Genomic DNA, 230686 nt, shown 5'->3' on the forward strand with positions numbered 1-230686 from the left:
ACAGAATCGTAGCTTGCTTGTATGCGCCATCCAGCGCAATAACAGCGAGGATGAAGCCGAGGAAGGTTGCTCCTGCATCCCCCATGAATATTTTGGCTGGCGGTTTGTTATATCTTAGATAGGCGACCGTGACCCCGATGAGGATAATCGCCATCATCGCGGAGTTATCCTGCCCTTTCGTTAAAGCAACAATGAATAGGGTCACCGCAGAAATAGCGGAAAGTCCACCTGCAAGCCCGTCCATTCCATCCGAGAAGTTAATGACGGTGGTTACACCGAAAATCCACAGGATGGTGAGAATGAATTGAAGCCAAATCGGTAACAACACATAGGCTCCGCTGAACGGATTGTAGAATCCGGTAAAAGCGATCCCTGAGAAGAACACAGGTATGGCAGCAGAGACTTGGACAATCATTTTCGGAAGGGCAGGAAATTCTTTTCCTTTTGTTTTGTACCAATCATCGATAGTCCCGATGGTTAGCAATAGAACACCGCCGATGAAAATCGCTAGAGTCTCCAAAGTGAACTCACGTGCTACGAGTAAGTAAGTCGCGAAGAATCCAATGAAAATCGCATAACTTGCCGTCAATGGAATCGGTTCACGGTGAATTTTACGTTCTGAGTCATGCCGAGGCTTGTCCACGAAATCAAGCCGGAACGCCCATTTGGCGAGCGGTGGAATCAGGAAATACACAATCAGAAATGATAAGAAGAATGAGAGCACATAAAGCAAGACCATCACCGTCCACTTTTTAATAATACATATTCATGTATTTAGACATCTTCATTATTATACGCAAAATTTGGTGACGCTGTCGAATGCATTTCATCACATCGTGTCGAGTCTTTGGATATTTCGGTGGTAGAGTTCACCATAGACAGACTTTGTTTCTCTTTTATGATAGAATAGGTGGAAGGTGCAAGAACGGTTTTTTTTGATTTTTTGGGGAAAAATGAGGTGTGTTCAAGCGTGAAAATTTCGAACCTATTGCAATTCACAGAGCATCATCGGTACTGTACTTTCCGGGAATTTTCGCTGTCTGGATTGGATATGAAAATGCTGTCTTATATTTATCAACCGATGGTGGGCGGTCTTGCGATTAGCTTCTATCATTTACTCTACCAACACATTTCGAGCGATCGTGTCGGTTATTCTCGAATTGAGCAACAGCGTCGCCTATTCTTAACGCTTGGCGTGGATCCGAGCGAGAAGGGGCGGAAGCAGCTGGTAGAGCTTTCATCAAAGCTCGAAGCGGTTGGCCTGCTGCAGGTATCGCGAATTTATGTGCCTGAACTTGACGACAGTATGTATGAATACGAATTGCATGCGCCATTAACGCCAAATGAGTTTTTCAAGACGCAGCATCTAACGCTGTTGCTTCGCGATAAAGTAGGGAAGTTTACCGTCTTGTCGCTGCGCGAGGAATTCTGTACGGAAGAGCCGCCAGAACTCGCACAGCGTACTTTTCATAAAGAAGATTTATCGATTCCTTTCTATGAATTATTCCAATTAAACACCCATGTGATTGATTATGAGTTGGAGCAAGCCTTATCTGAGGTAGCGCCCTCTCGCCAGCCTGGCTATAAAGCTCCGTCCGAAGAAGAGTCTTTGAATTATGCAGACATTATTTCGCGTTTTCCAAGGATTTCGAAGAATCGGGTGTTCGTGGAGCGGCTACGGTATGAACATGAACAAATGGGGATGATTAATTATATCGTTCGCAAATATCAATTAAGCTTGCAAGATATATGCAGCTTGCTAGATGAAGACGGTATGTTCTCCGATGAGGGAGATGTACAACTGGATGAGCTGCAGCACCGAGCGAACTTGCACTTCCGTCAAGGGAAGAAGCGCAGTGAAGATAGTGATCGTTATGCCAAGAAAGTGATTGCTATGCGAAAAAGCGTGCAGGTATCCGAGGAAGAGGAACAAGCAAAGGAAGAGCATGCCGTTGAGATGGAATTCTATCTGGAGGTTCCCCAGCAATTTCAGGGCAAATGCGATATTCATCAATATAATATGATGCTTCGTAACGAACCTTATACCATGATGTTGAAGAAGTTCTTCCCAGGCACGGTGCCGGATAACATGATGGATATGTTCGAGAAGATCGATTTGAATTATAAATTGCCGGAAGAAGTCATTAATGTGCTGATCCATTATCTGATGTCATTGCTCGTCGCTGGCACGGATCAGCGATTGAACCGTAACTTCGTCGATTCGATCGCATCGACGATGCTGATGAAACAGATTGATTCGTACGAAAAAGCCGTTCAGCATATTCGGGATCAAAGCCAGTTCAAAGAAAAATTAGAACAGAATCGTGCTAGCAAAGGAACTGCCGGAGGTCGTCCGCGTGCAGGCGGCGGATATGCCAAAGCAGGCAAACAGAAGCCGAGTATTCCGATTATTCAAGATGTGCCGCAAGGTTCCCGTGTCACGTTAGAAGAATTGGAAGAGATGCGGAAGACGGCAAGAAAGCTCGATGGCAAAGAAGAAACATCGTAATAGATCGAACGCAAGAAAGGAGTGTGAAGTGTCATGGATTCATTGGGTGATATGCTAAAACGCATTCCGAGTCCAGATTTGATTCGTAAGGTTGAAGAGAAGAAAGCAGCGCTCATCGCAAATCCGATTATCGTGAAGCTGCGAGCCAAGTATCCAGAGCTGACCGAACCGGTGATGCAGCAGAATATGAATCGACTGTATCAATATGTCACGGAGTATACGAATTGCAGTCAATGCCCCGGATTGGAACGATGCCCGAATGATATGCAGGGGCACTACACCAAGATCTCCTGCTCCACCCTGAATGGCTTAACGCAAGTGACGGATAGCAAGGTGTCGTGCAAGAAATATCAGGCACAGCAGCGTCAAGATCAAATTCGTAATCGGGTTCGCAGCTTCTACATGGATGAGCGGGCCCTGAATGAGGGATATTCAGCAGATGAAATTCTTGTGCGTGATTTGGAGCGGGCCCCTGCTGCGAATCAAGTATTGACATATATAGCGAAGACGAAGGAAGAGGGACTTCCTACAAATGGTCTTTATTTGGTAGGGAAATTCGGTACTGGAAAGACCTTTCTCATGTGCTATCTCCTTCACAAGCTTGCCGAAGAGGGATTTTCAGGGGTTATCGTGTATATGCCTGAATTCGTCGAGGATCTGAAATCGATGATGCAGGACAGTCAGAAGTTGAAAGAAACGATTGAAGTGATGAAGGAGACGGATATTCTCATTTTCGATGATGTCGGTGCAGAGAATATGAATCCTTGGGCTCGGGATCATGTGTTAGGCTCAATCTTGAATTATCGCATGAACCGCAAACCGACCTTCTACACGTCGAACTATGAATTAGATGCGTTAGAGAAGCATTTCAGCTTTACCAGCAAAGATGGCGAGGAAGCGTACAAAGGGCAACGGTTAATGGATCGCATTCGGCCGTTTGTCGATGTCATCGTCGTGAATGGCGAGAATAAACGCGGGCAGCGCAATAAATAAACAAGTATCAGCCAGCTTCGTTCCGATGGGAATGGAGGCTGGCTTTTTTTTACATCGAAAGGATAACTTTTCGGCATACGAAATGGCTTTCGAATGACACAAGAAAAATGGTTATTTTTTGAAAAAAATGTATTGACTTTGATGTGGGCAGTTGGTATATTACCATTAAACCAAGTGAATTAATTGGAATTATAGTTAGTTTTCGACCGGACAGCCGGAGGGAACGAATTTCGAGCAAAAAGGGATTGTGGCCTAATGACAACCTTTATTTGTCGATCGAATTCGTTTCTTCCTGCTGTCTTTTTTCATTTCTTGAGATGTGGAGAGGGGATTTGAAAGATGAAAAAGAAATCGCTCGTACTGGTGTGGCTCTTATTGTTAACGATGGTATTTGCAGCATGCGGAACCAAGACGGCAGGAGAGCCGAAGACGGAAGAAAAGAAAGACACGGCTTCGACAACAACGAAGACAGAGGAAGCGAAGACACCAAGCAAGGATCCTGTGGAACTTCTGAACGTATCATACGATCCGACACGGGAGCTTTACGCGGCGTACAACAAGTTATTTAGTGACTATTGGCAGCAAAAAACGGGCCAGACCGTGACGATTAAGCAATCCCACGGCGGTTCTGGGAAGCAAAGTTTATCCGTCGTCAATGGCCTGAAAGCCGATGTTGTGACGTTGGCGCTTGGGTATGATATCGACGCGATACAACAAGCGGGCCTGATTAATGAAGGCTGGCAGAAGAAATTCGAAGATAACAGTGCCCCGTATACCTCGACCATTGTGTTTTTGGTTCGCAAAGGCAACCCGAAAGGTATTCATGACTGGTCGGATCTCGTAAAAGAAGGGATTCAAGTCATCACGCCAAACCCGAAGACGTCGGGCGGTGCGCGCTGGAACTATCTCGCGGCTTGGGGTTATGCGCTGCAGCAGAACGGGAACGACGAGAATAAAGCCAAAGAGTTTGTCAGTAAATTGTTCAAAAATGTCCCTGTTCTCGATTCTGGCGCACGTGGATCAACGACGACATTCGTCGAGCGCGGTATCGGTGATGTGCTGTTAGCTTGGGAGAATGAAGCGTTGTTATCTGTGAAAGAGCTCGGTAAAGACAAATTCGAAATCGTATATCCTTCCTTAAGCATTCTTGCTGAACCACCAGTGGCTGTCGTCGATAAAGTGGTTGATGCTCACGGGACTCGCGAAGTGTCTGAAGCCTATTTGAAATACCTGTACACACCGGAAGCGCAAGACCTTGTGGCTAAAAATTTCTACCGCCCGATCCTGAAGGGTGTAGCGGACAAATATAAAGCGCAATTCCCTGAATTGAAATTATTATCGATCGACAAAGACTTTGGCGGGTGGGGCACGGCACAAACGAAGCATTTTGCGGATGGCGGCACATTCGATCAAATTTACTCCGCGGGTAAATAAAGATGAGACACGAAAAAGCCAAACATATTAAAGTGCTACCCGGCTTCGGGATCACCCTTGGTTTTTCGATCTTCTACCTAAGTATTATCGTACTGATTCCACTCGCGAGCCTCTTCGTAGAAACCGCGAGTGCGAGTTGGGCGAAAATCTGGGCGACCATTGCAGATCCGCGTGTCGTCGCATCCTTGCGGGTGACGTTCTTGTCTTCCTTCTATGCCGCGGTGATCAACGTCATTTTTGGATTGCTGCTGGCATGGGTGCTGGTTCGCTATAAGTTCCCTGGGAAAAAGTTGATTGACGGCATTATCGATCTGCCGTTTGCTTTGCCGACAGCCGTTGCCGGGATTGCCTTAACAGCGATCTATTCGGAAAATGGCCTGATCGGTTCGTTATTCGCACCGTTTGGCATCAAGATGGCCTACTCCCAATTCGGCATTACGATCGCCTTAATTTTTATCGGATTACCCTTTGTAGTCCGTACCGTACAGCCTGTGCTGCAAGAGCTGGATCAGGAGATTGAGGAAGCAGCCGTTACGCTTGGTGCTTATCGGTGGCGAACGTTTCGCGCGGTTATTTTGCCCGAGTTAACGCCTGCGCTATGGACGGGGTTTGCCCTTGCTTTTGCCCGGGCCATTGGGGAATATGGTTCCGTGGTGTTCATTGCGGGGAATATGCCGTTCAAGACGGAGATTGCCCCGCTCTTAATTATGACGAAGCTGGAGCAATTCGATTATGCTGGGGCGACGACCATTGCGCTGCTCATGCTCTGCATCTCTTTTGTCATGTTATTAGTTATCAATTTCTTGCAGTGGCGCAGCCAGCGTCGTGTGATCGCGAGTTAGGAGGAGGGGGATTATGGCGGGTGCAACAACGATGGTAGGATCCAAAGAGGCAGCCTCCGCTAGACCAAGGCATGTAACGGAAACGGCGCCTTTTCGGTGGATATGGATTACATTGGCCTTGTTATTTGTAGGATTGATTCTGATCCTTCCTCTCCTAACGGTCATCATAGAGGGGCTTAAGAAAGGGCTTGAGGTATATTTCGCAGCGATTACGGAACCTGATGCGGTATCGGCCCTGAAGTTAACCTTGATCGTTGCCGTGATCGCCGTACCCTTGAACACGTTATTTGGCGTAGCGGCCGCGTGGGCGATTACGAAGTTTCAGTTTCGCGGTAAAAATGTCATGTTGACGTTGATCGATCTTCCTTTCGCGGTATCCCCGGTTATATCCGGATTAGTATTCGTCCTCATCTTTGGAACAAGGGGATGGTTCGGTCCGCTCTTAGAGGAATACCATTTGCAAGTTGTCTATGCGCTGCCGGGGATTATTTTGGCGACCACCTTTGTGACCTTTCCGTTCGTTGCCCGAGAATTGATTCCGCTGATGCAGGCCCAAGGGCCGCAAGAGGAAGAAGCGGCAGCGAGTCTAGGGGCGAAGGGTTGGCAAATCTTCTGGCATATTACGTTGCCGAACATCAAATGGGGGCTGCTATACGGCGTCATCTTATGTAATGCGCGTGCGATTGGCGAATTCGGTGCGGTATCGGTTGTCTCGGGTCATATTCGGGGCGAGACGAACACGCTGCCGCTGCATATCGAGATTCTATATAACGAGTATCAATTCTCGGCAGCCTTCGCCGTAGCGTCCTTGCTCGTCTTGCTTGCACTCATCACATTAATCGCCAAAAGTGCCGTTGAGAAACGTCAACAACGGCTTGCCGCAAGTCAAAAAAGTATAAATTGACGCCTTAAAATGTTGATGATATGATGGAATTGGTAAAACACAGTAAATATGTCGGAATATGAGTATATTTAATTTTGGAAAGGGAGGATTCGTATGGGGAGACCGTTGGAAATCGATGAGCGCTGGCGTGATCAAATTGCAGCATTGTTGAATGGCATGGAATACGGTTCCGTACAAATTACAGTTCATGACGGGAAGATCGTACAAATGGAGCGCACAGAACGCAAGCGTTTTGATGCGAATACTCCTTCCTCCAAAGCACAACCGGACAGACTGGCCGCGGAAAAATCATAGCGATGTATGTATAATAAAAAAGTCTGAACCCCATTCTATAGAATGGCGGGTTCAGACTTTGTTCATTCAGGCTGTTCCACGCATTAGCTGATCACAAATTTAATGATGACCATGACGAAGAACACAAGAAACATGAATCCGAACATCATGGTAAAGCCCATGAATACGTCGGAGAAATCGTTACGAATTTCCTCGTTCACATGTTCCCGTGGATCGATCGTGGACAATTTGATGTTTGCTTCCATAATGACCTGCCTCCTGACGACCGGATTATGACTTGCAATGATATGTATCACAAAAGTCAAATCCAAATATTACTATTAGTATAACGAAAATGCCGTTGTCTTGTAAAGTAACCGAAAGTGACAAACTTAAGTCATTTCACAAAAACAAATTTTAGTGGTATACTTTGGTTGATGAATATCTAAAATATTAGGGTTCTATATAAAGGGAGGACATTCTCATGGCAATCGTAAATGTTTCAGATCAATCTTTTAATACAGAAATCGAAGGTCAAGGCGTTGTTCTTGTTGATTTCTGGGCTCCATGGTGCGGACCTTGTAAACGTCTTGCTCCTGAGCTTGAAGCTTTAGATGCAGAAATCGGCGATTCCTTAAAAATCGCTAAAGTGAATGTGGATGAAAACCCAGAAACGGCTTCCCGTTTCGGCGTAATGAGCATCCCGACATTGATCGTATTCAAAGACGGTCAACCTGTTGATAAAGTCGTTGGTTTGAATTCCAAAGACGCTTTGAAAAGCATGATCGGCAAACACCAATAAGATCCTTGGATCTGCAAGAAGCCTTCTCGGGTTACTGAGAGGGCTTCTTTTTTTGGACCACAATAGAATTCATACACGTTTCGAGGTATTGAAACTAAAAAATTCTATAGGTTTGGTTTTCTCATATTTCGTGCAGAAACGCTTTTCGTCATTGAAAGGACACCGTATACGTTTCGTCTCGGCATGATAAATTTCGGGGAAGATCAAGATGATGATTGCTATGTTGGATAAATCCAATAACTTTAATTGATTTGCCTACATTTTAGACTCTATAGTGGATATTTCCAATATAAGAGGATGAAAAACGCCAGTAGTCCTTAATTCGCGCCTCCTATCTTGTATTCATCCAATATAGATGAGTAACATAGCTCATCTGGACATCCTATCCTGCATACATCCAACATAGCATCAAGCCCATCATTCATCTGAGATTGACAGCGAATATTGTCATGACACCTTGCATCTGCATGCCAATTAGATTTGAGGAAATTACAATCTATGTAAGGACGCCGTATACGTTTCTTATTGTGTCACCGTTAAAAAAATGATCTTCTCCTGCGTCTAAAGATTTATGCAATAATTTATATCGCGCGCAAACGGATGGGGTAATGTATGGCATTGATTTTAAGACGACGAAGCCGCTATTCAAAATCCGTACAGGCGCTCGTTTCTATGGCCCTACCCTGAAATCGGGCTCAATGATTATTATTCAAGCGGAAAATAAGCTGATTGGAATGCGCCTGCCTGCATCCGTTAATTGAAAAATTTCCTCGTAGGAATACGAACGTGGGTTTGATATAATTGAATCCTGATCGGTCTTTTAGGGGAGATGAAGAGGAAATGATGATCGAGCATCCAGAAGATTTCGAAAAAGCGAAAGAAAGCATTCGCAACAAGCTTGCGCTGCTTCCGGATCAGCCTGGCTGTTATTTGATGAAGAACAGCGAAGGTACAATCATCTATGTCGGTAAGGCGAAGGTGTTGAAGAATCGCGTCCGTTCGTATTTTACCGGCAGTCATGATGGGAAGACGCAGCGGTTGGTGTCCGACATTCGCGACTTTGAATATATCGTTACGGCAAGCAACATGGAGGCACTCATTCTGGAGTGTAATCTGATTAAAGAGCACTATCCGCGCTACAATGTCTTACTTAAGGATGATAAGACGTACCCGTATCTTAAAATTACAAATGACAAGCATCCACGGTTAGAGGTTACGCGCCGTGTGCTTAAAGATAAAGCAAAATATTTTGGTCCTTATCCGCATGCGTTTGCAGCACAGCAGACGAAGAAGTTGTTGGATCGACTCTATCCACTCCGTAAATGCGTGACCATCCCAAGTCAAGCTTGCCTATACTATCATATGGGACAATGCTTAGGTCCCTGCATTGAAGAAGTCACGGCGGAACAGAACGCCTCGATGATTGAGGAGATTACGCGGTTCCTAAATGGTGGACATGAGGAGATTAAGCAGGAGCTGCAGCAGAAGATGGGGGAAGCGGCCGAAGCCTTAGAATTCGAACGAGCGAAGGAATTACGCGATCAAATCATCAGTATCGACGCCTTGATGGAGAAGCAGAACATTACAACCGTCGATCAGATGAACCGTGATGTCTTCGGTTATGCCGTCGATAAAGGCTGGATGTCCGTTCAGATTCTATATATGCGCCAAGGTAAAATGATACAGCGTAACTCGTCCACATTTCCTTATTACGGGAACGCTTATGATGATTTCATGACCTTTGTCAGTCAGTATTATAGTGAAAATACTGCGCTGCCTAGAGAAATTTACTTGCCAGATGGGGAACTAGATCCAGCGCATGATGGTACGGAAGAGAGTGCGGCAGATGCATTAGAAGCATGGCTCAAAGTAAAGGTTCATGTGCCTAAGCGCGGCTCGAAGACGAAGATCGTGTCCATGGCGATGGAGAATGCGCGGATTGCTCTTGATGAGAAGTTCAAGCTGATTGAGCGGGATGAAGAACGCAGCATCAAGGCGGTTGAGAATCTGGGACAATGGATCGGCTTGGAGACCGTGCGTCGGATTGAAGCCTTTGATAACTCGAACATTCAAGGTACAGATCCAGTCTCGGCGATGGTGGTTTTCATTGACGGGAAGCCGGCAAGAAAAGAATATCGCAAATATAAAGTGAAGACGGTTGTCGGTCCCGATGATTACGGTACTATGCGCGAGGTCATTCGACGCCGTTATGAACGGGTGCTCAAAGAAAACCTGCCGATGCCTGATCTCGTTGTGGTCGACGGCGGTAAGGGACAAATTTCTGCGGCAGTCGATGTGTTGGAGAATGAACTGGGGCTCTATATTCCCGTCTGCGGGCTTGTGAAGGATGATAAGCATAGAACAGCCCAACTCATGGTTGGCGATCCGCCAGAGGTCATTCCGATGCGTCGAGACAGCCAGGAGTTTTATCTCTTGCAGCGGATTCAAGATGAGGTCCATCGCTTCGCGATTACGTTCCATCGTGAGACGCGTGCCAAATCGATGGTGACTTCCAAATTGGATTCCATCCCCGGGATTGGGGAGAAACGCCGGAAGGCGCTGCTTAAGCACTTTGGTTCATTGAAAAAAATAAAAGAGGCCTCCGTCGAAGACTTCCGGCCCCTTTCGATTGGCGAGAAGCTCGCCACACAAATTATACAAGCGCTTCAGGAGGAGTCGTAATATACGGCTCTTCTTTTTGTTGTTCTTTTTGTTGCTCCGGTTTGCCGTCGTGCGGATAACGAAAGCGGTAGAAGAAGCGAATGACCCATGCGACAATGGCAGGCAAGATCATATAACCGAGTCCAATCAACGTATAGGTCGGTCCGTTTTGCATGAATACAAGGCTCATTCCCATCCCAATGCTGTCAAAGATGACATGCGCGAATACAGCTGTGATGAATCCGTAGCGCAAGAAGATGAACGAAAATCCTAAGCCAAGGAAAATCAACTCAATCGGACGGGAATACGTCGGGTAGATCGGATACAGCGTATGACCGAACGCCCATATCAATGTCGGGATCAGGCAAGCTAAAAATGTATTGCGAACGATCTTCTTTAGCATAATAATCCCAAATAGCCGGTAGGTTGCTTCTTCACCGATCCCAGCGACCCAAGCCATCAGCGGGAACAGCAGCGGATACACCATGTTATAGGTGGACTGCGTTGCGTCGGTTGTTGACCACGTTCCAATGGTTAAGGATAACGTGATATAAATAACGACCTGGAGTCCGAGCAGAATAAAGGCAGTAATATAGCCAACGCCCATACTGCGGAAGATATAGTCGCCGTATCCCGGCTCACGGAAGCGAGGCCAAGGATTGAGACCGCGTTCACGCCATAGACCATCGCCTCCAACGAAGGAGAAATACGTGCCAATACCCATAATGACTGTTATGATGCATTGCAGAATGGTGGTTGCAATGAATAACGAATGGTTGAATGGCGCATCTCCGGTCATCGCTTTTAAGGCAGGCATCATGTTAAAGTACGAGAACAAGTTCAGTCCGGTATACAGCATGGCCAAGAAGATGCCGCGTTTGAATGAAGTATAGCGGCGTTTCAAGGCACTATACACAATGGCAAGGATCGATAATACCAGCGTTAGGAGGTAGAACCCAAGCCCTGTCATCCAATTGGCGTTCTTTTTCTGTTGATTCACATATTGAAGATGTGATTCAGGTACAGAGAATGAGGGGGTAAACGAACTAACAGTGTCTCCTGTGAAGCCTATGGTCAGGTTCAAGCGGGAATCGCCCACTTGTCGTGTGGTATCCTCGAGAAGAATCTCCACGCGATCGCTTAATTTGCGATCTTCCCGAGATCCTTTGAATGTCAACATATTTTTGTCATACCCTTGTTCTGCTGCAAATACCTTGGCTTTTTCTATTTTCTCATCGGTCGTGGTTTGCATAGGGACGGCTAGTGGGAAATATCCACTCCAGGAGATCACCTTACCTGTCTGCATATCAAGATAGACGTAATAAGACATCATTGTCTTATCAACATCCGGCAGTTCGACCCGATAATACTCGTAAGGGTATTTCTTCTTGAATGTATCATGATATTTCTCTAACAACTTATTAGCGACGAGATACCCGTATAATTCGGAATCCGTTGCGTAAGAGACGTTGCTATGTGCAGGGTCTACCTTGGCAAAGCTCCATTTCTGTTCGGTAAAATCAATCGCTTTCTGGACAGCCTCGTCCTTCGAAATCGCAGCATGCTGTTGAAAATCGAGCGCTTGAGGTGAAAAAGCAGGTACGACCTGCAGGAGCACAAAAATAAGAAATCCGATAAGACCGGTAATGAGTAAGGCTTTTCGATTCACGATTAACTGAAGTCGGTTGCCGAGATGATTCATTGCAATCCTCCTATGGGTACGTTTATTAGTAAAAATATCATAGTTCATAGGTCCAACACCAGCGTATGATGGAATCCATGTCCAAATTCATTGTATGACAAAAGGGTACGGATGCAGTATACTTGCTTTTGTATTTTTTATTGTGAAAGGATGCGTGAAGGTGACGAAGTTACACAAAAGGATTTTCGTGTTAAGTCCACCTAGGATATTAACCCTTGGATTTGCGTTTATTATTTTATTGGGTGCTTGCCTGCTAATGCTCCCTATCTCTAACACGAATGGTCAACCTTTAACGTTCATCGATGCCCTATTTACCTCAACTTCCGCAACGTGTGTAACGGGGCTGATCGTCGTAGATACGGGTACTCACTTTACCGTATTTGGGCAAGTGGTACTCATGTGTCTGATTCAAATCGGCGGACTTGGGTTCATGTCCATGGCAACGTTATTTGCACTTGCGTTCAAGAAGAAAATATCGTTATCCGAGCGGTTGATTCTTCAAGAAGCCATGAACCAATCCAGTATGGAAGGCATTGTGCGGTTAATTCGTCGCGTATTAATATACTCCATGACCATTGAGGCGGTGGCAGCTCTCTTGTTCACCATTCGATGGTCCTTTGACATGCCGCTCGGTCGAGCCGTTTATTTTGGTATCTTTCATGCGGTGTCATTTTTTAACAATGCCGGGTTTGATATCTTTGGCCATTATCAGAGCCTTGTCGCCTACGTGAACGATCCGCTTGTCAATATTGTCGCGATGCTACTTATTATCTTCGGCGGGATCGGATTTATTGTCATGGCGGATGTGGTGGATTATAGAAATAAGAAAAAGCTCTCTTTACATACAAAAGTGGTCTTATCCATGACCAGTTTTTTGATTGTGTTTGGTGCGATCGTTATTTTTATATTTGAATTCACCAATACGAAAACCTTGGGACCACTTCATATCGGAGGAAAGATCTTAGCCTCCTTTTTCCAATCGGTTTCTCCGCGTACGGCTGGGGCCAATACGGTGGATATCGGCAGTATGCGTCAGGCGTCGCAGTTCTTTATGATTATTTTGATGTTCATTGGGGCGTCTCCAGGCTCGACCGGCGGTGGAATCAAAACAACGACATTTGCGATCCTCATTGGTGCGATCATTGCGATGATACGGGGAAAAGAAGATGTGGTGATGTTCCGCTACCGGTTGGCTAAAGAACGTATCTTCAAGGCATTAACGATAACGTTCCTCTCGCTCATGCTGGTCGTGTTTGTTTCCATGCTTTTATCCACGACGGAGGATCATCAATTTCTGATGATTTTGTATGAGACAACGTCCGCGTTCGGCACGGTGGGGTTAACGATGGGCTTAACGGCCGATTTAACGGTATTTGGGAAGGTTATTATATGTTTAATGATGTTTATGGGAAGGCTAGGACCATTAACCCTTGCGTACGCGTTAGGTCCGAAGACAGAAAAAGAATTATATCGCCATCCCGAAGGTAAAATGATTATTGGATAGGAGCGCATACGAATCACATGAAAACAGATCAATTTGCAGTCATCGGACTTGGCCGTTTTGGCTCAAGCCTTGCGAAGGAATTAATGTCTTTAGGACATGAAGTGTTAGGTATAGATAAAGACGAGGAAGTTATCGATAATATGAATAGGAAGCTAACGCATGCCGTCGTAGCGGATGCTACGGATGTCGAGACGCTCCGTTCCCTCGGGATCCGTAATTTTGATTGCGGCGTCGTTGCGATCGGTGACGATATACAGACAAGCATTTTAACAACGATTCAATTGAAGGAGCTTGGGGTGAAAAAGGTGGTAGCCAAAGCGATCACGGAGCTTCACGGTCGCGTTCTGGAACGGATTGGCGTGGATCGCGTTATTTTTCCCGAACGAGATATGGGGATACGTGTGGCGCACCAATTGGTGTCCCCCAACTTACTGGATTATATCGAGTTGTCTAAAGACTATACGATCGTGGAATTATCCGTGCCTAGATGTCTGCATGGGATATCCCTCCAAGACTTAAGCCCGCGCTCGCGATTCGGATGCAGTATCGTGGCGATTCATAAGAAGACAGGTGTGGTCGTAGTACCCACAGCGGAGCAAGTCTTGGAAGAGAATGATATTATGGTGATCATCGGATCTAATGCGCAGATCGAATTATTCGAGGAAGAGCTGACAGAAGAACAAATTCAATTGACTTAGCTATATCAGACAGCATTTATGAGGAAGGGATAAGGATGGAATCAGCGACAACGATCATTATTCACCATATTCTTATCGTATTGGTTATGATCTTCTTAGCAGGGATGATAGCTGGAAAAATTGCCTCGTGGTTACGGCTGCCTGATGTGGTTGTGTTCATCGCGATGGGAATGCTGCTTGGTCAAGGCTTACATTGGATTCATGAGACGAGCAGCTCCTTATTCAATCAAGCGGTACTAACAGCAGGTTCGACCCTTATTTTGTTTGATGGTGGACGTAATATCGGATTGAAAGGACTTCGAAAGGTTTGGATTACCATTACGATGTTGGCCGTCCCGGGAGTCCTTGTAACGATCGGGGTTGTAGGTGTCGGCGTTCATCTGTTATTTGGATTGCATTGGATTCTTTCGTTCTTGGTTGGCGCGGTCATTGCTTCGACAGATCCAGCTTCGATTATTCCGGTATTTCGCCAAGTTAAGATTCAGGATAAGGTTCGTGAGACTGTGGAGAGCGAATCAGCCTTTAATGATGCGACAGGTTCGATCCTTACATTTACGTTATTAGCCGTTGTATTAGGGCAAAGCAGCTTAGAAGCAGGACCTATGATATATGATTTCCTAAAAACAGCGATCGGCGGTGTGCTCGTTGGGGCGATCGTGGCATTCCCTTTTACCTATCTGACCGGTCATGCTAAATATGCTCTACTGAAGGAATACACAACAATTGTGATGGTGGTTGTATCCTTGAGTGCTTATCTTGTTGGTGATTTACTGCATGTCAGCGGCTTTATGGCGACATTTGTTGCGGGGTTGATCTGGGGAAACGAGAAGACGTTCGGCTTATCGATGCATGAGAAGCGGCAAGAGATGGACCATTTTGCAGATAATGTGACCGTACTAATGCGCATGCTGATATTTATTCTCTTGGGCAGTCAGGTGAACTTTCAGGTATTGCTTACCTACTTCTGGCCAAGTCTTGCTGTGGTTTTAATTCTGATGTTCGTTGCTCGTCCTCTAACGATTATCTCCTGTGCATGGCCTGATCGTAAGGCGAAATGGACATGGAAGGAACTCGCTTTTATGGTATGGGTGCGGGAGACCGGCGTCATTCCTGCGGCATTGTCGGGGATGATTGTTGCTTCCGGGGTGAAGCATGCTGATATTATTGCTTCCGTTACATTTATGGCGATTATGCTGACGATTCTCGTCCAAGCTAGTTCGACCGCGTGGGTTGCCCGGAAATTAGGACTTGAAGTGAGGCATGACAATTAAGTATGGCAAATAGATGGAAGGCAAAACAGCTAGGACATAGGGTCCTGGCTGTTGTTGTATATTATGAATTTGTGTGGGCCATGGATCAATGACGATCCATGGCTTTTTGTTTAGCAGCAAAGGATTGGAGCTTCACATAATTGGAAGCTTCCTGGATGAGCAGCTGAGCTGATGTACTAAGTGAAGTCGGGTCCGCATAAATAAGAGAAGTTGTCCGTTTGGTCTGTTCAAGTTCTCGAAGATGAACAACGGTAAGTCCATTATCTTCGAGCATCTGGGTTCTTAAATAGGATTGAGGCAGCAAGGTAGCGGATTTTCCTGTGGCTAGCAATCGAATAATGGCCTCGAATGAGTCGATTTCCATCCGAACGTCAGGAATGACCCGGATGCGATGGAACAGGTCATCCGTTAAGATACGATACCATGTGCCTCTTGAGAATAGGATCATCGGTAATCCGTTGAGATGTTGAATGTCGATCGGTTTTTTATTATTCAGCGGATGCTGATTTGGAAGTACAAGGACGAGGTGATCCTCGAATAGAGGCAGACAATGCAAATTCGGCTCGTTAATTAACGAAGCGACAAGTCCGATATCGACTTTTTTTTCACGGACAAGGGTCACGATCTCATGAGTTTTCCCCGTAATGGCTTTCATTTCGGTATTCGGATATTTCGTCAGAAAGACATTGATCAGGTCGGGCAGGGTCGATTGGAGCGTCGTGAGACTAGCCCCAATGGTAATCGTGCTCTTGTCGGTAGCTTTATATTCCGCGATGGTCTGCAGCAAATCTCGTTCAATTTGGCGCAGCTCCAAGGCGAATTCATACGTCAACTGCCCTATTCTCGTGAGCTCTAGCCTTTTTCCATTTCGGGTAAATAGCTCAATGCCTAGTTGTTCTTCTAGTTTGGTGATTTTCCGAGAGAGGGCAGGCTGTGATAAGTTCAATAGCTGAGAAGCTTTATTTAAACTCGAATGTTCCACGACAGCCGCAAAATAATGCATCATTTCTAACATTTCGACACCTCTTATGCGAATAAGTTATAAAAACTAATAGAAAATACGCATTTCCATTATAAGCTAAAAAGGAGTAACATGATAGATGTCACAACACATTCACAATTCTATTCCAAGGGCTAAAGAACCAATTTAACGTATTGACTGAAAGGGGAAACGCTTACTTATGAAAGGGACTTCTTTTTATTCACGGAAGTTGCACTCTCTACTCGGGATTATTCCGCTAGGCTTCTTTATCGTGGAGCATATGTTGACGAACTACTCCGCATTTGAGGGAGGCAAAGAGAGCTTTGACAGCAGTGTTAAATTTTTGAATGATCTTCCTTTAGTAACCTTCTTAGAGATTTTCGGCATATTCTTACCATTACTTTACCACGGTGTTTATGGACTTTACATCGCTTATCAATCGAGAAATAATGTAAGCAATTACAGTTACGGCCGCAATATCATGTTCATGCTGCAGCGCGTCACGGGCGTGATTACGTTTATCTTCGTAGTATGGCATTTGTACACAACACGTTTCCAAGTTACGCTCGGAAATTTAACACATGAAGAGTTGGGCGGACATATGAATGAAATTCTATCCCAACCGATCTTTTTTATTCTCTACGTGATTGGGGTTGTCGCAGCCGTATTCCATTTCAGTAATGGTCTATGGTCGTTCCTGGTGAGCTGGGGGATTACGGTAGGACCTCGCGCACAACGCGTATCGTCGTATATTTGTATGTTTGTATTCGTTATCGTTTCCGTCTTGTTCATCTTATCGCTAGTTGCTTTCACTGGCAGCGAATTCGAAGCAGTATCGGATGTAGTAAACTCGGCAGCAGCCCTGATTAACGGTTAAGGAGTGAAATTGAATGTCCAAATCTAAAATTATTGTCGTAGGCGGCGGACTCGCTGGTCTCATGGCAACCATAAAAGCAGCAGAAGCAGATGTCCATGTTGAACTATTCTCCTTGGTACCGGTCAAACGTTCACACTCGGTGTGTGCACAGGGCGGCATCAATGGTGCCGTAAATACGAAGGGTGAAGGGGACTCCACGTGGGAGCACTTTGACGATACGGTTTACGGGGGAGACTTCCTTGCGAACCAACCGCCGATCAAAGCGATGTGTGATGCAGCGCCAGGCATTATTCACTTGATGGACCGGATGGGGGTTATGTTCAACAGAACACCGGAAGGCTTGTTGGATTTCCGCCGTTTCGGGGGGACGAAATACAGCCGTACAGCATTTGCGGGAGCTACGACGGGCCAGCAATTGCTATACGCACTTGACGAGCAAGTACGCCGTCATGAAGCTGCAGGACTCGTAACCAAACGTGAGCATTGGGAATTTCTCTCGGCTGTCATCGATGATGAAGGCGTATGCCGCGGGATTACTGCGCAAGATTTACGCACAATGGAAGTCGTGACATTCGCGGCAGATGCCGTGATTCTAGCGACTGGTGGTCCTGGTATTATCTTCGGCAAAACAACGAATTCGGTCATTAATACAGGTACGGCAGCGAGTGCTGTGTACCAACAAGGTGTACATTATGCGAACGGAGAATTCATTCAAATTCACCCGACGGCGATCCCGGGGGATGATAAGCTTCGTCTCATGTCCGAATCGGCACGCGGCGAGGGCGGACGGATCTGGACGTATAAAGACGGGAAGCCATGGTATTTCCTTGAAGAGAAATATCCGGCTTACGGGAACTTGGTGCCACGGGATATCGCAACGCGAGAAATCTTCCACGTCTGCGTAGACGAGAAGCTCGGGATTAATGGCGAGAACATGGTATACCTCGACTTGTCCCATAAAGATCCGAAGGTGTTGGATGTCAAACTCGGCGGAATCATTGAAATCTATGAGAAATTCATGGGCGATGACCCGCGTAAAATTCCAATGAAAATCTTCCCAGCAGTCCATTATTCGATGGGCGGCATGTGGGTCGACTATAATCAAATGACGAATATCCCTGGTTTGTTCGCAGCCGGAGAATGTGAGTATCAATACCACGGTGCGAACCGCTTGGGTGCGAACTCCCTGCTGTCCGCGATTTACGGCGGGATGGTATCCGGACCGAAAGCGGTTGAATACATTCGCGGCTTGAAAAAATCGGCGGAAGATATCGCGTCTAGCGTGTTTGATCGTGAGAGCAAGAAGCAAGCAGATAAATACGAAGGTTTGCTCAAAATGCAAGGTACGGAGAACGCCTACGTGCTGCATAAAGAATTGGGCGAATGGATGACGAATAACATGACCGTCGTTCGTTATAACAAGAAGCTTGAAGAAACGATTAACAAAATTAAAGAGTTGAAGCAGCGTTACCGCAATATCAACATGACGGATACGGCCCGGTGGAATAACCAAGGCGTAGCCTTTACTCGCCAACTATGGAACATGCTTGAACTATCCGAGGCGATGACAAAAGGCGCGTTATTGCGTAATGAAAGCCGCGGGGCCCATTATAAACCAGAATTCCCGGATCGTCATGATGAAGAGTTCTTGAAAACAACCAAAGCAGCTTGGACGCCGGACGGCCCAAGTATCTCCTATGAAGAAGTAGATGTATCGCTTATCAAACCGCGTAAGCGCGATTATTCGACAGATAAGAAGAAAGGAGAATAACGATGGCGGAGACACAAGTGAAATCCAAAATGGTTAAGTTCATAGTTACTCGTCAAGATCAACCTGACGCGAAATCGTATACCGAAGAGTTTGAAGTACCTTATCGCCCGGGGATGAACGTCATTAGCGCTCTAATGGAAATCCAACGGAATCCTAAGAATGCGAAGGGTGAGAACACTTCTCCTGTATGCTGGGAATCGAACTGTCTGGAAGAAGTATGCGGCGCTTGTTCCATGGTGATTAATGGGAAACCCCGTCAGGCATGTTCCGCGCTTGTTGATAAGCTAGAGCAACCTGTAAGAATCGCACCTATGAGCACGTTCCCCGTCGTACGTGACTTGGTCATTGATCGCAGTCGGATGTTCAATGCGCTGAAGAAAGTCAAAGCATGGATTCCGATTGATGGTACGTATGATTTAGGTCCTGGACCGCGTATGGCAGAATCCAAGCGTCAATGGGCGTATGAATTGTCCAAGTGTATGACTTGCGGCGTATGCCTTGAAGCTTGTCCGAATGTGAATGATAAGAACAGCTTTATCGGTCCGGCACCGATCTCGCAAGTACGCTTATTCAATGCGCACCCTACGGGTGAAATGAATAAGGAAGAACGTCTAGAGGCATTGATGGAAGAGGGCGGCATCGAGGGCTGCGGCAACTCGCAGAACTGTGTACGTTCTTGTCCGAAAGGCATTCCACTCACGACGTCGATCGCCGAAATGAACAAAGCAACAACAAAGCATATGTTCAAGAAGTGGTTAGGCGTATAAGCTAGGCAGATCATATGTAAGTATAAATCAAAAGGCATACGGTAGAGCACTTTCGATGGAAGGATAGATATCATTCCAGAAAGGTACTCGTACACGTATGCCTTTTTTACTCATTGTTCTTTGAATAGACCCGAGGATTTCACGCGATGCCAGAAATCATGGAACTGCTCAATGTTCAACTGCTGCTGTGCATCGGATAATGCAGTTGCAGGATCTGGGTGCACTTCAACCATGACACCGTCTGCTCCGGCAGCAAGCGCTGCTTTTGCACAGGGGACAAGAATATCTTTGCGGCCTGTGGAATGCGTAACATCCACCAAGACCGGTAAATGTGTCTCTTGCTTCAAGATAGGTACAGCTGAGATATCTAAGGTGTTCCGTGTCCATTTCTCATACGTACGTATGCCGCGCTCAATGAGGATGACGTTGGGGTTACCGCCTGCTACAATATATTCCGCTGCAAGAATTAACTCTTCGATCGTTGCAGAGAGCCCGCGTTTCAATACGATCGGTACACCGACCTGACCTGCTGCTTTGAGCAATTCAAAGTTCTGCATGTTCCGTGCACCAATCTGTATAATATCGATATAATTCGCTGCCAGCTCAATATGGCCTGGATGAACAATTTCGCTGACGGTGACCATATCAAGCTCATCGGCAACTTGCTTCAAGAGCTTCAATCCTTCGATGCCTAGACCTTGGAAATCATAAGGTGAGGTCCGAGGCTTGAACGCACCACCGCGCATCACACGGATCCCCGCATCCTTCAAAGCTGTTCCAACGGTCTTCAATTGATCATAGGATTCCACGGAACAAGGACCAGCAATCATCACTTGTGCACTTCCGCCAATCTCCACGCCTTTGACATGTACGATGGTGTTCTCTTGTTGTTTCTTGCGGCTAACAAGCAGAATTTTTTTGTGGTCTTCTTGCTGCAGGTCCAAGGAAGCTTTGAAAATCTGTTTGAATAGATGTTTTACTGTGGAATCTTCGAAAGGCCCCTCATTGTGTTGGACTAACTCTTCAAGCATCTCCCGTTCGCGGACAGGATCATATTTCGGAATCCCTTGCTTCTGTTTGACGATTCCGATTTCCTGGGCAATGACCGCACGCTCACTTAAAAGAGATAATAATTTCATGTTAATGTCGTCTAGCTGATCTCGTAACTGTTCTAAATCTTTACTGTTCTGGCTCATCTCATTCACTCCTTATATTTAACATGCATTTGTACTTTACGTTGTTATCCTTTTCAATCGGGGCCCCTGAACATACAAAAAGGCTGCCTAATCAAGGGACGGTGAAACTCCGTGGTACCACCCTTGTTAGACAGCCGTGTTGGCTTTCTCGCTCAATGCATGGTAACGTCATGCGGACGGATCACCCTAATGAAGGAGGTATTCCTTGTTCAGGGATCAACTCAGGAGCGAACTTCAACAAATCGTTTCCTTCCATGTGCTCTCAGTCGGTCGGCACACGGTCCCTGTAAGGCCGTTGTTCGTTTACTTTTCTCCGTCATCGTCTATGTTTTGTATCCAATTTCCAAATTCGTTTAACCGGTTAATAGAGATTGTAATCGGTGAATTCGAATAATGCAATAGTTTTGTGTAAAGCTTTAATGCTTTATTTGTCCAAAGAGACAGCAGAAGTATGTTGATGTATGACGTCCTTACAGTATATTCATCCTATTCTTGAAGGTTCAAGGTTTTTAAATTCTATTTGGCGATAAAAACGACCTCTACAACGCGGCTGCTCAACCTATTTAGATAGGAGATCATCATTTCATAAGATAGAGAACTAGAGGTAAATGACTTAGGGGCATCCGATGGTTTATAGGTTTTTAGTAAAAATATATGAACCTAGCAGGGCTAGTATCGTGGCAATTTTGCAGTTTTTTATTATATTATACTATCTCGATTGAAAGGGGTAAGGCATAAATGACAACAAAAGTTGAAATTGATTTCAGGCTGAATGCTGGGGAAGGTCAAGGTTTCTATGAAAATTTAAACTTTCCTGGATTAAACGCGTTGGTGCTCGTGAGAAACCAAGGCTGTAGCAATGTTCTGCTCGTCATTACCAGATACGATGCGCCTACAGTTAACTTTGAAGTTCTTGCAAATACAGAATTTGCCGTAGAATTAAGTAATATTCAGACCATTGGTATTCTGAACAATGGTGGTAAACCAGCCAAAGGTGACATTACACTTATTCCTAATTTCAGTCAAAGCAATTTATAAAGTTCAGCCTGAATAACGGCACAGGATCCGTATATCCTGGAAGAGAAAGCTATTCATTAAGGCATTCGACCTTAAGGATGGCTTTTTTCTTTTTGTGGTAAAAAAGGGTATAATGCCAGATAGAGAGGCTAGTGTTGTAACAGGAGGAAACATGGGGAAACATAAGATTTCGCGACGGACATTTCTGAAACGAACGGTTTTGTCGTTGTTTGGTTTGGCATTAACCGGTGGAGCTTATACACGTTTTGTAGAGCCGATCTGGTTTGAAGTTCAACGTCTGAATTTGCAAAGTAAAAGGTTGCCGGATGTGTTCCATAATCTGCGAATACTGCATATCAGCGACATTCATTTTGGGTTCCATATGAACGCTGAGCGGTTACAGAAGATCGTCCATACAATGAATCAGGAGCATGCGGATGTGATTTGTTTTACAGGGGATCTCATTGACGACGGGTTCGTGGATGTATCCTCGGCAATTCCCGTATTGAAGCAGCTGAACGCGCCATTCGGCAAATTTGCTGTCCTGGGTAATCACGATTATCGCCATACGACACCGGAAAAATCGATAGATGCCTTGAAGCAAGCAGGCTTTATCGTATTAAATAATGCACATGTAGAACTACAGCTCCAAGGACAGAAGCTTGCTATTGTTGGTCTGGAGGATTGGTTCGGAGGCAAACCAAACCTGGAAGTGGCGTTACGCGGGCTACGTGATGACCAATATAAAATCCTCATGGCCCATGAGCCGGATCTTGCCGATAAAGCATCCCATTATCCGGTTGACCTTCAATTGTCAGGGCATAGCCATGGCGGGCAAATCCGAATTCCTTGGATGCACTCTTCTCCATGGAATCCCATCATGGGGATCAAGTATCCAAGTGGTCTCTACACATTCCCACATAGCGATTTTAAGCTCTATACCAATCGAGGGTTGGGGATGACCTTCATGCCGATACGTTTTCTCTGCAGACCTGAAATTACGGTCATCACCCTTCAGAATAGCCATCATACGTAAATATTAGTTCGTAAATCATAGGGTATATACCAACAAGGAGGAATTATCGTGCAACAAATCGCAATCATATCAGACATTCACGGCAATCTTCCCGCCCTTGAAGCGGTGCTTCGCAACATTGATCGCAGAGGCATACAAGAGATCATATGCTTGGGAGATATAGCAGGAAAAGGGCCGAACCCTGTGGAGGCTGTCGATATTATACGCGAGCGCTGCAGCCAAGTTGTACGCGGCAATTGGGACGAATTGATTGGTCTGCAAAAGACGGATAAAGAATTGTTCACATGGCATGTAGATCGTCTGGGCGAGGAGCGATTGCGCTATTTGGCGGGGCTTCCGTTCTGCATCGACATGGTGATGAGCGGCAAACGTATTCGATTGCTTCACGCTTCACCGCAAAGCATATATCATCGTGTTCAGCCTTGGGATGATGAGCAGATGAGACTCGCCATGTTCGAGAATACGCCAGAGACCGGGAAGACGGAAGCGGATCTGAAGCCTGAGGTCGTAGGGTATGGAGATATCCATAATGTATTTGTCCAGCATTTGGAACAGCGGATGTTATTTAACGTGGGAAGCGTCGGGAATGCGTTAGATATGACACAGGCATCGTATGCAATTCTCGAAGGTGTCGTAGGAGGTCCCGTAACCGAACCATTTTCGGTGCAATTGGTCCGGGTGCCTTATGACATAGAACTTGCAGTTCAACATGCCCGCGACGCGGGAATACCTGAAGAAGAGATGTACATACGGGAGCTGCGCACGGGCGTATATCAAGGGCTGCAATGAGAAAACCTCGATCAAGGCCTTTCGAAGATGAGCGACCGCAGTAAAAAAAGCTTGATGAACCTGCCAGGTTGGAGCATAATGAAATGCGTGTCTGACGAGACAATGGCATGAAATTGTTCCAATATTGCCCCACTAAAGCTGCAACGTCGTATATTGGATAAATCCAGTATAGGTGCGTGAATTCGTGTCGATGGTGAGGAGTCATATTGCTATATTGCACAAAACCAACATGCCAGTCGGACCTCCCCCAAATCTAAAAAGGTGGCAATCATCCAGTGAAGGCAAAACGTTGGTTTACGCATCCCGCAGGGATTATGATTAGTTCTTTATTAGCGACCCTGTTATGGGGAAGCGCCGTTCCATTTGTTAAATTAAGTTATGTAAGACTTCAAATTACGAAAAGCGATGTGTTCGAACAACTGCTATTCGCAGGGTATCGATTCGCCTTAGCAGGTCTATTGCTGTATCTATTGCTTCAAGTTATTTCATGGAACCAAGCCCGGCAAGGCAAGGTTGATACTGTAAGTCATGAGAAGCTGGGCGTATGGCGACTATCTCGAATTGCGTTAGTTCAGACCTTCCTTCAATACGTATTTTTCTATATCGGTCTGATGCATAGTTCAGGAATCCAAGGAGCCATCATTTCTGGGTCTGCCTCGTTTTTCCAAATGTTATTTGCGCATGCGATATATCGGAATGAACCCTTTACGAGAGGTAAAATTGTAGGATTGTTGCTTGGTTTCGCTGGCGTATTCGCTGTGGGATTCGCACAAGGCGGGGGACTTCACTTCCAATTCGGATTTGGAGAGTTCTGTTTGTTGTTATCTGCGGCCTTTGGCGCGTTCGGCAACGTGCTGGCAAGGCATGAATCCGGGAAGGTATCCGTACTCGAATTAACCGCGAAGCAAATGATGCTCGGGGGAATTGGGCTCGCCGCCATTGGGGTTATTAACCGCGGCTGGATGCCATTTCATTTTGATATCGTAACAGGGGTCATATTCTTCTATCTTGCAATTGTATCCGCAGGGGCTTTCGGATTATGGAATATGGTTATGAAGTTTAATCAGGTCGGCAAAGTATCGATGTATTTATTCTTGATTCCGGTATTCGGTGTGATTCTCTCTTCCTTTATCTTGGGAGAAGCTATACATCTTGGGGTACTGTTTGCGTTAGCTAGCGTAGTATCCGGTATTATCATTGTGAATCGTACCGTTAGGGCAAAGAAAGTCGTACGAGAATTAGCCCAATAAATAGAGCGACCACGAGGGCTGTCTGCAGCTTCGTGAGTCGCTCTTTGTATATTTATACGTATTTAACTCTAATGCGTTAAGTGCGTGGAACTAGCCTTTTGCTTGATGAAGGCTTTACCGTATTCGCCATGCGGCAGGATGTTCGCATTTTCAATTTGAATGGTCGAGTGAGAGATATTGTATTTGGATTGTAATACTTCATTGATCCCCAGAATAATGCAGTACGGTTGAATATTATCGTCCGCGAATACATGGGCAGTTAACGAATAATGTTCCGTCGAAATCGCCCACAAATGCATTTCATGGACATCCTCAACACCTTCCACGTTACGGATGGCTTGACGAATTTCATCCAACTTGAAGTCTTCTGGGACCGATTCCATCAGTATAAGATAGGATTCGCGAATGATCTTGGCGCCGCCGATGAAGATAATGCCTCCGATGACCATACTGATCAAGGGATCGAAGAAGTAGAGTCCTGTGAAATAAATGATGATTGCGGAAATAATGACCCCTACGGAACTCAGCAAGTCCCCAATAAAATGCCATAATGCGCTTTGAACATTTAAATTTTTCTCTTCTTTCATACTGCGGCTGAGCACGATCGTTAATACAATGTTCACAATCAGACCAATGGTTGAAATGATCAGCATGAGCTTGAAATCAATGGCCTGCGGCTCAATAAACCGGCGTATACCTTCCACAAAAATACCGATGGCGATTATGGCTAGGGCTAGACCATTCAGGAACGAGGCAATAATTTCGAATCTCAGGTAACCAAAGGTAAATTTCGCGTTCGGCTGCCGGGTAGCTAAATAGATGGCCGTCATACTAAGCCCGAGGGCCAACACATCCGAAATCATATGGGCAGAGTCGGATAATAGGGCTAGCGAATGGGATAATATTCCGCCGATAACTTCAACAATCGTGAAGAATAACGTGAGCAGGAGTGTAATCCATAACGTTTTCTTTGATGCGCTTTGTTGTTTGACATGACCTAAATGGTGATAGTCGTACATGTCGTCACACTCCCTCTTGTACACATAAATAGGATAGAATTAACATCGTGATAACATTTTGTTACACAAATGAAATATTTCTGTTATCGCACCATAATGTTGGCAGGTTAATATAACTAACAAGACCCCCTTTTAATAAATATACATTTGGGACCTACCTCGGTAGGTCCTCTTTTTTTGTTCTTTTGTAAATATCGCTTAAAGGGTTACCCGCTGCTTCTGTTTCTGTTTAAAATATACCCATGACGTAAACCCGAGCTGCTTCAAGCGAGTTCGAACTTGTTCCCATTCATCGCCGACACGGCTTGGAATATGAGCATCCGATCCGAATGTTACATCCACGCCATAGAATAGGGCACGCTCTAGAATCTCATCGGACGGGTACCAACCGCCAACTAGTTTGGTCTTTCCTGAGGTATTGATCTCGATCGCCACGCCGCATTCACCGATCACTTGGAGTGCACCGTCAATGGATTCCGGCGCTTGAATGCTAGAAAAATCAGGATAATTGGCTTTCATGGCATCGATATGACCGAGAATTTGGAAGATCCCGCTTTTCGCAGAATCCCGTATGAGTTCGTAATAATGCGCTTTCTCCTTCTTATGTTCAGCGGCACTTAGATCTTTCCAACGGTTTTTATTGAATATACTGATCCCGCGCGTCAGATGTACGGAACCAATTACATAGTCAAAGGGGTACTCCGCATATATTTGTTGATAGATGGACGCATATTCTGGAAAAAAGTCTGATTCTACGCCTAGCAAGACGTCAATTTGACCTTCATACTTGTGCTTTAACTGCAGGACTTCATCCACATAATTCACAAATTCGCTTTTTGCCATTGCGATCCCGGGGTGCAGCTGCTCTTCATCAGCATAGAAGTAGGGGGAGTGGTCGGAAATGCCGATGACCTGAAGTCCTTCACGAATGCCGGCCTGAATGTAATCTTCGATGTTACCGTCTGCGTGACCGCAGCGGAAGTGGTGGGTGTGCAAATCAAATTTCGTTGTCATATGGATTTCGCTCCTTTACTCCGAACTGATAAATTGGGTTTCAGGCATCCCTTTCAGATCGCTTAAAAACTGCTGCATCGCAGAGTTGAGGTATTTGCCTGATTTGTAAATGACGCCCACAGGATGTGCGGTTTCAAATTCGCTTACTTTTATCATACGCAGGGTACCCCGACGCAGCTCACTACCGATCGATAATTTTGAAATAATGGCAGCGCCCAAGTTGAGCTCGACCATCCGTTTTATTTCTTCGCTGCTGGACAACTCCATCACGATATGGGGTTGAATATTGTAATTTTTAAAAACCTGATCAGCAAATTTACGTCCTAAGGTATCCGGTGACAGCACGATAAAAGGAGTTTCGCGTAAGGCTTCCACAGTTGTATGTTTTAGGTTGCCTAAAGGGTGATCCGGGGCGACCACAAGCTCGAATGTATCGTAGTACAACACCGAGGTTTCTAGATTTGGATTGGATTCCGAGAGATAGCCGATCCCGATATCGACCGTTCCACTTTCAACACTAGCCATGATTTGAATGGATGACATGGTAAGGATGGAGGTCTTAATCAGCGGATATTGATTCTGAAAATAGGACAGTACGCGCGGTAAAATTTGAATCGCGATCGAGGTGGTTGTTCCAATGGTAATGTGACCTTGCGGAATATGGCTTAAGTCATTCAAACGTTGTTTGAGTTCTCCGACGATCTTTAGTATTTTCTCCGCATGTTCGAGGAATACATGGCCTTGATCTGTCAGAGTGACAGGTTGGTTACGATCAATGAGGACAGTCTTGAATTCATCTTCCAAGCTTTTAATCTGAGCTGAAACGGCTGGCTGGGTTAAGTTCAACAACTCTCCAGCTTTCCGGAAGCTCGTTGTCTTGGAAATGGTGATCAGTGTTTCAAGTTGACTAATGTTCACAGAACCCCTCCTTGTATATATTTTATTTATCAATCTAGACCGTTCTAATAAAATAATTATATTTCCCATTCCAGATGTTTATCTCACATTATAGGTTAACTTTCTGCAATGATCAATATTTGCCGAGCAGGAAACGCACAGATGGCTGTCGAAAATTTCTAAGTTACTGTAAAGCGGCAGACAGGTATGAGGAGTTGCATCTTATAAAGGAGGGTTCACATTGAATCGGAAAATAATGCGCAGCTGGATGATGTATGATTGGGCCAATTCGGCCTTTGCTACGACGATGATCGCTGCTGTGCTGCCGATTTTTTACCTGTCGGTTGCGGCGAGTAATTTGCCAGAGCATCAAGCATCAAGTTATTGGGGATTTACACAGACGATCGCCATGATCATTGTAGCCGTGATTTCACCCATTTTGGGAGCGATTGCAGATTCATCCCGCAGCAAGGTACGGTTTTTGCGCGTATTTGCGTATACCGGCGTGCTAGCATGCCTGCTTATGGCGTTTACAGGTACAGGAGATTACATCCTTTTATCTTGCTGTTTTATCCTAGGGGTGGTCGGTTTCTCTGGAGGGAATACGTTCTATGACTCCATCTTAGCAGATGTTGCGCCGATTGAGATCCGGGATGAAGTATCCGCTAAAGGGTATATGTTCGGATATATCGGCGGAGGGGTTCTTCTAGCTATCAACATTGTCATGTTGGAAATGTGGGAGAGTCTCGGATTTCCTAGCAAAACCGTGGCAACGCAAGTGGTCTTCGTGACGGTTGCCGTATGGTGGTTCTTATTTTCGCTTCCGATCTTCCGCAATATTAAAGATTTGGGTGCGGTACAGAAGAAACCTGTGGGGTTCTACGCAAAGGATGGATTCCGCCGTGTATTTACAACATTCCGCCAGATTAAGCAATACCCCGAGCTGCTCAAATATTTATTTGCCTTCTGGTTCTTTAATGACGGGATATCCACCATTATCAGCATGGCGACAATCTATGGGAAGACGATCGGTATTGAGACGAGTCACTTGATCATTGCGCTTTTGATCACCCAATTCGTGGGGATTCCTTTTACGTATTTGTTCGGTAAAATTGCTTCGAAAATGGGTTCGAAGAAGTCCTTGTACATTTCGTTATGCGTCTATGTGTTAGTCGTGTTCTTAGGGTATTTTATGACGAGCGCCTTGCATTTTTATGCACTCGCATTTATAGTCGGCATGGTGCAAGGGGGAAGCCAATCGATTGCCAGATCGATCTATAGCCGATTAGTTCCAAAGGAGCGTACGTCGGAGTTTTTTGGTTTCTTAAGCCTATCTGACAAAGTATCGGCGTCCTTAGGTCCTGCGCTGTTCGGCATAGTCAGCTTGCTGACCGGTTCTACGAGACAGGCGATTCTCTCGCTGCTCGTGTTCTTCATCGTCGGCATCTTCCTGCTGACGCGGGTGAATATAGCGAAGGGGATGCGCGAAGCATCCCCTTCAGGAGAGGCGTAGCAGACCGATCAGATGATCGGGTCTGCTACGCAGATCTGCAAGCCGCTGTCACACGGCTTGCCATGTTCATAAGAGCGGTTGCCCACGGCGTGGGCCAACCGCTCTTTGGCTTGCGCCGCAGCTGGGCTGGCGGCGCCGCTCTGCCGCACAACCGCCCAATAGGCGGTTGTGGCGGCCACGACAGCCGCCGCGTCCACGCGCGCGGCGGCCCATTGGTCCCAGACGCTCGTCGTATACGACGCGTCTGTCCCGGTGGGGTCGCGCCAAGGCTTGCGCGACTCATTCAACACATCCAGCGGCTTGACTGGCCGCTTGTACACGAACGGCTCAATCTGCCCAAAGGTCAGAAGCCGTTTGATCCCTGTGGGATCATGGAAAAGTCGCTGTGCGGCGGTCATCTGCCGGTTGGCTTCATTCCATGCCTTCCGTCGTACACGCACCGCCAGCTCCGGATAATACTTCCTAGTTACTTGTTCGAATAGATCTACAATGGCATCCGGGAACCGTCCGCCAGTCTCGAATTCCTTCCATACGGGCGTTCGCCAGGTTTGCTGATTTCGTTTCTGATCTACGATGAGGGTATCCATCCATACTTCAAACCGTTGATGATCCCATTTCTTAAATCCCGATCGATAGAACACGTAAGGATGCACATTCCGATCGAGTACGTGATGGAGGACAAACCCAAGGGTGTAGATCAGTGCGGGATCATGCAGCTCCCGCTGCGCGACGCCTTCGATCATATCCAGGAGCAGCAGGCCGCAATGCTCGCTATGCATGGCCGAACCTACCTCATTCATCGTTTTATCTTTTTGCCAGGGGAGAAAGTGATGATAGAAGAGAAAGTCAGGTCCTTGGCAGCCCATACGGAACATCCGAAGGTTCTTCGGCTCCGCAAGCATCCTTGTCAGTTCCATTTCCTCGAGCACTTCTTCGCCAAAAACAAAATGTGCCCATATGTTCGGCATATTCTGCACGTCCTTTTCTGGAATCTAGTTCTTTCGATTCTAAAGATAAGTATAAAATTTCAAACGATAAAACCGATATAATCATATAGTACTAGTATTTTGGGATCGTTGTCAGTCCAAATTACTAATTATTTAAGGGGGTATCGTTCGGATATACCAAAAAAATCCTGCTTTTGAGGTGATTTTTTAACGAGTATCAAGTATAATTATTAACAATAGTCGAATCCATATTATTAATGTCGAATTATCGGATATAATGTCGAAGGACGGGGGAGAATCTTTTCATGAAAGCGGAATATATTAATCCATTTTTGGATGCAGCCATAAATGTGATTGAACAAGTGATTCAGATTCGTCCAACTACAGGACAGCTTCAAATTAAAGAAGTGCAGGTTTTCGATCAATATGTATGGATTGATATCGGTATGACTGGTCAAATGACAGGCAATATCGTGTTCGGTCTTCATGAATCTGTCGCTTTAAAGATGGTGTCTGCGATGATGGGTGGTTTTGTACTGACAGAGTTGGATGAAATCGGACACAGTGCGATCTCGGAGTTAGGCAATATGATAGGCGGAAATGCAAGTACCATTCTATATAACCAAGGGGTTAAGGTTGATATTACCCCGCCAAAAGTGTTACAATCAACAGCAGGGCACTTCAATGCCAAGCAAGCTCTTTCGGTTCCACTCATGATGGAGGGAATTGGCGACTTGGATATTCAGGTCCTCATCAGTTAGATGAATAGAAGATCCATATGGTTCATGTATACATACACGATAGACATAGCTCCTTAGTGGGGGCTATTCTTTTTTTTAAGGGGGTTTTTTCGTGTTCACTTTTCAGGATAAAATTATTCTTATCACAGGAGCTTCAAGTGGTATTGGCGCCCTGATGGCACAGAAGCTTGCGGATCGCGGCGCCATTCCGATTCTTACGGCACGTTCGGTTGATAAATTGCAGGAGCTGCAGTCAAGAATTCAGGGAACGAGTCGGATTATCCCAATGGATGTGACGAACGAGAATCAAGTGAATGCGGCTGTGTCTGCGGTGATTCAGGAGTATGGGCGCATCGATATTCTGATCAATAATGCAGGTTATGGGGTGTTCGAGACGTTCCTCGATACATCCATATCAGAGTTCGATACGATGATGGATGTCAATTACATGGGCATTGTGCGTTGTACGAAGGCGGTCCTTCCCCATATGGTAGCTGCGGGACAAGGGCATATTGTAAATATTGCATCATTAGCCGGCAAGATTGGTTCTGCCAAATCGAGCAGCTATAATGCAACGAAGCACGCGGTGCTGGGATTAACGAATGCGTTGCGTCAGGAAATGTACGGAACAGGCATCTATGTGACCGCGATTAATCCAGGCCCTATCGATACACCGTTCTTTGAGAAGGCGGACCCTAGCGGACAATATGTGCAGAATGTGAAAATGTTCCTTTTGACACCAGATCAGGTCGTCAATAGCATGATGAGGGCCATCGAGAAACGAAAAGCGGAAGTGAACTTGCCATTTGCCGCAGCGGCAGGCATTAAGCTATATCAAATATTCCCACGGCTGGCTGACAAGTTCGCTTATAAATTAATCAATAAAAAATAACCGTTAGCTTAAGACTCTTGCTTCGAACCTTTCGCGCGGTGAGCCTCATTTAGCTGCTTCACTTCCTCGAATAAAGCCCGCACAGCGGCTTTCGCCTCCGGATGCATTGCTGTCCAATGCTGCGTAAGATTCGGCATCGTTTTGTGCATTTGGTTGTATAAGGCCCATACTTTTATTTTTTCGACTTGCTCAGGGGTTGCTTCCCCAATCAGAAGTTCTGTATATTTTTCAAGGAGACCGTCAAACTGATCAATAAAGGAATTTTCCATGAATTCAACCGCCTTTTATTTTTTGTGGTATGTATACAACATTTTAACATAACAATGACCCAAGGGGATGAGAAAAACCTTTACCCTCGGTTCACTCGAAGATGAGCGACCGCGTTTAGAGGTGGTTTTTATCGCCAAATAGAATTTTTTAATTTCGATACATCGAAATATTTATAAATTCTATTGTGGTAAAGAAAGGAATTCACATGACAACATTTAAAGACTTACAGGTCGATTCACGCCTTGTAGCACAGCTCACGACCGAACGTATAGAAACCCCGTCCAAGATTCAGGAGGCGGCGATTCCCGTCGCTTTGGAAGGCAAAGACGTGATTGCACAATCACAGACCGGAACCGGGAAGACGTTAGCCTATTTGATTCCTATGCTGCAGCGGATTCAACCCGATTTGAAGCAATTGCAGGGCTTGATTCTAGCACCAACCCAAGAGCTTGCCATGCAAATTTTCCGGGAAGCAGATAACTATGGCCAGACCATGGGCATTACGGTTCAATCCTTAATTGGCGGCGCGGCAAGCAAACGTCAGCTCGAGAAGCTTAAGCTTCATCCGCAATTGATAGTAGGTACACCAGGGCGTGTCCTCGAAATGATTCGTAATCGTAAAGTGAAGATGCATGAAGTTCGTACGATCACCGTTGATGAAGTGGATCAAATGTTCAAATTGGGTGCTGCGGGCGATACCGAGGCCATTTTCAAGACGGCCTTACGGGACCGCCAATTATTATTCTTCTCCGCGACGATGCCTGCCGAAGTTCGTGATATTGCCGATGCGTGGATGCGTGAACCGGTTGAAATCGGTATTGAAACGGACCAGAAGACCTCTGCTACGATCGAGCATTATTATTTTGAAACGGAAGAACGGAATAAAATCGATACGCTGCGCAGAATTGTCCGTTTATATAAACCGAAATCAGCGATTGTTTTCGTGAATGACATTGCTTCCATCGCGGAATGGGTAGCGAAGCTTCAGTATTTGGGATTATCGGTAGAACCTTTATACGGTGAAGCTGATAAGCAGGAACGTGCGAATGTGCTGCGTCGCTTCCGCGAAGGTCAGGTTCAGCTTCTCTTAGCCACGGATGTTGCTGCGCGCGGGCTGGATATTAAAGAGCTTCCGATGGTGATTAACTTTGATCTGCCGATCAGCAGTGAGCATTACGTGCATCGTGTAGGTCGGACAGGGCGTATGGGACATCAAGGAATGGCGATATCAATCTCCACACCGAGGGAACAATTTATTATCGAGAAGTTTAATCGCCAATTGGGAATTCACATTACCCCGCAAGCGATGTACGACGGAAAAGTGTTATCGAGAGAATCCGAGGACAGACCAGTCCGTAAACCAGTCGCAAAACCAACCCATAAATCAACAACTGCCCGTGCAGCAAGCAAACCGACGGTACAGACAGCAGGGAACCAGAAGAACAGCAAGTCGAAATTGAGCCGCGATAAAGATCGTAAAAATGCAGGGGCACCGAAGTGGTTAAAAGCCAAAACCGATCCAAAGTGAAGTTTTTGATTGACGGGATGGGTGCCTACTCATACAATAGGACTCAAAAACTATTCAATCAAAGGGTGAAGGAACATGAGTGAATCAAACCCGTTCATGATTCAAAGGGTGATTAGTAACAATGCCGTACTAGTATCACTGGAGAACTCTAACAAGGAAATTGTTCTGATGGGCAAGGGCCTTGGATTTGGTGCGAAAACAGGCATGACTTTGCTTCCTTCAGACCCTCGTATCGAAAAGAAGTTCAGAATTGACGGTGAAGAATCGAGAAATCAGTTCAAAGCACTAGCTGAGCAAGTCGACCCGAAAGTGCTGGATGTGTCTCAAGAAATCATTTCGTTGATTACGACAGAATTTAACTCGGAATTGAATGAGCAGATTTTTATCGCATTGCCAAGTCATATTCAATTTGCATTATATCGACTAGAAAATCAGATCGATATCGCCAATCCATTTATCTATGAAATCCAAGCACTTCATTCCAAGGAATTTGCACTTGCTCAGAAGGCGGCTGACCTGATTGAGAAAAAGTTCAATATCGATATCCCGGAAACCGAGGTTGGGTTTCTAGCGATGCATATTCAATCGGCCGTGTGTCATATTTCCGTAGGGAATATCGTAAAATGGACACATGTGATTCAAGATGCGGTTGCCTTGATCGAAGAGGAGCGGGGGTTTAAAATACCGCGAAGCAGTCTGGATTATATCCGACTGATTACCCATTTGCGATTTGCAATCGAACGACTTACGGATGGCCAGAAGTCTCCAAATCCTTTCGTGTCACAGCTTCGTGATTTGAAGGAAGAATATGCGCTGGGCTTAAAAATCGGCAAACTGTTGGAGGAACGTCTTGGCGTCAGTGTTTCGGATGATGAAATTGGATATGTTGTGATGCATTTGTACCGGTTGTTTCAGCATTATGGGAAAAAAGGCTGAGGCACAGTAAGAAATTGGTCGGAAAATGTCGTTGACGAATCAGTTAACCTGTACTATACTACAGTTTGTAAACACGAAGTAAGCGATTTCCTAATCACAAGCTTTACTTTATCAAATAAGTCCATATCATTGTGTTATTTAGCGTGCGACTAGTAACTAGGCATGAGCTAAGTGAGACAGAAGAGTTTTGGTACCCTTCTTTCTCGCTTAACTCATGCTTTTTTTGTTTTATTTTAGGGCATGCTACACATGGACAAAAATTATCATAAGAGGTGGATTTTATGTTTTTCAAAAAGAAAAAAACAGTTGTATCGTTAGTATCTCCAATCACAGGAACATCGGTATCACTTGATCAAGTACCTGACCCAGCGTTCGCGCAAGGATTCATTGGTGACGGTGTTGCTATAAACCCAACACAAGGTGTTCTCGTATCCCCGTGTGACGGCATTGTCGCACACATGATTGATACGTATCACTCTTGTATCATCGGCCATGATTCGGGCGTTGAAGTGTTGATGCACATCGGTGTGAACACGGTGGAATTGAAGGGTGAGGGCTTCAAACCGTTAATCAAAACGGGAGATCAGGTTAAACAAGGACAGCCTTTAATTGAATTCGATATGGATTTCATTCAATCCAAAGGTTATCCGATCATTACACCAGTCATCATGGCGAACGCAGAAGTAGTTGAGAACTTAACGAAGTCGACTGGGGAAATGAAGGCTGGGGAAAGTAAGGTTTTAGAAGTGCAAGTGAAGTAATGCAGTGAAGTACTTAGAACTTTAAAAACGTAGGAGGGAACGTTTCATGCTTGCATTCTTGCAAAGAGTAGGTAAGTCCTTGATGCTTCCGGTGGCAACACTTCCGGCGGCAGCAATACTAAATCGTTTTGGTGCGATTGACTATATTAAAGACTTTCATCTAGGAGATTCCGTAGGGGGATTTTTAAATCAGTATGTTGCTCCGTTTCTTGCAGCCGGTGGGGGCGCGATCTTTGATAACCTGGCGCTGATCTTCGCTGTTGGGGTTGCAATCGGCTTTGCGGCAGATGCGGTAGCAGCATTGTCAGCCGTTATCTCGTACCTCGTGTTGACGAACGTGTTAGGAAAAATGCCTACCGCTTTCGAATTCATCGGTAAAGATACGAAATTGGATATGGGGGTTATCGGTGGTATTATCGCCGGGGGGATCGCCGCATTCTTCTACAACAGATACCATAATATTAAATTGCCGGATTGGCTCGGATTCTTCAGCGGAAAGCGGTTCGTTCCGATCATCACTTCCCTTGCTATGGTTCTTGTTGGTATTGTGTTTGGTCTCATTTGGGGGCCGGTTCAAGGCTGGTTGGATACGTTCGGTAACTGGGTTGTTGGATTAGGGGCTATCGGATCCGGCGTCTTCGGTACAGCAAACCGATTGTTAGTACCTTTCGGTCTACATCACGTAATCAATTCGATCGCTTGGTTCCAAATCGGATCCTTCACGGATGCAGCGGGTAATGTGGTACATGGCGATATTCACCGTTTCTTCGCTGGGGACCCGAATACAGGTCAGTTCATGACCGGATTCTTCCCAATCATGATGTTCGCATTGCCGGGTGCGGCGCTTGCCTTCATCCACACAGCGAAACCTGAGAAGAAGAAATTAGTGGCTTCAACATTCGTAGGTCTGGCATTTGCATCGTTCTTGACAGGGATTACAGAACCCATTGAGTTCGCGTTCATGTTCATCGCACCTGTACTATACGTAGTGCATGCAATCTTAACAGGGGTTGCCGGTGTTATCATGAACTTGCTGGATGTTCGACTAGGGTTTGGTTTCTCAGCAGGTTTGATCGATTATCTTGTGAATATCCAATTGTCTAAAAATGCCTGGATATTACTTCCGGTAGGCGCTGTGTTCTTCCTGGTCTACTACTTCTTGTTCCGTATCCTTATCGTGAAATTGAACTTGAAAACACCGGGACGTGAAGATGATGATGAGACCGCGGATAGCAACGTGCCTGCAGGTGCAGCGAATAGCCCATTATCTGAAAAAGCTGTTCATGTTCTTGGTAATTTGGGCGGTAAAGAAAATATCGTCAGCACCGATGCTTGTATTACGCGTCTACGTCTTGTCGTGAAAGACGATAAGCAGGTCAATGACGCTGAATTGAAGAAATTAGGTGCAGCAGGCGTTATGCGTCTAGGTGGCGGCGCCGTTCAGGTTGTATTCGGTACACAATCTGAAATGTTAAAAGACGAAATCAATAAAAAATTGTAAAATAGTAAGGTCACGTCTTTGAAACCATATACAACAACATAGTGCCACGGGCGATACATGAAGCAAGATTTTGCTCACGTGGTCGCCCTTAGCACGTTTTTTATCCTACAGATAGATACCAGAAAATGGACAAACACAAAAGGAGTGGAAGACATGCAACAAACATTCACAATCAAAAACCCAACAGGTGTACACGCAAGACCGGCAGGAGCTATTTTAAAGAAAGCAAGTACTTTTGCTTGTAAAGTGGAATTAGAAAAAGCAGACGGTACACGAGTGAGCGCCAAAGGAATGGTTGGCATTTTGAAATTAGGATTGAAACAAGGGGATCAAGTAACCGTGATTACAGAAGGTGACGGCGAGGCAGAAGCATTGCAAGCTGTTGGAGAAGTGATCGAATCCATTTTTGAATAAGCTGGAGGGGGATGAAAGCAATGATTCTAAAAGGTATTGCTGCAGCTCCTGGTTACGCGATTGGACCTGTGTTCGTTATGAAAGATAATCAGGTTAAGGTAGAGCGTAAGACATTGTCAGCACCAGAAGCAAAAGCAGAAGTCGTGCGTTTTTCGGAAATCGTCAATCAAGCGATTGAGCAAGTGAAGGAAATTCAAGAGCAAGCCCGTGAGAAGATGGGCGATGAGCAAGCTGAAATCTTTGAATCGCATATTCTGGTGCTTCATGACGATGAATTCGTAGGTCGTACCAAAGAAGTGATTCTGGAGAAGAACATCAACGCTGAGGCTGCTTTAGCTGAAGTAACGGAAGAGCTTGTTGCTTTCTTTGAAGGCATGGATAACGAGTATATGAATGAACGCGCAGCAGACTTCCGTGATTTGAACAAACGACTGCATGGACTATTAACTGGCGCGAAACAAGCGTCATTGTCTGACTTCGAAGAACCTGTCGTCCTCATTACGGATGACTTGACGCCATCCGACTCAGCCCAATTAGATCGCGATCGTGTTGCAGGGTTCGCTACGAATATCGGCGGTAGAACATCACATTCTGCCATTATGGCAAGATCGATGGAAATCCCTGCTGTTGTTGGTCTAAAGGATGTAACGGAACAACTACATGACGGAGACATCGTCATTTTGGATGGAACGACTGGAGATTTGATTGTGCACCCTTCAGACGAGCAGATTGCGGCTTATCGAGTGAAAAAAGAAAATTTCGCGAAGCGTAAAGCGGAATTCCACAAATATATGAATGCAGCTTCCACCACGGTTGACGGGCATACCGTTGAGCTCGTTGCCAATATTGGAAACCCAGGAGATGCGCATAACGCACATAAGAACGGAGCGGAAGGGATTGGATTGTTCCGTACCGAGTTTTTATACATGGGTCGTCCGAACTTCCCAACGGAGGAAGAGCAATTCGAAGCTTATAAAGAAGTGGCGGAGACCTTCGGGAAAGATCACCCGATCGTGATTCGTACGCTTGATATTGGCGGAGATAAAGAGTTAGATTATCTTGAACTTCCGAAGGAAATGAACCCATTCTTAGGATACCGTGCGATTCGTCTGTGCTTGGATGAGACGGATATGTTCAAGACGCAGCTTCGTGCCATTCTTCGAGCAAGTGCATTTGGTAATGTGAAAATCATGTATCCGATGATCGCAACGATTGTGGAACTTCGTGCAGCGAATGCCATTCTTGCGGAAGTAAAAGCAGAATTGGATACAGCGGGCATCGCATACAATAAGAATCTCGAAGTGGGTATTATGATCGAAATTCCAGCGGCAGTGCTGGTATCGGATCAATTAGCGAAGGAAGCCGATTTCTTCAGTATCGGTACCAATGACCTTGTTCAATATACGATGGCGGCTGACCGGATGAACGAGAAAGTATCCCACTTGACCCAACCGATGAACCCTTCCGTTCTTCGATTGATCCGTATGGTGATCGAGAATGCGCATCGTGAAGGCAAATGGGTTGGCATGTGCGGAGAAATGGCCGGCAACCTTGTTGCCATTCCACTCTTGTTGGGACTTGGTTTGGACGAGTTCTCGATGAGCGCAAGCTCCGTGCTTCCTGCGCGCGTATTGATGAGTAAGATTTCCTTGGCAGATGCGAAGGAAATCGCAGCGAAAGCTCTCGATATGCAGACTGCGGATGAAATTCAACAGTTCGTACAAGACTCTTTCCCAGTCATTGAAGAGTTACTATAGATCGAATAAGGCTTATAGCCAACAGTCTAGTCTTTAAAGAAAAAGCACTTCTTCGTAGTAAAAATGCGAAGAAGTGCTTTTTTTTTTACCACAATAGAATTTATTAAAGTTTCGACGTATCGAAACTTTAATAAATTCTATTTGGCGATAAAAACCACTCATGACGTCTCTCGGCCTCACCACCAAGAATGAAAATAAATGCGTTCTCACACACTTTGGACGCAATAGAAAGCATTTCGTCAATCACCACGGAGCGAGAAATGAACGGACACAGGAGACCTTAATGATGCCAAAAGTACTCAAAATGCAGGGTTAACGGACACAGCGGCTCTTATTATGCAAAACCTAAGCTATATACTCATGGTTCGAATGGAATAAGGTTATCTGTGTCCGAAGAACGGCTAATCTATGAGCATAGTAAACAATAAGGCCTCTCATGTCCGTTATACACAAAGAGCTTAAATTCTACAGAGCTAGAGTCTCTTTTATTGCAGTTGGATCATGTTCAGGTTGTTCATGGACAACAGATCCGTCCGCAAGGCGCAACCACGAGTCGAATTGCCGCTCGTCTTCTTGCAGTTGAATCATCCGAGCGCCTCGAGGGAAGTCATCCCGGTCGTACGTGTTATACCCGGTAGCTCGGACATAGCAGAGTCGCCGAGTAAGTTCCCCAGTAATAAAAAATAGACGTGCATGGCGGCGCGTCTCAAGAAAAAAAACTCAAGCATTACTTAAAGCAAATACAGGCAATGGGTTTTGAAATTCAGATTAGCAACCAAGAAGTCGGCTTTTTTAAAAAAAAGAATTAGCTGAATCAAGGAAGTCTGCCTTATTTAGGTTGAAGGTACTTTTACAGTGCCCTCGATTACTGTCCGGACGGTTACTCGATTTCATCAAGGGCAAACCAATATTTCGGAAACCTGTTATACTGTCATATATAGGAACTGCATGCGTAGAGAGGATAATGAACGATGAAGAACTCTGTTTTAATCATAGAAGATGACCATTCTATTATCGAAATGGTAGAGAGTTATTTAACCAAAGACGGTTATGATGTCACGATTGCCACGAATGGGGAAGAAGGGGTTATCCGATTTGGCGAAGCACAAGGACAATTTGATTTGGTTCTTGTTGATTTAATGATGCCGAAGCTGGATGGTATGGAAGTGATTAAGATGATTCGGGATCGAAGTCTTGTGCCTATTCTCATTATGTCGGCGAAGGATGGCGATGTGGACAAGGCGATAGGTCTAGGTTTTGGAGCCGACGATTATATCGCGAAGCCCTTCTCCATGATTGAATTATCTGCGAGAATCAAAGCGATAATACGACGCGCTACCCAATATTCGAACATCGAGATCAAAGCGGAGACAGAGCCGATGTTGATGATGGGCGATTTGCGGATCGATCTGAACAATTATACGGTATTCAAAAATGAGGAATCGCTAAAGCTTACTTCCAAAGAATTCGAACTTCTCAAATTGTTCGCAGCGCATCCGAATCGTGTCTACACGAAGGCGCAAATTTACAATCAGATTTGGAATGATGAATATTACGGGGATGAGAATGTTATTAATGTACATATGCGCCGATTGAGAGAGAAAATTGAAGATAACCCTTCCGAGCCACGGTATATTAAGACGCTGTGGGGTATTGGTTACAAGTGGGAAGGCGGTTAATATGATTCTAGTGCTTTCTGGCATCATCGTTATCTTGTTAGGGATTATTTATATTCAATATCAATCCAGAACGAATCGGAGTAAGCAATTGCATAGCTTGCGTTCGGAGATCGAGCGTATTTCATTACATGCCACGAATGAGAAGCTTTTGCTATTTACCGATGATCGTGAACTTCAAGCCCTTCTTATTGAAATTAATCGGCTGTTGGAGTCGCTTCATCAGACCTGCTCGAATTATGCCAAAATGGAAATGTCGATGAGAAAGATGGTATCGAATATATCGCATGATTTGAAGACACCATTAACGGTCGTACTTGGCTATATTGAAATTCTAGATCTCGATCCGAATATGCCAGCAGATGAACGTCAACGTATATTGGATAAAGTCCTTGCCAAAACAAAAGAGACGCTTGCGCTAATCCATGATTTTTTTGATCTGGCCAAGCTGGAATCCGGGGATAAAGATCTCCCCATGACAAGAATACAAATGAATGAACGATGCAGCACCACGATATTGGAATATTACGACTTACTTACGGAGCAAGGGTTTCATGTTCACATTGAAATTCCGGAGCATCCGATTTACGGATTCGGGAATGATGAAGCGCTGCATCGCGTGCTCAATAATCTAATCTCCAATGCGATTCAATATGGCGGCCATGGCAAAACACTCGGATTGACGCTTCGAGAAGATGAGTCATCCGTCTATGTCGACGTCTGGGATCGGGGAAAAGGTATTGACGCCTTGCACATTGACCATGTGTTCGAACGTATGTACACGCTTGAAGATTCACGGAATAAATCCTATCAAGGCAGCGGTCTGGGACTGACAATTACGAAGCGGCTGGTTGAGAGCATGGGCGGATCGATTCACCTGCGCAGCAAGCCTTACGAACTTACGGTATTCACCGTTCAATTGAAAAAAGTACAGTATTAGCTCATGGGAATGGAAATTCATTCATTTTCATGAGTTTTTCTATGTGATGCATCTTAAGAATTTTGTAAGAATGGAGTAAGAAAAAAGAAAATTACGTCTAGTAAGATGTAGTTATCAGAGAAAGCGAGAGGGGAACAGGACATGGAGCATATCGTACGAACCAATCGATTAACCAAAACCTATAAGGGGCAAGAAGTTGTCTCGAACGTAAGCATGAATATTAAAAAGGGCGAGATTTATGGTTTTCTTGGGCCGAATGGAGCAGGGAAAACGACGGTGATGAAGATGATGACCAATCTCGTCAAACCGACAAGCGGCGAGATTGAGATTTTTGGGGAGAAGTTAACACCCAATTCTTATCACATCTTGGGTCGGATGGGGACGATTATTGAATATCCGGTATTTTATGATAAGCTGACAGCTCGCGAGAACTTGGATCTGCATTGTGAATATATGGGCTTTTACAATAAGAAATCCATCGATGAAGCGCTAGAACTCGTGAATTTAATCGATACGGGGAAGAAGAAAGTGAAAAGCTTCTCCCTTGGGATGAAGCAGCGACTTGGCATTGCTCGTGCGATCACGACGAAGCCGGAACTCCTTATTTTTGACGAGCCGATCAACGGATTAGATCCCCTAGGGATTAAAGAATTAAGGGATTTGTTCCGCATGTTGTGCAAGGAATATGGAACCACGTTATTGATATCCAGTCATATTTTGGGTGAAATCGAACAAATTGCGGATACGATTGGCGTCATACAGGGCGGTCGATTGCTGCGGGAAATTACGATGGCGGAAATACATGAAGAGATGACGGATTATATCGAGATCATTACAACAGATTGCAGCAAGGCTGCTTATGTTTTGACCGACAAACTGCAATTGAACAATATCCGGGTGATTGATAACCAATTCGTACGGGTTTATGACCAGCATATACCGCAAAGCGAAATCACGAAGACATTGATCCTGAACGATATCGTGATTGACTCGATTCATAAGCGGAGCAGCTCGTTAGAGGATTACTTCTTGCAAGTACTGAACGGAGGCGGATTACGTGATTAAATTAATGAAGCTGGAATTACGAAAATTTAAAATTATGGGATATATTCGAGTGGCTGCCATCGCCAATGTAATCATTTTCGGATTCATGATGCTGATGAGTTATACGCCAGAGCTCGATGGGACGATTGTCTTTCGAGATTATAATGCCGTGTTTTCAATGATCGATGTATTTGTGAGAGGGACGTTTATTATTCTCGCCGCTGTCCTAGTGGGGCGATTCGTTATCGATGAATTCAATAGTAAGACCATTACCGTCTTGTTCATGTACCCGATCAAACGTCACAAAATCATTGCTGCCAAGTTATTGGTTGTTATCTTGTTTACGTTCGTATGCTGTGTGATTTCCATGGCATTCTTGAGTGCGTTGTATCTCATCTTCAACTCGTTTACGCACATTGTATCTGGGGAACTGACCATGACGCTGGTGATGCAGCAGGTCGTTAAATTAGGCTTCAATGCGATATCCTCAAGCTTTATGGCACTTATTCCGCTGTATTTTGGAATGCGTAAATATTCGCTCCCGACGACGATTGTATCTTCCGTGATCCTCGTGATGGTGACCTGCTCGAATAATGGTGGGTTTAACTTGAATGACATTATTATCATTCCGATTCTGCTAGCACTTCTGGGTGCCTTCATTGGATATATGTCGATACGGAAAATCGATCAGATCGATATCAATTAATTAGGCACGTTATTTTGAATGCGAGAGGAATGAGGATATGGAAACATCGTATACGAAAATCGTAGCTCAATCCATGTGGATGGTGTGGGAGAATACCTTTGATTTCTTCACAAGATTCCGTAGTGAGTCGATATGGAGATTTGGAATTTGTAAGCTAGTCATCCGAAGACATTACGGCAAACGTATTGAATGTCACGATGGCCATCAGATCGAGACTGGGGATTGGATCGGGGAGCTTCACTTGGATAATCAACAAGTCATCGAACTTTCGCGTGCCGTCGGAGCGGATCGAGCGGGGATTATGACAGCCCGTATGCTGCGCCGTGGGATGAAGCAGATTAGCCATGCCATGCAGACATCACCGGAGCTTGCGAAAGTTAAAGCGATCACGGGGATTACGCTGCTCCATCGCGGGATAATCCATGGATTAGGATTCGAGCAGCATCCGATAACATCAAAATGGGCAAAGGGGTTCACGAAGATCTATCTTCGGTACTTGCTGCGTATATTGCATCCTGAAGGAAAGCAACGCGTGAAGCAAGCGGGGGAGAAGCTGGAGCCCAGGATGCTCGTTATTTCGAAGCAAGCTCTATTCGACCGTTGGACAGAGAAGGATAAGGACAAGAATCTAAGAACGATTTATATTTAAGCGTCATTTGTGGCTGGAGAGGAGAGCATATTATGTTATTAACAGCCTTGCAACTCGTTGTATTATTTATTGTACTATATATGCTTGCACCGTTTATGATCACTAGAATATGTGGGCTAGTCGTTGTTCGCAGAGGAAAAGCAGCTAGGCAGGTGGCATTTACCTTCGATGACGGTCCTAATCCGACGTATACACCTAGACTGCTGGATTTGTTACAAGCGCATGACGTAAAGGCTACTTTCTTCGTACTCGGAAGCCAAGCGGAGAAATACCCCGAAATTATCAAGCGAATGCACCAGGAAGGACATCAAATCGGCATTCATAATTATTCGCATACCGCAAACTGGGTGATGACGCCGGGTGTAGTAAGGCAGGAGCAAGTCGAACGTACAGCAGACATTGTACAGCAGATTACAGGAGAACGCCCTACGTCTTATCGGCCGCCATGGGGGATTATGAATCTAGGAGATCTCTTCAACTTCGGATTCCGAAAGTCTTATCGCATCGTGCTGTGGTCGGTGATGGTAAGAGATTGGAAGCGATCTACCACCGCAGAACGGCTTAGACACAGGCTGTTGCGAAAAATAAAACCGGGCTCCATCGTCCTATTGCATGATTGTGGAGAAACGCTTGGAGCAGATGAAGATGCGCCGCAACAAATGTTAGAGGGATTGCAGGATGTGCTGGAAGAAGTCCGCCTGAAAGGATACAAATGTCTAAGGATCGATGAGATGACAGATAAAGAAAGGGAGAAGAACTATCAGATTGACACCGCAATAGTGAAGAAACAATATAAATCCACCATGCCGTAACAGGGACATCGAATCATGTTCCTGTTTTTTTGTGCTTTTTCGAAAATATTTGTAGAATGTGCAGGGGGAAACTATTGTATGTGCGTCTATATGATCAGGAAGGGGGGCGGAGAACATCGAAGACGAAGATATCGTACGACGAATACGGCTAGGTGATGCGGATGCATTTCGACAATTAATCGACCGTTATCGCCAGCATGTATTTCAAGTCGCGTATTCGGTCGTTCGTGATCGAGCAGATGCGGAAGATATAGCGCAGGAAGTATTCATCCAAATCCACCGTTCTCTCCCCCAATATGAGTCCAAAGGATTAAAGACATGGATATCGCGCATTGCGCTGCATAAGGCCATTGATTATAAACGAAAGTTAAATCGAAAGCAGGAAGATGCGGTTGAGAATTTAGAAGAAGCCGTCGGCAGCAGGATGTATGTGGCTAGCGGTGCCGCTGCGGATGTGTTATCCGAGGTGATCATTCGGGATCGTCAAGCCCGACTGCGTACCGAACTGGATCAAATCCCAGCTTTGCACCGCGAAATGATTGAATCGTATTACTTGGCAGAGAAAAGTTATGAACAGATCGCGATGGAGTGTGATATCTCGTTAAAAACAGTCGAATCCAGACTGTATCGAGCTAGGCAGTGGCTTAGAACCCATTGGAAGGAGGAGGATTGGCGATGACAGGCTATAATCTTGCTGATTGGTTAATGTATGTCCGAGATACCGTGAATGAGGGGCAGCGCCTGAAGATGGAGGAAGCATTGCTGAACTCGGAAGAAGCGATGGAGTTGTATCTGCTAGCCATGAATCAACTGGAGCAGGAGCTGCCGCATTTGGATGATGAGACGGCATTTACGGAACGGATCCTGCGGGAAGTATATGAGGATAGACCTGTACAGACGCCTCCGACACCTATCCGGGTGGTGCGACAACGCCGATGGTATGAACATCCCCTGTTTCATTACACGGTGGCGGCATCGATTACATGTATCTTACTCGTCAGTGGTGCATTCGATAGTTTATTGAATGAACCCAAGGCATTGTTGAATCAACCTAGCGGATCTATCACAAATTCCATTATTGAACATGCATTCTCTTGGTTGGATGCATTGAAGAAATAACAGACAGCAGACAAACGACACAAACAAAGGAGAGGATGACATTTGCAACCTTATCGCAGTAAAGGGTTAGCGTTTTTTCTGAATTTTATTCCAGGGATGGGGCATTATTATGTAGGCAAAAAGACGAAAGCGATTATCTATGCGCTGTTGTTTTTTGGAGCTCTGGGTCTAGGGTTCATGGCAGGAATCGTAACCAGAGATGACGCGCCATTTGTGTCTATGGTAATTTTCGCTTTCATCATTGGATGTATCAACATGCTGGATATGATTATTTATCTGATTCGTACGCCGTATATCCCGAATACGACAGGAACCTATGGCGAACAATTTTTGCATGCTGCCGGTCTTCAAGGACCGAATCCGATGCAGGCGAACATGCCCAAACAGGAGAACGAACGATTCTTCACCATTCTCCTGTCGTTCGTTCCTGGATTAGGGCACTTCTACTTAGGGTTAATGCAGCGGGGGTTATCCTTCTTAATCGCTTTCTTTGGATTATCAACGGTATTAATCTTCTTAACGGCCATTACGCATCAGAGCGGTTTTGCGGTATTCCTGGGATTATTGCCGATCATCTGGCTCTATTGCATGTTCGACGCGGTAAAATTCGCTCATCAGAAGCAGCGTGGAGAAATGTTGGTGGATCGGACACTATTCGATGATTTTGAGAACTATCGCGAGGAGGGCAAACGCAGCAAGATGCTCGCGATGATGTTATCTGTTCTTCCGGGTGCAGGACACATGTATCTCGGCTTGCAGAAGCGTGGTTTGCAGCTCATGGTTGCTTTTCTAGGATCGATCTATATTCTGGATTTCTTGCGATTATCTTTATTCTTGTTCCTTATTCCGCTCATTTGGTGCTTCAGTTTCTTCGATGCCTTACAGCAAATCAGCCGCTACGGACGTGAAGAATTACGAGATATTCCGATCGTGAAATGGATTGGGAATCATCAGCGGTGGTTAGGCGTGATTCTGGTTCTTCTCGGCAGCTACTACATCCTGATCCGACTTATCGTTCCTATTCTTGAAGTTCAGTTCCCAGATTGGCTTGGCCAGTATCGATACCGGATTGAGGATTATTTCCAGACCATCGTGATTGCTGTATTGTTCATTGGTGGAGGAATCAAGTTGCTAACAGGTTCGAAGCAGCGAAATCATAGGGAAGTAGGGGAGCCGTTCCATGGAAGTGAATATTCAACAACCGATAAACGCGATTGAGGAAGAGCGGTTGCAGCAGCGGCCGCGGCAAGAAGAGACGATGCCAATCCGTCGCTTCCGGGTAGGAAGTCTATCGATGGGAATCGCCCTGATCGGGGCTGGGCTCGGTGTGCTGCTGCAAACCTGGTTTGATGCCGAGACGGCAGATATATTATGGTTGTGGTGGCCTGTCATCTTTATTCTGCTGGGTTGCGAGATTCTCGCTTATGTATTATTTGCAAGAAATCGTCAGGTCCGACTTCAATATGATGTCTTAAGTATATTGATCGTTGGGGTATTAGGGATGATCTGTCTGGGAGCGACGGTACTCAGTACGACCGGATTATTGCAAGAAGTTCGACATGCAGTAGGCAGCACGGAACAGTCGGCAAGCCTCCCAGATCTGAATATGAAGCTCGATCCCCAAGTGAAGAAGGTCATTGTTCAGAGCAACCGAACGTCCGGCATCCACTTGGATACAACCCCGGACAAAGAGATTCATGTCTTTGGCACTTATCGTTCCGATCGTATAGATGAGCAGCAATCCTATCTGGCGAACGCCGTTCATGTGAAGCCGGTAGGCGACGTGCTGTATATCCTCGTTGATGAGCCCCCAATGAAAGTGATGTTCGGCAACCGTGCGGAAATCAATCTGACTGTTGTCGTTCCTACAGGGATCGAGAGTGAGATTCGCAGTAATTATCCAAATTAACCACAGGTAGTAGGGATAGGCTCAAAAATCTTGTTCCTGTCAGATCAGCAGAAAAATAGGATAGTTCGACACGAACGTGACTATATTTTACGTTGACATTCTCAATCGTATCATGTGACAATAGATAACAAACTTATTGACGTATAACTTCATGGACGAGAAGTAAGATATGATAACTGATCCAAAGATTGCAATGTATTGCTGCATGAAAATGGGTGGTAACGCGGATTAGAATCCGTCCCTTATAAGGGACGGATTCTTTGTTTTTATAGATAAGTTATGTTTAAGACGTCTAGGGGGAACAGACAGATGAAATCATTACCGAGAAGCCACGTGTTCTTCGTGGGACTTATGCTATTTTCATTATTTTTTGGTGCGGGGAACTTGATTTTTCCGCCGATATTGGGGCAGCAGGCAGGAGAAAACTTTGCGTTTGCTATATTCGGATTTATCTTGACGGGTGTCGGTCTGCCGTTATTGACCGTAATAGCAATTGCTATATCTGGCCGTGATATGCAGCATTTAGCCGGTCGCGTACATCCGAAGTTTGGTATTGTATTTGCCGTTATCGTATATCTGTCCATAGGCCCATCCATGGGGATACCGCGTGTTGCTAATGTTGCTTTTGAGATGGGAATGCGATCATTTGTCCCCGAATCGTTGCGAGCAAGCAAATGGGTGCTCCTTGCTTTTACGTTTGTTTTCTTCTGTCTCGTGTACTGGTTATGCCTAAACCCATCCAAGTTGGTACTTCGCATTGGTAATGTATTAACGCCATTACTGCTTCTGTCAATCGCGGCATTGTTCATCGCTGCAATGATGAGTCCACTAGGGGAGGCGCATCCTGCTGTTCAAGAATATGCGGCGTCACCCGGATTCAAGGGATTTATGGAAGGTTACTTGACGATGGACACGATTGCAGCGCTCGCATTTGGAATTATCGTCATCAATGCGATACGAGATACAGGTGTTCAAGATAAGCGAATGATTACGAAAGCAGCCGTTCAAGCCGGAATCATTGCGGGGGTTGGCTTATCCTTGGTATACGCGGCACTCGGATTTATGGGAGTCACTAGTGTAACGGAGCTTGGCTATGCGCAAAATGGAGGACAGCTGTTGACGCAGATTGTACAACAATTATTTGGTCAATTCGGATTAGTCTTGTTGGCCGTCATTGTTGCACTGGCATGTCTCACAACATGTATTGGGTTGGTGTCCGCATGCAGTCAATATTTTTCAACCTTAATCAAGCGCCTCAGGTACAATCAGATTGCTTTCATCATCTGTGTATTAGGATTATTGGTTGCCAATCTTGGATTGAATACGATCATTTCGATCTCAATCCCGATCTTGCTCGTTATTTATCCTGTATCCATTGTGATTATCCTGTTGTCTTTCTGTCACCGTTGGTTTGGTGGACGGGCTTCGGTATATATTGGCGCTTTGATCGGCACGATGCTCGTTAGCTTATTCGATGGTTTGAAGCAAGCGAATATTCCCGTAGAATTCGTTACGGAATGGTTGAAGCATCTTCCATTGTATGAGCAGGGAATCGGTTGGATCGTGCCTGCTGTGGTTGGTGGAGGGATCGGGTTTTTATTCGGAATAATACGCCCTCATCCTTCGCAGGATCAAAGAAACCTTTAGATAAAATAAAAAATAGATGGAATCGTGATCATACCGCATGACGTCATCTCCGCAGTATGCTATACTGTGAGTGAGAAAGTTGCCCTAATACAAAAATGATGGATACGTACAAAAAATGATATTCATTCTCAATCATGCTGTCCCTGCTTGCAGGGGCAGCATGATGTATTTTAGGGGTATTAACAATAACTTTCATTCTCAATTAGAAGGAGTGAATGATGATGAACATCAAAGAATGGGTTGTGCGAAATGGAGAACTTGCTGCTTCTGTCACAGGGGGGATTTTAACAGCGATTGCATGGGCGACAAGCCATATTCACGAGGATGCGGCGATTGTTCTCTATATACTTGCCTTTATCATTGGCGGGTTCTCCCAAGCTAGACAAGGCGTAAAAACTTTAATTCTAGAACGTGATCTGGATGTGAATCTTCTCATGATTCTCGCGGCCATTGGAGCGGGTTGCATTGGTTACTGGGCAGAAGGAGCCATTTTAATTTTTATATTCTCATTAAGCGGAGCTTTAGAGACTTATACCATGGCGCGCAGCTCGAAAGATATCTCGGCATTGATGGATATGAAGCCTGAAATGGCTGTTCGGTATCGTGATGATATCGAGGAAAAGGTTCATATCTCCGAACTAGAGGTTGGCGATGTCATCATTGTTCGCAATGGGGAGCGAATTCCAGCAGATGGGACGATTCAGGAAGGGCGTTCGTCGATTGATCAAGCATCCATTACGGGGGAGAGTATCCCGGTCGATAAGGAAGCGGGCGATGAGGTATTTGCAGGGACGTTGAACGGAGAAGGGGCTTTATATATTGAAGTAAGTGCATCCAGTGAATCTTCTCTCTTCGCGAAAATCATTGCTCTGGTACAAGAAGCACAGAGCGAGATGCCCAAATCGCAGCTTTTCATGGAACGTTTTGAACGAATATACGCTCGTGTTGTGTTGGGGATAACCGTGGTTTTGATGCTGGCTCCTCCATTACTGATGGACTGGACTTGGAACCATGCCATCTATAAAGCGATGGTCTTCCTTGTGGTAGCTTCGCCTTGTGCTTTGGTTGCCTCGATCATGCCTGCAATGTTATCCGCAATCTCGAATCGGGCAAGAAAGGGCGTTTTGTTCAAAGGCGGGGCGCATCTTGAGAATCTAGCTCGGGTCCAAGTCGTGACCTTCGATAAGACAGGTACGCTGACACGCGGTCGTCCTGTGGTCACGGATATGCTGATGTTTCATGGGATATCGGAATCCGAATGCTTAACCGCAGCCGCTTCCATTGAATCGTTAACGACACATCCGCTTGCGCGGGCGATTGTTGCGAAGGCAGGAGAACAAGGACTCACATTGGAACGCCCGACGGATTTTCAAGCGGTTACAGGTTGGGGCGTACAGGCATATGTGCAGAGCGATTTCTGGTCCATTGGCAAGCCAGGCTGGTTCGAAGAAGCTGAGATATGTGAGCAAGTGAGGAAAGAGCTGCACCGACTAGAGATGGAAGGTAAGACGGTCATCGTGATCCAACGAAATGACACCATTGCAGGGTTGATCGCGCTGCAAGATCAGATTCGACCGGAAGCTCAGACGTTGATCAGCCGATTGCATACGCTAGGCGTAAGAGCAGCCATGTTGACGGGGGATCAAGAGAAGACAGCGCATAAAATTGCGAAAGAAGCGGGGATTGATCTCGTGTATGCGGAATTGTTGCCCGAGGATAAACTTCGTATTATTAAAGAACTTCAAGCGCAGTACGGTCATGTCGCCATGGTTGGAGACGGGGTGAACGATGCGCCGGCACTGGCCGTGGCGAACGTTGGCATCGCAATGGGGGCAGCGGGTTCGGATGCTGCATTGGAGACCGCAGATATGGTGCTCATGAATGATGATTTGGCAAATATCGAGAGTTCCATACGCCTTGGGCGCAAGATGAACCGTGTCGTTAAGCAGAATATGATATTCGCAGGAGCTGTCATCCTTACGCTGATCTTCTCCAACTTTGTGAGTAATATTCCGCTGCCGTTAGGCGTTGTGGGTCATGAAGGCAGTACGATTTTAGTCATTCTAAACGGATTACGGCTGCTGCGGCAATAACGATGAACGTAGTTGAATCGCCTCACGTGAGGCTTGTAACCGATTTGTAACTCGCTTGTTGTTAACTGAAACCATCTTAACTTTATACGTAGAGGTGGATGACGTGGGAGAAGCAGTAATAACAAGTGCAGTTCGTACTCCAATCGGCAGCATGATGGGAGTGTACCAGCAAGTTTCTGCTGTTGAGCTTGGTGCGCTCACCCTTCGTGAAGCGATGGCAAGGTCGCAGATCGAGTCGGGACAGGTAGAGCAGATCTGGATGGGCAATGTGTTGCAGGCAGGGGCAGGGCAAAACCCGGCAAGACAAGCTGGATTCATGGCGGCTGTTCCCGTACATGTTCCTGCCGCTACGCTTAATTTTGTGTGTGGGTCCGGGCTAATGGCTGTGATGCTTGGCGCGCAAAGCATTCGTGCGGATGAGTCGTCGATTGTTTTAGCTGGAGGTATGGAGAATATGTCGCAAGCTCCTTATGTGCTTAAGCAAGCAAGAGGCGGCTATCGGATTGGGGATGGCCAGCTTATCGATAGTATCATGCATGATGGATTACGGTGTGCGATTGCAGACGTACCTATGGGTGTGACGGCAGAACGATTGGCGGAACGCTTTGCTATTGGACGTGACGAGCAAGATGCATTTGCCTTATCTAGTCAGGTGAAAGCTGCACAGGCTGTTGCTGAACAATGTTTCGCAGAAGAACTTGTGACCGTGCGTTATACCGACCGCAAGGGCAGCACGGTTACGGTTGAACAAGATGAACACCCGCGAGCGGGGATGACGCTTCAAATTCTCGGTAAATTAAAACCGTCTTTCGAACAAGGAGGCACGGTTACGCCTGGGAATGCTTCGGGCATTAATGACGGAGCAGCAGCTATCGTGTTAAGTTCGGAACAACGTGCCCGCGAACTTCATCTTCAGCCCATAGCCCGCATCCGCGGTTATGCCCATGTCGGCATTGAGCCGGAATGGATGGGACTCGGACCGGTTCCAGCTATCCGTAAAGCGCTGCAACGCGCTGGGTTGCGTATGCAGGATGTAGATCTCTTCGAGCTTAATGAAGCGTTCGCAGTTCAGACGCTTGCCGTCATGCGAGAGCTCGACATCGATCCAGCGAAAATCAACGTACATGGCGGCGCGATTGCGCTCGGACATCCCATTGGAGCAAGCGGAACGCGCATCCTGGTCACCTTATTGCATGCGATGAAGCAGCGTAATGTCCGAACAGGGGTGGCGGCCTTGTGTGTTGGCGGGGGCCATGGGATCGCCATCGTCGTGGAGGCGATGGCGTGATGAGCATGAATAAGAGTGAACTGCAGGGTGTCGGCAGCAGGGATAGAGATATTGCGATGGATTGGTTTATGAAGCGCAGTCTACAGAACGGGGATCGTATCGCTGTACAAGATGGAGAATCGGGTCAAGGATGGACGTATGCGGAGATGGATGTCCGCGCTTCGAGAATCGCGTTATTTTTGCGACAACAAGGCGTATCCCTTGGCGATCGAGTTGGTTTATTCGCGCCGAACGATGTCGCCTACGTGGATTTGTTATTCGCGTGTCGAAAGATAGGGGCCATCTTTGTTCCTTTCAATTGGCGTCTATCTGTTGCAGAGTTGAATGGGATCATTACGGATTGTACGCCTACTTGCATATTCGTGCATCCTGCCCTTGAAGAAACGGTGTCTTTGTTAAGCTTGCACGGCGGAACGCGGGTTGGTCTTCAGGATGAGGCGTATCAACTTGCGTTAGCGGAAGGTGAATCGCTGGCAGATCCCGTTGAGTGCCATATGTCGCATGCTTGGATGATGATCTATACCGGGGGAACGACAGGGAAACCGAAAGGAGTTATCCTGAGTTACGAATCGGTCCTTTGGAATGCGGTGAACACGGTGATCAGCTGGAATTTAACCGCAGATGAAATTACCCCGACGTACTTGCCGATGTTTCATACAGGAGGATTAAACGCCTTGTCGCTGCCTGTTCTGATTGCGGGTGGAACCGTCGTTATCGCCAAATCCTTCGATGCGGAGAGTGTCGTCAAGCTATTAAATCAAGAACGCTGCACGATCGCTTTGATGGTACCTACGATGTACCACATGCTCATTAACTCAGAAGCATTTGAACAGTCATCCTTCCCAACGATGCATACGTTCATTTCCGGGGGGGCTCCATGTCCACAGGCGGTGTATGAAGCGTTTGCCCATAAAAAAATTGCCTTTAAAGAGGGTTATGGTGCCACCGAATCCGGTCCGAATAATTTTGTTATCGATCCAAAGGATTCGTTGCGCAAATCGGGTTCCGTGGGCCGTCCGATGATGTTCACAGAAGTGAAGCTGATGCGTGGACTCGTCGAAATAACGGAGCCGCATGAAGTTGGCGAAGTCGTATTATATGGCAAGCATTTGTTCCAACAGTATTGGAAGCAGCCAGAAGCCACGCAAGAAGTCCTTAAGAATGGTTGGTTCTATACAGGGGACCTTGGGAAGCGGGATGAGGAAGGCTTCTACTATATTGTTGGACGCAAGAAGGATATGATCATCACCGGCGGGGAGAATGTCTATCCGCAAGAGGTTGAGAAGTTGATCGAGAGCCACCCTTATGTTAGAGAAGCAGCGGTGATCGGCGTGCCGGATACGAAGTGGGGCGAAGTCATCGCCGCTGTAGTTGTGCTTCAACCGCTGGGAGAATTGACGGCGGAAGAGCTAAAGGCGTATTGCAGCTGTCGAATCGCGAAATATAAAATTCCCAAACGGTTCCGATTTATTTCGGAATTGCCTAAAACGGCTGTTGGCAAATGTGATAAAAAAGCGCTGGTGGCTCTTTTTTTACCACAATAGAATTTATAACTTTTCGGGAGATAGCCGAAATCAAATTAGGGTGACGGTACCACGGAACGAGAAATTAACGGACTCAGGAGACCTTAATGATGCCAAAAGCACTCAAAATGCAGGGTGAACGGACACAGCAGCTCTTATTATGCTAGACATAAGCTAAATACTCATGATTCGAATGGGATAAGGTCATCTGTGTCCGCAACAACGGCTAATCTATGAGTATAGTAAACAATAAGGTCTCTCATGTCCGTTATACACAAGGCGCAACCACGAGTCGAATAGCCGCTCGCCTTCTTGCAACTGAATCATCCGAGCGCCTCGAGAATCAAGGGAGCATGACTTTGTCTTTCTAGCACCATTATAGCCACATTAGGATGCTTTTATTTTCGTATAAACCACCTTGCTTACGAAGCGAGTTTTGCAAGCAAAACTTGTAGGTCGCTCAACCTCGAAAGGGCATCGATAGAGGTTTTCTCACCACAATAGAATGTAGAATGTGTAGAAAGTGCAGGAATACTTGGTGCAAACCAAGTATTTTTTTTATACAATGAAAGGAGAATTCTGGAAATTGGAGGGTGTAGATGAAATTAGAAAGCCATGTGTTGAAAATGAAATTGACACCGCCACCCGTGAAGAAGCATATGCTGCGCCGTCCTCAGTTGACGAAGAAATTAAAGCGATTGACGGATTATCCGCTAACGCTTGTTCATTCTGGACCGGGATACGGTAAAAGTACTGCGTTGTCTGGATATATACGAACTGCTGATGTACCTTATGCATGGTACGGAATATCTTCACAGGATGATGATTTATTTCCATTTATCATGCATATGGTCTATGCCATACGTCAACGAGAAGAACGGTTTGGTGATTCTGTCCTCGGCGCTCTGCAACAAGAACACCACGCGATGCGAGATTCGGAGATTTATCGGCTGGCAGATCTATTTCTTAATGAGTTGACACACATGAGCGGGGAATTGGTGCTTGTATTAGATGATTATCATAATGTAGAACATAGTCAAGAAATCGAATGTTGGATGCAATATGTATTGCGGTATTTACCGGACATAGAGCCCTTTCGGCTTGTTGTCGTGAGTCGTACCCGGCCGGCTTGGGACGGGTTGCTTGCCTTGAAAGTGCGTGGCGAAATGATGGAATTGACCCAACATGATCTGGCCTTCAGTGAAGAAGAAATGGAAGTCTTGTTCGCTGACAATTACGAATATCCGCTGACCAAAGCTCAAATTGCACAGATCTATGAGAAAACCGAAGGTTGGGTCATTGCGATTCAATTATTTTGGCAGCGCTTACTTGTGGCGGAAGGCGATATTTCGCAAGTATTGAAAAAGCCGCTGCAGCCGATGGATGATTTATTTCGTTTTCTTGCCTTGGAATTATTTCATAAACAGCCGAAGGCCCTGCAATTATTTATGCTTCAGACATCCATTCTGGATTTGATGAGCGAGGAACTTTGTGATGCCGTGTGTGGTTATGGAGGCTCTCAAGATATGCTGAAGCAGCTTAACGCCAGGAACTTATTTCTGACGCAAGTCGACGACCGTCAATATCGCTACCATGCCTTATTTCGTGACTTTCTAATCGGAGAACTTCGCAAGCACACCGATTTGTATATCCTGCTTCATCGAAAGGCAGCTGATTATTTTACCACGCAGGGCCAGAGTGATCTCGCGCTGTTACATCTGGAAGCCGTGGGTGATTCCGAGCAAGCCGCGAGGCTCATGCATGTGCATGGGCCGGATATGATTCGCAGAGGGCATTTAGAACAATTGCTAACACGTTTACAGCGTCTGCCATCATCGAACAAACAACAATATCCGTCGCTATTTGTATATGAAGGGGATATCTATCGGTATCGCTGTATCTATGATAAAGCCTTTCAAAGCTATATTGAAGGGGAGCATATCGCGTCGAGTCATGGCGATGTGATCACACAGAGCTTATCGTTGCAAGGGCAGGCACAAATTTATTTGGACACGATTCAACCGGGAAAAGCGGAGGTCTTGCTGCTTCGTGCAATTGAATTGATTGAATCGCTGCGCGGGGAAGACGTTGCGCAAGCCGTTCGACTCTATGGATTGATGGCAGAAAATCTTGTGAATTCTGGTCGAGCAGGTGAAGCAGAACGATGGTATGAACGCTGTTTAGCGATGGATCCCCGATTTGAGGATGTACTGCTGGAATCGAGATTACGTTTGCGAACGGGAAGATTGTTGGAAGCGAAAAAAGTGCTGGAACGTGCCAAACGGACGGATGAACAAGGCTTATCCAAAGCATTGTCGCGTTCTCACCGGGAAGTCGGGTTGCTGTTATCGCTGATTGAAAGCTATAGCGGTGAGCCCTTAGCTGCCAAAGCCTCCGCTGAATCCGGCATGATGCAAGGGATCCGGTTGAATGCACCTTACGTTGAAGCCTGCGGTTGGATGCGTATGGGGCATGCGGCAGAGCTGTTAGGCCAATATGATAATCAGGTAGCATTAAACTGCTATAAGACATCCTTAGGGATGATGGAAAAGCTGGATCTACCACGCGGCAAAGCAGAACCACTAATGGGGTTGTGCTTGCTGTATGGGCGAGAACGTTCGATGGATTTAGCGTTGCAATACGGTCGGCAGGCATTAGCTGAAACGGAGAAAGTCAGCGATGGTTGGCTATCTTCATTTATCCGGATCGGCATGGGGATTGCTGTGTATTATGCACAGCAGTGGGAGGATGCGCGGGACATATTTCAGGATTGCCTGATGCGCTTCGAACGTTGCGGAGATCGATTTGGCATGACGGTCACATGTATGTGGCTTGCGAGCACCGCATTTCGTATGGAAGACGATGGGGCATTTGCTGCTTGGTTCGAACAGAGTTTGTGCCTTGCGGAAGAGGGAGGCTACAGCTTCTTATTCTTACAGCGCACATTATATGGACCTTCGGATCCACAGCAGCTTGTTCCACTATTATTGGAAGCCAAACGACTTCATCTTTGTAAAATGTTCGTGTCCTCCTTGTTGTTCACGCTGGGTATGGATCATTTAATCTACCATCCCGGGTATACACTACGTATAGAAACACTCGGGGCATTCCGTGTGTGGCTGGGCGATCAAGAGCTTGGTGAGAAGGATTGGCTTCGCGGAAAGGCGAAGGAGCTGTTCCAACTGCTCGTAACGAAGCGGCAGCGTCCGCTCGGGAAGGAAGAAGTATTTGGGATGCTGCTTCCTGCATTGGATGAGAAGTCGGCGAACCGTGATTTCAAGGTGGCACTGAATGCACTGCAGACTGCGCTAGAGCCGCATCGTCGCGCACGATCGAATCCCTATTTTATTATTCGTATAGGGACTGCTTATCAGTTGAATCCGAATGCAGGCTGGAACTTGGACACGGTGGAGTTCGAAGAGCGTGTGAAGGAAGGACTGGAGTCTGACCATGCGGAAGAAGCCATTCATGCCTTGGAACAAGGCCTTCAGCTGTATAAGGGCGATTACATGCCAGAGCGGCGATATGACGATTGGTGCATTGAAGAGCGGGAAAGACTGCAAGTCCAGTACTTGCGAGGCGCTGAACGCTTGGCACAACTCTATGAAGAATCCGGGCAATATAACAAATCTATTCGTTGGTGTGAGGCGATGCTTCAAAAGGACGTCTGCTGGGAAGAAGCTTATCGTCTGCTGATCCGATGCCATGTTCAACTGAACAATCGCAATCAAGCAATGAAGTGGTATAACAAATGTGTAACTGCCTTAGAACAGGAGCTTGGCATTGAACCGATGCCGCAGACGAAGGAATTGTATCTTAAGCTGACGGATACGCAAGGAAATGTAACTCATTTGTAACTAAACTCCTTTATGATGATCTCAAACAAGTCGTAAAGGGGTTTTTCTTTTGTCTATGAAACTTATCACAAGAAAAGCAAGTGTAATGCTGTTGTTGAGTTTACTCTTCTTGGTCACGGCATGTGGGAATAGCGGCAGTGAGGCAAAGACAGAAACAAAGACAGAAACAAAGACAGAAACCAACCAGACACCAACGGCAACGAAAGAATCGGAACCTGCAAAGGAGTTACCGCCGGTGAAAATCGGTGTATTGGCATCGTTGACAGGTGCGCTAGAAAGCTATGGGAAGCAAACGGTGCGAGGATTTGAATTAGGTATTGATTACGCGACCGAAGGAACGAAAACGGTTGCAGGACGCAAAATCGAATTTATTGTGGAAGACACCGAGACAAAGCCAGATGTAGCGGTAAAAAAGGCAACAAAGTTACTAGAAACCGATAAAGTCGATTTCTTAGTTGGTTCCTCAAGCTCCGGGGACACCTTAGCTGTGTTACCGCTAGCTGAGGAATATAAAAAAGTCATGGTCGTAGAACCTGCCGTGGCAGACAGTATTACAGGCGCGATGTGGAATAAGTATATTTTCCGTACGGCGCGCAACTCATCACAAGATGCGGTAGCAGGCGCGGCAGCGATTGCGAAGCAAGGAGTTAAAATCGCAACCTTTGCACCGGATGGCGCATTCGGCCGTGACGGCATTGCGGCATTTAAGGAAGCAGCGACCAAGCTTGGGGCCACAATTGTGGAAGAGCAATACGCGGATGCAACGGCTACCGATTTTACTGCAAATATTCAAAAGATTGTTAAAGCCAAACCGGATTACCTCTTCGTGGTCTGGGCAGGTGCGAACACACCTTGGAAGCAATTGCAGGATATGAAGGTGCAAGAGCAAGGGATTAAATTATCGACAGGAGCACCTGACATCGCGGCTTTAAAAACGATGCAAGAGCTTACCGGCATGGAAGGCTTCTCGGTGTATTACCATACCCTGCCTACGAATGATGTGAACAAATGGCTTGTTGAAGAACATAAGAAACGCTTCAATGGCGAAGTTCCGGATTTGTTCACGCCAGGGGGCATGTCCGCTGCCATATCGATTGTGGAAGCCGTGAAGAAAACCAACGGAGATACGAATGCGGATCCATTGATTTCAGCGATGGAAGGCATGTCGTTTAATACACCCAAAGGGACTATGACGTTCCGCAAGGAAGATCATCAAGCACTACAAAGCTTATATGCGGTGAAGCTGGAGAAACAAGACGGCGTGGATTATCCGGTTCCTGTACTCATTCGTGAATTATCACCGGAAGAGACAGCGCCGCCTATTCGAACGAAGCCATAGTACCCATAGATGTGAATAAGGGAGAGACGCGCATGGATCCGATTTTACAGACGGAGGGTTTAACAATCGCGTTTGGCGCTTATACAGCGGTAGATGATGTAACGTTGGCTGTGCCAAGAAATCACTTTAAATCGATTATCGGGCCGAATGGCGCAGGCAAGACGACATTTTTTAATTTATTAAGCGGGCAGCTTAAGGTAACCCAAGGAACTGTCAAGTTCAAAGGGCAGGATGTATCGGCGCTTCCACCATTTGCGAGAACAAGGCTAGGGATGGGCCGATCATTTCAAATCACCAATGTATTCCCGAAATTAACGGTACTTGAGAATGTCCGGCTTGCGGTTCAATCGCAAGCCGGAGTTCGGTTCCATATGCTGCTTCATTACCGCAGCCGTCGCTTTCGCGTGTTCGAGGAAGGGGCATTACATCTGTTGGATATGGTATTGCTAGGCAGCAGACGAGATACCCTTGCGATGCATCTGGCTCACGGCGAGAAACGCAAGCTGGAAATTGCGATGCTGCTTGCCTTGCAGCCTGATTTATTGCTATTAGACGAACCGACGGCCGGGATATCGCTTGAGGAAGTTCCAGCGATCCTTGAAGTCATCCGCCGTATCAAGTCTGAGGGGGATCGAACGATTATGCTCATTGAACACAAGATGGAGATGATCCTCGATTTATCGGATAGTATCACCGTGCTTTTCAATGGCAAATTACTTGCAGATGGCACGCCGGAGGACATCATGAACAATGAAATGGTGCAAACAGCATATTTAGGAGGGTTGTATGATGACGCTGTTGCAAGTCAAGGACATGCAGACGTTTATTGAGCAGTACCATATTCTCCAAGGCGTGACAATGGACGTTACGCCTGGTGAAATCACGGTGCTGTTTGGGCGTAACGGTGCGGGCAAGACAACAACCCTTCGTTCGATTATGGGCCTTCAGCCGGCATCGAAAGGCAGTATTCATTGGAAAGGCGAATCGATTGAACGTCTTGCGACGTATCAAATTGCCCGAAAAGGTATTGGATATGTCCCTGAGGATCAGAGCATGTTCTATGATTTGACGGTAGGCGAGACGATGAGAATTGCGATGCGTCGGCAAGATGACAGGACTATGGAACGGCAAGAATGGATTCTAAATGTATTTCCTGATTTACGAACCTTTTGGAACCGTAAGACTGGATTATTGAGCGGTGGACAGAAGCAGATGATGGCCATTGCACGTGCGTATGTAAATGATAACGATTTGCTGCTTATCGATGAGCCGAGTAAAGGACTCGCCCCCATCATGGTTGAGAAGCTGATGCAATCGATTGAAATGATGAAGGCGAAGACGACCGTGTTGCTCGTGGAGCAGAACTTTTTCATGGCTCAGACGATTGGTGACCGGTATTACATGATGGATGAGGGCAAAATTGTTCATCAGGGCTCGATGCAGGAGCTGCGCAACAATGGAGAGATTCGGCGGAAATATCTCGGGATTGCTTAGCTCGTTGCAGGACTCGTTGCAGGATCGCGTAAGGAAGGAGGAATTGCAGTGGATGGTGTCATTAATTTGCTGGTGAACGGATTAGCAACAGGGATGCTTGTATTTTTGCTTGCCGTTGGATTGACCTTGATTTTCGGCTTAATGAGCGTGTTGAATTTCGGGCATGGCGGATTGTTCGCTTGGGGAGCTTACGGCGGGGTCTGGCTCTATGGAGTCACGGGCTCTTTTGTAGCGGCGCTGATCGGCGCGGTTGTCATCGGAATGGCATTGGGTTGGATGATGGAGCGTTGGGTGATTCGTCCGGTTTACGGCAATCATGTGCAGCAAATTCTTGTTACGCTGGGTGTTATGCTCGTGTTGAGTGAGATGTTGAAGGTCGTATGGAGTCCAAACCCCTTAAAGGCCGATGTCCCTCCGCTCTTAAGCGGCAGCTGGGAAATAGGCAGCGTGATTTTGATTAAATATCGGTTGTTTGTCATTGTGATTGGTTTGCTGGTTTTCTTAGCCGTCCAATTGGTGTTGAAAAAGACGAAAATCGGACTCATTGTGCGTGCGGGCGTCATGAATAAAGAGATGGTGCAGGCATTGGGTATTCATATTCGAACCATTTTTACGCTGGTGTTTATGGTAGGCGCGGGGTTAGCTGCTTTAGGAGGCGCTTTGCTTGCACCCTATTCGGGCGTGATCTTTTCTGAAATGGGGATGCAGTTCGCGATCCTAGCTTTTATTGTCGTTGTCATCGGAGGAATGGGCAGCATTCAAGGCTCCATGCTCGCAGCAATACTCGTCGGTCTATCGGGATCGTTCCTCGCTTATTATCTTCCGGAGCTGTCGCTTGCAGGGAACATGTTATTAATGGTCATTGTGCTATTGATTAAACCATCGGGACTATTCGGGGCGAAAGGGTGAGAGACATTGCTGCTTCATAAAATGGGTCGAAATCCCGTTCAACTCGGAGGGGCTCTCGTACTTATGGTGCTCATCGGGTTACCGTTTGTTACAGACTCGCGTAGTTTCTTGATGATGCTGACTCAAATTTTTATTTTTGCAGTCTTTGCGATGAGCTATGATATTTTGCTGGGATATACGGGAATTGTGTCGTTCGGTCATTGTATGTTTTTTGGCGTTGGAGCTTATTCGGTCGGGGTCATGATGAATGAAAAAGGGGCCGCCATTGGATCGTTACTGCTAGCCATTCTGATTGGCATGGTCTTATCCGCGCTTCTCAGTTATATCGTTGGCATGCTGTCTCTTCGATTAAAAAGTCATTTTTATGCCATGCTCACCTTGGCATTCTCAGGACTGCTGCTTGTATTAGCGGAAAAATGGCGCAGCGTTACCCATGGAAATGACGGTTTTACGTTTCAAGTGCCTGAGCTGATCAAGGATCGAACGGTATTGTATTTTATTGCACTTGTCATCATGGTGCTGGTGTATCTGGGGCTGCGAAGATTTATTCATACGCCTGTGGGACGTGTATTGCAGGCGGTGCGAGAAAATGAGCAGCGGACAGAATCGCTTGGATTTGAAATCGTGCATTACAAAGTACTGGCAAGCATCGTAGCTGGGATCACAGCAAGCTTGAGCGGATCGCTGTATGTACTCACCTTGCGATTTGTAAATACGACGGTTTTCAGTATGGATATGACATTGAATGCGTTATTAATGACGATTATCGGCGGGGTAGGCACGCTCATTGGTGCCATCATCGGCGCATCGATTATTGAGTTTGCCCATCACTGGTTAACGGAGCTCGCGAAATTTCATCCGATCTTTGAACGGTGGATCATCTTCTTCGGATTACTCTATATCCTTGTTGTGCTGCTGTTCCCGGCTGGAATTGTCGGTACGTTGAGAAGCAAATGGCATAAATATCGGAAAGCCAGGCCTCAAGATACAGACCCATCCGGAGTCTCAACCGAATCCGAATCCCAAGGGAAGAAGGTGAATGTGTCATGAGTGAATCGCCATCGACAGTATCTTCATTTGTAGTGCGATGCAGCTCCGTCCAAACGCCTCAAGCGGATGAGACGATGTGGCGTGTTCGCGTGACACATGTGCAGAGTCAGGAAGAATGGACTGTGATGTCACTATCGGAAGCGATGGCAACGATTGAAAAGGTATTGGAGAGGGGGAAGCAGGTTGACGGAGCAGGAGGATAAGCACCTTGCCGTAGGAATTCGCAGTACTGCGATGTATCTCCCTGAACAACGAATCACGAGCGCAGAAATTAGCGCATTATCGGGTGTGCCTCAATCGGTGGTCGAGACAAAGCTTGGCATTATGCAGAAGCCCATTCCAGGCCTAGAAGACCATCCTTGTGAAATGGGGATTCGAGCAGCGAAATTAGCGATCGAACGAGCGGGAATCGACCCGATGGATATCGATGTCGTGATTTATATTGGCGAGGAATATAAAGAATATCCCGTTTGGACCGCGGCATTAAAGCTTCAGGAAGAAATCGGAGCCCGTAATGCTTGGGGATTTGATGCGGCGCTTCGGTGCGGCACCACGATCATGGCATTGAAGCTGGCGAAGCATCTGATGCAAGGAGATGATCGTATACGTCATGTTCTGCTGGCAGGGGGCTACCGCAATGGGGATTTAATCGACTATCGCAACCCGCGCACGCGGTTTATGTTTAATCTAGGTGCTGGCGGCGGCGCGATTCTGCTGCAGAAGGGTGCTGGGATGAACGTTGTATTGGAGACATCACTGAAGACGGATGGTGCTTTCTCAGAAGATGTAATTGTCAGTGCAGGTGGCACCAAGCAGCCTGTGACGATGGAGATTCTTGCAGCGGGCGGGCCTTATTTTGATGTACCGGATCCGGAAGGGATGAAGCGACGGCTGGAGGAGAAATCGATGGCGAATTTCCTCGAAGTGGTCCGAACTTCCGTGAGAGACAGTGGGTACCGCGTCGAAGACATTGATTTTATCGGGATTCTTCACATGAAGAAATCGGCGCATGATTATGTTTTGGAACAGTTGGGGTTGACCTCGGAGCAGACCGTATACCTGGATCATTACGGACATATCGGCCAATTTGACCCGATCCTTTGTCTGGAATTAGGTATCGCCGAAGGGAAGATTCGTCCCGGCAGCGTGGTTGTCTTAGTATCTGCAGGGATTGGTTATGCGTGGGGAGCTGTCACCATCAAATGGGGGGATAAAGCATGAATATAACGTTACAAACGGTTGATCTGCCGAATGGAGAAACACTTGGTTACCGTGTGCGTGAGGGAGGGGATGAAGTATTACTCCTTGTACACGGGAATATGAACTCATCGCAGCATTGGGACCTTGTCATGGAACATATAGATGCTAAGTTTACCGTCATCGCCATAGATATGCGAGGTTTTGGAGTATCCACCTATCAAACACCCATTACATCTTTGCAGGATTTCACGGCGGATTTAAAGATGTTCATTGACGCCATTGGACTCGAGCGTTTCGCGCTGATGGGCTGGTCGACCGGGGGCGGTGTTATTATGCAGTTTGCTGCGGATTATCCTGAACAAGTGAGCAAGCTGATCTTGCTGGCTTCCATGTCGACGCGCGGGTATCCATTTTTTGCAGAGCATGCTGACGGATCCATCGACGTGTCGAGACGTGTAACGACATATGAGGATATCTGTTCATTGCAATACAACCGAGTGAAGGTGGAAGCGAATCGGAACCGGGACCGGGAATTTAACCGGATGCTGTACAATGCGGTGATCTATGATCGCCATCAACCTTCTCCTGAGCGTTACGAAGCCTATTTAGATGATATGTTGACCCAGAGGAATTTGATGGATGTTTATCATGCATTGAATCGATTCAATATTAGTCATACCGACCATGAAGCAGGATGCGGGACAGGAGCGGCTGCTCGTATCCAGGCACCGATGCTTGTTCTGTGGGGAGAACACGATAAAGTCATTACCGAGTCGATGATGCGAGAGTTGATCGGGGACTTAGGGGATCGCGCCAGACTATGTATTCTAGAAAATTGCGGACATTCGCCTCTGGTGGATGATTTGCCTCAATTGTTGAAGCATATGGAAGACTTTCTGTAGAAATAAAGGCACGAATAGGAGGTTCGGATATGAGACTAGCGGGGAAAACGGCGATTATTACGGGCGGTGCAAGTGGGATTGGCTACGCGGCCGTGAAGCGATTTCTATCAGAAGGGGCGAAGGTTGTGATTGCTGATTATAATGAAGCAGCTGGCAGCCAGGCTTTGCAGCAGTTAGAGGTAGACGATGAGGAGCGGGTTCTCTTTATTCAAGTGGATGTATCGAATCCCGAGAGTGTCGAACGAATGATTGAAGCGGTGGTATCGACATTTGGGGGAATTGATATTCTTATCAATAACGCAGGAATTACGCAAGACGCCATGCTGACCAAAATGTCCATAGATCAGTGGAAAAGTGTGATCGGTGTGAACTTGAACGGAGTGTTTTATTGTACCCGCTTTGCGGCGCCGTATATGGTGCAACAAGGCAAAGGGAAAATTATTAATACATCGTCGATCGTTGGCGTCCAGGGCAATATCGGTCAGACGAATTACGCGGCAACCAAAGCAGGCGTGATTGGGATGACAAAGACATGGGCGCGGGAGCTAGGCTTCAAGGGAATATGCGTCAACGCAGTCGCTCCGGGGTATATTCATACGAGTATGGTCGACAAAGTACCGGAAAAAGTGCTTGAGAAGATGGTGGAGAAAGTTCCGCTTCGCAGACTTGGAACACCGGAGGAGATCGCGAATGCCTACCTGTTCCTTGCTTCTGACGAATCCGATTATATCAATGGAGCAACGATCGAAATTAACGGAGGGTTGTCGATCTAATGTACGGACAAAAAGTGCGTATCATGAATCCTGATGAGGCTGTTCGACTCATTAGACATGGAGATACGATTGCAGTCGGCGGTTTTGTCGGTTGTGCACATCCTGAATCGTTAACCGCCGCCTTGGAGCGGCGTTTTTTGCATGAAGCAAGTCCTAAGGAGTTAACTCTAATCTATGCTGCGGGGCAAGGGGACGGAGCTTCAAGGGGATTAAATCATTTGGCGCATGCATCTATGGTAAAACGTGTCATTGGCGGCCATTGGGGCCTTGCACCTCGATTAGGTCAGCTTGCGGTTGATAACCGGATTGATGCCTATAATTTCCCGCAGGGGACCATCGTGCATATGTATCGTGATATCGCGGCGGGACGATCGGGTACGTTGACCCATGTTGGTCTGCATACGTTCGTTGATCCGCGTTATGAAGGGGGGCGTATGAATCAGCGTACGACGGAAGAACTCGTTGAAGTGGTGACTTTGGGAGATCGCGAATGGCTCTATTACAAGTCATTTCCCTTGCATATCGGACTGATTCGAGGGACTTCGGCAGACGGTTATGGAAATATATCAATGGAGCGTGAAGCGGTTACGCTTGAAATGCTGGCCATTGCACAAGCGGTTCACAATTCCGGAGGTCAAGTGATTGTACAGGTGGAGCGGATTGTAGATGCAGGTGTTTTGCATCCGAAGCAAGTCGTAATCCCGGGAATTCTCGTTGATGCCGTTGTCGTTGCAGAACCTGAACATCATGGGATGACCTTCGCGGAAGCCTACAATGCAGCGTATGCCGGTGACATTCGTGACGATGAAGTCATAAGCACGCCGTTAGCCCTGGATGAGCGCAAAGTAATTGCGAGGCGCGCCTTGCAAGAAATCATGCCGGGTCACATTGTGAACCTTGGGATCGGCTTGCCTGAAGGTGTCGGGTTTGCAGCGATGGAGCAAGGACGTGATGATTTCACCCTGTTGCTCGAATCCGGTATCATCGGCGGGATTCCAGCCCGCGGCTTAAGCTTTGGCGCTTCCGCGAATGCGTTCGCCGTCATCGACCAGCCGGCGCAATTTGATTTTATGGATGGCGGGGGGATCGATATCGCTTGTCTAGGCATGGCGGAGGCAGATGGTCAAGGCAATGTGAATGTCAGTAAATATGGCGGTAAAATCACGGGATGCGGGGGCTTCATTAATATCAGTCAGCATGCGAAGAAAATTGTGTTCTGCTCTACGTTTACCGCAGGAGGTCTCCAAGTATCCATGGAAGACGGTCAGCTCCACATCCTTCAGGAGGGCAAGGTCCGCAAGTTTGTAAGCCGTGTAGAGCAGCTGACCTTCCATGCAGCTTATGCTGAGAAGCGGGGGATCGAGGTCATTTATGTCACGGAAAGGGCGGTATTCCGTCTCTTGGATGGAGAGCTGGAATTGGTGGAGATCGCGCCGGGCATACGCTTGCAGGAAGACGTATTACAATGGATGGACATCATGCCGCGCATTTCGGAATCGCTTCGATGTATGGATCAGATGTTATTTGAGTAATTTGACTAGAAATAAGCCTGACGAACCTTCATTTCGGGGCCAACCCGAAGGGAAGGTTCTATTTGATTAGACAATGAAAATTCTTCATTCGCAACTTGACCGCAGCTTCGTTATAATATAAACAGAGGTGAGACATACCAATGGAAACGGTATTGCAGGTCAATCAATTAACGGGCGGTTATAGTACGGGCAAACCCGTGCTGCATGATGTGAATTTTGAAGTGAAACCCGGCGAGATGGTCGGACTTATCGGTCTGAACGGAGCGGGCAAAAGTACAACCATGAAACATATATTGGGATTGATGCAGCCGCATCGCGGCGAAGTTACATTGCAAGGCAAGACACTGGCCGAAGCACCGGAAATATACCGCAGTTCACTCGCTTTTGTGCCGGAGACGCCGATGCTCTATGAAGAGTTAACCGTGAAGGAACACCTTGAACTCGCGGCGATGGCTTATGCTGTGGAGAAGAAAGATTATGATGAACGGGTGCAGCAACTCCTTGAATTATTTCAAATGAATGATAAATATAATACCTTTTCGATGCATTTATCCAAAGGGATGCGTCAAAAGGTGATGATCATGAGCGCATTTCTGGTGCATCCGCCGCTCTATATGATCGACGAGCCTTTCTTGGGGCTTGATCCATTAGGGATTCGTAACTTGCTTGATTTTATGGTGGAATTGAAATCGCGAGGAGCTTCGATCTTGTTAAGCTCTCATATCTTATCGACCATTGAGAATTATTGCGATCGATTTATTGTACTGCATCAAGGGCATGTCATTGCGCAGGGGACGCTTCAGGAGCTGCGTCAGCAGTCTCCACGCGGCGAGGAATCGTTGGAGGAAATCTTTTATCAACTCGTTAAGGGCGGGAAATAAATGATGGATCTCCAGCAGTTATGGAAACACCGAAAAGACGCGTTTTGGCAGGAAGTATTCCCCTATTTCCGTTATGTAGGTCAGAGCGGTTTTCTACTATTACTCGGATTTCTTATCATTGGCGGTGCTGCAGGTTATATCGGATTTCTTGATCGAATTCCCGAGAATTATCCGATTCGCGTCGTAAGTCTCGTGGTTCTGACTCCGTTCGTTATCTATAGCAGCATACGCACATTTCTGAAGTCTGCTGACATCGTCTACTTGCTGCGCGTCGAACCCAGAATGCAGGAATATTTCCGGCGAAGCTTCCGGTACAGTATCGTTCCGCAAGCGATTTTTCTCAGTGTAGCCTATTGCATTCTATGGCTTTTATACGTTCGAGCAGATCCAGATCCGAAGTCTTTCTTATTGCTATGGGCTGTGCTTCTTATCCTAAAAGTCTGCAATAGTTACGGCAGCTGGCAGGAACGCCGTATGAGTATGCCGTTCGCACGATGGGCGTATCGGTTCGTTCGCTTTGCATTGTCGATTTTACTGATTGCTGTATGGCTCTGGCAGCCCATGTGGAAAGCCTTCCTGTTCAGCGTCATTCTAATCCTTACATACGGAATCGCGCTGCGCTTCCCGCCGAAGCATAAAGTGCCTTGGGATACGCTTATTGCTCTGGAGCGTGATCAACGCGGGCGATTTATGATTTTCTTGAATTGGTTCGTCGACGTTCCTTCGATGCCGCAGAAAGTATACAAAAGAACATGGCTCAATGCATTTAGCAAAAAGATGCCTTGGCAGCAACAATCGGCCTATTTTTATTTGTATACCAAAACCCTTCTTCGCAGCGATGTCCTAGGGATGGTCATGCGATTGCTCGCCATTGGGATGCTGGTCATGTATTGGTTGCGTGATTCAAGCTGGGCGGCGCTCGTATATGCGTTTATCCTATTGGTTCTCGGAACGCAATTAGCGGCCATTCGACGCTTCCATTGGTATTCATTCTGGGCTTCGATTTATCCGATCCCGTTCCGATCCCGGAAGCAGGCCATCGTAAAGTTAGCTCGTCGAGTTCATCTCATCACAGCCGTTCTCTTGTGGCTTCCTATGGTATTGGGAACTGGAGCATGGAGCATCCGAATCGTTCTTCTCCTTGGCGGGGTGTTGTTCGCGTACTTGTTCCAATGGATCTGGTCCCGGAAGAAGTGGATGGAGCATGAAGATGATGAGGATTAGAAGCTAGCATGCCAGAAACTTCATTACCTGTGGATTTTGCACGGATGAGTTGATCGAAAATATCGCTTTTTTCTTTGCCGAGAACGGTGGAGGAAAAAGCGATTTTTGTTATGGCGTGTCGTAATTTTTCGTGGATTTCGCATGAAAAATCTGCCATAATTAACCCCGTAGAGGCTAGTACTATCTCTGCCAAGAAACCTTCCATTCAATCATCCTAACCTTCCTTAAAATCACGCGATCATACACGTCATTGCCCAACAACTCAAGAGGATCGCGGATGTAACGAACACATCCTTTATGTTCAATCCATTACACTCACATTCAAAAATGACATCTAGGTACAGTATGCTGCAAGAAATGCGATGCATGACATGCGAATTGGCAAGCAGGGAGCCCAGCTCCTTCAGACAGCAATGGGTCTAACCCCAAAATCTAAGGCGAATCATGATTCATACAGGGAGGGAATGTCCTTATGTTTAAAATCATGCTCATTGATGATGATGTACCGATGTTGAAGTTTTTACAGCAAATGATGGATTGGGACCAACTCTCACTTTCGTTAGTTGGCAGCGCTTATTCCAGCGTCATGGCACTTCAGATTTTTAACGAGATGCTCCCCGATATTGTGATTTCAGACATTGAGCTGCCGCATAAGGATGGGATAGAGCTTGGAATCGAGTTTAAGCGGATTAAGCCAAGCGTGCGAATTATATTCATTTCATGCCACGAAGAATTTACTTATGCCAAACGTGCGCTTGCCTTAAACGCGGATGATTATTTAATTAAAGATGAATTGACGGTCGTCCAGCTGGAACAGAGCTTGATGAAGGCGATCAAAGCGATGGAAACCTCTGTCGATCAATCGGAAGAACTATCCTATCGCGAGCAATTCCAGCGAAATTATGACATGTTCAAGCATTCCTTCTACTTAAAACTGAAAGACGGAGCATCGCCGCAGATTTTGCTAGAATACGCGAAACAACTAGATATTCATTGGGAGCACGCATCATTTATGTCGGCTGTCGGATATTTATCCATTTCGTCATCTCTGCAAAAATACGGTTATCGAGACATTCCCCTTCTTCGTTACGGGATTTACAATATCGCGCAAGAATTAGCAAGAACTTATGAGGGAATCACGGTATTCCATGTCTATGATCACTGCACATTTATATTGAATTATCGTCACAGTCTAGCATTTAACCCGCACCACTATGTTCAAATCTATTTGGAGAAATTGCAGGAGAATTGCGAGTTGTATTTAAAAGTTCAGCTGCGGTTCTTGATCTTCTCGAACAACGTCGAGCTAGAAGCGATGAATACGGCGCTTCATCACATGCAGGGGGATAAGTTCGCCGGGTATTATCATAAGGATCTGATCCACATGGTGGAAAGTTCTGAGACAAAGCCAATATCCAGTCCAGCAAACGCGGCTCGTCAACAACGCCTATCGGAGATGGTTACTGCGATTCAAGCAGGACAACGTGAACAAGTGATGGCGTTACTCGATCAAGTCATCCAGACAACGGCTTCGGATACATTGGATCCGGCGGAGTTCATCGCGGAGTACTCCAGCACGCTACGTTATTTAGAAATGCAATCCACGAAACTGAATGTAGATGAGCGGTATTACGCTGTTCTGGAGTCGACACGGCATATCGAGGATACCGAGACCCTGCTTCGCTTGAAGCTAGAGGATTTATTAGAGAGCCCGAGATCGTCCTCCGCATCCAAAGCGAGAGATTCGAAGCTTCAAGAAATTGACCAGTACTTGCTACAACACCTATCGGAGAATGTCACCTCGGTAGATGTCGCGCAGCATTTGTTTTTGAATCCAAGCTATTTCTCGCGGTATTTCAAACGGATGACCGATGAGAATTTCACGGATTATGTGCATCGGTTCAAGATGAAAGCGGCAATGCAGATGATGGAGTATCCAAATGAAACGATTGAGATGATCTCCATAAAACTCGGGTACTCGGATCGTACCTATTTTACGAAAGTGTTCAAGAAATACGTGGATATGACACCTGGTGAGTATAAGTCGAAATTGATCCAATAAGGGTGTGCTGGATGTACCTGGTCACCGAAAAATCACATTTGGATGAAATGAAACCTCGTCACAGGCGGGGTTTTTCTCAATATTCTAGAATTTATACCTTTTCGAGAGATAGCCGAAATCAAATTAGGATGCAGGGAATGGAGCGAAATGAACGGACACAGGAGACCTTAATGATGCCAAAAGCACTCAAAATGCAGGGTGAACGGACACAGCAGCTCTTATCATGCTAAACATAAGCTATATACCCATGATTCGAATGGAATAAGGGCATCTGAGTCCGAAAAAACGGCTAATCTATGAGCATAGCAAACAATAAGGTCTCTCATGTCCGTTATCGCATCTATCCACAGACTTATAGGTTCAAACAATAAAGGATCGTCGAGTGATCCCTGACGGTTTTTCTCATTTTGGCATTAACCCGGTTAGATCTTGACTTTCCGGCGAAGCACACTATACTAAATACAAAATATGTCATGCAGCACTTTATTTTTTTGCTTATAAAACCAAGTTAATCGGGAAGTTAAATATGAATTTAAATCAAAGGGGGAGTTATGGGTGAATATTGAGAATATCGAGGCCTTTGTCTACGTGATCCATTTCGGGAGTTTTAACAAAGCGGCTGATGCCTTGTTCTTATCGCAACCGTCCGTGACCGCGCGTATTCAGTCCCTTGAGCGTGAGTTAGACTGCCTGTTGTTTATTCGCGAAGGGAAGAAGATCGCTTTGACGCCGAAGGGCAAGCAGTTCATTCCTTATGCACAGCAAATTCTGGGGTCGTATCAGAAAGGAAAAGAGCATGTCCAGCAGAAGAAGGCGGTACCAAATACGCTGCGCATCGGGTGCACGGTCTCTGTCGCCAATTATATGCTGCCGGAGCTGCTGCCTCGATTGAAACTCAAGTACCCTGATTTGAATATCAAAGTGACGACGGCAGTCACGGATGAGGTGGTTCGAAGAGTCTTGAATCACGAAGCCGATCTCGGTCTCGTCAGGCAGGTTACCCACCCCAATATGGAATCGACGAAATTTCATGACGATGAAATTCGATTATTTGTCCCAGAGGGTCATCCCTTTATTGAGAAAAGTATGGTATCCATGGAGCAGGTAGTCCAGGAGGCGCTCGTATTCTATGAGTGTGGATCCTTGGATTGGGTACGCGTGCATCGACTGTTCGAGAATTTGGAGCAATCCCCGCAATTTGATTATCAAGTCGACAATTATGAGACGGCCAAAAAGCTTGTCCTCAAGAAAATGGGCATTGGCTTTCTTCCCAGATTATCAGTGGAACAAGAAGTGCGGAACAAACAGCTGTATGCGATTGATCTGCCGGAGGTATCCGGAATTTCGCTGCAGACGAACCTAATTGCGCTGAAGGGAGAGCATAGCGTACTATACAAAACGATGTTAGAACTTGGAAAAACGCTTTCATTGAACATTTCTATTCATAAATAGAAATGCTCTATTAGAGAACGGATTGACGATTTCAAGTGTCGGGTGCTACATTTATTACCATAATTCATAGATAACCGATGAGAAAAGTTGGATCATTGCATGCAGGGCCCGAGCAATGATGTAACGAATACCAAGGTTCATATCCCAGGAGGAATGGAGAAATGAGTGAAAAGATTCGATTAGCCACATTGAAGGATGCTTCAGAACTGCTGGATGTAACGCTTCGTGCGTATGAACCCATTCGTGAGCTAGGTTTGAACCCTGATTTATTTTTACAACAAAACCAAGAATTTCTATATGAATTAACGGAAAAATAAAATGAACGATAGGATATGGAGGGAAACCGTATGAAAAAATTGAACCTCGTTATCATTTTTGCACTACTTCTGACCATGGCAGCAGGTTGCGGAGCGTCCAAAACGAGCTCGCCAGCGAACACAAGCAATGGTTCCACCGTTAAGGCGGATGGGGATAGCGGCAAGAAGGAAGCAGTGAAGAAAATTATTGTCGGAACGGGAACAGGGTTTCCGAACGTGTGCTTTATCAATGATAAAGGAGAACTGGACGGCTTTGATGTGGAGCTGGTGAAGGAAATCGATAAACGCCTCCCAGAGATTGAGATTGAATTCAAGACGATGGAATTCTCGAACCTGTTATTAAGCTTAGAGACGAAAAAGATTGATTTTGTAGCCCATCAAATGGAGAAGAATCCGGATCGTGAAGAAAGATATTTGTTCAACAACGAGCCTTATAATATTTTCCCGAACAAAATCACGGTTCATGATACGAACGAATCGATCCACTCCATTGATGATTTGAAAGGCAAGAAAGTCATCGTCGGGGCGACCAGTGCCGAGGCCTACATTGTTGAGCAATATAACAAAACCCATGATGATGCGATTCACATCGTATATACCAAGGCTGGGGATGACGCGGTTAATCAACTAAAATCAGGCCGAGTGGATGCAACGATCAGCACGCAATTTGCCGTAGATTTCCTGAATCAATCTGTGAAGGCGGAGCAGAAAACCGTTGGCGAGGTATTAACGAATTCTAAAGTGTTCTATATTCTGCGCAAAGGGGATACGGAACTTGCTGGAAAGTTAGATAAGGCTCTTCAACAAATCAAGGCCGATGGTACATTAGGCAAGTTAAGCGAAAAGTGGCTTGGACGTGATTATTCTCATGAAACGAAGTAATTCACGGACCAATCTGTGTCGATGGAATCTATCAGGCGGTTATTGATACGGATCTGACGCACCTCGAAGAGGTACTTCTAATCAAATAGCTCCCGAAGGAGCCGTGCGAAATAATTTAGCGAAAGGTTCAGGATGCGTTATGGGAAAATCGTTCGATATCGGACTGATTCTCGATTTTATACCCAAATTGCTAGGGTATGTGCACGTTACCTTCCTGATTCTTGCAGGCGCAATTCTCATCGGCATCGTAATCGGGTTCCTGGTTGCGCTGCCGCGCCTGTATCGAATTCCTGTGTTGGCACAAATCGCGGCGGTCTATGTTTCTTTTATCCGGGGTACCCCGATATTGATTCAGCTCTTCTTAATCTATTACGGATTACCAGAGCTTCTAAAGCTTGTATCGATTGATATTTCGCAATGGTCCAGCATGTTCTTCGTTATTGTGACCTATGGCTTAAGCATTGGAGGATTGTTCTCCGAAGTGATTCGAGCTGCGGTGACGAGCGTGGAGCGCGGACAGACAGAGGCGGCTTATTCCATTGGGATGAGCCCGTTTGTTGCATTCATTCGGATTGTTCTGCCCCAATCCTTCGCCATTGCGCTGCCGAACTTGGCGAATCTGATTATCGCCTACATGAAGGATACATCGTTAGCCTTCTCCATTGGCGTCATGGACATGACAGGGCGCGGACAGACGTTGGGGACGACAACAAGCCATTTTCTTGAAGTCTATATTTCACTTGCCGTCATTTATTATCTGGTATGTATTCTTCTGGAATCGATTTTCTCCAGAATGGAAAAAAGAGTATCTCGTTATGAACGTAAATTTGGGTAGCGGTTGGCAGGAGGGGTGAAAATGCAGCTAGATATTTCATTTATCATGACCGCTTTTTTGGAAATCTTACAAGCGCTGCCGTTGACGCTGGCGATTACGTTCGTGCCGCTTGTGATCGGGTTTGGCATCGGCATTGGGATTGCGTTGATCCGATTGTATGAGGTGCGATACATCCACCGCGTTGCCGGATTCTATGTATCGTTCCTGCGAGGGACGCCGCTGATTCTGCATATTTACATCGTGTATCTTGGCATTCCGATGATCTTCGATCGATTGTCAGCACATTTTGGATGGGGGATGAACTCCAGCTCCATTCCGTTGATTATATTTATTTTCATTGCCTTTTCGTTAAATGCAGGAGCATATATGTCGGAGATTATTCGATCGGGAATTCTCGCTGTGAATAAAGGAGAGATTGAAGCCGCGTATTCCATTGGAATGACAACCCGGCAAGCGATGTGGCGAATTGTTCTGCCCCAGGCATTGCTCATCAGCCTGCCGAATTTGTGCAACATGTTTATCGGATTGCTGCATGGCTCATCCCTTGCTTTCTCGATCTCATTATTGGAAATCAACGGGAAAGCAAGCATTGTTGCTTCAACGAACTGGAAGTTCGTAGAGTCCTATATCGCGGCTGCGATCATCTATTGGGGACTGACGTTGATCGCTGAGCAGATTACAGGATTACTCGAGAAACGGTTAAGAACATTTGCTAAGGGGGGCGTCGCATGATTCAACTGCGCAATATTCGCAAAACGTACGGCAAACACTCGGTTCTGAACGGTATTAATATTACAGTGGAAAAAGGGGATGTCATCGCAATTCTAGGGCCAAGCGGCTCGGGGAAAACAACGTTATTGCGATGCATTAATTTCCTGGAGCACCCGAATGAAGGGGAGATCACCATCGGAGAGGTTGCGGTAGATTGCAAGCATGCGAGCAAAAAAGACGTACTCGCGCTTCGTCGAAAGACAGCGATGGTGTTCCAGCATTACAATCTTTTCAAGCATAAGACAGTATTGCAGAATGTGATGGAAGGACTCACGGTCGTTCAGAAGATGCCGGCTGAAGAAGCAAGAGAGATTAGTCTGCTGATGCTTGCGAAGGTCGGATTAACTCATAAAGCGGATAGCTATCCAAGTCAGCTCTCGGGCGGACAGCAGCAGCGGGTTGGTATTGCTCGTGCCCTTGCGTTGAATCCAGAAGTGATTCTGTTCGATGAACCAACTTCCTCCTTGGACCCTGAGTTGGTTGGCGAAGTGTTGACGGTCATTCAGAATATTGCACAAGAAGGCGTTACGATGATCGTGGTGACGCATGAAATGGGATTTGCGCGGGATATTTCCAACCATATCGTATTCATGGAAGAGGGGCGGATTATTGAAGAAGGGAAACCTCAAGACATATTCAATGCACCGAAGGAAGAACGGACAAAACAATTCTTCAAACGTTTTACGAATGAGTGGAGCTACTCCATCTAAGGGGGATACGAAGATGACGTTGAAATTAAGCATTCTGGATCAGAGCATCATCTATGAGGGCGATACGGCAGTAACGGCAATACAGAAGACGATACGATTAGCACAAAAGGCGGAGGAGTTAGGTTACCATCGGTTTTGGGTATCTGAGCACCACGACTCCGATTCACTTGCAGGATCATCTCCCGAAGTTCTTATTGCTCATTTGCTCGCCAAGACGGAGCGGATTCGTATCGGTTCTGGCGGTGTGATGCTGCAGCATTACAGTCCTTACAAAGTGGCTGAGAATTTCAATCTGTTGGCGACATTGGCGCCTGGCCGCGTGGATCTGGGGATTGGGAGGGCGCCTGGAGGCCTTCCGCGCTCGACTAGAGCACTGCAGCTAGGGCATGGACAAGAAGTGCCTAGCTTAACGGACAAAGTAATTGAACTTGAGAAGTACATTCATGATCAATTAGAAGATGATCATCCCTTGGCTGGTTTGAAGGCAAGTCCCGTACCCGCTCAGCCTGCAGAACTCTATTTGTTAGGCACGACGGTCGTGAGCGCGCAATCCGCGGCAGAACGGGGACTTCCGTATGTGTTTGCGCTTTTTATCAATAGTGACGAGTCTGTTGCGTGGGAGGCGCTTCAAGTTTATCGCGAGCATTTTCGATCAGACAAAGGGGCTGAGCCTCAGACCTTGCTTGCTCTTAGCGTTATTGTAGCGGATACGGATGAAGAAGCACGGAAGCTGGCATCCGATTTTAAGGCGGTTAAAATTCATCTGGCAAGTGGGAAAACCTATAATTTAGGCAAAGTAGAACAAGCTGAGGAATTCGGTAGACAGTCTGGGGAAGCATACACCATTGAAGTGAAAGAAGCGAATATTGTACATGGATCAGGCGAAACGGTTCGTCGAAAATTACTCGAGATTCAACAGAAGTATGGCGTAGACGAATTCATCATAACATCCATTGTAAAGGACTTCGATGACCGGATTCGTTCGTTCGAACAGTTAAGTCACGTGTTCATAGAGACTACAGCACAACGTTAAGTTGAACGAAAGGCGGTATTGATGAGTGGCAAACGAGACAATCGAACACATCGTCAACGATTTAGATGCAAGATTGGTAGAGATTCGACGCCATTTGCACCAATATCCCGAAGTAGCTCATGAAGAATTTGAGACCACGAAATCGATACGCCAGTGGCTAGAACAAGCAGGGATTTCCATCCTGGAGCTTCCGTTAGCAACCGGTGTAATCGCAGAAGTGAGAGGGAAGCTGGAGGGACCGGTTATTGCGATCCGGGCGGATATTGATGCGCTGCCGATTCAGGAGGCAACTGAGCTTCCTTATGCCTCACGGATCCCGGGGAAAATGCATGCTTGCGGACATGACTTTCATACCGCTGCTGTTCTTGGGGCGGCATACTTACTGAAGGAACGAGAACAGGAATTGCAAGGCACCGTGCGATTCCTGTTCCAGCCGGCAGAAGAGAAAGGGACCGGAGCCCTTCACCTGATTGAACTTGGTGTATTGGAAGAAGTTCAGGCGATTTTTGGGATGCATAACAAACCTGATCTTCCTGTGGGAACCGTCGGAATTAGAGAAGGATCGTTGATGGCGAGTGTGGATGGGTTCGAGATTGTGATCGAAGGGGTGGGCACACATGCTGCTGTGCCCGATGGCGGTGTAGATCCGATCGTCGTATCGGCGCAGGTGGTGACGGCGTTGCAATCGATCGTAAGTCGCAATGTGAGTTCCTTGGACAGCGCGGTTGTGAGCGTGAGCAAGATTCACAGCGGAACGACATGGAATGTTATTCCACAGAACGCTGTGCTAGAAGGAACGATCCGCTCCTTCCGGGATGAGGTGCGGGAGCGGGTGCTCGCGAATTTTAGCCGTATCGTTCATGGCGTTGCGGAAGCGTTAGGAGCAGCAGCCCGAATCCGATTCTATCCGGGCCCACCGGCAGTGCAGAACGATAAAGCATTGACGGCCTGGTCCGTCGAAGCAGCGAACGAAGCGGGATTACATGTCGTCACACCGCAGCCTTCCCCTGGCGGTGAGGATTTCGCCTTCTACCAACAGCAGATACCCGGGTCCTTCGTCTTCATGGGAACATCCGGTAATCATGAGTGGCATCATCCATCATTCACAGTGGATGAACAGGCGCTAAGTCCTAGCGCAAGATATTTCGCGATACTCGCAGAGCGGGCTTTGGCGAGGCTGGTGGCAGAAGTCTGAACAGTGGGTAGGAAGAAAAAGAAAAAATAAATATGAAGCAAAAAGTCGGACATACGGATGTCCACATTCGATGTATATAATAGCGATAGAACAGCATCAAGGAAGACCTCCATTGAAATAAAGAGTTTTACTCAACCTGCTTCATCACAGCTTCCGTGGTTGATCCTTTTGGGAATATCCTAGGCATCATGTACAATCAACACTATTTGGAAGTACTTGGCCGAGGGGGAAGAGACAGATAAGCACCAAGTGAAATAGCAAAACGGATACGGCTCCAATTCGAGCAGTATCCGTTCTTCTATCTATATTCGCAAGGCGCGTTAGTTCGATAAGATTTCTAATGTACCGTCAGCATGTCCAACGATAACTTGGCTTGTCATATGGACAAATAATCCATTGTCGACGACGCCTGGCGTTGTGTTTAATTGTTGATGCAGTGTTTCAGGATCCGTAATATCGCCAAAGTGGCAGTCCGCGATCAGATTTCCGTTATCTGTTATATAATGAGTTCCATTTGCTTCGCGGATTTTCAGTTGGGCGCCCAACGCTTGCAGCTTGCGAACCGTCAATTCGTAGGCAAAAGGAACGATCTCAACAGGCAATGGGAACGTGCCTAGCGCAGGAACGATTTTTGTCTCGTCGACAATGACGATGAATCGTTTGCTGTTCCCTGCAAGGATTTTCTCGCGAAGCAGTGCGCCGCCGCCACCTTTAATTAAGCTCAAGTTCGGATCGACTTCATCGGCGCCATCAATTGTAATGTCAATGACTTCGACATCTGCGAATGGCAGAAGCGGAATGCCGAATTGGCGAGCGAGCTCTTCGGATGCTTTGGAGCTGGCCACGGCTTGAATGTTCAGACCTTCTTGTACACGTTGTCCAATTTTCTGAATAGCAAAGTAGGCGGTGGAGCCTGTTCCAAGACCTACGATCATGCCGTCTTGAATCAATTCAACGGCTTTTTCTGCTGCGATTTGTTTCGTATTCATTGGTTTAGATCACCTCTATGATTAGTCTTCTAATTATAGAACGTAATCGTATTCTTGTGCAAAGTTTTAGCAGCCATTTCGTAAGAAATTCCTTTGAGAACGGCAATCGTGTGAACAACATCCCATACCATCTTGGGATGCGTCTGTTCCCCTTGGTAGGGACCTTCGAATGGCCAAGGACCATCAGTTTCGACCATCATTTGTTCGATCGGATAGACACGAACTAAATCTTGGATTTCAGGCTCATAGCGTACATCAGGTGTGATAGAGATGTAATATCCGTTCTTGATCATGCGCTGAATCGTTGAAGCGGCACCCTTGAACCAATGGAAATGAGCACGCTTGAGACCATGTTTCTCCAGTAAGTCACAGGTGATATCGGTATCTTCATAGACCGCGTGAAGCACAATCGGCCGTTCCAGCTCGACCGCTAGTTGAATAAACCGATCAAGCAGTGCGATGTAACCTTCCAGCGCAAAAGGCAGCCCTTTCGCTTCGGCTTCTGAACGGTTATAGTACGGCAGACCGACTTCGCCAATGGCGAAATGCTCCTCACGATGTGCTCGAATCCAAGTAAAAAGCTGGTCCAAGACCTGTACTTCCGGCAGTGCCTGCTCGGGATGAAACCCGTAAGCAGGTATGATTTGATTCGGATACGATTCGTACAATGCCCGTGTCGCCAAGCAAGAGTCATAACGCATCGAGACAGCAATGACTTGCTCGACGCCGGCTTCCAGCGATTCAGTTAATAGCCGGCGTTGATCGGCCTCGTTATATTGGTCTAAGTGAATATGCGCATCGATGGCGCGAAGACCTCTTGATGTGTGTTCCCATTCTTGTGCAGAATTAGACATGCATTCCACCTGCTGACTGTAATAGTTGATAGATATCTCGTTTCATGCGCATGAAGGTTTCGCTATCTAGAATTGATTCCAGCCGCGGACGCGGAAATGGCACTTCAAATTCAGCGATCGTCTGAGCCGGTGCGTTGGATAGGACATAGATCCGATCCGATAAGTAGATCGCTTCTTCAATGCTGTGCGTGACGAGCAGCACGGAACGGCGATGCTCTTCCCACAAGCTGAGCAGCCATTGCTGCATCTGCAGACGTGTCAGCGCATCCAGTGCGCCGAACGGTTCATCCAAGCAGATGAGCTCTTGCGGGCTCAGCATGGCACGAAGGAAGGAGGCGCGCTGCTGCATGCCGCCTGACAGCACATGCGGATACGCGTCCTCGTATCCGCCGAGCCCCGCGCGAGCGAGCCACGACTTCGCGAGCTCGCGGCGCTCCTCCCGCGAAGCGGCGCGGCTTGGCCGTGCGCCGCTCCCGCGTGGCTTGGCGTTCGACTCGGTAATGTCGAGCGCCAAGAGCACATTCTGTTCCAGCGTGTACCACGGGAACAGCGCGGGCTGCTGCGGCATGTAGCTGATCAGGCCTTTGCGGCCCGTCACGTCCGCGCCGTCCATGCGAATGCTGCCGCCATCGGGTTGGTGCAGTCCGCCGATGAGCTGCAGCAATGTGCTTTTGCCGCTGCCCGAGGGGCCAATGATCGAGACAAATTCCCCCGGGAGTACGGAAAGGGAGAGATTCTTCAATATCTCGTGCTGTGTACGATCCCGTTCAAAGGATTTGCAAATGCCTTGGACATCCAGCTTCGGCATCACATCCAATTCATTCATCATGTAACATCATGCTCCTTTCTTCGGCTTCCAGCGGATGGCGAAACGTTCCAACAAGCTGAAGATCCCGAACAAGATTAAGCTGAACGCGACGATGACAACGATCGCAGCGAATACTCTGGCGGTCATGAATCCATTGCCGGATAGCTTGATATAGATGCCGAGCCCGTCCTTGGCACCAAGCCACTCGGCGGTAACCGCCGTAATGACGCTATAAGAAGCAGCAAGCTTCATGCCGGAGAAGAGGTACGGCAGTGCGTTTGGCAGCTCCAGCTTCCATAGAATTTGGCGTTTGGTGGCACCGATCATTTGTAAGTAATTCATGTATTGCGCGTCCGGTTGTGTAAGTCCAGTTAACGTCGAGACCACGATCGGGAAGAAACAGACTAACATAATAAGGACGACTTTAGGCGAGATGCCGTACCCCAGCCAAATGACGAGCAGCGGGCCTGTCGTGACGACAGGAACATTCTGCGTAAGAATCAGCAAGGGGTAGACGCCTCGTTTGAGGAAAGGGACTAAATGCAATAGTACTGCCAAGACGACACCTAGACCGATTCCTGCGGCTAGACCTAACGTTGTAATTCGTACGGTCGCCATCGCATGCATCCAGAGTCGGTTATATACTTCCGGCAACGTGAACGTTTCCAGGATACGAAGCGGGCTGGGCAGCAGCCATTCTTCAATGTGGCCGATCGATACGGCGCATTGCCAGATCACCAAAAAAGACAAGAGGACGGCCACAGGGGGCCATCCTAATTGAAACCAGCTTTTTTTTCGCATGGGTCATAACTTCCTTAATCGTATTTTTCCGTTAACTTATCCATGGAAGCGCCGTGCGTCGGATTGTAGAAAATTTTCACTTGTGAAATGACTGCAGGACACCCGTCATCGATCATCGCTTCGTTCATGACTTTTACGATATCGAGAAGCTGACCGAGTTCACCTTCCATCGTTGTCTCCAGCGGAGCTACACGATATTTAACTTCAGATGCGTTAATAACTGCGATTGCACGATCGACGTAGGGAATAACATCGTCATATTTTAATGTCTTCGGAATGATTTGAATGCTTAGTAGTGCGTTAGCCATGATAATTTCCTCGCTTTCAGATTGTAGAGTGTATGTTTATTTTTTGGGCAAAAAGTCGTTCGTAAAAGCTTTGTCCGCTTCAAAAGTGCCTGTCAGAAGCTTGTGTTCTGTCATCCACTCCGCGTAGTTTTTCCACACGTCTGATTTCTGCACTCCCCATTGTGCGGCATCATCTTGATAACGCGGGCTGAGCCATTTCTGACTCGCTTTGACAAGCTCAGGATTCAAATCCGGTTCTGCTTGGATCAAAATATTTGCTGCATCATCAGGATTCGCGATCGCATACTCATAACCTGCTGCTGCTCCTGCTACGAATGCGCGGACAAGATCAGGTTTCTCTGCAATCATCTTCTCGCTTGTAGCCAGGACAGGGGTGTAGTAATCCAGTTTTGGACTATAATCTTTCAAATACACCATGTTCATCGGTTCCTTGCGAAGCTCGGCTTCAACGCCGGTCCAAGCATAATAAATCCACGCAAAGTCAATATTGCTCTTCGTTGCTGTGAAATAATCTGCCGACCCGATACTTACATTGTTCACTTTTTTGACATCGGCATTCTCGGTCTCCATTAAGGATTGAAGCATGGCTTCCTCGTTCGGTGACCCCCAGCCGCCATAGGTCTTGCCTTCGAAATCTTTTGGCGTCTTAATGTTCTTCGAGACTGGTGAAGCAAATCCGGATGTGTTATGTTGAATCACTGCCGCGAGGGATACAAGCGGTACGCTCTGTGTCCGGCCAAGTGTAATATTCTCTTGATAGCTGACCCCAAACTCGGCATTTCCTGCTGCAACCATCTGATCCGCGCCGCTCTCGCCTGGTTGAACGATTTCGACATCCAAGCCTTGTTCTTTAAAAAACCCCTTATCGCGTGCAACATAGAGCCCGGTATGATTCGTATTCGGCGTCCAGTCCAGCACGACCTTCACTTTCGTCAGTTCTTTGGCAGCGTCTTGCGTTTGTCCCGATTCGGCGTTAGATTCATTGCCTGTTCCAGCCTCTTTCGTCCCGCAACCTGCAACGATTACGAGCAGGGCGAGGCAGAGAAGCCAGAAGGATTGTCTCGTACGGTTCTTCATGGATGGTTTTCCCCTTTGTCTATATGAGTAGTTTGTTGACAAACAAAAAAACGCCCCCAACCGGAGGCGTTAGCATAAACGAGTTATCACTAAAAAACAGTTCGTTCCTACGCTGGCATTATCCAGATCAGGTATAAGGGTCAATGTCTTGTGGGACACAATCTCAGCCGGCCAATTCCAGCACCCCTGGGTCGTTATTCAGTTCATCAATGGGTCCATTATAGCAAACATATGGCAAGAATGCATGAAAAATTTACATTTATCAAATTACCTGTCCCAGATAAGCATCCGGCTGCGGTTTACCAGGCATGTAATGAATGGAGCGCAGGTAGCGAATGGTGCGGGTCTTCGCGCGCATCACAATCGAATGTGTCTCAGCCTGGTCGCCAGCGAGAAATCGAACGCCGCCCACAAAGTCGCCTTGCGTGATCCCCGTCGCGGCGAAGATAACATCACCGTGTCCGATCATATCTTCCATCAAGAGGCGTTGATGAGGATCCGTAATTTGCATGTCATAACATCGCTGAAGTTCTTGCTCCGTCATAGGCATCAGACGTCCTTGAATTTCGCCTCCCAGACAATGAAGGGCCGCTGCCGCCAGCACGCCCTCGGGTGCGCCGCCAGAACCAACATAGAGGTCGATTCCCGTCTCCAGAAAAGCCGGAGCCATCGCGCCTGCCACATCCCCGGCATCCAGCAGCTTGATCCGAACGCCTGCTTTACGCAAAATACGCAGGTGCTCGGCATGCCGATCCCGATCCAGAATGGATACGGTGAGCTCGGATAATGCTTTACCGAGGATATGTGCTGCTTTGTTGAGGGTTACTTCCAAAGGATCATCTAAGTTTAGTTGTCCTCGGAGGGCCGGTCCCATCGCCAGCTTCTCCATATACATGTCGGGCGCGTGCAGGAGCTGGCCTTCTTCTGCGATAGCCATCACCGCCAACGCACCGTTTAAGCCTTTGGCAACTAATTCAGTACCTTCTACAGGGTCCACCGCGATATCTGTATTTTCGCCGATGCCATTACCCACATGTTCCCCGATATAGAGCATCGGGGCTTCGTCCATTTCACCTTCTCCAATGACGACCTTCCCTTGGATCGGAACCGATAAGAACATGCTCCGCATGGCTGAGGTCGCCGCTTCATCCGCTTCATTCTTCAAGCCTCTCCCGATCCATTGTGCGGCTGCGATGGCTGCCGCTTCCGTGACGCGAACCATTTCAAGCGATAATTGACGTTGCATAATTAGGCCTCCACCCTGATATATGACGTAATAATAGGCTTTACTTTGCTTATATATTATGACATAATAAATAATATGATATATACCAAATAGATGCAACAGCTTTTCTTCTTTGTCGAATAAAAGGGCGTAATAAGGACGGGACTTACTTCATACACATTCATTATCAGGCTTTTATCCGTCCTACCCATTGTTCTAATTATGACATCATATATCGTCGTTTTCTTTTCATATTGATAAGGAGGCTGAAAAAGTATGGGAGAGGCAGCACCAGAATTGAGATGGGGCATTGTGCTATGTAAGCGTTGCAATGAGGTAATTGACATGTTCGAAACGAAACGACCGACGGTGTATTATGGAGAATGTAAGATCGGTCCTTGTTCAGAAGAGCCGAAGGAAGAGAACGAAGAATAACCCTTTATCAATGGCTGGTTGGAGGATAGACGTCCATAGGTAGTTGCGATATGATGAGTGTAATTTGAGAAAGAACCGTTATGAAGGACGGCATAAGGAGTGAAGTACCATACAGCTATCGTCGCGACAATATGAAATTCTACAACTCGTACAAGATCAAGCTCCTATTACCGGTGAGCAAATTGCGGAGCAATTGGGTGTAAGTCGACCCACGATTCGTTCGGATTTGTCGATCCTTGTCATGTTAGGACATTTGGATGCCAAACCGAAGGTTGGTTATTTCCTGGGAAAACAAAATCGTCGGGAGACCGTGTTGTCTCCCGATCTTCTCGTGAAGGATGTTCAAATGCCGCCAATTATTGTGCGGGAGACGGCCACGGTAAGTGATGCCGCTGTTGCGTTGTTCTTAGGGAACACAGGAACATTGATTGTCACGGATGTGGACGGGGCCTTGATAGGCATCGTGTCCAGCAAAGATTTATTGAAGGTAACGTTGGGTAATCCGAGTGCTTCAACGATGCCGGTTGGAGTTGTGATGACACGGATGCCGCATATTGTCACAGTATCCCCGGAAGAACCACTCATGGATGTTGCCCGCAAAATGGATGAGCATCATGTGAGTACATTGCCTGTGGTTGTTCCCTTCGCCGAAGGGGCTTCGAATGAGAAGTGGGAGGTCGTAGGCCGAATTACGAAGACAACCGTGAATAAAGCCTGGTTGCGACTTGCCAAAGATTCATGAAATGCAAGAGTTTTTCAGCATACTCATAAATTGTTAGGGGAGAAGTAGGAATGGGGCAGGAGCCACAGCAGATGATCACAATATGCTCGGATTCCGTAGGGGAAACCGCAGAAAGTGTTGTGCGCGCCACGATGAAGCAATTTACAGGGCAGGACGTGCAGCTCAGAAGAATTGGGCAAATCAAACAAGAGGATGATATACGCACCATCATGGAAGAAGTAAGCAGGCTTGGCGGGTTTGTCGTGTATACGCTGGTACAACCCGAATTGCGTGAAATGATGCGTTCTGAGGCGATTCGCTTGGGGATCCGTGCTGTGGATATCATGGGGCCGATGATGCAAGCTTTTATCGATACGTTTCATGATGCACCCAGCCGCAAACCTGGCTTATTGCATCAGTTAGACGAACCTTATTTTCGCCGTATGGAGGCGATTGAATATTCGGTTCAATACGATCACAGTCAAGATGTGAAAACGTTAGGAGAGGCGGATATTGTACTTCTTGGCGTATCTCGTACTTCGAAAACCCCCCTCAGTATATTCCTTGGACATAAAGGATATAAGACGGCGAATGTGCTGGTCGTGCCTGAGATGAAACCTCCGAAAGAGCTGTTCCAACTCACGCATCAACGGGTTGTATTGTTAACCATGAACGCGGAACAGATGCTCAAAATTCGAACGGAACGATTAAAGACGCTGGGCTTGCCAGCAGGGGCAAGCTATACGACATTAGAGCGGATTCAAGAGGAGTTAGCCTATGCGCATGCCGTGGCAGATCAGCTGCGTTGTCCCGTGATTGATGTGACAGATAAAGCCATCGAGGAAACGGCGGGCGTGATCTTGGGCTACGTATGAAGGAGCCATGCCGAGGAGGTATGGTTTTTATCTACTGTATAAGGTTCTAATAAATAGGAGGCCATCTTATCATTGGTTGGCTTATCGGCGTATTCCGTGCTGGAATGCGTTTTTTTGTGCACAAATATAACGATCCTCCCCTTCTTCGACAACGAAAGGGAAGACCGTTATTGCTTGCCGCATCGCTCGGATATTGGCATGAACGCTGCGACTCTTCTAGGGTAGATAGTTATGAGTTCTAAGGCTCTATCGAAAGGTTATACGTATGAGGAGAGGAGTTCCTCGAGAGCCGGGCTAATCGGCATGAGCGGCAGACGGAGTGTATTGGACTGAATCATGCCCTGCTCAGATAACATCCATTTCAGTGGGGCGGGACTTGATTCCGTGAAGAGCAGTCGGATAAGCGGAAGCAGCTCATGGAACAATTGCTCTGCGTGCTCATGGTTGCCTTCATAGAACTGTTGGCATAACGCAACGAATTGATCTGTCCTTACGTTGGCAGAGGCAGACAAGATCCCTTTGGCCCCTGCCTGCAAGGAAGAGAAAATGAGGGAGTCTTCTCCGCATAAGACGGGTTTGGAATCGATTGAAGCGAGCTGCGACACCAGTTCGGTCGTAGCGGTGCTGTCTTTGATCCCGATGACGCCGTCGAAATCAAGGATCGTTCGGATCGTGTCCAAGGTTAATGCAACCCCGGTTCGGTGCGGGATTTCATACAGAATGATAGGGACCCCGACTTCAGCTGCCCGGCGGAAATGTTCGATGATCCCTTGTTGGGATGGGCGGCTGTAATAGGGGACAACCACCAAGACAGCATCTGCGCCAAGCCGTCCAGCCCGTTCGATGTTGCGAATGGTTGAGGAGGTATCATTCGTTCCAACGCCTAATACGAGTGGGATCGAAGTACCGTCACAAGCCGTTCGGGCTGCAGCCATGAGCCGTTCAATCTCCTCGGCTTGGATGGTAGGAGATTCGCCGGTCGTTCCATTGATGACAAGCCCTTGAATGCCTGCGTCTCTAAATCGGCATATATGTCGATGGAAGGAAGGGAGATCGATCTCTCCATGTTCGTAAAAAGGTGTGATCAGAGGGACATAAACACCTGTCAGCTGTTGTTCGGTTAACATCAAATCATCTCCTAAACCATGCGTTGCATGGTGAATATACCCCAACATTAACATGGATTCTTATATCACAGTTATCTATAATAAATGATAAGGTGCATCAAAAATTTTGATGTTATAGGCGGTGGGTGCTCGTGGATTTAACTTATTTTCAGACGTTTCGCGAAGTTGCAAAGCAGCAGAGTTTTACCCGCGCGGCAGAGCAATTGGGTTATGCGCAATCTAGCGTGACGATGCAAATTCAGAAGCTGGAGCGGGAATACGGCGTTCCTTTATTGGAACGTGCGGGGAGACAGATGCGGTTAACGCCGCCGGGCGAAGAGTTGTTGAAGTATGCCGTCCCAATGCTGGATTTATTCGCGGAATCAAAAGAAAAAATTGCACAGCAGCTCGGAGGCAGCCTAACGATTGGGACGACAGATTCCGTAGCAGCGTATGTTCTGCCATCATATTTGCAGCAGCTTCGTCAGTTCATTCCAGGATTAACGATCCAGATGTACCCTGAAGTTGAAGAAGTGCTGTTGAATAACGTATCTGAAGGCGTGTTCGATGTGGGCGTACTACTGGACCGTCTACCTGCTTCGACTCTTTTACGATGCCAGGTTATTCGCGAGGAATCCTTGGTACTTATTGCGCCTCCAGACCATCCGTGGACAGGGCAAGCATCCATTCGAATCGAAGACTTGGAAGGCTGCGAATTTATCGTTACCGAAGAAAGCTGTGCTTATCGAACGTTGTTCGAGAATTTATTGAAAGAAAATGGGGTTTCTTTTCGAATTGGGTTCGAATTAGGAAGCCTAGAAGCGATTAAACATTGTGTGATGAATGGATTGGGTCTGGCTTACATGCCACGCATTGCTGTGGAAGATGAGATTAACCGAGGAGCTTTGGCTGCTCTACCGTTCGAGCATCCCGAGTTGAAGATGTATTTGCAATATGTGGTTCATCCGAAGAAATGGGTTTCGTTTGCCTTGCAATCTTTTATTGAGCTGATCCATCCGGACCTTTTTAAAATACAGAAGTCGGATAATGCAAAAAAATAATATGAACTTCAACGGAGGTAAAACAATGTACAATCAAGAAAAAAGAACAATCACTACCGAAAGATTGATTTTAAGACCATTTGAATTATCTGATGCTGGGCGTGTCTGTGAGCTCTGCAATAATTATAATATCTACAAAAGTACATTGACGCTACCTTATCCATACCCGATTGAATGTGCATTATCATGGATCCAAACACATGAAGATAATTTTAACAATAATAAATCATATGAGTTTGCCATTACTGATAAAAGTACAAACGAGCTTTATGGAGCTATAGGACTGTCCAATAAACAAACACACAGACATGGCGAACTTGGATATTGGATAGGTGAGGAAAATTGGGGTAAAGGATATGCAACTGAAGCAACAAAAGCTATCATTGAGTTTGCTTTTTCAGAAAAGAATTACCATAAAGTATATGCGAGATACTTTGCTTCAAATCCCGGCTCTGGACGGGTTATGCAAAAATCTGGCATGGTGCAAGAAGGTGTTTTATTACAGCATATCTATAAAGAAAATAAATTTGATGACCTTATTCATTATGGAATTTTAAACACTGGCGTATAAGCATTTTCTACAATTCACATGATATTATTGCCATTAAGCGCATGTGAAGCAGATATTCACAAAGGTAACAGCCGAAATCATAAAACATGGATTTATTGACGATGAGAACTGTGTGAGTCAAAAAGCTATAAGTCGACAATCTGAACTGCCCTATAAGGGCGGTCAGAGTGTCGAGAAAGTCCAGAGGACTTTTCGGAACTTTTCTTTTTTAAAGGGGCATTTCCATCCCCCTTCAAAAAAAGAGGGCACTGAAAAATTGATGTTTTTACTATCGATAATGATGAAATTTGCTATGTTGTATAAATCCAATAACTTTAACGGATTTGCCTATATTTAAGCGTCTATATTGTATATTTCCATTAAAAAAGGATGAACAACGCCAATAATACTCAATTCGTGGCTCTTATCCTGCATAAATCCAACATAGATGATAAACAAAGCCCATTCGGATGACCTATCTTGTATTCATCCAATATAGATGAATAACAAGGTTCATCCGGATGAAAATACGAGGCAGGCTCGCTTGTTTAGGGTGAAGTTACTTTTTTAGTGTCCTCCAAAAAACGAGGGTTTCTCGACAGCCTGACTGCCCTATAAGGGCGGTTTTTTTTGTTAGGAGTTTATCGAAAATCTTACGCTACGGTATTAGGCAGTGTCGTTAACTTCATTACGACATGAACAATCGAGAATATAACGTTTCGTGATTCAAGGACATAATCTCTTGAGCGAGTTCGAAGGATGCTATACGATCAGGCATTTCACCTCGCACCTCATTGTTCAATCCTTGATGGACAGCTCTCTTCGTTGTTGTGCATTTTTCCATGCAACTTTCTGCTTCATTAGAACGTTTAAGAGGGGTAATTCGATTTCAAGCCGAGAACACTTTGAAGATAAAGGAAGGGTGATGAGATGATAACCTATGATCGAAAATATAAAAGGATTTTTCTCGGCATGGCGCTAGGTGCTTTGGTCTTCTTAGGCGCGTGTCAAGATCGTTCGTCAGTCGATGAAAGTCAGGCGAATCTAGCTACAGATACATCCGTCGGATCCCAAACGAGCAGTTCGTCCTCGACTTCTCAACCCAAGTCAGAGACTGTAACGGCAAAAGAGACGATCACGAAGATCGAAGAAGCAGCCAAGAAGGGACAAATTCCAGGGTATAGCTTTACGGCGGGAGCATCCTTAATCGATCAGGTCGAGAAGGAGTGGGGGAAGGCGGATCGCAGCAATGCGGCAGGTCAAGGCATTTATTTCATCTATAGCAGCCGCCATTCGGTGGTAGGGGTGAATAAAGGGGATCAGATATTTGATCTTCGTTCCAATGCACCTGAAGTGCTGCAGCTGACAGAGCCGGATGTGACGAAGGTGCTCGGTGAGCCTAATCTGACGCAGACGCTCCATGTGAATGGGGAGAAGCAAATGTTATTGCAGTACAACGTAAATGACAAGTACCAGCTGAAGTTTATTTTTCTGGTAGGGGATGAAACTAAGCTGGATCATATCTCGGTCTATGCGCCTCAAGCGGCCAAAAACCTCATGGCGGAGGAAGCGAATAGCTCCAATACGAAGCGTTTATTAACGAATATTTTCGAATCAGCCAAACAGGGGAAGGTTCCGAATATTCCATTTGCCGCCAAAAATGCTCTGATCGACGATGTGCAGAAGGCATGGGGAACCGCAGACAGCGATAGTTACGTAGGCAAAGGAGTGTATTATGTCTATGGAGGCAAGCATGCTACCTTTGGCGTGAACAAAGGATCGCAAATCTTTGATGTTCGCACCGATGCGTCGGATATTCGCGCACTTACGTATTCCGATGTCGAGGCCGCACTCGGGAAAGCAGGTTCCGTACAAACGGTCACCGCAGGAAAAGAGAAGCAGACCTTGCTGATCTATGACGTAAATAAGACATTTCAGTTGAAATTCATTTTTGTACCTGAAAAGTCCGCAGCGCATCCTAACCCGCATGTAGACCATATCTCGGTATACTCTCCGGAAGATGCCAAAAATTTGATGGCTGAATAATCTAATATGTTGATGTGATAAGGGACGATCTCATATGCCGAGTACTCGGTGGTGGGGTGGTCCTTTTCTTGATTTTGTTCATAAGTTTGAGACACTTCGGGCATGGAAAAAAGTTTCAGATCGGTATAAAGTGGAAGAAGAGTAGGATTGAACCATTCATACTTACAAGAGGTCCGACGTACGTTTATAAAGATGTTCAGGGACACAGCAGATGGTTCTAAGTAAGGGAGAAAGAGAGATAGGAGCGATAATATTGATTGAAATTACATCATCATACGTGGATTCACTAGCTTCGAATAACGCCGCGATGAAGAATGCGCAAGGTCTGGTGAAGAAGCGCAGCTTCGTGCAGTTAAATCAATCGGAAGACGGGACATTATTATTCGCGGAATGTAAAGGGAGCGGAAGTTCAAATTACCAATGTTCTGCCGATTTCATTCAACCTGACAAACCGATCCTCCGTTGTTCTTGTCCAAGTAGGCAATTACCTTGCAAGCATGCGCTGGGGCTATTATATGCCTATGTCGGGGGAGAAGCATTCACTTCCGCTGCGGTACCGGATGACATTACTGCCAAACGGGAGAAAGCTGAGAAGCGGGAAGAGCAGAAGTTGAAACAGGCCGTCGATGGGGAGCCCAAACCAAAGAAAGTGAACAAGACGGCACTCAAGAAAAAAATCCAATCGCAACTCGAAGGACTGGATGTGCTAGAGAAATTTATTCAATCCTTGGTTCGCAACGGTCTGGGCACGATCGACAAGAAAGTGATCAAGACGATGCAAGAGCATGTGAAGCAAATGGGCAATTATTATTTAACTGGTGCGCAGACGGAATTGCGACGGCTTACCTTATTGCTCTCAGAGGCAGAGGATCGTGAACAGGTATACACGGACGTCGTGGAGCAATTGGCCATCATGCATGCCTTTATTAAAAAAGGACGTACATATTTAACAAATAAATTAGCAGATCCTGCGTTGGCGCTTGATCATGAATCGACCATTGAAGAATGGCTGGGACATGCGTGGCAGCTCACAGATCTGAAGGAATACGGACTGATGAAGGAACAAGCGGAGTTGGTTCAGCTCGCATTTGTGAGCTATGACGATCCGGCAAGACAAGAGTATGTTGACGAAGGATTTTGGTTGGAACAAGATAGCGGTGAAATTCATCGAACACTCCAATATCGGCCTTACAAAGCGGCGAAGCTGATGCGTGAAGAGGACAGCTTTTTTGATGCTACACGCATTCCTTCCTTATATCGTTACCCGGGAGATGCCAATCGCAGAGTGCGCTGGGAGGAAATGGCTGCTAGACCGTTGGATCCTCACGAGGTTGCAAGGATGTCGATACATGCCCAGCGTTCGTATGCAGATGTCATCAAAAAAGTGAAAAATCAGCTGAAGAATCCCCTAAGTGATGCAAATCCGGTCGTATTGCTTCATGTCGCTGAGGTCCTGCTTAGCAGTCAAGATGAAGTTGTTATTACGGATGAAGCGGGTCAACATCTCGTGCTGCAGGATCAAGCAACGGCTGGACATCGGGCCCTCCCGCTGCTAACACATTTGTCAGCATCTCAATTGGAAGATGTGAGCATGTTGGTGAGGTTCGAGCACGATATGGACACAGGACGATTAACGGCAATGCCTTTGACAATATTGAAGGATGCGGAAATGATCCGCCTCTTGTATTAGGAGGAATGAAGATGAGTACAGCGTTATTACAGGAGCTCCATCAAGAACTGCGTCGACTCTACATTGCTGGGAGCGATCTGGCTCTCGGAGATTACCGATTAAAACGGATACTGCCGCAATTCCAGCAGCTGGGTGAGCGATCCCCTATTTTTAAGAGATTGGGCGAAGGGATTACGGCTCTGATTGAGCCTGCTGACACGCAAAGCTACCAATCTGCAGAACAGTTACAAGATCTGGGGCTGCTCCTGACTTCCGTGCTCCGTACGCAAGGGACGACAGCACCGCAGGGTGACCTCAGATCGATACCGAATCGACCGGTCTCTTTATCTACGTATCTTTCGTATCGCAAGCTGGCGGCTGTAGAGGAGGCACTTTCGACGACAGGGAGCAATCGGTATGAGGTAGTTGTTCAGGCGTTCGAAGAAGGGATGTTCCGGGATCTTCGTCTGTTAGACCCTGCTGTTCGAGCGCTTCAGGATCCTTATTCGGAAATCGCCGAATTTGCAATGCAGAAGATCTTGCCTGCATACGGAGCTGAGGTCGTTCCCTATTTGATCGACGGATTTAATCCGATGGGAGGCAGGGTAGAGAGCAGGAAGCTTCACGTTATCGGGCAGGTAGGCGGAGAAGAGGTATTGGATCTGATTTTTCAAGCAGCGGAATCCGGCTCGGAGGAAGTTCGCGTAACGGCGATCCGTTTACTGGCACCTCATTCCTCCTATGAGCCTGCATTATTATCTTGGACGAAGGATAAGAAAAAATCGATTCGTGAAGCCGCGTACCAGGCCCTGGCAACAATCAAGACAGATACTGCGGTAGAACGAATATATGAAGCTTTTGCAGGCAAGGACATCGAAATCGCAGCCGAAGCCGCAGCAAAATGCAACGCGGAAGAATTAACGGTACGGTTCGTTCGTGATCTAAGCACAGAAATACAACAGGCACCCGTGTACAAAGACGATAAGAAGAAGGCAGAAGCTTCGTGCATAAAAATGAAGCACTATCTTACTGCTTTGGAAGGGAAACGAAGCGATGCCTTGTATGAGGTATTTGCTGAAGTGACTAGACAATACGCATTCTTTATCTCGTATGCTGGATTGGATCTTTTGGACGCTGCAGCGTATTATTTCGAGCAGGATAATTCCTTGGATGCGCTGAAGAATCTTCATATTTTGGAACAACATAATACGCGATATCTATCCCATGCTTTCCGGTCATCGTTCCGGCAGCTCACTCCATCCCAATTGTACGAACACTATGTTCATTCTGTACGTAATAAATGGAAGATGAAGACGAATAAGGAGACGCAGAAAAAGCTGCAGCAGTTCATATCTATCATCGAACAGCAAGTGATTTCGTATCCGTATCAGTCTTATGCTAATCTGTGGAGTTCTCAAGAGGAGACTTCCTTGCTGCGTAAGGTAGAGTTGATGCCCGCGGAACAGGTAGCACAGCAATGGGATGTTCGATGGTTAGATTGGTTGATTGAGGTGGATGCAGCGCATCTCGTCTGTGTGTTCACACGGCCGGGGCATACGGTATCTCAGTCATTCATGGTTGAGAAGCTGCAAGGAATGAAAGAGCTGCGTCATCAATCTATTGAAGTTCTACTTCTTGGGCTTGAACGTGCGGAAGTGGATGTATCGATTCGGTGGGAAATGCTCATGAATTTGCTTGAACATAAGCGGAACAGCAGTTTTTATGTGTTCGAAGGTCATCTTCTGGAATATTTGTATCAGCTGCCATTCGCATTTCAAGATCGACTGGCTGCGATCATGCCGAACTATAGATATACGGCTCGCGAACAGCTCCAATATGTATGGAACACGATGGAGGACAAGAAACAAGAAGCTTATGCGATAGATTCTGTGTGACCTAGTGATAGGTTGTGACTTAAGAAAAAACGATCATGAGGAGATGAGGATATGGTCACGAGCCAAGAGCAATGGCAAGATGTGATGCGGTTGCCCGCTGAACAATTATATCAAGAAGAGTTAGCTGCGTTGAAGAAAGCGGATAAGGGGAAGATTCCCGTAGGTTGGCAAATGTCGCCACAGTCGGTACTTACGTTCATTACGGGAGGCAAAGTCGGCAAAACGGTCATTTCACCAAAATATATCGGCAACAAAAGACTGATCGAAATGGCTATCGCGACACTGGTCACAGATCGGGCGCTTCTGTTGATCGGGGAACCAGGGACGGCGAAATCTTGGTTATCTGAAAATCTGTCTGCCGCCATTTATGGACATTCCGGGCTTGTTGTCCAGGGTACGGCAGGTACCAGTGAGGAGCATGTTCGATATTCGTGGAACTATGCCATGCTGTTGGCGAATGGACCCTCACCTGAGGCACTCGTACAAAGTCCTGTGATGCGCGCCATGGAAGCGGGTGGGATTGCTCGATTCGAGGAAATTTCACGATGTGCTTCCGAAGTGCAGGATGCGCTCATTTCGATTTTATCGGAGAAGACGATTTCTGTCCCCGAGCTAGGCCGGGAAGTAAGCGCGCGGAAAGGGTTCTCGATTATTGCCACAGCCAATACGCGGGATCGGGGCGTGAACGAGATGTCTGCGGCTCTGAAGCGTCGCTTTAATATTATTATTCTGCCGACACCAACCGATATGGATACGGAAGTTGAGATCGTGAAGAAGAGGGTGCGTGAAATTGCTTCCTCCTATGATCTTCAAGCCGCTATTCCTGCCGATGAGGCGCTGATCAAGGTGGTTACTATATTCAGGGAATTGCGTAACGGCATGACGCTGGATAAGAAGGAGAAGCTTAAATCTCCTGCGGGAGTCATCTCAACGGCGGAGGCCATCTCCTTATTAACCAACTCCATGGCGCTAGCGGCGAGTTTCGGCAACGGCGAGCTCACGGATGAGGACCTTGCAGCGGGATTGCAAGGCGCCATCGTCAAGGATGATGTGAAAGATAAACTGGTCTGGAAAGAGTATCTTGACAATGTGATGAAAAAGCGTGGCGCAGAATGGCGAGGTTTGTACACAGCCTGTAAGGAGATGAACGAGTGAATAGCGTAGCGACGGCAGCTGTACATATTTTTGGTGTGCGGCATCTGTCACCAGGCGGCTCCTTGCATCTCCTAGAGATGCTGCGGGAAGTTCAGCCTACAGCCGTGCTCATTGAAGGGCCATCGGATGCGAACTCGGAGATGCATCATCTGACGAATCGCCTTACGAATCCGCCTGTCGCTATTCTAGCCTTTACAGAGGATCTGCCTGTCCGAACGGTATTATGGCCTTTCGCTGCATATTCTCCTGAGTATCAAGCGATGAAATGGGCCGCAGAGAACGGAGCGCATGCCGCATTTATCGACCTCCCTTCCTCGATTACGGTTGCGCTTCAACACCTTCGAGTCGATCCGGGAGAAAAAGAGGTAGAAGAAGATGCAGATACAGCGAGCAAAATGAGTGCCGATGCGTTCGATGATTCTTCCATTTATGCCAGGATCGCAGCGATTGCTGGTGAGCATGATTACGATATGTACTGGGAGCGTAATTATGAGCTCAATCGAAGTAAAGGCGCATACAAGGAGGCCATTATCGCATTCTCCACCCAGATGCGTGAGCTTACGGAGGAGAACGAGAGACAGCATCAACGGATCGAATATGCCTATAACGCAATTCGAGAGGCTTATATGCGGAGGCAGATTCAAGACACGATTGCCGCGGGCCATGAACCGAACCGAATTGTCGTCGTCTGCGGGGCTTATCACGCGGCTGCGCTTGCGCAAGATTCGCGGGTTATGACGGATCAAGAATGGGCGCTGCTGCCTTCCCGTAAGACCAAGCTGACACTGATGCCCTACTCTTATTATAAGTTGTCTTCCATGTCCGGATATGGGGCAGGCAATAATGCGCCGAATTATTATGAGATGATGTGGGAGCGAATGCGGACCAACACATTGGAAGATTTGCCGCATTATTACTTGTCATCGATCGCAAGATGGATGCGGGAGACGGGGAACCACCGGTCAACGGCTGAAGTGATCGAAGCTGTACGGCTTGCAGAAGCATTAGCTGCATTGCATGGCGGGGCTTCACCCACCCTTCGGGATTTGAGAGATGCTGCGCAGACGTTATTGGGACGTGGGGATTTATCCGTCATTGCTGATGCGCTCGCCCGTGTCGATGTGGGAACGGCCATCGGCTCGTTGGCAGAAGGCGTCAGCCAGACACCGATTCAAGATGATCTCAATCGATTGTTGAAGCAATTGAAGCTAGAGAAGTACAAGACAACGGTGGCTACCGATTTATCCCTGGATTTGCGCGAGAATCGCCGGGTTGCCTCGGAAGAATCAGCCTTCCTTGATTTGAATCGATCCACCTTATTTCATCGATTAGTATGGCTTGGTATATCCTTCGCGAAGATTCGGCCTAGCGGGCAGGAGCAGGCAACCTGGGCTGAGCATTGGGTCATTCAGTGGTCACCTGAGGTCGAAATCCAGGTGGTGGAATCTACGCTTCTTGGGGAGACCGTGGAAGTAGCTTCTGCGTATGTTCTTCAGCAGAAGCTGGAGGGCTGCAGTACCATTGCGGAAGCATCCATGCTGATTCGCACGGCATGTGATTGCCGGATGTTAGAGCAAATGGAAACCGCACGGCAGACATTGCAGCGTCTTGCCGCAGATAGCCGCGATGTGGTCCAGATTGCTGCAGCGGCGAAGGAACTATCCATGATTATCAGTTACGGGGACTTGCGGCGTATGGAGACAACACGGCTGCTGCCGCTGCTGGAGCAGCTATTTATGAGGGCTTGCCTGTTCCTCCTTGACGCCGCGCAGTGTAATGATGAAGCAGCAAGCGACATCATGGCGGCCATGAATGAGTTGAACCGAATTGCCCTGGAGCATAGCGAACAGGTAGACGAATCATTATGGCTGCAAGAACTGCTGCATTTATCAGAACGGGATGATCGGAATCCGCGCCTCTCCGGTTTTGCTTGCGCCATCTTGATGGAACGTCATGCCATTACCCATCAGCAATGTGCTGAAGAGGTATCTAGACGGCTTTCCCCAGGAATTCCAGCAGACCTTGGTGCAGGATGGTTCGAAGGTTTGTCGCAGCGGAATCGGTATGCCCTCTTATCACGACAGAGCTTGTGGGAGCAATTAAATGCGTATATTGTCTCGCTCAGCGATGATGAATTTGCTCGTGCACTGGTGTTCCTGCGGCGCGCATTCAGTTCGTTCGCCCCGCGGGAAAAGACGATGATTGCAGAGTTACTGGGTGAATTATGGGGAGTTCATACGGATCAAGCGGCTGAGATCTTGACCGGGGATTTGAAGGAGGACGAAGTGAAGATGATTGACGAGCTGAATGAATTTGATTTTGAGGATTTCTGACCATGGATAACTATATAGATTCACAGACGGTGTCGAGATGGAGAATGATTCTAGGTTCTTCCGCTGAGAAGCAGCTTGCCAGCTGTTGTGCTAGCGGGAGCATCGAGTTATCTGCAGAAGAGAAAATCATGGATGAAGCATTGGCTGCCATCTACGATGATTCAAGCGTTGGAGATACAGGCCAGCGCAACGGCGGACAATCAACGGGTAGGAGTGCAGACCTTGGGAAGTCTGCTCCCCGTCTTTCCAAATGGTTAGGTGATGTCAGACAATTTTTCCCTGAAGACGTGGTCTCCATCATTCAGAATGATGCCATGGAGAGAAAGGGATGGAAACAGCTCCTATTTGAGCCGGAGGTCTTAGCCCAGGTGAAGCCCGACATTCAATTGGTCGGCACCCTTTTATCTTTGAAGGGGAAAATTCCAGAGAAGACGAAGGACACGGCGAGAATGTTGGTGTCCTCTGTTGTTGAAGAGCTCGTGAAACGCCTTGAACAGGACATTCGACGCGCGGTGACGGGTGCGCTGAATCGAAGGCAGCATTCCCCGCTTCCTTCCGTGAGCGGCATCGATTGGAAGCGAACGATTCAGCGAAATCTGAAGCACTATGATCGAGCGAGCCGTCAGATCATCCCGGAGAAGTTCTATTTTTTCGATCGGGCACAGCGAAGTCAAGAATGGACGGTTATTCTGGATATAGATCAGAGCGGATCGATGGCAGATTCGGTGATTTGGGCTTCGGTCATCGGTTCGATATTCGCGAGTATTCCTGCATTGCGAACGCGTGTCGTCGTATTCGATACAGAAGTGGTAGATTTAACGGAGCAATGCGCAAATGACCCCGTAGATATGCTGTTCGGCATTCAATTGGGCGGAGGGACGGATATTAACAAATCTGTCGCGTATTGCGAACAATTCGTCGAAGAACCGAAGAAGACCTTATTTATTATCATTTCCGATTTATACGAGGGAGGCAACCAGTCCGCGCTGATCCGCCGGATGCGTGACCTGCGTGAAGCAGGGGTTCGGACGATGTGTTTACTCGCGTTGTCTGATCAAGGAAAACCGTTCTATGATGAACGCGTTGCGAAGTTACTTGCGCGGGACGGGACGCCTTGCTTTGCATGTACGCCTGCTTTATTGCCCGAACTTGTTGAAGGTGCGCTGAAGGGCTTCGATTTGTTCGAACTTGCGAAACGGTTGGGAACGAAGCAAGGGTGATTATTTCATAAGTGGTTAGGTATGAAGCCGTGCTTATAGCGAATTCAAATTCGTTAAAGCACGGCTTTTTGCATTCCCCTATATGACATTTGTCATGTCCACCACTTGACGTTTATGACTACTCGGATGATATTGCATTTTCTATACTTAATATAGAAACGGCCGCAATGTTCGGACCTATTCTCCAAGCGTCATATGAGGAGGACACCCACGATGAGTCAAGTCAAAATAAGCCATTTAAAAAAAGAAATGCTTCCCTACGAAAAAAGCAGTATAAAGACAAGTATCAAGCAGATTGTGAACACGATCCTACCCTTATTCGTCCTATGGTACGCCGCCTATCTAAGCCTTTCGGTGTCTTATTGGCTGACGATTCCTCTGGTCATCTTATGTTCTGGTTTTGTGATTCGAACGTTTATTATTTTCCATGACTGTTGTCATCAATCATTCTTCAAAAGTCGGTTGGCTAACGATATTCTCGGGACGATCACGGGAGTCATTACCCTTGTTCCTTATCAGCAGTGGAAACACAGTCATTCGATCCATCATGCGACAAGCAGTAACCTCGACAAGCGGGGTACCGGGGATATGTGGGTCCTTACCGTCGATGAATATGCAGCGGCCTCCCGATGGAAGCGAATCGCTTATCGAACTTATCGCAATCCAGTCGTGATGTTGGGACTAGGCCCTATTTTTATATTTTTGATTACCTATCGTTTTAATACTCGTGGCGCACGGCGGAAAGAACGGATGAATACGTATCTCATTAACGTTTGTATTGTGGCGCTTTATGCGCTATTAAGTTGGGCGATCGGATGGCAGTCATTTTTGCTGATTCAAGGACCGATTTTTTATGTATCGGCCATGTTAGGCATTTGGTTGTTCTATGTTCAGCATCAGTTCGAAGACTCGTATTTTGAAAAAGAAGAAGAATGGAGCTATGTTCAAGCAGCCGTTGAAGGAAGCTCTTATTATAAGCTGCCGAGAGTCTTGCAATGGTTAACGGGGAATATCGGGTTCCACCATGTGCATCATCTCAGTCCGAAAGTGCCAAATTATAATTTGGAAAAAGCTCATAATGCATCGCCGCCCTTACAGCAAGCGACGACGATCACGATCTGGACGAGCTTGAAATCGTTGAAGTTCAGGTTATGGGATGAGCGAAATAAAGGATTTGTTAGTTTTAAAGAGTCCAAACGTTTATAATAATGATACAAACAGCTTGACGGTGAAAGGGAACGGAGGACGGCCATGCAAAAGTGGTATCAAATTTTTCACAGAAGCACGGGCTTGAGTCCATATGTATGGGTCGTCTTTTATATTCTGCCGTTCTACTTCATATTCCGATCGCAATCAACGTATCAAGTCGTGCTCGGCATTATTATGATCTTAGCGTTTTTTATATGTTACGTGCTTTCTTTTACTTCGAAAAGCTGGTGGGTATACTTCTGGACGTCCCTGCAAATTCTAATCTCCGTCATGATGACGTTGATGTTCGGCTATGTATATTTTTCACTTTTCTTAGCCTTTTTCATCGGCAATATTCAGCATCGGATCGGTTTTATTACCTTGTATACGATTCACCTCATCACCACGATTACGACGATTAACTTTGGTTTTGTGACGAGGGATCCTATTATGCTTACGCAGCTGCCGTTTGTTTTGATTAGTCTGATCGGTGTGATTTTGCTTCCTGTCACGACGTATAATCGGAATAAGCGAGAGAAGCTGCAAGGACAGCTGGAGAATGCGAATAAACGTATCTCAGAGCTAGCCATGCTGGAAGAACGTCAAAGAATTGCACGGGATCTTCACGATACCTTAGGCCAGAAGCTTTCCTTAATTGGACTAAAAAGTGATTTGGCGGCCAAGCTCATGCATCAACAGCCGGCCAAAGCGCAAGCGGAGATGAACGATATTCAGCAAACGGCTCGAAGCGCACTCAAGGAAGTGCGGGAAATGGTAACTGAAATGCGCGGAACCCGTCTTGAGGATGAGATGTTTCGCATTAAGCAGATCCTCAAAGCTGCCGAGATCGAGCTGACGATGGAAGGTGACGAGCGGCTGATTCATACCTCTCTGCTGAACGAGAATGTGCTGAGTATGTGCTTGAAAGAGGCGGTGACGAATATCGTCAAACACAGTCAAGCCACAGCATGCTGCATCGTCTTCACGCCTTCACCGACTGAGATGAGTATCCAAGTGAAGGATAATGGGCAGGGCATTCCGACAGGAGATGCGGTCTATTCGCGAGGTAGTGGATTACGCGGCATGAGGGAACGACTTGAATTCGTGAATGGAAGTCTGGTCATCGGATCAGACCATGGGGCTGTCATTACGATCCGCGTACCAACGGTCTTCAAACCATTGGATAAGGAGGTAGAGAAATGATACGAATTGTTATTGCGGAGGACCAACGCATGCTCCTGGGGGCGTTAGCCTCTTTGCTGGATCTTGAAGAAGATATGCAAGTGGTAGGGCGTGCAAGTAACGGTGAAGAAGCAGTGCAGCTCGTTCATCTTCATCAACCGGATATCTGCGTCATGGATATTGAAATGCCAGTGAAGAACGGTTTGGAAGCAGCCGAGGCTTTGAAGGGCAGCGGATGCAAGGTTATGATTCTAACGACGTTTGCTCGAACGGGATATTTTGAACGTGCGGTAAAAGCAGGGGCTCACGGATATATGTTGAAAGATAGTCCAAGCGAGGAACTGGCCAATTCGATTCGCAGTATTATGGCAGGACGGCGTATTTATGCGTCGGAGTTAGTCGATGATGCGTATGGCGAAGAGAATCCGCTCACGGAGCGGGAGAAGGAAGTACTGGGGTTGATCGCGGATGGCAAAAATACGAAGGAAATCGCGAGTCAGCTCTATATTACGACAGGCACGGTTCGAAACTATATTTCGGTCATTCTGGATAAGCTGCATGTCAGCAATCGGATTGAAGCGATTATGCGTTTTAAGGAAAAAGGTTGGTTTAAATGACCGGATATGAGGATAGAGGATGCGGACAAACTTCCGTAGTCTCTATCCTTTTTTTGAGCTCAACGCACAATTTATTAAAGAGAAGAAATCGACTTATATAATATAAGCCGATTTCTTCTCTTTTTTTTACTAACTCATGAGTATCACCGTGGTAATTGCTAATGTGTATTCATGGAATGGGCTCTTTCACATTCCAACTGTTAGCTTTAAATGGCTTTCACAGAAGCAGGATTTGCTTTTGCCTCAATCGTCTCTTTTTTCTGCTTACGTTGTTTGCCCGATTTGCGGAAATAGAGCAGTTCGTAAATCGCCGGGACGATGACCAGTGTCAGCACTGTTGCAGCGGTTAGGCCGCCGATGACTACAATCGCCAAGCTTTGCGAGACGATGCTGCCCTGTTCCGAATGGCCGAACAGGAGCGGAACCATCGCGCAGATGGTAGCAATGGCCGTCATCAGAATCGGGCGCATCCGTGTTCCGGCTGCTTCGATGATCGCGTCGCGGATACTCATATGCTCCTCGTTTTGCTTGATGCGGTCGATCAGCACAATCGCGTTCGTGACGACGATACCGATCAGCATCAGTGCGCCGAACAAAGCCGTGAAGTCAGGCGTCACACCGGACACAAGAAGCCCTACAATCGCCCCGATTGCAGCGAGCGGCAGAGAGAACATGATGGCCAGCGGCGCACGGAGCGTCTTAAAGGTTAACACCATGATCAGGTAGACCAAGCCGATGGAGATCAGCGCGGTCATTCCCAGGTCGCTGAAGTCTCCGGCCTGATCAACCGATGCCCCGCCTGCAAATAAGGTGACACCTTCGGGAAGTGTAATGGCATCGGTTTTCTTTTTAATCTCCGCACCAATCTCGGAGACTTTCTTCGGATCTACCTCTGCGGTGATCCGCACGTACGGTTTTCCATCTTTATGATACAGCATCGCCGGCTCATTACGAACCTCAAGGGTAGCCATTTGGGAGACAGGTACCGGACCTGCGGCGGTCATAATGGTAATGCCCTTCAAGTCCTGCTGTGTTTTGGGCTCTATAATAGGTTCTAACACGACACCAACCGGAGATCCGTCCAGATCAATCTGCCCCAGCGGAATGGGGTTGAGCATTGATCCCAGTTGCATCGAGAGTTCCTGCGCGTTGGCCTGCGTCGGTTCAACCTTGAAGGCAAATACCGGCTTCGTATCTTCCATGTTGCTGCTGACCTTTTGGACACCATCCACTGTCTTCACTTGATCCGTAACTTTGGAAGCCACGGAGGCAAGAGCAGTAAGGTCATCCCCAACGATATCAATATATTCACTGGTGGAGCTGGAACCCATCATACTGGCCTCATTCGCGGTCAGCACAGCGCCGGCATAAGATTCCTGGCTGCTGCGGACATGGTCAATGAACGCCTGCGCATCCGCATCTTTCTTCATAACAACGGTATAGTCCACTTGGGTTACCGAGGTAACATTTCCCCATTTCGCCGAATCGGCACTGTTGCCGGACTGCATAATAACGGTCTTCGCCTGCCCTTGTTTCATCATATCCTGCTCAAGCTGTTTCCCTTTGTCCAGTACCTCGGATACGGGAACATCATTCGGGTATTTCAATTGGACCGCTACATAGCTGGCATCCGAAGCATCGAGTGCTCCTTTGGGCATGGAGATGTAGGCGGCGATTGAACCGGCCAGAATGATCAGCCCAAGAGAGAGGGACAGCCATTTGCGCTGCAGATTCCAATTCAGGAATCCGGTAAAGCGTTTGGAAGGCTCATGCTCTTTCATGGAAGAGCTGCGCAGCAGCCAAGAACTTAGCAGCGGAACCACGGTCAATGCTACAACCAGGGAAGTCAGCAGCGAGTAAGTTACGGTTAAGGCAAATGGCAGCAGGAAAGCCTGCAATCCGCCCCGCAAAAGCCCCATGGGCAAAAACACGGCCACCGTAGCAATGGTTGAAGAAGTAATCGCCCGGGCAACTTCCTTGGTTGCACTGATAATCATATCCACCGAGAACGGCTCCTTCTGCATTCTGCGGTAGATATTCTCAATGACTACGATGCTGTCATCCACCAAACGGCCGACCGCAACCGCCACACCGCCAAGGGTAATAATGTTCAGGGTGATGCCGGATACGTCCAGCAAGTATAAAGTGACGGCCAGAGAAAGCGGGATAGACACCGCCGTAACAAGCGTCGCCCTAATATTCCGCAGGAAGAGCAGAATAACGATAGTCGCAAATAAAGCACCCAGCAATACTTCACGCATCATACTATTCACCGAGGTAACCACCATGTCGGAGGTGCTGAATACCACCTCGGCCTCAGCATTCTTTACAGTTTTATTAATATGATTTACAGCATCCTGTACTTTGTTGCCGACACCCACCGCATTGGCATTGGCTTCTTTGGTCACGACGGCGAACAGCACATCTTTACCGTTCGAGCGGCTGACGCTCTCCTGATCTTGCTTCAATTGAACGGCAGCAATATCCTGCAGGGTAACACCAGTCGATACAGGAAGCTTTTTTAACGTGTCGATACTGTCGATTTGGGAAATGACGTTCACGTTGCCCGTCTGCCCGCCAATCGTCTGCTCCCCGAGAGAAGCCGAGACATTGCGGCCCTGGAGCAGGCCCATCACCTGGCTACTGGATACTCCCTTTTGAGCCATGAGCTGCGGGTCAAGCTTGACGCTGATTTGCGGCGCCGTTTTCCCATACAGTCCTACAGAAGATACCCCTTCAATGTTCTCAAGCTGGGGTATGATTGTTTTTTCGGCAAGCTTAAGGTTCTCTTTCGTCAATCCTTCTTTAAAGGAAAGAGTCACCTGGGATATTGGAATCATGGAGGTATTTAGTTGAAGCACGAACGGGGCCATTACGCCTTGTGGAAATTGGAGCGAATCCACAGCTTTTTGTACTTCTTGCGCGGCATCCTTCATATTCGTTTTGGAATCAAAATAAATGTCGACCTTCGCATATCCGTCTCCGGAAGTGGACAGCATTTCCTTTTTCCCCTTCACAGAAGCTGCTGCTGCTTCAATCGGCTTCGCCACACGAGTCTCCATCGAATGCGCATCCTGCCCGGGACCCAGCACAGCAACGGTAACCTGAGGATTATCCGCCTCCGGCATAAACTCCATTGGCAATGTGGTGTAGCTCATGATCCCCACCACAAGCGCCATGATAACTAGCAGACCCACCGCGGCCTTATTGCTGAACGACCACTTTGTTAACCCTGTCATTTCTTTTTCCCCTTCCACGCTGTTAAATTATGTTGGTACATCTTGTTCCTCGTATGACTGCTGTCTTATGTATGATTTTCCAACTCCGACTAAGTTTAGCGTCTTTCCACCAGCCCCAAAACCGTCCGGCGACGGGTTTAATCCTAAGACCTGAGGTGGATTCCTTTCCCCATCCGAAGACAGAGGCATCCGGGCAGCACAAAAACCTAAAAAAAATGAATCTGCACACCCGATCCATCTGTACAATCATTTCGGGGAACAGAAATGGCGGGGGAATTGAAGCAGCTTGAACGGATGAGGCAGGATTTTGTATCCAACGTCCCGCATGATATCCAGACATCGCTTACCTCTATTTCCGGCTTTGCCAAGGCGCTGCAGAATAATGATTTGATTGTGGAAGAGGAGCGCAGCGGGTATCTTGATATCATTATTGCGGAGAGTGAACGACTGTCCAGGCTCAGTGATAATCTGCTGAAGCTTGCCTCTCTCGACTCTGACCATCATCTCTTCAAAGCAGGTTCATTCCATCTGGACGAGCAGATTCGCACCATCGTTGTGACCTGTGAGCCGATGTGGTCGGCCAAAAGGATCATCATCGATCTGGAACTCCCGGCGGGTGTGACGATTAAGGGGAATGAGGACCAGCTTAAGCAAGTGTGGATGAATCTGCTTAGCAACAGTATTAAATTCACGCCTGAAGGTGGAAATATCCGCATCGGGATAGAATGTAGTGCAACAGAAGTGTCCGTCACGATCAGCGATAACGGAATCGGGATTTCCCCGGAAGAGTTCAGCGCGGTATTCGAGCGGTTTTATAAAGTCGAGGTGGATGGTGCAGTAGGAGAGGGCACGACAATTATCGTCAGACTACCTTTCTCTCCATCTACTGCGGCTAGCCGGAAGGGCTATAAGCCCTCTGATGATGATTTGGTGGAAGGGAATTAAGTTGGCTTCTGTGGATTGTATTGCCCCTTAAGTGCTCATGAAGCAGACTTAAGGGGTTTTGTGATGCCGCACGCCCTGCATGATAAAATCTTTGAACTGGCGATCGTTAGCCTTGTCTTCTTCTGTAACTTCTCCGCCGCGTTGGTGGGCAATGATTACGGCTTTTTGCAAATACATGAAATACAGGTGGGTGGACTTCAGCAGGATTTCCACCCACCTTGTTTTTTCCTCGGGAGCTACCGGTACGGTCTCCAATTGCACTAGCCGCGTGTACCACCCCTGCATCGCTTGCTTGAAATCGGGCAGTTCAGCGGGATTCTTGGATAGGGTGCTATAGTAGACTCCAAAGATGGCATCGTAGTAGATCAATGCCTCCTGATGCTCCCTGAGCGCCAAATACTTGTCCAGAATAATCTCCAGAGATTGCTCGGGCTGCTCAAAATTAAAGTCAAACAGCAGTTGTCCGAACATCCGCTCCAAATTTTCAACATAGATCTGAGCGGCTAATTCTTCCTTGTCCTTATAATGATGATACAAGGTGCGTCGGGAGACACCAGCTTCCTCTGCAATCTGAGCCATATCTGTGCGCTCGATGCCTTGCGCACAGAACAGGGTCAGCGCTGTGTCCTTAATCATCTCCCGCGTCAATTGCATTTGCTTCTCACGCAGTTTCATGTACTTTCTCTCCTGCCTCTTGCCATATTTCCTTTTGGTAGATGTCTTTAAATTCTTGGAATTCTAATTGTACTGAATGTACTCTTACTTCTCAAGGAACTTGCTGCCTACCGAATAACGCTTTTGATGGTTGACCGCATCACCCAGCCATTTCAGCAGTTTTACTCCATCCTGTTCTGCTTGAAAAAATGTCTCTCGTGTTGCAAACGTGTGCGGGGTGGTGCCCTTCTCAGCATTCAGTCCATAGTCAGTCAAAAAATAATAATAATTCGGTAACGCAGCGTCCAAAGAACGTACGGATGCCCGCATTTGCTGTGACCATTTATTGATCATCTTCTGGTCCTGTGGCCCTTTATAATCGTTAATGTTATTCTGAAAGTGGATCAGGACCTCGTCAAATAAGGAGTAGGATTGCAATAGTACGGCATTGGGCGGCAGGAGATATCCGTTGGCTTTAAAGGCTGCCCCGATGATATCCGCTTCAGCGGGATACCCGAATGTCTTGGTAAAATCAGCATGCCACTCCTGATCCACAACCTTCGGCCATTTGTCCGATTTCAGAAAAGAGCTGTCAGAATATTGATAAATCTCCGAATCCTTATAGTGGCTGGCAATCTCCTCTGCCCAGAAGGCGGAGCCGAACCCGCCGGCACTTTCACCTGCAATGAGCAGTTTGTCGGGCTTATCCGCATTCGCATAAATCCAGTCGAGGCTGCTCCGCACGTTATTGCTGCCGTTATAGCGCATAGTGAAGAGGGTGCCGTCTTCCTTCTTATATTCCGCATTGTGCTTGCCGATATGGAAATCACCGGTCGAATAGGGCAAATATACAACATTCCAGCCGTAGAAGGGGTTGTCAGGGTTATCCGTATCCATCATGCCCCTCAGCAAGGACAACATATAGAAGGGGATATTGGGAAAATAATTACCTGTATCGCCGCCCTTAATGAAATTCATGATCTTGATCGGATGCTCGGCGCTTCGGGCATCCCAACTGGCCCCGCCCCCGGAAAAGAAGATGATCCAGTTATTATTTTCCCCTTTTTTATTCCATAGAAAATACTCGGAACCATCACTGGAGATGACATTTCCGTCCAGCTTGACTTTATTCCACTTGTAAGGCTTCACTTCTGCCAGTTCGGAGGTCGTGGTCGCCGGTCTCTTGATTACAAAGGCACTCATCGCAAGAACAGCAATCAAAACAAGACTCAACAATCCAATTCCTGTAAACATCGTGATTTTCCCAAGTCTTCTCATATCCATCTCTCCCTTAATGGGAGTATACGTCAAGTTAACTCATTGCACAATGTGTATACCTTAATGTTATTGAATATAGTGACCTGTCCCGATAAGGCTGGACGAATCTAGGAGTTGCTTCACTTTCTGCTCGGTGCCTGTTCCTGTTAGCGGTGTATTGATATACATTTTGAGGTTGACGTTCTCTGAAAGCAGGAAGGTTGTGTGTTCAATATCCAATTGTCCTGCCACCGGGTGGTTCAGGGACTTGTAGATATCACGATCCCTGCCAATCTCGTGCATTGGCCACCACAAATCGAATTGCGCGGAGAACATGAAGCGAAGGAGGTTGCGCTGAGCGGCCTCAACGTTACTGAAATCACAATAACAAGCGCAGCGGCTTGGTACCAGTATAAATACACTCCTGCACCTAGTATAAACCTGGCAGTAATATAATCTATAGCCCGTTCAAAAACAAAGAAGACTCTTGAGATGAACACTGACCAAAGAACGGAACGATGGTGGGCATAATTATAGATAAAGAGCTTCGGGGAGAGAAAAGAAATCATGACATCTACGGGCAAAAGCTCTGATTCCCGCCTTCCAGGCGGTTTATTGTTTCTGTTTGCTATTGCGTCAGCAGTATATGTAGCCAATCTTTACTATAATCAGCCGTTACTGATTCAAATGCAGACTGATTTTGCGGCAACCTCCAATTCCGTAGGCTATGTGGCTACACTCACCCAATTGGGCTATGCGCTGGGGCTGTTCCTGTTTGTTCCGCTCGGGGATATGCTGAACCGCCGCAAGCTGATCTACAGCCAAGCGGATGCGGATCACGGCGGCAATGGGTATGTGCCTCTAAGCCTGCAATATCGAACCTACACCGCTGCGAATGCGCGTAAAGTAAGCTTAGCTGGGGATGTATGATTTTGCTTACGGTCTGAATTGGCAAGATCTCATTGAAGATGAGCGGACGAAGAAATATAAAAAATCGAGATAAGCAATAAGACCGCAGGCTTACGATGGATCGTAAAGCTGCGGTCTTATTTTATTACAAAAACTACCTTGAAACGCGGTCGCTCATCTCCGAAAGGCCTCGATAGAGGTTTCCTCACAAGTACATCGCTATATTGGATAAATCCACTAACTTTAGAGTTTTTGGCTTGATTTCATGAGTTATATTGGATGAATCCAATATAGATAAGCATAAATCGTCTATAGCTCCCATTTAGCGGAGGCTATACTGTAATGATCCAATATAGGCGAACAATAAAGGTCCAACACGTCTGGTATATTGTATAAATCCAACATAGCAAGTCGAGCCCATTACCCCTGCAAATCCAATACCCCTTGGTAGATGGTATCGAACAATTCTTGGAGGTAAGGTTCTTCGATGCAAGAGAATGCGACGCGAAGATCCGTATCGCCAAGCGCGATCGTACCGATTTCGTATTTATTCAATAAATGTACACGCAGGGTGTCTGCATCAACCGTTTTAAGCTTGAGACACATGAAGTATCCCGAGTTGAACGGATAGTAATCCCATACATCATTGTATTTACCGCTGTCGAGAATGTCTTTAACCGAATTCGCACGGCCTTTCATGATATGGAACTTCTCCATTTTTTGCGTATCGAATTCCGGAGCATTCAAAGCTTGAAGGACGAAGGTCTGGGATGGATGCGAGCAGCTGGAAATCGTGGCACGGATGATTCCAAGCGTTTTTTGCTCCAATGCAGCAAGTACATCGGCAGATTCTGCTGCGAATGTCACAAAACCTACGCGGAAGCCCCATACATACTCTTCTTTGGTCGCGCCGTCGACTTTGACCGGAAGGATATTCGCGTGCAGGCCGGCTAATTTTCCGAAAAGGGATTCGTGTAAGGAATCTTCGAAGAAAAGTCCGAAATAGGCGTCATCTGTCACAACAACAAGTTGGATACCCGCTTCAGCACCTTCGAGCAAGGCCGAGATAATCCGATCGCCGTCTTCTCTGCTTGGCGTGTAACCTGTTGGGTTGTTCGGGAAATTCAATACGACGATGGCTTTACCTTTGTCTTTCTGTGCGAGAATCGACTCACGAAGACCTTCGCTGTTGAACTGAAAGTCTTCGGTGTATAGCGGGAAATTCACGATGTCAGCGCCGCGGCGAATGCCGAACGTTAACTCGTAGTTCTCCCAGTTTTTATCGGGATAGATAACCGCATCACCCGCATCGGCGAACAAATCCGCTATGATACTGAGTCCATGGGTTAACGCGTTCGTCACAATCGGATTTCCGTAGGATTTACCTTCCAAAGACGGATTTTCCTGCAGCATTTTTTTGCGCCATGCGGTACGAAGCTCTGGCTTCCCTGCAGGAGGGGCATAGGGGTACAAGTCTTTCGGCTGGTAGGCCGACAAGGTATCTTGAATGACCTTGAGATGCATCGGTCCCTTGCCTTCGGTTGCAATCCCGATCGTTGCATTATATTTTTTCGCTTTACTCGCGGCTTCAGCAGATTGGCTTAGAATGCCTTCCTTTGGAAAATAGATTTGTTTTCCTAAAGTCGATAACATCGCGTAAATTGGTTGACTTTCACGTTGAAGCGTTTCGTTCAGTTGCTGGGCAAGTGGATTCATTTCGGTCATCCTTCCAGAATGAGTTTGTAAACATACGGTACATATTATACCATTTGGGAGGAAACCCGTCACTTGAATATGTGGAAATTTCACCGATGGTGCGGACAATATTTTTTCATCATCTCGATCGTCTCTTCATCATACAGGGCTTGCCGTTCAGACAGTCCCGCGACGATCTGATCCCGTTTGGATTCCGAAGCATTCTGACCGAACTTGAATTTCGCGCTCATTGATTCGACTTGGATTCGAACCATGGCAACGCCGTTGATTTGCCGTAAGTATCCAGGGTCCTCGAGATTGAATGGCTCGTACCCGCCTTCAGGCTGGAGTTTCTGCATGAACGCCGTAAAGACGCGGGCTTTCAAGGATGGGTCATCGACTAAATGGGCGGTTCCTTTCAGAAGCACGGACTTGAAGAAGGCTGTCGCCGGACACGCATAGGTAGGATCCGTAAAATAGGATGGAATAAGCGCAAATTCTTTGGCAACCGAAAACGTTACGCGTGTATCGTGCTTCATTTGTTTCATTTTGTCTCCGATTTTGCTGCCATGGAAATAGATATCTCCTTCATGATACACAAAATTAAGCGGCGTAATATGCGGCCAGCCGTCCTCAGACAACGTACCTAAAAACCCAAAGGTCATTTCTGCTAAAAATAATTCAATTTCTTGCTGCTCCTCGATGGAAAATTCTTTTCTGCGCATGGGTTTCTCCTCCAAATGACATTTACTTTTGTATTAGAATAGTTGTTTTATTGACAATAAAAAAGAACCAATTTACATTAATTTTAGTGGACCATTAACGAGGGGGACCTGATCGGCAACCTTAAGGGGGTTATGTTATGGATTTTCTGGTGCCGTTTGACTCCTATTTGAAGGAGTACCGGTACAAATATTTGGCGTTATTTCACGCCTTGCGATCGGCGATCGTCGCTGGGAATATCCCGAACGGTACGAAGCTGCCGTCTAGCCGTGAAATGTCAGGGATGTATCAATTGTCTCGGGGATCGGTGAACCAGGTGTACGACATGCTGCTTGCTGAAGGGTATGTGACGGCGGCGGTAGGCCGCGGAACGTATGTCAATTATGAAGCACCAGATAGATTAGAACATGATATTCCTGTTACGGAACAGATTCGATTATCGGATTGGGGGGAACGCATCTCCTGCGAGGGAGCGTATCGAACGGACGCACTGCTTGCGCATGAGGCGACGGCCACATCTGTCATCAATCTGGAGATGGGACAACCGGTACAGGAAGGCTTTCCAGTAGAGGCATGGTGTCATGCCATGTATCAGGAAGTTCGCCAGCTTGAAGCGCTGCGGCAGGATTCAGAACCGATTCATCCCGCAGGGTATGAACCTCTCCGTGAAGCCATTGCGCTGCATCTTCGGCGAATGCGCGGCATTCAGGCAAGGGGTGAACAGGTGTTCATCTTCAATGGATCGATGCAAGCGATCGCCCTGCTGATGCAGTTACTCGTGAATCCTGGCGATGGTGTTGTCGTTGAAAGTCCTGGGTATGGAGGCATTCAACGGGCCATCGAAGCGGCAGGAGGCATCTTGATTGCGAATGCTGTGGATGAACAAGGGATCATCGTGCGAGAATGGACAGAGAAGCTGTTATTCGTTACACCCAGCCGTCAGTTTCCAACAGGAGCCGTGCTCAGCCTGGAGCGTCGACAACAACTTCTAGCTTGGGCTGCCCGTCACAAGGCGATCATTATCGAAGATGATTATGACAGTGAAATCCGCTATGGCGGGAGACCCATCGAACCTTTGAAGACCCTGGACCAAGAGGATCGTGTCGTCTATATTGGAACCTTCTCGAAAACCATGTACAATGGACTACGTATAGGTTATGCTGTCTTGCCTACAAGCTTAATCAAACCGATGGAACGTGCGAAGCAGCTGTATGAACCGAGTCCGACCTCGGTCCTAGAACAACGCGCATTAGCAGCATTTATCCAAAATGGGCATTATGAACGGCATCTGCGTAGACTGCGGCGGATTTATAGCAAAAAGTATGCCTATTTTTATCGAATGATGCAGGAACATGTCGGACATTTGTTTAATATCATTTCTTGTGATGCGGGGATGCATATCTACGCCATCTGGAACGGAGACCCTGAAGCGTATGAGGCTTTTCGGCTCAGTGCAGCCAAGGAGGGTGTTCGGTGGTCGGATGGCCGGCGGTTTCATCTGCTATCGAATGCACCGGCGACGGCATGTTTTGGATTTGCACATCTACAAGAAGAAGATCTTCTCCGGGGGGTTCTGCGCATGAAGACAGCATGGGAGAAGACAAAATATGTAAGAGAGCCCGGAAGCATCATAAAAGACCAGAAGCTTTCGCAGATCAGTAGGAGGGAATCCGATGATTGAGGTATCACCGTCATCATTTGTACTAAAATCAGCATTTGCCAAAATTGTATGTGAACCGAACTGGAAATGGGCTCCGCGGGAGAAGCCACTCGCTAATTTTGATTTGTTTTATGTATGGAGCGGTGAAGGGGAGCTTATTCTGAATGACGAACCATACGCCATTGGGAAAGGGAGCTGCTTCTTATTCCGTCCCGGTGACCATACAAGCGCAACGCATAATCCACAGAAACCGCTTGTATTGACATATATTCATTTTGATATTGAAGGATCGATCGGGCAGATTCCAGAGCGCTACCGCGTGATTGAAGATACGTTGGATTTCGAATATTTGTTATCCCGCTACGTGAGATTATTCCTCGTCAAGACGTTCGCAGCGGATGTGGAAGCCCAGTTGATGCTGAAGCAAATGATGATTCATCTATTGCGGGAAGATTTGGACGAGCCGGTGGAGCGGAAAGTAAGCAATCAGATCACCGAAGTCATCCACGAAATTGCGAACTATATCCGTCAGAATCCAAGCGTTGCACATCGCGTTGAGGATTTGGCGAAGCGTGCACAGCTGTCCCCGCGCTATTTCTCGATCAAATTTAAAGAATTAATCGGCAGCTCGGTGCAATCGTATATTATCCGTACTCGGATTGAACGGGCAGAACATCTCCTACATCATGCGGGAATGAACGTCACAGAGGTAGCGGATGCCCTTGGGTATCGTGATATCTTCTTCTTCAGCAGACAATTCAAACAATATACCGGCAAAAGTCCGTCGGAAATTCGTTAGTTGGTTATGGTGAGAAAAACCTTATCGAAGTACATTCGAAGATGGGCGGCCGCGTTTAGAGGTAGTTTTTATCGCCAAATAGAATTTTTTTAGTTTCGATACATCGAAACTTTTATAAAATTCTATTGTGGTAAAAAACAGTTAAGATTGTTTTATCTCTTGCGGCTGTAGCTTATGTATGGCTTAATATAGATGTCGGGCCGACGAAATGATTGGAAAGGAGGCTGAACGAATTGATTCAGAAACATGAGGTGGTATTCGCGTAAGCGGATACTCATTAACAGGGGAGCCCTGAAAACGGGCTCTCCCCATGATCGTTTTAGCTATAATTTCAATGATGAAAGGAGGAGGGTGAGCCATGTTCAACACGATTGCGATGAAAGCCAACGATTGCTTAACAATATTTTTGATTGAGGAGGGCATCGATGCGGCATTACAAAAACGGAAGGGATGTGCTTCCCCCCGAGCTGCTGCAGCAGATACAACAATATATCGATGGAGATCTGCTATACATTCCTAAGCAAGGTGAGCAAAGAGCCCGCTGGGGAGAACTAAGCGGTTCCAAAGCGCGAATTGAGCGCCGCAATGAGGAGATGTACGAAGCTTATTGCAAAGGCCGATCCATACAAGAGCTTGAACGGATATATTTTCTTTCCGGGGAGAGCGTTCGAAAAATCATCGGTAAATTAACCCGTGTCGGGAGTTAAAGGCGTAGAACGCCTTTAGTTTCCAGCCGATAACAGATAAAAGGGGCTGCAATCTATATGAGGCAGCCCTGTTTTGCATTTTCAGGAACCATAAAATCAGTGCGGTTCAGATGGCGATGCATGTAATACAGGATTCGCGTATTTTCTTGCACAAGGTCACAACGTGAATGAAGCCGTCGAATCAGCCGTGAAGGTATCCGCTTGGCCGTGACGAAGTGTGGTGCTCAGGACAGGGTACCGACCAAGTAGGAATACGATGGGTTTCAAAAAAGCCATTATGTATTACATTCGTCATCTATGTCAGAAAAGTGATAGGTAAAAAGGAGGATTTCAAAGAAAGCGTGTTCTCTAATTGGTTAATTATGGTATAATTAGAATACAATAGGTTTCGCACTCAGGGGCGGTAGCTGCATCTCCATTGAGGTCGTAAGACGGGGGAGGTGTTATCATGGAAGTGAAGGATGCTTTAACGCTGATGCTCTCATTCGGCTTATTTCTCATCACTTTACTTTCCTACTTGAAAAAGAAGTAGACCTCCCTTGAGTCTTAGCGGATGAAGGAGGTCTATCACGTAATTTATGCAGCCGACCGCGCCTTGAGGGGCGATCTATTGTCAGGACCGCTGGTGCTACCCACACTCGCGGTCTTTCTGCATGATTATTCAATTGAATGTTTGTTTCAGAACAGGTGCTTTACTCACAATATCGATTTTAACATGAATTCCATTATTTTGAAAAGGGAGAAACGCACATTTGCCTTCACTAAAAATTTCTTTATAATTGCGAATGTAATGTGCCTAAAGCTTCACCCATTTTGACTTTGGAGCCGAGTCCCAGATCGCTGCGCGGTGTGAACGTACCATTCTCCGTTAAGAGCACGACCGTAGAGCCGAATTCAAAATAAGCGAGATCTTGCCCCTTTTCCCAGCTCTTTGCCACAGGTTTGACATATTGGATACTGCTCACATTCATCGCGCCGACTTTGACGACGGCGACTTCGCCGTACTGGTGGCGAATATAAGTAATAAGGCGTTCGTTGCGACTAAGCACGCGCTTCATATGGTTCAACCCAAAATCGTTCACAGGATAAACTTTGCCGAGCACATGTTCTGATTCGACGAATTGGCCTGCAACAGGCGTATGTATGCGATGATAATCGGTCGGACTCAAATAAAGGACGAAATAAGTTCCGTGCTTATATGTATCCACATACGGCGAGCGGTTAAGCAGCTCTTCAAGGGTATAATCCTGTCCCTTTACATTCAGGATCAATCCGTCTTCAATGGAGCCCATGCCTGTAATTAATGCATCAACGGGGCTAACCAACGTATCTGGATTTGGATCAATGGGGCGCAGCCCAGGTTTTAACCGTCTTGTGAAAAATTGATTTAGTGTTCGATACTCCTGTAATTCCTTCTCCGCATCGTCGATACGAATGCCATAGATTTTGGCGAATCGCGGTATTAGATGCCTGCTTGCGCTAGAATGCGCGAACTTCCCTGTTAGCTGCGAGATCCATTTGCGAGAAGATAGCTCGGTCATGTATCGCAGCAATGTCTTGGCCATGTAACTCACCCATCCTTCTTCCAGTTATATTGCCATATTCTTGAGGGTAAAGCAATGAGCAAAATAGACACCCACAAGGGCATGGGCGTCTTTCGTCCATGTCTTCGTAGGTGCCATAGGCTTTTACGTATCGCCACTTTTACTGCTCTCTGTCTCCTGTAACAAATAGCTCGCAAACCCGATTGGGTTGCGAAACGTCGCTTTCCAGGTATCGAGCAATCCAGCTTCGCGGAAGCTGTAGCGAGCGTCACGCCCGTTGCATTCAATGAATTGAGGGAAACCGTCTTCGGTAATTCCGATGTCGAGCCCGATATCTGCGACATAAGGAAGCTCGACTTGGAGACGTGATGCAATTTGAAGGGTAAGATGGTGCACGCGTTGTATAAGTGTGTGATGCGAGACATGGGGGAGTGCGCTAGAAAGTACCTTTTGCATCGTGTAGCTGTGCCCGCCCCGGGCTAAGTTCGTGACGAATTTCTGACCCGCAGCGACGCGGGCAATGATCCCGGTAACCTGCCAACGCCCGGTTTCATTTCGCTGCACGGATACGCGAAGGTCAAAAGGGCGATTTTGATATTTGGCGAGCGGAATATACTCCTGCACGAGATAGGTTTCTTTGGCCGTTAGTGTCTTGACCGCAGCAGGGAGGATACCTGTTTTCATCGGCTTCGTTCGATAGCCGCCTTTGCTTTTTTTGCTAGGATAAGTAATGAACCAATCGCCATTGACGAACTGAAGCTTCATTAAGCCTCTTCCGAGACTGCTGCTATTGGGTTTCAAAATAAGTCTGTCATATTTGTTCATCATCATTCGCAAATGCGGAGAGGTGAGTGCCATGGTCTCTGGTAAATGCGGAAGGAGATGTGGATCGGCTTGGAGCAGTTGATGAATATAGAGCTTTCCGTAACGCGTGACTTGATTAAAAATATGAATTCCGCTTTTCGTGAGTTTTTGAATTTGTTGATTGGCGCTCGCGTTGAAGTACATTGCACGATTGTGGATGACTTTTGGGGTAGGAATGCTTTTTTTCATATAGCCGTATTTGGTTTTGACATAAGCCATCGTGAACGGATGGTTGGCTTGAATATCTTTCAGCTGTAGGAAGCATGGGGTAACACCAAATTCTTGGCCAGCTTCTTCATAAGCGGATAAGGATTCGCGCTGGGTTCTCCCTAAGGGGATGCCTCGGTATGTGCTGGCGTTTAAAAGGATACCCACATAGGCGTTATCCATGAGCTGATCTCCTCCTGTTCCTTCTTTGACACGTTGCATAGAATGCTTGTGTACTAGTTTATGAGATATGCGTGGCTCCCGAAAAGGCGGTTGAAGGCGGTAATTCGACCATTTTTATGGAAATGATGAGCGCATGCGGACAACGGTGTATATGCTGTGGTAAAGCTTCTAATCTCGAAGAGGAGGCGTACCACAATGTTAAGGATAGCCGTTGTTACGCCAGGATCCTTTCCTATTCCTTCCGTGCGCAGCAGTTCGGTAGAACGGGTGGTGGAGCATGTTGTCCCGCTTGTTTCTGATCGGCTTTCATGTGTTATTTTCGGGCGCGCGTCCAAACGAGTCTCCCACACGGGAGACGTTCACGGTGTACCGTGTTATCGAGTGCCTTATAAGAATGGTAGACAATATATTGAGCAAGTTGGCAAGCAGCTCCTGAGGCTAAAGCCGGATCTCATTCAAGTCGAAAATCGGCCGCGTTATGTCCTTGCTTTGAAGAAAAGAATGCCGAAGACACCGGTGTGGCTCTATTTGCACTCCGTAAGTTTTATTACCAAGCCTTCCATTTCACCGAGGAAGCTTCTGCAATGCTGTCATCAGGCAGATCGAATCATTGTGAACAGCCACTTCCTAAAAGAATATCTGGTGCAGCGATATGCGGAGCTGGAGAAGAAGATATATGTTAATCATCTTGGTGTTGATCTGTCGCAATTTGCATCAAGATGGGAGGCGGAGGAGCTGTATCTGCGAGAGAAATGGCTTAAGCAACATGGATTGACAGGGCGGAAGGTCATGATGTTCGTCGGGAGGTTAAAGGAACAGAAAGGCGTGCATCATCTATTACGCGCGATGCGATCTATTTTGGCGAAGGAGCCTTCGGCGATGTTGGTCATTGTTGGCGGGGCTTATTATGGCTCACACCGGAAAACGACCTACGTCCGTCAACTTGAGCGGCTGGCGAAACGGTTCGCACAGCATGTACGATTTGTCCCGTATATCCCTTATCATGAGATCGCCTCTTGGTATCGGATTGCCGATGTTATTGTCGTACCCTCAGTTCGGAATGAAGCTTTTGGGCTTGTGAATGTGGAAGCGATGGCAGCGGGGATTCCTGTCGTTGCGACACGTTCTGGAGGCATGCGTGAGATTGTGGAACATGGGGTAACGGGATTTTTGGTCGATCCACGACATCTCGCGAAGGAATTGGAACGGTATATCACCGTACTTCTTGGCAATCCATTGCTGCAAGAACAAATGGGGAGGCTCGGAAGACAGCGCGTGTTGGAACACTTCACCTGGCAGCATATGGCTGACCGCTGGGTAGATATGATTCGTTTTGGGATGGAGCCCCATCGATATTGAAACGCCTGCGGATGAAACACCGGGATTTTCCGGTGTTTTTCTTTTTTCCACGTAGGCGAGTGACAGGGTTCTAGTCAAATGCATATGATGCAAATGACGATGATGCAGGAAGGAGAGAGCCCATGAAAAAAACGAAGAAAACGGCGAAGACGACCAAGTCGAAAAAGCCGCTTTATTACGTGGATAACCCGAACTCTCGCGAATTAAGTTGGTTGGGAAGAGTGAAGAAACAGCAAGACTCCATCAATACAAACCGTGCAGAAAAGGAACTATCGATCAATGCGATGACTCCACTTCCGATTCGGGCTGATGAGGAAAGTGAAGTACAGGCCGTGGAGACGTTGTCGACACAGCCTAAGATGCAGGAACAGTCAAAAGAAGTGATTCAACCAGAAGCGATGGTTGATGGAAAAGAAGGTGTGGATCAATTGGATCCATCCCAAGTCCAATTACGTTCCGCAGGTGTTCAGTCCAAGACGAAGAGTTCTGTAAGAAGTACGTCGATTGCAGACGGCGAGCAACAGCGCATATCTGGGAGGCCGCAAGCTAAACCGAGGCTCGAACAGGAACATCGGATGCCGGAACAGACGAACGGGGATGGATTACAGCGGCAGCCCGCCGCTTCGCAGTCCGAGATCCCTCCGGTTCCACCTATCCCTCAAGCAGGAGATACCTCAGCCCCTATTATATCCGTGGACCAAGAAATGATGGCGCCGACGCGGCAAGAGCCCCCGCTGATAACCTCACTACCAACAACAGAATCTCAAACAGCAGATGAATCAGGCGAAGAGAAGAACAGCATATCGCGCTTATTTTCCCCTTTTTATCGGAATAAGGGCGTTGTTCATACCGATGATCTTGTTGACGGGTCTGTCACGAATGAAAAAATTGCCCCTTATGCCATTGACGGGTCTAGGCTGCAGAATGAAAGCGTTGGTCCCGATACCTTAGAAGATTACGCCGTTCACAGCATCAAAATCGCGGATGGCGCAGTCACAGGGTCCAAGATTGCTCCGGAATCCATCTCGGGAGAGCACATTGTTCGCCAGTCCATAACGAGTGGGAAAATCCGAGATCGCTCGATCACGGGCGATAAGATTAAAGACGGCAGCATCACGTCCGAGAAATTAGCGGATAAAACAATTGATTCGAACAAAATTGCAGAAGGTTCCATTCAATCGAAACACTTAGCATCCATGATTGTTTCCGGCGAACTCCTTCAGAATCAGTCGATTACGTCTGAGAAAATTCGCAGCGGAGCCGTCCATTCCGAAAATTTGGCCAATGATGCCGTGGATACCTCGAAGATCAGCGATGGTGCCGTAACGTCGGTGAAAATACAGGACGATGCCATCACGGAGGGGAAAATTCACACCGGCAGTATCGGAAGCCATCATATAAAAGAAGAATCCGTCTTGGGACGTCACTTAGGAATCAAATCCATTCATCGCGAGCATATCAATGACGGACAGATTGAATCCCGACATATCCTTGCCAATACCATTGATGCGTTTCATCTGAAGAAAGGGTCCATCACCTCTCCCTTATTGGATGCCCGAACTGTCGCAAGCTTTCATATCCAAGATGAAGCCGTCAAGCAGGACCACATCGGAGAGAACGAGGTACAGACGTGGCACTTAGCGGATCAGAGTATTGTCACGGCGAAGTTAGCGGATCAGTCTGTTGGAACAGTGAAAATCGTGGATCACTCGGTGACGACCTCCAAAATTGCCGACCAAAGCATTGTCCCACAGAAACTAACGGATGAAGTCATTCAAACGCGTCATATGTCCAAAGGAGCCGTGAATTCCGAGAAGATCTCTGCTCTTTCGATCGGTTCGATGCATATTAAGGAAGAGGTGGTGGGGTCAGAGCATCTGCAAGAGTTCGCCGTTCTAGAGCAGCACCTTCATAGCGGCTCCGTTACTTCGGATAAGATCAGTTATTACGCGGTTCAATCAGAACATATTGATCAGAACGCGATCGGAACGCATCATGTATCCAATCTTGCCATCACCGCGGATAAGTTGGCTTCACATAGTGTATTAACGGATAAAATAGCGGATCATTCAATCACGGAGCCCAAACTGGCTTCGCAAAGCGTGACATCGGATATTCTCGCGGATGAGTCCATACAATCCTTTCATATTACGGAGAATGCCGTAACGTCGCTTCATCTCAGCAATGATTCTGTTCAGTCCCATCATATTGAACCAGGTGCGGTGGGGACGCATCATATGCAACCCTTATCGATCGGTCAACCCATTCTCAAAAGCGAGGCCGTGACAAGCGAGAAAATTGCGCCCGGTGCCGTCCGGGATCGGCATATCGGTTCGGGTGTCATCTATTCCCATCATCTGGCGGATCATATCGTTACTTCATTAAAAATTTCACCGGAGAGCGTGTCGACGGATAAGCTGAACGATCTGGCGGTGACCACGGCCAAATTGGCTAATTTAAGCGTCACTTCCGAGAAGCTTGGGAACGAAGTTGTGAAGGCAGAACATATCGCGAACGAGGCGATCGTGTCTGAGCATCTTGCAGAGCAATCGGTAGCTTCGTTTCACTTGCAAGAGGATGCCGTAGGTTCACGGCATGTGCAGCGCGATGCACTCCATTCGGAGCATATCCAGGAGAACGCCATTACCACGGATAAGTTATCGCAAGGCAGCGTGACAAGCGGGAAAATCGCGCCATGGGCTGTGAAGAGCGAGCATATTTCCCCCAATCTCATCCAAGGGGAACATATCGTATCGCATGCCATTCGTACAGAGCATCTGCAAGATCAAAGCGTAACTTCCGATAAAATAGCGGACCGCAGCATTACGAGTGAAAAGTTGGATTTAGAAAGTATCTCCGAAGGGCATTTAGCAGGCATGATTATCTCGGAATTAAAGATCCAGTCGGACGCGATTGCTCCTCGCCATGTGCAAGGGCAGGCCATTCAAACGTATCATCTTGCGGAACAGGCTGTTGCTGAACGTCATATCCAACCGCAAAGTATTGCAACGGATATGCTGCAGGATCAGATCGTAACCGCAGAGAAGCTCGGCGTGAATGCCGTGACAGGGAAGCATATCGGTCTTGAAGTCATTGCGAGTAAACATTTGCGCGTCGAAGCGGTGCAGGGATATCATCTGAAAAAAGGCAGCATAGGCGTGTCGCATTTGGCGCAAGACGTACTCGACGCCGAGTGGATTCCAGACCAAAGCATTGTAGGCGATAAGCTCAAGCCGAATAGCATTGAGAACAGCCATCTTGCCCCAGATGTGATATCCGAGAGTCAGTTACAGTCGCACGCTGTAACGGCAGACAAATTAGCAGAGGATGCGGTTCAAACTCGGCATATTCAGACCGAAAGCATCGGCAGTCAACATTTGCAGCCGAACCTGATTCAATCGAATCATCTGCAATATGGCAGCGTCTTTGGTGAGCATCTCGCAGAATCGGTCATTGGCGCCGAACATATTCGTATGGATGTGATTCACGAAGAACATTTGATGACAGGTTCTGTAGGGTCAGTGCAGCTGCAGGCAGAAAGTGTTACGGAATCGAAGTTGTCAAAGGGCGCGGTTACTTCCTCCAAAATAGCTGCCGAGTCCGTTACCGCAGAACATCTGGCACGCGGCATTGTCAGTTCGGAACATATGAATCCATATAGTATCGGTTCTCTGCATTTGCAAGCGGAGTCTATCGGATCAAGCCATATCAAGAATGGAGCGATCTGCACCGAACATTTGTCAGAAGGGGTTATTCTTCCGCATCATCTGCGTGAGAAATTAATCGGCGAAGACCATATTCAGAATAATGCCATTCATACGAGCATGCTGCAGGACTTCAGCGTAACTAAGAATAAATTGTTAGATCGCGTCGTGACGAGCGAGAAGCTTGCACTTAAGACGGTTACGGCCGCCCATATTGCGGATGAAGCCGTTCAAACCGAACATTTAAGCGATCGCTTAATCGAAGGTCGACATATCGGCCAATTAGAAATAAACGGAGAGCATCTGCAGCCAATGAGTGTCTCTCAAATTCATCTGCAAGAAGGCATTATCCAAGGTGCGAATATTCATCAGCAAGCGATAGAATCTAAGCATTTAACCCCTAAGTTGATAAAATCGGAGCATATGAGCCCTTTGACCGTATCTTTTGAGCATCTGCAACCTGATGTGATTGATCATATTCAAGAGGCAGCCCTTAGCACACTTTGCTTGCGGGAAGGCAGTATTCAGAATGAATATTTAAGCGACGGAGCGGTAACCGCGAATAAAATCGCGGGACGTACCATTACTTCCTCGCATATGATTCCGGGCTCCATTCAATCCGAGCATATCGCGCCTCATGTGATTGCGGAGGAGCATATCGCTGATGGCGTGATTCAGGATCGCCATATCAAGGATGCTGCAGTGACACCGTCCAAACTAACCTTCCAACCGATTCAGACGGTTGCATCTGATTCTCCTACACTCCAGCAATTCGGCATGACGCCTTTCGCCATTCAGGTGGAAGTGGAACAATTCGAGGTCGTTATTCCTTTTGAGGAAGCCTTCGCAAATACAGATTATGTGGTAGTCGCTATGACAAATCATGCTGCTTGTTATGTAGCTGTGAAATCTAAAGACGAACAATTCGCAATCGTCGATGTCGTCTGCACCCGTTACACGACGGAGACAGAGGGTATTCTTTCTTGGATTGCCATAGGTACAAGAGCATAGCTATGAACCGGCGCGGGAGTGTTGATCTCGCGCTTTTTCTCATGCGATCCAAGCCGCTTAATCGCCGCAGCGCCGCATATTGCGTTCGCAGGATATCTTCTTCCTACTCTTTTATCATCTACGCATGAGTACATAAGCCGTTACGGAAAGGAATGTACAACATAAAATGACTTGTATGTAAGGCATGTAAAAGGGCTTATCACGATTGGCTCTGACTCTCTTGTGGAGGTGAATCGTCCATGATTGTCAAACGGACACGAAAGCGGAGTTCCCGTCGCACTGTCCCGAGGAACACCTCAACCACGCCCTATCTTTCCGTCATTATTCCGGTGATGAATGAACGTCGTACAATCGCAAAAGTCATTCGAGAAGCGAAGAAGGTACATCCGAATGCAGAGGTCATCGTGATCGTGAACGGTTCCAAGGACGGGACTGAGCGCATCGTCAGACAACAGCGGGTGAAGATGCTATCCTTCGATAAGCCGTTAGGTCATGATGTGGGACGCAGTGTAGGTGCGGAAATGGCACAGGGGCAGGTTTTATTGTTTATTGACGGAGATATGGTCATCTCCCATCGGCAATTGAGGCCATTCGTTCAAGCGGTGGCGAAGGGGATGGATGTGGCGTTAAATGACTACTCGGGCCCGACGCATAAGCGGCTCGTTCATGGGGTCGTATTATCTAAGTATGTACTGAACATTATGCTGTCTCGTTCGGATTTAAAAGGTTCGTCCATGACGGCTGTTCCTCATGCCATAAGTCGACGAGCCCTTGAAGTCATTCAAGCGCAGAACCTATCAATTCCCCCCTTAGCGCACGCCATGGCCATTGAAGGAGGCCTTCAAGTCGAGGCGGTGCATGCGGTGAATGTAGGGCGGATGAATCCGGTCCGAGTTCGCCAGCACAAGGATCCATTAGAGAAATTAATTATGGGGGATCATTTAGAGACGATCGATTGGCTGAGTCAGAAGCTTGGCGCTCGCGGTGGTTTCAGTGATTTCACTCGAAAACGGGAGATCGTGAGGTGAGACTTGTGAGACGGAGTAAACGGAGGGTCGCTTCAACATCAAAGCGAAAAGTGAAACCGAAGAAGCAACCTCTGCCTACCCGGTCCATTGCTGTAAAAACAACAAGCAATCCTTATCTATCGCTGCAATCCTCTACGCCATTACCATCGATTTCTGTCATTCTATCCGCTCAGAATGAGGAAGATTCGATCGGAGCCGTCCTATCAGAAGTATCTCGGCTGCCGATACAGGAAATCATTATTGTTCTCAATGGATGTACAGACGGCACTTACGGGATTGCAAGAACCTATCCTCTTGCCAAGATTATTCATTACCCTGATCCGATCGGGCATGATGTGGGTCGGGCCATTGGGGCAAAAATGGCATCCTCTGATATCTTGTTATTTGTGGACGCGGATATTCCGATTACAGCGCAAGATTTAATGCCCTTTGTTCAGGCGATTCATCAGGGGGTAGATGTCGCGCTTAACGACATTAATCCTTACTTATCTACGTTTGATCGCCGGGATGATCTGTCTCGCTGCAAGGAATTTTTGAACCGTAGTTTGGGAAGACGTGATTTAACGGTGAATTCGTTGACCGCGATTCCTCACGCGCTATCTCGTAAAGCTATGGAAACGATTGGGTATACGTACCTGATGGTTCCTCCTAAAGCGCAGGCCATTGCCATTCTCAAAGGATTAAGGGTAGAAGTCTGTACTTCCGTTAACGTGGTAGAACGGAATAAAATACGTAAAACCAATGTGGGACAGACGAATCCCGTTGCTGAGTTAATTATTGGCGACCATCTGGAAGCCATTCGTGAAGCGATGGATATCTGCGGCAGCCGATTGGCATTAACAGATAACCAGCGCAACCACATCGCTGCGAGGAGGAATCGCAGATGACCTTCACAAGCATTATTATTCCGACGTACAACGGCCTTCATTATTTACAATCCTGCGTGAACTCTATTCGCCAATATACGAATGTCCCTTATGAGCTTATCGTGGTGGACAATGCTTCGACAGACGGAACCGTGGAATATTGCCGAAGAGAGGCAATTACCTTCATTTCTTTGCCTACCAATGTCGGATTTCCAAAGGCGTGTAATGAGGGGCTTCGAGCCGCGAAGGGCGATCATCTTCTGCTCTTGAATAATGATGTAATTGTAACGCATCATTGGCTATCGAATATGACGAATGCTTTGAGTCAATTCAAGCATGTCGGAATTGTCGGACCGAAGACGAATTATGCGAGCGGTCGGCAAAAAGTAACCTATCCTTACGACAATTTCGATGAATTACATCGGCTGACGCAAGAAATCAATCAACAGAATGCATCCAAATGGAAGGACGTGGAGCGTCTCGTTGGCTTCTGCTTCTTATTTAAGCGTGAAGTCATGGAACGTATCGGTTATTTGGACGAACAATTTTCACCGGGGCATTATGAAGATGATGATTATTGTTATCGGGCCCGAATGCATGGTTATCATCTCCTCATCTGCGGAGACACATATGTGCATCATCACGGGGGTATCAGCTTTTTGAAACATGAGAGTACAGAACTAAACAAATTGATCGATCGTAACTATCACCTGTTTCGACAAAAATGGAATGTGGATCCTCACATCTTTATATAAAATCGATAAGCAACATGAAAGGGAGGATTTACGTGAAAGGTATCATTCTAGCTGGGGGGACAGGATCTCGTCTCTACCCGCTAACGAAATTGATGAATAAGCATCTGCTGCCCGTCGGAAGATTCCCGATGATCTGTTATGGAATTGAGCGGTTGCGTAAAGCAGGGATCCAAGATATTCTCCTCATCATTGGCAAGGGATCGGCAGGGTTATATACCAACTTCTTGGGAAGCGGTGAAGAGTGGGGCGTGAATATCTCCTACCGAATTCAAGAAAATGCCGGGGGGATTGCGCAGGCGCTGGGTTTGGCAAAAAGCTTCGTATCACCTCAAGATGAATTTGTCGTGCTCCTCGGAGATAACTTATTCCAAGATAATCTGACCCCCTATGTGAAGACGTTTCAACAACAGCCAACGGGGTCAGCACGCATTCTTTTGAAGCAAGTCAATGACCCAAGGCGTTATGGTGTACCCGTATTCAACGGTACCGATCCCAATCTTATTCATTATATTGAAGAGAAACCGAAAAACCCTCAATCGAACTATTGCGTTACGGGCATTTACATGTATGACTCGTATGTATTTGAAGCGATATCGCAAATCAAGCCATCCGCACGCGGTGAAATGGAAATAACCGATGTGAACAACATCTACGCAGCGATGGGATTATTGCAGTTCGATATTCTTCGGGGCTGGTGGACGGATGCAGGAACCTTTGAATCTCTGCATGAAGCAGGGATGAAACTTCGAGGCGTGAAGCCTTAGATCGCGAGATGAAATATGACTTGTCAAAAGAAAGCAAGGTGACGGTATGCTAGTGCTGTCCAAACGGAATCGCGTAAGCAAAACATTGCGAAATAAAGCGGGAAAACCAGGACAAAAAACAGCGAAAACCAAAAAAAAGCAAGGGAGCGCTTCTCGAAAAGCCTCGTTCAAGCCGCATGTGAAACGTCGCGGAAACGTGGCTTATTTGCCTACCAAACATCATAAAGCTCTGGATCGAAAACATAAATCCCATTCAGAAGAGCATGCGGATGCTGACGGAGCCGATTCAAAGCCAGCAGGAAGCGAGACGGAAGAGCACCACCGCCATAATTCGGCAGATGTTTCTGACGCAAGAACGTACGAACAAGGCTACCAAGTCGGATATTATGATGGCGGAGAAGGCCTTTTGGCACAAAGTATCCCCACCTTCAACGTTCTTCCAGACACGACCGTGCAGGAAGTGATCCAGTTAGGCATAGAGCAGGTTCGCCACCGGTTACATCCTTTGGTAGATCCGTTTACTATTTATCGTGAGATGCAGACGGCGATTATGCAGCGCCAACCGATGTCTCTGGTACGGTTAGGAGATGGCGAACTGCTTACCTTGGCGCATGATGTCATTCTCGACACAGAGCAGGCGAAGCAAGCGGGCCCGTTCTTACCTTATGCCGGCGTACAACTGCCTGATCCGCTGGCCCGTACATTACTGGCGGATTCGGTTAAACGCGCCACGATTGTAGGCATCCCGATTTCAAGAATGCCTAACTTTCAAGGACTCCTCTTTCCTTCCCTTCAAGCAAATGACATTCCTTATCAAAAAATACGCATGACGATATCAACCATTAACTATTTGTTCTATCAACTAGGATACTTAACGCTGCTGTTAGAAGGAAGACAAGTATTGCTTGTCGGTAATGAAGTGCCAGCACTCGCCCCAGTCCTCGCCTCTAGAGGCATACAAATTGTAGGCATCGTTTCTCCTGTGCAGGGGGTTCATGATGTGGATCGGGTCATGGGTGAAATCGCGAAGCATACGTTCGATATTGCGCTGGTTGCAGCAGGCATTCCGGCGGTGATGATCACGGAAAGAATCGCGACAGAGCTTGGTGGCGTTGCGATTGACTTTGGACATTTAGCGGACAAAATAGCAAAGGGTCAGCCGATTTAAGAGCTGGAAGGCGAAGGGGGTGCTAGAGAAATGCCATCGACGAAAACCAAGCATGCGAAGCACACCCAAACGAGATATCATGCCGGTTACGAAGTCGGGTACCGCGAAGGGCTGCAAGCGGGAAATGCACGTTATAAGACGTTATTCGAAGGTACGAGTATTGTGATCCCTACATTTAATAAAGTAGATTTATTGCGCCAATGCCTCGAAAGTATACGTCAATATACGGATGTGCCTTATGAGATTATTGTGGTGGACAATGCTTCGACCGATGGCACGCGAGAGTACTTAAAGTCATTGGGCAGAGGGATTCGTTATCAGATTGAAGATTTCAATCGCGGATTTGCCGGAGCTGTGAATAAAGGACTTATGATGGCCCACGGCAAGACCATCGTGCTGCTGAACAATGACATCATCGTGACGAAGAATTGGTTATCCAATATGCTCGCTTGTCTACACAGTGATTCGAATATTGGTTTGGTGGGTCCCAACACCAATTATGTAGGAGGCGAGCAACTGATCTCGGTCTCGTATAAGACGATCGAAGAGATGCATGCTTTTGCTCATCAATACAATGTATCCGATTCGGGTAAATGGCAGCGAATAGATCGTCTCGTCGGCTTCTGTCTTCTCTTCCATCGCAGCTTATTAGAGCAAACTGGCTATCTAGATGAAGGGTATGAGGTGGGCAATTTTGAAGATGATGATTGGGTGATTCGTGTTCGTATACAGAATAAAGCTCTCGTTATTGCAGGAGATACCTTTATCCATCATTTTGGCAGTCAAAGTATGCGAGAATTGGGTACCCAGTTTTTTACGGTAAATAACCGTAACCAGGATTTTTTTCATCAAAAGTGGGGGAACCCCTATGAATTGGTGTACCAAGCGCAGCAACTGGCGCCACGACCGTCGTTACATGCGGAAGCATGTTCCATTCAGGCTTTTTACCCTACCCATATGATCGTGAAGGGGATTGGCCCGCAATTATATTGGGTGGAACAGGGGATGAGGCATCCTTTTCACGCTGAGACAGGTCATGCTTATCCCTATACCCAAATCTCCCAGCTTGAATTGCGGCAGTGGCGTAAGGGGGAAGAAGTTTCATTTGAGGATGTGATAGCAAAATGGAATCGATCGGCGATGCACCCATCCTCACCAGAGGCTATGCAGCATAATACAGGTGTGATCGTGGAAGATGTGCACGGCGTATTATATCAATTAAACCATACGTATCGTCGTCGGCTAATTAATGCGTATGCCGCATCGCAATGGCATCTGCAAAGCCGCCCCCGAAGTACTTGGTCGGATGAACAATTGAATCTATATATCGAAGGTTTTCCGATTATTGCTCCTCCACAGCTTCGGAACATGGAATTATAACATCATGTCCAGAGAATATGCCTGAGATCTGGGCGGAAGCTCTGTAACACGGTACATGTGACGGCATATGCTGTAAAAGGGTAGTGCTGGGGGCTCTCTTTGTAATGACAATGTTGAACCTATTCATGTAATAAAATCCCGATTTCTCCAAGGTAAGAGGGGAGGGTTCCTGTGCAGAACAAAATTACTGAAATTATTGTGCATTTGTCCAAATCCCAGCAGCATATGGCTTCCGTGATCGAAGCGAAACGCCATGTAGCTGTTCGAATGGCGCAAATCATTCATGCATTGCCAGATCAACATCCAAGTTTTGATGGGGTTAGCGGTCTAATGGAAGGTTCGGGCATGATTACGAAAAGCATCGTCTCGTATCTAAATAGTATTGCAGATTTACAAGAGGCGATCGCGGAAAACCTGACGCATGTCATGAAAGAGATGAGTGAACAGCAGGAAGAATAACGCGAAGTAAAGAGAGGTAATGGATCATGAGAGAACAAGCGTATCTCCATATGCTGGATGCTACGGCAAAGATGCAGTGGAATGTTGCCATGATTCTAGAGGCGAAGGCCATTGAAGCAGAGAAGGTGCGCAATTGGGCGCTGAATCATCTATCCGAGCACGCTTTTACGAGTCATGTCGAACAGTTGAAGGAAACGCTAGGTATTCACGATCAGCTCGTGGAAGTCATAGACGCGTTGACGAAGCTTGAAATGGGACTTGCGCATAATCTAAAAATCATTCTGAACCGTGAAGCGGATGGCGGCATGGGGATGGGTGGATTTGGTGGCATGGGCGGAGGATTTGAAGATCAGTTTGGAATGGGAGATTTGGATGATGGATCTTCATCGCCAGGAATGGGCAGCAAGGGTTAGTCTAATTAAAGCGATTGCGAACAGTCAAACTGCGTTATCGCGCATATTACATTCGGTCGCGGATGTTGCAGAGCAGTCTAGCTCCAAAGAGCTTGCCAAGAAGTTATGTGACAATATCCAAACGTTGACCACATATCAAAGAGCGTTGTGCCAAATGGCGCCGGGATTACGGTTCAAACAACGACCTAAAAAGGGAACTCCTACAAAACCATGGATCCATGCAGCTTCCTTCCGAGCACAACATGCAACCCGAGGAGTACAGGAGGAATTTGTGAATGCCAAAAACAAAAGGAAGAAAAAAAACGCTAAAGCGAAAAGGTAAAGTTTCGCGAAAAGTGAAGAAGGTAAGCCGGGGTAATAAACGCAGGTTGAAACGCGGCGTGAAACGGGTCCTGAAACGCGGTCTGCGTAAGAAAACGGCGAGAAAGAAACGCGCGAAGAAATCCCGTAAGCATGTGCATGTCGATCCACCTGCGCAGCTGGTGGAATCTCAGCACACGCACCATCACGGGGAGTTTAATGAAGAGTTCGATAAAGCGTATAACGAAGGTTTTAATGCCGGCTTCGCACAAGGCTTCGAGGATGGTCATAAAATCGCGTATAACGAGTAATCACCCGCTTCTATCGTCCCATACCGTACCTCTAATAGCATCTCCCTACATCCCGGGAGGTGCTATTCTATGTTCTTCTAGGTTCCCTTCTCATTTCCCAGAAGTTTTCGCTATGCCTGTACATTCCGTGTATTCCGTACTGGTTATTCGCCAATTTTGGCTTCCTATGGATAAGCGTCCATGATGCATCTGTCGCTAGTGCATATATAGTATAAAGACCTATCAATCCAATTATAGACAGGATGAATGCTGTGGAAGAGACGGATCAACACTTGACGTACAGCGGACGGGATGAGGGGTATAGGCTTGGGTATACAGATGGATATCGCATCGGAGGTTGCGAGGCGATCGTCAAGCATGTTGCTGAAGAGAGTTACTCGCTTCGCAACATGAAGGTTGTGTATGTGCCTCAAGGTTTTGATGCTATTGATCTTGGCGTGTCCGAGACACTTCGCCATTTGGTGAAGGTATTCGTCAAAGCGAGCGCAGACGAGATGCTGACCACGGTGAAGAAAGAGAAGCCGGACTTGGTGCTTGTCATGAACGGATTGCATGTTTTTCCTCCGACACATCATGACCATCTAGATCAAATCCGGAAGATGGGCATCAAGACGGCCATCTGGTTCGCAGATGATCCTTATTTTACGGACGACACGGCCAGTAATGCGCTGCACTATGATTATGTATTCACCCATGAGCAGAATTGTGTTGCCTTCTATCAAACCCAAGGCTGCAGCCATGTATATTATTTACCGTTAGCCATGACTCCGTTGACATTTCATCCCAAACGAGTAGCGCCTAAATATGTATCGGATGTATGTTTTATCGGGAATGCGTTCTGGAATCGTGTTACGTTGTTTGATGCCTTAGCACCCTATTTGGCAACGAAGAAGACGATTATTGCAGGAGGGCATTGGGATCGCTTAAGCAGCTACTCCTTATTGCAAGATAAAATCGTCAACGGCTGGGTTCCCATAGAAGAAACAGCGAACTACTACAATGGCGCTAAAATTGTCATCAACGTGCATCGGCCCCATGAAGCGGGCTCAGACAATCGCAACGGCAGGAATATTACAGGCTGTTCCATTAACCCGCGAACTTATGAAATTGCAGGTTGCGGAACATTGCAGATCACTGACATTCGGCAAGATTTAACGAGTTATTACAGACCTGGTTATGACATAGAGACATTTACATCCCCCGACGAATTGCAGGAGAAGATTGAATTTTACTTACAGCACGAAGAGGAACGAAGAACCATTGCGCTTCGGAGTCTGAAGACAACGCGAAGTAAGCATTCATACACCGATAGACTCAAGCGTCTGCTAGAAGTTGTAAGAAGCAAATAGTGTCCACGTTTCACAACCCCTAACGATAAAATTCATATGAAGGAGTGGCGTCATGACATTTCGTTTTTCAACTGGCGTGGTCTTATCCAAAAAACTCATGAATCGCTATTCGACAGGGTTCTCCAAGTCTAGAATGAAATCCAAAGCCAATTCAAAACGGAAAGGAACCGAGCAAACGGATCATTCAAACACCCCTGTGAAATCTGAGGCATCCGACAGAGCATTTGGTCCGGTGGAGGAAGCTAGACGCCAAGGCAGAGAACACGGATTCGATCATGGCTTCAATGAAGGCTATTTAAGAGGACATGCGAATGTGATTTTCAATACGGCACAAGAGCATATCCCGGTTCGACCGATCCATGTTCTTTACGTATCGACGGGCAAAGGATTTCCGTACTCTCCAATTGATGAAGCGATTGTTACAACGCTGCAAAGCATGGTAGCCAAAGTTACACCGACAGATCCAAGACAACCGGTCGCTGCGCAGGCAGCTGAGCTGCGTCCTGATTTGGTGCTGGTGGTGGATGGGATGGAGCTGAAGATCGAACAAGTTCATGAAATCCGGGCCCATGGCATACGGACGGCGATATGGCTCACCGATGATCCGTATTATACGGATATTACTTCTCATATTGTACCGCAGTACGATCATGTATTTACGTTGGAGTTGAATAGTGTTCCTTATTATCAATCACTAGGACACAAAAGTGTACACTATCTCGCCTTCGGCTTCCACCCGGAACAATACAGACCGATTTCTACGATTTCAAAGTTGCGGCGGGATGTGAGCTTCATAGGGTCGGGATATTGGAACCGCGTAGCATACTTCGATCAATTGACACCTTACTTGGCCAAGAAGAATGTTGTTCTTTCCGGACTATGGTGGGATCGATTGCGTGATTATGAAACGATGCAATCCAAGATCGAATTGGATAAATGGATGGGTCCGCAAGAAACCTCAGATATTTATAACGGTTCGAAAATTGTTATCAACATGCACCGCGCCCATGACGATACGAGCGTAAACAGTAATACGACGAAAATTACAGCCCTTTCGCCTAACATTCGGACCTTTGAAATCTCGGCTTCAGGCACGCTGCAACTGACAGATATTCGTGATGATTTGGCTCGCTATTATACACCGGGGGTAGAAATTGAAACGTATTCTTCGCCGGAGGAATTAATCGAGAAGGTTGAATTCTATCTCAATCATGAGAAGGAGCGCCGTGAAATTGCGCTGCGCGCATTGAAACGCTCCATCCGTGAACATACGTATCACAAGCGCCTGAATACCTTGTTATCCAAAATTTATGATTAGACACGCATGAATGGCTCGCATGCCGGTATGACGCACGTTATACCGGTTTTTTCTGTTCTTAGAAATAGGACAAAGAGGAAATTTGTACGAATGGTTAGGGTTCATATGTCGTGCCGATGAGTTTGTCCCCCTAATATATTGTACTACCAGTGGAAAGGGGTGAACGTTACCTGTTCATGCATGTCAAAGAATCCGTTGAACGGGGCTAAATTATGATGCCGAAAATGATGCTATTCTCGCATATTTGCAATCCCATCTATATTACGGGAGCAGAGAAGCTGCTCTTGTTCTTCATTCAAGAATGGATGCCCCACTATCAATGTGTACTCGTCGTTCCGAATGAAGGTGCATTATCGAAGCAAGCGAAGGCATTGGGGATTGAAATCATCGTTCTTCCTTGTCCGCTCTTATATAGCATCTATCAACCCAATCAGCATGTAAGAGGGGAACTCGAAGTACTCAAGCAGAATGCTGCATGGGGGCACCTGCTATATTTGTTGCGTTTGGTACAACCCGACATGGTCATGACCAATACATGTGTACACGTGCTTCCGGCTGTGGCCGCGAAGAGTCTGGGTATTCCGACGGTGTGGCAGATAACGGAGACGATGGTCGAGACGGAGTGGGTATCCTTATCCGTTGGCATTATTGATGAATATGCGGATCATATTATAGGAATTTCGCAAGCGACGATGAGATCTTTTCAAGCCGCGGGATTACAGGGGAAGATCACGATCTTGTCCCCATCTTGGCATATGGAAAGATTAGAGCCGGAGCAATGGAGCCACTATCGCACAATTAAGCGCATGCAGCTGCGAATGAACGATTCTACGAAGCTGATCGGGTACATCTCCTCTTATATTTACCCTAATAAAGGACTATATCATTTTCTGAAAATGGCGCTTCAAATCAGCAAAAGGTATAGCCATGTCGCATTTGTAATTTTAGGTAAACCCAAGGATGAACCTTATTTTCAAAAATGTATGTCATTAGTTCAAAAATCAAATCATTTCCATCAATTTCATTTCATTCGTTTTGAACACCATATTCAGGCGATATACCCTGCAATGGATATGGTCGTCATTCCATCCTTAACGTCGGAAGGCTTCGGAATGACGGCTCTCGAAGGGCTTATCTTCGGTAAACCCGTGATCGCTTACCGCTCAGGCGGACTTAGCGAAATTATGCAAGCTACGGCGAACGACGAGTATCTCGTAGAGCCGGGAGATATTGATGGATTAGCACAGCGTGTGAGTTTCTTGCTGGATCATCCGGAACAAGCGGAGTACGTCGGGCAGCTTAATCATCAGCGTGTCATGGCTGCCTTTGGCATTGACCAATATCGCATTGGGCTGCAGAGCCTGATGAGTAACCCTGCGCTGCAGGTCAGAAATCGTGTGGCGATGGAACCGATTGTTGCACCGAATCGCAAGCATGCGAAGAAATCCAAAAAACGATTTATCGTAAAAAAACGTAAGCGGACCACGAAAGGAAGAAAGCATCGAAAAAGAAAAAAGAGACGTCGCAGCCGGGTCTGATTACATTTTGGAAGAAGGAGAATGAAACCCTATGCGCATCATGACCATCCTAGGTACACGTCCAGAAATTATCCGGCTCAGCCTTATTATTCGCAAATTGGATCAATGGGCTGACAAGCATGTGGTCGTGCACACAGGCCAGAATTTCACGTCATCCCTGAGTGGGATATTTTTTGAACAATTAGCGCTTCGGGCTCCGGATTACGTGCTGGAAGGCAAACATCAATCGCTTGGCGGCCAATTGGCTGCGATGTTCAGAGAAGTCGAATCCTTGCTCTTGCAGGAGCATCCTGACAAGGTGTTGTTGTTAGGGGATACGAACAGCGCGTTATGCGCTATTCTTGCGGAGCGGCTTGGCTTTCAAGTCATCCATATGGAAGCGGGAAATCGATGCTTCGATCTGTCGGTGCCGGAAGAGAAAAACCGCCGAGTCATTGATGCGATTTCTTCTATTAATATGCCTTACACCGAACAAAGCAAAAAGAATTTAGTTCGTGAAGGGCTGCCGACGGAACGCATTGTGGTTACAGGAAACCCCATATATGAAGTGCTGCAGCATTATGCACCGCAGATTCATGAAAGCACGATCCTAGAACAATTGGAGCTTACGGCTAAGGGCTATTTGGTAGTGACGACACACCGAGCAGAGAATGTGGATCATGCCGAAAGTTTGAACGAAATTATGGAAGGGCTGAACCAGATTGCTGAGAAGTTCGGACAACGAGTGATTTGCAGTATCCATCCGCGCACGAAGTCGCGCATTCAAGAAAGTCTGAAGCTTCAGATGCATTCGCTTGTGGAGTTCCATGAGCCATTTGGGTTTTTCGATTTCGTGAAGCTGGAGCAGCACGCTCGGTTGGTACTTACGGATAGTGGTACCGTACAAGAAGAATGCTGCATTTTTCAAGTTCCAACCGTTACGATTCGCAATTCCACCGAGCGTCCAGAGACGATCGATTGCGGCAGCAATGTCGTATGCGGCGTATCGGCCAAAGCCATCGTTGAAGCAGCCGTCATTATGTCCGCCGTTCCTTCCCGATGGGAATGTCCTGTAGGGTACTTAGCGGACCATGTATCCGATAAAGTCATAAAATTTCTGCTTGGAGGGAAACTTCATGTTTGACAATCAGCGCATTTTGGTAACAGGCGGTACGGGATCTTGGGGATATGAGTTGATTCGCCAGCTATTACCGCAGAATCCGAAAGAGATTATTATTTTCTCTAGAAACGAAATCAACCAAGTGGCCATGAGCCGCACCTTTGAGGATCCTAGATTGAATTTCTATATTGGCGATATCCGGGATCAGGAGTCAATCATGCGTGCTTGCGAAGGCGTTGATTATGTCTATCATCTTGCAGCTCTTAAGCATGTTCCTGTCTGTGAGGATCATCCATATGAAGCATTAAAAACGAATGTGGTCGGTACGCAAAATGTGATTGAGGCTGCGATGAAGAATAAAGTCAAAAAAGTGATTTACATTTCAACGGACAAAGCCGCGAATCCATCGAATTTCTATGGCATGACCAAAGCGATTGGTGAAAAGTTGATCGTGTACGCCAATTTGCTGCACTCCGATACGAAATTTGTCTGTGTTCGGGGTGGTAACGTGTTAGGGACGAATGGCAGCGTCATTCATTTGTTCATGAGTCAAATTAAACAGAAGAACCAAATCGGCCTGACGGATAAGAATATGACCCGATTCTTCTTAACACTGCAAGATGCGATAACCTTGTTGTTCAAGGCCTCCATCGAAAGCGTTGGCGGCGAAATCTTCGTGATGACGATGCCGACTTGCAAAATCGTTGATCTTGCGGAGGTATTAATTGAGGCATCTGGCAAAAAAGATGTTCGAATTGTAGAAACGGGCATTCGTCCGGGCGAGAAAATTCATGAAATCCTGATGAGCGATTATGAGAGTGCAACGACAATTGTGTTTGACGAGCAATATTTAGTCATACTGCCAACGATTGATATTCCAGGGTTGAAGGATCATTACCACCGTTTTCCGCTCGTGGAATTCAGCAGCTTTAGTTCCTCGCAGAATCTCATGAAAAAATCGAAAATTAAAGAGCTTCTCATTCGAGGAGGTTTCTTGGCATGAAAATGCTGATTATCGGCGGCAACGGGATGGCGGGTCACCTATTGGTCCGCTATTTTCGGCATAAAGGAACGTATCAAGTGCTGCATACCACAAGAGATGCAGCTGACCGAGAGGGGTTCTTGCTGGATGTTACGGATCAGCAGGCGGTTGATGCGCTGTTAAAATCGATTCGACCCGATATGATCGTGAACGCGGTCGGTGTCTTGAATCAAGCAGCAGAGCAAAATAAGTCGCTTGCTTATGAAGTGAATGGCTTGTTCCCGCATCGGCTTCGTAAACTAGCCGATAAACTGGGAGCTCGTCTGATTCATATCAGCACGGATTGCGTGTTTAAGGGGGATCGAGGACAATACAGCGAGACAGACACGCCAGATGCCGTCTCTGTATATGGTCGCTCGAAGGCCGTCGGGGAGGTAAGCGACGCTCCACACCATTTGACGATTCGTACGTCGATCATCGGACCGGAAATTCGATCGGAATGTATCGGATTATTACATTGGTTCATGCAGCAGAAGGGGGAGGTCAGCGGCTACCGCGGCGTCCTATGGAACGGTGTAACGACACTGGAACTAGCCCGTGCAGTGGATAGCTTTGCCTTGAGCAGCGTGTCGGGACTTATCCATCTTGTCCATCCTAACCCGATTAGCAAGTATGAATTGCTTGGACTATTTCAAGAGGTATTCAACAAACAGGATGTAAAGATTGTTCCGGATGAGGTGATGAGGTTGGATCGGACACTTATCAATACCCGCTCCGATGTTCAATATGATGTGCCGCAATATCAGGAGATGCTGCAGCAGCTGGCAGATTGGGAACGAACGCAATGAAGGGGAGTTCGATTCTAATTACAGGGGCAGGTGGATTTACAGGCAGGCATGCCTGTACTTATTTTTCGGAGATGGGAATGCGTGTGTACGCCGCCGTCCGTCATGCGGATACCCCCGTGGCGAGTGGTGAGGGGGTCGTATGCGATATGCTGCACAAAGAGCAGATCTATATGATGGTGAGGCAGCTTCAACCCGATTACGTCTTGCACTTAGCCGGCAGAAATTCGGTGCCCGAATCATGGCAGGAACCTGTTACGTATTTGGAGACGAATATGATGTCGACGTTTTATCTGCTGGATGCCTTACGAGAGGTTCCCAAGTGCAGGACGCTTGTGGTTGGCTCCAAGTTGAAATTCGATATCACGGTCTCGACCGAGCCGCCGCATCCCTACAGCTTGAGTAAAACAATGCAGCAGATCGCCGTATCCACATGGGTCCATCTATTCGGACAATGTATGATGCTGGCGGAACCTTGTAATTTAATCGGTCCAGGACCTTCAACTGGAATTTGTGCCCTGATTGCTAGAAAAATGGTGCAAGTTGAAAGGAATGTGATGACGGACCCGTTTCGTCTGTCCTCTCTTGAAGAACGACGAGATTTTCTAGATGTGCGAGATGCTGTCAAAGCCTATGGAGTCATTCTGGAACGGGGGCAGGGAGGCCATACCTATCCCATCGAGTCTGGCATTCTACGGAGTTTAGGGGAAGTCTTTCAGACCTTTCAGCATCATGCAAAGAAGACTATTCCAGTGGAAGTCGTGAATCCAAGCGCTGGACAACATGTTCCTCTCGATCCAGGCCATGCTGCAATGATGCATGAGTTCGGATGGGAAGCAAATATTCCTTTCGATCAATCGATTCAGGATATCATCCATTATTTTAGGAATCCGTGAGGAGGAGAGCTTATGAAGCCTAAGGTAAGTATTATCATTCCATTTTACAATTGTCCCTACATTGAACAAGCGATTCAAAGCGCACTTGATCAGACATACGATAATATTGAGATTCTGGTTATCGATGACGGTTCAACGATGCATGCTGAGCGGATTACTCCGTATCTTGAACACGTCTATTATCTAGGGAAAATGAACGGAGGTACGGCTACCGCACTGAATCACGGGATTCAGATGTCTTCCGGCCAATACGTTGCTTGGTTAAGCTCTGACGATTTATTCTACCCGAACAAAATTGCAAACCAATTGCACTTTATGCTAGAGCAAAATGCACGAATTAGTTATACCTCGTTTAATAGTATTAATGCAGACAGCGCCGTAACCCAACTGGATGTTACACCGCGTTATTCGAATGAAATAGATTTCTATCGTACTTTTTTGAATGCAAATCCGATCAATGGATGTACGGTCATGATGAGAAGAGATTTGTTCGAACGCATTGGTATATTCAACGAGAGTCTTCCATATACCCATGATTTGGACTTATGGTATCGCGTGCTGCTCAATGGCATTAAGATCCACTTCCTAGGTCAATCTTTGGTCGCCTATCGTTGGCACGAGGAAATGGGAACGAAGAAGCATGCGGAGGCGATCCAGCACGAAGTGGCATACACGATGGGGAAATACAAGCCGTCGCTCGAATGGCTTATCTCCCAGATGGCTTTTGTGTGACAAGCAAAAATAGGTGAATGAAGCAGTCCATATGACAAGTTCTCACAAGCGATTTCTTTCATAATATATCGTATCTCAAGTAGAGTTACGGAGCTCCAAATGAATACAAAAAAATGTTCATCAAATGGGGGATGAACATCATAAACTGATTGATTTAACCAGGAAAGAATTGATCAGCTGCAGCGCACAAGCTGTTAACATGTATTCTTTGGTGGGAAGCATGCCACAAGACCTTGTTGTCGCGAATCAACAATACTTGGGGCGATTGATGTGGGATTCCGAGCAGCTGCGTAACTTGATTCGAGATCGATTTTTCTTCGATGACCCTAATGACAGCAAACAGGAATTTAGATGATCGTTCAGGGAAATGATCAATAAAGCGATGGATGGTAACGTGCGCATTGCGGCTAGGACCGCAGTGCGTACTATGCTTATATAAGAATAAAGGCGTTTCGCATGTCTTCTGCAACCATTCGGTAAGTTGTTCCTCGGTTTGAATCATAATTAGTCCTGACATAAGATAGGCTCCTTCATTTCAGCATATCTTCATCTATGACCAGTTCTTGTAAAGATCGTTATGTCATAAGATGAAGTAGGATCGTAACCAGCTCGTAAAGGGAGGGACTTGCATCTTGTGGGAAATATCATGGTTGACGTTTATATTATTGATTCTAGCGAGCTATCGATTAACTCGTTTGATTGTATTTGATCAGATCACATCATTTATTCGCCGTCCATTTCTGGAAGAACAATTTGTTGATGACGGATCTGGGTCTATCATAGCCACAATTGATGAAAAGGGTGGACGATTCCACGCATTTATGCGGGATCTTCTTACCTGTTATTGGTGTGTAGGGGTATGGTCCTCTATCGCATTAACGATTGCTTATTTACTTATTCCAACGATGATATTCCCTGTCATTCTCATTTTAGCCATTGCTGCAGCAGCAGGCATTATCGAATCATTCGTGAGAGGTTAAATAGGTTAGCATTTGATCTAGGCGGTTCGTAAAGGTATGATTCTGCAGCGTTCGATCATAAGCTTTTTGGGCGATTTCAGTCTGAGTGCTGGGATCATACACCGAAGCATGGATGAGATCCGCACACTCTTTTGGGGATGAGAATGAGATGATCTCTTCACCCAGGGTATAACATTGATCTAAATCAGGCCGATAGTCGATAAGCTGAAAGGCATTACAGGCTGCGATATCGAAAGTTCGGTTATTGATGGAGTATCCCGGCACGCCTGTTTTATTCTTATCCAGGAAAGCATCATCGTGACTTCGATGAATATTAAGTACCACTTTTGCCCCGTTATAGTATCGAACCGTTTCCGAGGTGTTGACCCACTTTTTGCGTATATTCGGCATACAACCATCCGAGATGTTTAACGATTCCCAAAAATGTCCAATAAGTTGGACCTTGACATCACGGTTGACATGCCTAAGCATTTCCTCCATGAACGTGATCCGATTCTGATACCCGGTTCCAACAAAACACACGTCACTTTGATAGGTAGGATGTGTGACAAAAGGACGGAATACATCCGGATCGGTCCCAAGTGGCAAATGAAATACGCGTTTACATCCCATGCGTTCATAGAAGGGTATGCAGCCGGAATCAATCGTGAATACCACATCGTAGGCTGCTGCAACGAGGGAGGCATTGTCGATGGCATACGGGTCATCGGTGAACCAGACGGCTGTTTGGATGCCCATACGGCGAATGCGGTGAATGAGATCTACAGGCAAATGTGATTTCGGACCGCATAGGGTCAACACCAAATCAGGTGCAAATTCCTCGATCTCCGGTATCAAATGCTGAATTGGCGATCGGTTCAGTAGAAAAAATCGGGTCTCAGGATTTCTGCTGACCAAGGCTTTCATCGCAGCATTATCTAGCATATCGATGGGCCTACGGTATCCTGAAGTAATGTAGTAAATTCTCATGTTCCTCTCCTGTATTGCTATCGTTCTGAAAGCTATTGTGCAAAAAAAAAGGGATGGTGTGGTACCACCCCAACGACAGCAGGTTTTTTGTTAAGTCGCGAATGGATATGGGTGACCAGGAAAGATAGCAGGGCATTGGTGCGGGAATGTAACAACACATGGGTTTTCCGGAATCGGAATATCCGCACGAGGTTGGCATAGTTCCGCTTCAACCATCAATTTGACAATGGCCGTTACTTGAATACTTTGGCAGATATTGATATCGACGTTAACCAGAGTATTGTCAACAACGTCTAATACTTCAATCGTTGTTCCGCTTGGTATTACTGTAACATCAACATCTGTTCCTGGAGGGGCGCAAAGCAATACTTTTTCGAATCGTACAAAGCTTTTTGTATAGGTGCAATGTACGACATTCGGCACTACGGAAGTATCGGTGATTGTAACGAGGTATGTTCCCGTTTTGCGGATGACAACCCGTTGCAATGTTAGTGTAGTTCCCCCAATAGTTACCACAACATTTTCTCTTACAGAACCTGGTTTCTCGACAGCCTGAACACTCGTCAACTCGACACTAACGGAAAACGACGAAGGCAACGGTAAGCAAGCAGCTGGATCGATGGTGGACTCATCAACAATTTGTGTCACTTTGACAATCCAGTCGAATATTTTAGGAACCTGTATGCACTCCAGACTAGGTAACGGCAAATATTCTGGTGATGTTTGTTGCCCTTGAACTAATTTACGTTCCATTTATATTTCGAGCCTCCTTTGTAGTTGTTAAACTCAATTACAGTCTATGGGTATCAAGGTAAAAAGGTGACGAATAAATTTGATAAATTTTGTCTGAGGAGGGATGTGCATGAAACCTCAAGTTGTCATTCGGAATCCAGCGGAAACACAGTGGTTTGGCCTGAATACAGACGGTACATTAGCGTATTCAACCCATCGTGAAGATGGTGCGTCTACCCATGGATGTCTAAAGGCGAACGAACCCATTACAACATTCTCGATGGTTCAGCATCGCGGTGTTCTTCACATTTTGACGAATACGCATAGCGGTAGTCTTTACTACATTCAATATGAAGAGAAGAGCCGTGACCAGCAGGAGCTGCGCATCATATCTGGCCATGAAGCACGTTTTCCTTATTTGTTCTTCTATAAATCGATACTTTATGTATGCTGCGTGGTTACAGAACAGGATCAATCCACGTTCATTATCAAATCGTTGGAATCCGGATTGTGGAAGGAAAGTTCATTTCCGTTATTCCAAGCTGAGGATGCCTTGGTACGGTTGGAAGAAGCTATTTTTGCCATTTCGAATAACGGTAAGCTGCATGGGCTATTTCGATATCTCAACCAACGTGATGAATGCGTGCTGTCTTGCATCGAATATGACATCGAGCGGGATATGCCAATCGAACGTCGGCTATTTGCTTTGAGGCAGAAAAACCAGCGGTGGAATCTGGGGTTGGATGTAGACCATTCAGGTAAACCTCATTTTGTATGGACGATTCAGCATGGAGGAACGGCCGTTTATTATTATGTGAATGCAGAGCGCGAAGCAAGGTCATCGATGCCGTTGTTAATCAATGGAGATCATGATGCAGCGATTCCGCATTTTCTGTTCGCGAATGAATTGATTCTCGTCTTGTTCTGGAACGGCAATGGACGTGTAGAATATGTGTATTCATTAAATCGAGGGCAGACATGGTCTGCAAGCGGCCATATTCACTTTGATCAACGTGCTCCCATACGTCTCGTTCAATCTCTCCGAAAACAATCCTGCATCATTTCGCCTGAACCAGTGATGGGATTTCATTGGCCTTTTTTTCGTTCTCTGGAATTTATTGATCTGTTTAATCCTCAAGTTGGATTAGAATTCTCCAAATCTACAGTGGAACGATTGCACTGGATCAAATTACAGATGGAATCTCTATACAGCGACTACCAGCAGCATACAAGTCAATTACGGCAGGAAGCGAGTGAACTCTCTCTTCTGAATGAAGCAAAAGAAGGTCAGGTTCGACATCTGATGCGAGAAGTGGATCAATTGAAGAAAGAAGAACAGAAGGTACTGCAGCAGCTAAAGGATTTGAACGAGATGGATGAAGAAGAACCTTTTTCATTACGCTTCATACGATAGTACATAAATGCCTATGGGCGGAGGTGAAAGGTATGGAGATTCGAATCAATTCGGTTTCGCTATGCCAAATATCGGATTCATTATTAAGCGATGTCTATGATGTATTGACGCGGTACGCGATGCAATTTCATGTCGATCAGGATCATCAGCGGCTCTACATTGTTAGTCCAGTACAAGGGATTCGCATTTATTGGGAGATGGAGAACGGATTCATTCCGCAATCCTTGTCCGATAAGCTTCGCGCTAGCCTGACGCAACTGGGTTTTGATGTTCGTATTGTGAAAGATGAAGAAGAGAAGAGACGGCAGCAAAGGCTGTGGGATGCGTCAAAGCCAGGTCTGTGGCTATCGATCGGCAGTGACAAACCGTACGCAAGCGGCATATCGATTTATTATTCACTGAATAAAATGAAACCAAGCAAACAACTCGCGACGATTCTGAGCCAGAATATTTCTCAAATGACGGACATCTCGGTAAGAGGCGCTTTCTTCGAATGGAAGAATACGATGAATCGTCTGATCCCGTTATCCGGATCAGAACCGCCTATGCCAACGGTCCACTTGGCGAGTAATGATTACTCCCAGATGAACGAACGGCAAATCGAAGACTTTACGTATTGCATGACGCGGACACTCACAGCTTATTATCATCAATCCTTCCTGATTGATGTCATTCAGTATTTCCTCTACTTCCAACATGCGCCGACTCCGATGGAATCGCAGGAAGTCGTAAGCAACGTTAAGGAAGAGATCCTTCAGGTTTCGATGGTGCATGAGGAAGCCATACATGAAGAACAAGTGATGGAGCAGCCTGAAGTTACGTATGAAGTGCCAGAACAAGAGCCTGTGCGGGGAAGCGAGCCACCACAAGAAACAGAAGAAATCCAGGACATCATGGAGCCTGTCATGGAGCCTATGCTGGAGCCTGTGGAAATACATCAAGATGAACATTTTGAGGAAGAGGAGCCAGCGGTAGAACAGCAAAACATGAATTATTCGACCTTTTCATGGGTCCAGTCCCAAATGGTCAAGCAAGGTACAGTGAAGAATACAACGCATGAAATGACGACAGCTTCGTTCATGGGGCAAATGAACCGGTTGGCCCAAGCGAATCCACCTCAGGAGAAGAAACAAGAAATAAATATCCTCGCTTATAATAATCGGCAAAAGCGTTAGGAGCTGCAGTGTCATGGATGGCTTCGTCATGTCTACCGATGTCTTTCACCACATGATTCGATATTGTATGTCACAGCGACCTATTGAAGCCTGCGGCTTCATATCCGGTAAGAACCAAATTGCAAGACGTTATTGGCCCATCCGTAATGAGGATCAAAGTCCGGTATCCTTTACGATGAATCCGATTGAATTGGATGAAGCGTTTACGTATATTGAGGCATTTGGCGAAGAATGTTATGCCATGTTCCACTCGCATCCTACGGGGTTGCCTTATCCTTCACCGTTCGATGTAGAACATACAGTCTATCCGATTTCCTCGATTATCGTGTCGCTTCGCGGCAATCGGCCCCGAATAAGAAGTTATCGGATTACGGAGGGAACCGTATATCCTGAACGGATTATCCTAATACCAACATAAGGCGGATTTCAGCTCTGAGAGAGAGCCTGAAATCCGCTATTCTGCATGCTTAAGAGAACGTCAAATCGTAAGGGGATAAGAAAGGATAAGATTTATAGCAATAAATTATAGAAGTGTAGATTGATAAATATCCGCAGCGAAAGCTAAGCCAGCGGTGTTAATCGCACCGTTATTGACATAGTTGGCAACTTCGAACGAGAAGATGAATTTTACGTCGAGTGCTACAGAGATTAGACCTGATGTTGCAGGGACGGAGTAGAAGCGAACGTTCTGCCAGTTATAAGGATTTTTATTATCCGGAGAGATTCCGCTAAGTGGGTTTAGGGATCCTGCCATCAAATCAACATTTAAATTGGTAAAAGGTACAATCGTGAGTCCAAGCGCATCAATGGCTTGGATATTTGCAGTGACCGCATTATCTGCAAACACAGTCAAAGCGATAACAAAGCTATTGAGAACCCCTACGGATAATGGAATGGTTACGGAACTAGCAGCAAAACCTTGAATTTCCCCAGGAATGGGAACGGGTTTACTCCACAAAAACTGAGGATTGGCTGCACCAGCGAAAGTCGTATTATCGTTATCGAATTTAGCGAGTTGAGGCCAGATCAGCGGAGCATTTCCGACATTGACTGAATTCGGTGCGGCTCCGCCTAATAATGCAGTGACGGCTGCTGCTTTGCTGCCGGCTGCAACGACATTGGACGTGCTGCTTGTTAATCTTTGAATGGGTATTGATGCCATGCTTAATCAGCTCCTTATTTGATGAGAAAGTGTGATTTGTTTATACTTCTTATCCCCTTACGCTATTAATATATTCAGAGATGATATAAACCGTATGGTTAATCTTCTAACATCAATCGCATATTTTTCATAGATTGTTGATTTCTTAAATGACAGATTGATACTCCAAAAGTTACTATTCTATGAATCTATGAATGGCTTGGTTACTCTATTAGCATCAATCGCATATTTTAATGCCGTAAGGTAGCAGCACAATCTTTCTTCTCGACGTTGACATATTCATAGAGAAGAACAAACGGGAGGAGGTGATTTTTATGCCGATATTCTTCAATAGAAACGAGATTTTCAGTTTATCCAATGGGCTTGTACCGGGCAAAACATCCTATCAATTCGTATTTCAGAATGACACGAATGTGTCCATCTGCGATTTGCATCTCATGACAACAAGCCCATCCCCAGGTATCCCGCCACTGATTACAAAAGTCAAATTGCAGACAACGACCAATGCCAGTGCTGTAGTTCTAGCCACCCCAACGAATACACTAGACATCGATATTCAGAGCTTCTTCGGATTTACGAGCTGTATTTCCCCAACATTTCCAGCAAGCTTCTTCCTGCTCACCATCACTTTCAGCCGTCCGTTTACTGATTCCGAAGGATTGCAAATTGCCCCTACGAACTTCGAAGGGGATGTTATTGTCGCTTAATGTCAGCATTGCGTGATGCATTGGACAAGCAAATAAGATCGAAAAACACCGCAGCCCCTTAGGGACTGCGGTGTTTCTCATCCACTAATTGGATTGTGCTGCCCCATATAAATGGATGCAGATCGGGTTCCATACGCTATACATTTGATTGCGGATGAATAGGTAGGCATCGATTTGAATGGTTCCAGCATGCTTCGGGAAATTAAAATCCATTTGAATTTCTTTTAATTCAAAGGAAGAACCCGGTGTGAGCTGAAGTGGTTCAATTGATTGTATTCGATATTCACCTGTCTTTTTTCCATGGGAAGACCAGTCTTCCCTCGTAAAGGACCAGCCATGCGGGGATCCGTTGCGTGATTTCATATACATTCCGTATACACTAATTAAACTTGGAGAGAGGACCTTTCCACTTAGTTTACCTACATTTCCTGGCGAGATTTGCAGGATTATTTCGGGATTATCAAGCGTTTCGTTGCTTTGATTTCGGAAGGTTAAGCCGGCGTAAATGGATATGCGACGCAACTCAACATCGAAATCCGTGAAATGTTGAAAATAGCCTTCGATCATGGCGTTTGTTTCTAATTCAGTCATCATCAGACATCCCTTTCATTCATTTCCGGTTAATTTATATAAAAAGTGAACGACTTTATCTCTTACGCTTTTTTTTCCAGCGTCCCCATTCAAATCAAGCGTGACGACGTTGGATCGCGGATCTGCGATAACTTCATTGCTGATTTGCGTAGGCGAATAGACATTGTTTGATGGTCGAACTTGTGTGCTGGGAGCTGAATGTAATGTATGTCGAGGGAGGGCTTGGCGTATAGATAACTCTTCATTAAGGATTAAGAGCCGAGCTTTATAGGCTGCAACAAGATCTTTCCAATGTTTGATGGTCTGTTCAAATTGCTGTTGTTCTGACAGGAGTTGTTCTTTCTGCTGGACCATGGATAAGGCAGAAGACATCCACCGTTCCGTAAATAACAGGGATTGACGGAAATCGCGATCAGACCTGTATTGATCGATACCATATCCGGTCTGTTCGTTGAGTTCATGTATACTGCGGCTATCTGCGAACCAAGAAGGACTTATCGTACCGAAAGAGGGATGATCCGTAATAGCCACCCATTTGACGATCGATTCCGTGTGGGCGGCTTGGATGGGACCCCATGAACTTGTCGATGGTTGATATTGAAGTTGATATAAAAGAGGATCTGAATGCCAAAAGCATCGAATATGCTGGCCTTCGATGGCAAAGGTTGCATCGTCTATCGTCAGTTGCGGAATTAGGATCCCGCTGTCGGCAATGAAATGCAGTTTTTGATGATCAGCATGTAATTGGAAATAGGCGAGATGGAGCTGTCCAACGTAAAATTGGAAGAGCACGATATGCCATGTGTCAGACGAATCTACAGCAAGCAGGGGAACCAGCTGGCATTGGTCATTCGTTTCGTAGACGGTGAATGGTTCTAACCATTGTTCCAACGTGTGGTCATACGGAAGCAAGCAGAACTGGGTTCTCTTATCCACCGGGACCGTATATCCTAACATGATGATGTTATTGTCCATCAGAAGTTGAACACGATCTATAGCATCCGATTCGACTACGGCGATCGGCTCATTCCAGTGAATACCGGATAGCTGCCGATATTCGATGCGGTTGTGGTACACCATGAACAAATGAAGTCGATTCGAATGGCATCCTAATTGAATATCCATGACGTCCTTAGCATTGCGATCGATGGAGTGGAATTGGACGGTATATTTATAGGGATGCAGGATCGCATGAATAATCTCATCGAAGCGATTGATATAGATCATATGAATAAACTGCTGCTCATCTTGGCATATCCCGATATGATCCGTTTGGGCCTCAAGCAGCAATTCGTTCGGATGTTCAAGTATGCTATGTTCGAGGGGATCAATTATAAACCCCTGTTCAGAGGGTCTAATCACAGATAGATGATAACGGTTCGCTGCTATATAGTGAACCTTCATTTGTATTCCTCCTTTCCAATAGGAGATGCAACACTTCGATTCATGATTATTTTATTCGGAAACCTGAAGACGAAGAACTATACGGTCTGAACCGCGTTCACTATATCCAGCACCGCTTGTTCTGGCGTAAAATGCTGCAGGATATATTGTTTGGCAGCTAACCCCTTGGCTTGCGCAAGCGGGTAGTGTTCATAGACGGTACGCATGAGATGCTGCAAATCTGTGATGGATGGTTCTGCCCAGAGTTGATCACTTTGATAACCACCGTAATAAGATTGAGGCTTGACGGGACCTAGTTGGTAAGGAATGAGATAACTGTTATCTTGGGTCAAAAAATCCGTATGACCTCCCCAACCCGTTGTTATGACGGGTAGCCCGCGCCGAGCTGCTTCCAGTAGAGGATAACCTGCTCCTTCCCCGCGACTCGGTAACACAAGGGCCTGACAATTCGCATATAAAGCTTCCATCTCCGCCTCACTGCGGATGTCGAAATCGACATATACCGGAGCTTGTGGTTCCTTGACACGCAGCTTTTGTTTCATGGATTCAATTTGTTGAAGAATCTCCGGATTTCCGACGGTTTTGATGATGAGTGCTACGTTATCAGCAGCCGAGAACGTTTCCCAGAATGCTTGAAGAAGGATGTCATAGCCTTTGCGTTCAACCCAAGAGAATACCGATAGAAAACGAAATGGTGGAAGTTGTTGTAGATATTTTGGCGCATGCGCCGCACTAGGGGCAGATTCGGGCTGGAATAAGCACGGACGGATATAGTGAAGGGGTACCCGGACGCCGGACGAACGAAATACTTCGATGTTATGGCGGCTTGGTAAGAAGACTGCATGCATCCGGTTGGCCTGTTGGACCCAACTGTCTGGAATTTTGGAGGTTTCCCAGTAGGTAAAGCCGACGGACGGATGTAGTTTTCGTCGCCATATTTCAGGGATCTGGTGGAAAATATATACTTTTCGTCCCGGAGATTTTCGCTTCGTTGTTAAATGTTGTATGACCTGCTGCTGAGCATCAGAAAGTTGAACGGCAGGGAGGTGAGGATCAAATGCATCCACTTTGACGTCTACGCCCATGGCATGCAAAGACAATACATATTGCCTCGCTGCTTTAGCATATCCGGTAAAATCGTGTACATTTCCGTACCAAATGATTTGAGTCAAGATGTATCCCTCCTCTCATCCAATGTATTAGGCAGAAGAGAGAATTAGAAGAAACCACAAAAAAACTCGCCATCAACTTATTCAAGATGAGCGAGCTTTCAGAGGGATCTGTTCAGTTTACGCTCCGAATTGGTGAAGCGTATGTTGTAATCGGATCATGACTTCAGTCCAATTGTACGATTGGGCTGTATCCCGTCCATTTTTGGCAATATATTCAGCAAATTCCCGATCCCTGAGTACATGAATGATACCCTGGGCCACGGCTTCAACATCGCCTTTCTCCACAAGTACGCAATTCCACCCGTCTTTACAGAACTCTTCGTTTCCTTCTGCCTTGGTGGTGACGACCGGAGCTCCGCAGGCCATAGCTTCCAGAATCGGAAGGCCAAACCCTTCGTGATAGGATGTTTGAACGAACACACCGCAATTGGCATAGAGATAGGCAACGCCTCTGTCATCCTGATGTGCGAAATGCAGATTCGGTATTCCAGGAAGATGGGGTCTCTCCATGCCAAAAGTTACGATAGAGGATTGAGGGACATGGCGGCGAACAGCATTCATGGCTTGGACCGTAACTTGAAAGCCTTTCAAATGTTGGCTTCTTCGACTGCATGCAAGTACGCGGTACGGATCGTAATCATGTGTTCGATTAGGCTTGTAGATATCTGAATCAACGGCAATGGATATATTGGTTGCTTGTTTTTGAAATCGCTCGAGCAGTTGGTTTGTTGTCCAGTCCGCAATCGTCAATAGGTTAGCCGGTAGCTGGTACGTATGTCTGACTCTTGCTTGCATTTCCGGTGAAGTTGGATAATAGCTTTCTTCGATGTCTTGCACGAGATAGAACGGAACGCCCTGACCGCCTTGTTTCGGATCACAACTTAAATGGACAACAGGCAGTGTTTTCCACCAGGTCGCAATTTTTATCGCATTCATTTGTTTTAATTCTTGCAGCATTGCTGGGTAGTTCGGAAAACTCCGAATCGGAAATTTCAATGGAAACCAAGTTGGATGCCCGTCGAGTGCGAATACCTGCACTTTCATACCCGCTTCATGCAGTCGGTTGGCCTGCTCCAGCACATTTTTAATACCGCCCGCAAGTCCCACAAGCTCTAATACATACACAACTTCAAGATAATTCATTGTCTAGAACCGAACCCCCATCCATTTTGACCAGAAGGTCATTTTTGCTTCCATTTCTTTTTTCCTCCAGAACGGATTCTTATTCGCTGGCGTTGTACCGCGGGTCTGCCCTTCCAAGTGTATGGCACTGGCAGCGCCGCAATAAATGATTCTCCATCCCTTCTGCTTTGCACGGTAACATAAATCAATATCTTCATAAGCGATATGATACGCTTCGGATAGCAGACCGACGTCCTGGAACAAGTCTTTACGGATTAGCAATAGGGCACCGGTGACAGCATTGACGTCTTCCACGATGAGCGCAGGAGGGTGATTGGCAGGAAGGAAGCGATAGCGGTGATCGAAATTACCCCTGCCTGAATAGAAGACACCTCCATGTTGAATTGTCTGATTCGAATAGAGAAGCCTGGCTCCTACAATTGCAATATTTGGCGCTTGTTGGATGGACTGCATCATATGCCCTAACCAACCCGGCTCATGAAACACGATATCATTATTTACGAGTAGAATGTAGGCTCCTTGTGCTTCACGTATGCCTGCATTGACAGTCGCACTGAATCCGCTATTTGAAGGTTTTAGAATGCATCTCACAGAAATGCTGTTAGCCCACTCTAGCAGTGGCTGTTGAATATGTGGGGGACTCCCGTCATCTACGATAATGATCTCATAGGGAATTTCTGATACGGTTTGAATGAAGCTATGAATACACTGTTTCACCAAGTCAATTTGGTTAACAGTTGGAATAATGACGCTAATCATCTGCAGAACTCCTTCACTTATCGCCTTGAAATCTCATGCAGTCGTTGCAGCATTCTTGCAGCACTATGTTTCCACGTATAACGTTCTGTGACGACTTGAGCGCCAAGTCGAGCCTTGATTGATGCTTCGTTAGGATGGGTATAGACATGCCGCATGAGCTGTTTGAGATGATTTTTACTTGGGACGGCCCATAGTAAGCGAGGATTGCTAGAATTCAAAGCGACGAATCCTTGGACGGCAATTAAATAACCATTCGTATCATTCAAGAAATCAAGATGGGCTGACCAATTCGTCGTAATGACAGGCAGTCCCGTGGCCATGGCCTCCATGACGGTTAAGTTCCATCCTTCACCACGCGTGGGAAGTACGTAACAATTTGCGCTTTGATAGAGAGCAGCGAGCTGCTCTTCTGTCCAACTTCCGATGGAGGAGAGCAAGATGACAGAAGAACGGTCTCGATGTCCGCTTTTCATCGCAATGTTGTCGATATAGACTTGCTGCCTCGCGATTTCTTCTACTGAAGATGCACGTGTCTTGATGATCAGGCAGACATCTTCTAAGGAAGCAAATTCTTCAAGAAATGCGGAGACCAGTGTATCGATTCCTTTGCGTTCGTCAAAGGAACAGACGCTTAAGAAGGTATAACGACGCTGTCCCGGTATCGATAAGGGAGCTAATTCAGCGTGAAACATTTGGGTATCCACGCCGTATGGCATCACTCGTATTTTGTATGGTGCAACCCCGCTTTTGATGAACGTGAGGCGGTTAAACTCGGATGGAACCCATATTTCATCCATGAGATTGCAGCGTTTGGACCACGTAAATGGTAGGCGGCTGCATTCGAACATTGTCATGCCGATACAATAGGATGGATCACTTTTCGTAAAATAGGCTGCAGGATAATGAAAGAACGTAAGATAACGATCAGGAAGCGGCGTGTGTACGAGCGAGTTAAGAAGCGATTCCTGTTGCATGCTAAGCGGAACTCGGACATCTTCATGATGAATCGGTGTATAACGAATTCGAACACCCTGCTGAATCCATTCTGATACGATATGACGGTTTGCTTTCGCATACCCCGTGGGCTCAAACATCGTTCCAATATTATTTAAGAAAAGGTCATTGTCCACCCTACATACTCCCCGCCATCAGATATGCTTTCCTTGAATTACCTTGATGTTATTTACATATGACATCACGGGATAAAAGGACACGGCACTTCTGTCTAATATCTTTCTTCAATAGGAATACACGCCCTCACCTTCATCAACCAACGCAACATAACCTATTAGTAAACATATGCCGCGTATAACTATACCTAGAGAGAAGGGATCGGGATTGCTCATCTATTGTATGGAAATTAAGAGCCAGAGGGAGAAGAACATCATCAGCCCCTGGTTCAGTAGGAAGAAATCAACGCTATGGAAGAAAATGAGATCAAAATCATTTCGAGTAACCGTGTATAAAGTAAGCATTATCCCCGGAAGGAAGCAAACCCAAAAGCGTGGGGTTGTTATTGCAAGAAAAGTGAAAAAAAGTAGTAAAAAGCTTGTTAAAAGGAAAAATGCAGTCGTTACGTATCCAACGAAAAAACAGAAGAAATATAAGAAGGCTGCGATTAGAAGAAAATATATATCCTTTTCTAAAAAAACAAAGAAGAAACGATATATATCGAGAAAGAAAAGAAAAAGACGTATACCTATAAATCGGATATTCGTGCAAGATTCGTTCTCCAATTCACCACCAATTAAACCTAGTGGATCGGATCGTCTACTTCCTTTATCTAGAAACGAGGTAAATCAACCTATTGAACTTATAGAGGCTCCGCTCCAATCACCTGAGGAAGAAGCTGGGATATCGCCACCTACCTCACCTTCCATGATAAATACCCTTGTGACACCTCAAGATGCTCCTGAACTTTCCAAGCTTTCTACACTTGAACCAAGAATTATTTATTCTAGGAGTATTACACCTCCTGTCGTGTATATTCAAGCTCCCAAAATTCTTGCAAGAATCCAAGTTCCTGTCAACATTTCTACGGAGATAACCTTGGATCGACCTGCATCAGAATTGAAGCGAAAGTCCGATCGCGTGTTGTTGCAAGAGTGTCAACTCGTAGCCATTCATGCACATCATTTCAAAATAAAGGAAGGGAAATTATTTATTGAGGGAGTCATTGAGACGAATATGGAATTTGCAGCTGTAGAGAACACTTCATGTACGGAGAGTTACGGAGATATATGTCATACAACGGCACAAGTTCCGTTCAAATCTTGCACGCATATTACCTTTGCAGAAGGCAATGAACCGAATCTTGCACAACAACAGGAGCAAAGTACATTTCTATTTACCAAGCCCAAACATCATGGAACGATGCCAAGTCTTCGTCAGTTCTCGAATCAATCCGTCTATCAACATGAGCCTTATTGCGAACTCGTAAGTTATAGCATGGATGAGGTCGTAGAAGAAAAAGGCACGGGCATGAAGCATGAAGGTTCCTGTCACGAGAAGACGTTCAATATCTTATCCAAACAAATTGTTCTACATCTAATGATTGAAGTGCTGCAGGTGCAGCAAATTCCATTGCAGCAACACTAACTCTATAAAAAATGGGGAAGTTCATCAGGACAAAGCGCGGATGCATAATCTTCTGGACCTTAATATTAATAGTATAAAGACATGAAGGGAGGGATGCAGTAAGCACCTGACATCTAGATTTTGATGTTACCCTATCATGTATAAAGCTATTATTTCGAGGAGGTTTAATTGAATGTATAACGAGAGTAAAGGTTCCGAAAACAAGTCTCTTCCGAAACCACAGAATTTTGACTGTCATGTAAAAAGTGAAACATTATCGGAAAGCTCCAATGTTGACAGAACACCAAGAAACACAATCAAAGTCCCTGTTGTATTGTCTGAACCCGAAGTGCAAATTTGTGTAGAGAGCACGATTTGGTTAGATAAGCCAGCACTTGAAATCAAACGTGTATTGAAAGATGTATTCATCGATCAATGCCGGTTGATCGCAACAGATATCGACCATGAAACAAATACAGTGAACAGAGGTAAACTATTCTTGTTCGGTCATATTCGTAAGAACATTGAATATGCTGCTCTAGACCATGAAAAACATGATGGTAAACATGACTGCAAACATGATGACAGACATGAAGGCACCTGTGTACATGGAAATATCCGTCACAACACTGTTTGCGTAGATTTCGAAGCCTGTACGCCAATTGACTTTACTTGCTCTTCTTTCAAACCTGACCTTGCGCCAGTAGCCAAAAAATCGTTTGAATTCTTGGATAAAGACGGTCATAGCCCGAACTTAGCCATCAAACAATTCCATAATGAAGTTTTCTATAATGAACTTCCTTATTGCGAACTCGTACATGCACGTTTTGACGAAATTGACTTCGGATTCAAGAAACACCATGATCATCATGGAGAACATGGCCATGAAGAGCGGAAAGAAAACGAATGCGATTTGGATAAAACATTCCAAAAAGTCAAAGAAAAAATCGTACTTCACGTTACAGTGAAATTGCTTCAAATCCAACAAGTACGCATTGGCTAATCATTTGTAGAACGGAAAGACGGGATGACGAGTTGATCGTTGTCTCGTCTTTTTTGTTGGGGACGGAATAGACGTCTATACCCCATCCCTATGAACGCGCATATACTATTTCATTGATGGTTTTGAAGGGTGAAACGCCTTAACTAAGGGGAGGGATCTCACATCAAAACGGCTGTCTTTTCCGTTGCTCAGAAGCTGCAATGGCCTAATATATCTTTATCATTGAATCTAATCCGCGCATACCATCCAGATTGGGATTATTATGTTTTATTTGCGGAATCGCAAGAAATTGGCATCCCCACCCATGACTTGGATGGAAACATTGTAATTCGCCCTTTTACTCCATTGGATGTAGTCGCCAAGACACCGACACGTAAGGACGACACCTATGGAATACCTGAAATGTTTCATTGGTTGCAGGTACAGGAGCAGTATACGAACGTCATCTATTTGGATGTAGAAAGTTACGTATGCGATCCATTAACAGAAGTAACGGAAGCATTGCAACAGGGGATGAACATGGTTGTCGTTTCGAACCCCAAGCGACCCTATTGCATCTTGATGCTGGCACTATCCAACCAGATCAATGTAGGTGTACACCTACAGAAGTGGAGAAGCGAAGGGATTCAGGAGTTCATCCGCAGTGTTTCGAACAAGCTGGAAATTCAGCAGCCGAGATATCAATTCAATTTAGGTGATGATGATGGGTCAGGGCTCGAATATATTACTGGACAAATTTTTATCGGAAGTGTGCGTCTGGCGCTGTTTCATACCCAGTGGATTCGAGATCGTCTCTTAGAGACCGATTTATCCCAGAATAATTATCAGCATTTGATTTATGCCCGAAAATATGAAATGTTTCTCAACCAAGTTTGTCTTGATATTCATAAGTATAGAGGTATTGGCGGTGAAAACCCTTTGTTGCATAGTCCGATATTTCTATCCAAACAAGCACGATTTGCAGATGGACCATCGAATCAGCCGCTCATTACGCCTATTATGGCTATGATTTGGGAGATGAGGAGTGATTTACAGGCTGCCTTTCGAGATCCATGGGGCTATCATCGTAAAATATTCTGTCAATGGTTTGTTATTTATGCACCGCATGAATACCAATTTACAGCGGATTATATTCAACCTGTCCAATCCTCACTGCCTCAGTTGAGATTTTGGAACATGGGGCAGAAGGGAAGATAACCTACGATGAATTTCTCTGGGATCTATTGGATGGGTCCGGTATTTGATATGAGCGGATACGGGAACGTGTCTCGAAATTATATTAAGGCAGTGAAGTCGGCAGGCATTCCCGTGTTTATTCATCCCACCGGAGAGTATCACGCTCAAATCGATCATGGAACAAGACAATGGTTGCAGCAAGCATCAACCTCTGCGATTGGTGATCGGGTCATCTTTATTCGGCACGGACTCCCAGAAATATTTGATCAACATTTTGATATTCCAAATGTCGTGAAAAACGTAGGTGTCACATTATTCGAAACAGATCGGATTCCGACAAGTTGGGTAGCTCTCTGCAATCAAATGGATGAGATATGGGTACCCAGTCAATTCAATTACAAGACATTTTCCCAAAGCGGGGTATTGCCTAATAAATTGAAGGTTGTTCCCTATGGAATTGATGTTTCCGTATATAATCCTGAACGACCGTATTACAAGTATAAGGCAGAGGGTCTCACGCAATCGTTTCTTTTTACGTATGTATTCGGATTTGATTTTCGAAAAGGATATGATCTGTTGATTCAAGCGTTCTGCGAAGAGTTTGCAGTCAATGAACCTGTGGGACTTATCTTAAAAGTCTATATTCACAGCGGACATTCAACCGAATATGTGATGGGAGAAATCGCTTCATGCATTCCTCCCGAACGATTCCAAAAGCAGGTTTTTGTTGTGTTGGAGTCACACACCCATGATCAATTAATTAGCTTGTATCGCAGCACAGATGTATATATATCGATGGATCGTGCAAGCGGCTGGGGAATGCCGGTCATGGAAGCGATGGCCTTAGGTGTACCAACTATAGCTATACGCTCCGGAGGCGCTGCTGAATTTATGAATGACAGCAACAGCTTTCTCATCGAACCGGAGGATCGGCTCATCCCCGTCTCTGAAAAGCTTCAATTATCGAGGCCGGCATATTATCAGGGACATCATTGGATTGATGTGAAAGTCAGCAACGTCAGGAACGTCATGAGAGAAGCCTATGGCAATCCTATGAAAAGAGAAAAAGTCGCTAGGCAAGCGGCCTACGACATGCATACGAAATATTCGCCCCAAAGAATAGGTACGATAATAAAGAGTTTACTCCTATCTACCGATTAAATGGGGTTGCATACCATTCTTGATGGGGTTTGCCGCCCCAATTCTTTTGATGCAAGTCACTTCTATTCTGAATGAAGAATATAGTAGTCAAATAAGGAAGAGAAGAGTTTTTGTATATGGAGCTAGGCTATGGCAGGAAGGGGGCTGTTATGAGTCAAAGGGTATGTCGTTTCTGTTCATGTTCGGAGTTGCATAGTTTTGTCGATCTTGGGTTAACCCCGTTATCTAACTCATTTGTGCATGCGTCAAATTTGGACAAATATGAGGTGTTCTATCCACTTCACACGTATATTTGTCAAGCTTGTCTATTAGTACAACTAGAACAATACGAGTCTCCTACAGAGATTTTCTCGGAGTATGCTTATTTCAGTTCATATTCAGATAGTTGGTTGCAGCATACCAAAGAATATACGATGCGAATGATATCGACTTTAGGCTTGGACCCGCATTCCAGCGTAATTGAAATTGCTAGCAATGACGGTTATTTATTGCAATATTTTTTAGAGCATGAAATACCTGTCCTAGGAATCGAGCCGGCCCAAAATGTTGCTAAAAAAGCGGTAGAGAAAGGCATACCCACGGTTACAGAATTTTTTGGAAGCGAACTCGCCCTTCAATTACGTCATCGCGGTTATGCTGCGGACCTGTTAATCGGAAATAATGTGCTTGCGCATGTACCGAATTTAAATGACTTTGTTACAGGGCTAAAAATTCTCCTTGGCGAACAAGGCGTGATTACGATGGAATTCCCGCATATGCTGCGTTTTATGCAAGGCAATCAATTTGATACGATCTATCATGAGCATTTCTCCTATTTTTCACTTCAGACCGCTAGAACGGTTTTTTCCTATTTTGGACTTGAAATGTATGATGCCGAAGAACTACCGACCCATGGAGGATCCTTAAGAATTTATGCCAAACATCAGGACGATGGTTCGAAACTCGATACGGGTCGTGTAGAACAAATCATCGAGCAAGAACAGGCAGCGGGCCTAGATTCGATTCCAACATATCAAGCTTTTTCACACAAGGTAACCCAAATGAAACGGGATATTTTACATTTTTTAATTCAAAAAAAAAATGCAGGAAAAACGATTGTTGGATACGGAGCCGCGGCGAAAGGAAATACGTTGATAAATAGCTGCGGCATCGGGAAAGACTTCTTGGCATATGTCGTAGATAAGAATCCTTATAAGCAGGGGCTATTCTTGCCGGGTTCCCGCATCCCCGTCTATTCTCCAGATAAGATAAAGGAAACCAAACCGGATTATGTTCTGATTCTGCCCTGGAATATTACAGCTGAGATTATGGCTCAGACGGAATATATTCGGGCTTGGGGCGGCCAATGGATTGTACCTATTCCTGAAGTGAAGGTCATCCCATGATCTTCAGGGAGACACCTTTCATAGGTTTATATCTCATAGAATTAGAGCCCATTGAAGATGAAAGAGGATCTTTTACGAGAACGTTTTGCAGCGAGGAATTTCGTCTTCATGGGATCAATCCCCATGTCGCGCAATGTAATTTGTCTTACAATCGCAAGCGGGGAACCATTCGGGGGATGCACTATCAGCTGCCCCCTTATGAAGAGGTGAAGCTGGTTCGTTGTACTCAGGGGGCCATCCAGGATGTTGTCATTGATTTGCGTCCGGAATCTCCTACTTACGGTCAGTGGTATACCACAGAATTGAACAAGCATAATCATAAGATGCTATACATTCCTGAGGGGTTCGCGCATGGTTTTCAATCTTTGTTAGATGACACGGAGGTGTTCTACCAAATGAGCCGTGCTTTTGTTGCAGAAGCAGCTGCCGGCATTCGATGGAACGACCCTTCTTTTCGGATTACATGGCCGCTGCCCTGTTGCGTTATTTCGAATAAAGATCAGAACTATCCGGATTATGCGCTATGAATGAATTCAAATGAAGGAGGGACATTCATGACAATGATCAATTGTCCAGTTTGTGAAAGTACTCAAACGAAGCCCTTTTTATTGCGAAATCATGTCCCTGTTCACCAGAATATCGTGTTCGACCATCAAGAACATGCTGTAGATATGGTACGCGGTGAATTATCCTTATTCCTGTGTAATCAGTGTGGGTTCGTATTCAACGCTTCTTTCGACGACACGAAGTTAAATTACAGCTCAATGTACAATAACATACAGGAGTATTCATCAACTTTTCATCAATACACCGATGAACTTGTCGATCGTATATTGAATAATCTTCCGCATGCCAGCAGCACGATCGTGGAGGTAGGCTGCGGCAAAGGACACTTTCTAAATAAATTATTTACCCGGAATCAAGCGATTAAGGGTTATGGATTTGATCCAAGTTATGAGGGGGATGAGATTCTTCATGAAGGACGTTTAGTGTTTATGAAAGACTTCTATGGTCCCTCCTATGAACATATTCAGGCAGATGTCGTGATTTGCCGGCACGTTATTGAGCATATCCAGCAACCTGTAGAGCTCCTTGCGACGATTAGAGAAGCGCTGCGAAACTCTCCGAATGCCCGCGTATACTTTGAAACGCCTTGCGTGGAATGGATTTTTCGAAATACGGTTGTCTGGGATTTCTTTTATGAACATTGTTCTTATTTCTCCATTCCTTCATTAACCATGACCTTTGAGCGAGCTGGATATCAGGTAGAAAGGTATCAGCATGTTTTCCAAGGACAGTATTTATGGTTCGAAGCTGTAGTTGATCATACAGGGCCGAAAGGACAAAGGTTTATCGATCCAGCTTCGGTTCTTGCGTTAGCTGACCAATACTTGATACGCGAGAACATGATGAAGGAGCGGTGGGCGACAGCACTTGAGCACGCATTAACAGAAGGAGATGTGGCGGTTTGGGGAGCCGGCGCTAAAGGGGTTACATTTGCGAATTTATTTGATCCATTGAACAAAAAAATTACATGCTACGTGGATTTGAACCCCAGCAAACAAGGGCGGTTCCTTCCGGGATCAGGACATCCCATACTACATTATCATTCGTTGCGATCGGAGAAGATTCGTTATGTATTCCTTATGAATCCTAATTATCGAGAGGAAGTTGAAGCTTTGATCAAGGAACATCAACTGTGCCCTACGTTAGTCGATTTGGGAAAGGAATGAAGTGAAGGTTAAAAACTCATGTAGAATCGAGGTATAAAATAATCACAAAGAAGCAACAAAAAAGCCCTGCACTTGGCGCGAACAACAAGTTCAGGGCATTTTTTGCTGCTATTGGAAATCTGCGATTTGTTTAAGGCAAATTTCTTTGACATCCTGATTTTCTTGATAAGCATGAGTCCACTCCAGTATTTTATCTAATGCAGTCTCTAAATTCCAGCGGGGAACCCACCCTAGCTCCGTTTTTGCCCGGGAGCAATCTAATTTTAGAAATTTAGCTTCATGCGGTCCCGCTTCATTTTGAGCTTCATAAGCAGCATGTGATCCCCAATGCGTACAGAGGTATTGCACTATCCATTCCACGGGCTTTGTATCGTGATCCAACGGACCGAAATTCCAACTTTGAGCGAATTTCGGTCCGTTTCCATAGGCTTGCTGCGCTAATTGCAAATAACCTGCTAAGGGCTCGAGGACATGCTGCCATGGTCTTACGGCTAGTGGATTACGGATTTTGATCGGTTCATGGTTTAATAATGAGCGAATGCAATCCGGGATCAAACGATCCGTAGCCCAGTCCCCGCCGCCAATGACATTTCCCGAACGCGCAGAAATTAAGCTAACGCCATGATCCTGAACGTGCTTGGGGTTGAAAAATGAGTGACGATAGGAGGCGGTGACGAGCTCTGAGCAAGCTTTGCTGTTGGAATAAGGATCATAACCTCCTAACGGATCATTTTCCCGATACCCCCAAGACCATTCCTGATTCTCGTAGCATTTATCTGTCGTAACATTGATGATCACTTTCACACGACTCTTCTGGTTTCGAATGAGGGTTCTAACGGCCTCAAAGAGATGAACCGTTCCCATCACATTGATTTCATAGGTTTCTACGGGATGCTGATAGGATTCTCTTACTAGAGGTTGAGCTGCCATATGAATAATGATATCCGGGTTGGCCTGCTCGATGGCTTTCTGTAAATGGTCCCGGTCCCGAATATCTGCATATATGGAATGGATGAAGTGATCTATGTGGCATAAATCAAACAGATTCGGTTCGGTCGGCGGACGAAGCGCGTATCCTGTTACATGAGCGCCGAGCTGATGCAGCCATAAACTGAGCCAGGATCCCTTAAATCCGGTATGACCCGTAATAAATACATTCTTATGATTCCAAAACATGCGATCCAAGGCGAAATCACCACTTTTTCCAGGCTGCTTGCCCTGTAGTCCATAGATTTTCTAATATATTTTTATCCCGCAGCGTATCCATCGGATGCCAGAATCCATGATGCTTGTAAGCAACAAGCTGCTGATCGTTCACTAAGCTGGATAACGGCTCTTTCTCGAAGCTTGTTTGCTTTCCTTCAATATAATTGAATACTTCTGGTTGAAGGACAAAGAAACCAGCGTTAATCCACCCTCCATCGCCTTTGGGCTTTTCTTGAAATCCATCTACACGATCATCCTCAGCCAATTGCAATACGCCGAATCTGCCATAGGGCTGGGTGGCTGTGATGGTTGCTAGTTTTCCATGTGCTTGGTGAAAAGCTACTAATTTTGCGATATCAATATCGGAGACGCCATCGCCATAGGTTAACATAAACGGTTCTTGTCCCACGTATTTCTGAATGGATTGAATGCGTCCTCCAGTCATCGTATCTTTCCCAGTCTCCACTAGCGTTACTTTCCAAGGTTCTGCCGTTTCGTTGTGTATGATGGTCTCGTTCTGGTTATTGAAGTTAAACGTTACGTCGGAACCATAGAGATAATAGTTGGCGAAATATTCTTTAATAGAATAGCTTTTATAGCCCAGGCAGATAATGAATTCATTATAGCCGTGATAGGAGTAACCTTTCATAATATGCCATAAAATAGGCTTATCGCCGATTTCAATCATGGGTTTCGGTCTTAAATGGGATTCCTCGCTAATTCTCGTGCCATATCCGCCTGCTAGAATAACCACTTTCACCCGAATCTCCTCCTTTATGAAGCGATAATATTATAGTATGCAGCAAGGATTTCATTGAATAGGTTCAAGCCAAGTCGTTAGAAAAGAATTCTGAAAAAGCAGTGGCTTCGCCCAAACCTTATCCTATGGGTCAGCATCTTATATAAAATATTTGGTGCGGAATGGAAATCGTAGAAAGGAAGGTGTTTATGGGGATCATGGATCATCATCTGTTCAAGGGTGAGTTTTCTTTTCAGAATCAAATCTTGTCATATAATCAAATTCCTAAATATGATACGGCAGGAACAACGATTTATAACTTTGCGGAAAGAGCAGTCGAAATTCCTTTAGCCCTTCATTTCTTGTCCGTGCATGGGATCGGTAAGAAAATTCTTGAAGTTGGTAACGTTTTGAGACATTATTCTGTACTGTTGCAGCAAATACCTAGACTTGGCCCCTTGGATACGATCGATAAGTTCGAGGCTTATCCAGACGTCATGAATATCGATATTATGGATGTAAATACCAAATACGAGGTTATTATCTCGATATCTACGGTTGAGCATGTCGGACAGAACGGATATGGGGAGCATGAGATTGGTGATCGGGAAGCGCCATTGAAAGCCATCGTACAAATTTATAACTTGCTTAAGACCGGTGGAAAAGCGTTCATCACCGTACCCTTCGGTAAGCTTATGGACTTAGGATGGCTTATTCAGTTTAGTTCGAACTACTTAGATTTACTCGTCGACAAATACGGCATCCCCGCACAAGCCATTCAAACTTATTTTATGAAGAAAATAGACACGGAAGCAACGATCGAAGGACCTCGACAGCTGTGGCAGCAATGCGAGCGGAGTGAACTGGAGCACACGTATTTTCATTATCCATTTGCATTTGCTGGAGGTATAGCGGTCATTGAATTAAGTAAAATCGATAAAGATATCGAACCATCTGACACGTTGAGCACATCCCTGCATTATCACGCACCTGTTAAAATCGGAGATCTATATTTTTCAGGGATGACATTACCGAAAGGTCAAGATCGTGACGGTTGGATCACATGTCTCTCTACTGGTTATGTCTTCTATGGTCCTTATGTTACGCTGGAGCCGCAGTCGTATTCGCTCGACATGGATATTGAAATCCGTGGTCAAGGGCTGTTCACGCTGGAGCTAACTGCGGATTTTGGCCAAACCATTTTATGGTCCCAAAGAAATATCGTCCGGTCAGAAAACATCCATAATATTCTTCATGTGACGACAACAGAAAGCAATGTAGAAGTTCGTCTACACAAGCACGGGTTAAGCAACAGTCAAGTTCGCGTTCCAAAATTATTGTTAAGCGCATTGGAGCAATAATAGCTTGAGAGGATGATGGTTGTTGGATAGATTACCGTTATATATCGGGCACAATACCATTCTTACTTCGTTAAATCATGGCCCATACATGTTTCTAGATTTAAATGATCCGGTCAATGTGGCCATTGCTTCTTCGGGTTCATGGGAACAATATGTCACGCAAGTGTTTCTGTCGACTGTTAAACCAGGGATGACCGTATTGGATATCGGAGCACACTGCGGCTATTTCTCCATCCTGGCAGGCATGTTAGTCGGTCCGTCAGGCGCTGTTCACTCCTTCGAACCGAATCCTTTTTACCATAAAAATTTCTTGCAAAGCGTCTCCTATAACGGATTTAATGGCCGAGTTCATTTGAACCGGGTTGCACTTTCGGATGAAAGAGGCGAATTAACGATGACCGTTGCTGGTGAAGCCGGTACGAGCATTGTGTTCCCAGGGGTAGAGCAATTTTACGAATATCATGAAATCACGGTGCCCAAAGGATTATTAACCGACTATTTGCCAAGTCTAAAAGCGGATGTGATCAAAGTCGACATTGATGGTGCAGAGCCGTTAATTATGGATTGTCTATTTGAAATTATTGATTACAACCGAAATATGAAAATATTTTTCGAGTATTTACCCGCCATTTGGGGAGGGCATCCACCGTTACCGATTCTCCAGCGGTTCGTTGAACGAGGATTTTCCTTTGAAATCATTCAGCGAGATTGTAGTGTCGTGCCGACGAATGTAGAGGAATTGGCTAATTACACCACGATGGATCATTTGGATCTGCTGATTACAAGAATCATGGATTAATGGAAAAAGCAGAATGCGGGGTGCGGATCAGCACGCTGCATTCTGCTTTCTCATGGATTAGGGTCTATGAATGATGAGAGCAATCGAAGTTGTCACAAATTGTCCAAGCTGCAGTCGAAGATGAGGATGGTGGGAATAGGGAGGCACATCGACATGAGATTCTATGGGTCCGATACCTAATGAAAAATCTACATCTATCTCATATCCTTCGGCTCGCAGCCTGTGAACCATCTGTTCAATATCGCGCCTTCTGAAAAGAACGGTTAAATTATGATCAATTGTATGCTCATTCGATGATAAATTGAATTCTGTCGTATGGACGGCGACACCGCCTGGTCTTAGACATTTCATTTGGTTCACGATAAATTGAGTGCCTAATTCAATGGAACCGAGATGTTCGAACGAGCAGGAGGACCACGTAAAATCGAATTGTCCGTCATAGCTAGGCGTGATATGGTTCATATCTGCATATTCAAACGTAACTAACTTGGCGAATTGCGCTGGATCACAAATATGCTCACCGTTGAGTTCTTGGAGGCTGACCGCGTGCTGATTGGTTGCTACCCACCCCTGCGCTTGCGCAACCTCGAAATCCAGGTCTGTTGCTGTAATTTGACAGCCATGGGATGCGAAAGCTGCTGTAAGCGGTTCTGTTCCTACACCGAATCCTAATCCTCTTTTATTCGGTTGTAATGCTCCTCGTTGACGAAGCGCTTCGTAAATGAAGCACCATTCCCATAACTTCCGGTGAAAGCGATAGGCAAGTCTTGATAGAGGTGCAGTTGCATGATCGGTCATATTGTTATTTACCAGTGACAGCAGGGCATCTTCCGCTTTTAGCTTCATGAAAGCATCGGCATACCACTGGCTTTGAAAATCTTGCTCTTTACAGAGTTGCGATTGGAGCATTTCTGTTGTCTCCTTTCCAATGGATGGTTCGTCTCGGAATGATATCAATCCAGATTCTTCAAAACGCCCTTACCTCTTAGCGATGAATTGAATATGGTGTCAGATAGAAGCTGCAGGACGGCAATGTTTCTTCATGGAAATCTATCGGTATTATATGCATCTTGAATGCAGGACTTCACAATATTCATCGTCATGTCTTGGGTTACATCGAAGGAGTGGGAACTATGTCATTGGAGATCAATCAGTTGGTCTATTTCATGAGTTATGGCGATGCGATAAGCAATTCTGCAATCCATATGAAGAAGCTGCTTAACAGCAAAGGAATTAAATCTGAAATTTATGCGCAATTATCACATCCTCACCTCGAGGGACAAGTGCGATCTCTAAACGAAATACCATTAGGAGAGCCTGTGATTTACCATATGGGGATCGGCTGCGATTTAGCTCAGTTTCTTACACAGTTTACGAACAAAAGAATGCTTCTGTATCACAATGTTACGCCCAGCCACTTTTTTGCCGGTTATGATCCGCTTGCTGAGCGTTTATGCGCCCTTGGACGGCAGGATCTGCAATATCTAAGGCCCTATATCGATATCGCGTTTGCGGATTCAGAGTATAACCGACAAGAGTTAATTCAGTACGGATATAACAGAACAGCCGTAACGCCTATTATTATGAATTTTGAAGAATATGATCACCCTCCGAATGCGGATATGCTTAACCATTTGGTTCAAACGAAGCGAGATAAAGATTTATTGTTTGTAGGACGAGTCGTGCCGAATAAGAAACAACAAGACATTATTCGTGTGTTTTACTATTACAAAAATTACTTTGCAGTTGACGCAAGATTGTACCTTGTCGGATTGGGAGATCCTGCTTACTTGCGGGAGACCAAGCAGCTCGTATCTTCTCTGAATTTAACGGATGTGTATATTACAGGGCACCTCCAATTTGATCAATTGTTAGCCCACTACAGAAATGCGGATTTATTCATTAGTATGAGTGAGCATGAAGGCTTTGGTGTGCCTCTGCTCGAGGCAATGCATTTTCAATTGCCGATTATCGCTTATGATGCGGCCGCGATTGGTGAAACCGTTGGAAACGGTGGGGTCCTTGTGCAGCATAAAGAATACTTAAGTATCGCTTCCATAGTTCATCAACTGTTAGGCGACGAGGTGATGAAGCAGAGCAGGATCGATCAACAGAAGATCCAATTAAATCATTATTCAAGCCAGAATACGGAGCGCATCTTCTGGGATCACATCCGGACGGAATTCTCTATATAACAAGAGACAAGTGGAAGCAGCTCTTCATCGAGTAAAATTGTGTGCATATGGACATTCGCCCAAACCTAATTTTCTCAGACCGCATCTAATGTAGGTAATTCACAATACAAAGTGATCAAGACAATAAGGAACGACGAAGATGCTGAGAGGTGAACAATGAAAACTGCATTTATTACAGGGATTACAGGGCAGGATGGTGCCTATTTAGCTCAGTTTTTACTTCAGCAGGGCTATCGGGTGTGCGGTCTTATTGCGCGAAGAAGTACGAACACGCTTTGGCGGCTTGAGTACTTAGATATAGCTAAGGAGATTGAATGGATCGAGGGAGATATGACGGATGTAACTTCGCTTATAAGAGCGTTGCAGCAATCAAAACCGAGCGAAGTGTATAATTTGGCCGCCCAGAGTTTTGTGGGTACTTCATGGGAACAACCGATAACGACGGGACATGTGACTGCCTTAGGCGTGCTTCATGTATTGGAGGCCATCCGATTAACGGATCCTTCCATTCGCTTTTATCAAGCATCCTCTAGCGAAATGTTCGGGCTTGTACAAGAGGCTCACCAATCGGAACAAACTCCATTTTATCCCCGTAGTCCTTACGGTGTCGCCAAGTTATATGGCCATTGGATTACCGTGAACTATCGTGAAAGTTTTAAGATCTTTGCAAGCAGCGGTATCCTGTTCAATCATGAATCACCGCTGCGTGGGATTGAATTCGTGACACGAAAAGTAACGGATGGAGCAGCGCGAATTAAGCTTGGACAGCAAAAGGAGCTTCGGCTGGGCAATATTGATTCGCAACGCGACTGGGGATTTGCTGGGGATTATGTGAAAGCCATGTGGAAGATGCTGCAGCAGTCCGAGGCTGATGATTATGTTATTGCAACCGGGCAGACGACGACCGTACGGGATATGTGCAATATTGCATTTAACGCCGTAGGATTAAACTACGAAGATTATATCGTCATTGATCCGAAATTATATAGACCGGCAGAAGTGGATCTTTTGCTGGGAAATCCGGCGAAAGCGAAGCAAAAACTGGGCTGGGAAGCAGAAACAAGTCTCCAGACTTTGATTGAGATGATGGTGGAGGCTGATCTTGATCGGGTCAAATCACAACTATGAAAATCATACTATTGATTTCATTAAAAAATGCGTTTCGTGGAGATCACTGAAATGCGCATATAGCTAGTGTAAATAGGCCACCGGTAAATGCGTGGTCTATTCTGCGTGTGGATGTAACAAGGTCAAATCCAATAATTGAATAAAAGGAAGGTGCTTGGGGAAACTTGGCGGTCCTGCAGCTTATGGTCAACGTCAAACGCCGTGTCTAAAAGTTCCATGCCGCATATGTATGTGATTAGTAAAAAACAATCATTCTTTTTGAATATCATCGACGTCTGCAATGGAATGGGGGGGAGGGGAATGGCTATACGCTGCAAAGTCGTAATTATTGGAGCCGGAGGCCATGCCAAAGTCGTTATTGATATGATCCAGTCAAATCCGGAGTTTGAGATCATCGGCTGCACGGATCGGATTGGAAATCGAAAAATATCAGGCATTCCGGTATTAGGCGATGATTCCATCCTACCCCAATTATATGAACAAGGGATTCGCCATGCGTTTGTTGCGATCGGCGGGAATTCCGTAAGACATCAACTTGCCCGGCATGCGCTGGATACAGGCTTTGAGCTAATCAATGCGATCAGTCCGCACGCTTATGTGGCGGATTCTGTCATCCTTGGTTCCGGTATCGCCGTTATGCCCGGCGCGGTTCTAAATGCGGAAGCTTGTATTGGCAATAACTCCATTATAAATACGTGCGCCTCTGTCGATCACGAATGTTACATTGGTGAGACATGCCATATCGCACCGGGTTGCAATATATCAGGTAACGTGAGGATCGGCGAGGGGACTTTTTTGGGAACAGGAACAAAAGTTATTGATGGGATGACCATTGGTTCATGGTCGATTCTTGGTTCTGGTGCGGTCGTTGTGAAGGATATCCCTAGCTACTGTCTTGCTGTAGGTGTACCCGCAAAAATCATCAAAAAGCTTACCTGAAATTTGTGGTGTTAGGGAAGGAGAACTTTCATTGAAAAAGAGATATCCTATAGCAATCCCAGTCTTGAACGGAAACGAAAAAAAGTATGTCACAGATTGTCTGGATTCAACGTGGATTTCTTCAAACGGTTCCTATATCGAAAGGTTTGAACAGGGATTCTGTGACTTTTGCGATACGAAGCATGCGATTTCCTGCAGCAACGGCACAACCGCATTGCATTTAGCTTTGATGGCACACGGCGTGGAACGGGGCGACGAAGTCATTATTCCGACGCTAACCTTTGTTGCTACGGCAAACGCGGTTAACTACTGCGGGGCAACACCCGTATTCATAGATTCTGAGCCTGATACTTGGAACATTAATCCTGAATTGATAGAGACAAAAATTACCCCTCGGACGAAAGGAATCATCGTCGTTCATATTTATGGACATCCCGTGAACATGGATCCTATTATGGACATTGCCCAAAAACACGGATTGTTCGTCATTGAAGATGCGGCCGAAGCTTTGGGGGCGGAGTACAAAGGGAAAATGATCGGATCGATCGGACATAGCGCAACCTTTAGTTTATTCGGGAACAAAATTATAACAACAGGCGAAGGCGGCATGATAACCACCAATGACGATCGTATTGCACAACAGATAAGACTTCTGAAGGGACAAGGGCAAGATCCGCAAAAAAGATACTGGTTTCCCGTCATTGGATACAATTATCGTATGACGAATATTCAAGCTGCGGTCGGATATGGACAATTGGAAAATATAGATTGGCATGTTGATCAGCGTATCCGAGTCGCGAAGCTTTACGAACAGTACCTCCAAGACGATGTTCGGTTGACACTGCCTGTCCAGAAAGATTGGGCACGGAATGTTTTTTGGATGTCGAGCATTATTTTGAATAAGGGAACCGTACAAGATCGAGATCACGTGATGATCCAGCTGAAGGAAAGAGGCATCGAAACCAGACCGTTTTTTTACCCGATGCATATGCTGCCCCCCTATAAAAAGCTTCAAAAGGAAGAGGAGTTTCCAGTCGTCAATCGGATCTCGGCATTAGGCATGAACGTTCCTAGTTACGGGACTTTATCCGAGGAGGACGTCAAGTTTATCTGCATGAACATCAAGGAAGTATTAGATGGACTGGTGTGAGGGGAGATTATCATGGTTAATCGTGACCGTATCGTCCAGATTCTGTATCGGCTCGTCCGATTAGAGGGAGTTGAATTCATAAGTGAGTTGTATAGGCAATTGCTTAACAGGGAGCCTGATTTGCCAGGGCTGCAGCATCATGTAAGTCTACTATCCAGGCATACGTCCAAAATATCAATAATCAACTCATTCTTGCAGAGTGATGAAGCAGAAAGCACCTATAAGCAGATGCAGTATAACCCTCTGGATTACAACCGCAGCACGATTGCACGAATGATCAGTCAGTTTTATCTGGCAAGTCATTTGCATTTTGTCCATGCGCTATACAATGAACTGTTGGGGCGCAACCCGGAACAGGGCGGGATCGACATTCACGTCCAATGTTTACTGCAAGGCGTCAACCGCCAAAAACTGCTGACCCATATTTTGTTGTCAGAGGAATGCCAGAGACTGCTGCATGCCGAGCAGGCACCTATTTTTTTGGACATGGGTGTACCGCAAAGCGGTTCGCATACGTCGAAGCGTATTGGTGTTTTCGTCGCATTTGCTCAACCTTTGGATTTAGACGGGGAGGGAATCGGCCGTTTTTTAGCTAGATTAGTGCATGGACTGCTCCTTCAAGACAGCAAAACTACGATTTATGTGGTTACGACGGCGGAAAACTACGCTGGATTCGAAAGGCTGTTCGGTACGGAATTCATACATTTTCCCGGACGATTGAACCTACTGAAATCAAACTCGATGGATTGGATTAACCAGCATGTTCCTGCTGACGTGTGGATTGTCCCTTCTGTTAGCTTAGAGTTGGCCATGTATTTGCACAAGCCATTCATATTTTGTCTGCATGACTTGGTCTATCTGCATTTTCCGGAACTGTATTATGGCAAAATACCCGATTTCACGAATCGAGTGAACCGTTTCGCTTATCCATTGGCAGATAAAGCAGCAGCCGTTGTGTTTAATTCGCATTACGTGCGAACGGCGGATGGGATCGGTTTCTTGGGACTTCCCGCGGAAAAAACACATGTGATTCGATTAGCTGCTCCCGTCGAAGAGTATGCTTCCTTCGGGATCGATGACGAAGTCACGTTCCGGCACAAATACAATTTATTCGGACATTATATCGTTTTCCCGTCCATCATCCGCTTGCATAAAAATCACTGCAGGCTCATTGAAGCATTTATCAAATTCAGGCAGACAGCGGATGGTCATATTTCAAAACTTCAACTCGTCTTAACCGATAACTATCAAACGAGCCTTCTAAACAAGGAAATTACGGATGTCCTAAATCGTTGTCATGACTTGGAAATCCGCAACAGCATTCATTTTATGGGTAGAATGCCGTCGGCAGATTTGCCTTCCTTCTATAGGTATGCTACTGGGACGATTGTACCGACGCTTTTTGAAGGAAGCTGCCCATTTCCTATTCTTGAATCTCTAGCCGTCGATACACCAGTGGCAGCCAGCAGGATCGAAGTCACAAAAGAGGTGCTGCATGATCTAGACGCTTTTATCCCATTTGACCCTCATTCTGTGGACGAAATGGCATTTTCCATTCAGTTGCTTTTTATTCATAACCGTAATTTGCTTGCAAGACAAAAGAGTACGTTAAGTCCAGCTCATTATAGAAGTTGGTCTGACGTTGCGCAGGAATACTACAATCTTATGCAACAAGTAGCTCGATAGAGCTAAGCTGTGCTCAAAGCTGACCGTGAAATTTCAAATACGAAGTTCGAAACACATGAATATATTTTTGGGCAATGTCGTCCCAGGTTTCGGAAGGGTCGTTGATTCCTTTAACAGCGGATTGCTTGAAGTGGTCGTAGTTCAATGTCATGGATTCGAGGGCCTGCAAGATAGAATCTGGCGATTCAGGATCGAACCAGACAATTTCGGCGCTATGATTCGCCATATGCTCGCGCATAACGGGAATATCCGAGCAGAGTACGGGGGTTCCGAGTCTTAATGCTTCTTCTACAGGGTAACTTCCTCCACCTTCCGACATGCTCGGCATAATGAGCGCTTTAGCTTGCTCTAGAACGGGCATTACATCTTCATCCCTAATAAAACCGAGCGGAAAGAAGTCCTCATCTAAGCGCAAGTCCAATCTTTTGATTAAGGACACCAGCGTTGGAAGTGACTGTAGTTCCGGCCAATCGGGCGGCACATTGCGCAAATGCTGCGTAAGATATCCAAATAAAACAAGCGGAACCTTTTTTCGAAGCGAAAATTTAGAATAAGCGAGCAGTAAATTGTAATGATTTTTATGCGGTGAAATATTACTCGGGTATACGATATACGCTGCAGGCAATCGGGCAGCTAAATCAGAGCTGATGACGGTCCCGCCATGTTCCGGTTTGGCTGGGGATATCGCATGTGGAATAACGACCGTATTTTGGCAATGGGCTCCAAAATGCTCGATTAACCTGGTTTTCATGTATTGGGAGGATACAATGACGGAGGTTACGTTTTCAACCCATGCTTTGGATATTTCCCAGTATTTTTTTATCGTCGAACCAGACAAGTAGGGGGGGACGAAGTCAAGAACCGTTGTGTCGTGATACGTGCAAATGGTCGGTCGATCGACCTGTTGATATTCTGGGCCGTGTGGCCAAAAAAAGTAAACAACATGGCAATCGCTAAGAAAAGAGAGACCCGAAGGTGATTGTAAGCTTCCCTCGAAATATATCACCTCAATGTTTGGATAACTTGATAATTCGATTCTGTCCTTAAACTTCGTTTCGGGAGAAATGATCAGCCTGACCAGATCGATATCGTTTTGACGCGCCATCGCGGGCAGCAAATTGGACAGCAGCCTGGCTCCACCGCCCAGAGATATCAAATTAGCGCACCAAATCAGTATTCTCATTATTTAAAGCCCCTTTACAAGTATAGTAAGATATGCCGCACTATCTATTACATTTGGCCGTAATATTTGAGATACGAGCGTCGAAACACATGGATATACTTCCGGGCCAGATCATCCCAGTTTTCGGCGTGTAGAACCGCTTGATCGGCAATTGCCTTGTAATGGTCATAATTCGCTACGAACTGCTCGATTGCACCTGCAATAGAGTCAGGTGATTCTGGATCAAACCAGGCTACTTTTTCAGTGGTATTCCAATGATCTAGATGTTCACGCATGACGGGAATGTCGGAACAAAGAACGGGTACCTTGAGCCGTAAAGCTTCGAATACCGGAAGTCCTCCTCCTTCAGATAGAGTAGGCATAATTAAAGCTTTGGCTCCGCGAATGACGGGCATGATATCTTGATCCGATAGGTAGCCAAGTGCGTAAAAATCTTCACCAACCCGAAGTCCTGTTCGCCTGATCAGCGAAACTAAGGTAGCAATCGACGGCACTTCCGGCCAATTTGGCGGTTCGCAGATTAATAAGTCTGTGTGATATCCGAATAATACAAGAGGCAGCCGTTTCCGCTGAGAGAACCTGGAGTAGGCTAACAGCAAATTGTAATGATTTTTGTGCGGAGACGTATTCGCTGGGTAAACGATGTAATCGGGGGGGAGTTTAGCGGCAATTTCTGGTCTTATGCTGCCTGAAGAAACGTCGTTTGGCGCGATGGCATATGGGATTACGGTAGCCTGACAATGACTGCCGAAATGTGAAATGATCCTGTCTCTCACATAATTGGACGGCACAATGACAGACGTCGTATGTTCCAACCATTCTTTCGAAGACTTCCAATAATTTCGTATATAGGTTCCGGTTGTAAACGGGGGCACAAAATCCAAAATCGTCGTATCATGATACGTGCAAATCGTAGGACGGTTAATAGGCTTGAATTTCATTTGATGAGGCCAAAAATAATAGACGACATGACAGTCATGATAAAAAGAGGTTCCTTCTGGACTCTGTATATCTCCATCAAAATATGCGATTTCGATGTTTGCGCAGGTGTGGCCAAGCTCATCAAATGGTGCGATGGCTTGCATTTGCGAAGAAACAACCAACCGAATCAGTTCCATATCATCCTGTCGGGCGATCGCCGGAAGCAAGTTGGAAAGTAATCGTGTCCCTCCACCGAACGACATTGTTGTACACCAAATGAGAATTCGCATTTGCAACCATCCTTTATTCAATGATAAGGGAATTTTCCAACCTGAAAAATCCATGGACCGTCGGAATTCCGCCATGAATCATTCAGGTGAATTGTTATGCCCTGTTATGCATCTACCAAGGAAATTGCCGAGGAATCCCCCTTGGGCAAGGTGCGGTTGCAGCAGGATTGAAGGGGGCATTGTAGACCTCAGATCCAATAGGTCCCCCCCATTTTTTCGCATAATACGCTTCCCATTCAGGCCATAATTGTAGGGTTTGCAAGTGAAGCTGCGGATCGGATTTTATGGTATTGCTGCCGCCGTTGTGATGTGTAATCGGGAGGTTGGTTTCATACATATCATAGCCTGCAAGCAGAGTACGGTAGCAGAAGTCGACATCTGAAAAATAATCCGGCCACGTCGTATCCCAGTAGCCAATCGTTCCCACGGCTTGTACGTTAATGGCAAAAAGTAAAAATCCACTGGCACAGGTAATCCCCCAATTTGCCCCAGTATTTTTCAGTTTGGTTAATGCTGATATAAACGTACTTGCGGTATGGGGATGTGCTTCAGCATCATTATGCATGAATATGACGGCATCTGCCCCCTGTTGTTGCCCCATTTGCAGAAGAAGATTCATAGACTGCGTGAAGCTTAATGGAGTAGGGGATGGATATATATGAACACCAGGTGGAAAGGGTTGTTCGTGCTGTAAGGAGTGATGAGGCGTGTTGTCAAAGATGATCGTATGCGCCCATAATGGCTCGATGCTTTGAATGGCTAGGCGAAGTAAGTCAAGGTTATTGCGATAGAAAAAAGCGAAGATATATTTCATAGGACACCTCCTTTGTTGTCTATACATGTTTTTAAGTTATGATGGCTCTGTCATATTGTTTTTCCACCATTTGATCGTGTCTTCAAGACCTTGATGTAGGTTTACTTTTGGCGTCCAACCCAGTTCTTGTAGCTTGTGGATTCGACCTTCAACGAGCGGCATTTCAGCATGAGATATTGGTAAAGCCCCGTACTGAATTAGCTCTGGCTTTCCGATACGTTGTGATATTTGCTGAAGAACCTCCTTAATCGAAACGGCTGTCCCTGATGCGATATTGACAGGACCTTCGACATTGCTCATTAATATGGAAATAAAAGCTTCAGCAACGTCTTGCGCAAACAAGAAATCTCTTCGATGCTTCCCATCTGTGCAGCGAATCTCTTGGTTAAGCAGGAGGGAGCGAATGGCATAAGGGATTAGCCGGTTTGACTTTTCATATGGACCATACGCGAAAAAAATTCTCCCCCAAGCACAGCTTAGACCGGTCTGTTTCGAGAAATCTTCGATTAATGCACGGGCGTAGTTTTTGCAGACAGCATAGGGTGAGCTATAAGTTAGCGGTGATAGATCCTCTATAAGTGTGTTTTCTCCCCATTCGTATTCAGCGCATGTCCCAGCGGTTACCATCCTCTGCCCGCCATGGTCATAGAAATGCCTCATTAAACATAAGGATGCCTCCACCCACTGAAAGTTGGTCAATGAATTCCAATACACACCAGGGGTAGCTTCCCAAGCCAGATGCAGGAGATGTGTGGGTTTGACAGAGTTCATAAACCTTCCGACATCATCTGCATGAAATAAATTAACTTGGTGCCAATGAATCCCGTTAAAGGGTACCTCCATCTTTTGTCTACTAATCGCGTGTATCTCTATCGAGTGCTGCATTAATAAAGGGAGGACATGCTTTCCGACAAAACCGCTCGCTCCGGTAATTACAAGGATCATTTTTTTATCACCTTTTGAATTATTTATTCGATGCATCTATGAAACCTTATCTTATAATCTATTCTTCTCTTTCATGAAAAGTGACGGAATTCGCTAGAATGGTTAGAAATAACAGAAAACGTATATATCCATTTCTTTGTATTTATGGATAAACATTGAACTTTCGGCTAAAGCGCCCTGACTTATAAACGTACTGCTGAATATGGTGTCAGATAGACTAGTTTGTTAGTCGGGTTTTCTACCCGTTACACGTGGAAATGCGAACTGGAGGGGAAGGAATGTGCGATTAGTATTGTTATCCGGTGGTTCAGGGAAACGGTTATGGCCGTTAAGCAACGATGCAAGGTCCAAGCAATTTCTTAAAGTACTCGTGAATGATAAAGGACAATATGAATCGATGATTCAACGCGTTTGGCGTCAACTTCAAGATGCAGGATTGGCGGATCATACATTAATTGCGACGAGCAGCGCACAGCGAGAAATTGTATTCAACCAAATCGAAGGGCATGTGAACGTCGTGGTGGAGCCGGATCGACGAGATACGTTCGCAGCGATCGTGCTCTCTGCCTTATATATGCGTGCTGAACAGGGAATGGATGCGAATGAAGTCATCACGGTCATGCCCGTGGATCCATTCGTGGAGGCCTCTTTTTTTGACAGAATCCAGGATATGGAGTCCGCGTTGAACGATGCGTCTGCCGACTTAGCGTTAATCGGGGTAAGGCCGTCCTATCCTGCGGAGATCTATGGATATATTGTTCCTCATCAAAGTGACGGCAAACGGTATAAGCGGGTGAATTATTTCAAGGAAAAGCCGGACGAGGCGTTAGCGACTAAGCTTTTGCAAGAACATGCATTATGGAACTGCGGCGTTTTTTCGTTTCGATTGAGTTTTATTCTTTCTATTCTTGAAAAGAAGGGTCTGCCGACCGATTATCACGCTTTTCTGGCCGGCTACAAGCAATTGAATAGCAATAGCTTCGATTATGAAGTGGTCGAACATACACGCCGTATTATTGTTCTGCCTTTTGAAGGGTTCTGGAAAGATCTTGGCACATGGGACACGCTCACGGATGAAATTGAGAATCCAGTCGTAGGCAAAGGCATCATTAAAAATAAAGATCCCCATACATGCGCTAACAATCATATCGTGAACGAATTGGATATTCCCGTTGCTGTCATTGGTTTATCCGACGTCATCGTTGCAGCGAGTCCGGATGGCATTCTGGTTAGCACCAAGGAGGCAAGTCCGCAAGTCAAAGGAATCGTCCATGAGTTTGAAAGCAAGCCGATGTATGTTGAGCGTCGATGGGGATGGTACCGAATCATCGATTTTTATCAATCTGAGGACGGATTGGAAGTGAACACGCGCAGAATACAAATCAAAGCGGGTAAAAACTTAAGTTATCATACCCATCATCATCGGAAAGAACTATGGACCATCCTTCGTGGAGAAGCACAAGTCATGATTGGAGACCAGCTGCTGAGTGTAAAAGCGTGCGATACCATTCAAATTGATGCAGGGATAGGACACGCAATGAAGGCCATTACGGATCTAGAGTTCATTGAAGTACAAATGGGACATGATATCACAGAGCAGGATATTACTCGAATCTTCTTAGAATGGAAAGATATACTGGAATTGGGGTTGATATGATTTATTATTTCTTTATGTGGGAAATTTGATAATTTTATATTCATACGGATATGGTTGGTTTATTATGGAAAGGTGGGATTTATTATTTAGGGAGGAATATTATGTCTGATTCAAATTGGAGTCCAAATCCAGATCCACAATTACACCGGCAGCCCAAATCATCTCTTGATTTGCAGCTCATCGTACAATTACTCCGAAATCCATTAACGAGCTTATCTCTGAACCCGGCAACGCAGTGGTTATATGGAGTTCTAGGTATTGCAGCATCCATTGTAGGGTTTGCTTTATGGACAACGACATCCGTTACGTCCATTTTCGCTTTGTTCTTGAATCCTTTGGCGGGTCTCGGGATCGGCAGAGGTTTAGGCTTTAGTATTTACGCAGGCACATTTGTAAGAATGATTGTTCTTGCACTGGTTTCGCAGGGTGTACTTATCGGATCCATTTGGATCTTCGGCAATTGGTTAAGCGGCAAAAAGCAGGATTGGCGAAACCTGGTAACTTATTTAGGTGGCGTACAATGGCTGTTCGGCGGAGCGTTTATCGTTGCTGCCATCATTGGATTATTGCTTGGTCAGATCGGGTTTCTTATCGCGAGTATTGCCTTAGTTCTTACCATCATATTTATTGTGCTTACTTCATTAGAGTGTTATACATTTGTTTCGACAGAACGTAAATCACAATTTCTCGTCTATTCCATCGGTGTGTATATACTTATTGTTGGAATCTTATCAACAGGATTAACGAGATCGATCATCTAAATACCGATTCAAATTCATGGTTGCAAAAGAAACAATTCATGCAAAAGCAACAAGTTCCTACACATGCATAAGCAACAATATCGTACACATATAAAAGAAACAATATCCTACGCACCAAATCATCCTGCTGTTAAGCGCAGTGAATGATTTGGTGTTTTTGTTGTGCAAAGATCATTTCCTATACTGCCAATTTCCTCACAGGATAGCGCATACCCCGCTTACGCATGCTATGTCTTGTTCGACTTTAAACCAATTGGATGGAGGATGGTTATGCGTAGCGTAAAAACAGTGGGTATCTGTTTAACAGCAGCAGCAATCATGATCGGTGCTATGGGAGTAACGGGATGCTCTAACAATGCAGCGAACAAAGTGAAGACGAACAGTTTGGATGGCCGTAATAATATTGCACCTTATTCCACGTACAATCGCGGTACTGTGAATCCACTCGGTACTGGCACAAATGCTAGCCGAATCGGCACCAATAACGCCATGGAGTGGAGCCAGAAAGCTGCGGATCAAATCGTGAAGATTCCTGGTGTCAAAACGGCTCGCGTCATTCTCATGAATCGTGATGCTTATGTTGCAGTGACCTTGGACAACAAAGTAACGCCAAAATCCACGGCGGTTCCTCATCATCGTGGTGGCGGTGTGACACCGCGTTCACTAACCGGTAATATGACGGGTATAGATGGTGTGCGTGGCACAACTGGCACAACGGGCACACCTGGCGCACCTGGCGCACCTGGTGCACCTGGCACATATGGTACTCGTGGGATAACTGGCATGCCTGGCATACCTGGCACACCAGGCACATATGGTCCTCGTGGCACAGATGGTGGTATGCACGGCATGAATTATGGAACGAACTATCGTTCTAATAATACCTCCACCTATGGAACTAACTATGGCTCCATGTCTGGATTGGATGGCCGTCATCCTTCTACCGTTCGTCCTTACAATGCGACGAACCCATTGGCGAACCCAACCCGTGGAACGAATCCAACGACACGATCCGCAAGTCATGATGTGACTGTGACAGACGCATTGAAGCTAAAAATTGCGCATGCTGTGAAACACAGCGTTCCGCAAGTGAATAATGTCTATGTCTCCGCGAATCCTGACTTTGTCTCACGCATTAACGGATATGCGAATCAATTCCGTAATGGGAATCCGATTACAGGTATTGGCGAAGAATTTACTGCGTTGATTAACCGTATCTTCCCTGCCCGTACAGGAACAACGGTTACACCGAACTCGTACAATCCTTCGACCTATCGGAATCCAAGTAACATGAATGTACCGATGAAGCCATCCACGTACCGTTAGGTGCTAGATCAATCTAGGTATTCATGACTGCCCATTTTTAATGATTACCGCACCAATAGTTTGCCCCCTTCATAGTATGAATTTGACTGTATCCCTTAACCTTGTTACACCATAAAATCCCGAGCAAGGAGGGGTGACACTATTGAAGGGTAGGGGCAACATGGAAGAACCCTTTGTTCGCAAAGGGTTTTTTTATGCTATAAAAAAGGCGTTGGCGGGCCATTGGCGGCATATATTGTGAAGTAAGGTTTACATGACTTCATAGCTTAACGGGCAGAAGGAGGGGATTCGATGCCGGTGTATAAGAATCGCAAAGCGAAGCGAAACCCTTGGTACATTGAGTTCGAAGCGGGTAAAGATCCTGCAACAGGGCAGCGGAGGCGTTACAAAAAGCGGGGATATGGTACTAAAAAAGAAGCTGAGCTGGCTTTGGCGAAGTGGCGTTACGAGCTGGCGTTGATGGAGGAGGGGAGTGAACAGGAACATAAAGGCATAGATGCTGCACTCCATTCTGCCAAGATCGACGCCAATACCACGATGAATTTTAGAGTATACGCAAATCAATGGCTGGAATACCGCCATCACCTGAGTGACAATACCAGAGAATTATATCAATCCATGCTGCGGACGCATTTAATTCCTTCCTTAGGTACATTATCTCTGCGCCGAATTACGTCGTCCGATATTCAGCAGTTCGTTCAAGATTTACATGGCAAAGGGTTGTCGGATTCCACGATTAAGCGTATCTTTTCGCTGCTGCATGCCATTCTTCAAGCGGCTGTCAAAACGGAGTTGGTTTCCCGTAATGTGGCTGCTGTCGTGGAGAAGCCGACGATTCGCCGCCGCCCCTTTACCGTATGGTCATTAGATCAGATCAAGTTCTTTCTTCATCGCTTGCAAGAAGAGGGAGGGCGGTATGCCATTGTCTTTGCCCTTGCGATTCTAACCGGCATGAGGCAAGGTGAAATCCTGGGATTGCGTTGGCAAGACATCGATTTCGATGAGCGAGTCATTCGCATGCAGCAGACCTTAACGCATCGGGGGACATCCTTTCAATCGGGCGGAAAAACAGCGAAGAGCATACGGGTGATTGCCCTAACACAAGAGACGATCCGATGGCTCCAGGCACATCGGCGAGAACAATTCGCACAGCAGCCACATGCAGAACTTGTCATTAGTAAACCAGAAGGAGGACCGTTGACACCTAGGGTATTACATCGCTTATGGCAGCAAATACTACATCAATGGCAGCTGCCTAGAATTACGTTTCACGATTTACGACATACCCACGCGAGCATTCTGCTGCAACAAGGCGTTCATCCTAAAGTGGTCTCCGAAAGGCTTGGACATTCCTCCGTTCATATGACGCTTAATACGTACTCCCATCTCCTTCCCCACCTTCAGCACGATATGGTCGAACCTTTGGATCATCTGTTATTTTCCAAAACATAAAAAACAGCCCCGAGGAGAGTCGGGACTGCATTATGAAAAGAGAAAGAGAAACCATGAATGATCTTAGTTGTGAAGAGATTTAGTTCTTGGCTTGATTCCCTTTTACCCATATGGATTGCAGATTCAAATCTGCATCTAACAACAAGATGTCGGCTTGTTTGCCTACGCCAATGCTGCCAGTACGATCTTCGATGCGAAGTTGTTTCGCTGCATTATAGCTTGTTAACAATACAGCTTCAGGAACACTGCAGCCAACCATATTGACCATGTTCTTGAATGCTTGGATCATCGTAAGCAAGCTGCCTGCTAAGGAACCGCCATCTTTCAAGCGAGCCTCGCCATTCTTCGCGATAACAGGCAATCCGCCAAGATCGTATTCACCGTCACCAAGACCTGCTGCAGACATCGCATCGGTAATGACGACGAGATTATTGTTGTTTTTGCATTTCACGAGTACTTTCATCGCCGCCGGATGAACATGGATGCCGTCAGCAATCAATTCGGCGATGATGCGATCATCGCTAAGGACAGCTCCAACGGTTCCAGGTGCGCGATGCGTGAGCGGTGTCATTGCATTGTAGGTATGCACAGCTTGATTTAAGCCAGCCTCTACTGCAGTCTCTATCTCATCATACGTTGCATCGGTGTGCGCCGCTGCGACATTTATCCCATTGGCGCGAGCCCATTCAATAGCTGGAATGGCCCCGTTACGTTCTGGAGCAAGTGAAATTTGCTTAATTACACCTGGATATTTGGTATTCCAAGCATCGAGCCAATCGACACGAGCTTCAATCATGTATGCTGGATTCTGTGCACCTTTGTATTTTGGATTAATAAAAGGTCCTTCCATATGAACCCCATGAACTTGGGCATACGGCATCGGCTGATTCATATATTCATAGACTTCGGCTAAGACACGTTCAATGGCATCATGGGATTGCGTCATCGTCGTCGCATGAATGGTTGTCGTTCCTTGGCTTAAATGGAATTTCGTAATGGTATCCAGCACTTCTTTGCTAGAGTCCATAAAGTCAGCTCCGTATCCACCATGCACGTGGACATCGATAAATCCTGGAATGACCCAACCACCTTTGGCATCAACGGCATCCTGCTGCCATGTGGCAAGATCGGCAGCGGGGGCTTCGGCTTGTGTTCCTACGAACACGATGGTTCCATTTTCAATACGTACACAACCTTGTTCAATGACACCCTGAAGTGTTACAACTTTGGCGTTCGTAATGAAGAAGCTGCTCATGCTAATTCACCTGCCGCTTCTTTATCTAGAAGAACGACGACGTTGGAATGGGTCTGTAATAAGGATGCTGGGCAATCGGTTGTGATTGGTCCTTGAAGCGCGCGTTTGACAATAGCTGCTTTATCGCGGCCGCGAACCACGAGCATAATCATTTTGGCTTTCAGAATCGTACCCACACCCATGGTGATGGCTTGCGTTGGCACTTCATCAATCGAGTTGAAGAAACGAGCGTTCGCTTCACGTGTGGATTCTTTCAATTGAACAAGGTGTGTGCCGCTGCTAAGCACTTCATCAGGCTCGTTGAACCCGATATGACCGTTATGGCCAAGGCCAAGGATTTGCAGATCAATTTGCTTCGATGTCGACATCATTTCATCATAGCGAGCGCCTTCGGATGCAAGATCCGCTGCATTCCCGTTAGGTACATACGTTTGTTCCAATGGAATATCGATATGATTGAACAATTGGTTGTTCATGAAGGTACGGTAGCTCTCCGGATGACCTTCCGGCAATCCTACATATTCATCCAAGTTAAAGGATGTTACATGCTTGAAGCTGACATGTCCATTTTGATACGTACGAATAAGTTCTTGGTAAATCCCAATCGGTGTGCTGCCTGTTGCAAGTCCGAGTACGGCATAAGGGTTCGTCTGCACCAAGCTTGCAATAATGTTCCCGCCTACCTTGTTCAGTTCTTCATTCGTTTCAAAAGTTAAAATGTTCATTCCGTATTACCTCCCTTTATCGTTGCGGTACTTCTGTACCATTTCATAAGATCGTTCGATCCGTGGAATATAGCGCGTATATTGCTCGCTCACGAGACCAGAGAACAGGATATCAATGACATGCAGCTGCGCAATCCGCGAGGCCATATCCCCCCGCCGCATTCCTGCCTCCAAGGTGGAGGTGAACAATGGGACGTCGGACATATTGGATAAGGTGGAACTGCCGTATTTTGTTAATGAAATCGTGGTGGCTCCGTTCTCCTTCGCGCATTTTAAGGCATCAATCGTTTCTTGCGTCTCGCCGGAGTGGGATATCGCAATGGCTACATCCCCGGCGTTTAAATTGGAAGCTGATATGATTTGTAAGTGTGAATCCGCGCTGTAACGCGCTCTTTTGCCGACAAGTCCTAATTTATAGCACAAATCCTGTGCTACAATCCCTGAGGTCGCCATCCCATAGACATCGACGGTTTTCGCATCTCGTAATACATCCAGCGCGCGCGTCAATTGATTCAAATCCAGAAGGCGCGTTGTATCGACGATAGAACGGATGTGATTGGCTTCAATCGCTGCAACAACACTTGTAAGCGGGTTGCCGGCAACGATGTCTTGGTACTCCTGCGAGGGATCTTTCTGCGCCAGATCTGCAGCAAGTCGCATCTTGAAATCCGGGAATCCGCGAAAATGAAGCGATTTACAGAATCTCGTCACGGTCGCAGCGCTTGTCGTCGATTGCTCCGCAAGCTCGGTAATGCCCATATTCACTACGTTTCCCGGAAAGCTCAGGATATAATCGGCAAGCTTCCGTTCTTGCTGGTGAAAGGTGTCAAGCTGCTGTTCAATGGCATATAAAATGCTAGACATGCGTGCCACCCCTCTTCATGAAAATAATTTTAATATTTATATAAATAATGACGAAAATAATTTCAATATCATCATAAAATATTCGAACTAGTTTTTCAATAGGTTTTGTGAAAATTCACAGATGCGCTGAGCAAGACCGTAAGATTTATTTAAGAAATAAGAAACAGATGCGTAAGAATTCACTGCTACAATAAATGTAATCAAACACTTGTTCAGGAGGTGAGTTGGTAGATGCTGCAGCTGATTCGCTTAGAACTAAGGAAAACAGCAATGGGCTGGTATGTGAACACTGCACTCCTTGTGAATCTAGTCATCGCCCTTTTCATGGGCGTTGGAGGCTATGTCATTCATTCCAAAGGTTTGATCCTATCCATTAGCTTCGAAGAGGTGTTCAGCGCGATAGGCGCTGCTGTTCGAGCCCTATTTACAATCATTGCCTCTGTGCTCATTTCGAAGCTTGTCCTTGAAGAATACAAGAATCGTACGATAACGATTATGTTCGCTTACCCCATCTGTCGCCGGACACTGTTGGCTGTCAAGCTATTCATGATTTGCGGTATTACGTTCGTAGCGATCGTACTATCGACGATAGTTGCGATAACGGCGTTCTGTGGCATAAATGCCTACTTTGATTTCATTCCGATTTCATTCACGGCAAGCAATCTTATGGTGTTAGGGTTTAGTGTCATTACCTTTGCCTTGACAGCAACGGGGACAAGCTTTATTGCCTTACTATTCGGAATGCGCAAGCATTCCGTAGCCGATACGATGAGTTCTTCCATTTTAGTAGCAGCTTCCATGAACACATTTTTCATGGAGAAGTCTGTCATTACACAGGTAGGGATTCCGATGTTTCTGGCGGTCATAGGCATTGGATGTGCTGCGGTAGTTTTTCGTAATGTAGAGACCGTCGATGTGGCTTAAACGAAATTCAGACCGATTATTTAGGAGGAATATAGGATGAAAGCAAATCAAATTTTAAAGTGGATCTTTCTACTCAGTATTGTAGGTATGGCGATGAATGGTATTCTTTATTCGAATACGGGGGAGAGAGGAGTTTTCATAGGTATCATCAGTGCGGCTGTGCTTGGAGTCGTTTCTGGAATTGGAATATTAATCACGAGAAAGCGTTAGAAATATCAAAGGATACCTTATTCGGAACCGCATCACTCCGGTAAGAGAGAGAATCTGAAGGGATCCTTCGCTGCGGTTATGGTTATGGACCGCCCGTTTGGAGGGCACTGAAAAAGTAGCTTCATCCTAAACAAGACAGCCTTCCTCGATTTTGTTTCCTCTGGATAAGCCTTGTTATTCAGCTATAATGGATGAATACAATATAGGACGTCCGAATGATCTTTGTTTATCATCTATGTTGGATATATGTAGGATAAGAGCCACGAATTCAAGAATATTGGCGTTTTTCATCCTTTTTTATTGGATATATACATTATAGAAGCTTAAATGTATGCAAATCCGTTAAAGTTAATGGATTTATACAACATAGATAACTTCATCAGCAACTCCTTTAACATCTTCAACTTCATTAACATCGTTATAGTTAAAACATAAATTTTTCAGTGCCCTCTTTTTTGAACGGGGATGGAAATGCCCATTTTCCACAAGAAAACTTGATTCTCAGATTGCTTGTTAACCGTTTTTTCTTCTACGAGACGAGATCCACCGAAAAAATAGCCCTCAGCTGACGCCGAGGGCTATTTTTTCGCAGGAGAATTACATGATGCTAGTAAGAGGTGTCCTTCTGGTCATTTTCGCTTAAAAACATAGCTTTTTTAATAGTGGCGTTCCCTAAATAGCGGCATAATGTGTTTAAGCTCATCTTCGCGAGTGTTACGTGAGAAATGGAGGAAACCTAGATGACGACGACTTGCCAGACTACAAGACAAGCAGTACCCGCATCGTTATTATGGAAAACCGTATCTGAAGATTGCAATCTAGCTTGCGATTATTGCTACTACAGCTCTTGTAAGGGACAGCCTTCTCCAGAAATCCGCAGGATTGAGGATTCACTACTGCAGAAGGTCATTCGAGAGATGATGGAACAATCGCGCGGGTTCGCTTCCTTTGCTTGGCAGGGGGGAGAACCGCTGCTTGCAGGGTTGGATTTTTTCCAAAAAGTCGTTCAATTGCAGGCACAATATGCGCCTAGAAATACCGTGATCAGCAATGCGTTACAGACGAATGGCACTTTAATTAATCCGGCTTGGGCAGCGTTTTTCCGTCAGTATTCTTTTCTTATTGGGGTAAGTATGGACGGTCCGGCATGGATTCATGATCAGCGTAGAAAAACAGGCTCAGGCGCGGGGTCCTATGCTAGCGTGATGCGAGGCATCGAAGTGCTTCGTCAAGAAAAGGTAGAATTTAATATACTCACAGTCATTCATGAGACGAACGTATTGGAGAGCGCGGCATTAACCGAGTGGATTGACCAGAATAGATTCAAATATGTACAGTTCATACCTGGAATGGACTTTCGTTCTCAGGATGTAGGGGCAGAGGGCAAATATTTGATCACGCCCAAGCAATACGGACAGTTTTTATGCGAGATTCTGGACTGGTGGTACCGAGATGGGGAGCCAGACGTTTCCGTTCGGATCTTGGATAATTGGTTGCAGCGGTTAATTGGGGAAGAAGCGGAATCTTGCATTCATCGATCAGAATGTCCTTCTGTGCTTGTTATGGAACAGAATGGAGCTGCGTATCCGTGTGATTTCTATATTCACGATGATTATCGGCTTGGCGCAGCGGGTGAACAGTCTCTCGCATCCATGATGCTAGACACCTCTTGGGAGAAGTTTCGGTCACAGAAGGGGAATCTAGCAGATGCGTGTCGATCTTGTGCGTATTTGCATTATTGTCATGGCGGTTGCCCACGTAATCGCGTTCAGGGTTTTGATCATGATAAACCGGGACAAGACTATTTATGCGAGAGTTACCGGATGCTTTATGCATATGGTGAAGAACGGATGCGCAAGCTTGCGAAGAAGATTGTCGCACGACTAGGGCGTAGAATGCCTGCGCGGAATGAACTCTGTTTATGCGGAAGCGGTCGTAAATATAAGCAGTGTTGTGGGCATTGATTCGTAAACCTCTCATATAAGCCTATCAAATAGCTGGTCCTGAGTTTTCGGGAATCGGCTTTTTTGTTGTTGCAAAGAAAAAACAAAGGAAATTCACAGATTGGAATAAGAACGTTTGTTCGTAAAGGTGATAAAGTAATAGCATAGAGATTTGAGGGAAACACGGAACGCCTAATGAAATAAATGAGCATAGACCTCGGCATGAGGCTAATGAAAATCGTAGGCATGGATCGGTGGGATCCTTTGAATCTCTTCTATGGATGAAAAGCAGAAAGGAGGCGGTGCATATGCCGCAGCGTCAGGTAAGAAATGAGGTGATGACCCATTTTAACGACATTGAATCAGGTAAAGAATTTTATTTTTCTACCCGAGCAAGACGGTCCATCTGACTTGCAGCTTACGATGATGATCGGCGCGGTTTCGCAAGCGATCGAAGGATACTGCCGCAGACAATTCGGCCGATCAACGCATACGGAGTGGTATAGCGGAGGTTCCTCTAAGCTGCTGCTTCGGAACTTTCCAGTGCAACAGATTGTTCGCGTGACGACGTTAGCAGGTCAAGAAATCACAAGCTATGAATTGTTAGCTGATACTGGAGAGCTTGTACTGGCCGAAGGATGGCCGAGCGGGGAAGACAATATCAAAATTGAGTATGAAGCTGGGTATGTAACGCCCGATCAAGCCACCGAGACATTGGCAGCGAACTTGCCTGAAAGTATTGAACTTGCTTGTATTCGCTATGTTCAAATGCTGTATGAGGGACAGATCGGGAAGGTATCGGAGCGACTAGGCGATTATGCGGTAACCTATCCGGAGCATTCGGCAGGCAAACTTCCCGCCGTGGTGACGCAGCTTCTCGAGCCAGCCTTGGGACGGTGGTTGTAATGCTTCATTTCATGCAGCAGTCCTGTACGATCCGTCGATTGAAGGTCACATGGGATGAATACAATTCTCCGACCTCTGAGGAATGGATCACATTAGGGAAGGTTCGCAGCCGGTGGAGACGCAAGCAATTTCAAGCACTTGGACCTGACGCGAATGGAGCCAAGCATCAAGTGCGAGAGCGGTATCGGCTGTACCTACCTCTATGGGCAGATATTCAAGCAGGTGATCTGGTCTATGCTCAACATGATCCGGAGCCGTTCGAAGTATCTGCGTCGTGTCGTATCGGAACATCGCATAAGGAAGTGGAAGTCGAACGGGTGCGCAGCCTATGAAGCTGATGACACCCGTTTTATGTTGCACACAAAGGAGCGTGGAAGCATGATGCGGCTTAGTCTAGACGCGATTCGCACGCAATTAAAGGCTATCGCGCCGAGCATTCCGATTTATGTGAAGCCTGTCGCAAGCGGTTTTCGAAAGCCTGCCTTTTATGTACGGCTGATGGAAGGGACCTACGAGGAAACGCATCGTACCGATTATCGCATGCAAGCCAATTGGGAGTTAATCTATTACCCCAAAGAAGATGAAGCAGGACAAGCGGATCCCATCGACATGCTCGAGGTAGCGGATCGCATGCACCAGCATTTTATGGCGCTACCTATACTAAAAGGTTCGGATGGGATCGAGTTTGAACGAACGTCCTTACGCGGAGTTATCCGGTCCGGGGAGTTCGTGCTGCAGCTTGTACTGGATGTCGAGTTAGAGCAAGCAAAAGACGTATTTGACGTGATGAAAGAACTATATATCGAACAATAAGGAGGATTCACATGGGATTACCTAACGTAAATATCGTATTTAAGCAAAAAGCAGCTTCGGCTGTACAACAAGGAGCAGTAGGTGTCGTGGCACTCGTGTTAAAAGATGCATTGGTGACGGAGCTTACCGCATATACGCTTCAAGGATTTGATGAAATGCCGAAAGGGTTGACGGCTGCGAATGAAGGATATGTTCTTCAAGCTTTTATGGGTACGCCAAAACAGGTCAAGCTGATTGTCATTCCGGATCAAGACGCGGACTATACCAAAGCAATGCAATATTTGGAGACCATCTCGTTCAATGTCGTGGCTTTTCCAGGAACAGCTGCAGCTGAAGTTACGGCCTTATCGGTCTGGGCGAAAAATCTGTTCACGAACAAAGAGCGCAAGATCATGGCCGTATTGCCAAATTCGGCTGCGGATCATCCGTCGGTCATTAATTTTGCCACCGATGACATTGAAGTTGGTTCTGCAAAATATACCGCGACACAATACACGGCACGAATTGCGGGGCTTATCGCAGGGTTGCCTTTAACGGTAGCACCGACATTCCAAGTTCTGACGGAAGTGACAAACGTTCCTTCGTTGACCAAAGCTGAAGCAGATGCGGCCGTGAATGCCGGCAAGTTCGTGCTCTACCATGATGGGGAGAAAGTGAAAGTGGCCCGCGGCGTAACGTCGCTTGTAACGACGACAGAAGATCTCGGCGAAGATTGGAAGAAAATCAAAGTCGTTCGCATTCTGAACAAGACCTATCAAGATTTGAAAGAAACGGTGGAAGATTCGTACATTGGGAAGGTGCAGAACAGTTATATGAACAAGCTGCTGCTCGTATCCGCGATGAATGCGTATTTTGAAGCGTTAGAGCAAGAGGGGATTCTGGATCCGGGCAAAAACCGGGCGGAGATTGACATGACCGCACAGCGGACATATCTCAAATCGATTCTAGGTTCAGATGTCGTCGCAGCGATGACCGAACAGCAGGTGAAGGAAGCGAATACGCGCGATAAAGTTTTCCTCACAGCGAAGCAGCGTCCGCTAGACGCGATCGAAGATGTCACATTAACGGTATATCTATAAGGGGGATGTAAGAAATGGCGAATTTTAATGGGGAAAAAGTAATTTCAGGAACATTCGGCGAGGCATGGCTCAATGGGGAGTATATTGCAGAGGTGATGGCGCTTGAGGCGAAAATCGAAATCGAGAAGGAAGATGTGCCGATTGCCGGCAAGTTTGCAACAGACAGTAAGTTCATGGGGTATAAGGGCAGCGGAACATTGCGTATGCATAAAGCCAATTCCCGCATGATTAAGGTGTTGAGCGACAGCTTAAAGAAAGGCATCAATCCGCGAATCCAGATTACTTCTAGTGTGGCGGATCCGTCTGCGGATGGTGCGGAACGTATTTTGATTAAGGATGCGAGCTTTAACGATTTATCCTTGATCAACTGGGAATTGAAGAAGAAGGGTGAGGTGGAAGCGCCGTTTACCTTTACCGATTGGGAAGTGCAGGACTTTATTCAGCCTAGGGGGTAACCTTAGGCTTTTGTTATGACCAAATTTCAAGGAGGAGATCGAATTATGAGTCAACAATCACTAGATCTATTATTAAAAATGGACAAGTCCAAAATGCAGCGCCCAAGCCGAAAAATCGAGCTTAACCGCCTAAGTGTGCTCGCAGGGGAGCCTGTTATTTTTACGTGCCAAGCGTTAACGATGGAGGAGTTCGAAGAAGTTCAGGAGGTCTCCGTTTCTTTTGGCAAAAAAGGAGAGTTAGAAGATTTCAGCACCAATAGTGTGCAGATCTTCACCCTGCTCAAAGGGATCGTGGACCCGAAGCTAACAGATGCGAAGTTGTTGGAATTCTACGGCGCACATACGCCCAAACAGCTCATCGAAGATTCCAAGCTCCTGCTTCCTGGAGAAGTGACACAGCTGTATAACGTCATTTCGGATTTGTCGGGCTTTGGTGAAGAAGCGGTGCAAGAACTAAAAAACGAATAAAATCGGACGGCTACTATGAGATGCTCTATTACTATTGGAGCCGCAAAGGCATTCGCCCAAGCGAGCTTCATAACCTGCCTGCAGGGGAGCAATGGCTGATCCGAGTATTCTATGAGATGGAAATGGAGGAGCGGGAGCGGATTGCGAAGACGGGGAATGTCTGGGCGACGCTCCCGATGTTCTAGAAGGAGGTGAAGTAAAGAATGGCATGCAGTTCATGTAATAAAGCAAGCAGCGGCGGAGCAGCGAACATTTCGCTGAAGCATACGCTTTTTCAAGTGCAGATGGTACAGCGGCAGGTGGACCTGCTGAAGAAATCGATGCGGAACATGCAGATGAATATTCATGTCAAGACGGATATCGTGCGCAAGCAGGTATTGGATTATAAGGCGAAGATCGAGCGTGACGCGAAGTTCAAGTTCGATTTCGAAATGAATGTGGAGCCGAAGATTATTCTGAATCTAAAAGAAATGATTAAGAATACGCTGATCTTCATTGGGGCACTCGCATTGCTCAAACTGGCGGTTAAGAAGCTTGGCAGCGGTATTGCGGTGGAGCCGAAGATTAATCTGAATCTAAAAGAAATGATTAAGAATACGCTGATCTTTATTGGGGAACTTGCGTTGCTCAAGCTGGCGATTAAGAAGCTTGGCAGCGGCACCGTGGAGTACAAGATCAAATGTGTTATAGAAAAATGCAAGCCGCCGAAGAGAACAAAGGTGCAGCTTGTGAAGCCGAAATGTCTGAAGCCAAAGGCTGCCGGAGGAGGCAGTACAGATGGAATTGACCTGCCGCCAAGAAGTGTAAAACACGGTAGTCGACGCAAAAAAACGGCCGGAAGCGGTGGTAAGAGTAAAGGCGGCGGTCTATTCAGTGGGCTTGGTAAAGGGCTCGGCGGTATTGGAAAGATGTTAAACCCATTCAAAATCATTGGTAAAGTGATTCCGATGTTCCGCTTGCTAGGCCCTGTGATTTCGAAGTTATCCCCTCTCCTTATTAAGCTGGGGGACGCGTTCCTGAAAGGAATGGGGAAAAGCTCGGGCGTGATTGAGACGGCGAAAAAACTGCTGGATTCATTCCAACAAGTACTCGTGAATCTGTTCACGGTCGCGGGTCAGCGGTTTGCTCAATTTTTAGCTTGGTTGCAACCAAAGCTGCCAGCGATAACGGGATTCATCTCCGGCGTCATCGCGCAGGCTGTGCAGACATTTGCGCCATTGCTTCCGCCAATTATGCAGATATTCCAGAGCGTTTTTGGTTGGGTCGTGGAGAATATGCCTGTCTTCCAAGCGGCGATTGGGTCGGTATTTAGCGCATTAGCACCTGTTATTCAGACCGTCGTTAGCGTGTTCCAGATGCTCTGGGGGATTTGGATGGAGGCATGGCCAACGATCCAGTCCATTCTGGAGTCTGTGTGGGGTGTGGTGAAGCCGATTTTTGATGTCTTCACAACGGTCGTACAAATCTTGATGGAAGTCGTTCAAAAGTTGTGGGATAACCTGAAACCTGTATTTGAGATGATCTGGGGCGCTCTGAAGCCCATTATTGACGGAATTGGAGAAATGGCCGGCGTCTTCGGCGATTCGCTGAATTGGGTCCTGGAGAAAATAAGCGGCAAGCCTAGCGGCGGGGGAGGATCAAGCGAATCCGATCCGAGCAAGAAACATGCAGCAGGATTACTCACGGTCCCGCGGGATAATTATCCCGCCTTACTGCATCGGAACGAAGCGGTCTTAACGGCTCAAGAGGCAAATCAATATCGCAACGGTCGAAGCGGTGGCGGGATCACGATCAATCTGAACAATCCGGTAGCGCGCGAAGAGGCAGATTTTAAAAAATGGTCGGTCATGCTTCGTACGGAATTAGAAAGTGCCGGGTTCAATATGGCTTAAGGGGGACGTGTAATGATTGAATTTTGGCTTACGTTTAATAACAATGAAGAATCCATTTGGTTGCCCGTCCCGCCGCAGACCTTTGAGGTTCAGACGGGTTTGTGCAATTCAACTGTGACGATTCATGAGCTGGGTGAACTTATGCTGACGGGAAAAAGACGGCTGAAGACGATTACGATCAGCAGTTATTTTCCCATCGTCTATGATGGCCTAGGACAATACCAAGCGGCGCCGCCCCCAAGCGGGTTGATCAAGATGATCGAACGTTGGCGAGATACACAGAAGCCGCTGCGGCTGTTGATTTTGGGACGCGGATTGACGGTGAACGAGGCGATGGTAATTGAGAACTTCTCTTTTTCCCAGAAAAATGGGCCGGAGGATGTCTACTTCACCTTGGACTTGAAGGAATATCGGTTTACGAAAGTAAAAACGCTCCCGCTGACCGCAAAGGAGGCGAACGAGCTTCGTCCAAGACCCGCAGACAAACCGATTCCGAAGATTTATGTGGTGCAAAAGGGAGATACCTTCAAGAAAATCTCCAAAAAAGTATATGGAACCGAATCCAGATATATTGAAATTCAGCGGATTACGAAGATTGTCGATGAGAGGAAATTGACGGTAGGAATGAAGATTGTCTTAGGCGGTTAGGAGGGAGGAGCATGCAAATATTTCATATTTCCAGGTCGGGGCAGAAATCTGACATTACCGATTTGTTAATTCGCACGACATGGAGCGGGGATATCAAAGAGGTGGCGCGTAAGCTGGAAGTATCGGTTGCCGTGAACACGAATGATCCCTATTTTCCTAAGCTGTACATGGATCTGGGCGAAATGTTGGTTCTATTCGACGATACGGGGAAGGAATTGTGGCGCGGTTATATTTTTGCGAAGAGCAAGTCGTTGACAGGGACGGAGACGGCCTATACGGCATATGACGGGCTCATTTATTTGACGAAATCGAAGATTTCGAAAAACTTCAAGAGTATGACTGCAGAGCAAATTACCAAGCTGTTGTGTACCGAATTCGGTGTTCCAACGGGGCAGCTTGCCGCGACGAATAAGCCGCAGTCCTTCGTCCATCATGCGAAAACCGTGTACGAAGCGATTATGACAGGCTATACGTTGGCATCCCATTCGACGAATCGGAAGTATATGCCGAGGATGCGGGAAGGGAAACTGGATGTCGTACTTCTAGGGGGGCAAGTAGCGAAGCGAATTTTGACGGCGGAGACGGATCTGTTGGAGTCTACGTATGACGAGAGCATCGATGCGATGGTGAACCGCGTATTAATCGTGAACGATAAAGGCGGTTTGGAGAAAATTGTGGAGCAAGAGTTGTGGCGCAAGAATTACGGCTTGCTGCAGGACGTGTACCAGAGGGAACAAGGGAAAGATGCGAATCAAGAAGCGCGATCGAAGTTATACGGGATGGATCGATGTGTTTCTGTGCAAGTATTGGGCGGAAAAGACGCCTACGATCTTGTTGCAGGCAATGCCGTGCAGATGATCGAGCATGTGACCGGGCTAACCGGTCTTTTTTATATCGAGAATGATGCCCATTCGTTCGAAAACGGCACGCATACGTTAAATCTTCGGCTCAATTTCGAGAGCGTCATGGATACGTATGAGCCGGAAGCACAGGGGGTGTAGTGGATGTCGGATTTATCTTGGCTGGTTCAATTTATTCGGGATCAGGGAACAAAGGATCGACCGCCGACCCTGCTGCTTGGGCAAGTGAAAAGTGCGATCCCATCTCTTGTCGTGCAAACGCAGGGAATGGAGTTGGATCAGGAAGATCTACTGGTCGCGGCTGATTTAATGTTAAAGGACGCCTTATTGTCAGGAGATACAGTGGCCCTCATGCCGCTGGCGCAAGGACAGCAATTTCTTGTATTAAGCAAGGTGGTGAAGTTGAATGAATGAGGTATTTCCGCTGGTTGATATTCCGCCTGAGTTGATGTTATCGAGCCGTGAGGAGCTGCCGATGTTCCGGGAGTATGCGTGGGATTTCAAGAACGATGAGTTCGTTCTGAAGGATGGGCAGCTCGTGCTGCTGGAAGGGCAGGAAGCGTTAAGAGTCTGGATCTATAAGGCGCTTCGAACAGAACGTTATCGGTACATGGCGTATTCGTGGGATTACGGCAACGAAATGGAGCAATTGATCGGGAGTACATTGTCCCAAGCAGTACAGCATAGCGAAGCGGAAAGATATATTCGTGAAACCTTGCTGGCGCTGCCCTATATTCGAGAGATTCGCGATGTGGAGGTCAGTTCGGAAAGGGATCAATTCAAGATCGAGTTTACGGTAGAAACCGTGTATGGGGAGGTGAAGACGCGTGTTTGAACAACAGAACAGCGCTTCGATTTTGACGCGATTGGTAAATGGCTTTAGACCGCAGGGCGTTGCGAAGCAAGAAGGGACGTTTGTCTACGAGGCGATGGCGCCTATGGCGATCGAATTGTCCCAAGCTTATACAGATATGGATCGGGTGTTAACTCAAGGTTTTGCACAGACAAGCACTGGGTCGTATCTGGATCTTCGGGCTGGTGAGCATGGAGTAACGCGCAAACCTCCGATTGCGGCGCATGGCATTGTGCAGGTAAAAGGAGATGTTGGGGTTGTCATTCCAGCAAAGACGGCTTTTGCTACGAAAAATGGATCCATGTTCCTTGCATTAAGCGATGCCGAGATCGGATCCGCTGGGATGGCGTCAGTGAATGTCGTTGCAGCAGAATCAGGAACAAGCGGGAATATCCCGGCGAATGCCATTGTGTCCGTGGTGGGAAGTATTCCAGGGATTCAACTGGTACAGAACGAAAACGCGTTTACGGATGGCTATGATGGGGAGACCGATGAGGCATTGCTTGGTCGATTGTTAACAAAAGTCCGCAAGCCCGCAACTAGCGGGAATTCCAATCAATATCGCCTATGGGCGATGGAAGTGACGGGCATCTCCGATGCCAAGGTGTTCCCTTTGTGGAACGGCAACGGTACGGTAAAAGTTGTTCTTTTGGACGATGAGCGGCGAGCGCCTTCGACGGCTCTTGTGACCGAGGTTACGGAGCATATCGCAGGCGTAAGGCCGATTGGTGCCAACGTGACTGTTGCGGCAGCAACGGAAGTGCCGATGAACCTAGTAGTCGAGGTGGATTTGGTCGCAGGCGTGACGTTGGAGGAAGCGACGGCTTTGATTTCTAGTGAGGTCCAGCGATATCTGAAGGGATTGTCTTTTACGGATCCAATTGTCCGCTTCGCTCGAATCGCCAACGTGATACTGGATACAGCGACCGTTGTCGATTACGGATCACTGAAGATCAATGGGTCAACCGAAAATATCGCCATCCCGGATGGCAGCGTAGCCGTATTAGGGACGGTGACCGTGACGTGAGCGAGACTGTGAAGGAGAAAATGAAGTCCTATTTGCCAAGCTATTTGTCGGGTTCGGAGATTCTTGGCGCAATGCTGGATACAGAGGCGGTTGAGGTTAGCGATGTGAACACATCCATTGAAGATGTGCTGAACCAATTCTATATCGATACCGCCACCTGGGGGCTGGATCGGTGGGAGAAGATGTGCGGCATCGCGACGGACCTGTCGAAGCCGTTGGATCAGAGGCGTAGCGTGATCAAGTCCAAGCTGCGCGGGATTGGGACGGTGACGGTGGAGCATGTGAAGAATGTGGCGGAGGCGTTTGCGAATGGGGAGGTGGATGTGGCGGAAGATGTGGCTCATCACATGATTATCGTCACGTTTGTCGGTAAATTAGGGCGACCTCCGAATATGGATGATATTAAAAATGCACTCCGAGATATTATTCCAGCGCACCTGGGGATTGAATACGTCTTTAAATATTATCTTTACAACGATCTACTTGTAGAAAATAAAAAATATGAGAATCTAACAAAGATTTCATACGAGAATTTAATTAACAAGGGGGTATCTTGATGGCAACAACACCCAAATTAAATCTACCGCTTATTGACCATACGATGATTGCCGATGTCCCGCGGGATATGAATGCTTTAGCGAATGCGTTGGATGCAAAAGTGGAGACGACAGAGGGAGCACAGGCAAAGGCAGATCACGTTAAGACCTACGTAGATACGGAATTATTGGAAACAGCGTCAAAACCGTTAAACCTAAACTACGGTAAGCAGATCGTTGAAGCAGAGAATACGTGTTTGTATGAGCTGACGGGGTTGAAGGGAAGGACGTTGGTGAACCTACTTGGAAGAAGGAGTAATTTTGAGGACGCACTACCAGTGGATAGAAATCCATCTTTGGCAATATTCGAACTAGATGCAGAACGAGTCAATAATCTGCGGAGTTTAAAAATAACAAACAAGCATGCAGCAGATAGACGTTTTATGTCCTTTTTTGATGCAACCTCGGATATTCCCACATTTTACGCAAATAAATATTACCTTTGTGTTGGACATGTAAAACCACTCACAAATCAAACAGTCGTTGAGATGGCAGGAACATCATTCTTATGCCCGACAATAAATACGTGGACAAATGTTGTATTAAAGATTAATCCAACCACAGACAAAATGTCTAAAATAAACATCATAAGTACAACCGTGAATGACGTGGTGAAAATAGCGGGTTTCAGACTCTTAGAGTTATCTAAAGCCGATTATGATGAAATCGCGACAATGACCGACGACCAAGTAGTCGCGAAATACCCATACGTTGATTCGTTACAGAATGTGGCTAATCCGTATGTTATCGGATATGGGGAGAATTTGTTGCCGCCATTTACGGAGTGGTATCCTACCTCACAAATAAACCTGACACCAGTTTCAGCTTATGAAGCTACCGTAAATAAAAAAGATGGGGCTAATTATGCAACCGCAGGGGCTGAGTTAGTCCTCACGCCTAATACAGATGCACGATTCGCTGTTACTAGAACCGCCAATTTCACAGCGGCGGGTACGTATGGCACATATTTGAATGTGTTTTCGGTTGACGGCGCAGGAAACCAGACGCAAATCAGCCTTGCAGACACATCTTATAACACCACTAAGGGGACGCGAGATTTATACTCAACCTTCCGTGTGCCTTCCGACAGTGTGTATATACGTGTGATAGTAGGTGTTGATACAATTTCAACTGGAACATTCACATTCAAAAACCCGGTGATTACACTCGGCACAGTCGCCAAACTGTTCGTACCCCGTCAAGACTCGATGATTAAGCTAACGACGGAACTAGCGTCTAACGTCGACGGTACGGTCACTGACGAATTGTTCGCGAAGGACGGGCAGTATTGGAAGTTGGCGAAGTGGAAGAAGGTATTGTCGGATGGATCGTCTATTTCATCACCCGGCATGACCACAAAAACAGGCTATAAAGTATTAGCTCTTACCCATAATCAAATCGGCGGTCTTCCTGATAATGTCCACGTAAATATTATTGGTGTAAAGTACGATGGAAAAATACTACCGTTCATGGCAGATGCTACCGCTGGTGTAGACGTGGTAAATATTTATAACAAGACTGTGTATATCTCAGTTTCCAACGCAGACAGCGGATGGGGTGACGCCTACACACCGACAGCCGACGAGATCAAGGCGTATTTTAACGGCTATATTATGTTCAATGGCGCAAATGAACAACCGCCGTATAATGGAACAGGCAAAAAGGCATGGATTGCAATAGATGAAGCTTATCTTGGTTCGTCGGCAACACGTACCGAGGTATGTCCGACGAGCCAAGCACCGAAGGTTGGACGTGCATCTTGGCAACCCTACCAGCTACAATACCAACTCGCAACGCCTACCATTGAGCCGATCCCGCACGAAGGCAAGTTAATGTTGCATAATGGTGCGAATCTCATTGAATGCGGTGTAGGCATGGAAGTACACGAACATACCAACCCTGCATTTTCAGTAGCTTACGATACTTATGAAATAAATAGTATCGGTAAGAACCCTTTAGTTGCCGTCAATCCACTAAAGAATAAAGTATCAAAAATTAGAACTGTTTTTCGTAATAGAGTTCCTGATACAAAGTGGATTTCCAATACTGATGAAAATTCAAATGGGGCCATGCGGGTATTTTGTAAGGCTTCGGATTACAACACAACAGCAGTTTACCACGTCACCTATACGCGCCTTGAGAATAACGTCCCATTCACTTCAATCAACGGGCAAGTATCTGGGAATATACGCGGGACGGTGAACGATTTAGTCGATAGCGCGACACAGTTGGATACGCGGTTGAGCATTGTTGAGCGCATGAAAGTCATGAAGGATTCCCACGCGTACATCCACCCAACGTTGTTAAATGGGTGGGTTCCTTACGCTGCGACCGCTGGTGACGATCAATCGTATGATACAGCGCGGTACTATAAGGACGGAACGGGTCGTGTATACATTAGTGGAATCATCAAAGGTGGGGCAATAACAAATGATACGATACTCTTTGTGTTACCAGTCGGGTATCGACCGCATGGACTCGAAACGTTTGCAACTGTTCGACTTCTGTCATCGGATTTAAGCAACTACAAAGAGGAGTTAACGCGAATCGCTGTAACTTCTGCTGGGGACGTCATGATTAAAAACGTGTTAGGAACGGCGGGAAATGCGTGGCTGAATCTCTCCGGTATTTCGTTTCAATCCCAAAAATAAGGAGGAAGCACATGAAAGAAGCAATCATAACAGACCTTAACGGTCTATACGTCGAGCCAACGCTTGTTGCGGATTCCGTGACAGGCGTTTTTGTTATCCAAGAATACCCGAAACCTGAGCCGAATGAAGACGGTACGTTACCGTCGCCCCCAATCGAAGACGTTGAACTAATTGATACGGGGTACACGATAGCCTACGTCGTACCCGCTGGATTTTATAAAGCCAAAGTTCGACGTTGCGGGTTACGAGGCAGCAAAGGAAGCGTATGAGACAGCGCTTGACGCCTATTACGTCGCTCTATCGAAATGGGACGAAGAAAGCGGAGAGGATAAACCTGCGCCGCCAAAAGCAGTGAACGGTTCGGACTTTTGGCACGAAGGATTAGCGCCGGAAGAGATCGAAGAGATGAAACCCGTTCCTGTTCCCGATCCTATTGAAATGCTTGGCGAACAGATGGTACAACGTGAACTTGAGGCGCATGAGTTGCGGACGCAAAACGAGGTCCTTGGCAATCAGATCGTCGAAAAGGACCTGCAAATACTCGATCTTAAAGCGCAGAATGACACAATTAGTGGCAATGTAACGGCGCTGGAATTACGACTACTCGAATTGGAGGCGAAAGCAGATGTTTAAAAATGATTATGAACGATTAGCCTATTACTATGAAAAAGGTTGGGCGAAAGAACCACAACTTCGCCAATATGTTCAGTTTGGGGTTATAACGAATGATGAGTTAGAAGCGATCATCAATAACAATTAAGTAATCTTTCTAATTTTGTAGAGTATCAACTTCAACAACAGCCCTCGGCCATCCGCCGAGGGCTATTTTTCCTAAGGAGAATAAAATAATGGATAAGCTATTTGTTTCTTTATTCGGTGCGGTCTTGGTACCAGGGTTTGAATTTCTATACGGAGGAGGTGGGATGGTGAGGGCGATGATGGTGGCGTTGATCTTTTTTGTATGTTTGGATTGGTTAAGCGGCATTCGGGCCGCACAGAAAGATAGCTCTTATGCAAGCAAGTATGGGATCGATGGCGTATTTCGGACATTTTTCATTCTTTTATTACCAGCTGGCGGCCATTTACTAGATAAAGCCTTCCAAATGCCGGATATCTTATTCGGGGCCTTGGCAGTTGGTGTACTTTATCACAATCTACAATCCATGACAGCGAATGCGATTCGAGCGGGGTGGGGAAACTGGTTCCCGGAGTGGTTGATGGCAAAAATTACAGAGTGGGTGAGCAGCGAACTAGATAAGAAAACACAACGAGCAGAATTGCGGAAGGGAGAATCAAAATGACGAAAATCGTAGTATGGGATCCTGGACATGGAGGGAAAGATCCGGGAGGTGCAGGGTACAACCTGCAAGAAAAAGATGTCGTGCTCAACATTGCGACACAAGCAGCGAAGCTGTTGGAGGAACAATACGAAGATGTCAAAAGTTTAATGACACGATCGACGGATGTGTATGTCGAGCTGAAAGCACGAACGGATTACGCGAATAACGCGAAAGCTGACGTGCTGGTATCTATTCATTGCAATGCCGGAGGCGGCAATGGAGGCTTTGAATCTTTTATATACAACGGCAATGTATCGGATGCAATAATCCAATTTCAACAAAACTTACACAAGTCCATTATTCAAAAACTACAAGCCAATCAGGTTCTCGATCGCGGACCCAAACGGGCAAACCTTCATATGTGCCGGGAGTCCAACATGCCTGCGGTACTAACTGAAAATCTTTTTATCGACGTGGCAAAGGATGCAGCACTATTGAAACAACCAGAGATCATCACGGCAATCGTGCAAGGACATGTCTCTGGCGTAGCGCAATTCCTTGGACTCAAGCCCAAAAACACGGGTGGAGGAAGTTACAATATTTCAACAGACGTGACATTAAGCGTAAACGAACAGCCTATTTCAGACGCGCTGATCATCAACGGAGTTTCGTACGCACCCGTTCGTTCCTTAGGAGAAGCCCTAGGAGCAAGCGTGAACTGGGATGCAGCGAACAAACATATCACTTTGACGAAAAAATAAGAACAAATGTTCTGTAAATGTGTTATAATGGTCTAACCAAGACGAACAAGGAGGGACCTCGATTGGAACAAATGATTATCCCCCAAATGCAGGAATTGGACCGTAAGCGAACACAAGCGGCTGTAGATGACGCGCTGGAAAAGTATCGATTTTTCAAAACGATCACGTTCGAGGCTCGAGAGACGAGTGTTACTGCCTCTTACCAAGATCGTCCGCAAGGGGCGACCAACCATATCACAGATAAGACAGCGGGTATCGCTGTTTATAACGTGGACGAGCCGGAGAAACGCAAGTTATATTGCGAACGAATCGAACAGATCATTGATCATCTTCCTCAACGGGAACGCATCTTAATGGCGGAATTAATCAAGAAGGACCGCGTATATAATTATGTGGTGTATAATCAAGTATTTGATCCGCCTATTAGCGAGTACACATTTTACAAGGTAAAATGGGAGGCGACGAAGAAGCTCGCATACGCCTTAAATATTCAGGTATTCAAAGAGCAATAATCTAAAGTACTCCAATTCCCCCGAACAAGCACGGTTGGCGGCATTTTGGTGGCATAATATGGTTTGAAAATCAACCATGAACAAGCCGAACATGCCCTCAGCCAACCGGCTGCCATTCTTCACGTAAGGGTAGAATCCCTTACCACTCCACTACTATTCCACTAACGAGAAATGCAAAACCTTCCTACACGGAATTACCATTGAAGGGTAGCGACCATAAAAGAAAATCACTTTATTTATAAGGTTTATTAGTGATTATTTTTGGTGACATCGTTTAAATGGTGCTAATTTGGTGTTACTATAGTTGCAAGAACTTCACAATGATTGGAGTGATGGAATTGCCAGTATATAAAGATGGGAAAGCCAAGAAGAATCCCTATTACTTCGTATTCTACTCTGGTAAGTTTGTGAACGGTAAGCGTGAAAGAATTAAGAAACGCGGCTTCAAGACGCAAAAAGAAGCAACATTAGCAATGGCTGCGGCGATGACCGAAAATGAGAATGGGGAGTATAAGAAGGGGAAGAACACGAAGTTTTCCGATTTCATCACAACCTGGTTAGAGAATAAGCGCGATTTATCCAAAGGAACTCGTGAGTTATATGATTCCTATTTAAGGACACATATTATCCCGCTAATCGGTGATTATTATTTGGAGCGGATCACGGCTATGGATGTAGAATCTTTCATTTCTTCTTTACATGATCGAGGGCTAGCACAGAATAGTGTTAAACGTATATTTGCAGTATTCAATACTTCTATGAACTATGCTTTTAAGATGGGTTTGATAAAAAAGAACGTGGCATTGTCTGTCGTGAAGCCAAAGGCGCAGCGTAAGGAGTTAACCGTATGGAATTCGGAACAGATCAACAGGTTTTTCGCTTTATCTAAAGAGGAAAGTCGATATTCTATAACATTCTTCTTAGCAATTATGACGGGTATGCGCCAAGGTGAAATATTAGGATTACATTGGAATGATATCGATTTTGAGAACAAAGTGATTCACATACAGCATACGCTATCACATAAGAATAGAGAAATAAGCAGTACTTTGAAAACACAAAAAAGTATTAGATCCATCGCAATAACAGATGAGACAATCGCACGGTTAATTGAGCATCGAGGAAAAATTGAGATCGAAAAGCAGTGGGGTGGCCCTAATTACATTGATATAGGTCTCGTTGTATGTACATCGGAAGGCAATCCAGTCCCACCAAGATCGATGTATAAAGTATGGGAGCGTTTAGTCAAAAAATATGAAATGCCTTATATTACATTCCACGATTTACGTCATACCCACGCCAGTATGCTACTTCAACAGAAAGTTCATCCTAAAGTCGTGTCCGAGAGATTAGGACATTCATCGATTTCAATTACAATGGATACTTATTCGCACTTAATGCCGAATATACAAGCGGAATCTATAGAAGGATTGGATCGTGTTATTAAGGGGGATGCTTAACGAAAATGTTCATTCATCATTTGACGTTGCTCATTGTTGAATATGTTGTATAATTATTACAAATATAATATTGGTAACGCTTTCAATAATGGGCAGAGGAGTATATGTCTTGCGAAGAATGACAATGAAGTTGAGATCATTTTTGTTTTCGGGAAAATACTACGCCAGACTAATCGGGTTCGGCTTTATGACCGTTTGCATTCCGATCGTACTGGCTTCGTTTCTGGCCTACTCCATGTTGTCACGCAATCTGGAGGAGCAGGTGAAACAGGCAAATCTCCAGACGATGCTGCAAATTCAGGCGCGAATCGACGCCGAACTTAATACGGTAGTGAAGGCTACCCGCGGCTTAGTGTTTGATAGTTCCATACAGAAGTATTTTTATAAGACAGATTTGAATGATTATACGGAAATGATGGATGTCCAAAAAAAACTTTCCGCGCTAGAACGTTCCATTGAGCACTCGACCCGAATCGGGCTATTTTTGCCTAGCCAAAAAATCGAGCTGACCACAACCGTCGGCTACGAGCGGATTGATGATCCAGCGGGGAAATATTCGTACGTTGGAACGAACAACCCGGATTCGCCGATGAGATGGATCCCGAACGGTCAGGAGGGAAGCGGATCATTTACGTTCGTACAGTCTCTTCCCGCCATTTCCAACACCCCGCAGGCGTATTTAACCGTCGATTTGAATAAACGCGCTTTGGCTGACATCATGAATACCGGTGGGCTTGGTGAGTCCGGGCGCATGATGGTGATGAGCGAATCGGGTGTCGTCGTATCGCTGATCGAACGATCGAAAGACGGTCAAAGCCGTGAGTCGGACGCGACTTGGAAGAAGAACATCTTGAACGCCTCCGAGCAAACCGGGTTTTATAAGGATAGTTCCCGTAATACGCTGTCCATCTTTACCAAATCGTCCGTAAACGGCTGGACGACTGTACTCGATTTTCCACTTACCGAGTTGAACGGGCAGAGAGCCAATGTTGGCAGGTTGACCGTTATCGTATGCTTGGGCGCGCTGGCGCTCGGCATGCTTCTTCTATATATCAACTCGCGTAAGCTGTATGCGCCGATCCGCAAGCTGCTTGGCCAGGAGCAAACGGCCGGGGATACGCATTCCACCAAAATCGACGAGTGGACGTGGATTCGCAACAACTGGGATCAGTTGAAGCTTCAAGTTGGTGCGCTGCGCGAACAATCTAGCCGCAATGCGCCGCTCTTGCGTGATGTTTTCTTCATGAACATGGTGTATGGCCAGTATGCCCATGAACCGTTGGATCGCCTGACGGAATTGTGCAATCTCCACGGTGTAAGCGCACATGCCAAGTGGAAAGTGTTCGTGGTCGAAGCGGAAAATCACGAGATGTACGATAAATTCCGCAAAGAGGACAGGCAGCTTATTTTGCTCGCCATCTCAAGCATTTGTCAGGATATTGCCAATCAGCACAACATTAAGGCGTACTTCATTAATGGAGTGGAAGCGGCACAGGTTATCGTCGTGCTGCAAATGTCCCCGGAATGGTCGGACAAGCAGCTTTCCGCGGTCTCCTACCAAGTGTGCGAATCGGTTCGCATGTCGATCGACACGTATTTGAAATTTAACGCATCTGTCGGCATCGGCAATACATACAATCATATTCAGAATGTCCGGCTGTCCTGCATGGAAGCGAAGGAAGCGCTAAAGTACAGGATCGTAAAGGGAGGAAACCGGACGATCGGCATCCAGGATTTGCGGCCGGACAGGGATGCGTTGCGCTACCCGTTCGAGCTTGAGGCAACCATCATGCGGGAACTGCAGAACGGCGACCGGGTACGCACGATGGAGGCGTTTGCATTATTCGCGCAAACCGTCACGAGCAGGGATTATCCGGCTTCTCAGGTATACCAGGCCTTTCATATGTTGTACGTGTCCTTCTTCCATAAATTGAAGGAGCTATCGGACGAAGGGGTTCATCAGCTGTCCGAAACCGATGCCTTCGAGCGAATCAGCGCCAGCAGGACGGTTGTCGAGATCGAAACATGGTTCCGGGATGTCATTTTCCCGATTTTGTTCCCGAGGTTTGAAGAAGCGATCGACGGAAAGGGCAAGCATCTGGTGGAACGGGCCAAAAAGTATATGATCGAAGCGGTCAACCTGGATCATACGCTTCAATCCGTTGCAAGCTATGTCGACTTGAGCCCTTCCTATTTCAGTAGAATGTTTCAAAAATATACCGGACAAAGCTTCACAAGCTATGTATCGGAGCTGAAAATTGAACGAGCCAAGGAGCTTCTGGTTCATACAAATGAGCCGATTGCGGCTATAGCGGAGAAAATCAATTATACAGAGCGATCGTTTCGCCGCGTCTTCAAAAATTTGACTGGCCATTCACCGGCCACTTATCGCGAGCAGGGCCAAAACCCGCGCTAAATGGAACCTATGCTGTCCTTTACCGCCTTAAAAGGGCGGTCTTTTTTTGTTTTATTGACAGTTAGCAGTGTAAAAAAAGACCGCACGCCGCTCTCCAGCCTGATGCAGCGCGCCTTCCTTGAATGATTTTCCAGAGCATCAAATAGCATCTTCCAAGGAAGCTCCAATTTCGTATATGCTCGGTTTAACAGCAGGGAGTATCCGCCCGGAATGGACAGGAAGCACCTGCAGAGATTGAAGCCTCCAAGCTTATCCTTAGTTATGGAGAATGCAATATGGGGGAACTAAAAAAGGAGGAGAAGACAATCGTAACGTCAAGCGAAACGACCGTGAGACCAGGAATAAACGATCCCCGTCGGCAAACGGGTCACTTGTGGAAGCGAGTGGTGAAACATAAATACATCTACCTGCTCGCGTTGCCTAGCGTTATTTATTTTCTCGTATTTAAATACGCTCCGATGTGGGGGATTTTGCTCGCTTTTCAGGATTACAGCCCGTTTAAAGGATTTTTGGCGAGCGAATGGGTCGGCTTCAAGCATTTTGAGACTTTGTTTACCCACGACATGTTTTGGGTTCTGCTGAGGAACACGCTGGGCATCAACCTTGTGAATCTCATTTTTTTCTTTCCGTTGCCTATCGTTCTGGCCTTGATGTTGAATGAGATCAAAATCGAGCCGGTGAAGCGCGTTATTCAATCCATCGTTTATTTGCCCCATTTTTTGTCGATGGTCATTATTGTAGGATTTACGTATTTTTTCTTATCCACCGATATCGGATTGGTTAATAAGGGATTGACGGCAATGGGCATCGAACCGGTCAGCTTTCTGACGAATCCGAATTATTTCTGGGGCTTGCTGACAATGCAAAGCATTTGGAAGGAAGTAGGCTGGGGAACGATCATTTTTTTGGCGGCGATCGCCGGGGTTGATCAGCAGCTTTACGAAGCAGCCATCGTGGACGGTGCGGGAAGATTCCGCCGGGTGTGGCACATTACGCTTCCGGCTATCCGCAGCACGATTGTCATTCTGCTTATCATGAGGGTCGGGCACATGATGGACGTCGGCTTCGAGCAGGTGCTGCTTATGTTGAATCCGCTCGTTTTGCCAGTTGGCGAAGTGTTCGATACTTATGTATACAAGCAGGGGATCTTATCCGGTCAAACGAGCTATAGCATTGCCGTAGGCTTATTCAAATCGATTGTCGGACTCGTGCTTGTCATGCTGGCGAACCGTCTTGCGAAAAAATTTGGAGAAGAAGGCTTATATTGATTACAAGGAAAGGGTGCAAAGAACATGACGTTGCGCAAGTCGCTTCGCGCATCGATTCCCGATGCCATCATTTATACAGTACTTATCGCGGCCGCTTTGGCGATGCTGTTTCCGTTCGTTTATGTCATCGCTGTATCGTTTACCGATCCTGCCGTTTATGTAACCGGTGATGTGATTTTATTTCCGAAGCAGTGGTCTCTCGATTCGTACCGCTACATTTTATCGTCCAACAGCTTTCTCTATTCGTTTCGCTCTACCGTTTTCATTACGATCGTAGGGACGGTGTTGAACTTGGCGTTCTCGATGACGTTCGCCTATGCCTTGACGAAGAAACAGTTGCCTGGACGGGGGATTATGCTGTCGCTGGTGCTTTTCACTTTCTTGTTTGGAGCTGGATTGGTACCGAATTTTCTGCTGATCCGAGAACTGGGATTGCTTGATTCGCTATGGTCTCTCATATTGCCGGGACTTACGAACGCTTGGAGCATTTTCGTATTAAAATCGTTCATCCAAGGGCTGCCCGAAAGTTTGGAGGAAGCGGCGCTCATCGACGGCTGCAACGAACTGAAAGTATTTTACCGGATCATCCTTCCATTATCGCTGCCGGCATTAGCCGCTTTCGGCTTGTTCTTCGCGGTGGGCCAATGGAATACGTATTTCTCCGCCGTCATGTACATTCAAGATGCGGATAAATGGCCGCTGCAGGTTTTGCTTCAGCAACTGATGGTGAGCCAGTCGGCGATCGGCAGCGCGGAAGTGAGAGAAACGCTGGAGCATACACTTCCCGAGGAAACGGTGAAGATGGCTGCGCTGGTCGTCGTCATGGTTCCAATATTGGCGGTTTACCCTTTCCTGCAAAAGTATTTTGCCAAGGGCGTTCTGCTTGGCTCAGTGAAGGGTTGACATAGCTTCATTATCCATATTATTAGGAGGGGTTCTGACTATGAAAGGGAAAAAATTAGTCAAAATGGCGGTTCCGCTGATGCTCACATTCGGTCTCATCGCAGGGTGCGGCGGCGGAGGTTCAAGCAGTGGCACGGGGACTGACAGCGGAAAGGAGGCGGACGGTCCGACGCCGATCAGCTTCACGACGATTCTTTATGGAGAACCGCCGGATTTTAACGGTCCCTTTTTCAAGGAAGTGGAAAAGCGGACGAACACCAAGCTGGACATTAAAGCAATACCGGCTTCGAGCTATAACGATAAGTTCAATCTGGCGCTTTCCTCGAACGAGTTGACTGACATCACGCTCATTGAGGACCCTACAGGGGCAACGACCGTAAACGCGATCCGGCAGGGCGCTTTTGTGGATCTGACCCCGCTGTTGGGCGATTTCGAGAAGTATCCTAACTTGGCCAAAATTCCTAAAGATATTTGGGAGAACTCCAAGGTAGACGGTAAAATTTATGGCGTTCCTCGTCCACGCTCGATAGCTGACCATACGATTTATATCCGCAAAGACTGGCTCGATAAGCTGAACCTGAAAATGCCGACGACGACCGACGAGTTCTACGATGTGATGAAAGCGTTCGTCGAGCAGGATCCGGACGGCAACGGCAAAGCGGATACGATCGGTTATGCCGGTCTCGGTCCAGGGATGTCCATTGTCGGTCCTCAGCTATCCGTTGCGTTCGGCGCATATAAGCCGACGTTCGAAGGCGATAATATGCTGCTGACCTGGATGACCAAAGGGTATCGTGACTATTTGGAATATGCGCATAAAATGTATGCGATCAAGGCATTGCCGCAGGAGTATTCTGTGTTGAAGGAAGACAAGCTCTCGACAGCTGGTAAGGTCGGGGCACCGGCCAGTAACTTCTTGAATTTGTGGAAGTATCTGGAGGATACGAAGAAGGCCGATCCGAAGGCGGAGCTTGTCAATGTGCCGCCGCTTAAAGGCCCGGACGGGTATGCGAGCATCAAATTTTCTGGCTATTACGGTATCCTGGGCATTTCCGCCAAAACGCCGAAGGACAAGATCGAGAAGTTGCTGCAATACTTGGATCAAGCGGCCTCTCCGGAGATCGTTGATCTGAGCGTTAATGGCATTGAAGGTATTCACTATACGAAAGAGAACGGTAAGGTGAAAGTGAACGAAGAAGCGAAGAAGAAAGATCCGTGGAGCAATGCTATAATCGTTGCGGGTATTTTCGATAAATACATCAAGGCTGTCAACCTGTCGGCACCGGATGAAGTGAATGAACAGCAGAAGAAAATGGTGGACGATTACATGGCTGTCGCAACGCCAGATCCGTTCCTTGGGCTAGTCTCCGATACGAACTCCAAGAGGGCCGCGGATTTGTTCAAAGACAGAGAGACCGTCATGACCAAAGTCGTAACGGGTCAATCGCCGATTGAAGAGTGGGAAGCATACGTAAATAAAATGAAAGCCGATCCGGATGTGCAAAAAATCATGAAAGAGTTCGCCGACCAGTACAAACTGAAGTATCCGGATAAAAAATAAGTTAAGAGCATAATCAAGCCGTGCGGTTGCTGAAGAGACCGGGCGGCTTGACTTTTTGTATTTAAGGGAGCTGGTAAGGTAAGCAATTTGGACAGCCACAACATCATAGAATATACAAAATAGTATAGGGTGGTGTTTGTGATGACGAGAGAACAATTACCTGAAGTACTGAAAGTAAGGCATATAAAAGAGTTTCTGAGTATCGGTAAAGATCAAGCTTATGAGTTGGTGCATTCGGGGGTGTTCCATTGTGTAAGGGTTGGAAAACGTATATTAGTCCCTCGAGAAGGATTTTTAAATTGGTATGATGGAAAAGCATAAGTAAACTTGGAAGAGCAGGTATATTCTGCTCTTTCTTTCGTTAGTAGCACCAAAAATAAAAAAACTAGTAATTTGGTGTTAAATGTGGTGCTAGAAATGCAAGGGTATCAAAGAATAGGAAAGGATAAGAAACGTTGATATATCTTTTTGCTGCCAATAAAAGTGTTGTTAAATCATGGTTTTACCGTATGCGAAAGCATAAGGAAGGATTATAGAAAATGTACAACCTTGACTATTGAAGGGTAGCGACCATAAAACGAAATTTTTATTGACGAATCGCGAGCGCGAAGTTTTCGAGCTGCTGGTGCAAGACAAAACTACGCCTTACTGATTGTGCCAAAAATCAGACCTGATAAAATTATACTTTAAAACGGGATAGATGATATGCTTTGACGGTGAGGATCCACGTCCCTTTTCTAGTCTCTCGATAACAACATGATCAAACACCTTACGTAATAATGTGTTTTTTTCACCTCGATCCGTACAAGCATTATAAAGATCCAGAATCGTAGTCATGTTCTGCTTGACCAGATGGATATCAATCGTTTCTTCTCTTTCGTCCTCTTGTTGCTGTTCCCTTTGTTGAGATAATGTGTTAAGTCGTTCAAGTTCAGCATCAATTTCATTTTTTTGTTCCAAAAATAATTCATCATCATATACACCACTTGCATGTTTGGATAGAGCAAATTTCAATCGGTGTTTTAGCTCTTTTTTTCTTCTCTCTATGTGCTGCGTAATATCTTCTTCCGTTTCTTTAGGGGGCAAATTCTTTTGCGCTGTTATGGCCTTTAGCTTCTCCTCAATCACATTGTCGTTATCGTCGATGTCCTTGAAGTATCTCAATACTTCAATTAAATCTTCCACAATGGGGCGGTATTTAACAAACGTGCATCCAGCAGTAGAGCACCACAAGAGTTCTTTTTCATGGTAGGAGATTTCTCCATTCTTTTTTGTATAGGGGCGGTTGCTGTATTGTCTGACCATTCTTTTCCCACATACTTTACATATCGTCAATCCAGAAAGCTCATAAGGAATAAACTCAGATTTCACCCGTGGAACATGAATGATTCTTTTATTCTGTAGTTTGTCTTGAGCTTGCTTCCAAGTCTCAGGATCAATAATTGAATCGTGTGCATCTTGAATAACGACACGCTCATCCTCTGGACGTTCCACCGCTCGACCCTCAATTGTCATTGTACTTCTATATTTAAGCACGCCAATATAAACCTCATTCTGTAACATATAATCAATGCCCTCAGGCCGCCAATTCACTTTTCCTTGGGGACTAGGAATCCCAATCTTCCTTAGATGTGTAGCTATAGCACGGGATCGAACATCCCTGACTGTTCCATTCTTGGATTGAATCCCATTAATAAAGAGATCAAAGACAATACGTACTGTTTTCGCTTCTTCTTCATTAATTTCCAACTTCTTGGTTGTGCTATTTAATGAATACCCGAAGGGAGATTTACCTGCCATCCATTGACCCGTCAGTGCTTTGTTAAAGCGACCACCCGTTAATCGTTCTCTCGTCATTTCAAATTCCTCGCGACTCATGAAGAGTTCAAAACGAATTTGGCGTAAATCTGCTGGGTTCTTAGGGTCATAGACCTTCCAGGGTGTAATGATGTAAATGCGTCTTTCACACAGTAGATCATAGATAATACCCATATCCGTGTACGATCCACGTCCCATCCGGGAGATTTCTTTTACTGCGATGGCCTGATATTTAGCAACTTTCAGATCTTCAATAACGCCTTGAAAAACAGGACGCGTTGATATTTTATCACCGGATCCGATTTCTGCTTTTTGCTCATAAGGTATCCCTAATGGAGCTAATACGCGTTCCATTAAGTCCGCTTGGGATTTTAGAGTATCTTCCCCGGTCCTTCTTTCAAGCTCTAAGTCTTGTCTTGATTTCCGTAAATAATTAATAATGGAATCGATACCCAGACTTTGAAGGTAATCCGAATTTAACATGACAAAGGTTCCTTTCATTTTTTGGTATATATGTTTGGTATGTACTAAAAATTATAACCGATTATGGGGTGATAATATACCGAATCAAGTTGTATTTTATAAAGTCAAATTCAATTGTTTCACACGGATCGCGGAAGCGAGTTAAAAACAAGCTCATCGATGAGACACTGACTGCCTTCAACATCGGCCGTTCTTTGAGCATGAAAGGCTGCCCATACGATAATGCAGTTGCAGAAGCTACCTTCAAAATTTTAAAAACGGAGCTTGTTAAACAGAAGACTTTTCATAGCATGGAGCATTTAAAGCTTGAACTGGATGATTATATTAATTGGTTTAACCACCCTCGTGTTCACGGAACTTTAGGTTATTTAAGTCCAGTTGAGTTCAAGAAGAAAGCCCTTAAAAAAGTAGTCTGATTTTGTGTTGACATTCCAACCCTCCAAGGGCGGCGTGGAGAATGCGTGCAGTATATGGAATAATATAGGGATTTAATCTCCTCTTATATTTCCTTGTGCCTTCATGTTGCTCGGGTCTATTATGAGGTCCCTCTTCCAATCATTCTTTTCTTCTAGCAAGGGTGAAATCCTGTGAATAAGTGAGCATTCGTGTGAAAACTATATCGAACCGAGGGAGTTAAATAGATTAGGACCTCCCATATGAAGCAAAACTAGATTTAATAGCTCTTATGGGAGGTTTTATTTATCAAGTTCGATCAATTGTCGGCATAGAAAGATAGCGCCCCTTATCGGGGCGGATACCCCATAAAAACCTTATTTAAGGAGCGATAGACATGAAGACTACCGAGAAGTACATTGCACAAATCCAGGAGGACGGGAAAGCAATTGTTCCTATTAAAGTGGCTGAAGAAGTCTCACAGTGGCTTGAGCTCAAGCATTATGTGTTGAAAATATCAGAGGGAAAAAGGCTAATTGAATTGGATTTGCCTGAAGAGAAAGCGAAGGGAGACTAAAAAAGTCTCCTTTTTTTGTGAAACCGAAAGGCATTGTAGCTACCTCCTACGTCGGTTCCCTCGGATAAAAGCGCGGCCGCCACGTGGAACACGTTCCTCACTAACTCCCATCGCGATCAAGTGACCGCCTGTCGTTTCTTGCAAATTTATTTTACTGGAAGTATAATAGCAAGTCTGAGTGACCGAAATTCACAATTAGTTCTGTATTTCTAGAACCTGATCGTAATCGTCTCTTTGCAGAAAGGAGGAATCCGTATGATCGTAGATCGAAGAACGAGGATTATAGAGGCAGCAACACAGTCATTTTCATTATATGGTTATAAGGGCAGCACAATGGATCAGATTGCGAGACTTGCTCATGTGGGCAAGGGGACGATTTATCGTTTTTTCCCAACGAAAGAAGAGCTGCTGGAAGCCATTATGGATAGATTCATTCAAGACATACTGGAGGTTGCACAGTCATCCGTTCAGGCAGGGAGAACCTTCATAGAGAACTTGCACCGTACTCTGCACAATGTGTTGGAATTCCGATCCAAGCATGAGATGATGGTTATTCTCTCACACGAGATGCGGGAGATGGGGACCGAGATTGTGATGTCTGAGATGAGCAAGGTGGAAGATGCGCTTCAGCACTTTGTGAAAGAGCAGGTAGAACTAGCTATTGATTCAGGCGAGCTGCAGAGTTGTGATGCCGAACTGACTGCTTTCCTATTTATTAAGACCTACGCAGCGCTTGTCGTGGAATGGCCGAAGCGTGCGAAGGCTATCCATCAGGATCAAATTTCTCATTTGCTTGAATTCTATTTGCTGAATGGGGCAGCTCAGAAGGGGATTGCTAGAATTGGATAACGCATTACATTTTATAAGTAGAACGGTGGTGGCAGTGGGATGAAGAACATCTTACACATTTATAAAACGGATCTTCGCAACATTATTACAAATCCTGCTGCAATTATTGTTATTTTAGCAGTAGTGATCCTGCCCTCCCTATATGCATGGTTCAACATTCTCCCATCATGGGATCCGTACTCCAATACGAAGGATGTATCGGTTGCGGTTGCGAACTTGGATAAAGCTACCAAGGTAGAAGGCAAGGATCTTGATGTTGGGGCAAAGGTTATCGAACAGTTAAAAGAAAATAAGAAGTTAGGTTGGAGATTTGTTACGAAGGATGAGGCAATCAAAGGGGTTAATCATGGCGATTATTATGCAGCCATTATTATCCCAGAGGATTTCTCTGAGAAGATCTCTTCCGTCATCTCTGATCATCCGGAGAAGGCACAGCTTGATTATTATATCAATGAAAAGATTAACGCTATCTCGCCGAAGGTCGCTGGGGCAGGAGCCTCGACGCTGGTGTCGAACATTAGCAGCAACTTCGTAGAAACGGCGAACAAAGCGATATTCGATATTTTCAATGATGTCGGCCTTCAGCTTGACACGAATGAGCCGGACATTAAGAAGCTAAGAGATAACATCTTCAAATTGGATGAGAAGCTGCCGGAGATCGAGAAGCTGATGAAGACAGGCCAAGTCGATATTATCAAGGCGAAGGACTTCATTAGCAAGGCAGAGTCTGCCATCCGTGTCATCAAGCGCTACGAGAACCGACCGGATTCGGTAATTACAGATGCAGAGAATTTGCTCGATAAGGGCAGTGATTCTTTCCATAAGGAAGTACCCGTTGTCAAAGACAATCTGCGGCAGCTTCAGGGTGCCGTAACGGATACATCGAAGGTCGTGGAGAATATCATGAACTCCGACTTCGATCTTGGCAAGGTAGAGACAGAGCTGGCCAAGAAGAGCGTCGAAGTGGAGTCAGGGATGAATTCCTTACAGCGACTCATTACGACAGTTGAAGATGTAGATCGGAATTTGAAGAATAATGGTCTGTTCGATAATGTGCTCAAGTCCTTGACTGATGCGAAACGGGGCGCGGAGGATCTGAAGGCGCGTCTGGATGAAGCACAAAAAACAGTTGAGTCTGCAAAATCGATTGCGGATGATAAGCTGAGGGATATTCGCAATAAGGCAATCGAAGTCAACTCGATTCTGGATAAAGCCAGAACAAGCTTGAATTCACAGATTGCACCGACAGTATCCAAGGCGTTCGATGATGCAGAACGATTAGGCAAGACGTACCGAGAGCATCTCGGTCAGCTGCAAGAAAAGGTTGATCGCGTCAACAAGCTTATTCAGGGTAGTGAGACAGATGCGTCACTAACCGAAAAGCTGAATGCAGCTGTCGAGGATATGACGAATCAGTTGAAGCTCACATTAGGCTCCTTAGAGAAGTATAAGGATCAGCTGAATAAGCTGGCCCAAGTGACAGGTATAGACACTGATCTGTTGATTGCTCAATTGAAGGGCATGGAGACGAAGCTCACACTACTGCAGGAGCGACTGGCTGGCGGCAAACAGATTGGCGCAGAAGCGGCAGCAAGAGCAAGTGAGGTCGTTGCTCAGCTCATTAGCGATTATGATAATGGAATTAAACCAAGATTCCATACGATCCGCGGGGATATGGAGGCATTGAATCGTGATGCTTTGAAGATGATCGATAAGATGCAGGCAAGCACTAACAATGTCATCGTAATGACAGATAAGATCATGAACCGGAATACGGCGAACAATGTAATTGATCAAATCAATAATGCACAGAAGCACATCAGTAACGGTCAGAATCTAGCGGATAAGCTTATCACCGCCACTGAGAAAATGAAGCAAACGGTAGATGATGGTGCGATTACAGACATTGTCGATAGTATGTATAAGGTAAAAGGGAAACTGGCCGATTTGTCGGATATGCTGAAGCGTGCAAGTGAAGCGGCCGGCAAGGCGAATCAACCGACGAAGGATGCGCTGCAAAAGATATATGATGCCACGAAGGATACGAGCACGTCAATCGATAGAGTAATCGGGAAGATCGATTCGGATGTTGTCCCTGCCTTCGACAAGGGTGTCATCGATTCCCGCAAAGGCTTGGACTTCATCAAGAATGTGAAAAAAGAAGTATTCTCGATGATTCCAGAAGTCGAGGCTTCACTGGCTGATGTGAAGGACAAGATTCACACTGGGGACGAGGGACTGGATGAATTCAGTGATAAGTTCCCAGAAATCAAAAAGAAAGTGAAAGACATTGCATCCAAAATCCGCGAATTGGAAGAAAAAGGTGATCTGGATCAAGTCATTGATTTGCTTCGTAAGGATGCGGCTAAGGAAAGCCAGTTCTTCGCGGAGCCGGTATTGCTTAATCAGCATGAATTGTTCCCTGTACCGAACTACGGTTCAGCGATGTCACCATTCTTCACGACATTGGCATTGTGGGTCGGCGGCTTGCTGCTCATCTCCATGCTGATTGTAGACATCGAGAACAAACATGACTATAAGAGCTACCAAGTGTACTTCGGACGTTGGCTGACCTTTGTAACGATCGGTATAAGTCAGAGTATGATCGTGACACTAGGTGACATGTTCCTGCTCAAAACATATGTCGTTCACAAGTTCTGGTTCTTCGCGTTCGGGATTTTCATCAGTATCATATTCGTCAGCATCGTCTATACGTTGGTATCGGTATTCGGTAATGTAGGTAAGGCGTTGTCCATTGTATTGCTTGTGTTCCAATTGGCGGCCTCTGGTGGTACATTCCCGATTCAAATGACGCCGAAGTTCTTCCAGCAGCTGAACCCGTTCCTGCCGTTCACACATGCGATAGGTATTATGCGTGAGGCAGTGGGGGGAATACTATGGGATGTTGTGACGAAGCATGTACTTATCCTGTTGATCTATATCGGAATTGCCTTTGTACTTGGTATAGGCTTGAAGAAGACAATTAATAAGAACAGCGATAAGTTCTTGAAGAAAGCGAAGCAAAGTAAGCTGTTGTAGGTTTGTAGATTTGCAGGCGAATAGAATTGTAGAGGAACAGCAAGAGGTTTTATTAAGATAATAATAGCGTATTATGCAATCATCATATGGGTTATATAAAAAATCGCTGCCTGGATTATCAGGCAGCGATTCAGACTGTCGACAAAGTACCGTCGATAGTCTTTTTTATGTCTCTTTGGTTTAGCGAATCACCGCGTTAATATCATACATGATTATATTAGCGTTCCGACGTTACGGGATTACGAGAAGCCCGAAGAATATTATTCGACTTTATTTCATGAATATATTCATAGTACAGGGCATGATAAACGCTTAAAACGCTCAGGAATAACCGAGGTTGCGGCATTTGGTAGTGATACTTATAGCAAAGAGGAATTTGTTGCAGAGATAGGCGCAGCGATGTTATGCAGTGTGGCAGGGATTGATAATAGCACCTTTAATAATAGTGTGGCCTATATTGGCGGTTGGTTACGAAAGCTTAAATCAGATAATAAAATGATTGTTCAGGCTGCAGGGCAAGCACAGAAGGGAGTTGATTTCATATTAGGTGTTACATTTGATCAAACAACGGAGTGACAACGCTGTAAAAATCGCCACTCACGGCCGCAATATCATTAAGTTAATTTCAAAGACAAAACGGGAATAAGAGCGCAGCAGCTTCGAACCATAAAAGGACTCGGGAAGATCTTCACTGCGGCCATTTTAGCTGGTACAGGGGATCTAAGGCAGTATGCGCACGGACGTCAGGTATTACGGAAGGCTGGCATGAATTTGGCCCAAAGCACGTCCGGAAAGCGAAAAGGGCAAATTGTTCTTTCGAAACGAGGAGACTCCGCCTTGCGCAAATTTCTCTATCTCGCGACGGTTCAACTCGTTTGGAATAATCGCGTTTTCCGCCATTTGCATGAACATAATTTGCAAGAAAAGAAGATGAAAAAGCAGCAATCCATTTTTAAGTTAATTGGGAAGCTCGCACGAATTCTAGTCGGTATTGTTCAACGAGGAGAAAAATTCACACCAGAGAAGACCGTCTTGACCTGGACAGAAGCAGCTTAAGTTAAGAAGCATCACGTATATTGACTCGTTCGCGGGGTTTCACAAAGAAAGCACGGAGGACCGAGTTCGTGTCCCAAAAGGGCTAAGACCCATCCGCTAAACGCTATCGGTCTCCACACCTTGGACAGGAATAACGAAGGAATGTCAGGGCATTGACCCGTCGAGTCGTGGGAGGGTGAACCTCCAGGGATTTGTGGAGTATGCGTGCAGTAGAAACTAACTAGGGAATTATTCCAGACGGTTCCTCTGTTCCCGCATGCCCAGCCCACTACCTCAACCGGTATTATCTGTGCTGATTCCATAGATTCATCTGATCACAGGTGATGAAATCCTGCGAATGAGTGAGTATATGTGAGATAAACCCTTAAAAACGAGGGAAGGGACACGTTAGCTCAATAATCAACTATAACGCGGCTGCCGGTACAAATCGGTAGCCGCGTTATGCTTACTGGCAGTATAGTTCGATAACTCCAGGGATAAAAATCCATAAATGTGAGACAACCGAGTGATTAAGAAAATAGCGCCACCCTCGATCGGGGCCCCCGCCCCGGCCGAGGGTGGCTAACTGGAAATAAAACTTTTTATTACATATCGTTTCTCTCGATAGTGATAACTGTTTAAAAAAGATACTTCATTCCTTACTAACCCCCAGATAAGATATCGCTGTTTTAAATAACAAACAGGGAGCATAAGGATAAATTAGACTGTCAGGGTGGGGGGGATGGCAGAGAAGGTGAATGAGTATGCGGACATTGATAAGCGTGTATCATTGTTCATTGAAGGCAAACACGGAAAGATCGGCATCATTATCCCTGATCATGCACCAACTTATGAAGAGTGGAAAGAATTTAGAGAATCATTAGTTGAAATTGCTTTGAACATCGTTAGGAATAAGCAAATATCATTAAAAAAGGAAACCGCTGAGTAAGCTGGTTTCCTTTATTTTTTGAAGAACCTCAATAATTAACTTTTGGCACAATCAATATGAGTAAGACAAAACAACCCGGGATATTGCGGGACAATTGTTTATCAGTGAGAAAACCGTGCGCAATCACATTTCGAACGTGATGTAGTATGAAACACACCCTTGATAATACAAAAATGTGTCTTAGGTCCCTTGTTTTGGAGGGGGTAATACTCTCGAAAACAGGGATAAATATCCATCATACGACATTTTTTACTAAATATTGGAATTTTGAATATTCCATATTTAAGGATTGTCTGCTACAATTGCGATGAAATTGGAGAATATTGTATGAAATAGATATAGGAATGAGGGTGAACGATGATTAAGAACGAACGGGGATTTGCTCTCCCGATGGTGCTGATCTTAGTAACAGCTTTATCCATTTTAGGAATGGCCCTTCTTGGAGTAAGCGTAAGCCAAGCTGCCCGAACCGTTCATCAGGAGAAAAAAGAGCAGGCATTCTACATAGCGAAGTCTGGTGCAGATGCTGTTGCGTCATATATTATTGATCACTATAATCCTGTCTCGGTGAGTACCACTGATGAAATAAAGAACCTCAATAAGGGTTACTTAGAGCAGGACATATCGCTAGGAACGGGCACTTTTCGGGCAAATGTTACGAGAGGCCCCGACGATACAATTGTTATTTCTTCCAAGGGAACCTTGGGGAAAGTTACGAACCAGGCTTCGTTGACGTTAGGAATGGATGAACCTGTGGTGACGATAGATCACGCGATTCTTGCATCTAAGGATATTGTAAATACAGGGGAGACCATCGTGAACAACGGAGGTAATATTGCTGCCGGTGGGAGCATCAGCGGGGATGAAATCAAATTAGATGGGGGGAGTGCAGAATCAAATTATTCAGGAGCTTTTCCTCCTGCAATCCCTTTTCCAGATATAACAGGTTGGATCACTAAAACATTAGTGATTAATGCCTCAATAAGTGAATCGGCTTATTACGGAAGTTATTTGTCTTCAGACGCTGTATTTGAAATCAACATGACGAATAACAAGGACATGCATATCGTTTTCAAGAAGTTTGAACCAGCTACGACTGTTATTAATGTGACAGGTACCGGCAACGGGATCATTCATCTTTATATGGATAATATCAAAGTAGCTGCATCGTTTACGATTAACAATTTATTGAGTAAAAAGGTAATTCTTCATGTCAAAGATTCAATCGATCTCAATGGGTCTTTTAATTTGCACGGTGTCCTTTTGTATGCTCCCACGGCGGAATACACTTCTACGAATGGGTCGATAGATCTAAAAGGTGCAATGGTTACTAAAAAAGTGACATTACAAGGTAGTAATGTGATCAACTACGACGCCTCCATCGCCAATCTCATCAAAGAATCTCGCAAATTTGAACGCAAGAACTGGAGAAATTCCTAGCCAATCGGAGTGAATGACATGAACGTACGAAAACAAGAAGAAGGATTTACGTTAATCGAAGTTTTGGCGTCTTTTGTCCTCCTTGTGATCATGGCAACGGTGTTAGTGAGCCTATTCTCCAACGGATTTCGCTCCATTGACAAATTCGGTGAGCGAAGCGAGCAAATGCATTTAGCTCGGCAAGAAGTGGAACAAGCTACAGCCGGCACAGGAAGTAACCTGACTATCCATCAAATTAAAGGTACCGGCCAACTGAAAATTGAAGGCGAGACGGTTGAGAAACAGATTAGCGGAACTTCGGGCAGCAAAATGATATTGTTCATTCCAACACCAACGCCATGGAAGACAGGTGTATCGTACACCTTAGATGACCAGGTTCGATATAACGGGAAAAACTATCGATGTGTCATCCCGCATACCTCGAATGCCAGCAACAAGCCAACCAGTACAAGTTCTCCATGGGTTACCATGTAACTTGTATCCTATATATACTTTACTCTTCACGGAGAATTCGGATCTAAGAATAGGGGATGGTATATGCGATACGTGAAGCTTGACCAGAAAGGCCTTACGATCATTGAACTGTTAGCCGCCATCGTACTGCTTACGATTGTTTTGTCTCTAGCTTTTTCATCCTATGCGTTTGGGGTCAAGTCCTTTCAACGCGCGAATGAGCAGAGCGAGCTTCAAGATCAGGTACGAATTGTCTCTCATGTTATTACCAGCAAATTGCGATATGCCAGCGAAGTCGAACTTTTATCATCCTGTCCTACGAACCTTACTGAAGGATTTAACTACATCTGTATGAATTCGAACAAAAAAACCATTGATCTACACACCTACGATAAAACAACATCCGCTCACAAGCTTCAAAGCCTAAATACCGCAAGCTCCAAACATCCAATCACCTACGACATCGCGTTCCAAAAAACAAATGACCATCTCTTATCCTACAGCCTGAAGAGCATGGCTGATCAACAAAAATTTGACGTACAATCTGAGATCTTGTTATTGAATTTGGATTTGAATGCAGTATCCATAAAAATAACGGGAAGCACACCTTATCAAGGCATTGCTTTCAAAGAAAACGCTTGAACTTTTTGGACGATAAATCCAAGGGATGAGAGGTGAAAACGTGAATAAACCTCGGAAACGCATGGGGGATCTACTCGTTGAGTCCGGACTCCTTACGAATGAACAGCTGCAAATTGCCCTGAATGAAAAGAAACCAACACAAAAGCTAGGGGAAACGTTATTGCAGCTCGGGTTCATCACGGAGCAAAGACTTATTGAGGTTCTAGAGTTTCAATTAGGTATTCCTTATGTCAGCTTATTCAAATACCCGATAGATACCAAGCTGTTAAGCATCGTGTCCAAAGAAACCGCCGAACGTAACAAGCTAATCCCTCTGAAAAGAGAAAGCAATAAGCTATTTGTCGCCATGGCTGACCCAATGGATTTTTATGCGATTGATGATTTGCGGCTCTCGACGGGTTTTCAGATCGAAGTGTCCATTGCGACGAAGGAAGACATTCATAAAGCCATCAGCAAATATTACAGCCTAGTGGATAACATGGAAGACCTGTTAGGCGCAGACCTCAAGTTTAAAGAGAAGGATGAAGATACGGTTACCGATGAAGACTCTCCGGTCGTCAAATTGGTCAACCAAATGATTCTTGCAGCCTATCAGCAAAAAGCGAGTGATATTCACATCGATCCGCAAGAGTCAGATGTTGTGATTCGATATCGGGTTGACGGGATCCTGAGGACAGAACGGAAATTTGCGAAACAAATGCTGAGCATGATCGTGGCAAGGATCAAAATTTTATCCAATCTGAACATTACCGAATTCAGAATTCCGCAAGACGGTCGGATCAAAATTAATCTGGATTCCAATGCGATAGATCTTCGGGTTTCCACACTGCCAACAGTCTATGGCGAAAAGGTCGTCATGCGAATTCTCGACATCGGAAGTTCAGCTATAGATTTGAAAAGAATGAATTTTCATCCCACGAATTATGAACGTTTTGTGCGCATGATCGAAAAGCCGACAGGCATTGTGCTGATTACCGGTCCTACGGGTTCTGGCAAATCTTCTACACTCTATTCCGCTTTGGGACAATTAAATTCGCCGGATGTCAACATTATTACCGTGGAAGATCCGGTGGAGTATCGGCTGGAAGGGGTTAATCAGGTTCAAGTCAATGTGAGTACCGGGATGACATTCTCGAAGGGATTGCGTGCGATTTTGCGTCAGGATCCGAACATCGTTATGGTCGGTGAAATTCGGGATACAGAGACAGCGGAGATTGCAGTTCGTGCTTCGTTAACAGGGCACTTAGTCTTGAGCACGATCCACACGAATGACGCGATCAGCACGATTACGAGATTAATAGACATGGGAATTGAGCCTTTTCTCGTAGCTGCCTCGTTGTCTGGCGTCGTATCACAGAGGCTTGTCCGGCGCATTTGTCAGGAGTGTAAGACGCTGCAGCTTCCTTCGCAGCGGGAGACTGAAATTTTCGAAAAGCGAGGATTACAGATTGAGGCTGTCGCGAGAGGAAAAGGCTGCGGCGCTTGCAATATGACAGGCTACAAAGGAAGGATCGCTATTCATGAATTATTGGTGATCGATGATGAAATTCGCCGAATGATCATGAACAATCGTTCCATGGAACAGATCAAGGAGATCGCGGTGATGAAAGGAACCATTTTTTTAATTGATGATGGCTTAATTAAAGTAAAAGAAGGCTATACAACCACAGAAGAAGTCCTGCGCGTAGCCATCAGTGAGTAATGGGAAGGGGAAGCTGGAGCAATTGGAGCAATTATTACGAATGGCTTTTGAACAAAAAGCATCGGACTTGCACCTTACGGTAGGTGTACCACCCATGATCCGAATCAATGGGGATCTCAAGCAATATGGCGAAGATAATTTGAAGCCCGAAGACACGATCAAGATGGCGAAGAGCATTATGACTCGAGATCAATGGGAGGTTTTGCAGGAAAAGAGAGAGCTGGATTTTTCCTTTGGGATTAAGGATATGACTCGATTCCGTGTGAATGTGTACCATCAACGTTCTCAAATAGGTATCGCGCTCCGCCTTATACCAACAACCATCCCGGCATTGGATACTTTGCATGTACCGGAAGTTTTGCGTCAGCTAAGCACCAAAGCGCAAGGATTGATTCTCGTCACAGGCCCGACGGGAAGCGGCAAATCAACGACGCTCGCTTCGATGATCGATGACATGAACAAGAGAATGCGCAAACATGTTATTACGTTAGAGGATCCGATTGAGTACTTGCACCGCAACCAATATTCCGTCATTAATCAACGGGAAATCGGACATGATTCGCATAGCTTTTCGAACGGACTGCGGGCCGCGCTACGGCAAGATCCCGATGTCATCCTGGTTGGAGAGTTACGAGATCTAGAGACGATATCCATTGCCATTACAGCGGCAGAGACGGGGCACTTGGTGCTTGGAACCTTACATACGCCGAACGCGCCTGCAACGATTGATCGTATTTTGGACGTGTTTCCAGCCAATCAGCAAGGTCAAATTCGGATTCAACTTGCATCTGTTTTGATCGCAATTCTATCACAACGGCTTTTCCCGACCATCGACAATCGAAGCAGGCGCGTGGCAACGGAATTGTTAATTAATAATCATGCTGTTGCCAACTTGATTCGGAATGAGAAAGTCCACCAAATCTATAACTTCATGCAGACGGGGAAATCCTTTGGCATGCATACCCTGGAAATGTCCATGAACGATTTGATCGAGAAAAAGGTGATTACTCGAGAGGTCGCAGCACCATATTTTAGGGAGATGAGTTAATGGCTCAGTTTGCATATATCGGTCGTGATCGTGCCGGCAAGTCGCGTAAAGGGAAAGTTTCTGGTTCAACCCGGAAAGAAGTTGTCATGGAACTTCGCGAGAAAGGGATTGCCATTTCCGAGATCGTCGAGCTGGAAGCAAATGTGTTCAATACGGATATTACCATTGGCAACCCAGTTAAGACGCAAGATTTCGTGATTTACCTCCGTCAGTTTGCAACGTTAATCGTGGCCGGCGTGTCGGTTGCGGAAGCTACGAAGATATTGGCGGAACAGACCGCAAGTAAAGCTTTGCGAAAGGCACTAATCAATGTAGAGGAAGAATTACGATCTGGTAAACCGTTGTCACTTGCTGCAGCCCTTCATCCAAAAATCTTTCCACCCATGTTCATTAATTTGGTACAAGCCGGGGAAGCCACGGGGAACTTGGATGAGACGCTGGAACGATTAGCTTCTTTTTTTGAGAAACAGCACTATACCGTCCAAAAGGTGAAGTCCGCACTAACTTATCCAATTGCCATCACGATTGTCGCCATTGGGGTCGTTATCTTCCTGCTTACCAAAATCGTGCCCACGTTTGCCTCGATGTTTATGCAATTCGATGCAGAATTACCGTGGATTACGAAGACCGTCTTGGCGATCAGTGACTGGATGCAGCGTTTTTGGTGGCTCATTATCTTGCTGATTGTAGGGATCGTGGTTGGCATCACAGTGGCGATGAGAAATCCATCCAGTAAATATTATCTTGATCATGCCATTCTCAAAATCCCGATCTTTGGGAAGTTAGTGCAGAAATCCGTCATTGCCAGATTTACAAGAACATTAAGCTCGTTGTTTAAAAGCTCGGTTCCGATTCTGGATGCGCTAAGTATCGTAGACAAAGTCGTCATGAATGAAGTCATGAGTAGGGTGTTGAAGGAGTCTAGGGTCTCGCTCCAAGGAGGGAAATCGCTGTCTGCTCCAATGAAGCAGCATTGGATATTTCCGCCGCTCGTAACACAGATGATCGCCATTGGGGAACAATCTGGTTCTCTCGATTTCATGTTGGAAAAGGTCGCGGATTTCTATGAGAAAGAAGTCGATGCGACGGCGGATGCGCTGAAAGGCTTAATCGAGCCGATCATGATCATCATGCTGGCAGGTATTGTTGGATTTATTGTGTTGTCAATTATCGTGCCGATGTTCGATATTTTCAACCATGTCAAATAGGTTATAGTGGCAACATTATAATAGATTACTAATTTTATAGGAGGAATAAGTATGTTACAAATGGCAATGAAAAGGGTCAAAAATGAGAAAGGGTTAACGCTGATTGAGTTACTGGCAGTGGTTGTTATTTTGGGGATCGTCGCGGCTATTGCGATACCTGCGATTGGGGGATTGATTGACAGAACGAAAAAAGACGCACATGTTGCGAATGCAATTCAAATGATAGCAGCTGCAAAAATGGCTGTTGTGGGTGATGAGAGAGCAAGACCTACCGCTACAACAATTACAAAATATATATCTTTAGACTGGTTAGTTGTAAATGGATATCTTGATCCAGTGAAGGATCCCGATGGTACAACGAATGGTTACTCAGTTGGTACTGCTGCTGCCACACCTCCACCTAGTACTGTAGCTACAGCAGGTTCCCATGTTTTAGCAACATTAACCACATCAACTGGTGCAATTTCTTATAGCGTATTTCTAAAAAATGATACACGCGGAGTACGAGAAACTGCAACTAGTACAGGTACTGCAGCTACTGACTACGTGAAAGAATCAACCGTGAACCGTGACGCAGTTAAATAGGTCAACTCCATAGTCACTTGTGGCCTAGAAGTTAATCTTGTTACAATCAGACATCTATAACTAATCACGCCCTCGTTAGGGGGGCGTGTTATCCATTGTCCTAACTGGAGGCAAACCATGACCGCGTTTTATTCCATTTATGCTGCGATTGCAGGTTTATTGTTAGGCTCCTTTTATAATGTGGTAGGTTTACGGGTTCCCTTAGGCGAATCGATCATTCGACCACGCTCGCATTGCACGACATGCCAACGTACACTGGGAGCCAGCGAGCTGGTCCCTTTTTTTTCTTATCTTTTCTTAAGGGGTGCCTGCCGGGGATGCGGTACGAAAATATCATTCCTTTATCCGCTAACCGAAATGGGGACTGCGCTGTTATTTGTTAGCATGCCATGGTTCATCGGCTGGTCGCCGGAATTATTCGTCGCATGGGCGTTAATCTCCCTGTTGATTATCATTTGTATTTCAGATCTTCGGTATATGTTAATTCCGAACAAAGTGTTGCTGGTCTTTTCGGTTATTTTTCTCGGATTGCGTCTCCTCCTTCCAGTAGATCCTTGGTGGGATATGTTCCTGGGTGCCGGTGTTGGCTTTGCGTTGCTGTTACTTATCGCGATCGTGAGCAAGAACGGCATGGGCGGAGGAGATATTAAATTGTTTGCCGTCCTCGGCATGGTCTTAGGATGGAAAGGTGTATTACTTGCTTTCCTGTTATCTTGCTGCTATGGCACACTCATCGGCATCGTTGGAATGCTTCTCGGGAAAGTACGAAGAGGGAAGCCAATGCCGTTCGGACCTGCCATTGCATTAGGCACATTAACTGCATATTTGTGGGGAGAAGCACTTCTTACATGGTATTACCAGTTTCTATGATGTAGTGGAGGAGAAAAGATGAGAGCAAGTCGGACAACGCGTGTAAATCAAGAACATCATACCCATGTAGCAAACATTGTGAACAGAAAGCAGCCGAAAAAGAAAATGGTCAGCTTGATGATCAAAGACCATGTCATTCGATATATGGATGCCAAGCGACCGAATTTGCGGGGAGCAACCGCCTTCGGGGAATATGATTTGCCTTCAGGCATCATTCATGAAGGCAGGATTGCAGAGCCGGATCGGTTGCGTACCATTCTGAAGGATTGCATTCAAAAGTGGAAACTCAAAGACCGAGAAGTGCAGTTTATTGTCCCGGATTCTGTCGTGATCGTACGGAAGATTGAGATTTCGGCGGAGATCGAGGAGGAGGAGATCAAGGGACATCTATATTTGGAATTAGGAACGAACATCCATCTTCCCTTTGAGGATCCGATATTTGATATTGATTTTCTAGGACGCTCCGATGAGAAACAAGAAATTCTATTATTTGCCGCACCGGAGCAGATTGTTAACGAATACGCACAGATCTTGACCAGCGCAGGTCTGAAGCCTGTTGCAGCCGATGTGTCTTCGCTGGCCATCTATCGTTTATTTTATAAAGTGAATGATGAATTGGAATTGGACATTGTCTCGGAAGCACCGGTTCTATCCGTTCAATTCGACCTGCAGACGGTAACGGTAGGCGTCATTCATAAGCATAAATTAATGCTTCTTCGTCAATTTCGGATGAATCTATCCATCGATAACTGGGAACGGCAAACGAACAAAAGAGATGTCAATACACCGGTGTGGATCGGCGATGAGAGCTACTTAACCTATGAAATTAATGTAATGATCGGAGAGATTCAGCGCGTCATCAGCTTCTATCGTTCCGTTACGAATCATCATGAAGATGAGATTGAAACGATAATATTAACGGGAGATTATCCGTATTTAGAGGATATCGCAACCAATCTGCATCAACATTTTGAAAAAATGCCTTTTACGTTCTCAAAAGAATTGTTCGAGACGCAATCGAAGGAACTCGTTCCACCGAAATATTATTTGCCGCTAGGATTAGCCCTAAAGGGGGGCGTCTAATGCTGAGTGAGATTAACTTGCTCCCCCAACGGGAGCAGCGAAGCATTTTTTTTGTCATTGGGATCACGGTCATATTGGCTTTCGGTTTGCTTAGCACTGGCGTTCTCTTCTTCCAATATCAGTCCCTGAAGACGGATCAAGATCGACAACAGGCGGAAGCGAAGACGGTCGAGAAAATGATTGAAATCGAATCGCAAAAACTCCTGCAAGGCGCGAGTACCTCGGAAGTAGGTCAATATGAACAGATTGTTCACACGATCGAGCAACTGCCGGTGGATACGATCCGAATTCTTGACCAATTATCTGCGGCCTTGCCTCAGAGCGGCTTCTTTACTTCCTATTCTTATCAGGATCCTGGAACGGTGTCGGTGATTGCGGATTTCGGGACATCAGAGGATGCTGCGCAATATCTTTATCATTTAACATATGCGGATTGGGTACGCAAAATCGAGATCAGCTCTCTAGTAAAACAAGATAGTGGGATAAAGGTCCTTTACAAAGCGACGTATACGCTCGAATTGAAACGGGATGTATTCGCTGAAGTGAAAGGAGCGGGTACAGAATGAACGCGAAACAGGTAAGAATATTAACCTTGGCTGTCTCGTGTATTCTCATCCTTTCCGGGTTGCTATTGTTTTATTTCAATCGTATCCAGCCTACACAAAGCCAAGTGAAGACGTTGAAAAGTAAAATTGCAACAGATAAAAAGGTGCTGGAAAAGCTGCAATCGCAGGCCCATGAACAGCAGCAGAGTAAGGCGGATCTTCTGGAGTTGCAGCGTAAGGTTCCTGTCGAAGCCTTTGTGGACCAGATGATTCTCGATCTACGGAAGGATGAACAACAATCCAAGAGTAAGATTCGTAATATGGGGTTGAGCTATACGAATACATCATTAAATGAATTGAGTCAAGTGATAGGTATTCCTAACCTACAATCACCGAACGCGACAGTTTCGCAGCCTGTCAATACAGCAGCATCAAATGAAGGAACTTCAACGGTGCCAGCTGATACGAGTGCCAATCCAGCACCATCAAGCGAAAATCCCGCAGTGCAGCTGGAAGTTTACAAAATAGGCCTCACCTTAAGCGTTGAATCACCGACCTATAACGATTTCAAAACCTTTGTACTTGGGATCCAACAACTAGACCGCGTTATTCAAATTGATGCCATATCATTCACGGATACCGCCAACACCTATAACCTCACGGTATCCGCATTCTATGCGCCGCAATTCCAAGGATTTGAGGAACGGCTTCCACGGGCCTCGTTCCCGGCACCAAGCGGCAAGACTGTACCGATTCAAGTGACGAATCCCGTA

The 230686-nt window shown here is 46.1% G+C and carries 218 protein-coding genes, 6 pseudogenes, 1 riboswitch and 1 other annotated feature (2 of these 226 cut by a window edge); of the genes and pseudogenes, 176 read left to right on the forward strand and 48 right to left on the reverse strand.

Features of this window, described 5'->3' with window-relative positions; translation table 11 throughout:
* On the reverse strand, nucleotides 1–739 hold the 5' portion of the coding sequence (locus BVG16_RS04730; protein ID WP_198957421.1) for an MraY family glycosyltransferase. It extends 227 nt beyond the left edge of the window; the window shows 739 of its 966 coding nt (coding positions 1–739); the start codon lies at nucleotides 737–739; the stop codon falls past the left edge of the window.
* Between the two features lie 231 nt (nucleotides 740–970).
* On the opposite strand from BVG16_RS04730, the gene BVG16_RS04735 reads away from it, so the two are divergent.
* From BVG16_RS04735 to BVG16_RS04760, 6 genes are all read left to right on the forward strand, one after another.
* Nucleotides 971–2509: a DnaD domain protein gene (locus BVG16_RS04735; protein WP_078497403.1), complete on the forward strand. Its 1539-nt coding sequence runs from the start codon at nucleotides 971–973 to the stop codon at nucleotides 2507–2509.
* Nucleotides 2510–2542: 33 nt separating this feature from the next.
* A complete protein-coding gene (gene dnaI, locus BVG16_RS04740; protein ID WP_078497404.1) occupies nucleotides 2543–3502 on the forward strand; it encodes a primosomal protein DnaI in 960 nt (319 codons plus the stop codon).
* Between the two features lie 339 nt (nucleotides 3503–3841).
* Nucleotides 3842–4936, forward strand: coding sequence for a sulfate ABC transporter substrate-binding protein (locus BVG16_RS04745; RefSeq protein ID WP_078497405.1), 1095 nt, complete (start codon nucleotides 3842–3844; stop codon nucleotides 4934–4936).
* A 2-nt stretch (nucleotides 4937–4938) separates the two neighbouring features.
* Nucleotides 4939–5778: a sulfate ABC transporter permease subunit CysT gene (gene cysT / locus BVG16_RS04750; RefSeq protein ID WP_078497406.1), complete on the forward strand. Its 840-nt coding sequence runs from the start codon at nucleotides 4939–4941 to the stop codon at nucleotides 5776–5778.
* Between the two features lie 13 nt (nucleotides 5779–5791).
* A complete protein-coding gene (gene cysW, locus BVG16_RS04755; RefSeq protein ID WP_078497407.1) occupies nucleotides 5792–6682 on the forward strand; it encodes a sulfate ABC transporter permease subunit CysW in 891 nt (296 codons plus the stop codon).
* 93 nt (nucleotides 6683–6775) lie between these two features.
* A complete protein-coding gene (locus tag BVG16_RS04760) occupies nucleotides 6776–6976 on the forward strand; it encodes a YezD family protein (RefSeq protein WP_078497408.1) in 201 nt (66 codons plus the stop codon).
* An 83-nt stretch (nucleotides 6977–7059) separates the two neighbouring features.
* On the opposite strand, the gene BVG16_RS32345 is transcribed toward BVG16_RS04760, so the two are convergent.
* Nucleotides 7060–7221: a YqzM family protein gene (locus BVG16_RS32345; RefSeq protein ID WP_144027297.1), complete on the reverse strand. Its 162-nt coding sequence runs from the start codon at nucleotides 7219–7221 to the stop codon at nucleotides 7060–7062.
* A 218-nt stretch (nucleotides 7222–7439) separates the two neighbouring features.
* Here BVG16_RS32345 and trxA point away from each other — a divergent pair, with 218 nt between their 5' ends.
* The 3 genes from trxA to uvrC all read left to right on the forward strand — a co-directional run bounded on the left by trxA (nucleotide 7440) and on the right by uvrC (nucleotide 10439).
* Complete coding sequence (gene trxA, locus BVG16_RS04765; RefSeq protein ID WP_078497409.1) at nucleotides 7440–7757, forward strand: thioredoxin; 318 nt, start codon at nucleotides 7440–7442, stop codon at nucleotides 7755–7757.
* Nucleotides 7758–8365: 608 nt separating this feature from the next.
* On the forward strand, nucleotides 8366–8518 hold the full coding sequence (locus BVG16_RS32705) for a hypothetical protein (protein WP_158081618.1): 153 nt from the start codon (nucleotides 8366–8368) through the stop codon (nucleotides 8516–8518).
* Nucleotides 8519–8600: 82 nt separating this feature from the next.
* Nucleotides 8601–10439 carry an excinuclease ABC subunit UvrC gene (gene uvrC / locus BVG16_RS04770; RefSeq protein WP_078497952.1) on the forward strand — a complete coding sequence of 613 codons (1839 nt, stop codon included), beginning with the start codon at nucleotides 8601–8603 and terminating at the stop codon, nucleotides 10437–10439.
* Here uvrC and BVG16_RS04775 read toward each other — a convergent pair.
* Complete coding sequence (locus tag BVG16_RS04775; protein ID WP_158081619.1) at nucleotides 10411–12120, reverse strand: CPBP family intramembrane glutamic endopeptidase; 1710 nt, start codon at nucleotides 12118–12120, stop codon at nucleotides 10411–10413. The two genes, uvrC and BVG16_RS04775, sit on opposite strands and share 29 nt — an antisense overlap.
* A 154-nt stretch (nucleotides 12121–12274) precedes the next feature.
* On the opposite strand from BVG16_RS04775, the gene BVG16_RS04780 reads away from it, so the two are divergent.
* From BVG16_RS04780 to BVG16_RS04790, 3 genes are read left to right on the forward strand one after another with little or no spacing between them, the layout of a single operon-like run.
* On the forward strand, nucleotides 12275–13624 hold the full coding sequence (locus BVG16_RS04780) for a TrkH family potassium uptake protein (protein WP_233146891.1): 1350 nt from the start codon (nucleotides 12275–12277) through the stop codon (nucleotides 13622–13624).
* Nucleotides 13625–13641: 17 nt separating this feature from the next.
* Nucleotides 13642–14322 (forward strand): potassium channel family protein, encoded by a 681-nt coding sequence (locus tag BVG16_RS04785; protein ID WP_078497412.1) that lies wholly within the window; start codon nucleotides 13642–13644, stop codon nucleotides 14320–14322.
* Nucleotides 14323–14357: 35 nt separating this feature from the next.
* A complete protein-coding gene (locus BVG16_RS04790; protein ID WP_078497413.1) occupies nucleotides 14358–15593 on the forward strand; it encodes a cation:proton antiporter in 1236 nt (411 codons plus the stop codon).
* 85 nt (nucleotides 15594–15678) lie between these two features.
* Here BVG16_RS04790 and BVG16_RS04795 read toward each other — a convergent pair whose 3' ends face one another.
* A complete protein-coding gene (locus BVG16_RS04795; RefSeq protein ID WP_078497414.1) occupies nucleotides 15679–16608 on the reverse strand; it encodes a LysR family transcriptional regulator in 930 nt (309 codons plus the stop codon).
* A 166-nt stretch (nucleotides 16609–16774) separates the two neighbouring features.
* Here BVG16_RS04795 and BVG16_RS04800 point away from each other — a divergent pair, with 166 nt between their 5' ends.
* From BVG16_RS04800 to sdhB, 3 genes are read left to right on the forward strand one after another with little or no spacing between them, the layout of a single operon-like run.
* Nucleotides 16775–17452 carry a succinate dehydrogenase cytochrome b558 subunit gene (locus BVG16_RS04800; protein WP_078497415.1) on the forward strand — a complete coding sequence of 226 codons (678 nt, stop codon included), beginning with the start codon at nucleotides 16775–16777 and terminating at the stop codon, nucleotides 17450–17452.
* Between the two features lie 13 nt (nucleotides 17453–17465).
* Nucleotides 17466–19223: a succinate dehydrogenase flavoprotein subunit gene (gene sdhA / locus BVG16_RS04805; protein ID WP_078497416.1), complete on the forward strand. Its 1758-nt coding sequence runs from the start codon at nucleotides 17466–17468 to the stop codon at nucleotides 19221–19223.
* Between the two features lie 2 nt (nucleotides 19224–19225).
* Complete coding sequence (sdhB, locus tag BVG16_RS04810; RefSeq protein ID WP_078497417.1) at nucleotides 19226–19990, forward strand: succinate dehydrogenase iron-sulfur subunit; 765 nt, start codon at nucleotides 19226–19228, stop codon at nucleotides 19988–19990.
* A gap of 110 nt (nucleotides 19991–20100) precedes the next feature.
* Here sdhB and BVG16_RS04815 read toward each other — a convergent pair whose 3' ends face one another.
* Nucleotides 20101–21186 carry a bifunctional 3-deoxy-7-phosphoheptulonate synthase/chorismate mutase gene (locus BVG16_RS04815; RefSeq protein WP_078497418.1) on the reverse strand — a complete coding sequence of 362 codons (1086 nt, stop codon included), beginning with the start codon at nucleotides 21184–21186 and terminating at the stop codon, nucleotides 20101–20103.
* A 91-nt stretch (nucleotides 21187–21277) separates the two neighbouring features.
* Nucleotides 21278–21515: a binding site (T-box leader), on the reverse strand.
* Between the two features lie 409 nt (nucleotides 21516–21924).
* On the opposite strand from BVG16_RS04815, the gene BVG16_RS04820 reads away from it, so the two are divergent.
* From BVG16_RS04820 to BVG16_RS04835, 4 genes are all read left to right on the forward strand, one after another.
* On the forward strand, nucleotides 21925–22224 hold the full coding sequence (locus BVG16_RS04820; RefSeq protein WP_078497419.1) for a hypothetical protein: 300 nt from the start codon (nucleotides 21925–21927) through the stop codon (nucleotides 22222–22224).
* Nucleotides 22225–22375: 151 nt separating this feature from the next.
* On the forward strand, nucleotides 22376–23239 hold the full coding sequence (locus BVG16_RS04825) for a metallophosphoesterase (protein ID WP_158081620.1): 864 nt from the start codon (nucleotides 22376–22378) through the stop codon (nucleotides 23237–23239).
* A 48-nt stretch (nucleotides 23240–23287) separates the two neighbouring features.
* On the forward strand, nucleotides 23288–24028 hold the full coding sequence (locus BVG16_RS04830) for a metallophosphoesterase family protein (RefSeq protein WP_078497421.1): 741 nt from the start codon (nucleotides 23288–23290) through the stop codon (nucleotides 24026–24028).
* 275 nt (nucleotides 24029–24303) lie between these two features.
* The gene (locus tag BVG16_RS04835; RefSeq protein ID WP_078497422.1) at nucleotides 24304–25278 is read left to right on the forward strand and encodes a DMT family transporter; all 975 of its coding nucleotides are present in this window, start codon (nucleotides 24304–24306) and stop codon (nucleotides 25276–25278) included.
* 68 nt (nucleotides 25279–25346) lie between these two features.
* Here BVG16_RS04835 and BVG16_RS04840 read toward each other — a convergent pair whose 3' ends face one another.
* The 3 genes from BVG16_RS04840 to BVG16_RS04850 all read right to left on the reverse strand — a co-directional run bounded on the left by BVG16_RS04840 (nucleotide 25347) and on the right by BVG16_RS04850 (nucleotide 28229).
* Nucleotides 25347–26297, reverse strand: coding sequence for a cation diffusion facilitator family transporter (locus BVG16_RS04840; protein ID WP_078497423.1), 951 nt, complete (start codon nucleotides 26295–26297; stop codon nucleotides 25347–25349).
* A gap of 198 nt (nucleotides 26298–26495) precedes the next feature.
* Nucleotides 26496–27311 (reverse strand): histidinol-phosphatase, encoded by an 816-nt coding sequence (locus BVG16_RS04845; RefSeq protein ID WP_078497424.1) that lies wholly within the window; start codon nucleotides 27309–27311, stop codon nucleotides 26496–26498.
* 15 nt (nucleotides 27312–27326) lie between these two features.
* Nucleotides 27327–28229, reverse strand: coding sequence for a LysR family transcriptional regulator (locus BVG16_RS04850; RefSeq protein ID WP_078497425.1), 903 nt, complete (start codon nucleotides 28227–28229; stop codon nucleotides 27327–27329).
* A 220-nt stretch (nucleotides 28230–28449) separates the two neighbouring features.
* Here BVG16_RS04850 and BVG16_RS04855 point away from each other — a divergent pair, with 220 nt between their 5' ends.
* Complete coding sequence (locus BVG16_RS04855) at nucleotides 28450–29721, forward strand: MFS transporter (protein ID WP_078497426.1); 1272 nt, start codon at nucleotides 28450–28452, stop codon at nucleotides 29719–29721.
* Between the two features lie 8 nt (nucleotides 29722–29729).
* On the opposite strand, the gene BVG16_RS04860 is transcribed toward BVG16_RS04855, so the two are convergent.
* Nucleotides 29730–30689, reverse strand: a complete 960-nt coding sequence (locus BVG16_RS04860) for a zinc dependent phospholipase C family protein (RefSeq protein WP_078497427.1) — start codon at nucleotides 30687–30689, stop codon at nucleotides 29730–29732.
* Between the two features lie 284 nt (nucleotides 30690–30973).
* Between BVG16_RS04860 and BVG16_RS04865 the strand changes: the two genes are divergently transcribed.
* On the forward strand, nucleotides 30974–31429 hold the full coding sequence (locus BVG16_RS04865; protein ID WP_078497428.1) for a chemotaxis protein CheX: 456 nt from the start codon (nucleotides 30974–30976) through the stop codon (nucleotides 31427–31429).
* 91 nt (nucleotides 31430–31520) lie between these two features.
* Nucleotides 31521–32300: an SDR family NAD(P)-dependent oxidoreductase gene (locus tag BVG16_RS04870; RefSeq protein ID WP_078497429.1), complete on the forward strand. Its 780-nt coding sequence runs from the start codon at nucleotides 31521–31523 to the stop codon at nucleotides 32298–32300.
* 8 nt (nucleotides 32301–32308) lie between these two features.
* Here BVG16_RS04870 and BVG16_RS04875 read toward each other — a convergent pair whose 3' ends face one another.
* Nucleotides 32309–32569, reverse strand: a complete 261-nt coding sequence (locus BVG16_RS04875; RefSeq protein ID WP_078497430.1) for a YusU family protein — start codon at nucleotides 32567–32569, stop codon at nucleotides 32309–32311.
* Between the two features lie 206 nt (nucleotides 32570–32775).
* On the opposite strand from BVG16_RS04875, the gene BVG16_RS04880 reads away from it, so the two are divergent.
* The 6 genes from BVG16_RS04880 to ptsP all read left to right on the forward strand — a co-directional run bounded on the left by BVG16_RS04880 (nucleotide 32776) and on the right by ptsP (nucleotide 39467).
* Nucleotides 32776–34098 (forward strand): DEAD/DEAH box helicase, encoded by a 1323-nt coding sequence (locus tag BVG16_RS04880; RefSeq protein WP_078497431.1) that lies wholly within the window; start codon nucleotides 32776–32778, stop codon nucleotides 34096–34098.
* 75 nt (nucleotides 34099–34173) lie between these two features.
* A complete protein-coding gene (locus tag BVG16_RS04885) occupies nucleotides 34174–35034 on the forward strand; it encodes a BglG family transcription antiterminator (RefSeq protein WP_078497432.1) in 861 nt (286 codons plus the stop codon).
* A gap of 281 nt (nucleotides 35035–35315) precedes the next feature.
* Nucleotides 35316–35795 carry a PTS sugar transporter subunit IIA gene (locus BVG16_RS04890; protein WP_078497433.1) on the forward strand — a complete coding sequence of 160 codons (480 nt, stop codon included), beginning with the start codon at nucleotides 35316–35318 and terminating at the stop codon, nucleotides 35793–35795.
* A gap of 46 nt (nucleotides 35796–35841) precedes the next feature.
* Nucleotides 35842–37296: an N-acetylglucosamine-specific PTS transporter subunit IIBC gene (gene nagE, locus BVG16_RS04895; RefSeq protein WP_078497434.1), complete on the forward strand. Its 1455-nt coding sequence runs from the start codon at nucleotides 35842–35844 to the stop codon at nucleotides 37294–37296.
* Nucleotides 37297–37449: 153 nt separating this feature from the next.
* Nucleotides 37450–37710, forward strand: coding sequence for an HPr family phosphocarrier protein (locus BVG16_RS04900; RefSeq protein ID WP_078497435.1), 261 nt, complete (start codon nucleotides 37450–37452; stop codon nucleotides 37708–37710).
* 20 nt (nucleotides 37711–37730) lie between these two features.
* Nucleotides 37731–39467, forward strand: a complete 1737-nt coding sequence (ptsP, locus tag BVG16_RS04905; RefSeq protein ID WP_078497436.1) for a phosphoenolpyruvate--protein phosphotransferase — start codon at nucleotides 37731–37733, stop codon at nucleotides 39465–39467.
* A 465-nt stretch (nucleotides 39468–39932) separates the two neighbouring features.
* On the opposite strand, the gene BVG16_RS33650 is transcribed toward ptsP, so the two are convergent.
* A complete protein-coding gene (locus tag BVG16_RS33650; RefSeq protein ID WP_269845573.1) occupies nucleotides 39933–40055 on the reverse strand; it encodes a hypothetical protein in 123 nt (40 codons plus the stop codon).
* 383 nt (nucleotides 40056–40438) lie between these two features.
* Here BVG16_RS33650 and BVG16_RS04915 point away from each other — a divergent pair, with 383 nt between their 5' ends.
* The 36 genes and pseudogenes from BVG16_RS04915 to BVG16_RS05090 all read left to right on the forward strand — a co-directional run bounded on the left by BVG16_RS04915 (nucleotide 40439) and on the right by BVG16_RS05090 (nucleotide 79291).
* A complete protein-coding gene (locus BVG16_RS04915) occupies nucleotides 40439–41146 on the forward strand; it encodes a response regulator transcription factor (RefSeq protein WP_078497437.1) in 708 nt (235 codons plus the stop codon).
* Nucleotide 41147: 1 nt separating this feature from the next.
* Nucleotides 41148–42083 carry a HAMP domain-containing histidine kinase gene (locus BVG16_RS04920; protein ID WP_078497438.1) on the forward strand — a complete coding sequence of 312 codons (936 nt, stop codon included), beginning with the start codon at nucleotides 41148–41150 and terminating at the stop codon, nucleotides 42081–42083.
* A 141-nt stretch (nucleotides 42084–42224) separates the two neighbouring features.
* A complete protein-coding gene (locus BVG16_RS04925; RefSeq protein WP_078497439.1) occupies nucleotides 42225–43148 on the forward strand; it encodes an ABC transporter ATP-binding protein in 924 nt (307 codons plus the stop codon).
* Nucleotides 43141–43833, forward strand: a complete 693-nt coding sequence (locus BVG16_RS04930; RefSeq protein ID WP_078497440.1) for an ABC transporter permease — start codon at nucleotides 43141–43143, stop codon at nucleotides 43831–43833. Before BVG16_RS04925 ends, BVG16_RS04930 begins: the two co-directional genes overlap by 8 nt.
* Before the next feature lie 37 nt (nucleotides 43834–43870).
* Nucleotides 43871–44482, forward strand: a complete 612-nt coding sequence (locus BVG16_RS04935; RefSeq protein WP_078497441.1) for a YkoP family protein — start codon at nucleotides 43871–43873, stop codon at nucleotides 44480–44482.
* A 32-nt stretch (nucleotides 44483–44514) separates the two neighbouring features.
* Nucleotides 44515–45294, forward strand: a complete 780-nt coding sequence (locus tag BVG16_RS04940) for a polysaccharide deacetylase family protein (RefSeq protein ID WP_078497442.1) — start codon at nucleotides 44515–44517, stop codon at nucleotides 45292–45294.
* A 178-nt stretch (nucleotides 45295–45472) separates the two neighbouring features.
* Complete coding sequence (locus BVG16_RS04945; protein WP_233146927.1) at nucleotides 45473–45973, forward strand: RNA polymerase sigma factor; 501 nt, start codon at nucleotides 45473–45475, stop codon at nucleotides 45971–45973.
* On the forward strand, nucleotides 45970–46413 hold the full coding sequence (locus BVG16_RS04950; protein ID WP_078497444.1) for a hypothetical protein: 444 nt from the start codon (nucleotides 45970–45972) through the stop codon (nucleotides 46411–46413). Before BVG16_RS04945 ends, BVG16_RS04950 begins: the two co-directional genes overlap by 4 nt.
* A gap of 42 nt (nucleotides 46414–46455) precedes the next feature.
* Nucleotides 46456–47631 carry a hypothetical protein gene (locus BVG16_RS04955; protein WP_078497445.1) on the forward strand — a complete coding sequence of 392 codons (1176 nt, stop codon included), beginning with the start codon at nucleotides 46456–46458 and terminating at the stop codon, nucleotides 47629–47631.
* Nucleotides 47594–48322, forward strand: a complete 729-nt coding sequence (locus tag BVG16_RS04960; protein WP_078497446.1) for a hypothetical protein — start codon at nucleotides 47594–47596, stop codon at nucleotides 48320–48322. The genes BVG16_RS04955 and BVG16_RS04960 overlap by 38 nt, the downstream gene beginning before the upstream one ends.
* Nucleotides 48323–48631: 309 nt before the next feature.
* Nucleotides 48632–49918: pseudogene (gene brnQ, locus BVG16_RS04965) on the forward strand (branched-chain amino acid transport system II carrier protein); the annotation flags it as partial.
* Nucleotides 49919–50187: 269 nt separating this feature from the next.
* Nucleotides 50188–52062 carry a heavy metal translocating P-type ATPase gene (locus BVG16_RS04970; RefSeq protein WP_408635306.1) on the forward strand — a complete coding sequence of 625 codons (1875 nt, stop codon included), beginning with the start codon at nucleotides 50188–50190 and terminating at the stop codon, nucleotides 52060–52062.
* A 103-nt stretch (nucleotides 52063–52165) separates the two neighbouring features.
* Complete coding sequence (locus BVG16_RS04975; RefSeq protein WP_078497449.1) at nucleotides 52166–53350, forward strand: acetyl-CoA C-acetyltransferase; 1185 nt, start codon at nucleotides 52166–52168, stop codon at nucleotides 53348–53350.
* A complete protein-coding gene (locus BVG16_RS04980; RefSeq protein ID WP_078497450.1) occupies nucleotides 53350–54894 on the forward strand; it encodes an acyl-CoA synthetase in 1545 nt (514 codons plus the stop codon). Before BVG16_RS04975 ends, BVG16_RS04980 begins: the two co-directional genes overlap by 1 nt.
* A gap of 578 nt (nucleotides 54895–55472) precedes the next feature.
* Entirely contained in the window at nucleotides 55473–58730 is a 3258-nt protein-coding gene (locus tag BVG16_RS04985) for a BTAD domain-containing putative transcriptional regulator (protein WP_078497451.1), read from the forward strand.
* Nucleotides 58731–58785: 55 nt separating this feature from the next.
* The gene (locus tag BVG16_RS04990; protein ID WP_078497452.1) at nucleotides 58786–60069 is read left to right on the forward strand and encodes a substrate-binding domain-containing protein; all 1284 of its coding nucleotides are present in this window, start codon (nucleotides 58786–58788) and stop codon (nucleotides 60067–60069) included.
* Between the two features lie 32 nt (nucleotides 60070–60101).
* Entirely contained in the window at nucleotides 60102–60899 is a 798-nt protein-coding gene (locus BVG16_RS04995) for an ABC transporter ATP-binding protein (RefSeq protein ID WP_078497453.1), read from the forward strand.
* Complete coding sequence (locus BVG16_RS05000; protein ID WP_078497454.1) at nucleotides 60859–61563, forward strand: ABC transporter ATP-binding protein; 705 nt, start codon at nucleotides 60859–60861, stop codon at nucleotides 61561–61563. The genes BVG16_RS04995 and BVG16_RS05000 overlap by 41 nt, the downstream gene beginning before the upstream one ends.
* Before the next feature lie 48 nt (nucleotides 61564–61611).
* Nucleotides 61612–62472, forward strand: coding sequence for a branched-chain amino acid ABC transporter permease (locus BVG16_RS05005; RefSeq protein ID WP_078497455.1), 861 nt, complete (start codon nucleotides 61612–61614; stop codon nucleotides 62470–62472).
* 21 nt (nucleotides 62473–62493) lie between these two features.
* Nucleotides 62494–63522 carry a branched-chain amino acid ABC transporter permease gene (locus BVG16_RS05010; RefSeq protein ID WP_078497953.1) on the forward strand — a complete coding sequence of 343 codons (1029 nt, stop codon included), beginning with the start codon at nucleotides 62494–62496 and terminating at the stop codon, nucleotides 63520–63522.
* Complete coding sequence (locus BVG16_RS05015; protein WP_078497456.1) at nucleotides 63519–63725, forward strand: hypothetical protein; 207 nt, start codon at nucleotides 63519–63521, stop codon at nucleotides 63723–63725. Before BVG16_RS05010 ends, BVG16_RS05015 begins: the two co-directional genes overlap by 4 nt.
* Entirely contained in the window at nucleotides 63706–64743 is a 1038-nt protein-coding gene (locus BVG16_RS05020) for a 3-oxoacyl-ACP synthase (protein WP_269845574.1), read from the forward strand. The genes BVG16_RS05015 and BVG16_RS05020 overlap by 20 nt, the downstream gene beginning before the upstream one ends.
* Complete coding sequence (gene phaZ, locus BVG16_RS05025) at nucleotides 64740–65624, forward strand: intracellular short-chain-length polyhydroxyalkanoate depolymerase (protein WP_078497457.1); 885 nt, start codon at nucleotides 64740–64742, stop codon at nucleotides 65622–65624. Before BVG16_RS05020 ends, phaZ begins: the two co-directional genes overlap by 4 nt.
* Before the next feature lie 29 nt (nucleotides 65625–65653).
* Nucleotides 65654–66397 carry a 3-oxoacyl-ACP reductase FabG gene (gene fabG / locus BVG16_RS05030; protein ID WP_078497458.1) on the forward strand — a complete coding sequence of 248 codons (744 nt, stop codon included), beginning with the start codon at nucleotides 65654–65656 and terminating at the stop codon, nucleotides 66395–66397.
* Nucleotides 66397–67929: an acyl CoA:acetate/3-ketoacid CoA transferase gene (locus tag BVG16_RS05035; RefSeq protein ID WP_078497459.1), complete on the forward strand. Its 1533-nt coding sequence runs from the start codon at nucleotides 66397–66399 to the stop codon at nucleotides 67927–67929. Before fabG ends, BVG16_RS05035 begins: the two co-directional genes overlap by 1 nt.
* Nucleotides 67930–68063: 134 nt before the next feature.
* Nucleotides 68064–68810 (forward strand): ABC transporter ATP-binding protein, encoded by a 747-nt coding sequence (locus BVG16_RS05040; RefSeq protein WP_408635307.1) that lies wholly within the window; start codon nucleotides 68064–68066, stop codon nucleotides 68808–68810.
* On the forward strand, nucleotides 68811–70034 hold the full coding sequence (locus tag BVG16_RS05045; protein ID WP_078497461.1) for an ABC transporter permease: 1224 nt from the start codon (nucleotides 68811–68813) through the stop codon (nucleotides 70032–70034).
* A 472-nt stretch (nucleotides 70035–70506) separates the two neighbouring features.
* Nucleotides 70507–72096: a response regulator transcription factor gene (locus BVG16_RS05050; protein WP_078497462.1), complete on the forward strand. Its 1590-nt coding sequence runs from the start codon at nucleotides 70507–70509 to the stop codon at nucleotides 72094–72096.
* Nucleotides 72097–72651: 555 nt separating this feature from the next.
* Nucleotides 72652–73548, forward strand: a complete 897-nt coding sequence (locus BVG16_RS05055) for a LysR family transcriptional regulator (protein WP_078497463.1) — start codon at nucleotides 72652–72654, stop codon at nucleotides 73546–73548.
* A gap of 161 nt (nucleotides 73549–73709) precedes the next feature.
* Nucleotides 73710–73808, forward strand: a pseudogene (locus BVG16_RS05060) (GNAT family N-acetyltransferase); the annotation flags it as partial.
* 87 nt (nucleotides 73809–73895) lie between these two features.
* Nucleotides 73896–74747 carry a transporter substrate-binding domain-containing protein gene (locus BVG16_RS05065; RefSeq protein ID WP_198957422.1) on the forward strand — a complete coding sequence of 284 codons (852 nt, stop codon included), beginning with the start codon at nucleotides 73896–73898 and terminating at the stop codon, nucleotides 74745–74747.
* Between the two features lie 139 nt (nucleotides 74748–74886).
* Nucleotides 74887–75582, forward strand: coding sequence for an amino acid ABC transporter permease (locus BVG16_RS05070; protein WP_078497465.1), 696 nt, complete (start codon nucleotides 74887–74889; stop codon nucleotides 75580–75582).
* A gap of 21 nt (nucleotides 75583–75603) precedes the next feature.
* Entirely contained in the window at nucleotides 75604–76314 is a 711-nt protein-coding gene (locus BVG16_RS05075; protein ID WP_078497466.1) for an amino acid ABC transporter permease, read from the forward strand.
* A complete protein-coding gene (locus BVG16_RS05080) occupies nucleotides 76311–77063 on the forward strand; it encodes an amino acid ABC transporter ATP-binding protein (RefSeq protein ID WP_078497467.1) in 753 nt (250 codons plus the stop codon). Before BVG16_RS05075 ends, BVG16_RS05080 begins: the two co-directional genes overlap by 4 nt.
* A 13-nt stretch (nucleotides 77064–77076) precedes the next feature.
* On the forward strand, nucleotides 77077–78096 hold the full coding sequence (locus BVG16_RS05085; RefSeq protein WP_078497468.1) for an LLM class flavin-dependent oxidoreductase: 1020 nt from the start codon (nucleotides 77077–77079) through the stop codon (nucleotides 78094–78096).
* Between the two features lie 40 nt (nucleotides 78097–78136).
* Nucleotides 78137–79291, forward strand: coding sequence for an amidohydrolase (locus BVG16_RS05090; RefSeq protein WP_078497955.1), 1155 nt, complete (start codon nucleotides 78137–78139; stop codon nucleotides 79289–79291).
* Between the two features lie 320 nt (nucleotides 79292–79611).
* On the opposite strand, the gene rpiA is transcribed toward BVG16_RS05090, so the two are convergent.
* From rpiA to glpX, 7 genes are all read right to left on the reverse strand, one after another.
* Nucleotides 79612–80280 carry a ribose-5-phosphate isomerase RpiA gene (gene rpiA / locus BVG16_RS05095; protein ID WP_078497469.1) on the reverse strand — a complete coding sequence of 223 codons (669 nt, stop codon included), beginning with the start codon at nucleotides 80278–80280 and terminating at the stop codon, nucleotides 79612–79614.
* 29 nt (nucleotides 80281–80309) lie between these two features.
* Complete coding sequence (locus BVG16_RS05100) at nucleotides 80310–81134, reverse strand: TatD family hydrolase (protein ID WP_078497470.1); 825 nt, start codon at nucleotides 81132–81134, stop codon at nucleotides 80310–80312.
* The gene (locus BVG16_RS05105; RefSeq protein ID WP_233146892.1) at nucleotides 81127–81963 is read right to left on the reverse strand and encodes an ABC transporter ATP-binding protein; all 837 of its coding nucleotides are present in this window, start codon (nucleotides 81961–81963) and stop codon (nucleotides 81127–81129) included. The genes BVG16_RS05100 and BVG16_RS05105 overlap by 8 nt, the downstream gene beginning before the upstream one ends.
* A gap of 6 nt (nucleotides 81964–81969) precedes the next feature.
* Nucleotides 81970–82743 (reverse strand): ABC transporter permease, encoded by a 774-nt coding sequence (locus BVG16_RS05110; RefSeq protein ID WP_078497471.1) that lies wholly within the window; start codon nucleotides 82741–82743, stop codon nucleotides 81970–81972.
* A gap of 14 nt (nucleotides 82744–82757) precedes the next feature.
* On the reverse strand, nucleotides 82758–83051 hold the full coding sequence (locus BVG16_RS05115) for a thiamine-binding protein (RefSeq protein WP_078497472.1): 294 nt from the start codon (nucleotides 83049–83051) through the stop codon (nucleotides 82758–82760).
* A 36-nt stretch (nucleotides 83052–83087) separates the two neighbouring features.
* Entirely contained in the window at nucleotides 83088–84128 is a 1041-nt protein-coding gene (locus BVG16_RS05120; protein WP_078497473.1) for an ABC transporter substrate-binding protein, read from the reverse strand.
* Nucleotides 84129–84215: 87 nt separating this feature from the next.
* A riboswitch (TPP riboswitch) is annotated at nucleotides 84216–84326 on the reverse strand.
* Nucleotides 84327–84390: 64 nt separating this feature from the next.
* Nucleotides 84391–85374, reverse strand: a complete 984-nt coding sequence (gene glpX / locus BVG16_RS05125) for a class II fructose-bisphosphatase (protein WP_078497474.1) — start codon at nucleotides 85372–85374, stop codon at nucleotides 84391–84393.
* Between the two features lie 255 nt (nucleotides 85375–85629).
* Between glpX and BVG16_RS05130 the strand changes: the two genes are divergently transcribed.
* The 3 genes from BVG16_RS05130 (at nucleotide 85630) to BVG16_RS05140 (ending at nucleotide 87384) form a co-directional block, all read left to right on the forward strand.
* Nucleotides 85630–85788 (forward strand): GapA-binding peptide SR1P, encoded by a 159-nt coding sequence (locus BVG16_RS05130; protein WP_078497475.1) that lies wholly within the window; start codon nucleotides 85630–85632, stop codon nucleotides 85786–85788.
* Nucleotides 85789–85897: 109 nt separating this feature from the next.
* Nucleotides 85898–86530 (forward strand): helix-turn-helix transcriptional regulator, encoded by a 633-nt coding sequence (locus BVG16_RS05135; protein WP_078497476.1) that lies wholly within the window; start codon nucleotides 85898–85900, stop codon nucleotides 86528–86530.
* Nucleotides 86531–86580: 50 nt separating this feature from the next.
* Nucleotides 86581–87384, forward strand: coding sequence for a pyruvate, water dikinase regulatory protein (locus tag BVG16_RS05140; RefSeq protein WP_078497477.1), 804 nt, complete (start codon nucleotides 86581–86583; stop codon nucleotides 87382–87384).
* A 257-nt stretch (nucleotides 87385–87641) separates the two neighbouring features.
* Here the strand turns inward: BVG16_RS05140 and dapA are convergent, their stop codons facing one another.
* On the reverse strand, nucleotides 87642–88511 hold the full coding sequence (gene dapA / locus BVG16_RS05145) for a 4-hydroxy-tetrahydrodipicolinate synthase (protein ID WP_078497478.1): 870 nt from the start codon (nucleotides 88509–88511) through the stop codon (nucleotides 87642–87644).
* Between the two features lie 131 nt (nucleotides 88512–88642).
* Between dapA and BVG16_RS05150 the strand changes: the two genes are divergently transcribed.
* From BVG16_RS05150 to BVG16_RS05205, 11 genes are all read left to right on the forward strand, one after another.
* Nucleotides 88643–89551, forward strand: a complete 909-nt coding sequence (locus BVG16_RS05150) for a LysR family transcriptional regulator (RefSeq protein WP_078497479.1) — start codon at nucleotides 88643–88645, stop codon at nucleotides 89549–89551.
* 25 nt (nucleotides 89552–89576) lie between these two features.
* Complete coding sequence (locus BVG16_RS05155) at nucleotides 89577–90122, forward strand: GNAT family N-acetyltransferase (protein ID WP_078497480.1); 546 nt, start codon at nucleotides 89577–89579, stop codon at nucleotides 90120–90122.
* A gap of 909 nt (nucleotides 90123–91031) precedes the next feature.
* Nucleotides 91032–92147, forward strand: coding sequence for a YjgB family protein (locus tag BVG16_RS05165; RefSeq protein ID WP_078497482.1), 1116 nt, complete (start codon nucleotides 91032–91034; stop codon nucleotides 92145–92147).
* 253 nt (nucleotides 92148–92400) lie between these two features.
* Nucleotides 92401–93837 (forward strand): SWIM zinc finger family protein, encoded by a 1437-nt coding sequence (locus tag BVG16_RS05170; RefSeq protein ID WP_078497483.1) that lies wholly within the window; start codon nucleotides 92401–92403, stop codon nucleotides 93835–93837.
* 11 nt (nucleotides 93838–93848) lie between these two features.
* The gene (locus tag BVG16_RS05175) at nucleotides 93849–95711 is read left to right on the forward strand and encodes a HEAT repeat domain-containing protein (protein ID WP_078497484.1); all 1863 of its coding nucleotides are present in this window, start codon (nucleotides 93849–93851) and stop codon (nucleotides 95709–95711) included.
* Nucleotides 95712–95762: 51 nt separating this feature from the next.
* Nucleotides 95763–96866 carry an AAA family ATPase gene (locus BVG16_RS05180; RefSeq protein ID WP_078497485.1) on the forward strand — a complete coding sequence of 368 codons (1104 nt, stop codon included), beginning with the start codon at nucleotides 95763–95765 and terminating at the stop codon, nucleotides 96864–96866.
* Nucleotides 96863–99199 carry a DUF5682 family protein gene (locus tag BVG16_RS05185; protein ID WP_078497486.1) on the forward strand — a complete coding sequence of 779 codons (2337 nt, stop codon included), beginning with the start codon at nucleotides 96863–96865 and terminating at the stop codon, nucleotides 99197–99199. Before BVG16_RS05180 ends, BVG16_RS05185 begins: the two co-directional genes overlap by 4 nt.
* 2 nt (nucleotides 99200–99201) lie before the next feature.
* The gene (locus tag BVG16_RS05190; protein ID WP_078497487.1) at nucleotides 99202–100419 is read left to right on the forward strand and encodes a VWA domain-containing protein; all 1218 of its coding nucleotides are present in this window, start codon (nucleotides 99202–99204) and stop codon (nucleotides 100417–100419) included.
* A gap of 213 nt (nucleotides 100420–100632) precedes the next feature.
* Nucleotides 100633–101625 carry a fatty acid desaturase gene (locus BVG16_RS05195; RefSeq protein ID WP_078497488.1) on the forward strand — a complete coding sequence of 331 codons (993 nt, stop codon included), beginning with the start codon at nucleotides 100633–100635 and terminating at the stop codon, nucleotides 101623–101625.
* 45 nt (nucleotides 101626–101670) lie between these two features.
* Entirely contained in the window at nucleotides 101671–102810 is a 1140-nt protein-coding gene (locus BVG16_RS05200) for a sensor histidine kinase (protein WP_078497489.1), read from the forward strand.
* Nucleotides 102807–103406, forward strand: coding sequence for a response regulator transcription factor (locus BVG16_RS05205; RefSeq protein WP_078497490.1), 600 nt, complete (start codon nucleotides 102807–102809; stop codon nucleotides 103404–103406). The genes BVG16_RS05200 and BVG16_RS05205 overlap by 4 nt, the downstream gene beginning before the upstream one ends.
* Before the next feature lie 206 nt (nucleotides 103407–103612).
* On the opposite strand, the gene BVG16_RS05210 is transcribed toward BVG16_RS05205, so the two are convergent.
* Complete coding sequence (locus tag BVG16_RS05210) at nucleotides 103613–106645, reverse strand: efflux RND transporter permease subunit (protein ID WP_078497491.1); 3033 nt, start codon at nucleotides 106643–106645, stop codon at nucleotides 103613–103615.
* 264 nt (nucleotides 106646–106909) lie between these two features.
* On the opposite strand from BVG16_RS05210, the gene BVG16_RS05215 reads away from it, so the two are divergent.
* Nucleotides 106910–107590, forward strand: a complete 681-nt coding sequence (locus BVG16_RS05215; RefSeq protein WP_078497492.1) for a sensor histidine kinase — start codon at nucleotides 106910–106912, stop codon at nucleotides 107588–107590.
* 48 nt (nucleotides 107591–107638) lie between these two features.
* Here the strand turns inward: BVG16_RS05215 and BVG16_RS05220 are convergent, their stop codons facing one another.
* From BVG16_RS05220 to BVG16_RS05230, 3 genes are all read right to left on the reverse strand, one after another.
* A complete protein-coding gene (locus BVG16_RS05220; protein WP_078497493.1) occupies nucleotides 107639–108265 on the reverse strand; it encodes a TetR/AcrR family transcriptional regulator in 627 nt (208 codons plus the stop codon).
* Between the two features lie 84 nt (nucleotides 108266–108349).
* Nucleotides 108350–109522 carry a pectinacetylesterase family protein gene (locus BVG16_RS05225; protein ID WP_233146893.1) on the reverse strand — a complete coding sequence of 391 codons (1173 nt, stop codon included), beginning with the start codon at nucleotides 109520–109522 and terminating at the stop codon, nucleotides 108350–108352.
* A gap of 66 nt (nucleotides 109523–109588) precedes the next feature.
* Nucleotides 109589–109837, reverse strand: coding sequence for an MmyB family transcriptional regulator (locus BVG16_RS05230; RefSeq protein WP_269845575.1), 249 nt, complete (start codon nucleotides 109835–109837; stop codon nucleotides 109589–109591).
* A gap of 231 nt (nucleotides 109838–110068) precedes the next feature.
* Between BVG16_RS05230 and BVG16_RS05235 the strand changes: the two genes are divergently transcribed.
* A complete protein-coding gene (locus tag BVG16_RS05235) occupies nucleotides 110069–110431 on the forward strand; it encodes an MFS transporter (protein ID WP_078497496.1) in 363 nt (120 codons plus the stop codon).
* 399 nt (nucleotides 110432–110830) lie between these two features.
* Here the strand turns inward: BVG16_RS05235 and BVG16_RS05240 are convergent, their stop codons facing one another.
* Together BVG16_RS05240 and BVG16_RS05245 are read right to left on the reverse strand one after the other, a co-directional pair.
* Nucleotides 110831–112126, reverse strand: a complete 1296-nt coding sequence (locus BVG16_RS05240; RefSeq protein WP_078497497.1) for an aminotransferase class I/II-fold pyridoxal phosphate-dependent enzyme — start codon at nucleotides 112124–112126, stop codon at nucleotides 110831–110833.
* A gap of 89 nt (nucleotides 112127–112215) precedes the next feature.
* Nucleotides 112216–112830, reverse strand: a complete 615-nt coding sequence (locus tag BVG16_RS05245; protein WP_078497498.1) for a pyridoxamine 5'-phosphate oxidase family protein — start codon at nucleotides 112828–112830, stop codon at nucleotides 112216–112218.
* Between the two features lie 137 nt (nucleotides 112831–112967).
* Between BVG16_RS05245 and pdxR the strand changes: the two genes are divergently transcribed.
* From pdxR to BVG16_RS33260, 4 genes are all read left to right on the forward strand, one after another.
* The gene (gene pdxR, locus BVG16_RS05250; RefSeq protein WP_078497499.1) at nucleotides 112968–114509 is read left to right on the forward strand and encodes a MocR-like pyridoxine biosynthesis transcription factor PdxR; all 1542 of its coding nucleotides are present in this window, start codon (nucleotides 112968–112970) and stop codon (nucleotides 114507–114509) included.
* On the forward strand, nucleotides 114502–115287 hold the full coding sequence (locus BVG16_RS05255; RefSeq protein ID WP_078497500.1) for a helix-turn-helix domain-containing protein: 786 nt from the start codon (nucleotides 114502–114504) through the stop codon (nucleotides 115285–115287). The genes pdxR and BVG16_RS05255 overlap by 8 nt, the downstream gene beginning before the upstream one ends.
* Nucleotides 115288–115712: 425 nt before the next feature.
* On the forward strand, nucleotides 115713–115994 hold the full coding sequence (locus BVG16_RS05260; protein ID WP_078497501.1) for a CD3324 family protein: 282 nt from the start codon (nucleotides 115713–115715) through the stop codon (nucleotides 115992–115994).
* 448 nt (nucleotides 115995–116442) lie between these two features.
* Nucleotides 116443–116526: a putative holin-like toxin gene (locus BVG16_RS33260; protein WP_269845582.1), complete on the forward strand. Its 84-nt coding sequence runs from the start codon at nucleotides 116443–116445 to the stop codon at nucleotides 116524–116526.
* A gap of 241 nt (nucleotides 116527–116767) precedes the next feature.
* Here the strand turns inward: BVG16_RS33260 and asd are convergent, their stop codons facing one another.
* On the reverse strand, nucleotides 116768–117559 hold the full coding sequence (gene asd, locus BVG16_RS05265) for an archaetidylserine decarboxylase (protein WP_078497502.1): 792 nt from the start codon (nucleotides 117557–117559) through the stop codon (nucleotides 116768–116770).
* Nucleotides 117560–117682: 123 nt separating this feature from the next.
* The gene (locus BVG16_RS05270; RefSeq protein ID WP_158081621.1) at nucleotides 117683–118792 is read right to left on the reverse strand and encodes a YheC/YheD family endospore coat-associated protein; all 1110 of its coding nucleotides are present in this window, start codon (nucleotides 118790–118792) and stop codon (nucleotides 117683–117685) included.
* Nucleotides 118793–118987: 195 nt separating this feature from the next.
* On the opposite strand from BVG16_RS05270, the gene BVG16_RS05275 reads away from it, so the two are divergent.
* The 19 genes from BVG16_RS05275 (at nucleotide 118988) to BVG16_RS05365 (ending at nucleotide 141069) form a co-directional block, all read left to right on the forward strand.
* On the forward strand, nucleotides 118988–120151 hold the full coding sequence (locus BVG16_RS05275) for a glycosyltransferase family 4 protein (protein ID WP_078497504.1): 1164 nt from the start codon (nucleotides 118988–118990) through the stop codon (nucleotides 120149–120151).
* A 122-nt stretch (nucleotides 120152–120273) separates the two neighbouring features.
* The gene (locus BVG16_RS05280) at nucleotides 120274–124866 is read left to right on the forward strand and encodes a WIAG-tail domain (RefSeq protein ID WP_078497505.1); all 4593 of its coding nucleotides are present in this window, start codon (nucleotides 120274–120276) and stop codon (nucleotides 124864–124866) included.
* Nucleotides 124867–125105: 239 nt separating this feature from the next.
* Nucleotides 125106–125894, forward strand: coding sequence for a glycosyltransferase family 2 protein (locus BVG16_RS05285; protein WP_078497506.1), 789 nt, complete (start codon nucleotides 125106–125108; stop codon nucleotides 125892–125894).
* On the forward strand, nucleotides 125891–126781 hold the full coding sequence (locus BVG16_RS05290; RefSeq protein ID WP_233146894.1) for a glycosyltransferase family 2 protein: 891 nt from the start codon (nucleotides 125891–125893) through the stop codon (nucleotides 126779–126781). Before BVG16_RS05285 ends, BVG16_RS05290 begins: the two co-directional genes overlap by 4 nt.
* Nucleotides 126778–127515 carry a glycosyltransferase family 2 protein gene (locus BVG16_RS05295; protein ID WP_078497507.1) on the forward strand — a complete coding sequence of 246 codons (738 nt, stop codon included), beginning with the start codon at nucleotides 126778–126780 and terminating at the stop codon, nucleotides 127513–127515. The genes BVG16_RS05290 and BVG16_RS05295 overlap by 4 nt, the downstream gene beginning before the upstream one ends.
* 32 nt (nucleotides 127516–127547) lie before the next feature.
* On the forward strand, nucleotides 127548–128279 hold the full coding sequence (locus tag BVG16_RS05300) for a sugar phosphate nucleotidyltransferase (RefSeq protein WP_078497508.1): 732 nt from the start codon (nucleotides 127548–127550) through the stop codon (nucleotides 128277–128279).
* A gap of 46 nt (nucleotides 128280–128325) precedes the next feature.
* A complete protein-coding gene (locus tag BVG16_RS05305) occupies nucleotides 128326–129447 on the forward strand; it encodes a GT-D fold domain-containing protein (protein ID WP_078497509.1) in 1122 nt (373 codons plus the stop codon).
* 30 nt (nucleotides 129448–129477) lie between these two features.
* The gene (locus BVG16_RS05310) at nucleotides 129478–130827 is read left to right on the forward strand and encodes a glycosyltransferase family 2 protein (RefSeq protein ID WP_078497510.1); all 1350 of its coding nucleotides are present in this window, start codon (nucleotides 129478–129480) and stop codon (nucleotides 130825–130827) included.
* Between the two features lie 171 nt (nucleotides 130828–130998).
* A complete protein-coding gene (locus BVG16_RS05315) occupies nucleotides 130999–131286 on the forward strand; it encodes a nucleoside-diphosphate sugar epimerase (RefSeq protein WP_078497511.1) in 288 nt (95 codons plus the stop codon).
* Between the two features lie 26 nt (nucleotides 131287–131312).
* A complete protein-coding gene (locus tag BVG16_RS05320) occupies nucleotides 131313–131699 on the forward strand; it encodes a restriction endonuclease subunit S (RefSeq protein WP_332888763.1) in 387 nt (128 codons plus the stop codon).
* A gap of 275 nt (nucleotides 131700–131974) precedes the next feature.
* On the forward strand, nucleotides 131975–132310 hold the full coding sequence (locus BVG16_RS05325) for a hypothetical protein (RefSeq protein WP_078497513.1): 336 nt from the start codon (nucleotides 131975–131977) through the stop codon (nucleotides 132308–132310).
* A gap of 251 nt (nucleotides 132311–132561) precedes the next feature.
* Nucleotides 132562–133659 (forward strand): CgeB family protein, encoded by a 1098-nt coding sequence (locus tag BVG16_RS05330; RefSeq protein WP_233146895.1) that lies wholly within the window; start codon nucleotides 132562–132564, stop codon nucleotides 133657–133659.
* Nucleotides 133660–133711: 52 nt separating this feature from the next.
* Nucleotides 133712–134977 carry a CgeB family protein gene (locus BVG16_RS05335; RefSeq protein ID WP_078497515.1) on the forward strand — a complete coding sequence of 422 codons (1266 nt, stop codon included), beginning with the start codon at nucleotides 133712–133714 and terminating at the stop codon, nucleotides 134975–134977.
* A gap of 212 nt (nucleotides 134978–135189) precedes the next feature.
* On the forward strand, nucleotides 135190–136515 hold the full coding sequence (locus tag BVG16_RS05340; RefSeq protein ID WP_078497516.1) for a glycosyltransferase family 4 protein: 1326 nt from the start codon (nucleotides 135190–135192) through the stop codon (nucleotides 136513–136515).
* 31 nt (nucleotides 136516–136546) lie between these two features.
* Entirely contained in the window at nucleotides 136547–137638 is a 1092-nt protein-coding gene (gene wecB, locus BVG16_RS05345; protein WP_078497517.1) for a non-hydrolyzing UDP-N-acetylglucosamine 2-epimerase, read from the forward strand.
* Nucleotides 137631–138617: a polysaccharide biosynthesis protein gene (locus BVG16_RS05350; RefSeq protein WP_078497518.1), complete on the forward strand. Its 987-nt coding sequence runs from the start codon at nucleotides 137631–137633 to the stop codon at nucleotides 138615–138617. The genes wecB and BVG16_RS05350 overlap by 8 nt, the downstream gene beginning before the upstream one ends.
* A complete protein-coding gene (locus BVG16_RS05355) occupies nucleotides 138614–139444 on the forward strand; it encodes a dTDP-4-dehydrorhamnose reductase family protein (RefSeq protein ID WP_078497519.1) in 831 nt (276 codons plus the stop codon). The genes BVG16_RS05350 and BVG16_RS05355 overlap by 4 nt, the downstream gene beginning before the upstream one ends.
* Nucleotides 139426–140337 (forward strand): NAD-dependent epimerase/dehydratase family protein, encoded by a 912-nt coding sequence (locus BVG16_RS05360; RefSeq protein ID WP_144027298.1) that lies wholly within the window; start codon nucleotides 139426–139428, stop codon nucleotides 140335–140337. Before BVG16_RS05355 ends, BVG16_RS05360 begins: the two co-directional genes overlap by 19 nt.
* A gap of 12 nt (nucleotides 140338–140349) precedes the next feature.
* Nucleotides 140350–141069, forward strand: coding sequence for a glycosyltransferase (locus tag BVG16_RS05365; RefSeq protein ID WP_078497521.1), 720 nt, complete (start codon nucleotides 140350–140352; stop codon nucleotides 141067–141069).
* Nucleotides 141070–141223: 154 nt separating this feature from the next.
* Here the strand turns inward: BVG16_RS05365 and ytxJ are convergent, their stop codons facing one another.
* Nucleotides 141224–141586 (reverse strand): bacillithiol system redox-active protein YtxJ, encoded by a 363-nt coding sequence (ytxJ, locus tag BVG16_RS05370; protein ID WP_078497522.1) that lies wholly within the window; start codon nucleotides 141584–141586, stop codon nucleotides 141224–141226.
* Between the two features lie 115 nt (nucleotides 141587–141701).
* Here ytxJ and BVG16_RS05375 point away from each other — a divergent pair, with 115 nt between their 5' ends.
* A complete protein-coding gene (locus BVG16_RS05375) occupies nucleotides 141702–142049 on the forward strand; it encodes a DUF1360 domain-containing protein (RefSeq protein ID WP_078497523.1) in 348 nt (115 codons plus the stop codon).
* Here the strand turns inward: BVG16_RS05375 and BVG16_RS05380 are convergent.
* Both BVG16_RS05380 and BVG16_RS05385 read right to left on the reverse strand, forming a co-directional pair.
* The gene (locus BVG16_RS05380; RefSeq protein WP_078497524.1) at nucleotides 142032–143018 is read right to left on the reverse strand and encodes a CgeB family protein; all 987 of its coding nucleotides are present in this window, start codon (nucleotides 143016–143018) and stop codon (nucleotides 142032–142034) included. The genes BVG16_RS05375 and BVG16_RS05380 overlap by 18 nt on opposite strands.
* Nucleotides 143019–143108: 90 nt before the next feature.
* Entirely contained in the window at nucleotides 143109–143771 is a 663-nt protein-coding gene (locus BVG16_RS05385) for a BMQ_0737 family morphogenetic spore coat protein (protein WP_078497525.1), read from the reverse strand.
* A 109-nt stretch (nucleotides 143772–143880) separates the two neighbouring features.
* Here BVG16_RS05385 and BVG16_RS05390 point away from each other — a divergent pair, with 109 nt between their 5' ends.
* The 3 genes from BVG16_RS05390 to BVG16_RS05400 are packed head-to-tail and all read left to right on the forward strand — an operon-like array spanning nucleotide 143881 to nucleotide 146757.
* The gene (locus BVG16_RS05390) at nucleotides 143881–145164 is read left to right on the forward strand and encodes a hypothetical protein (protein WP_078497526.1); all 1284 of its coding nucleotides are present in this window, start codon (nucleotides 143881–143883) and stop codon (nucleotides 145162–145164) included.
* Between the two features lie 32 nt (nucleotides 145165–145196).
* Nucleotides 145197–146339 carry an N-acetylmuramoyl-L-alanine amidase gene (locus BVG16_RS05395; RefSeq protein WP_078497527.1) on the forward strand — a complete coding sequence of 381 codons (1143 nt, stop codon included), beginning with the start codon at nucleotides 145197–145199 and terminating at the stop codon, nucleotides 146337–146339.
* A 13-nt stretch (nucleotides 146340–146352) separates the two neighbouring features.
* Nucleotides 146353–146757, forward strand: a complete 405-nt coding sequence (locus tag BVG16_RS05400) for a M67 family metallopeptidase (protein ID WP_078497528.1) — start codon at nucleotides 146353–146355, stop codon at nucleotides 146755–146757.
* A 105-nt stretch (nucleotides 146758–146862) separates the two neighbouring features.
* On the opposite strand, the gene BVG16_RS05405 is transcribed toward BVG16_RS05400, so the two are convergent.
* Nucleotides 146863–147501, reverse strand: a complete 639-nt coding sequence (locus tag BVG16_RS05405) for a hypothetical protein (RefSeq protein ID WP_078497529.1) — start codon at nucleotides 147499–147501, stop codon at nucleotides 146863–146865.
* A gap of 314 nt (nucleotides 147502–147815) precedes the next feature.
* On the opposite strand from BVG16_RS05405, the gene BVG16_RS05410 reads away from it, so the two are divergent.
* Nucleotides 147816–148208, forward strand: a complete 393-nt coding sequence (locus BVG16_RS05410; RefSeq protein ID WP_078497530.1) for a hypothetical protein — start codon at nucleotides 147816–147818, stop codon at nucleotides 148206–148208.
* 84 nt (nucleotides 148209–148292) lie between these two features.
* Here the strand turns inward: BVG16_RS05410 and BVG16_RS05415 are convergent, their stop codons facing one another.
* The 6 genes from BVG16_RS05415 to BVG16_RS05440 form a co-directional block, all read right to left on the reverse strand.
* Complete coding sequence (locus tag BVG16_RS05415; RefSeq protein ID WP_144027299.1) at nucleotides 148293–148802, reverse strand: hypothetical protein; 510 nt, start codon at nucleotides 148800–148802, stop codon at nucleotides 148293–148295.
* Nucleotides 148803–148814: 12 nt separating this feature from the next.
* Nucleotides 148815–150203, reverse strand: a complete 1389-nt coding sequence (locus BVG16_RS05420) for a hypothetical protein (RefSeq protein ID WP_078497532.1) — start codon at nucleotides 150201–150203, stop codon at nucleotides 148815–148817.
* 77 nt (nucleotides 150204–150280) lie between these two features.
* The gene (locus BVG16_RS05425; RefSeq protein WP_078497533.1) at nucleotides 150281–151375 is read right to left on the reverse strand and encodes a glycosyltransferase family 4 protein; all 1095 of its coding nucleotides are present in this window, start codon (nucleotides 151373–151375) and stop codon (nucleotides 150281–150283) included.
* A gap of 117 nt (nucleotides 151376–151492) precedes the next feature.
* The gene (locus tag BVG16_RS05430; protein ID WP_078497534.1) at nucleotides 151493–152518 is read right to left on the reverse strand and encodes a glycosyltransferase family 4 protein; all 1026 of its coding nucleotides are present in this window, start codon (nucleotides 152516–152518) and stop codon (nucleotides 151493–151495) included.
* A 3-nt stretch (nucleotides 152519–152521) separates the two neighbouring features.
* Nucleotides 152522–153277, reverse strand: coding sequence for a glycosyltransferase family 2 protein (locus tag BVG16_RS05435; protein ID WP_078497535.1), 756 nt, complete (start codon nucleotides 153275–153277; stop codon nucleotides 152522–152524).
* 17 nt (nucleotides 153278–153294) lie between these two features.
* Nucleotides 153295–154407, reverse strand: coding sequence for a glycosyltransferase family 4 protein (locus tag BVG16_RS05440; RefSeq protein ID WP_233146896.1), 1113 nt, complete (start codon nucleotides 154405–154407; stop codon nucleotides 153295–153297).
* Nucleotides 154408–155155: 748 nt separating this feature from the next.
* Between BVG16_RS05440 and BVG16_RS32355 the strand changes: the two genes are divergently transcribed.
* The 7 genes from BVG16_RS32355 (at nucleotide 155156) to BVG16_RS05475 (ending at nucleotide 162312) form a co-directional block, all read left to right on the forward strand.
* Entirely contained in the window at nucleotides 155156–155875 is a 720-nt protein-coding gene (locus tag BVG16_RS32355; protein ID WP_456299475.1) for a DUF7852 domain-containing protein, read from the forward strand.
* A gap of 172 nt (nucleotides 155876–156047) precedes the next feature.
* Entirely contained in the window at nucleotides 156048–156857 is an 810-nt protein-coding gene (locus tag BVG16_RS05450; RefSeq protein ID WP_078497537.1) for a CsxC family protein, read from the forward strand.
* Nucleotides 156858–157079: 222 nt separating this feature from the next.
* A complete protein-coding gene (locus BVG16_RS05455; protein WP_078497538.1) occupies nucleotides 157080–158054 on the forward strand; it encodes a hypothetical protein in 975 nt (324 codons plus the stop codon).
* A gap of 6 nt (nucleotides 158055–158060) precedes the next feature.
* Nucleotides 158061–159194: a glycosyltransferase family 4 protein gene (locus tag BVG16_RS05460; protein ID WP_078497539.1), complete on the forward strand. Its 1134-nt coding sequence runs from the start codon at nucleotides 158061–158063 to the stop codon at nucleotides 159192–159194.
* 149 nt (nucleotides 159195–159343) lie between these two features.
* Entirely contained in the window at nucleotides 159344–160579 is a 1236-nt protein-coding gene (locus BVG16_RS05465; RefSeq protein WP_078497959.1) for a class I SAM-dependent methyltransferase, read from the forward strand.
* The gene (gene rfbC, locus BVG16_RS05470) at nucleotides 160576–161106 is read left to right on the forward strand and encodes a dTDP-4-dehydrorhamnose 3,5-epimerase (protein ID WP_078497540.1); all 531 of its coding nucleotides are present in this window, start codon (nucleotides 160576–160578) and stop codon (nucleotides 161104–161106) included. The genes BVG16_RS05465 and rfbC overlap by 4 nt, the downstream gene beginning before the upstream one ends.
* A 27-nt stretch (nucleotides 161107–161133) precedes the next feature.
* On the forward strand, nucleotides 161134–162312 hold the full coding sequence (locus tag BVG16_RS05475; RefSeq protein WP_158081622.1) for a class I SAM-dependent methyltransferase: 1179 nt from the start codon (nucleotides 161134–161136) through the stop codon (nucleotides 162310–162312).
* Between the two features lie 108 nt (nucleotides 162313–162420).
* Here BVG16_RS05475 and rfbG read toward each other — a convergent pair whose 3' ends face one another.
* Together rfbG and rfbF are read right to left on the reverse strand one after the other, a co-directional pair.
* Nucleotides 162421–163488 carry a CDP-glucose 4,6-dehydratase gene (rfbG, locus tag BVG16_RS05480; protein ID WP_078497960.1) on the reverse strand — a complete coding sequence of 356 codons (1068 nt, stop codon included), beginning with the start codon at nucleotides 163486–163488 and terminating at the stop codon, nucleotides 162421–162423.
* 16 nt (nucleotides 163489–163504) lie between these two features.
* On the reverse strand, nucleotides 163505–164278 hold the full coding sequence (gene rfbF / locus BVG16_RS05485; protein ID WP_078497542.1) for a glucose-1-phosphate cytidylyltransferase: 774 nt from the start codon (nucleotides 164276–164278) through the stop codon (nucleotides 163505–163507).
* Between the two features lie 188 nt (nucleotides 164279–164466).
* Between rfbF and BVG16_RS05490 the strand changes: the two genes are divergently transcribed.
* The gene (locus tag BVG16_RS05490; RefSeq protein ID WP_078497543.1) at nucleotides 164467–165618 is read left to right on the forward strand and encodes a class I SAM-dependent methyltransferase; all 1152 of its coding nucleotides are present in this window, start codon (nucleotides 164467–164469) and stop codon (nucleotides 165616–165618) included.
* A gap of 22 nt (nucleotides 165619–165640) precedes the next feature.
* The gene (locus BVG16_RS05495) at nucleotides 165641–166417 is read left to right on the forward strand and encodes an FkbM family methyltransferase (RefSeq protein WP_078497961.1); all 777 of its coding nucleotides are present in this window, start codon (nucleotides 165641–165643) and stop codon (nucleotides 166415–166417) included.
* A 57-nt stretch (nucleotides 166418–166474) separates the two neighbouring features.
* Here the strand turns inward: BVG16_RS05495 and BVG16_RS05500 are convergent, their stop codons facing one another.
* Entirely contained in the window at nucleotides 166475–167326 is an 852-nt protein-coding gene (locus tag BVG16_RS05500; RefSeq protein WP_078497544.1) for an SAM-dependent methyltransferase, read from the reverse strand.
* A gap of 224 nt (nucleotides 167327–167550) precedes the next feature.
* On the opposite strand from BVG16_RS05500, the gene BVG16_RS05505 reads away from it, so the two are divergent.
* From BVG16_RS05505 to BVG16_RS05525, 5 genes are all read left to right on the forward strand, one after another.
* The gene (locus tag BVG16_RS05505; protein ID WP_078497545.1) at nucleotides 167551–168612 is read left to right on the forward strand and encodes a glycosyltransferase family 4 protein; all 1062 of its coding nucleotides are present in this window, start codon (nucleotides 167551–167553) and stop codon (nucleotides 168610–168612) included.
* 156 nt (nucleotides 168613–168768) lie between these two features.
* Nucleotides 168769–169740, forward strand: a complete 972-nt coding sequence (gene gmd / locus BVG16_RS05510; RefSeq protein ID WP_078497546.1) for a GDP-mannose 4,6-dehydratase — start codon at nucleotides 168769–168771, stop codon at nucleotides 169738–169740.
* A 300-nt stretch (nucleotides 169741–170040) separates the two neighbouring features.
* On the forward strand, nucleotides 170041–170679 hold the full coding sequence (locus tag BVG16_RS05515) for an acetyltransferase (RefSeq protein WP_078497547.1): 639 nt from the start codon (nucleotides 170041–170043) through the stop codon (nucleotides 170677–170679).
* A gap of 31 nt (nucleotides 170680–170710) precedes the next feature.
* Entirely contained in the window at nucleotides 170711–171829 is a 1119-nt protein-coding gene (locus BVG16_RS05520) for a DegT/DnrJ/EryC1/StrS family aminotransferase (protein ID WP_078497548.1), read from the forward strand.
* A gap of 12 nt (nucleotides 171830–171841) precedes the next feature.
* The gene (locus BVG16_RS05525; RefSeq protein WP_078497549.1) at nucleotides 171842–173515 is read left to right on the forward strand and encodes a DUF4214 domain-containing protein; all 1674 of its coding nucleotides are present in this window, start codon (nucleotides 171842–171844) and stop codon (nucleotides 173513–173515) included.
* A 13-nt stretch (nucleotides 173516–173528) separates the two neighbouring features.
* Here the strand turns inward: BVG16_RS05525 and BVG16_RS05530 are convergent, their stop codons facing one another.
* The 4 genes from BVG16_RS05530 to BVG16_RS05545 all read right to left on the reverse strand — a co-directional run bounded on the left by BVG16_RS05530 (nucleotide 173529) and on the right by BVG16_RS05545 (nucleotide 177668).
* On the reverse strand, nucleotides 173529–174698 hold the full coding sequence (locus tag BVG16_RS05530) for a glycosyltransferase family 4 protein (RefSeq protein ID WP_078497550.1): 1170 nt from the start codon (nucleotides 174696–174698) through the stop codon (nucleotides 173529–173531).
* A gap of 47 nt (nucleotides 174699–174745) precedes the next feature.
* Nucleotides 174746–175909 carry a glycosyltransferase gene (locus BVG16_RS05535; protein ID WP_078497551.1) on the reverse strand — a complete coding sequence of 388 codons (1164 nt, stop codon included), beginning with the start codon at nucleotides 175907–175909 and terminating at the stop codon, nucleotides 174746–174748.
* Nucleotides 175910–176021: 112 nt separating this feature from the next.
* Nucleotides 176022–176723, reverse strand: coding sequence for a glycosyltransferase family 2 protein (locus BVG16_RS05540; protein ID WP_078497552.1), 702 nt, complete (start codon nucleotides 176721–176723; stop codon nucleotides 176022–176024).
* A gap of 36 nt (nucleotides 176724–176759) precedes the next feature.
* Nucleotides 176760–177668, reverse strand: a complete 909-nt coding sequence (locus tag BVG16_RS05545) for an NAD-dependent epimerase/dehydratase family protein (protein ID WP_158081623.1) — start codon at nucleotides 177666–177668, stop codon at nucleotides 176760–176762.
* Between the two features lie 280 nt (nucleotides 177669–177948).
* Between BVG16_RS05545 and BVG16_RS05550 the strand changes: the two genes are divergently transcribed.
* The 4 genes from BVG16_RS05550 (at nucleotide 177949) to BVG16_RS05565 (ending at nucleotide 182864) form a co-directional block, all read left to right on the forward strand.
* Nucleotides 177949–179325, forward strand: a complete 1377-nt coding sequence (locus BVG16_RS05550; protein ID WP_078497554.1) for a sugar phosphate nucleotidyltransferase — start codon at nucleotides 177949–177951, stop codon at nucleotides 179323–179325.
* Between the two features lie 101 nt (nucleotides 179326–179426).
* Nucleotides 179427–180086: a hypothetical protein gene (locus BVG16_RS05555; RefSeq protein WP_078497555.1), complete on the forward strand. Its 660-nt coding sequence runs from the start codon at nucleotides 179427–179429 to the stop codon at nucleotides 180084–180086.
* Between the two features lie 270 nt (nucleotides 180087–180356).
* Nucleotides 180357–181412, forward strand: a complete 1056-nt coding sequence (locus BVG16_RS32360; RefSeq protein WP_158081624.1) for a YhcN/YlaJ family sporulation lipoprotein — start codon at nucleotides 180357–180359, stop codon at nucleotides 181410–181412.
* Between the two features lie 291 nt (nucleotides 181413–181703).
* A complete protein-coding gene (locus BVG16_RS05565) occupies nucleotides 181704–182864 on the forward strand; it encodes a site-specific integrase (RefSeq protein ID WP_078497556.1) in 1161 nt (386 codons plus the stop codon).
* 79 nt (nucleotides 182865–182943) lie between these two features.
* Here BVG16_RS05565 and nagA read toward each other — a convergent pair whose 3' ends face one another.
* Genes nagA through BVG16_RS05580 form a run of 3 tightly spaced genes read right to left on the reverse strand, consistent with a single transcriptional unit; the run spans nucleotide 182944 to nucleotide 185708 of the window.
* On the reverse strand, nucleotides 182944–184119 hold the full coding sequence (gene nagA, locus BVG16_RS05570) for an N-acetylglucosamine-6-phosphate deacetylase (protein ID WP_332888764.1): 1176 nt from the start codon (nucleotides 184117–184119) through the stop codon (nucleotides 182944–182946).
* A complete protein-coding gene (gene nagB / locus BVG16_RS05575) occupies nucleotides 184116–184844 on the reverse strand; it encodes a glucosamine-6-phosphate deaminase (RefSeq protein WP_078497558.1) in 729 nt (242 codons plus the stop codon). The genes nagA and nagB overlap by 4 nt, the downstream gene beginning before the upstream one ends.
* A gap of 6 nt (nucleotides 184845–184850) precedes the next feature.
* Nucleotides 184851–185708: a MurR/RpiR family transcriptional regulator gene (locus BVG16_RS05580; protein ID WP_078497559.1), complete on the reverse strand. Its 858-nt coding sequence runs from the start codon at nucleotides 185706–185708 to the stop codon at nucleotides 184851–184853.
* A 231-nt stretch (nucleotides 185709–185939) separates the two neighbouring features.
* Here BVG16_RS05580 and BVG16_RS32710 point away from each other — a divergent pair, with 231 nt between their 5' ends.
* The 31 genes and pseudogenes from BVG16_RS32710 to BVG16_RS05725 all read left to right on the forward strand — a co-directional run.
* Nucleotides 185940–186632, forward strand: a complete 693-nt coding sequence (locus BVG16_RS32710; protein ID WP_078497560.1) for an ABC transporter permease — start codon at nucleotides 185940–185942, stop codon at nucleotides 186630–186632.
* A 36-nt stretch (nucleotides 186633–186668) separates the two neighbouring features.
* The gene (locus tag BVG16_RS32715; RefSeq protein WP_158081625.1) at nucleotides 186669–186842 is read left to right on the forward strand and encodes a hypothetical protein; all 174 of its coding nucleotides are present in this window, start codon (nucleotides 186669–186671) and stop codon (nucleotides 186840–186842) included.
* Between the two features lie 740 nt (nucleotides 186843–187582).
* Nucleotides 187583–188806 (forward strand): anaerobic sulfatase maturase, encoded by a 1224-nt coding sequence (locus tag BVG16_RS05590; protein ID WP_078497561.1) that lies wholly within the window; start codon nucleotides 187583–187585, stop codon nucleotides 188804–188806.
* Between the two features lie 336 nt (nucleotides 188807–189142).
* Nucleotides 189143–189691: a head-tail connector protein gene (locus BVG16_RS05595; RefSeq protein WP_078497562.1), complete on the forward strand. Its 549-nt coding sequence runs from the start codon at nucleotides 189143–189145 to the stop codon at nucleotides 189689–189691.
* Nucleotides 189691–190023, forward strand: coding sequence for a hypothetical protein (locus BVG16_RS05600; RefSeq protein ID WP_078497563.1), 333 nt, complete (start codon nucleotides 189691–189693; stop codon nucleotides 190021–190023). The genes BVG16_RS05595 and BVG16_RS05600 overlap by 1 nt, the downstream gene beginning before the upstream one ends.
* Nucleotides 190024–190069: 46 nt before the next feature.
* A complete protein-coding gene (locus BVG16_RS05605; protein ID WP_078497564.1) occupies nucleotides 190070–190504 on the forward strand; it encodes a phage tail terminator family protein in 435 nt (144 codons plus the stop codon).
* Between the two features lie 11 nt (nucleotides 190505–190515).
* Nucleotides 190516–191583: a phage tail sheath subtilisin-like domain-containing protein gene (locus BVG16_RS05610; protein WP_078497565.1), complete on the forward strand. Its 1068-nt coding sequence runs from the start codon at nucleotides 190516–190518 to the stop codon at nucleotides 191581–191583.
* A gap of 14 nt (nucleotides 191584–191597) precedes the next feature.
* Nucleotides 191598–192038, forward strand: coding sequence for a phage tail tube protein (locus BVG16_RS05615; protein WP_078497566.1), 441 nt, complete (start codon nucleotides 191598–191600; stop codon nucleotides 192036–192038).
* A 45-nt stretch (nucleotides 192039–192083) separates the two neighbouring features.
* On the forward strand, nucleotides 192084–192506 hold the full coding sequence (locus tag BVG16_RS05620) for a phage tail assembly chaperone (protein WP_158081626.1): 423 nt from the start codon (nucleotides 192084–192086) through the stop codon (nucleotides 192504–192506).
* A gap of 20 nt (nucleotides 192507–192526) precedes the next feature.
* Nucleotides 192527–192691, forward strand: a complete 165-nt coding sequence (locus tag BVG16_RS33070; RefSeq protein ID WP_198957423.1) for a hypothetical protein — start codon at nucleotides 192527–192529, stop codon at nucleotides 192689–192691.
* Nucleotides 192692–192709: 18 nt separating this feature from the next.
* Complete coding sequence (locus BVG16_RS05625) at nucleotides 192710–194398, forward strand: phage tail protein (protein WP_078497568.1); 1689 nt, start codon at nucleotides 192710–192712, stop codon at nucleotides 194396–194398.
* 12 nt (nucleotides 194399–194410) lie between these two features.
* The gene (locus BVG16_RS05630) at nucleotides 194411–195046 is read left to right on the forward strand and encodes a LysM peptidoglycan-binding domain-containing protein (RefSeq protein WP_078497569.1); all 636 of its coding nucleotides are present in this window, start codon (nucleotides 194411–194413) and stop codon (nucleotides 195044–195046) included.
* 11 nt (nucleotides 195047–195057) lie between these two features.
* Complete coding sequence (locus BVG16_RS05635) at nucleotides 195058–196047, forward strand: XkdQ/YqbQ family protein (protein ID WP_078497570.1); 990 nt, start codon at nucleotides 195058–195060, stop codon at nucleotides 196045–196047.
* A 3-nt stretch (nucleotides 196048–196050) separates the two neighbouring features.
* Nucleotides 196051–196320: a DUF2577 family protein gene (locus tag BVG16_RS05640; RefSeq protein WP_078497571.1), complete on the forward strand. Its 270-nt coding sequence runs from the start codon at nucleotides 196051–196053 to the stop codon at nucleotides 196318–196320.
* A complete protein-coding gene (locus BVG16_RS05645; RefSeq protein ID WP_078497572.1) occupies nucleotides 196313–196741 on the forward strand; it encodes a DUF2634 domain-containing protein in 429 nt (142 codons plus the stop codon). The genes BVG16_RS05640 and BVG16_RS05645 overlap by 8 nt, the downstream gene beginning before the upstream one ends.
* Entirely contained in the window at nucleotides 196734–197786 is a 1053-nt protein-coding gene (locus tag BVG16_RS05650) for a baseplate J/gp47 family protein (protein ID WP_078497573.1), read from the forward strand. The genes BVG16_RS05645 and BVG16_RS05650 overlap by 8 nt, the downstream gene beginning before the upstream one ends.
* Nucleotides 197783–198343, forward strand: coding sequence for a YmfQ family protein (locus BVG16_RS05655; RefSeq protein WP_233146897.1), 561 nt, complete (start codon nucleotides 197783–197785; stop codon nucleotides 198341–198343). Before BVG16_RS05650 ends, BVG16_RS05655 begins: the two co-directional genes overlap by 4 nt.
* Nucleotides 198343–201033, forward strand: coding sequence for a hypothetical protein (locus tag BVG16_RS05660; protein WP_078497575.1), 2691 nt, complete (start codon nucleotides 198343–198345; stop codon nucleotides 201031–201033). Before BVG16_RS05655 ends, BVG16_RS05660 begins: the two co-directional genes overlap by 1 nt.
* Nucleotides 201034–201044: 11 nt before the next feature.
* Nucleotides 201045–201302: a hypothetical protein gene (locus BVG16_RS05665; protein ID WP_078497576.1), complete on the forward strand. Its 258-nt coding sequence runs from the start codon at nucleotides 201045–201047 to the stop codon at nucleotides 201300–201302.
* Nucleotides 201303–201438: 136 nt separating this feature from the next.
* Nucleotides 201439–201666, forward strand: a complete 228-nt coding sequence (locus BVG16_RS05670; protein WP_144027303.1) for a hypothetical protein — start codon at nucleotides 201439–201441, stop codon at nucleotides 201664–201666.
* A complete protein-coding gene (locus BVG16_RS05675; protein ID WP_078497578.1) occupies nucleotides 201659–201793 on the forward strand; it encodes an XkdX family protein in 135 nt (44 codons plus the stop codon). The genes BVG16_RS05670 and BVG16_RS05675 overlap by 8 nt, the downstream gene beginning before the upstream one ends.
* 88 nt (nucleotides 201794–201881) lie before the next feature.
* Entirely contained in the window at nucleotides 201882–202334 is a 453-nt protein-coding gene (locus BVG16_RS05680; RefSeq protein WP_233146898.1) for a phage holin family protein, read from the forward strand.
* Complete coding sequence (locus BVG16_RS05685; protein ID WP_078497580.1) at nucleotides 202331–203074, forward strand: N-acetylmuramoyl-L-alanine amidase; 744 nt, start codon at nucleotides 202331–202333, stop codon at nucleotides 203072–203074. Before BVG16_RS05680 ends, BVG16_RS05685 begins: the two co-directional genes overlap by 4 nt.
* Before the next feature lie 71 nt (nucleotides 203075–203145).
* Nucleotides 203146–203586: an ArpU family phage packaging/lysis transcriptional regulator gene (locus tag BVG16_RS05690; RefSeq protein WP_233146930.1), complete on the forward strand. Its 441-nt coding sequence runs from the start codon at nucleotides 203146–203148 to the stop codon at nucleotides 203584–203586.
* A 338-nt stretch (nucleotides 203587–203924) separates the two neighbouring features.
* Nucleotides 203925–205046, forward strand: a complete 1122-nt coding sequence (locus tag BVG16_RS05695) for a tyrosine-type recombinase/integrase (protein ID WP_078497962.1) — start codon at nucleotides 203925–203927, stop codon at nucleotides 205044–205046.
* Between the two features lie 118 nt (nucleotides 205047–205164).
* Nucleotides 205165–207462, forward strand: coding sequence for a helix-turn-helix domain-containing protein (locus BVG16_RS05700; RefSeq protein ID WP_233146931.1), 2298 nt, complete (start codon nucleotides 205165–205167; stop codon nucleotides 207460–207462).
* Between the two features lie 275 nt (nucleotides 207463–207737).
* Nucleotides 207738–208730 (forward strand): ABC transporter permease, encoded by a 993-nt coding sequence (locus tag BVG16_RS05705; protein WP_078497583.1) that lies wholly within the window; start codon nucleotides 207738–207740, stop codon nucleotides 208728–208730.
* Between the two features lie 24 nt (nucleotides 208731–208754).
* Entirely contained in the window at nucleotides 208755–209633 is an 879-nt protein-coding gene (locus tag BVG16_RS05710; RefSeq protein WP_078497584.1) for a carbohydrate ABC transporter permease, read from the forward strand.
* 40 nt (nucleotides 209634–209673) lie between these two features.
* Nucleotides 209674–211194, forward strand: coding sequence for a type 2 periplasmic-binding domain-containing protein (locus BVG16_RS05715; RefSeq protein WP_078497585.1), 1521 nt, complete (start codon nucleotides 209674–209676; stop codon nucleotides 211192–211194).
* A 141-nt stretch (nucleotides 211195–211335) separates the two neighbouring features.
* Complete coding sequence (locus tag BVG16_RS05720; RefSeq protein WP_078497586.1) at nucleotides 211336–211515, forward strand: helix-turn-helix domain-containing protein; 180 nt, start codon at nucleotides 211336–211338, stop codon at nucleotides 211513–211515.
* Between the two features lie 235 nt (nucleotides 211516–211750).
* Nucleotides 211751–211837, forward strand: a pseudogene (locus tag BVG16_RS05725) (helix-turn-helix domain-containing protein); the annotation flags it as partial.
* Between the two features lie 2 nt (nucleotides 211838–211839).
* Here BVG16_RS05725 and BVG16_RS05730 read toward each other — a convergent pair.
* Complete coding sequence (locus BVG16_RS05730) at nucleotides 211840–213495, reverse strand: recombinase family protein (RefSeq protein ID WP_078497587.1); 1656 nt, start codon at nucleotides 213493–213495, stop codon at nucleotides 211840–211842.
* A gap of 108 nt (nucleotides 213496–213603) precedes the next feature.
* On the opposite strand from BVG16_RS05730, the pseudogene BVG16_RS05735 reads away from it, so the two are divergent.
* From BVG16_RS05735 to BVG16_RS05825, 19 genes and pseudogenes are all read left to right on the forward strand, one after another.
* Nucleotides 213604–213911, forward strand: a pseudogene (locus BVG16_RS05735) (IS3 family transposase); the annotation flags it as partial.
* 374 nt (nucleotides 213912–214285) lie between these two features.
* Nucleotides 214286–214465, forward strand: a complete 180-nt coding sequence (locus tag BVG16_RS05740; RefSeq protein ID WP_078497589.1) for a hypothetical protein — start codon at nucleotides 214286–214288, stop codon at nucleotides 214463–214465.
* 255 nt (nucleotides 214466–214720) lie between these two features.
* On the forward strand, nucleotides 214721–215314 hold the full coding sequence (locus BVG16_RS05745) for a TetR/AcrR family transcriptional regulator (protein ID WP_078497590.1): 594 nt from the start codon (nucleotides 214721–214723) through the stop codon (nucleotides 215312–215314).
* Nucleotides 215315–215353: 39 nt separating this feature from the next.
* Nucleotides 215354–218353 carry a YhgE/Pip domain-containing protein gene (locus BVG16_RS05750; RefSeq protein ID WP_078497591.1) on the forward strand — a complete coding sequence of 1000 codons (3000 nt, stop codon included), beginning with the start codon at nucleotides 215354–215356 and terminating at the stop codon, nucleotides 218351–218353.
* A gap of 216 nt (nucleotides 218354–218569) precedes the next feature.
* Nucleotides 218570–218929 (forward strand): zincin-like metallopeptidase domain-containing protein, encoded by a 360-nt coding sequence (locus BVG16_RS05755; protein ID WP_078497592.1) that lies wholly within the window; start codon nucleotides 218570–218572, stop codon nucleotides 218927–218929.
* 72 nt (nucleotides 218930–219001) lie between these two features.
* Nucleotides 219002–219409, forward strand: a pseudogene (locus BVG16_RS05760) (transposase); the annotation flags it as partial.
* Nucleotides 219410–220130: 721 nt separating this feature from the next.
* Entirely contained in the window at nucleotides 220131–220337 is a 207-nt protein-coding gene (locus BVG16_RS05765; RefSeq protein WP_078497594.1) for a hypothetical protein, read from the forward strand.
* Between the two features lie 64 nt (nucleotides 220338–220401).
* Nucleotides 220402–220482 (forward strand): annotated as a pseudogene (locus tag BVG16_RS05770) (LuxR C-terminal-related transcriptional regulator); the annotation flags it as partial.
* Between the two features lie 212 nt (nucleotides 220483–220694).
* Nucleotides 220695–221777, forward strand: coding sequence for a DUF7305 domain-containing protein (locus BVG16_RS05775; RefSeq protein ID WP_078497595.1), 1083 nt, complete (start codon nucleotides 220695–220697; stop codon nucleotides 221775–221777).
* Nucleotides 221778–221795: 18 nt separating this feature from the next.
* Nucleotides 221796–222251 carry a carbohydrate-binding protein gene (locus BVG16_RS05780; protein WP_078497963.1) on the forward strand — a complete coding sequence of 152 codons (456 nt, stop codon included), beginning with the start codon at nucleotides 221796–221798 and terminating at the stop codon, nucleotides 222249–222251.
* A gap of 63 nt (nucleotides 222252–222314) precedes the next feature.
* A complete protein-coding gene (locus BVG16_RS05785) occupies nucleotides 222315–222872 on the forward strand; it encodes a PilW family protein (RefSeq protein ID WP_078497596.1) in 558 nt (185 codons plus the stop codon).
* Between the two features lie 25 nt (nucleotides 222873–222897).
* Nucleotides 222898–224574 (forward strand): GspE/PulE family protein, encoded by a 1677-nt coding sequence (locus tag BVG16_RS05790; RefSeq protein WP_198957425.1) that lies wholly within the window; start codon nucleotides 222898–222900, stop codon nucleotides 224572–224574.
* Nucleotides 224567–225622: a type IV pilus twitching motility protein PilT gene (locus tag BVG16_RS05795; protein WP_269845576.1), complete on the forward strand. Its 1056-nt coding sequence runs from the start codon at nucleotides 224567–224569 to the stop codon at nucleotides 225620–225622. The genes BVG16_RS05790 and BVG16_RS05795 overlap by 8 nt, the downstream gene beginning before the upstream one ends.
* Nucleotides 225622–226830, forward strand: a complete 1209-nt coding sequence (locus BVG16_RS05800; protein ID WP_078497598.1) for a type II secretion system F family protein — start codon at nucleotides 225622–225624, stop codon at nucleotides 226828–226830. The genes BVG16_RS05795 and BVG16_RS05800 overlap by 1 nt, the downstream gene beginning before the upstream one ends.
* Nucleotides 226831–226881: 51 nt before the next feature.
* Nucleotides 226882–227415 (forward strand): prepilin-type N-terminal cleavage/methylation domain-containing protein, encoded by a 534-nt coding sequence (locus BVG16_RS05805; RefSeq protein ID WP_332888765.1) that lies wholly within the window; start codon nucleotides 226882–226884, stop codon nucleotides 227413–227415.
* Nucleotides 227416–227532: 117 nt separating this feature from the next.
* Nucleotides 227533–228285 (forward strand): prepilin peptidase, encoded by a 753-nt coding sequence (locus BVG16_RS05810; protein WP_078497599.1) that lies wholly within the window; start codon nucleotides 227533–227535, stop codon nucleotides 228283–228285.
* Nucleotides 228286–228303: 18 nt separating this feature from the next.
* Nucleotides 228304–229368, forward strand: coding sequence for a type IV pilus biogenesis protein PilM (pilM, locus tag BVG16_RS05815; protein WP_078497600.1), 1065 nt, complete (start codon nucleotides 228304–228306; stop codon nucleotides 229366–229368).
* Nucleotides 229368–229934: a PilN domain-containing protein gene (locus BVG16_RS05820; RefSeq protein ID WP_078497601.1), complete on the forward strand. Its 567-nt coding sequence runs from the start codon at nucleotides 229368–229370 to the stop codon at nucleotides 229932–229934. The genes pilM and BVG16_RS05820 overlap by 1 nt, the downstream gene beginning before the upstream one ends.
* Nucleotides 229931–230686, forward strand: partial view of a hypothetical protein gene (locus tag BVG16_RS05825; protein ID WP_078497602.1) — the 5' portion only. It continues 21 nt past the right edge of the window; only the first 756 of its 777 coding nucleotides appear in the window; it begins with the start codon at nucleotides 229931–229933; its stop codon lies beyond the right edge, outside the window. Before BVG16_RS05820 ends, BVG16_RS05825 begins: the two co-directional genes overlap by 4 nt.

Origin of the sequence: Paenibacillus selenitireducens (assembly GCF_002021565.1) — a bacterium.
GTDB lineage: Bacteria > Bacillota > Bacilli > Paenibacillales > Paenibacillaceae > Paenibacillus_K > Paenibacillus_K selenitireducens.

Excerpts from the sequence above, each read along its gene's own strand:
- dnaI (WP_078497404.1), top strand. The coding sequence starts at position 2,543 with ATGGATTCATTGGGTGATATGCTAAAACGCATTCCGAGTCCAGATTTG.
- BVG16_RS04745 (WP_078497405.1), top strand. The coding sequence starts at position 3,842 with ATGAAAAAGAAATCGCTCGTACTGGTGTGGCTCTTATTGTTAACGATG.
- cysT (WP_078497406.1), top strand. The coding sequence starts at position 4,939 with ATGAGACACGAAAAAGCCAAACATATTAAAGTGCTACCCGGCTTCGGG.
- cysW (WP_078497407.1), top strand. The coding sequence starts at position 5,792 with ATGGCGGGTGCAACAACGATGGTAGGATCCAAAGAGGCAGCCTCCGCT.
- BVG16_RS04760 (WP_078497408.1), top strand. The coding sequence starts at position 6,776 with ATGGGGAGACCGTTGGAAATCGATGAGCGCTGGCGTGATCAAATTGCA.
- BVG16_RS32345 (WP_144027297.1), bottom strand. The coding sequence starts at position 7,221 with ATGGAAGCAAACATCAAATTGTCCACGATCGATCCACGGGAACATGTG.
- trxA (WP_078497409.1), top strand. The coding sequence starts at position 7,440 with ATGGCAATCGTAAATGTTTCAGATCAATCTTTTAATACAGAAATCGAA.
- BVG16_RS32705 (WP_158081618.1), top strand. The coding sequence starts at position 8,366 with ATGTATGGCATTGATTTTAAGACGACGAAGCCGCTATTCAAAATCCGT.
- uvrC (WP_078497952.1), top strand. The coding sequence starts at position 8,601 with ATGATCGAGCATCCAGAAGATTTCGAAAAAGCGAAAGAAAGCATTCGC.
- BVG16_RS04775 (WP_158081619.1), bottom strand. The coding sequence starts at position 12,120 with ATGAATCATCTCGGCAACCGACTTCAGTTAATCGTGAATCGAAAAGCC.
- BVG16_RS04785 (WP_078497412.1), top strand. The coding sequence starts at position 13,642 with ATGAAAACAGATCAATTTGCAGTCATCGGACTTGGCCGTTTTGGCTCA.
- BVG16_RS04790 (WP_078497413.1), top strand. The coding sequence starts at position 14,358 with ATGGAATCAGCGACAACGATCATTATTCACCATATTCTTATCGTATTG.
- BVG16_RS04795 (WP_078497414.1), bottom strand. The coding sequence starts at position 16,608 with ATGTTAGAAATGATGCATTATTTTGCGGCTGTCGTGGAACATTCGAGT.
- BVG16_RS04800 (WP_078497415.1), top strand. The coding sequence starts at position 16,775 with ATGAAAGGGACTTCTTTTTATTCACGGAAGTTGCACTCTCTACTCGGG.
- sdhA (WP_078497416.1), top strand. The coding sequence starts at position 17,466 with ATGTCCAAATCTAAAATTATTGTCGTAGGCGGCGGACTCGCTGGTCTC.
- sdhB (WP_078497417.1), top strand. The coding sequence starts at position 19,226 with ATGGCGGAGACACAAGTGAAATCCAAAATGGTTAAGTTCATAGTTACT.
- BVG16_RS04815 (WP_078497418.1), bottom strand. The coding sequence starts at position 21,186 with ATGAGCCAGAACAGTAAAGATTTAGAACAGTTACGAGATCAGCTAGAC.
- BVG16_RS04820 (WP_078497419.1), top strand. The coding sequence starts at position 21,925 with ATGACAACAAAAGTTGAAATTGATTTCAGGCTGAATGCTGGGGAAGGT.
- BVG16_RS04825 (WP_158081620.1), top strand. The coding sequence starts at position 22,376 with ATGGGGAAACATAAGATTTCGCGACGGACATTTCTGAAACGAACGGTT.
- BVG16_RS04840 (WP_078497423.1), bottom strand. The coding sequence starts at position 26,297 with ATGTACGACTATCACCATTTAGGTCATGTCAAACAACAAAGCGCATCA.
- BVG16_RS04845 (WP_078497424.1), bottom strand. The coding sequence starts at position 27,311 with ATGACAACGAAATTTGATTTGCACACCCACCACTTCCGCTGCGGTCAC.
- BVG16_RS04860 (WP_078497427.1), bottom strand. The coding sequence starts at position 30,689 with ATGCCGAACATATGGGCACATTTTGTTTTTGGCGAAGAAGTGCTCGAG.
- BVG16_RS04865 (WP_078497428.1), top strand. The coding sequence starts at position 30,974 with ATGAAAGCGGAATATATTAATCCATTTTTGGATGCAGCCATAAATGTG.
- BVG16_RS04875 (WP_078497430.1), bottom strand. The coding sequence starts at position 32,569 with ATGGAAAATTCCTTTATTGATCAGTTTGACGGTCTCCTTGAAAAATAT.
- BVG16_RS04880 (WP_078497431.1), top strand. The coding sequence starts at position 32,776 with ATGACAACATTTAAAGACTTACAGGTCGATTCACGCCTTGTAGCACAG.
- BVG16_RS04885 (WP_078497432.1), top strand. The coding sequence starts at position 34,174 with ATGAGTGAATCAAACCCGTTCATGATTCAAAGGGTGATTAGTAACAAT.
- BVG16_RS04890 (WP_078497433.1), top strand. The coding sequence starts at position 35,316 with ATGTTTTTCAAAAAGAAAAAAACAGTTGTATCGTTAGTATCTCCAATC.
- nagE (WP_078497434.1), top strand. The coding sequence starts at position 35,842 with ATGCTTGCATTCTTGCAAAGAGTAGGTAAGTCCTTGATGCTTCCGGTG.
- BVG16_RS04900 (WP_078497435.1), top strand. The coding sequence starts at position 37,450 with ATGCAACAAACATTCACAATCAAAAACCCAACAGGTGTACACGCAAGA.
- ptsP (WP_078497436.1), top strand. The coding sequence starts at position 37,731 with ATGATTCTAAAAGGTATTGCTGCAGCTCCTGGTTACGCGATTGGACCT.
- BVG16_RS33650 (WP_269845573.1), bottom strand. The coding sequence starts at position 40,055 with ATGATTCAACTGCAAGAAGACGAGCGGCAATTCGACTCGTGGTTGCGC.
- BVG16_RS04915 (WP_078497437.1), top strand. The coding sequence starts at position 40,439 with ATGAAGAACTCTGTTTTAATCATAGAAGATGACCATTCTATTATCGAA.
- BVG16_RS04920 (WP_078497438.1), top strand. The coding sequence starts at position 41,148 with ATGATTCTAGTGCTTTCTGGCATCATCGTTATCTTGTTAGGGATTATT.
- BVG16_RS04925 (WP_078497439.1), top strand. The coding sequence starts at position 42,225 with ATGGAGCATATCGTACGAACCAATCGATTAACCAAAACCTATAAGGGG.
- BVG16_RS04935 (WP_078497441.1), top strand. The coding sequence starts at position 43,871 with ATGGAAACATCGTATACGAAAATCGTAGCTCAATCCATGTGGATGGTG.
- BVG16_RS04940 (WP_078497442.1), top strand. The coding sequence starts at position 44,515 with ATGTTATTAACAGCCTTGCAACTCGTTGTATTATTTATTGTACTATAT.
- BVG16_RS04950 (WP_078497444.1), top strand. The coding sequence starts at position 45,970 with ATGACAGGCTATAATCTTGCTGATTGGTTAATGTATGTCCGAGATACC.
- BVG16_RS04960 (WP_078497446.1), top strand. The coding sequence starts at position 47,594 with ATGGAAGTGAATATTCAACAACCGATAAACGCGATTGAGGAAGAGCGG.
- BVG16_RS04970 (WP_408635306.1), top strand. The coding sequence starts at position 50,188 with ATGATGAACATCAAAGAATGGGTTGTGCGAAATGGAGAACTTGCTGCT.
- BVG16_RS04980 (WP_078497450.1), top strand. The coding sequence starts at position 53,350 with ATGAGCATGAATAAGAGTGAACTGCAGGGTGTCGGCAGCAGGGATAGA.
- BVG16_RS04985 (WP_078497451.1), top strand. The coding sequence starts at position 55,473 with ATGAAATTAGAAAGCCATGTGTTGAAAATGAAATTGACACCGCCACCC.
- BVG16_RS04990 (WP_078497452.1), top strand. The coding sequence starts at position 58,786 with ATGAAACTTATCACAAGAAAAGCAAGTGTAATGCTGTTGTTGAGTTTA.
- BVG16_RS04995 (WP_078497453.1), top strand. The coding sequence starts at position 60,102 with ATGGATCCGATTTTACAGACGGAGGGTTTAACAATCGCGTTTGGCGCT.
- BVG16_RS05000 (WP_078497454.1), top strand. The coding sequence starts at position 60,859 with ATGACGCTGTTGCAAGTCAAGGACATGCAGACGTTTATTGAGCAGTAC.
- BVG16_RS05010 (WP_078497953.1), top strand. The coding sequence starts at position 62,494 with ATGGGTCGAAATCCCGTTCAACTCGGAGGGGCTCTCGTACTTATGGTG.
- BVG16_RS05015 (WP_078497456.1), top strand. The coding sequence starts at position 63,519 with ATGAGTGAATCGCCATCGACAGTATCTTCATTTGTAGTGCGATGCAGC.
- phaZ (WP_078497457.1), top strand. The coding sequence starts at position 64,740 with ATGAATATAACGTTACAAACGGTTGATCTGCCGAATGGAGAAACACTT.
- fabG (WP_078497458.1), top strand. The coding sequence starts at position 65,654 with ATGAGACTAGCGGGGAAAACGGCGATTATTACGGGCGGTGCAAGTGGG.
- BVG16_RS05035 (WP_078497459.1), top strand. The coding sequence starts at position 66,397 with ATGTACGGACAAAAAGTGCGTATCATGAATCCTGATGAGGCTGTTCGA.
- BVG16_RS05045 (WP_078497461.1), top strand. The coding sequence starts at position 68,811 with ATGATGGATCTCCAGCAGTTATGGAAACACCGAAAAGACGCGTTTTGG.
- BVG16_RS05050 (WP_078497462.1), top strand. The coding sequence starts at position 70,507 with ATGTTTAAAATCATGCTCATTGATGATGATGTACCGATGTTGAAGTTT.
- BVG16_RS05065 (WP_198957422.1), top strand. The coding sequence starts at position 73,896 with ATGAAAAAATTGAACCTCGTTATCATTTTTGCACTACTTCTGACCATG.
- BVG16_RS05070 (WP_078497465.1), top strand. The coding sequence starts at position 74,887 with ATGGGAAAATCGTTCGATATCGGACTGATTCTCGATTTTATACCCAAA.
- BVG16_RS05075 (WP_078497466.1), top strand. The coding sequence starts at position 75,604 with ATGCAGCTAGATATTTCATTTATCATGACCGCTTTTTTGGAAATCTTA.
- BVG16_RS05080 (WP_078497467.1), top strand. The coding sequence starts at position 76,311 with ATGATTCAACTGCGCAATATTCGCAAAACGTACGGCAAACACTCGGTT.
- BVG16_RS05085 (WP_078497468.1), top strand. The coding sequence starts at position 77,077 with ATGACGTTGAAATTAAGCATTCTGGATCAGAGCATCATCTATGAGGGC.
- rpiA (WP_078497469.1), bottom strand. The coding sequence starts at position 80,280 with ATGAATACGAAACAAATCGCAGCAGAAAAAGCCGTTGAATTGATTCAA.
- BVG16_RS05100 (WP_078497470.1), bottom strand. The coding sequence starts at position 81,134 with ATGTCTAATTCTGCACAAGAATGGGAACACACATCAAGAGGTCTTCGC.
- BVG16_RS05105 (WP_233146892.1), bottom strand. The coding sequence starts at position 81,963 with ATGATGAATGAATTGGATGTGATGCCGAAGCTGGATGTCCAAGGCATT.
- BVG16_RS05110 (WP_078497471.1), bottom strand. The coding sequence starts at position 82,743 with ATGCGAAAAAAAAGCTGGTTTCAATTAGGATGGCCCCCTGTGGCCGTC.
- BVG16_RS05115 (WP_078497472.1), bottom strand. The coding sequence starts at position 83,051 with ATGGCTAACGCACTACTAAGCATTCAAATCATTCCGAAGACATTAAAA.
- BVG16_RS05120 (WP_078497473.1), bottom strand. The coding sequence starts at position 84,128 with ATGAAGAACCGTACGAGACAATCCTTCTGGCTTCTCTGCCTCGCCCTG.
- glpX (WP_078497474.1), bottom strand. The coding sequence starts at position 85,374 with ATGCAACGTCAATTATCGCTTGAAATGGTTCGCGTCACGGAAGCGGCA.
- BVG16_RS05130 (WP_078497475.1), top strand. The coding sequence starts at position 85,630 with ATGGGAGAGGCAGCACCAGAATTGAGATGGGGCATTGTGCTATGTAAG.
- BVG16_RS05140 (WP_078497477.1), top strand. The coding sequence starts at position 86,581 with ATGGGGCAGGAGCCACAGCAGATGATCACAATATGCTCGGATTCCGTA.
- dapA (WP_078497478.1), bottom strand. The coding sequence starts at position 88,511 with ATGTTAACCGAACAACAGCTGACAGGTGTTTATGTCCCTCTGATCACA.
- BVG16_RS05155 (WP_078497480.1), top strand. The coding sequence starts at position 89,577 with ATGTACAATCAAGAAAAAAGAACAATCACTACCGAAAGATTGATTTTA.
- BVG16_RS05165 (WP_078497482.1), top strand. The coding sequence starts at position 91,032 with ATGATAACCTATGATCGAAAATATAAAAGGATTTTTCTCGGCATGGCG.
- BVG16_RS05175 (WP_078497484.1), top strand. The coding sequence starts at position 93,849 with ATGAGTACAGCGTTATTACAGGAGCTCCATCAAGAACTGCGTCGACTC.
- BVG16_RS05180 (WP_078497485.1), top strand. The coding sequence starts at position 95,763 with ATGGTCACGAGCCAAGAGCAATGGCAAGATGTGATGCGGTTGCCCGCT.
- BVG16_RS05190 (WP_078497487.1), top strand. The coding sequence starts at position 99,202 with ATGGATAACTATATAGATTCACAGACGGTGTCGAGATGGAGAATGATT.
- BVG16_RS05195 (WP_078497488.1), top strand. The coding sequence starts at position 100,633 with ATGAGTCAAGTCAAAATAAGCCATTTAAAAAAAGAAATGCTTCCCTAC.
- BVG16_RS05200 (WP_078497489.1), top strand. The coding sequence starts at position 101,671 with ATGCAAAAGTGGTATCAAATTTTTCACAGAAGCACGGGCTTGAGTCCA.
- BVG16_RS05205 (WP_078497490.1), top strand. The coding sequence starts at position 102,807 with ATGATACGAATTGTTATTGCGGAGGACCAACGCATGCTCCTGGGGGCG.
- BVG16_RS05210 (WP_078497491.1), bottom strand. The coding sequence starts at position 106,645 with ATGACAGGGTTAACAAAGTGGTCGTTCAGCAATAAGGCCGCGGTGGGT.
- BVG16_RS05215 (WP_078497492.1), top strand. The coding sequence starts at position 106,910 with ATGGCGGGGGAATTGAAGCAGCTTGAACGGATGAGGCAGGATTTTGTA.
- BVG16_RS05220 (WP_078497493.1), bottom strand. The coding sequence starts at position 108,265 with ATGAAACTGCGTGAGAAGCAAATGCAATTGACGCGGGAGATGATTAAG.
- BVG16_RS05225 (WP_233146893.1), bottom strand. The coding sequence starts at position 109,522 with ATGAGAAGACTTGGGAAAATCACGATGTTTACAGGAATTGGATTGTTG.
- BVG16_RS05230 (WP_269845575.1), bottom strand. The coding sequence starts at position 109,837 with ATGTTCTCCGCGCAATTCGATTTGTGGTGGCCAATGCACGAGATTGGC.
- BVG16_RS05235 (WP_078497496.1), top strand. The coding sequence starts at position 110,069 with ATGACATCTACGGGCAAAAGCTCTGATTCCCGCCTTCCAGGCGGTTTA.
- BVG16_RS05240 (WP_078497497.1), bottom strand. The coding sequence starts at position 112,126 with ATGAATCCACTTGCCCAGCAACTGAACGAAACGCTTCAACGTGAAAGT.
- BVG16_RS05245 (WP_078497498.1), bottom strand. The coding sequence starts at position 112,830 with ATGCGCAGAAAAGAATTTTCCATCGAGGAGCAGCAAGAAATTGAATTA.
- pdxR (WP_078497499.1), top strand. The coding sequence starts at position 112,968 with ATGGATTTTCTGGTGCCGTTTGACTCCTATTTGAAGGAGTACCGGTAC.
- BVG16_RS05255 (WP_078497500.1), top strand. The coding sequence starts at position 114,502 with ATGATTGAGGTATCACCGTCATCATTTGTACTAAAATCAGCATTTGCC.
- BVG16_RS05260 (WP_078497501.1), top strand. The coding sequence starts at position 115,713 with ATGCGGCATTACAAAAACGGAAGGGATGTGCTTCCCCCCGAGCTGCTG.
- BVG16_RS33260 (WP_269845582.1), top strand. The coding sequence starts at position 116,443 with ATGGAAGTGAAGGATGCTTTAACGCTGATGCTCTCATTCGGCTTATTT.
- asd (WP_078497502.1), bottom strand. The coding sequence starts at position 117,559 with ATGGCCAAGACATTGCTGCGATACATGACCGAGCTATCTTCTCGCAAA.
- BVG16_RS05270 (WP_158081621.1), bottom strand. The coding sequence starts at position 118,792 with ATGGATAACGCCTATGTGGGTATCCTTTTAAACGCCAGCACATACCGA.
- BVG16_RS05275 (WP_078497504.1), top strand. The coding sequence starts at position 118,988 with ATGTTAAGGATAGCCGTTGTTACGCCAGGATCCTTTCCTATTCCTTCC.
- BVG16_RS05280 (WP_078497505.1), top strand. The coding sequence starts at position 120,274 with ATGAAAAAAACGAAGAAAACGGCGAAGACGACCAAGTCGAAAAAGCCG.
- BVG16_RS05285 (WP_078497506.1), top strand. The coding sequence starts at position 125,106 with ATGATTGTCAAACGGACACGAAAGCGGAGTTCCCGTCGCACTGTCCCG.
- BVG16_RS05295 (WP_078497507.1), top strand. The coding sequence starts at position 126,778 with ATGACCTTCACAAGCATTATTATTCCGACGTACAACGGCCTTCATTAT.
- BVG16_RS05305 (WP_078497509.1), top strand. The coding sequence starts at position 128,326 with ATGCTAGTGCTGTCCAAACGGAATCGCGTAAGCAAAACATTGCGAAAT.
- BVG16_RS05310 (WP_078497510.1), top strand. The coding sequence starts at position 129,478 with ATGCCATCGACGAAAACCAAGCATGCGAAGCACACCCAAACGAGATAT.
- BVG16_RS05320 (WP_332888763.1), top strand. The coding sequence starts at position 131,313 with ATGAGAGAACAAGCGTATCTCCATATGCTGGATGCTACGGCAAAGATG.
- BVG16_RS05325 (WP_078497513.1), top strand. The coding sequence starts at position 131,975 with ATGCCAAAAACAAAAGGAAGAAAAAAAACGCTAAAGCGAAAAGGTAAA.
- BVG16_RS05335 (WP_078497515.1), top strand. The coding sequence starts at position 133,712 with ATGACATTTCGTTTTTCAACTGGCGTGGTCTTATCCAAAAAACTCATG.
- BVG16_RS05340 (WP_078497516.1), top strand. The coding sequence starts at position 135,190 with ATGATGCCGAAAATGATGCTATTCTCGCATATTTGCAATCCCATCTAT.
- wecB (WP_078497517.1), top strand. The coding sequence starts at position 136,547 with ATGCGCATCATGACCATCCTAGGTACACGTCCAGAAATTATCCGGCTC.
- BVG16_RS05350 (WP_078497518.1), top strand. The coding sequence starts at position 137,631 with ATGTTTGACAATCAGCGCATTTTGGTAACAGGCGGTACGGGATCTTGG.
- BVG16_RS05355 (WP_078497519.1), top strand. The coding sequence starts at position 138,614 with ATGAAAATGCTGATTATCGGCGGCAACGGGATGGCGGGTCACCTATTG.
- BVG16_RS05365 (WP_078497521.1), top strand. The coding sequence starts at position 140,350 with ATGAAGCCTAAGGTAAGTATTATCATTCCATTTTACAATTGTCCCTAC.
- ytxJ (WP_078497522.1), bottom strand. The coding sequence starts at position 141,586 with ATGTCAGGACTAATTATGATTCAAACCGAGGAACAACTTACCGAATGG.
- BVG16_RS05380 (WP_078497524.1), bottom strand. The coding sequence starts at position 143,018 with ATGAGAATTTACTACATTACTTCAGGATACCGTAGGCCCATCGATATG.
- BVG16_RS05385 (WP_078497525.1), bottom strand. The coding sequence starts at position 143,771 with ATGGAACGTAAATTAGTTCAAGGGCAACAAACATCACCAGAATATTTG.
- BVG16_RS05390 (WP_078497526.1), top strand. The coding sequence starts at position 143,881 with ATGAAACCTCAAGTTGTCATTCGGAATCCAGCGGAAACACAGTGGTTT.
- BVG16_RS05395 (WP_078497527.1), top strand. The coding sequence starts at position 145,197 with ATGGAGATTCGAATCAATTCGGTTTCGCTATGCCAAATATCGGATTCA.
- BVG16_RS05400 (WP_078497528.1), top strand. The coding sequence starts at position 146,353 with ATGGATGGCTTCGTCATGTCTACCGATGTCTTTCACCACATGATTCGA.
- BVG16_RS05405 (WP_078497529.1), bottom strand. The coding sequence starts at position 147,501 with ATGGCATCAATACCCATTCAAAGATTAACAAGCAGCACGTCCAATGTC.
- BVG16_RS05410 (WP_078497530.1), top strand. The coding sequence starts at position 147,816 with ATGCCGATATTCTTCAATAGAAACGAGATTTTCAGTTTATCCAATGGG.
- BVG16_RS05415 (WP_144027299.1), bottom strand. The coding sequence starts at position 148,802 with ATGATGACTGAATTAGAAACAAACGCCATGATCGAAGGCTATTTTCAA.
- BVG16_RS05420 (WP_078497532.1), bottom strand. The coding sequence starts at position 150,203 with ATGAAGGTTCACTATATAGCAGCGAACCGTTATCATCTATCTGTGATT.
- BVG16_RS05430 (WP_078497534.1), bottom strand. The coding sequence starts at position 152,518 with ATGAATTATCTTGAAGTTGTGTATGTATTAGAGCTTGTGGGACTTGCG.
- BVG16_RS05435 (WP_078497535.1), bottom strand. The coding sequence starts at position 153,277 with ATGATTAGCGTCATTATTCCAACTGTTAACCAAATTGACTTGGTGAAA.
- BVG16_RS32355 (WP_456299475.1), top strand. The coding sequence starts at position 155,156 with ATGATAAATACCCTTGTGACACCTCAAGATGCTCCTGAACTTTCCAAG.
- BVG16_RS05450 (WP_078497537.1), top strand. The coding sequence starts at position 156,048 with ATGTATAACGAGAGTAAAGGTTCCGAAAACAAGTCTCTTCCGAAACCA.
- BVG16_RS05460 (WP_078497539.1), top strand. The coding sequence starts at position 158,061 with ATGAATTTCTCTGGGATCTATTGGATGGGTCCGGTATTTGATATGAGC.
- BVG16_RS05465 (WP_078497959.1), top strand. The coding sequence starts at position 159,344 with ATGAGTCAAAGGGTATGTCGTTTCTGTTCATGTTCGGAGTTGCATAGT.
- rfbC (WP_078497540.1), top strand. The coding sequence starts at position 160,576 with ATGATCTTCAGGGAGACACCTTTCATAGGTTTATATCTCATAGAATTA.
- BVG16_RS05475 (WP_158081622.1), top strand. The coding sequence starts at position 161,134 with ATGACAATGATCAATTGTCCAGTTTGTGAAAGTACTCAAACGAAGCCC.
- rfbG (WP_078497960.1), bottom strand. The coding sequence starts at position 163,488 with ATGTTTTGGAATCATAAGAATGTATTTATTACGGGTCATACCGGATTT.
- BVG16_RS05490 (WP_078497543.1), top strand. The coding sequence starts at position 164,467 with ATGGGGATCATGGATCATCATCTGTTCAAGGGTGAGTTTTCTTTTCAG.
- BVG16_RS05500 (WP_078497544.1), bottom strand. The coding sequence starts at position 167,326 with ATGCTCCAATCGCAACTCTGTAAAGAGCAAGATTTTCAAAGCCAGTGG.
- BVG16_RS05505 (WP_078497545.1), top strand. The coding sequence starts at position 167,551 with ATGTCATTGGAGATCAATCAGTTGGTCTATTTCATGAGTTATGGCGAT.
- gmd (WP_078497546.1), top strand. The coding sequence starts at position 168,769 with ATGAAAACTGCATTTATTACAGGGATTACAGGGCAGGATGGTGCCTAT.
- BVG16_RS05515 (WP_078497547.1), top strand. The coding sequence starts at position 170,041 with ATGGCTATACGCTGCAAAGTCGTAATTATTGGAGCCGGAGGCCATGCC.
- BVG16_RS05525 (WP_078497549.1), top strand. The coding sequence starts at position 171,842 with ATGGTTAATCGTGACCGTATCGTCCAGATTCTGTATCGGCTCGTCCGA.
- BVG16_RS05530 (WP_078497550.1), bottom strand. The coding sequence starts at position 174,698 with ATGAGAATACTGATTTGGTGCGCTAATTTGATATCTCTGGGCGGTGGA.
- BVG16_RS05535 (WP_078497551.1), bottom strand. The coding sequence starts at position 175,909 with ATGCGAATTCTCATTTGGTGTACAACAATGTCGTTCGGTGGAGGGACA.
- BVG16_RS05540 (WP_078497552.1), bottom strand. The coding sequence starts at position 176,723 with ATGAAATATATCTTCGCTTTTTTCTATCGCAATAACCTTGACTTACTT.
- BVG16_RS05545 (WP_158081623.1), bottom strand. The coding sequence starts at position 177,668 with ATGATCCTTGTAATTACCGGAGCGAGCGGTTTTGTCGGAAAGCATGTC.
- BVG16_RS05555 (WP_078497555.1), top strand. The coding sequence starts at position 179,427 with ATGTCTGATTCAAATTGGAGTCCAAATCCAGATCCACAATTACACCGG.
- BVG16_RS32360 (WP_158081624.1), top strand. The coding sequence starts at position 180,357 with ATGCGTAGCGTAAAAACAGTGGGTATCTGTTTAACAGCAGCAGCAATC.
- BVG16_RS05565 (WP_078497556.1), top strand. The coding sequence starts at position 181,704 with ATGCCGGTGTATAAGAATCGCAAAGCGAAGCGAAACCCTTGGTACATT.
- nagA (WP_332888764.1), bottom strand. The coding sequence starts at position 184,119 with ATGAGCAGCTTCTTCATTACGAACGCCAAAGTTGTAACACTTCAGGGT.
- nagB (WP_078497558.1), bottom strand. The coding sequence starts at position 184,844 with ATGAACATTTTAACTTTTGAAACGAATGAAGAACTGAACAAGGTAGGC.
- BVG16_RS05580 (WP_078497559.1), bottom strand. The coding sequence starts at position 185,708 with ATGTCTAGCATTTTATATGCCATTGAACAGCAGCTTGACACCTTTCAC.
- BVG16_RS32710 (WP_078497560.1), top strand. The coding sequence starts at position 185,940 with ATGCTGCAGCTGATTCGCTTAGAACTAAGGAAAACAGCAATGGGCTGG.
- BVG16_RS32715 (WP_158081625.1), top strand. The coding sequence starts at position 186,669 with ATGAAAGCAAATCAAATTTTAAAGTGGATCTTTCTACTCAGTATTGTA.
- BVG16_RS05590 (WP_078497561.1), top strand. The coding sequence starts at position 187,583 with ATGACGACGACTTGCCAGACTACAAGACAAGCAGTACCCGCATCGTTA.
- BVG16_RS05600 (WP_078497563.1), top strand. The coding sequence starts at position 189,691 with ATGCTTCATTTCATGCAGCAGTCCTGTACGATCCGTCGATTGAAGGTC.
- BVG16_RS05605 (WP_078497564.1), top strand. The coding sequence starts at position 190,070 with ATGATGCGGCTTAGTCTAGACGCGATTCGCACGCAATTAAAGGCTATC.
- BVG16_RS05610 (WP_078497565.1), top strand. The coding sequence starts at position 190,516 with ATGGGATTACCTAACGTAAATATCGTATTTAAGCAAAAAGCAGCTTCG.
- BVG16_RS05615 (WP_078497566.1), top strand. The coding sequence starts at position 191,598 with ATGGCGAATTTTAATGGGGAAAAAGTAATTTCAGGAACATTCGGCGAG.
- BVG16_RS05620 (WP_158081626.1), top strand. The coding sequence starts at position 192,084 with ATGAGTCAACAATCACTAGATCTATTATTAAAAATGGACAAGTCCAAA.
- BVG16_RS33070 (WP_198957423.1), top strand. The coding sequence starts at position 192,527 with ATGCTCTATTACTATTGGAGCCGCAAAGGCATTCGCCCAAGCGAGCTT.
- BVG16_RS05625 (WP_078497568.1), top strand. The coding sequence starts at position 192,710 with ATGGCATGCAGTTCATGTAATAAAGCAAGCAGCGGCGGAGCAGCGAAC.
- BVG16_RS05630 (WP_078497569.1), top strand. The coding sequence starts at position 194,411 with ATGATTGAATTTTGGCTTACGTTTAATAACAATGAAGAATCCATTTGG.
- BVG16_RS05635 (WP_078497570.1), top strand. The coding sequence starts at position 195,058 with ATGCAAATATTTCATATTTCCAGGTCGGGGCAGAAATCTGACATTACC.
- BVG16_RS05640 (WP_078497571.1), top strand. The coding sequence starts at position 196,051 with ATGTCGGATTTATCTTGGCTGGTTCAATTTATTCGGGATCAGGGAACA.
- BVG16_RS05645 (WP_078497572.1), top strand. The coding sequence starts at position 196,313 with ATGAATGAGGTATTTCCGCTGGTTGATATTCCGCCTGAGTTGATGTTA.
- BVG16_RS05660 (WP_078497575.1), top strand. The coding sequence starts at position 198,343 with ATGGCAACAACACCCAAATTAAATCTACCGCTTATTGACCATACGATG.
- BVG16_RS05665 (WP_078497576.1), top strand. The coding sequence starts at position 201,045 with ATGAAAGAAGCAATCATAACAGACCTTAACGGTCTATACGTCGAGCCA.
- BVG16_RS05670 (WP_144027303.1), top strand. The coding sequence starts at position 201,439 with ATGAAACCCGTTCCTGTTCCCGATCCTATTGAAATGCTTGGCGAACAG.
- BVG16_RS05675 (WP_078497578.1), top strand. The coding sequence starts at position 201,659 with ATGTTTAAAAATGATTATGAACGATTAGCCTATTACTATGAAAAAGGT.
- BVG16_RS05680 (WP_233146898.1), top strand. The coding sequence starts at position 201,882 with ATGGATAAGCTATTTGTTTCTTTATTCGGTGCGGTCTTGGTACCAGGG.
- BVG16_RS05685 (WP_078497580.1), top strand. The coding sequence starts at position 202,331 with ATGACGAAAATCGTAGTATGGGATCCTGGACATGGAGGGAAAGATCCG.
- BVG16_RS05690 (WP_233146930.1), top strand. The coding sequence starts at position 203,146 with ATGATTATCCCCCAAATGCAGGAATTGGACCGTAAGCGAACACAAGCG.
- BVG16_RS05700 (WP_233146931.1), top strand. The coding sequence starts at position 205,165 with ATGACAATGAAGTTGAGATCATTTTTGTTTTCGGGAAAATACTACGCC.
- BVG16_RS05705 (WP_078497583.1), top strand. The coding sequence starts at position 207,738 with ATGGGGGAACTAAAAAAGGAGGAGAAGACAATCGTAACGTCAAGCGAA.
- BVG16_RS05710 (WP_078497584.1), top strand. The coding sequence starts at position 208,755 with ATGACGTTGCGCAAGTCGCTTCGCGCATCGATTCCCGATGCCATCATT.
- BVG16_RS05715 (WP_078497585.1), top strand. The coding sequence starts at position 209,674 with ATGAAAGGGAAAAAATTAGTCAAAATGGCGGTTCCGCTGATGCTCACA.
- BVG16_RS05720 (WP_078497586.1), top strand. The coding sequence starts at position 211,336 with ATGACGAGAGAACAATTACCTGAAGTACTGAAAGTAAGGCATATAAAA.
- BVG16_RS05730 (WP_078497587.1), bottom strand. The coding sequence starts at position 213,495 with ATGTTAAATTCGGATTACCTTCAAAGTCTGGGTATCGATTCCATTATT.
- BVG16_RS05740 (WP_078497589.1), top strand. The coding sequence starts at position 214,286 with ATGAAGACTACCGAGAAGTACATTGCACAAATCCAGGAGGACGGGAAA.
- BVG16_RS05745 (WP_078497590.1), top strand. The coding sequence starts at position 214,721 with ATGATCGTAGATCGAAGAACGAGGATTATAGAGGCAGCAACACAGTCA.
- BVG16_RS05750 (WP_078497591.1), top strand. The coding sequence starts at position 215,354 with ATGAAGAACATCTTACACATTTATAAAACGGATCTTCGCAACATTATT.
- BVG16_RS05765 (WP_078497594.1), top strand. The coding sequence starts at position 220,131 with ATGGCAGAGAAGGTGAATGAGTATGCGGACATTGATAAGCGTGTATCA.
- BVG16_RS05775 (WP_078497595.1), top strand. The coding sequence starts at position 220,695 with ATGATTAAGAACGAACGGGGATTTGCTCTCCCGATGGTGCTGATCTTA.
- BVG16_RS05780 (WP_078497963.1), top strand. The coding sequence starts at position 221,796 with ATGAACGTACGAAAACAAGAAGAAGGATTTACGTTAATCGAAGTTTTG.
- BVG16_RS05785 (WP_078497596.1), top strand. The coding sequence starts at position 222,315 with ATGCGATACGTGAAGCTTGACCAGAAAGGCCTTACGATCATTGAACTG.
- BVG16_RS05790 (WP_198957425.1), top strand. The coding sequence starts at position 222,898 with ATGAGAGGTGAAAACGTGAATAAACCTCGGAAACGCATGGGGGATCTA.
- BVG16_RS05800 (WP_078497598.1), top strand. The coding sequence starts at position 225,622 with ATGGCTCAGTTTGCATATATCGGTCGTGATCGTGCCGGCAAGTCGCGT.
- BVG16_RS05805 (WP_332888765.1), top strand. The coding sequence starts at position 226,882 with ATGTTACAAATGGCAATGAAAAGGGTCAAAAATGAGAAAGGGTTAACG.
- BVG16_RS05810 (WP_078497599.1), top strand. The coding sequence starts at position 227,533 with ATGACCGCGTTTTATTCCATTTATGCTGCGATTGCAGGTTTATTGTTA.
- pilM (WP_078497600.1), top strand. The coding sequence starts at position 228,304 with ATGAGAGCAAGTCGGACAACGCGTGTAAATCAAGAACATCATACCCAT.
- BVG16_RS05820 (WP_078497601.1), top strand. The coding sequence starts at position 229,368 with ATGCTGAGTGAGATTAACTTGCTCCCCCAACGGGAGCAGCGAAGCATT.